This window comes from Sphingomonas palmae, assembly GCF_900109565.1.
Taxonomy (GTDB): domain Bacteria; phylum Pseudomonadota; class Alphaproteobacteria; order Sphingomonadales; family Sphingomonadaceae; genus Sphingomonas; species Sphingomonas palmae.
This window is the reverse complement of the sequence record NZ_FNZZ01000005.1, coordinates 57,159-229,900: the sequence shown is the minus strand read 5'-3', so window position 1 is coordinate 229,900 and position 172,742 is coordinate 57,159. Positions and strand designations below refer to the sequence as shown.

Sequence of the window (172,742 nt, the reverse complement as noted above, 5' to 3'; positions counted from 1 at the left end):
CAATGTCAGCGACGTGAAAGCGGCACCTGCGCTCCTCAAACAAGCCGGTCGCATGCGCTACCTCCTTGCCGACAAAGGCTACGATGCCGACCGGCTGCGCCGCTCGCTCCGCGATGCTGGAGGCGTTCCTGTTATTTCCGGACGACGAAGCCGCAAACACACTATCCGCTACGACAAGGACCGATACCGTGGCAGGCATCTCATCGAGAACGCCTTCTGCCGTCTCAAAGACTTCCGCCGTGTCGCCACCCGCTACGACAAACTCGCCGCCAACTTCCTCTCAGGCGTCGCCATCGCAACCGCAATCGCCTTCTGGCTCTGATTGAGTCTCAGCCCTAGCTGTTCGTTTCAAGGGTTACCGCGGCTGACGACGTCGCCCTGCTCTGGCGCTCGCGAGAGCGAGGCAGCGGACCACAGATTCCTCAGCGTCTATCCTTGCCCTACGGAGAGGACAGGGAGAGGACTGGGGAACTCCCCCGCGGCAGCAGGGCGCCGCTTGCTTGGTGCGCTTACAAGAGAGTGGAAGCGGCATGCGCCACAGATGCCGGAACACTTATCACCGTTCTTGCCGACGCGCTGATCTGGTTCGTGCCGACAAGTGACAGCGCGATGGCGCTCCAGCGAGAAGGCCCGTCACCTCCTATTCGACGCATCGCGCACTCAGCAAAGACCGGCACAATCACCTGACGGCGAGCCGAGGCATCAGCCACGGCAGCGGGACGGCTCATGCCACACGTCCCGCTTCCGGATCACACGTCGAGGTTGGCGACCGACAGCGCGTTGTCCTGGATGAACTCGCGCCGCGGCTCGACCACGTCGCCCATCAGACGCGTGAAAATGTCGTCCGCCGCATCCGCCGCCGCAATCTCGACGCGCAGCATCGAGCGGTTCGACGGATCGAGCGTCGTTTCCCACAATTGCTCGGCGTTCATCTCGCCTAGCCCCTTGTAGCGCTGGATCGACAGCCCGCGCCGCCCGGCGAGCAGGATCGCGTCGAGCAGCTGCGACGGCCGCGCGACCAGCGTCTCGCCCTTGCCGACGGTCACCGTCTCCTCGCCATTCTCGTCGGTCTGCTCGGCATCGGCGGGTGCCTCGACCACGTCCGCTGCCGCCGACTTCGAGCGCACCAGCTTTGCTGCCTGCGCGTAAGCCTCGGCCTGTTCGGCGGCGAGCGTGTGGAGCTTGCGCGCCTCGGCGGAGGACAGGAACGCCGCCTCGACGATGTGGTGGTCGGTGACGCCGCGCCACAGCCGCTGAAAGTGGATGCCGCCTTCCTCGGTCACCTGCGCGCTCCACGTCGCCTCGGTATCGCCCTGGTCGAGACGGCGCGTCACCTCGGCGACCGCCGCCACACGCTGCTCACGCGAAGCCTCGGGGTCGAGCGCGCCGCCCAGCGCCAGCGTCTCGATGATCGCCGGGTCGTAGCGCCTGGGCACGTAGCGCATCAGCGTCCGCATCCGCCGCGCATGGTCGACCAGCACGCGCAGGTCGGCGTCGAAGCGCGTGCCGCCCGCTGTCTCCAGCATCGTCGCGCCCACGCCCGCTTCGACCAGGTAATCGTCGAGCGCGGCATCGTCCTTCAGATACACCTCACTGCGCGCCTTGGTCGCCTTGTAGAGCGGCGGCTGCGCGATAAAGAGGTGACCGGCCTCAATGATCTCGGGCATCTGGCGATAGAAGAACGTCAGCAGCAGCGTGCGGATGTGCGCGCCGTCGACGTCGGCGTCGGTCATGATGACGATCTTGTGATAACGCAGCTTGGCGAGGTTGAAGTCGTCGCGGCCGATGCCCGTGCCCATCGCCTGAATGAGCGTGCCGATCTCGCGGCTGGCGAGCATCCGGTCGAAGCGCGCGCGCTCGACGTTCAGGATCTTGCCCCGGAGCGGCAGGATCGCCTGGAAATGCCGGTCGCGGCCCTGCTTGGCCGAACCGCCCGCGGAATCGCCCTCGACCAGGAACAGCTCGGACTTGGCGGGATCGCGCTCCTGGCAGTCGGCCAGCTTGCCGGGGAGCGAGGCGATGTCCATCACGCCCTTGCGCCGGGTGAGCTCGCGCGCCTTCTTCGCCGCCTCGCGCGCGGCTGCGGCGTCGATCACCTTGCCGATGATCGCGCGGCCGTGCGCGGGGTTTTCCTCCAGCCACTCGGCCAGCTTGTCCGCCATCAGGCTTTCCAGCGGCTGGCGCACCTCGGAAGAGACGAGCTTGTCCTTGGTCTGCGACGAGAATTTCGGGTCGGGCAATTTGACCGACACGATCGCGGTCAGCCCTTCGCGCATGTCGTCGCCGGTCAGCGTGACCTTTTCCTTTTTCAACAATCCCGTCTTGTCGGCGTAATTGTTGAGCGTGCGCGTCAGCGCGGCGCGGAACGCGGCAATGTGGGTACCGCCGTCGCGCTGGGGTATATTGTTGGTGAACGCCAGCACGTTCTCGTAATAGCTGTCGTTCCACTCGAGCGCGACGTCGATGCCGACCTCGTCGCGGTTGCCGTTGATCGCGATCGGCTCGGGCATCAGCGGCGTCTTGTTGCGGTCGAGATACTTCACGAACGCGGCAATCCCGCCCTCGTAGAACAGCTCGACCGACTTGGGCTCCTCGTGCCGCGCGTCGGTCAGGAACAAACGCACGCCCGAGTTGAGGAAGGCGAGCTCGCGGTAGCGGTGCTCCAGCTTCTCGAAGTCGAACTCGGTGATCTTGAACGTGGAAGGTGAGGGGAGAAAGGTGACGCGCGTGCCCTTCTGCCCTTCCTCGGCCGGACCGACGACCTTGAGCGGCGCAACCGCATCGCCGTGCGCGAAGCGCATGTAATGCTCCTGCCCGTCGCGCCAAATCGTGAGGTCGAGGAACTCCGACAGCGCGTTGACCACGCTGACGCCGACGCCGTGCAGACCGCCCGATACCTTGTACGCGTTGGTATCGCTCGTGTTCTCGAACTTTCCGCCCGCGTGCAGCTGCGTCATGATGACCTCGGCCGCCGACACGCCTTCCTCGGGGTGGATGCCGGTCGGGATGCCGCGGCCGTTGTCGGTCACGCTGACCGACCCGTCGGCGTTCAGCTGGATGTCGATGCGGTCGCAATGCCCCGCCAGCGCCTCGTCGATCGCGTTGTCCGAGACCTCGAACACCATGTGGTGCAGGCCCGATCCGTCGTCGGTGTCGCCGATGTACATGCCCGGCCGCTTGCGCACCGCGTCGAGGCCCTTGAGCACCTTGATCGAGGAGGCGCCATATTCGTTGGAATTGCTGTTCTGCGGGTCGCTTGCCATATCAAGCATGTAGGGATTTCGCGCCCGGAACGGAAGCGAAATGGGACGCTTCACACCCTTGAGAGGGCGGAAGCGTCCCGTCCGCTCAGTAGCGCGCGAACTCGCTCGCGCGGCGACCCAGCAGCGTCACCTCGACGCGGCGGTTCTGCCGCATCCCCGCCGCCGTCGCGTTGGTGGCGACCGGATCACGCTCGCCGTGCCCGACGACCGAGAAGCGCGCGCGGGTCACGCCCATCTGGTCGAACGCCGCGCGCACGCTCGCGGCGCGACGCTCCGACAGGTCCTGATTGTGCGCCGCGGTGCCGCGCGAGTCGGTAAAGCCGTCGATCGCAACGCGCACGCCCGGATTGTCGCGCAGATAGCCGGCGAGCGGGCGCAATTTCTCGATCGCGCCGGGACGCAGCCGGTCGCTATCGGTCGCGAACAGCACGTCTTCCTGCAGCGTCAGCGTCGCGCCGCGCGGGGTCTGGCGGAACCCGTAATCGTGCATCGCGCGACGATCCCATCCACCGCGCCCCGGCACCACGCGCGTTTCCTCGATCACCGTCACGCGGTCGGCGGCGGGCCAGGCGTAGCGCGCGCGGTTTGGTCCCGCGATCGCGACGAAGGCGTCGTTGGCGGCTTCCGCCTCGCGCGGCTGGACGCGGCCGTCGCGATTATAGTCGAAGTTGCGCATGACGAACGCCTGCCCGCGTGCGCTGTTGCGCAATTCGGGGAACAGCAACCGGACGCCCGCGCCGACCAGGCGGTAGTCGCCGGGGCGGTAATCCCAGCGGCCCTGCGCCGTCGCCGGCAAGGCAGCAGTGGTGGCCAGTGTCGCCGCCGTGGCGATCAGAAAAGACAGTTGTTTCACGCGAACATACTCCTGCAAAACCCCCGCAGGCGAACGCGTATGGCGGTATTCGGTTTAACCTGGGTTGGCCGAAATCGTCAGCCGAGGTTCACCGGATCGGCCGGCAGCGAACGATCGCGCAGCGACAGGAAGCACCCGCCCGCACCCAGCAGCGCGACCGCGCCCGCGATCAGCGCCGCGTCGTAATTGCCGAACAGATCGTGCAACCGACCAAAGCCGATGATGCCGATCGCGGTCCCGACCAGTGTCAGCGGCATCGCGCTGCCATAGATCTCGCCGAACGCGCGTAGCCCGAACAACCGCGCGGCCAGGAACGGCAGCAGGTCGTTCTCCGCCCCGTTCATCAGACCGGCCAGGAACACCAGCGCGAGCGCGATGCCCACGTTCGACGAACCCCAGGCGAGCCCGATGAAGGCGAGCGCGGAGACGAGCGCGAAGGCGGCGGCGGCGGGTTGCGGGCGATAACGGTCGATCAACGCGCCGATCAGCAGCCGCCCCGCGATCGCGCTTGCCCCGAACGCGGTCAGCAGCACCGACGCCTCCGTACTGTCCAGCCCCATCTCCAGCCCTAGCGGCACAATCTGCGTAACGAGCCCGGTGGTCGCCAGATTGACCAGCATCGCGCCGACGACGATGCGCCAGAACCGCGGATCGCGCCGCGCCTGAGCCGCGGTCATGCCGGCGACGATGACAGGAGGTGTGCCGTCGTCCACGATCGTCGGCTGCACGACCGACGACGATGCGCGGATCACCAACAGGATGACGGGCAGCGCCGCCGCGCTCGCCAGCGCCAGCGCGACGAAGCCGCGTCGCCAGCCCCAACTCTGGATCACCCAGCCGAGCGCGGGGGCGGCAACGATCGTCATCACCGCCAGTCCCGACGTCGCGATCGCCAGCGCGGTGCCGCGATGCTCGCGAAAACGCAGCGCGATCATCTTGCCATAAACGAGGCTACTCGTCCCCGGCACCGCCAGCACCAGCAACACGATGCACGCCTGATAATGCCAGATCGCGCCGCCGACGCTCGCCAATAACAGATACGCCGCGACCAGCACTGCCGACGACGCGACGATCACCGGGCGTACGCCGACGCGGTCGGCCACGCGCCCGACGAAGGGCGCGATCAGCACGCCGATCAGCGCTAACCCTGCGGCGGTCGAAATATCCCCGCGCGACCAGCCGAACTCGCGCTCCAATCCGGGCGTGAACAGGCTGGACAGATTCTGGTACAATCCGGGTCCGAACCCTGCACCCAGCAGCGCGGCGACGACGACGCGCCAGCCGCGCCGCCACTCCGACCGCGGCTGCACCGCCGCGTCGTCACCTACGGCCGGCATGACAGGTGCGGTGTCAGGCTCGATGACGCGCCATCCTTGCCGTGCGCCGCATCACGAATGTGTTCGCAAAGACATCGATCATGCGCATCCACTTCGACCCGTCCGCCGGTACGCCGCGCCCGGTCGATCGTTCAACCGGCTCAGGTCCGGCTGCGTTCCGCCATCGGCCCGGCGCGCGCAGGATCGGCGCGTAGATCACAGCGCGACGTGCATCGCATTCTCGGCCGCGTCGAACAAAGCGCGCTCGGTGCCCGTCATCCACACCTGTCCGCGCCCCGACAATCGCGCGAACAGCGCCGCGCGTCGCGCCGGGTCAAGGTGCGCGGCGACCTCGTCGAGCAGCAGCACCGGCGCTGCCCCGCGCCGCTCCGCCACCAGTTCGGCATGCGCCAGCACCATGCCGAGCAGCAACGCCTTCTGCTCGCCGGTGGAAGCGAGCGCGGCGGGCGCCTGCTTGTCAACGTGCGTGACCAACAGGTCGACGCGGTGCGGACCGACCAAGGCGCGACCCGCCGCGGCATCGCGCGCACGACCCTGACGCAGCGCGGCGGCGAACGCGTCGGCGTCGTCCGACCATCCCTCCAGCACGATCGACGCGCGCGGGAAATCGAGCGTCGGCGCGTCGCGCAACCGTTCCTCCAGCGCCGCCACACTGGTGCGCCGCGCCGCATCGAGCGCCAATCCGTGCCGCACCATCTGCGCCTCCAGCGCGTCGAGCCAGGCGGGCTCGGGCGCGTCCTCCGCCAGCAGCCGGTTACGGTCGCGCATCGCGCGATCGTAGCGCTGCGTCTCGGCCGCGTGACCGGGATGGAGCGCGAGCGTCAACCGGTCGAGAAAGCGGCGCCGCTCGCCCGCGGGCTCGACGAACAGCCGGTCCATCGCCGGCGTCAGCCACAGCACCGACAATCGCTCGGCCAGCGCGCCCGCGCTCGCGTTCGCACCGCTCACGCGCACCACGCGGCGCTCGGGCGCGGTCGCCAGCGTGCCCGTCGCGATCTCGACTCCGTCGATCAGCGTCGCCGCGACTCCGAACCCGCCCGGCCCGTCGCTGCGCGCCATCTGCGACAGACTCGCGCGGCGCAGGCCGCGGCCGGGCGCCAGCAGCGACACCGCTTCCAGCACGTTGGTCTTGCCCGCGCCGTTGTGCCCCGTCAGCACAACGAACCCGCGCGCCGGCGACAGCTGCAGGTCCGCGTGATTGCGAAAGTCGGTGAGCACCAGCCGCGAGAGCATCGCGCGTGTCCGTAGCGCGCTTTGCCGGACCACGACACCCCGGCACGAACCGCGGCGTGCCGATCGGTCCACCGCCCGGCCGGGATGGCCGCGCGGCGGCTGTTGCTGACGTTACGCCGCCAACCGCTCCGGCTCCGCCGCGCGCGCCTTCTGCGCGCTCAGATACGATGCCATCGCCGGGCCCAGCTCACGCTGCGCGCGGCGATACTGGACCGGCTCCTTGATGTTCAGCCGCCGGCGCGCGGCGTCGATTGGTTCGTGCAGCAGCTCGAGATAGTCCTCGCCCGAGATCCACTTCGCCGCGCGGCCGTGGCGATAGCCCTCGATCACGGCGCGCGCGAACAGCGTCCCCTTGGTCACGTTCAGGCTCTTCAGCGACGCGGCGCCTGCGATGAACGCCCAGCCGAGCCCGCCGACCTGCGCGTAGCTGAACGCGACCAGCGCCGCCTCGCCCAGGCTCTCGTCCGCCTGATAGCCGGTCAGCACGTGCCAGATGTCGTGCGTGTCGCGAATGCGCCGCCCCATCCACGCGTAGGGGTGCACCATGTCGTCCTCGTCGGGCTGGAGCTTGCTGACCGCTACCAGTCCGTCGGCCGAATAGCCCGTCGTCTCTAGGAAGTGCCGGTACGCCGCCCCGACCGTGTCCGGCGCAAAGCTCGCGACGAAGGCGGGATCGGTAAAGCGCTCGGCCAGCTCGACATGGTCCTGCGCGATGCGGCCACCCTTCTCGGTCGCGATCAGCCGCGCATAATTCTGCGGCGCGTTTCCGACGTTCAGCGCGCGCATGATGCGGAACACCTGCTGCGTGTCGTCGCCGTTGTTCATCAGCTTTCTGATCGCATCGATCGCGCTGCGCCAGTCGCGCTTGCCGTCGGTGCCCGGAAACGGGGGAAGGGTAGCCATGAGTCGACTCCTTACTGACAAGGGTGTCAATAAGTCGTTTCCGCCACGTCGTCAATCAAGCAGCGGGTAGCTCCACCAGTTCGTCGTCCTCCACCGGTTCGGCGCCGCGGCCGAGCAGTGCGGTGGTGGCGATGTCCATCGTCACGTTGCCGACGGTGCGGATGATGTCTGGGATCGTCTCCACCGCGACCAGCAGGCCCAGCGGCGCGACCGGCGCGCCCAGCGTCGCTGCGACCGGCGCGATCGCGCTGACGTAGCTGACCGTGCCCGGCAGGCTGACCGATCCGAGCGAGGTGAGCGTCGCGACCACGGTCGCGGTCGCGATCGTGCCGAAGGTCAGCTCGACCCCGAACCAGCGCGCGACGTAGATCGCGACCGCCAGGTTCATCGCCGGCCCCGTCGCGCGGAACACCGCGACTGCCAGCGGCAAGGTTACGCCGCCGACGCGCACCGGCACTCCCGCCGCGCGCGTGCCCTCCAGCATGGCGGGAAGCGACGCGAGCGAGGATTGCGTGCTGATCGCCACCACCTGCGCCGGCAGCGCGGCGCGTACGAACCGCCCCAGCGGCAGGCGCGCACCCAATAGCGCGAGTGGATAGGCGAACAGCGACACCACCACGCCGACCGCGACCACGGTCAGGATATAATGCACCAGCGCCCCGAACGCGCCCGTGCCTGCGCGCGCGCCGACCACCAGCGCCAGCGCGAACACGCCGACCGGCGCGATCCACAGCACCCAGTCGATCACCACCAGCATCGTGTCGCGCAGCGCGGTGAAGAACTTGGTCAGCAGCACGCGCAGCTCGGGCTCGATCCGACCCAGCGCGAACGCGAACACGAGCGTGAAGATGATCAGCGACAGGAACGCATTGTCGCCCGCCGCCTTCACCACGTTCGACGGCACCACGCCGGCTAGGAACTCGCCCAGCGGCGGCACCTCCGGGATCGCCTGCGCGCCCGTCAGCGCGGACCTGAGCGCCGCCGCCGATGCAGCGGGCAGCGGCACCAGTTCGAGGAACAACGGCGTCAGCACCGCTGCCGCCGCCGCCGAGCAGAACAGCAGAACGACGTACAGCGCGATCGCGCGCGCGGCGAGCCGCCCGGCCTTCGCGGCCTCTGCGGTCGCGGCAACGCCCGTCACCAGCAGCGACACGACCAGCGGCACGATCGTCATCTGCAGTCCGTGGAGCCACGCCGAGCCGATCGGCTCCGCCACGCTCGCCACGCCCGGCACGTAAGCGGGCGCGAAGGCGGCGAGGGCGATCCCCGCCGACAATCCGACGATGAGCGAGAGTAATATTCGGGTCGCCTGCGACATTATCGCCCTTTTCATCGGCACTCGTTATGGAGCCCAGCAGCGCAAGCGGATGGAAGGCGTGATGGCAAGAAAGTATTTCGGCACCGACGGCATACGTGGGCTTACCAACGCGGGTGCGATGACCGCCGAAATGGCGATGCGCGTCGGCATGGCGGCGGGTCGCCACTTCCTGCGCGGGCAGCACCGCCACCGCGTCGTGATCGGCAAGGACACGCGCCTGTCGGGCTATATGCTGGAAAGCGCGCTGCAGGCGGGCTTCACTAGCGTCGGCATGGACGTAACGCTCGTCGGCCCGATTCCGACCCCCGCGGTCGCGATGCTGACCGCGTCGATGCGCGCCGACATGGGCGTGATGATCTCGGCCAGTCACAATCCGTTCGGCGACAATGGCATCAAGCTGTTCGGCCCCGACGGGTTCAAGCTGTCGGACGAGGACGAGGAAGCGATCGAGGCGCTGATCGACGGTGACGACGCCGAACTGGCGCAGCCGGCCGAGATCGGCCGCGCCAAGCGGATCGACGACGCGCGCGGCCGCTACATCCACTTCGCCAAGACGACCTTTCCCGCCGACCTGCGCCTCGACGGCCTGCGCGTCGTCGTCGACTGCGCCAACGGCGCCGCCTACAGCGTCGCGCCCGAGGCATTGTGGGAATTGGGCGCGGAGGTGATCTCGATCGGCGTTACGCCCAACGGCCTCAACATCAACGACAAGATCGGCTCGACCCACCCCGCCGCACTCTCGGCCAAGGTGCTGGAAACGCGCGCCGACATCGGCATTGCCCTCGACGGCGACGCCGACCGCCTGATCGTCGTCGACGAGCGCGGGCGCGTGATCGACGGCGACCAGCTGATGGCGACGATCGCCGAGGGCTGGGCGCGCGCCGGACGGTTGAAGGGCAACGGCCTCGTCGCCACCGTCATGTCGAATCTCGGCCTCGAACGTCACCTGGCGCAGCACGGCCTCGGGCTCGTGCGCACCAAGGTCGGCGACCGCCACGTGCTCGAACGCATGCGCAGCAGCGGCTACAATGTCGGCGGCGAGCAGTCGGGGCACATCATCCTGTCCGATTACGCCACCACCGGCGACGGCCTCGTCGCCGCGCTCCAGGTACTCGCCGAGGTCAAGCGCGCGGGACGGCCCGCCAGCGCAGTGCTCCACCGCTTCGAGGCGGTACCGCAGATCCTCAAGAACGTCCGCTTCGCCGGCGGCAAGCCGCTCGAGCATGACGCGGTCATGGCCGAGATCGCGCGCGCCGAGGCCGAACTCGCCGACACCGGCCGCCTCGTCATCCGCCCCTCGGGCACCGAACCCGTCATCCGCGTCATGGCGGAGGGCGACGATCGCGCGCAGGTCGAACAGATCGTCGACGCGATCTGCGACGCGGTCCGACGCGCGGCGTGAAGGGTGCGTCCCGGCTGCGTTGCGCGGCCGGGGCACGGCCAAGGCAAGGCAAGTGGGTGAACGTCCGTTGCCGAACAATAGCTGGCAGTTCGAGGGCGTTTTCGCTTCCGATTGCCGCCACTCATTGACGTCCGAAGCGCTGCCGCAGCTTTCTAACAAGAGCCACGATTAGCAAAGCAGGAATGCCGCCAATGATACATCCGGCGGCAGCCCATAGAGCGAGCATAACAAGCATGACGGCGAACATGCCGAGTTCTTGCCACGCCGCCATCCTCCAAGGCTCCATGAACAGCACGCCCAGCCCGAAGGACAAAAGGAATGGAGTTCGAAAACCCGGTCCATTTTTCGACAAGAAGGCCGCAGCGACTACCCAGCACGCGGTGATCATGGCCGCGAGCGGGATCACAATAAGACCGGAGACATCCATGAGACGACGGTAGTAGCGGTTTCAACAATGGTACAGCCGAGAAGCCGCCATGCCACTTCCCACCACATGACATCGGCACAAGCGTCTAGCCACTATCTTTCCCCCGCGACGCCGCCACGCTATCTCCGGCCCATGCTCGAGATGCGCCCCGATTGCGAACGCTGCGGTGTCGACCTGCCCGCCGATGAGGGCGGCGCGTTCATCTGTTCGCTGGAGAATACCTTCTGCGCCGATTGCGCCGACGCGCTCGACGAGCGATGCCCGGATTGCGGTGGCGAGTTGCTCGACCGGCCGGCGCGCGTCGGCAAGTTGCTGGCGAAACACCCCGCCTCCACCACCCGCCATGCCCGCGCGCACTGAGCGGCGGCGCTGTCCTTCCCGCACCCTTGCCGCTAGCGCGCCCGCATGGTCACCAACCCTTGTTCACGCGACGTTGAGATCACGCGCGTGAGTGTCAACTTTCTCAACTTCGCCGCATGACGATCCCGCGCATCCTCGTGGTCGCCGGCTCGGACTCGGGCGGCGGTGCCGGAATCCAGGCCGACATAAAGACGGTGACGATGCTCGGCGGCCACGCGATGACCGCCGTCACCGCGCTCACCGCGCAGAACACGCTGGGGGTCGAGGGCATCCACCCGGTCCCGCCCGCCTTTGTCGTGCAGCAGATGGCCTGCGTCGCCAATGACCTCGGCGTCGATGCGGTCAAGATCGGCATGCTTGGCGGTGCCCAAGTCGCGCACGCGGTTGCCGACGAGCTGGACAGCGGTCGCTACGGCGAGCAAATCGTGCTCGATCCCGTCATGGTCGCGACGAGCGGCGCGGTGCTCGCCGACGCGGACACGATCACGGCGATGCAGCGGCTGGCGACGCTCGCCACGCTCGTCACGCCCAACCTCCCCGAGTTCCGCGTGCTGTGCGGGCGGGCCGACCTGAGTGACGACGCGATCGAGGCAGAAGCGTCCGCCTACGCCGCGCGCGTCAACACGCACCTGCTGGTCAAGGGTGGCCATGCGGAGGGCGACACGATTGTCGACCGCCTGTTCTCGCCCGACGGCGCGGTCACGCGCTGGTCCGGCGCGCGCATCGACACGGTCCACACGCACGGTACCGGCTGCACGCTGGCAAGCGCGATCGCGGAGGGGCTGGGGCGCGGTCTTGCGCTGGACGAAGCGATCGCGCGCGCGCGCCTGTTCGTTCGCCTGGCGTTGCGGCAAGCACCCGGGCTGGGCCGCGGGCACGGGCCGATGGGTCATGCGCAGGTCCGCGACGTGCCGGGTGAGCGCCCGACGCTCAACCAGGTCACGCTGCCGACAACCGACCATGCCGCCAGCGTCGCTTTCTACCAAACGCTCGGGCTGACCCGGATCGTCGACAGCGGCGGCCGCTATGCGCGGTTTGAAAGTGCGGGCGGAACCACGCTGTCGGTCGAAGCCGCCACCGAGATTGGCGGGGGCGCGATCGTCTATCTCGAGGTCGCCGATCTCGACGCTGCGGTGGCGGCTGCGCGTGCTGCGGGGATCGCGATCGCCGATCCGGTCGACCAGCCGTGGGGCTGGCGCGAGGCGTCGCTCACCGACCCTGCCGGGAACGCGCTGCGCCTCTACACCGCGGGCGAGTATCGCCGCTTTCCGCCGTGGCGCGTCTGATGCCGGGGCTGAAACACGAGAAACTCTGCCTGCCCCCAATCGCGGGTGTCGACGAGGCGGGCAGGGGGCCGCTCGCCGGTCCCGTCGTCGCCGCGGCCGTTGTGCTGCCGGCAAAGGGCATCCCGCGCGGCATCAACGATTCGAAGAAGCTGCCCGCGGCCGAGCGCCAGCGGCTCCACGACCGGCTGCTGGGCTGCGCGGTGGTCGGCATCGGCGTGGTCGAGGCGGACGAGATCGACCGGCTGAACATCTACTGGGCGACGATGAAGGCGATGACGCTCGCGGTCGATCAGGTGGCGGCGCTGCTCGGCCACGTGCCCGGCCACGTGCTGGTCGACGGCAACCGCCTGCCGCGCTGGCGCTACGCCGCGACGCCGATCGTCGGCGGCGACGCGGTCAGCACCTCGATCGCCGCCGCGTCGATTGTCGCCAAGCACACGCGCGACCGCATCATGATCGCGCACGCGGAGGCTTACCCGCATTACGGCTGGCATTCGAACAAGGGCTATGGCTGCGCCGCGCACCTGCGCGCGCTGCGCGAGCACGGGCCCGCGCCGATTCACCGTCGCAGCTTCGCACCCGTCGCGCAGGCCGAACTGCCGTTCGCACGTGGCGGCGCGGCTGAGTCTTTCGAGCCACACCACAACCGCTAGAGTCTGCGCGCAGCGGTTTGACTCAACATCTGGCCGCGGTCCGCTTCCGTTCCGCCGCGTTGACGAAGCCTCAACCATCCTCGTCAACAAAGTGTGCTTGACGGAGTCCTGCTTTCCCGCACGATAGGGGTCGTTCAAGGGGGCCTGGGTGATGGGTGTGTTAACGAAGGTCGCGCGGCCTGGGCGCGCGATCGACGCGGCGGAGTCGGTGCTGCCGCTCGACCAGATCGTGATGGGCGATTGCGTCGCCGCGATGCGCGCGCTGCCCGCGAAATCGGTCGACATGATCTTCGCCGATCCGCCCTACAACCTGCAACTCGGCGGCGACCTCAACCGTCCTGACGGCAGCCACGTCGACGCGGTCACCGACGATTGGGACAAGTTCGACAGCTTCGCCGCCTACGACGCCTTCACCCGCGCGTGGCTGACCGAGGCGCGGCGCATCCTGAAGGACGACGGGACGCTGTGGGTGATCGGCAGCTACCACAACATCTTCCGCGTCGGCGCGGCGGTGCAGGATCTCGGCTACTGGATCCTCAACGACATTGTCTGGCGCAAGGCCAATCCGATGCCCAATTTCCGCGGCACCCGCTTCACCAACGCGCACGAAACGTTGATCTGGGCGTCAAAGGGCGAGAAGGCGAAATACACCTTCAACTATCGCAGCATGAAGACGCTGAACGACGAATTGCAGATGCGCTCCGACTGGGAATTCCCGATCTGCGGCGGGCAGGAGCGATTGAAGAAGGGCGGGGTCAAGGTTCACCCGACGCAGAAGCCCGAGGCGCTGCTCTACCGCATCCTGCTTGCCTCGACCAAGCCCGGCGATGTCGTGCTCGACCCGTTCTTCGGCACCGGCACCACCGGCGCGGTCGCCCGCCGGCTCGGGCGGCGCTGGATCGGGATCGAGCGTGAGCTTGCTTACGTCGACGCAGCGATGGAGCGGATCGCCGCCGCGCTGCCGCTCGACGAATCGGCGCTGGCGACGATGCAGAGCCCGCGCAGCGCACCCAAGGTCGCGTTCGGCGTGCTGGTGGAGAACGGCTATCTGAACCCCGGCACGGTGCTGTTCGACGCCAAGCGCCGCTTCACCGCCACCGTCCGCGCCGATGGCAGCCTGCTGTCAGCGTGCGGCGCCAGCGGATCGATCCACAAGCTCGGCGCGGGCGTGCAGAACGCGCCGGCGTGCAACGGCTGGACCTTCTGGCACCACGAGGTCGACGGCGCGCTCCAGCCGATCGACGCGGTCAGGCAGACCTACCTGCTCGCCACGCAGCCGTAGAGGTCCGCGATGCACCTGCGCCCGGTCCAGTTCGTCGATACCCCCGCCGCACACGACGACGGTGCGGTCGCGCGGCTCGCGGGCGGGATGCAGTGGTTCGCGGCGTACGAGGTGCTCGACGCCGGGCGGCGCTTCACCGTGCCGGTGTCTGAAGTAGGCGGACTGGGTGAGCGCGCCGCGACGCTCCACGCGCGCGTCACCGCGCCGCGGCCGGCGTGGCAGCTTGGGCCTCGCACGCTGCGCTTCGACCAGCCGCAGGTCGCCGGCATCCTGAACGTCACCCCCGACAGCTTCTCGGACGGCGGCGCGCGCGTCGACGATCCAGTAGCCGCCGCAGCCGCCGGCGTTGCGATGGCGGGCGCGGGCGCGGCGCTGGTCGACGTCGGCGGCGAATCGACCCGCCCCGGCGCGGCACTGGTGTGGGAAGAGGACGAGGCGCGGCGCGTCACGCCCGTCGTCGAGCGGCTTGCCGCCGCGGGCGTGCTCGTCTCGATCGACACGCGCAAGGCGGTGGTGATGGAGGCCGCACTCGCGGCGGGTGCGGCCATCGTCAACGATGTCGCGGCCTTGTTGTGGGACGATCGCGCGATCGAGGTCGTTGCGCGCAGCGGTGCACCCGTCATCCTGATGCATTCGCCCGATCCGAAATCGGGTCCGCACGGCGGCCACGGCTACGCCAATGTCGTGACGGAGGTGTTCGACTGGCTGGAGGCGCGCATCGCCGCGGTGGTGGCAGGCGGCGTCCACCGCGCGCGGATCATGGTCGATCCCGGCATCGGTTTCGGCAAGTCGCTGTCGGACAATCTCGCGCTCATCAACAACCTGACCATCTTTCACGCGCTCGGCTGCCCGGTCATGCTGGGTGCCAGCCGCAAGCGATTGATCGGCGCGCTGTCGAACGAGGCGCCGGTGGCCGAGCGGCTCGGCGGATCGGTCGCGCTCGCGTTGAAGGGGGCGGAAGCCGGGGTGCAGTTGCTGCGCGTCCACGATGTGGCGGAGACCGTGCAGGCGCTGCGCGTGTGGCGCGGCCTGCGCGACCGCGCGCTCGTCAGCTAGCCAGCGGCGCAAACTTGGCTGCGGTCTTGCCGCCTGATTGTCGCTTTCCGATCGGGCCGTTTCAATACGTTTCTGCGGGCGCCTTCGGGCAATAACCATGCATCCGATTGCGCGTCCGCCGGTTATGGGCGCGTCATGATCGTCACCTCCGTTCCCCGCGCCAAGCAGATCTTCCTCGAAGTCTGGAAACCGCTCACCGTCCTGTTCATCTGGGACGTGATCGTCACGATCATCTACATGCGCTTCCCGTTTCGCGCGCCATCGCTGCCGCTGACGCTGTTCGGCTCGGTGCTGGCGCTGTTCCTCGGCTTTCGCGTCAACTCGGCCTACGACCGCTGGTGGGAGGCGCGCACGCTCTGGGGGGCGATGATCAACGCGTCGCGCAACATCGCGCGCGCGGCGCGTAACTTCCTGCCCGACCCGCAAGCGCGCGACATGATCCGCACGATCGTCCTGCGCCAGATCGCCTACGTCAACGCGCTGCGCTGCCAGTTGCGCAAGCAGCCGGTCGACGAGGTCGTACTGAAATATCTGTCGGAGGACGAGGCGCATCCCTCGCTGGAACGCGTCAACACCGCCAACGGCCTGCTCGACGGCACCGGTCGTCGCATCGACATCGCGCGGCAGAACGGTTGGATCGACACGATCCAGCAGACGCAGATGGAGGCGGTGCTGGTCGACATCGCCAATGCGCAAGGCGGCATGGAGCGGATCAAGAACACGCCGCTACCCAACCAGTACCGTTTCCTGCCGACGCTGTTCACGCACGTCTTCGCGATCCTGCTGCCGATCGGGCTGGTCGAGACGCTCGGCTACGCGACCCCGCTCGGCTCGACGGTGGCGAGCCTGATGTTCCTCGCCGTGCTCGCGATCGGCGAGGATCTGGTCGATCCGTTCGCCAACACCGTCCACGACGTGCCGCTGACGGGCATGTGCCGCACGATCGAGATCGACCTGCTGCAGTCGATCGGCGACGAGGCGCCCAAGCCGCTCCAGCCGGAGAAGGGCGTGCTCTGGTAGACTAGAGCGTGTAGCCGCCGTCGCATACCAGCGTTGCGCCGGTGATCAGCGCCGCGGCGTCGGAAAGCAGGAACGCGATCTGCGCCGCAATCTCCTCAGGCTTCGCATAGCGGCCGAGTGGCGTCGCCATTGCAGCCAGTTCCGCGAAGGCTGCATCGCGCCCTATCTCAGCCACGCGGTCCGCGAACATCGGCACCGCGTCCCACACCGGCGTCTCGACACCCGCTGGTGCGACCGCGTTGACGCGGATGCGGTCGGGCGCACCTTCCTTGGCCGCGACCTTGACCAGGTGGAGCAACGCCGCCTTCGACGCGCCATACGCGGACACACCCGCCTCGGGTTTGATCCCGGCGGCCGAGCTGGTCGCGACGATCGCGCCGCCTGTATCCTTCATGGTGCGCATCGCGGCACGCAGCGTCAGGAACGCGCCGTCGAGATTGACCGAGGTGATCCGCTGCCACTCGGCAAGCGACAGGTCGGTGATCGCACCCGCGCCAGCCACGCCCGCGTTGACCACCGCCGCGTCGATCCCGGCGAGCAGCGGCGCCGCACGATCCCATAGCGCCTCGTCTCGCACGTCGCCGACGATGCGATCGACCGCGACAGGCAGATCGACCCGCGCCAGCGCCGCGTCATCACGATCGACCAGCACTAGCCGCTCCGCGCCGTGCGCCGCATAATGCTGCGCGCAGGCGAGCCCGATGCCGGAGCCTGCGCCGGTGATGAGGATATGCCTGGCCATGCCGCTATTCTAGCAGCCGGTCACGCCGCGCTGTCGATCCCCAATTCGCTCAGCTTGCGGTACAAGGTCGACCGCCCGATGCCGAGCCTGCGCGCGACCTCGGTCATCCGCCCGCGATAATGCCCGATCGCCAGCCGGATCACGTCGGCCTCGATCTGCTCCAGCGGGCGCAGATTGCCGTCGGCGAGGAACAGCGTCACACCGCCCGACTGCGCGACCGGCTTGGTCCCGCGCATCGCCCGCCCGCCCAGTTGCGCGATCTGCGGGAAGTCGGCGCGGGTCAGCGCGTCGCCCTCGCACAGCACCGCGGCGCGGAACAGCGCATCCTGCAATTGCCGCACGTTGCCGGGCCAGTGATAGTCGACCAGCAGCGCCAGCGCATCGTCGGTGATCCCCAGTTCGCGCAGGCCAGGCTGCCCGGCGATCCGCGCGAGCAGGTGGCGCGACAGCGCGGGGATGTCGCCCGGGCGCGCGCGCAGCGGCGGGATCGCGACCTGCACTGCATTCAGGCGGTAGAACAGGTCCTCGCGCATCCGCTCGGCCTCGACCTCCTCGGCCAGGTTCTTGTCGCTCGCCGCCAGCACGCGCACGTCGACCTCGCGCGGGTGGCGCGCGCCGATCGGGTGGACCTCGCCGGTTTGCAGCACGTGGAGCAGCTTCGCCTGCGCGTCGAGCGGGATCGCGTCGACATGGTCGAGGAACACCGTGCTGCCGTCCGCTTCGACCAACTTGCCGATCTTGCGCTCGAACGCGCCCGTGAACGCGCCTTTCTCGTGTCCGAACAGCTCGCTCTCGATCAGATTGGCGGGCAGTGCGCCGCAGTCGATCGTGACCATCGGCGTGCGGGCACGCGGGGACGCGTTGTGGATCGCCTCCGCCACCACTTCCTTGCCGACGCCCGCCTCGCCCTCAATCAGCACGCAGACGCGAGCGCGCGCCGCCTTGGCAGCGATGGCGAGCGCGGCGCGAAACTCGGGCGCGGAGCCGACGATCTCGTCGAAGCCGAGCATCGCGGGGATCTTCTCGGTCAATGGGCGCAGCTCTCCCGTCGCGCTACCGGCAACCGCCGCGTCGAGTGCCTGGAGCAGCCGCTCGGGCGCCAGCGGCTTGACCAGGAAATCGGTCGCGCCCGCACGCATCGCCGACACCGCATGCGCGACCGATCCGTTCGCGGTCAGCATCAGGATCGGCAACGACGGGCGATTGGCGCGCAGCTCCGCGATCAGCGCGGCGGCGGCGGCATCGTCCGACCAGTGATCGAGCAGGATCGCGTCGAGCTGCATCCCCTCGTGCGTGCCCAGCATCGCCAGCGCCATCTCGCCGTCGTTCGCGAAGAGCGTCCGCCACCCGCCGCGCGCGGCCAGCGCCGCGACCAGCCGCCGCTGCGCTGGTTCCTCATCGATCAGCATCAATAAGCGCTGCCCGTTGCGCGTCATTCTCTCGTCCCCGAACGGTCTTTCGAGCATGTAAATAGCGTAATGGGGTAAAGCTGAGCTTAAACCGTCCCATGATTAGACATGCCGGCGCGCGCAGATCGCCCGTTGCCAGCGCGCGTGGGCGTGCATAGGGTCGGACCTGAAACGACATCGTTAGAAGAGGACCCTCATGGCTGCCCTACCCTCGGAGATGAAGGCGCGCGTCTCGACCTACGATCGCGTGATCGGGATGCTGAAATGGGGCGCGGTGGCGTGTTTCATCATCGCCTTCTTCGTCATCTGGCTGATCGCCTGACGCGATGAAGATCGCGGTCCTGGCCGAGGGAGCGGACGGCGAGCGCCGCGTTGCTGCGACGCCGGAGACGGTGAAGAAATTCGCCGCGCTTGGCGCCGAGGTCGCGGTGGAGGCGGGGGCTGGCGCGCGGGCGTCCTATGCCGACGACGACTATGCCGCGGCGGGCGCGACCGTCGGCGACCGCGCGGCCACGGTCGCGGGCGCCGACATCCTGCTCGGCGTGCAGGGCCCCAACGTCGCGACGATTGCGGGCGCGGCACCCGGCGCGTGGATCGTCGCCGGCCTCAATCCGTTCGGTGAGCGCGCGCGGGTCGAGAGCTACGCCGATGCGGGGTTCGAGGCGCTGGCGATGGAGTTCATGCCGCGCATCACGCGTGCGCAGTCAATGGACATCCTGTCGTCGCAGTCGAACCTGGCGGGGTACAAGGCGGTGCTCGACGCCGCGGCGGAATATGGCCGCGCCTTTCCAATGATGATGACGGCGGCGGGCACGGTTAGCGCTGCCAAGGTGTTCGTGATGGGCGTTGGCGTCGCTGGCTTGCAGGCGATCGCGACCGCACGGCGGCTGGGCGCGCAGGTGTCGGCGACCGACGTGCGCTCCGCCACGCGCGAGCAGATCCAGTCGCTCGGCGCCAAGCCGATCTTCGTCGAACATGTGAAGGGCATCGAGGGCGAGGGTTCGGGCGGCTACGCCGGGGAGATGTCGCCCGAATACCAAGCGGCGCAGGCCGAGCTCGTGTCGTCGCACATCGCCAAGCAGGACATCGTCATCACCACCGCGTTGATCCCCGGCCGCCCGGCGCCCCGGCTCGTCAGCGACGCGCAGTTGGCAACGATGCGGCCAGGCAGCGTGATCGTCGATCTGGCGGTCGAGCAGGGCGGCAATGTCGAGGGCGCGGTCGCGGGCGAGATTGTTGAGCGGCATGGCGTGAAGATCATCGGCCACAAGAACGTCGCCGGCCGGCTCGCGACCGACGCCTCGGCGCTGTTCGCGCGCAACCTGTACAATTTCCTGTCGACCTTCTGGGACAAGGAGCAGGGCCGCCCGGTACTCGATGAGGAAATCGGCGACGCGGTGCGGCTGACCAAGGGCGGGCAGATCGTCAACGCGAGGCTCGCTTCGTGATCGCTTATCCTCCCCGGAACGGGGAGGGGGACCGCGCGAAGCGCGGTGGAGGGGGCGTGCAACGTGCGGTGCGTCCAGAAGTCGCGCTCGCGCGTCGGCTCAGGCGCACCATGTCATATCCGGAGGTGCTGTTATGGCAGCGCCTCCGCGGCGATGCACTGGGCCTAAGTTTTCGGAAACAACATCCGCTAGGCCCCTATGTAGTCGATTTCTGCTGCATCAAAGCGCGCCTCGTGGTCGAGGTGGATGGCGCTGTGCATGATGGCGATCGTGCCGCAGCGGACCAGATGCGTGATCACTTCATTCGGGAGAACGGCTTCCGCGTGTTGCGGGTGAGGGCAAGCGACGTGCATCGAGACATGGATGGTACTCTTGCCGCCATCGTCTCGTGCGCGTCACTCCCCCTCCACCATGCTGCGCATGGTCCCCCTCCCCATGCTGGGGAGGATATTTGATGGACTTCGTTGCGATCCTGTCGATCTTCGTGCTGGCGTGTTTCGTCGGCTATTACGTTGTCTGGTCGGTCACGCCGGCGCTGCACACGCCGTTGATGGCAGTGACCAACGCGATCTCCTCGGTCATCATCGTCGGCGCGCTGATCGCGAGTGCCGCGGCGGGGAGCACGAGCTCCAAGTGGCTCGGCCTGCTCGGCGTCGTGCTCGCCAGCATCAACATCTTCGGCGGCTTCGCGGTCACCAGCCGGATGCTGGCGATGTACAAGAAGAAGGAGCGGCCCGCGGTCGCCAAGCACTGACGCGCGCCGCCCGCGACCACGCGGACGGGTGACGGATTAATCGGGGGAGCAAGGGCAAGTGGAACAGGTCGCGGTCAATCCCTGGGTGGCGCTCGCCTACCTCGTCTCGGGCGTGTGCTTCATCCTGGCGCTGCGTGGCCTCTCCAGCCCGACGACCAGCCAGCAGGGCAACCGCTACGGCATGATCGGCATGGCGATCGCGGTGATGATGACGCTCGTAACGCACGTCCCCACCGTGTCGCTGATCGTCGAAGGTGACGATTACGCCGCAATCTTCTCGCGCGTCGACAAGTCGGCGGTGTTCGAGATCCTCGCCGCCATCGGTGTCGGCGCGGCGATCGGCATCGTCACCGCGCGCCGGATCGCGATGACTGCGATGCCGCAGCTCGTCGCCGCATTCCACAGCCTAGTCGGGCTCGCGGCGGTGCTGGTCGCGGTTGCGGCCTATCTCAACCCCGTCGCCTTCGGTATCGCCGACGTCGTCACGCCGTTGATCGGCCAGCCGTTCGCGGTCATCCACGCGGTCAGCCGTATCGAGATGATCTTAGGCGTAGCGATCGGTGCAATCACCTTTTCGGGCAGCGTGATCGCTTTCCTGAAACTCAACGGCAACATGGGCGGCGCGCCGATCCTGCTGCCCGCGCGCCACGCGATCAACTTAGGCGTCGGCCTCGCCATTGCGTGGTTCGCGTTCCATTTCTGGCTGACGCAGTCGCCGTTCGACTTCTGGCTCGTCGTGCTCCTGAGCTTCGCGATCGGTTTTCTGCTGATCGTGCCGATCGGCGGCGCGGACATGCCGGTCGTCGTGTCGATGCTCAACAGCTACTCGGGCTGGGCGGCGGCGGCGATGGGGTTCACGCTCCACAACAGCGCGATGATCATCACCGGCGCGCTGGTGGGTTCGTCGGGCGCGATCCTGAGCTACATCATGTGTCGCGCGATGAACCGCAGCTTCATCAGCGTCATTGCGGGCGGCTTCGGCCAGAGCGCCGAGGCGGGAAGCGGCGGCGGCGCCAAGGTCGATCGCCCCTGGAAGCGCGGATCGGCCGAGGACGCGGCGTTCCTGATGAGCCAGGCCGAACAGGTCATCATCGTGCCCGGCTACGGCATGGCGGTGGCGCAGGCGCAGCACGTGCTGCGCGAGATGGCGGACAAGCTCAAGGAACACGGCGTCCGCGTCAAATACGCGATCCATCCTGTTGCGGGCCGCATGCCCGGCCACATGAACGTCCTCCTCGCCGAGGCGAATGTGCCGTATGACGAGGTGTTCGAGCTCGAGGACATCAACTCCGAGTTCGCACAGACCGACGTAGCGTTCGTGATTGGCGCGAACGACGTGACCAACCCCGCGGCGAAGACCGACAAGACCTCGCCGATCTACGGCATGCCCGTGCTCGACGTGGAAAAGGCCAAGACCGTGTTGTTCGTAAAGCGCAGCATGGGCGGCGTCGGCTATGCCGGCGTCGACAACGACGTCTTCTACATGGACAACACCATGATGCTGCTCGCCGACGCGAAGAAGATGGTCGAGGAGATCGTGAAGTCGCTCGACTGACGGTTTGCTCCATTATGGCGGCTTTTTGCGCGTGATGGAGCGTTTCGCGTTACCTTAGGTCATCGTCACGGATCACGGGAGGTCAGGACATGAGAATGGGCGCGGACCGTGCCGATGCGGCAGCAGGGTGGGAGGCGGCGTTCTCCGCTGACCTCGCCGCTCGTTTCGATGCGATCGTCATCGGACGCGCCGCGCGTGACGCCGACGCCCGCTCCGCCGCGCTAGACGCGCTGGGCGCGCGGGTGACCAGCGAACTCCCGCTCGACAGCGACTGGTCGACCTTGACCGAGCACGCGGGCCATCCCGTGCTGATCGTCGATCTGACCGCGCAAGCGACGGTGCCGGTCGACGTGCTAGAGCGTGTCGACGAGCTTGCCGCCATGCGTGCGTGGCCGCTGGTCGTCGCCTTTACGCCCAAACAGCTCGACCCCGTCGCCGCGATCTGCGCGCGCCCCAACACCCACCTGCTGTGTGCGCCCGAGGTGTCGGAGTGGATCGCGACGCTCGCGATCGCGGCCGGGGGTGACGACGCGGGCTTGAGCGAACGCGTCGGTGAGAGCGAGTCGGCGCGGCTGCACCGGCTGAACGCTGAGGTCGCGCGGATCGCGGAGGTCGTCGCGCGGCTCAGCCGGCAGAGCGAGGCGACGAGGCGGCGACAGGACGACAATCGCGTCGCCTCGTTCACGACGGCGACGCCCGATTACGACATCTCCGCCGCGCAGGTGCGCGAGGTAATCCGCGCGCGACGGCTGCGCGATCGCTTCTTCGAAGGCGGATTATTCGAGGACCCGGCGTGGGACATGCTGCTCGACCTGCTCGGCGCGCAACTCGAACGCGGCCAGGTGTCGGTATCGAGCCTGTGCATCGCCGCTGCGGTGCCACCGACCACGGCGCTGCGCTGGATCAGCAAGCTGACCGACGCCGGCCTGATCGAGCGCGAGGCCGACCCGTTCGACAAGCGACGCGCATTCCTCAAGCTGTCGTCGCAAGGCGGCCACGCGATGCAGCGCTACGTCGCCGCGGTGCGCGAGTCGAAACTGCCGTTCGTGTAGGAACGTGCCGCCGGCGGCCAGGCGCTAGCCGGCTGATGGGGAGCCGAGATAGCTCTTCAACGTGCCGGCGAACAGTCGGGTGGATCGATCGCGCGTCGGACTGCCAGATGCAGGACGAAGCGGGCGAGGTGTTCGATCGTCGGCCACCCCGCACCACCATCCGATCTTACCGCCTCAGGCGTCGATCGACCCGCCGAGGCTCGCGTTGACGACACCGCCGTCGACCGCGATCGTGTCGCCGATCACGTAGTCACCGGCGCGGCTGGCAAGGAAGATTGCGGTGCCCGCCATGTCCTCGTCGACGCCGATCCGCTGCGCCGGGATGCGCTTTGCCACCGCGTCGCCGTGGTCGCGGGCGGCGCGGTTCATCTCGCTCGCGAACGCGCCCGGCGCGATCGAGGTCACGTTGATCGCGTCCTTGACCAGTTCGGCCGCCATCCGCTTGGTCAAGTAGATAAGCGCCGACTTCGACGCATGATAGCTGTACGTGTCCCACGGATTGAGCCGCAGCCCGTCGATCGAGGTGATGTTGATGACCTTGGCGGGCTGCTCGTGGCTCGCCGCTGCCTTGAGCAGTGGATGCAGCGCTTGCGTCAGGAAGAACGGCGACTTGACGTTCAGGTCCATCACCTTGTCCCAGCCGCTTTCGGGGAACTCGGCGAAGGGTGCGCCCCAGGCGGCGCCGGCGTTATTGACCAGAATGTCGAGCCGCTGCTCGCGCTCGGCCATCTTCGCCGCCAGATCGCGGCAGCCCTCCACCGTCGACACGTCGGCGGGCAGGCTGATGCACTTGTCGCCCAGCTCCGCCGCGGTCTCGTCGCACGCCGGCGCCTTGCGGCTTGATACATAAACGGTCGCGCCCTGCGCGATGAAGCCCGCCGCGATCATCTTGCCGATGCCGCGGCTGCCGCCGGTCACCAGCGCGACGCGACCGTCCAGACGGAACAGCTTGCTCGTATCCATCACCTACTCCCTTTTACCTGATGATCGGCTTGATCGCGGTCAGCCGCCGCGCTTCATCGTCTCTCGCGCAATGATGATCTGTTGGATCTGGCTCGTGCCCTCGTAGATGCGGAATAGCCGCACGTCGCGGTACAGCCGCTCGATCCCGTAATCGGCGATATAGCCCGCCCCACCGTAGATCTGCACCGCGCGATCGGCGACGCGGCCGACCATCTCGGAGGCGAAGTACTTCGCCGCGGCACTCTCCATCACCACGTCCTTGCCCTCGTCCTTCGACTTGGCGGTCTCCAGCACCAGCGCGCGCGCGGCGAGCGCCTCGGTCTTGCTGTCGGCGATCATCGCCTGGATCAGCTGGTGATCGGCCAGCGGCTTGCCGAACTGTTTTCGCTCGGCGGTGTAGGCGACGCAGTCGGCGATCAGCCGCTCGGCCACGCCGACGCAGACCGCGCTGATGTGCAACCGTCCGCGGTCGAGCACGCGCATCGCGATCTTGAAGCCTTCGCCCTCCGCGCCGAGCCGGTTGGCGACCGGCACCGCGACGTCGTCGAAGTTGACGTCGGCGACCTTGGCGCCCTTCTGCCCCATCTTCTTTTCCGGCTCGCCGATCGTCACGCCGGCGAGCGCCTTGGGCACCAGGAACGCCGACACGCCGCGCGCGCCGGGCTCGTCGCCGGTGCGTGCCATCACGGTGAACAGGTCGGCCTTGTCGGCATTGGTGATGTAGCGCTTGGTGCCCGTCAGCCGGTACACGTCGCCGTCGCGCACCGCGCGCGTCTTCACACTGCCCGAATCCGACCCGACATCGGGCTCGGTCAACGCGAAGCTGGTGACGATCTCACCGCTGGCGATGCGCGGCAGCCACTCGCGCTTCTGTTCCGGTGTCCCCGCCATCACCAGGCCCTGGCTGCCGATCCCGACATTGGTGCCGAAGGTCGACCGGAACGCAGGGGTCGTCCGCCCCATCTCGATCGCGACTTTCGCTTCCTCCAGCATGGTAAGGCCGAGCCCGCCGTATTCCTCGGCGATCGACAGGCCGAACAGCCCCATCTCGCGCATCTCCTGCACGACTGCGTCGGGGATGGCGTCGTTCGCCTCCACCTCACTCTCGAGCGGGCGCAGCCGGTCGGCGACGAAGCGGCGCAGATGGTCGATCAGCGCGTCGAAAGTTTCGGTATCGAGAGCCATGTCCTGCCCGCCGTAAAGAAGCTCTCGCGCTCTATCGTGCGATCTCGATGGAGACAAGGTCGGCAAACCGAACATTCGAACCGTCGTCTGTTGACGGGTAAATGCCCCATACTATGATGCTGAAAACGCCGGCGCGACCGGACAAGAGGAGAGTGCAATGCGGTTGCAGGGCAAGCGTGCGGTCGTGACGGGCGGCGCATCGGGCATCGGTCGCGCAACCGCGCTGCGGTTGGTCGAGGAAGGCGCCGAGGTGTGGATCGGCGACATCGACACCGCCGCCGGCGAGGAGCTTGCCGCAACCTCGAACGGACGCATCCGCTTCCAGCACACCGACGTGACCAGCGCCGACGCGATCGCCGCGCTGCTCCAGGCCGCTGACGACGCCGGCGGGCTCGACATCGTGTTCAACAACGCCGGCGCGGGCGGCGCGCGCGAGGCGATCGACGCGATCGCACCCGAGGACTGGGATCATACGCAGGCGCTTCTGCTCCGCTCGGTCGCGCTCGGCATCCGCTACGCCGCGCCAATGATGGCCGAGCGCGGCGGCGGCGCGATCATCAACACGTCGAGCGTATCTGCGCTGGGCAGCGGCTACGCGCCGACGGCCTACTCGACCGCAAAGGCAGGGGTTCTACACCTGACCAAGCTCGCCGCCGCTGATCTCGCGCAGCACAATATCCGCGTCAACGCGGTCGTGCCGGGCTTCATCACCACCAACATCTTCACGCGTCACCTGGGCGTCACCGAGGAGAAGCGCGCGCAGGCGAACCAGGCGATCGCGGGCATGGCCGCACACGCGCAACCGGTGAAGCGCGCCGGGCGGCCCGAAGATGTCGCAGCGGCCGTCGCGTACCTCGCCAGCGATGATGCGAGCTTCGTCACCGGTACCTCGATCGTCGTTGACGGCGGCCTGACGATCGGCACGCGTGCGAGCTGGGATGCGACGCAGCCGTCGCTGTTCGCCGCGCTGGACGCGTTTCAGTGACGCGGGCCGCCGCACCGGCCGGGGCAAGCAGCGCGCCCAAACTGCGCCGGCTCACCCCGGCGACGATGGCGAGCTACGGCGTGGGTGCGGCGGCCTACGGGGTGAAGGATTCGGGCTTCGGCACGTTCCTGCTGTTGTTCTACAACCAGGTGATCGGCGTACCGGCGGCGACGGTCGGGCTCGTCATCATGTGCGCGCTGATCATCGACGCGTTCGTCGACCCGACCGTAGGCTTCTTCTCCGACCGGACGCGCACGCGCTGGGGCAGGCGCCATCCGTGGATGTACGGGGCTGCGCTGCCGATCATGCTCGGCTGGCTGATGCTGTGGAATCCGCCGCTGGCGTCGGAGCAGGTCGTGCTGGGCTGGCTGTTCGTGGTCGCGGTGCTCGTGCGTTCCGCGGTCAGCGCGTACGAGGTGCCGAGCCAGGCGCTCGCCGCCGAACTGTCGGGCGACTATGACGAGCGCACGCGCATCATGGCGTACCGCTACCTGTTCGGCTGGGCGGGCGGGCTGCTGATGCTGGTGAGCGCGTATGTCCTGTTCCTGGCGCCGACGCCCGACTTTCCCAACGGCCTGCTCAACCGTGCCGGTTACAAGGGCTTCGCAATCGCGGGCGCACTGTTCATGGGCGCGACGATCCTCATCTCGGCACTGGGCACGCACAAGGAGATACCGAACCTGCCGAAGCCACCGGTGGAGCGGCAGTCGCTCGCCGACAACTTTCGCGAGATGCGCCAGACGGTGAAGAACCGCGCCTTTGCGATCCTGATGCTCGCCGGATTGTTCGCTTATACGTCGCAGGGCATCACCTATGCGATGACCAACTATCTCTACAGCTACGTGTGGGGGCTGCGCGGCTTCGCGTTCGTGTGGCTGAGCGTGTCGTTGTTCGCCGGCGTCGCGATCGCCTTCGTCGCGGCACCGCGCATCGGTGCCATCGGCAGCAAGCCGCGCGGGGCGGCGACCGCGGCGCTGCTCGGCATGGCGATCGGCACGACGCCTTACTGGCTCCGCCTTGCCGGCCTGTTTCCGCCGATCGGCGCGCCAGTCACGTTGCCGCTGCTGTTCACCTTCGCCGCCGCTGCCACCGCCTGCGGCGTCACCGCCTTTATCCTCGGCGCCTCGATGCTCGCCGACGTGGTCGAGGATTCGGAGATCACCACCGGGCGGCGGTCCGAGGGCGTGTTCTTCTCCGGCGGCTTTTTCATCCAGAAATGCACCAGCGGCGTCGGCATCTTCCTCGGCGGATTGATCCTGACCGCGGCGAACTTTCCGGCCAAGGCGCAGCCGGGGCAGGTGCCGGTCGCGGTGCTCGACCGGCTGACGCTGATCTACGCGGGCTGCTATGTCGTGCTCGGCTGCCTCGCCGCCTTCTTCTATTCACGCTTTCCGTTCGGCCGCGCGGAGCACGCGCTGCGCATGGAGCGGTTGACCGGCGCGTCGGTGATCGACGCCGCCCCGCGCGAACCCGTCGGCTGATTCGACACGAAAAAAGGGCAGTGTTTCTGCGCGTTTGACACGCCAAAACGCGGCTCGTCGCCGCGCTTACTCACTTCATCGGAAAAGGTTCCGCAGGCGTTTGTTCTTTCGAAAACGCTTCGCTAGCTGACCCTCAAGTTACTCATTTGGCCGGGGGGTCATCCCTTGAACGTGAAGAATTTTGCAGCGCGTTTTGCGCTGGTGGCCTCGTGCGCCCTGATGACGGCGGTTCCTGCTTCGGCGAAGGTTCTGCAGTGCGTGCCGTTCGCACGCGAGGTGTCGGGCATCGATATCCGCGGCAACGCGAACACCTGGTGGGGCCAGGCGGCGGGCCGCTACGATCGCGGCAGCACGCCGCAGGTCGGCGCGGTGATGGCGTTCAAGGCGACCGCGCGGATGCGCGTCGGTCACGTCGCGATGGTCAGCCGGATCGTCAGCGATCGCGAAGTGCTGCTGACCCATGCAAACTGGTCGACGCGCGGCGGGATCGAGCGCGACGTGCGCGCGGTGGACGTATCGCCCGCGGGCGACTGGAGCCAGGTGCGCGTCTGGTACGCCGCCAACCACGATCTCGGTACGTCGGTGAATCCGGTGTCGGGCTTCATCTACGCGCACGGTTCGCGCAGCGTCGAACCGGCTGTCGCAGAGCCCGCAATGCCGACCGTCACCATCGCCACCAACGCGCCGGTTCACGTAACCGGCGGCGTCGCGGTCAACTGATCGCGATCAGGCGGGACGGAACGTCATCGCCACGCCGTTCATGCAATAGCGCAGGCCGGTCGGCTTCGGACCATCGTCGAACACGTGACCCAGGTGGCCGCCACAGCGCGGGCAATGCACCTCGGTCCTGACCATCCCCAGCGTCGAGTCGCGCCGGGTCGCGACCGCGCCCTTCAGCGGCGCCCAGAAACTCGGCCAGCCGGTTCCGCTCTCGAACTTGGTCCTGCTCGAATAGAGCGGGTGCGCGCATCCCTTGCACGCGAAGACGCCGGCGCGATGCTCATTGTTGAGCGGGCTGGAATAGGGGCGCTCGGTCCCTTCCTCGCGCAGCACCTGATAGGCCGCCGGTCCCAGCTGCGCGCGCCATTGCGCATCCGTCTTGGTGACGGGGAAATGCTCCGCTGCGGCGGCCGAGCGCGCGCCGCACGCCATCAGCGTGGTGGCGGCGGCACCCATCCCGGTAAGCGCGAGGAAGCGGCGGCGGTCGACAGGCTGGTATGTCATGCAACTTATGTAAGTCGTCATGTCGCCGCCGCCAGAGGAAGCGCGCGTTGTGTGCAGGCCGCGATTCTGTGCTAGCGGAGCGCCGATGCTCGCCCCCGAAGCCTCGACCACGTTGATCGCGCGCATGGGTGCGCGTGCGCGCGGCGCTGCCGGCGTGCTGGCGAGCGCGCCCGACGCGCGCCGCGCCGAGGCGTTGCGGTGCGCCGCACGGGCACTCAGCAAATCCAGCGAGACGATCCTCGCCGCCAATTCGATCGACGTGGCGCGCGGGCAAGATGCCGGGCTGTCGGCGGCGATGCTTGACCGGCTCCGGCTCGACGCGGCGCGGGTAAAGGCGATCGCCGCCGGCGTCGCCGCGGTCGCCGACCTCGTCGATCCAGTGGGACAGGTGATCGACGCGGCGACGCGACCCAACGGGCTCGAGCTGACCCGCGTGCGCGTGCCGATCGGCGTGATCGGTATCATCTACGAGAGCCGCCCCAACGTCACCGCGGACGCGGCCGCGTTGTGCGTGCGCGCGGGCAATGCGGTGATCCTGCGCGGGGGAACGGAGGCGATCGAGAGCAATCGCGCGATCCACGCCGCTCTCGTCGACGGGCTGATGCAGGCCGGGCTGCCCGCCGACGCGGTGCAACTGGTGCCGACGACCGACCGCGCCGCGGTCGGCGCGATGCTCGCCGCCGACGGGTTGATCGACCTCATCATCCCGCGCGGCGGCAAGAGCCTGGTCGCGCGCGTCCAGGCCGAGGCGCGCGTACCGGTGCTGGCGCACCTCGACGGGATCAACCACGTCTTCGTCCACGCCTCTGCCGACCCGGAGATGGCGCGCCGCATCGTGCTCGACGCCAAGATGCGGCGTACCGGCATCTGCGGCGCGATGGAGACGCTGCTGATCGACCGCGATTTCGTCGATCCCGCGATGTTGGTTGAGGCATTGCAGCAGGCCGGATGCGAGGTGCGCGGCGATCCGATTGAAGCGTCGATCGGCGAGATCGTGAAGCCCGCTGATCCGGCCGACTGGGACACCGAATATCTCGACGCGATCTGCTCGGTCGCGCTGGTCGACGGCGTCGATGCGGCGCTGGCGCACATCGCGCGTCACGGATCGGGCCATACCGACGCGATCGTCGCCGCCGACGAACGCGTCGCGGAGCATTTCCTCGCCCGCTGTGACAGCGCGATCGTGCTCTGGAACGCTTCGACGCAATTCGCTGATGGTGCCGAGTTCGGGCTGGGTGCCGAGATCGGTATCGCGACCGGGCGGCTGCACGCGCGCGGGCCCGTCGCGCTCGAAGGGCTGACGACGTACAAATGGGTCGGGCGCGGCAGCGGGCAGGTCCGCGGTTGACCAGATGGTGCAGGCGGCGATGACGCGCCGCATCGGCCTGCTCGGCGGATCGTTCAATCCGGCGCATTCGGGACACCGCCGCATCTCGCTTGCGGCGATCGAGGCATTGGGGCTCGACGAATTGTGGTGGCTCGTCTCGCCGGGGAATCCGCTCAAGCCCGCCCGCGGCATGGCGCCGTTCGCCGCGCGGCTCGCCTCGGCGCAGATGATGGCGCGGCGCAGCCGTATCCGCGCAACCGACGTGGAGGCGCGGCTCGGCACGCGCTACACCGTCGACACGCTGCGCCTCCTCACGCGCCGCTACCCGCGCGACCGCTTCATCTGGATCATGGGTGCGGACAATCTGCTGCAATTCTCCGCGTGGCGGCGCTGGCGCGAGATCGCGCGCACGATGCCGATTGCGGTTGTCGCGCGCCCCGGATATGATGCGCGCGCTATGGCGGCCCCCGCGATGGCGTGGCTCAGGCGCTTCGCTCATCCGTCTGCCTGTGCCAGGGATTGGACCGACTGGAGTGTGCCGGCACTGGTGCTGCTGCGTTTCCGCCCGGACCCGACCTCCGCGACGCTGAAACGCGCCGCCGACCCGCATTGGCATGAACGGTTCATGCCGCACAAAGACCTTGAGAAAGACATGGCACCAACGGTTCGTGCCTCCCATATCTTCACCTGAACCGGCAAACCTTAGGAGCAACCTTGCCCGCCACTCACGTTGCAAACCGATCGCTCGATCCCGACCACGTCGAGGCGCTGCATCGGCTTGTTCTCCAATCGCTCGACGACGATCAGGCTGTCGATACGATCACGATTCCGCTCGCGGGCAAGTCGTCGATCGCCGACCATATGGTGATCGCGTCGGGCCGCTCGACGCGGCAGGTCGCCTCGATGGCGGCGAAGCTCGCGGAGAAGATCAAGGCCGAGACGGGTCGTTCCGCGCGGATCGAGGGATTGCCGACCGCAGACTGGGTGCTGATCGACGCGGGCGACGTGATCGTCCACCTGTTCCGGCCCGAGGTGCGCACCTTCTACAATCTGGAACGGATGTGGTCGTTCGGCGACGCGCCCGCGGCGCCCGCCGACACCGCCGCGCCTGCACCGGGGAACGCCTGACCTGCTGCTCCATATCGTCGCGCGGGGCCGCATCGGCCGCTCGCCCGAGGCGGAGCTGGTCGAGCGCTATCTGAAACGGATCGCCTGGCCGACGCGGGTGACCGAGTTGCCCGATACCGGCGGGCGTGAGCCCGACCGCGTCGCCCACAGCCGCCGCGTGCTGCTCGACGAGAAAGGCGAGGTGCTCGGCTCGACCGCCTTTGCCCAGACCTTGGGTCGCTGGCGCGACGACGGCGTGCGTGAGGCGCGCTTCCTGCTGGGCGCCGCCGACGGGTTCGGCGATGCCGAGCGCGCGGAGGCCGATCTGCTCGTCTCGTTCGGGCGCGCGACCTGGCCGCACCTGCTTGCGCGCGCGATGCTCGCCGAACAGCTGTTCCGCGCGACCAGCATCCTCGCCAATCACCCCTATCACCGTGAGGGCTAGGGCGTGCGTCGGCTCCTGTCGGCGGTGGCCGCCCTGTTGCTGAGTGGAAGCCTGCTCGGGATCGTCGCACAGGCGACCGCCGCACCCGAACTGACCACCAGCGCCGCGCTGCGCACCGCGCGCGCGCACCGCGCCGCGGCGCAGGCGCGCGCCGCGCAGGCCGATCGCGCCGCCGCCGCGACCGGCAATCCGACCCGCCGCGCGCGTTTCAGCGAGGCTGCGCTTGAGGCGCGGGTCGAAATAGCCGAAGCCGAAATCGCGATCGCCGATCTTCGCGCCGCCGCGACCGACAAGGCACTCGCCGAACAACGCGAACAGCTCGCCGCGCAGCAGGAGCCGATCGCGCGATTGTTGAGCGGATTGACCGCGCTCGCGCGTCGCCCCGCCGCGATCGCGATCGTTCAGCCAGGCAGCCTCGACGATCTGGTTCACGTCCGCGCCGTGCTCGATGCCGCGCTGCCGGTGGTGCGCGCACGAACCGCCGCGATCCGCGGTGAGTTGGCGCAGACGCGCGCGCTCCACGCCAGTGCGGCGGCCTTGCAGGCCGAACTCGGCGCCGGGCGCGCGCAGTTGCTCGGTGCGCGACGCGCGCTCGCGGCGCTGCGCGACGAGCCGCTCGACGCCGGTACCGCGTCCGACCGTGCGCTGGCACTGGGCGAGCGCGCGCGCGACGCGGTCGATCGCCTGCGCGGCGCAGGTGATGCGCAGGCGACACTCGCCAGCCTCGTGTCGCTGCCCGGCCCGCCGATCCCGGCGGTGGCGGCCGAGATGGCGGCGCCGTACCGACTGCCGGTGAAGGGGCGGCTCGTGACCGGCTTCGGTGAGCTGTCCGACAATGGCGTGCGCGCGCGCGGGCTGACCTTCGCGGTCGCGCCCGCCGCGCGCGTCGTCGCTCCCGCGGCCGGGCGGATCGTCTTCGCGCGGCCATTTCGCGGTTTCGGCACGATCGTCATCATTGATCACGGGCAAGGCTGGGTCACGCTGCTGACCGGGCTTGCAGAGCTGTCGGTCGCGCGCGAGCAGCAGGTCGCGGCCGGCGCGTTGATCGGCACGGCGGCGTCGTCAAAGGCCGGCGACGAGGCGCCGCAGGTCACCGTCGAGCTGCGCCGTCGCGGCCGTCCGGTCGATCTCACCCTGTTGATCTGACGGGGAAGCCGGCGCGGGACCGCTCAGCCGCGGTTAAGCCCCGTGCTGCTTTGATACACTTCGGTTTTCCGCTACACCGCCGTTCCTACGCCCTCGAGGATCAAGCGCCCACCGCATGAAGTCGAAACTGCTCCAGGCCACGGCACTCGTCGCCACCGTCGCGCTCGTGCCGGTCGCCACCGGCGCGATGGCCGCGGCCGACACCAGCACCTACCGCGAACTCGACAAGTTCCTCGACGTCTACAACCGCGTAAAGGCGGATTACGTCGACAAGGTTACCGACGAGCAACTGGTGAAAGGCGCGATCGACGGCATGCTCGCCGCGCTCGACCCGCATTCCAGCTACGTCGACGCGTCCGACTTCGACAACCTCCGCATCATGACCGAGGGCAATTACGGTGGTCTGGGCCTGACCGTCTCGATGGAGGACGGCGCGGTCAAGGTCGTGGCCCCGCAGGAGGATACGCCCGCGGGTCGCGCCGGGATCAAGTCGGGCGACTACATCACCCACATCAACGGTAAGCTGATCTACGGCGGCACGCTCGACGAGGCGACGTCGCAGATGCGCGGAAAGCCCGGATCGAAGGTCACGCTGACGCTGATCCGCCCCGGCCGCGACAAGCCGATCGACGTGACGCTGGTTCGCGAGGTGATCGTCCAGCGTCCGGTCAAGTGGGAGGTGAAGGGCGATGTCGGCTACATCAACATCAACACCTTCTCCGAGAATACCGGCGCGGACACCCGCGCGGCGATCATGGCGATCGACAAGTCGCTCGGGCACAAGCCGCTCGGCTACGTCGTCGACCTGCGCGAGAACGGCGGCGGGCTGCTGACGCAGGCGATCGCGGTCAGCGACGCGTTCCTCGACCACGGCGAGATCGTCTCGCAGCGCGGGCGCGACAAGGCCGATATCGAGCGCTACTTCGCCAAGCCCGGCGACGATGCCAAGGGCCTGCCGGTGGTCGTGCTGACCGACTCGGGCACTGCCTCTGCCAGCGAGATCGTCGCCGGCGCATTGCAGGACCATCACCGCGCGCTGATCATGGGTGAGAAGACGTTCGGCAAGGGTTCGGTGCAGACGCTGCTGCCGCTCGGGCCGCGCACGGCGCTCCGCCTCACCACCGCGCGCTACTTCACCCCGTCGGGGCGCAGCGTGCAGGAGGGCGGGATCGAGCCCGACATCCGAGTGCCGCAGCTGTCCGACCCCGATTACAAGACGCGCCCCGTCTTCCGCGAGGCCGATCTACGCCGCCACCTGATCAACGAGATCAAGTCGCCCGATAACGCGGTGCTGGAGGAGGATACCAAGGAAGACCCACGCTTCACCGCCACGCCGGCGAGCCTTGAAAAGCAGGGGATCAAGGACTTCCAGCTCTGGTACGCGCTGAAGACCGTCGCGCGGCTGGGCGGCGCGCAGCAGGTCGCCGCGGTCACCGCCTCGATGGCGAAGCCTGCACCCAGCGCCACTCCGACGCGCGCGCCTGGGACCCCGCGCAAGTGACCGCGATCCTCAACGCGTCGCAGCGGCGCGCGCGCATCCTCGCGTTCCTCGTCCCCGCCGCGCTGCTCGCGGGGGCGTGGAGCTTCCAGCTGATCGGGCATCTCTACCCGTGCGAGATGTGCCATTGGCAACGCTGGCCACACTACGGCGCGCTGGTGCTCGCCGTCCTGTCGTTCATCGTCGGCGGTGCGCGGACGAAGGCGACGTTGGTCGCGGGCGCTGCAGCGCTGATCGCGATCTCGGGGCTAATCGGTATCTTCCACGCCGGGGTCGAATCCCATTGGTGGCAGGGGATTACCGCCTGCACGATGACGATCAGCGGTGCGGGGCGATCGACCGACGCGATGTTGAAGGATCTGCTCGCCGCCCCCATCGTTCGTTGTGACGCCGCGCAGTGGACGCTGTTCGGTGTCTCGCTCGCGGGCTGGAACGCCGCGGTGTCGCTCGTCGGCGCGGGCGTGATCGGATGGCTGCTCAGGAGGCGTGCATGACGTGGAAACCCGGTGATCGCCCCGCCAGGACTGATTCGATGATCCGCGTCGATCAGGCGGGCGAGTTCGGCGCGACGCGCATCTACGCCGGGCAGCTGGCGGTGATGGGCCACCGCACCGCGGTCGCGCGCGAGATTGCGGGCATGGCGTTGCAGGAAGAAAAGCATCGCGCCTTCTTCGACCGCATGATCGCCGAGCGCGGCGTGCGCCCGACGCTGCTCGCGCCGTTCTGGGACGCGGCGGGTTTCGCGCTCGGCGCGGTCACTGCCGCGATCGGGCCTAATGCGGCGATGGCGTGCACGGCGGCGGTCGAGACCGAGATCGACAAACATTACGAGGATCAGCTCGCCGAGCTGGGCGACAGCGATCCCGAACTGTCCGATGCGATCCGCGAGTTCCAGGCCGAGGAGCTCGAGCACCGCGACACCGCGCTCGCGCACGGGGCCGAGCAGGCGTTCGGCTATCCGATCATGTCCGCCGCGATCCGGCTCGGCTGCCGCGTCGCGATCGTCGCGGCGAAACGTATCTGAGATCGAGCATGGTTGAGGAAGGTTCGATGCGTGTCCTGATTGCCCTGCCGCTGATCCTCGCGGCAAACACTGCGATGGCGCAAGGCTCCGGCCCGCCCGCGCCGACGACGCCGCGCATCGCCAAGGTGACCGCAGCGGAAGGCGTGTCGAAGAGCGCACCCGTCAACGGCGTGCTCGTCCTCTATGGCAACGAGCGCTGCCCGACCAACGCCAACAACGAGGAAATCGTCGTCTGCGTCCGCCGCTCCGCCGAGGAGCAGTTCCGTATCCCCAAGGAACTCCGCAACTTCGAGGTGACGCCCGAGAATGCGAGCTGGGCGGTCAAGGAACAGGCCAATCGCACCGTCGGCAACGTGGGCGTCGGCACCTGCTCCGCGGTCGGCGCGGCGGGCGCTACCGGGTGTAACGTGCAGGACCTGTCGGCGTGGAAGCGCGAGCGTCAGGCGATGAAGAAGGCCGAAACGCCCGACCTGCCGTAAACGCGGGCGCTGATATCAGCGCTCGATCAGCCGTGCTTCTTCACGCCCCGCACGCGGTGCCAGATGTAGAAAGCGATCAGCGCGACCAGCACCACGCCGATCACCGCGTCCGCGCGGTGGAAGAACGCCTTCAACCGCGGATCGCTGTTCCACTGGTCGCCCAGCTTCATGCCGATCCAGGCGAGCAGCAGGCAGAATGGCCATGACCCGACGAACGTGTAGACGTGGAACGGGATCAGCTTCATCCGCGCGACGCCCGCGGGGAAGGCGATAAAGGTACGGATGACGGGCAGCATCCGCCCGATCAGGATCGCGAACCCGCCCCATTTGTTGAAGAACCGATCAGCGAGGTCGAGTTCGCCCGGGCCGATCAGCACGTAGCGCCCGAATTTTTCCGCCAGCGGGCGGCCACCGCGCTTGCCGATCTCGTACGCGACGATCGACCCCAGGTTGCACCCGATCGCGCCCGCGGTCGCGGCGGCGAACAGCTCGAACCGCCCGGTCGACACCAGATAGCCGGCGAACGGCATGATGATTTCGGACGGCAGCGGAATGCACGCGCTCTCGATCGCCATCAGCAGCACGATGCCGAAATAGCCCATGCCGGAGATGACGGCGATGGCGAATGCCGCGAGCGTTGCCAGGATCTTCTCGACCATGATCGCGCGCTTGCGCGAAACGCCGGCCAAAAGGAAGCTGCTTTCGAAAGCCCCCTCTCGGAACCGGGCCGTCCAGCAACGGTTCGTCACGGCATGACCAACCTCACCTTGAACGACGGCCGCACGATGCCGCAGCTCGGCCTCGGCACCTACCAGATCCCCGACGCGCAGGTCGCGACGATCGTCCGCGCCGGGCTCGGCGTGGGTTTCCGCCTCGTCGATACCGCCGCGATCTACCATAATGAGCGCGGCGTGGGTGAGGGGATGCGGAACGACGACGCATTCCTGACGACCAAATTGTGGAACGATCGTCACACCGACGCCGCCGCCGCACTCGACGAGAGCCTGGCACTGCTCGGCCGCGACGCGGTCGATCTCTACCTGATTCACTGGCCTGTCCCGGCGGTGGACGATTACGTCGACGCGTGGCAGTCGCTGATCAAGCTCCGCGATGCCGGCAAGGCGCGCTCGATCGGCGTGTCGAACTTCATGCCCGAACACCTCGACCGCATTATCGAAGCGACCGGCGTCACCCCCGCGGTCAACCAGATCGAGCTTCACCCGACCTTTCAGCAGCGCGACTGCGCCGCCTACAACGCCGACCACGGAATCGTGACGCAGAGCTGGAGCCCGCTCGGCCAGGGTGAGACGCTCAGGGACGAGCGGATCGTCGGCATCGCGGATCGCATCGGCGCGACCCCGGCGCAGGTTATCATCGCGTGGCACCTGGCGAAAGGCTACTCGGTCATCCCGAAGACCGGCAACGTCGACCGCCTCGCCAGCAATTTCGCGGCGCAGGAGGTTACGCTGTCAGCCGACGACGTTGCGGCGATCGACGCGATGGATGAGGCCAACGGCCGCATGGGCCCGGACCCGACGAACTTCTGATCTCGGGTCCAGTGACGATGGCGCGGCGTGCGGCCGGACACCGGCGCGCCGCTTAGGCAATGAGTGCGTGCGCGGCTCTCAGGTCCTCGACGAACTTGGCGTATTCACTTTCGCGCGCCGCCTCGTCGGGCAGGCGCAGCAGGTAGCTCGGGTGCACCGTGATCCACGCGGTGCCGCCGCCCTCGCCAGGTAGCGTCAGCGCGCGGCCGCGCTCGCGCCCGATCGTCATTGCCTTGCCGAACAGGCTGCGCGCCGCAGTCGCCCCAAGCGCGACCGTCACCTTGGGGCGCAGCAGCATTTGCTCCTGCTCGATCCACCAGCGGCACGCGGTGATCTCGCCCGCGTCGGGCTTCGCGTGAATGCGCCGCTTGCCGCGCGGCTCGAACTTGAAATGCTTCACCGCATTGGTGACGTAGGTTTCATCGCGCGTGATTCCGGCCTCGGCGAGTGCGCGGTTGAATACCTGACCCGCCGGACCGACGAAGGGGTGCCCGGCCAGATCCTCCTGATCGCCCGGCTGCTCGCCGACGAACATCATCGAAGCCGAGACCGGCCCCTCGCCGAACACCGTCTGCGTCGCGTGGCGATACAGGTGGCAGCGCGTGCAGCTCATCGCTTCCTCGCGCAGCGCCTCCCACGCCGCTTGCGCATTGCCGCCGATGCTGCTGCGTGCCTGCGCGATCATGCCACTCTCCCGTGCCTGCGCGGTCGCCAGCAGCTCGGGGACGAGTGCTGTTTCCGGCATGTTCTTCCAATATTTGCGCGGCATCTCCTTCAACATCGCGCCAACCTTGACGCGCGCGGGATTGAAGATGCTGGCGTAATAGGTCTTCCACACGTCCTCGATCGGGTCGCCGTCGGGCGCGTCGCCGCGCTGCGCGCCCGGTCCTTGCGACAGCGCCGCCCCGTCCCAGTGGAGCGAGACTTCGGGTGTCAGGATCGACCAGCGCATGCTGGCGAAACGGTTGACGAAGAAAGCGGCGTTGGCGCGCACGATATGATGGTCGGGCTCCCACCACGCGACGAAGCGCGCGGCGCCGACCTCATCCACTTCGCGGAAGCGCAGGAACGCCCGCATCTTGTGGATGTCGCGCCGCACGTGCTTGGCGAGACCGTCGAGCCGCCTGACCAGCGGGTCGGCCTGATCCTCCACCAGCTTGGGTTCGCGGCGCAGGCGGTAAAGCGCGGTGTAGAGCAGAGCGAACCGCTCCGGGTCATGATGCAGTACCGCACTGCGCGCGAGGTCGAGGAATGCGCGTGACACCTTGAGCGCGGGGGCCGTCGAATCGTGGCGCGGCGCAGGCGCGTCCCCGCCGGCGGCGGCGAACAGGTCGCCGGGCACGTCGCCGACCTGCCACACCACTTCATCGGGCGGAACGCCGTCGGCGACCAGCCCGCGCGCCGCGTCGCGCCAGGCGTCGAAATCGTCGGGCAGGGGAAGAGTGACCACGCGCATGCCCTCGCACAACCCGCAACCGCCCGCGCCGGTTGCGGATCGGCGCTCGACGGGCGGTGACACGCGCCGCGGCGGCGCTTTAGTCAGGCTGGATGACCGACCCGCGCGCAGTAACGATCCGCGATTATCGTACCGGCGACGCACCCGCGATGGCGCGTATCTACTTCCTCGCGGTGCACGCGCTTGGCACCCGCCGGTATACACAGGCGCAAGTTACCGCCTGGGCACCCGACGAACCCGATCCCGACCGCTTCGTCGCGCGCGCCGCCGATGGCCGGCGGACGCTGGTGGCGGTCGACAGCGACGGCGCGGTGATCGGCGTGCCGATCCACAATTACCTGATGACCCGCCCGCTCGGCTGACCGATCAGGCCGCGAACAGCTCCAACTGCTGCTTCTTGGGCGCGACCAGCGGCTTCAACTCGGCACGATCGGTCAGCGACACCGGGTGCCAATCGTCGGTGACGATGAACGGCCTGATCTTGGCGATCGAGACGGTCAGCCGCGCGACATCGTCGAGCCGCAGCCGTCGCCAGCGCCGTGAAGCCAAGATGTTCTTCACCGCCTTCGTGCCCAGCCCCGGCACGCGCAGCAGTGCCTCACGCGGCGCACGGTTCACGTCGACGGGGAAGTGCTCGCGAAACTTCAATGCCCAGGCGAGCTTGGGATCGATGTCGAGCGGCAGCATGCCCGTGGCGGCGTCGGTCGCGGCGACGACCTCGTGCGGCTGGAACTCGTAGAAGCGCATCAGCCAGTCGGACTGGTACAGCCGATGCTCGCGCATCAGCGGCGGACGCTGCAGCGGCAGCACCGCACTCGCGTCCGGGATCGGGCTGAACGCCGAGTAATAGACGCGCCGCAGGTTGAAGCGATCGTACAATTGCGATGCCTTGCCGACGATATCGCCGTCGGTCGCCGCGTCCGCGCCGACGATCATCTGCGTCGACTGGCCAGCGGGCGCGAAGCGCGGCGCCGACTTGTACTTGGCCTTCGCGTCGGTCAGGTCCGCGATCGACGCCTTGACCCCGCGCATCGCGCCTTCGATCCGCGCCTCGTCCTTCTCGGGCGCGAGCCGCTTCAGCCCCGACGAGGTCGGCAGCTCGACGTTGATTGACACGCGATCGGCGTAGAGCCCGGCCTGATGCACCAGCTCCGGGTCGGCGTCGGGGATGGTCTTGAGGTGGATGTAACCGCGGAAATGATGATCCTCGCGCAAGCTGCGCGCGACCTCGACGATCTGCTCCATCGTGTAATCGGGCGAAGAGATGATTCCCGACGACAGGAACAGCCCCTCGATATAATTGCGGCGGTAGAAGGATAGGGTGAGGTTCACGACCTCTTGCGCGGTGAAGCGCGCGCGCCGCACGTTCGAACTCTTGCGATTGATGCAGTAATGACAGTCAAAGATGCAGCTGTTGGTCAGCAAAATCTTGAGCAGCGAGATACAGCGACCATCGGGCGCGTAGGCGTGGCAAATGCCCATCCCCTCGGTCGAACCCAGGCCCTTGCCATCGCGACTGTCGCGCTTCGACGTGCCCGACGAGGCGCATGACGCGTCATACTTCGCCGCATCGGCGAGGATCGCCAGCTTCTGTTTGACATCGAGCTGCGCCATGCGTTCGATATATGTTCGCGTGACCGAAATGTCGAGCTTGTGCCGTCGCTTGCCGGCCGTCGCGTGCTCGGCCAAGACGTGGCGCGATGCGCGATACGATCGATCGATGGACCGCCCGGCTCGGCGATGAAGCGCCCTATTGGGCGCTCGCGCTCACCTGTCTCGCGGGGCTCGCGTTTAAGCTCCACTGCGGGGCCTATTGGCTCGGCGCCGAGCAATATACCACCGGCTGCTACAGCGACGCGGTGCCGTTCTGGGGACTGCGCGGGGTCGCGGCGGGGCAGGTGCCGTATTTTCAGGCGCGGATGGAATATCCCGTGCTCACCGGCGCGCTGATCTGGGTCGAGGGATTGGTCGCGCGCGTGCTGGGGCTCGGGCGCCCCGACGCGGCCGACTTTCTGACCGCCGTGTGGCTCGGCAACACCGCCTTCGCCTATCTGATCCTCCACCTGATGCGCCGCGCCGGTGTCGGCCGGTTGCGCCAATATGCCTGGGCACTCGCGCCGCCGCTGGTGCTGTATCTGGCGCACAATTGGGATCTGCTCGCAGGCAGCCTCGCAATTGCGGCGATGCTGGCGGCGCGGCGCGGCGATGACGTGCGCGCCACCGCGCTTGCCGCGCTCGGCGGCGCGGCGAAGCTGTTTCCGCTGCTGCTGCTGCCGCTGCTCGGGCTGGGCGCGCTGTGCCGGCGGGGCGGCACGCTCGGCAGCAACGTGGCACGCGCCGCCCTGCTCGTTCTCGTCGCGCTCGCGGCGTGGGGCGCGGTCAACCTGCCGGTCGCGGCGACCGCCTTCATCAACTGGAGCGAGTTCTACGCCTTTTCCAATCAGCGCAGCGGCACCGCGGCCAGCGTGTGGGAGCTTGCCAATACCTTCAACTGGTACCCGACCGACATTCCGGCGCGAAACCGACTGGCGCTGATCGCCTTTTTCGTCGGCGCCATCGGAATCGTGCTCGCGGGCTGGCGTCGCCACCGTCGCCAGCTCTGGGTCCTGTTCACGCCCGTGCTCGCGTGGTTCCTGCTCACCAACAAGGTATGGTCGCCGCAGTTCGACCTGTGGCTGTGGCCGCTCTTGGTCCTGACCGGCACGCGCGCGCGACCGCTCGCACTGTTCCTGCTCGGCGATCTGCTCGCCTATTTCGCCGAATTCTGGCTCTTCGCCGGGCTGGAGGGCGCGTGGCCCTCCGCCAGCCAAGTCGACGTCGCCACCGCTGTTGCCGTCCGCGGCGTCGCCGTCCTGTGGATCATCTGGGCGGCGGTACGCGACCCAGCGCCCGCGTGGATCAGCCGCGTTACTCCGCCGCGAGCAGCCGCTCCGCACTCCCCAGGTCGACCGATACAAGCCGGCTGACCCCGCGCTCGATCATCGTAACGCCGAACAGGCGGTGCATGCGGCTCATCGTCACCGCATTGTGCGTGACGACCAGATAGCGCGTCCGCGTCTCGCGCGTCATCCGTTCCAGCAGCGCGCAGAAGCGGTCGATGTTGGCGTCGTCGAGCGGCGCATCGACCTCGTCGAGCACGCAGATCGGTGCCGGGTTGGTCAGGAACAGTCCGAAGATCAGCGCCACCGCGGTCAGCGCCTGCTCGCCTCCTGACAAGAGCGTCAGCGATTGCAGCCGCTTGCCCGGCGGCTGCGCCATGATCTCGAGCCCTGCCTCGAGCGGATCGTCCGAGTCGATCAGCTCGAGATGCGCCTGGCCGCCGACGCCGTCGCCGGCATCGAACAACGTCGCGAACAGCCGGCGGAAATGCCCGTCGACCGCCTCGAACGCGGCGAGCAGCCGCTCGCGCCCCTCGCGGTTGAGCGTGCCGATCGACCCGCGCAGGCGGTTGACCGCCTGACCCAGTTCGGCGCGCTCGGCGGCGTTGCCCGCACCCGACGCTTCCAGCTCGGCCAGTTCCTGTTGTGCGACCAGATTGACCGGGCCGATCCGCTCGCGCTCGCGCGTCAGTCGCTCGAACGCGGTCGCCTCGACTTCTGGCGATCCGACTTCAGCGGGCGCGAAGCCGATTCGCTCGGGGAGCACGGGCGCGGGGCATTCGAAACGCTCGCCCGCGCGCCGCCCCAAATCGACACGGCGCAGTTCATGATGATCGGCGCGCGCGGCAGCACCCGCGCGTCGCTCGCGCGCGACCGACAGCGTCTCGCCCGCCTGTCGCACCCCGCTCTCCGCATCGCGCAGCGCCCGCTCTTGGACCTGCTCGTCCGCGCTGGCGCGCGTCACCTCGGCCCGGGTCCCGTCATGTTTCTCAACCGCCTGCGCGACGGCACGGGCAAGGTCTGGCAACTTCGGCGCAATGGCGGCGAGCTCGCGCGCGATCTCGCGCTCGCGCTTCGCCATCTCGGCAATCCGCCGCGCCGCGTCGCCCGCGCGTGCGCGCCAGCTCTTGGCATCGCCCAGCATGCCCGCGAGCCGTTCGCGCAGCACCGCCGCCTGCCGCTCGCCCGCCTGCCTCGCCCCGCGCGCGACGTCGACCGCCTGTCGCCGCGTCGCATCGTCGCGTTGCAGCGCGGCGATCGCGCTGGCGGTCGCGCTCGAATCGGGGAGTCCTGCGACCGCCAGCTCGGCGCGCGCCACATCGGCGGCCGCTTCGTCGCGGTCGCGCGCCGCGCGGCGCTCGCGCGCTGCGGCGTCGGCCCGTTGCCCCTCGATTCGCTCGAGCATCGTCTCCGCGCGTACCTGACGAGCCTGCGCGTCGCGCATGTCCCCCTCCGCCCGCGTGATCGCACCCCGCGCCGCGCGCGCGTCGCCCTGCGCCGCGGCGATCGCCTCGCTCACCGTGCGGAGCATCGCCGCCGCGTCGCTCGCCGCAGCGCGCGCCGCCGGCAGCGCCGCTTCGATGTGTGTCAGCCGGTTCCGCCGCTCCAGCCGCTCGGCCGCGGCGAGGCCGCCGGCGGTGACGATCAGGCCATCCCACCGCCGCATCTTGCCGTCTCGCGTCACCATGCGCTGCCCGACCGCGAGCGCCGCGCCGTCGTCTGCCGCGACCACGAACACCTGCGCCAGCCGTCGCGCGAGCACCGCTGGTGCCTCGACGTGCAGGCTTAGCGGTTCGCCACCGGAGGGTGCGACGGGATCATCATCGCGCCGTTCCGCAACCGTCCAATAGGCAGCCTCGCCCACGCCGAGCCCGATTTCCAGATCGTCGCCCAGTGCTGCGGCCAGAGCGCGCTCGTACCCCGGCGCGACCGTAACGCGATCGAGCAACCGCTCGCGCCCGCCGCGCTTGAGCGCGCGCGCGAGCGTCGCCTGCTCCGCCTCGAGCGCCGCCTGTTCGGCATGCGTCGACGCACGCGCCTGTTCGGCCGTGTCACGCTCGGCGAGGGCAGCACGTTCCGCCGCCTCTGCCGCGGTCAACGAGGCGCGCGCCTCTTCCTGAGCCGTCCGCGCAATGGCTTGCGCGCTCATCGCCGCGTCGCGCTCGGCCGCGGCCGGTTCGCTGCGCGCAATCGCGTTCAGCGCTTCGGCCGCCCCGGCGCGCTCGCGGTCGGCACGGGTGAGCCGTGCCTGCGCCTGCGTGAGCGCCGCCTGCGCGATCCGCGCCTCCGCCTGCTCGCTCGCCTGAGCCGCGAGCGCCTGTGCCAGCGCGACTTCGGCATCGCGGCCCAGCCGCTCCGCCGCACTCAGCGCCGCCTCCAGTCCGGGCAGTCCCGCCTCGGCCTCCGCGGCCGCGCGCTCGAGCGCCTTGGTGTCGGTCCCGAGTGTCGCGAGCGCCGCTGCCGCCTCGTTCGCGAGCGCCCCTTCGCGATCCCGGTCGCGGGCGCTTCTCGTAGCTGCCTGTTCCAGCTCCGCAGCTCTCCGCTCGGCCGCCGCGGCCTCGCCCCGCAAGGCCGCAAGTTTTTGCGCCGCCTCGCTCGCACGATCGCGCGCGGCGAGCGTGATGGCGCGTGCTTCCGCCACGACCGCAATCGCGGTGTCCTGCGCCGCTGCTGCCGTATCCTGCGCGTCCTGCGCGGTGGTGGCCACGGCCTCGGCCACCCGCGCCTCGTCGCGCGCCGCGATCGCGGCCCGATCGGCGTCGCGCCACTGCGCGAAGATGGTTCGCGCCTCCGCCACCCGGATCGCCTCTGATAGTGCGCGATAGCGTTCGGCGGTCCGCGCCTGTCGGCTGAGCGCACTCGCGCGGGCGTCGGTCTCGGCAATCACCGCGTCGAGCCGTTTGAGGTTCGCTTCGGTCGCGCGCAGCCGCGCCTCCGCGTCACGGCGGCGAACGTGGAGCCCAGCGATCCCCGCCGCTTCCTCCAGCATGGCGCGGCGGTCGGCGGGCTTGGCGGCAATGACGGCGCCAATTCGGTTCTGGCTGACCAGCGCTGGGCTGTGCGCGCCTGTCGCCGCATCGGCGAACAGCAGCTGCACGTCCTTCGCGCGTACGTCACGACCGTCGATCCGGTAAGCCGAGCCTGCGCCGCGTTCGATCCGCCGGACGACTTCGGTCTCCTCGCCCGCGTCCTGTTCCAGCAGGATCGATACTTCAGCGAAATCGCGCGGCGGCCGCGTCGCGGTGCCGGCGAAGATCACGTCCTCCATGCCCGCGCCGCGCATCGACCGGGCGGAGTTCTCACCCATCGTCCAGCGCAGCGCCTCGAGCAGGTTGGACTTGCCGCAGCCGTTCGGCCCGACCACGCCGGTCAGCCCCGGCTCGATCACCAGGTCGGCCGGGTCGACGAAGCTCTTGAACCCCGTCAACCGCAGCCGCTTGATCTGCACGCGCGAATGCTCCTTCTACGCGCGCGGGGTAGGCGTCAGGCGCCCGCGTTCTTCAATGCGCCCTCGACCCCGTCCCACGTCACGACATTGTCGAGCTTGTTGCCGTTCAGGAAGAACGTCGGCGTTCCCTGCACGCCCTTCTCGGTGCCCGCGTCCATGTATTTCGTCAGCGCCTCGATCTGCTTCTCGTCGGTCAGGCACGCACGTGCCTGCGCCTCGGGAATGCCGCGCTGCTTGACGAAGTCGATGAAGCCCAGCTTCTCGGCCCAGGCGGTGAAGATCTGCCCCGGCGCCTTGCCCTGCTGCGCCTGCTGGAACGCGCCCGCATCCTCCATCTTCGGCAGCACGGTCGGTTGCGCCGCGAACATCTCCTCCAGCAACGGGAAGAACGGCTGCGCGCCGCCGCAGCGCCCCAGCAGCGCGGGCGGGAAGTCGGGTGCGCCGTGGACCAGAAATTCGCGGAACTCGTACGAAACCTTGCCCGGCTTAACGTAATTCTCGATCAGCGGGCGCATGCCCGTGTTGGCGAACGCGCCGCACGTCGGGCACAGGCGCGAGCCGTACTCGACCAGCTTGATCGCGGCATTGGGATTGCCCATCACGTAGCCGCCCTCGGGCGTCGGCGACACCGTCTGCGTCCAGTCCTGCCCCGCAGGGGCGGCCGCTGCCTTGACCGAGCCGGCGGGTGCGCTCGGCGCGTCGTTGCTGCCGCCGCAGCCGGTCATCAGCGCCAGCGCGCCGGCGAGAAGTGCGATACGCTTCATGATCAACTCCGCTTTCTTACTTGCTGGTCCCTCGGGCGCCGGCCGCGCGCAACATCGGCTGCAATTGCGCCCAGGTCACCGTCTGGATCAGTTTGCCGTTCAGGATGAACGCGGGCGTGCCCGCCGCCACCTCGGTCGATTGCGACACCTTGAGTGCAGCGTTCATCGCATTCTCGTTGGCGAAGCACGCGTCGATCGCCGCCGCGGACACGCCCGCCTCGCGCGCGATGGCCGTCAGCCCGGCCCCGTCCGCCAGCGCGCGCAGCTGCGCGGTTTGCGGGTAGGTCGCGATCCGCGCGGCATTGGCGCCGTCCCAATCGATCGCGCGGGTGATCCAGTCCTGCTGCCGGGCGAGGAATGCCGCATGCACCGCCGGAAAGGCCTTCGGTCCCGCGCACCGTGCCAGTGTCGCGGCGGCGAGGTCGGTCTTGTCGTGCAGTTGGTTGCGCACCTCGACCGCGAGCGAGCCCGAACGCACCATCGCCTTGATGCTCGGCTCCGACTCGGCCGCGAAATGCGCGCAGTGCGGGCACGTGTAACTCAGGATCTCGACGAGCCGCACCTTGGCCTTGGGATTGCCGATCAGATAGCTGCCGGTCGCGACCGGTGCTGCCACTGCGGTCCACGGTCGCGGCGCCGCGCCGGCTGGCGCGGTGGCGAGCATCGTTGCGGCGAGCAGGGGCAAGAGCGTCTTCATGTCGACCGTTTTCACTTGATCCGGGGCAGGCTCGGGCGGTTGGCGACGCCTGAAGCAAGCGCCTCCAACACCGCCTTCAACTCGGGGTCGGCGATCGTCTTCAAACTGGCGCCCAGCTCGCTGGGGGCAGGCGCGAGTTCTGGCATCACGCGGCGCGGCGCCCGCTTGGTGATCTCGCCCTGCCGGATCGTGATTCGCACCACCGCCTGATAGCCGAAGAAGCGGTTCACCCGCTCGGTGATCTCCGGGATCACGTGCTGCATCATCACCGCATGCGCGCCACGGCACGTCAGCGTCAGCGTGCCGTCCTGCTTCTTGCCCATCGGAAATCGGATCGACTCGGGTGAGCTGACCGCCGCGAGCCGCTCGCCGACGATCTCGGGCCAGCGTGACACCACCGCCGATTGCACGAAGCCGAAGCGCCGAAACGCCGCGCCGCCGATCGCGGGCAGCAATTCGGACACGGCGCGTGACCGGTTCTGGCGCTCGGGCGGGGGCAGGGGGGCGCGTGGGCGCTTGCTCATCCGCCCGCCCATGCCATAGCGGACCCGTGGACGCCAAGGATTCGATCGCGCCGTTGCTGAGCAAGCCCGCCGATCCGAGCGCCGTCGCGCCCGCGTTGCTCGACTGGTACGACCGCCACCGTCGCGACCTGCCGTGGCGTGCGAAGCCCGGGGAGGCGCCCGATCCGTATCGCGTCTGGCTGTCGGAGGTGATGCTGCAGCAGACGACGGTTGCCACGGTACGCCCGCGATTTGTCGCGTGGACGCAGCGCTGGCCGACCTTCGCCGATCTTGCCGCCGCCGATGAGGCCGAGGTGATGGCCGCCTGGGCCGGGCTCGGTTATTATGCCCGCGCCCGCAACCTGCTCGCCGCCGCACGCGTGATCGCGACGGAGCATGGCGGGGCGCTGCCGCGGACAGAGGATGCACTGCGCCAGCTGCCCGGCTTCGGCGCTTACACCGCCGCTGCGGTCGCCGCGATCGCGTTCGGCGAGCGCGCGGTGGTGGTCGACGCCAATGTCGAGCGCGTGGTCGCGCGACTGTTCGCGATTTCCACGCCGCTGCCCGCCGCGCGCCCGGCGATCCGCGCCGCCACCGACCGCATCACGCCCGAGCAGCGCGCCGGCGATTTCGCGCAGGCAATGATGGATCTCGGGCAGGCGGTCTGCACCGTGCGCCGTCCCCGATGTCTCCTGTGCCCATTGAGCGCGCACTGCGCCGCTCAGGCGAGCGGCGAGTCCGAGCGTTTGCCGTTCAAGAAAGCGAAGCCGGAGCGTCCACACCGCTACGGCACGATATTCTGGCTGACGCGCGAAGGTGTGAGTGGCCGCGAGGTGCTGCTCGTCCGTCGCCCCGACAGGGGGCTGCTGGGCGGTATGCGCGCGCTGCCGACCGGGCCCTGGGAAGAGGTGCAACCCGGCCTTGCGAACGCGCCCATCCAAACCGACTGGCGCGCGCTCAACGCGGGCGCCAGCCACGGCTTCACTCACTTCACGCTCGATCTTGCGCTGGTGACGGGCGAGGCGCATGGCGCGGGTGAGCCCGCCGGCGAGTGGTGGCCGATTGCATCGCTTGGCGACGCCGGTCTGCCGACCGTTTTCGCCAAGGCGGCGCGCGCGGCGATGGGGATGGAGGCAGGGTGATGCTGGTTCGTTGGTCACGTGGACGCCGTGCCGGAATGGTCGCAAGCGGCGCGGCATTGGCGCTCGTCGCCGGGATGACGGTGGCGCGCGAGGCGGCGTCGCAGGCGAACCCTCGTCTGGCGGCTCCGTCGCGCCAGTCGGCCATGCCACGTCCGCGCATGCCGGTGCCGAACGGAGAAACGCTCGGACGTATCTTCCTGCCCGACACGCAAGGCTTGTTCGACCGTATCGTCGCTGACGGTCGCGCGCCCGGCATCGCGGGCGCCTTCGGGCACGGCGACGGTCCGACGCTCTACCTGTCGGCCGGCCGGATCGCCACCGACGCTGGCGCCCCTGCCGCCGGCCCCGACAGCTTGTGGCGCGTTTATTCGATGACCAAGCCGATCACTGGCATGGCTGCGATGCTGCTGGTGCAGGACGGACGCATCAGGCTCGACGACCCCGTCTCCAAATACATTCCGGCATTCGCGAAGATGCGGGTGCTGACCAATCCCGACACCTCGCTCGACACGGTGCCCGCGGTACGTCCGATCACCATCCGCATGCTGCTGACCCATTCGGCGGGGCTGAGCTACAACATCCTCGCCAAGGGACCGCTGCTGAAAGAGACCGAGCGGCTGGGCGTCGTGCCCGCGCAGGTCAATGCCGAGGTCGAGCGCGAGGCGCGTCGCACCCGCCCCACCAGCCTGCAGGCATTCGCCGAGCGCGCCGCGCAACTGCCGCTGATCGCACAGCCGGGTACGAAGTGGAGCTACTCAATCGGGCTCGACGTGATGGGCGCCGTGATCGAGCGCGCGAGCGGCATGTCGTTCGAACGCTTCGTGCAGACGCGGCTGCTCACCCCGCTTCGCATGACCTCGACCGGGTGGCAGGTTCCCGCTGGCGAGCGCGCACGCTTCGCCACACTCTATGTCGCCGCCGCCGGGCGGCTGATGCCGTTCGATCCGGCCTCGACTTCGCCCTATCTCGAACGTCCCAGCTTTCCCTATGGCGGCGCGGGGCTGGTGTCGTCGGCGCGCGATTATGACCGTTTCCTGCACATGATCCAGGACGGTGGAACGCTCGACGGGGTCGAGGTGATGAAGCCTGAGACGGTACGCCTCGCGACCTCCAACCTGCTGCCCGCGGGCGTGAGCTTCACCGGCTATAATCCCGGTACGCAGCCCGGCGCAGGATTCGGCGCGGGGGGGTACGTGCAGCTGAAAGACGCGCCCGGTGGCGCACCGCGCGGCACCTATGCGTGGAGCGGTGCGGCCAACACGATCGCGTTCGTCAATCCGTTGCAGCGGACGCGCGGTACCGCGATGACCAACATCTTCCCGCCCGGCAGCCTCGATCTCGCCAAGCAGGTCGGTGAGGCACTTCGACGCGATGCCGAACGACGCGCCGAACAGCAGGGGCGGCGGTGACAATGAGCGTAGACGGTAAACTCACTCCCGGCTTCACCGGCGGTACGCTCGACCGCGCCGATGCGCTGCGCCACGACGATGCCGCGCTCGCTGCCGCGATGGGAAACTGGCAGGCGCGATTGCTCGTCCTGCACAATTGGGAGCCCGAGGTCACCGACGACGGCCGGCTCGGCTGGACGATGCTGACCGAGGCGGCGGACGACGCCGAGTTCGTGCTGCTCGGGCTCGACAACGGCCGCCCGCGCTTCGCTGCCTTGCCGCCGGGGCAGGGCGCGCCACCGCCGTTCCGTTCGCCGACGTTGTTCGGCGTGCTCGACCAACTCCAGCCCGGCGAGGCGGCGACGTTCGCCACCGCGCGCTCGCTGCTCGACTGGCATGCGCGGCACCGCTTCTGCGCCAATTGCGGTACCCCGACCGCGCTTTTCCGCGCCGGCTGGGGCCGCAAATGCCCGAACTGCCACGCCGAACATTTCCCGCGCACCGACCCCGTCGTCATCATGCTCGCCGAGCATGATGGCCGCGCGCTGATCGGTCGCCAGCCGAGCTGGCCCGCCGGGCGCTATTCCGCGCTCGCCGGCTTTCTCGAACCCGGCGAGGCGATCGAGGAAGCCGTTCGGCGCGAGATCGGGGAGGAAGCCGGGGTCGAGATCGGTGCCGTGCGCTACGTCGCCAGCCAGCCTTGGCCGTTCCCCTCGCAGCTGATGATCGCCTGTGTCGGTCAGGCGCTGAGTGCCGAGATCACGCTCGACGAGAACGAGCTCGAAGACGCGAAGTGGGTCACCCGCGATGAGGTGATGTCGGCGCTGGACGGTAGCGGCGATGCATTTCTCGCGCCCCCGCCCTACGCGATCGCGCACACGCTGCTCCACGCCTGGGCGCACGAACTGGCGTAGGCCGGCCAGGCGAGTGCGGCCGGTTCGGCTATGCCGCGGCCATCGCCGCCTCGGTTTCGGCGATCCAGCCGCCGCCAAGCACGCGGTCGCCGTCGTACAGCACCGCCGCCTGCCCCGGCGCGACGCCGTATTCGGGCGCGTCGAACACCAGCCGGTCGCCCAGCATTCGCGCGGGCACCGGCTTCGCCATCGAGCGCACCTTCGCGGTGAGCGCGCTGCTGAGCGGACCGAGCACGTTCATGTCCTCCAACCGCGCCGCCGCGACCGCCAGCGCACGGCGGGGGCCAACGACGACGCGCTGCGCTTCTGCCTCGACACGCACGACGTAGAGCGGCTCGGGGCTACCGCCGATCTCCAGCCCGCGGCGCTGCCCCACGGTGTAGTGGATGATGCCGCGATGCTCGCCTAGCTTGCGTCCCGACAGGTCGACGATCTCGCCGCCCTGCGCGGCTTGCGGACGCAGTTTCTTCACCAGCCCGGCGTAATCGCCGTCGGGGACGAAGCAGATATCCTGGCTGTCGGGCTTGGCCGCAACCAGCAGCTCCAGTTCGGCTGCGATCTCGCGCACGCGCGGCTTGGGCAGGTTGCCGAGCGGAAAGCGCAGGAAATCGAGCTGCGCGGCTGTGGTGGCGAACAGGAAATAGCTCTGGTCGCGCGCCGGATCGGCACCGCGGTGCAGCTCGGCACCGTGCTCGCCTTCGACGCGGCGGACGTAATGTCCGGTCGCGAGCGCGTCGGCACCGAGGTCGCGGGCGAGCGCGAACAGGTCGGTGAACTTCGGCCCCATGTTGCACTGGACGCACGGGATCGGAGTACGCCCGGCGAGGTACTCGTCGGCGAAGCGGTCGACCACCTGTTCGCGAAAGCTCGTTTCGTGGTCGAACACGTAATGCGCGATGCCCAGCCGGTCGCACACCGCGCGCGCGTCGCGGATGTCACGACCCGCGCAGCACGCGCCGGCGCGCTTCGTCGCCTCACCATGATCGTAGAGTTGCAATGTGACGCCGATCGTCTCGACCCCGGTGCGCGCGGCGAGCGCGGCGACGACCGAGCTGTCGACCCCGCCCGACATCGCGACGACGATGCGGCGCGCGCCCGGCGGCAACTGGAAATCGGCGAGTTCTTGCATGGCCTTGTTATAGGCAGTTCGTCGCTCGCCCGCCACTCGCCGCCGCAGCCGGGCGCGTGCTTTACCGCTCCTTCAGCTTCTCGGCCCTAAGCGGGATTGTAACAAACGACGGTAACGGGGTGGCCAGGCGTGAACAGGATATCAGAAGACAGGACGAAGCCGTGAAGACCCTGTTTACCGCGCCGCTTTAAACGCCGTTCAAGGCCATCGTCCTACAAGGGCCGCACGATGGAACGGGGACACGAGTCCCCAGCCGAGGTTTAGGAATGATCGAGAACCAGAAAATTCGTCCCGCTAAAGTCATCGGCCCGCTCGGCGAGCCGCTGACGCTGGACACGTTGCCGCCGGCGGACACGACGCGCTGGGTCGTGCGGCGCAAGGCGGAGGTCGTTGCGGCAGTCAACGGCGGGCTGTTGTCGGTCGACGACGTGTGCGCGCGCTACGGCCTGACCGTGGAGGAATTCGCCGGTTGGCAGCGCGCGATCGATCGCTCGGGCATGCCCGGTCTTCGGGTGACCCGCATCCAGCATTACAAGTCGCTGTACGAACGCCAGCAGAAATTCTGAGCCGAGGTTTCGCCTGCGGAACAATAATTTGTTGTCAAGCGTCTTTCCCCCAGCGCCCGGCTTGGGCGAGTAACCAAGGGGAGTGTTTGCGATGAACCTCATTATCTGGCTTATTGTTGGTGGTGTCATTGGTTGGCTGGCCAGCATCATCATGCGCACCGACGCGCAGCAGGGCATCTTCCTGAACATCGTCGTCGGCATCGTTGGCGCGTTCCTGGGTGGCCTGATCTTCACCGGTGGCTCGATCAACAACGCGCCGCTCAACCTTTACTCGTTCCTGATCTCGCTGCTGGGCGCCGTCGTCCTGCTCGCGATCGTCAACCTGTTCCGTCGCGGTCGCGTGCGTTAATCGCACCACCGAACGGTACAAGCAGAACGGCCGCCCGAGCGATCGGGCGGCCTTTTCGCGTTTATTTCAGCACGAAGCGAACGTTGATCGTCGCCGACACTTCGGTTTCTCCTGGCAGCACCTGTGTCGCCGGGCCACTATCCGCCGCCATCGCGCGGGCGCGGAACATCACTGGGGGCTGGGGCTGGCCGCCGTCATTCTCGCCCGCTTCGTTGATCGACAGGATGCTGTCGACCCGAAGACCCGCCGCCTGCGCGTAAAGCGCGGCACGAGCCTTGGCGCGTGCGACCGCGTCGGTCCGGGCAGCGTCGAGCGCAGCGTCGGGCTGCGACAAGGACAGCGACGGTCCATCGATCTGGTTAGCGCCTGCCTTTACCAGCGCGTCGAGCACCGCGCCGCTGCGCGCAATGTCGCGGAACTTGACCGACACGCTGTTGATGGCCTGATACCCGGTTACGACCGGCGGCTGGTTGTCGGCGTAGCGGTATTGCGGCTGGAGCGACACGTTGCTGGTCGACAGGTCGCGCTGGGCGATGCCGGCGGATTTGAGGCTGGCGATCACCTGCGCCATGCGCGACGCATTCTCCTGCGTCGCGGCGGCCGCGGTCGGCGCCTGTGTCACGACGCCCGCGCGGATCACCGCCTGATCGGGCGTGCGCGTCACGCGACCGGTCGCGCTCACCTCCAGCACGGTGCCGTCGATCGGCGCCGCCTGCGCCGAATATGCTTGTGCCATCGAGCCGGTTGGTAGCATGAGCGCCGCCGCTCCGGCGAGCCACATGGCGGCGTGTGAAGTTGATCGCATGAAAAGACCTCCCGTTCGTTAACGCTTGATCGTCTAGAGTCGCCGAAACCAACACAAGCTGAATGATGCGCGGGCTTGCGCGCGGTGACGTAGCTGGATAATACAGCGCGGGGTTGAGGGACAAGAAGCGCGCATGACGTACGAGCCGGGGACTTTGGAAGGCGAACGGCTGTTGCTGACCGACGATCGGCCGCGTCGGCGCCGGCGCTGGATCATCGCCGCGCTGGCAGCACTCGCGCTCGTCGGCGGCTGGTTCGTGTTCAAGCATGAGAAGGCAGCACCACCTCCCGCTCAATCGGCCGATGCGGGCGGCCCCAACGTCACCGTGATCGTGCCCGGCAATCAGCTGGTCGACCGTACTGTCAGCGCAACTGGCACGCTCGCGGCGCGGCGCGAAATGCCGGTCGGCGTCGCGGGCGAGGGCGGCATGGTGTCGCGTGTTCTGGTCGAACCGGGACAGTGGGTGAAGGCGGGGCAGGTGCTCGCAACGGTTGACCGCTCGGTGCAGGCGCAGACCGCGGCCAGCCTCGCCGCGCAGATCGGCGTCGCGCAATCCGACCTGACGCTCGCGCAGTCGGAGCTGGAGCGCGCGCAAAGCTTGGTCGACCGAGGCTTCATCTCGAAAGCCGACGTGCAGCGCCGGATCGCGACGCGCGACGCGGCTGCTGCCCGGTTGAAGGTGTCGCGTGCTGCACTGTCCGAACAACGCGCGCGCAACGCGCGGCTCGACATCCGTGCGCCCGCGGAGGGGCTGGTGCTGACGCGCGGGGTCGAGCCGGGCCAGATCGTCAGTTCGGGCTCGGGCGTGCTGTTCCGCATGGCCAAGGGCGGCGAGATGGAGATGCGCGCGCAATTGTCCGAAGGCGACCTGCAGGCGATCCACGTCGGTTCGCCCGCGACCGTCACTCCGGTCGGCGACACGCGCCAGTTCTCCGGGCAAGTGTGGCAGGTGTCGCCGATCATCGATCCGCAGACGCGGCAGGGTATCGCGCGCGTTGCATTGTCGTACAATCCCGCGCTCCGCCCCGGCGGCTTCGCCTCGACCACGATCACCGCCAATGCCGGCAACGCGCCCGAGCTGCCGCAATCGGCGTTGCAGAGCGACGATCAGGGCAATTACGTCTACATCGTCGATGGGAACAACAAGGCGCAGCGCCGCAACGTTACGCTGGGTCCGGTCGACAACAACAAGGTCGCGATCGCGACCGGGCTGACCGGCAACGAGCGTGTCGTGCTCTCCGCCGGCGCCTTCCTCAATCCCGGGCAGAAGGTGACGCCGATCCTGCGGCGTCAGGGGAGCTGACGGTCGATGGGTTTCCGCAACATCTCGGCCTGGTCGATCCGCAACCCGGTGCCCTCGATCGTCCTGTTCCTGCTGCTGACCGTGATGGGCGTGGTCAGCTTCATCCGCATGGACATCAACCAGCAGCCGGACATCGACTTCCCCGGCGTGGTGATCTCGATCAACCAGCCGGGCGCCGCGCCGAGCGAGCTCGAGACCCAGGTGACGCAGCGCGTCGAGGCGGCGGTGCGCAGCCTGGAGGGGATCGACGAGATCAACTCCTACGTCAGTGAGGGCGACTCGACGACGGTGGTGCAGCTGGCGATCGGCACGCCGATCGACCGTGCGGTCAACGAGGCGCGCGACGCGATCACGCAGATCCGCGCCGATCTGCCCGATGGCATCACCGAGCCGCAGGTCAGCCGCATCAAGGCGAACGATTTCACGCTCGGCAGCTACACCGCGACCGGCACCGACATGTCGATCGAGGACCTGAGCTGGTACATCGACAATACGGTGGCGAAAGAGCTGCTGTCCGTGTCGGGGATGGGCAGCGTGACGCGTAACGGCGGCGTTGACCGCGAGATCCGCGTCATCCTCGATCCCGCGAAGCTCGCGGCGCAGGGGCTGACCGCCAGCCAGATCAACCAGCAATTACGTCAGGTAAATCTGAATGCGCCGGGCGGCCGCGCGGAGATCGCGGGCGCGGAACAGTCGGTGCGCGTGATCGGCAACGCCGACACCGCCTATCAACTCAGCCAGACGCAGATCAACGTCGGCGGCGGGCGCACCATCCGCCTCGCCGACATCGCGGTCGTGCGTGACCTGTACGGCGAGCGGCGCAGCGCGGCGGCGGTCGATGGCCGCTCGGTCATCTCATTCGATTTCAAACGTGCCAAGGGCGCCTCCGACGTCACCGTCTTCCGCGAGGCGAAGGCGAAGCTCGAGGCGCTTGAGAAGCGCAACCCGAAGGTCAAGTTCCGCCTGCGTGTCGACGGATCGGAATATGCGCTGGTCCAGTACAAGGCCGCGATCCATTCGATGATCGAGGGCGCGCTGCTGGCGGTGCTGGTTGTGTTCCTGTTCCTGCGCGACTGGCGCGCCACCTTTATCGCCGCGCTCGCGATTCCCCTTTCCGCGATCCCCGCCTTCTGGTTCATGGACATGCTGGGCTTCACGCTCAACAACATGACCATGCTGGCCTTGAGCCTGGTCGCGGGCGTGCTCGTCGACGATGCGATTGTCGAGATCGAGAACATCGTGCGCCACATGCGGATGGGCAAATCGGCGTTCCAGGCCTCGATCGACGCCGCGGACGAGATCGGCCTCGCCGTGCTCGCGACCACGATGGCGATCGTCGCGGTGTTCTTCCCCGTCGGCCTGATGCCCGGCATCTCGGGTCAGTTCTTCAAGAATTTCGGCCTGACCGTCGTCGTCGCGGTGTTGATGAGCCTCGCGGTCGCGCGCCTGATCACGCCGATGATCGCGGCCTATTTCCTGAAAGCGTCGGGCCACGCGGAGCACGGCGGCGGGCGCTGGCTCGACGTCTACCAGCGCGTGCTCGTCTGGACGCTGGCAGAGGGCAAGACACCGGCGACGCGCGCGCGTGGCAGGCTACGGCGCGCGGCAGGCTATTTGCGCGACCACCGGGTCTGGACGGTCGGCATCGGCGCGCTCGCCTTCGCGCTGACGTTGTTCCTGTTCACCCAAATTCCGATGACGTTCCAGCCGGCGCAGGACCGTGATCGCAGCGTCGTCACCGTCACCATGCCGCCGGGCTCGACGCTGGAGGCGACGCAGGCGGTGGTCGAGCAGGTCGACGAGCTGATGCATCGCCAGCCGCTCGTGGAAAGCGTCTACGCGACGACGAACGTGGGCTCGGGTCGCCTGAACCTGCAGCTCAAGAAGCCGCGCGACAAAACCTCGACCGAGTTCGAGCGTGAGCTGACGCCTGAGCTCGCCAAGATCGCCGACGCACGCGTCAATTTCGAGTCGCAGTTCGGCTGGGGCGACAACAACCGCGATCTGTCGGTGACACTCGCGGGCGACGATCCCGCGCAATTGGCACAGACCGCCAATACCTTGGTCAAGCAGATGGCGGGCGTGCGCGGCGTGGTCGCCCCTCGCGTCGCGGGCGACCTCAACCGACCCGAAATCCAAATCCGCCCGCGGCTCGACCTCGCCGCCAATCTGGGCGTGACGACCGCCGCGCTGTCCAGCGCGATTCGCATCGCGACCTTGGGCGACCTCGATCAGAACAGCGCGCGCTTCTCGCTGTCGGATCGTCAGATTCCGATCCGCGTCGCGCTGGCGCAATCGTCGCGCTCGCGCCTCGACACGATCCAGAACCTGCCGGTGCCGACCGCCACCGGGGGGTCGGTGCCGCTCGGCCTCGTCGCCGAAATCGGCTTCGGTTCGGGTCCGACGCGCATCACGCGCCTCAATCAGCAGCGTCAGCTGACCGTCGGTGCGGACCTCGCGCCCGGCCTCGTCGCCAGCGAGGTGATGGCGAAGGTCAAGGCGCTGCCGGTGATGAAGAACCTGCCGATCGGCGTGCAGGAACTGCAGGTCGGGCAGGCCAAGTGGCAGATGGAGATGCTGGTCAACTTCGTCTTCGCGGTGCTGGCGGGCGTGTTCCTCGTCTTCGCGGTGCTGATCCTGCTTTACCGCCGGCTGCTGCCGCCGGTCGTCAACATGGGATCGCTGCTGCTGGCACCACTAGGCGGCCTGATTGCGCTGATGATCGCGGGCCAGCCCTTGTCGCTGCCGGTGTTCATCGGCCTGCTGATGCTGCTCGGCATCGTCGCCAAGAATTCGATCCTGCTGATCGACTTCGCGCTGGAGGAGATGCAGGCAGGCGTGCCGCTGCGCGCTGCGATCATCGATGCCGGGCACAAGCGCGCGCAGCCGATCTTGATGACGACGATCGCGATGGTCGCCGGCATGGTGCCGACCGCTTTGTCCTTGTCGGGTGATAATTCGTTCCGCGCGCCGATGGGTATCGTCGTGATCGGCGGCCTCACGCTGTCGACGCTGCTGACGCTGTTGATCGTGCCCGCAGCGTTCAGCCTCGCGATCGGGGCGGAGCGGCGGATCGGTCCGTGGATCGGGCGCCGCCTGCTCACCTATCGTCCCGGTGACGACGGGCAGCCGGTGATCGAACATGATGCGCCTGCTGGCGCGCTACCGGGCACCGCGGGGCGGATCGGTTACGGCGGCGAGGGCACGCATCCGGCGGAATGAGGGTGCGCGCGCGGGAAGCGGCATGAACCTTCGTTTCGCTCGCGCTTTGATCTTGGGATGACGATTACTGCCCGCCGCCGACTGCCGCATCCGCCGGTCCCGCCCGGGCTGCGGCGGATGCGGCTGATCGCGACCGGGCTGCTGGTTTTTATGGCGGTGACCTTCGTCGTCACCCGGTCGCTCCAGTCGCTGCATCCCGCCTGGGGCTTCGTGCGCGCGTTCAGCGAGGCGGCGATGGTCGGCGGGCTCGCCGACTGGTTCGCCGTCACCGCACTGTTCCGCCATCCGCTGGCGCTGCCGATCCCGCACACCGCGATCATTCCCCGTAACAAGGATCGGATTGGCGACCAACTCGCCACCTTCCTGCGCGACTATTTCCTGATTCCCTCGGTTGTCGCCAGGCGGATGGCGCGGATCGACGTCGCTGCCGCCGCCGGGCGCTGGCTCGCCAATCCGCAAGGGTCGGGTGGGCGGCTCGCACGCGGCACGTCGCGGCTCGCCGTCGAGATCTTGCAGGAGCTCGATCAGGAGCGTCTAGGCGGGATGGTGCGCGCGATGCTGGTGTCGCGCGTGCGCGAGACCGAGCTGTCGCCGATGATCGGTCGCGCGCTCTCCGCCGCGGTCGCGGAGGACCGGCATTTGCCCGTGCTTGACAGCCTGATCGGCTGGGGCCGCGACGCACTGCGCAGCAACGAGGATCTGATCCGCGCGATGGTGCACGACCGCGCGGGATCGATCCTGCGTTGGACCGGCCTGGACGAGACGCTCGCCAACAAGCTGATCGACGGGATCGACAAGCTGATCGGCGACATCGCCGAGAACCGCGAGCATCCGCTGCGCTTGAAAGCCGAGGAGGGATTGGCGCGCCTCGCGTACGATCTCCAACACGCGCCCGAGATGCGCGACAAGGTCGAGCGACTAAAGATCGAGCTGCTTGAAAATTCGGCGATGCAGAATTGGATCAACGGCCTGTGGGAACAGGCGCGCGCCGCAATGCTTCGGATGGCGCGCGATCCGCAGGCATTGCTGTCGGGCAAGTTCGGCGAGGCGTTGCAGCAGCTCGGTCACACGCTCGAGCGCGATCCCAAGCTCGGCCGCACGATCAACCGCTTCGTGCGCCGCGCCGTAGTCGGCGCCGCGGCCGATTACGGCGACACGATCGTCAGGCTGGTGTCGGAGACGGTACGCGGCTGGGACACGCGGACGATTACCGAGCGGCTGGAGAATGCGGTGGGCAAGGACCTGCAATTCATCCGCGTCAACGGCACCCTGGTCGGCGGATTGGTCGGCGTGCTGATCCACGCGGTCGACGTGCTGCTCTAACGTGATGATTCCAGAAGCGGAACGATCGTTCACCCGAAACGCTTGTGACGTGATGAGCTTTGCCGCATGGATCAGCGCATGAGCGCGGCAGCCGATTTCACCGACGACGCGGGCGTGATCCGCTTCTCCGGCGACCTGTCGCTGGCGCGGCTCGGCAGCTTGCCCGAGCGGCTGACTGCGCACGACGGGGCGGTGAAGGCGATCGATCTGTCGGGGATCAACCGCATCGACACGATCGGCGCTTGGGTGATCCACCGTTTCGCGCGCGACAAGGACGCGCAGGTCGAGGGACTGACCGGCGACAACCGTACGCTGTTCGAACACGTCGAGGCAGCCGATCAGCCGGTGCAGATGCGCCCGACCCGCGTCGCGCCGTTCCGCCGCGTCATGGGGGAGATCGGCGACGCGGTGGTGCTGGCTGGGCAGACCGCGATGGGACTGCTCGGCTTCATGGGCGCGACCGTTATCTCGCTCGGCACCGTGATCCGCCATCCCAGCCGCTTCCGCTTCAACGCGGTGGTGCAGCGCTTTGAAGTCGTCGGCGTTTCCGCGCTCGGCATCATCGGGTTGATGAGCTTCCTGATCGGCATCGTCATCGCGCAGCAGGGCGCGGTACAGCTCAGGCAATTCGGCGCGGAAGCGTTCACGATCAATCTGGTCGGCCGCATCACCTTGCGCGAGCTGGGCGTGCTGATGACCGCGATCATGGTCGCGGGACGCTCAGGCTCCGCCTTCGCGGCGCAGCTCGGCACGATGAAGCTGACCGAGGAGGTCGACGCGCTGCGCGTCATCGGCGTGTCGCCGATGGAGGCACTGGTGCTGCCGCGCACGATCGCGTCGATCGTCCTGATGCCGCTGCTCGGCTTCTATTCCTCGGTAATCTCGATCATCGGCGGCGGCGTCCTGTGCTGGTTGTCGCTCGACATTCCGCCCGCCGCTTATGTCACGCGCATCCGCGAGGTGGTGCCGATCACCGACCTGTTCGTCGGCCTGATCAAGGCGCCGGTATTCGGCGCGATCATCGCGATCGCCGGCTGTTTCCAGGGCATGCAGGTGAAGGGCGACGCCGAGCAGGTGGGGCTACGCACCACCTCCGCGGTGGTGCAGGCGATCTTCATGGTAATCGTGCTCGATGCGTTTTTCGCCGTGTTCTTCGAACAGATCGGGTGGCTGTGATGGCAAACAGCGACGATCACATCATCCGCATCAAGGGGCTGGTCAACCGCTTCGGCGAGCAGACCGTTCACGACGGGCTCGACCTCGACGTGCGTCGCGGCGAGATCTTGGGCGTCGTCGGCGGGTCGGGCACCGGCAAGTCGGTGCTGATGCGCTCGATCATCGGGTTGCAGACGCCCGAGGCGGGCGAGGTCGAGGTGTTCGGCGAGCCGACACTCGGCCGTGACGAGACCGAAACGCTCGACATCCGCCGGCGCTGGGGCGTGCTGTTCCAGGGTGGTGCGCTGTTCTCGACCCTGACGGTTGCGGAAAACGTGCAGGTGCCGCTGCGCGAATTCTACCCCGACCTTGACCTCGCGCTGCTCGACGAGATCGCGTCGTACAAGGTGGTGATGACGGGGCTGCCCGCCGACGCCGGCCCCAAATACCCGGCCGAACTGTCGGGCGGCATGCGCAAGCGCGCCGGCCTTGCCCGCGCTTTGGCGCTCGATCCCGAGCTGCTGTTCCTCGACGAGCCGACTGCGGGGCTCGACCCGATCGGCGCGGCAGCGTTCGACCAGCTGACGCAAGGGTTGCAGCGCACGCTGGGCCTGACCGTGTTCCTGATCACGCACGACCTCGATACGCTCTACGCCATCTGCGACCGCGTCGCGGTGCTCGCCGATAAAAAGGTTATCGCAGTCGGTACCATCCCTGAACTGCTCGCCACCGACCACCCGTGGATCCAGGAATATTTCAACGGACCGCGCGGGCGCGCCGCGGTGGACGCGCAGCAGAAGGCGGGAGATAAGATGGACGGGCAGGCGCGATCGGCCGACGCCGACGCGGCCGCGCATCCGACCGAGGTCGCGCGAACCGTCGAGGGCCAACGCACGCAGGGCACGCTCGCCGACAATGCCGCGCGCGGCGCGCCCGCGGACGACCCCACGCGCACGCTCGAGCGCACCGACGCCGCGCGCACAACAGGGACCAAGTGATGGAAACGCGATCGAACCACGTCCTCGTCGGTGCCGTCGTGCTAATCCTGCTGGCGATGCTGGCGATCTTCACCGTGTGGATCGCGCGCTTCGGCGGCACCGAGGAGCATGAGTACGACATCTTCTTCCGCCAGTCGGTCGATGGACTGGCGACGGGATCGTCGGTGACCTTCTCGGGCGTGCCGGCCGGGCAGGTGAAGTCGATCTCGCTGTGGCAGCCCGACCCGCAATACGTCCGCGTCCGCGTCAGCCTGAAACAGGATATCCCGGTGCTGCGCGGCACGACCGCGACAATCCAGGGCAGCTTCACCGGCACCAGCACGGTCAGCCTCGACGGCGCGGTCAAGGGCCAGCCGCCGATCACCTGTCCCGACCCCGACCCGAACAAGGTCTGTCCGCTCGGCAAGCCGGTGATCCCGACGAAGACCGGCGGCTTGGGCGCGATCCTCAATTCTGCACCGCAGCTGCTCGAACGGTTGTCGACGCTGACCGAGCGACTGACCGGCATGCTGTCCGATCGCAACCAGGCGTCGATCGCGGGCATCCTCGACAACACCAACCGGCTGTCGGCCGCGCTCGCCGATCGCGGGCCCGAGATCGCGGCGACGCTGGCGCAGACGCGCGTCGCGATCGCGCAGGCGGGCAACGCCGCGCAGCAGATCGGCGAACTGGCGCAGACCACCAACGGCGTGCTCGCCAACGACATACAGCCAACGATCCAGAATCTGAACGGCGCGATTAAATCGGCGCAGGCGAGTGCGGACACGCTCAACAGCGCGATCGGCGACGCGCGGCCGGGGCTGACCACCTTCTCGAAACAGACGATCCCGCAGATCAATCAGCTGGTGCGGGACCTGCGCGTGACCTCGGCCTCGCTCGCCACGATCGCGGAACGGGTCGAGCAGGGCGGGGCAAGCTCGCTGATCGGTCAGCAGAAGCTGCCGGATTACAAGGGGAAATAAGCGTGCGGCACTCTCTCCTCCGTCTCTCGCCTATCGCGGTCGCGATCGTCCTGTCGGGGTGCATCAGCTTCGGTGCCAAGCCGCCGCCCTCGCTGCTGACGCTGAACGCGACCGCGCAGCCGCAGCCGGGCCGGACGCAATCCTCCGCCGACGCGCGCTCGATCGTGGTGCAGGTGCCCTCGGTCGCGACCGCGCTCTCCACCGCGCGCGTGCCGGTGCAGGCGAGTGCCGACACGGTCGCCTACGTCAAGGACGCGCAATGGACCGAGCCGCCCGCGCGGCTGTTCGCGCGGCTGCTGTCCGACACGCTGACCGCGCAGGCGAACATCGTCGTGCTTTCGCCCGTACAATCGATCAGCGATCCGAGCGGCAATCTCGCAGGGGAACTACGCGCCTTCGGGCTCGATGCGACGACGCAGCAGGCCGTGGTGATCTACGACGCCGCACTGACGCGCGTGAACGCGACTGCGGTGGAGAAGCGCCGCTTCGAGGCGCGCGTGCCGGTGTCGGCCATCGACGCGGCATCGGCGGGTGCGTCGCTCAACCAGGCGGCGAATCAGGTCGCGGCCGAGGTTGCAACTTGGGTTGGCGGGCGCTGACAACCACGCCGGAATAGTGTGGCCGACGACAGAGCGCGCGCTTGGCCTGACAGTTGGGCGCCTTCGCGAGCGGTTCACGTGTGCCTTAGCCGACGCCCGGGCGCGCTACCTGTTCGCGGGTTCCGCCCTGACCGGCACGGGTATGTTGCACACGTCCGCGGCACCCGCGGGCTGTTCGAAGAACGGCGGCTCACGGTTCTGGCGCGCCGCGACGTAGCGCGGCCACGTCGCTCCGCTGGTCGAGAGGTAGGCGAAATGCGGTCGCTCCGCGGCCGGTAGTTCACTTGCAAGCCGCACGCTCGTGATCGTCGTGCGCTCGGCCGGCTGCTCGTAGAAGCCCAGATCGCCGGTTCCGCGCGGCAGGCTGGATAGTTGCTCGACCCCGTCGATGACTCGCCCGATCACGGCGATGTTGCGGTCGAGATGGCGCGGCGCGTGGCCGATCACCGCGTACAGTTCCGCGCCCGATCCCGTATCCGGCGCCAGATTGCGCCCCACGCCGACGCTACCGTAGCAATGGATCGGCCACGCCCGCCGGCTCGCAACCGGTGCGGCGTCAGTGGCGAGCGGAAAGCCGCGGTACCAGGTGATGCGTGGGGCATAGACGTCGGCGAGGCGACCGTCAGTCGGCCGGGCGGTCACAGGATCGAGCAAGTTTGGCGACGCTGCCGCCAGCGTCCGCCACGCCAGCGTATAGTCACCCGCCGTCATTGCGCGCAGCCCAGGCGGAAGTGGCTTCTTCTCGGTCGCGTCGCCCCATTGCGCGACATAATTGTCCTGCACGCGATTGACGCTCGTCCCGTCCCACCAGTGCGCGGCGGCGAGCCGGCGAATGTTTGCGACCCATCCGCCCGACAGTGGCGACGGCATCAGCTGGATCACGACCCGGCGCGCCTTGGTCTGCCCCGCCGCGGGCGCCAGCGTCATCACCAGCAACTCATCCGCCGGGATCGCAATCCACTCGTCGGCGGGCGCAGACTGCGCGATCTGACCGGGGCTCGGCGGCGAAGTGTCGGCTGGACCGGCAGCGGTGGCGAGCAGTGCGAGAAGCGAGGCGAGCGACATGGCCGCATCCTGCATCCGCGCTCTAGCCTACGCAACCGCTTGCACAAGCGCGCAGCGCCCGGTAGGCGACACCACCCAGCGATATGCGGAGCGGTGGCCGAGTGGTCGAAGGCGCTCGCCTGGAAAGTGAGTATACGGCAAAACCGTATCGAGGGTTCGAATCCCTCCCGCTCCGCCACTGACCTGCTCCATCGGCGTTCAAATGGTGCCGGGTTGCATAAGCCATCCTTTGCATGCTTCCGCGAAGCTACAGCTTGTGCAGGCAACGAGCGGATGATCATGAGCGGTAATGCGACCAGATTGGCATCGGTGCTAGGCGGAGGTCTCCCGGCAGTATCCGCCTCTCCACGTTGGCGCACTGTAGCGCAATTGCTGTCGCCCGATCATCAGCGTGAACAGGTCCGACTTGGCCTTCACCACCGGATCGTCAAGCCACGCCACTCGCCGGGTTGACCGCGTTCTCGCAACGCTTCACGCCCGCAGCCATGTCCAGCCCGTCTCCGCCACTCTCGATCGGGGAACCCGCGCCGTGGTTCACCGCGCCTATGCTGGGCCAGGACGCGGGCGCCGACTTCGACAAGGCGGGCGGGCGGCACGTGCTGATGCTGTTCTTCGGAACCGCAGCGCACCCGGCCTGTGCGACCGCGCTGGGTGTGCTGCGTCACAGTCCCGGACTGTTCAGTGACGGTCGCGTCGCGGTGCTGGGCGTCACGATTGATCCGCGCGATGCCGCCAATGCGCAGGTACAGGCGCTGCAGGGCAGTGGCATGCACGTCTTCGTCGACGCCGATCAGCAGGTCAGCCGGCGCTACGGCGCAATCGAGGCATCGGCGACGGGGCTAACGCTCAAGCCCTATTGGCTGCTGCTCGACCCGAGCTTGCGCGTGACCGGACTGTTCCCGCTACAGGCAGGCGAGGATGCGATTGCGGCGCTGCAACGGCAACTCGCGGCACCGGCGGCCGATGCGGCGGCACCCGCGCTGGTGCTGCCGCACGTCATCGACGCGTCCTACGCCGCCGAACTGATCGCGCTGCACGCCCGGCATGGCGGAGCAGAATCGGGCGTGATGCGACAGATCGGCGACCGCACGGTCGAGGTGCAGAACCACGCGGTCAAGCGACGGCGCGACCTGCTGATCGAGGATCGGACGCTGCAATCGTACTTGCGCGACGCGATCCTGCATCGGCTGGTGCCGATGATCGAACGGTCTTTTCAGACGCGCCCGACTGAGATCGAGCGCTACCTCGTGTCCTGCTACGACGCGCGCGACCAAGCGCACTTCGCGCCGCATCGCGACAATACGACGCCCGCGACCGCGCACCGGCGTTTCGCGGTAACGATCAACTTGAACGACGATTACGACGGCGGCGACCTGCGGTTTCCCGAGTTCGGTTCGCGCACCTATCGCGCGCCGCGGTGTGGGGCGATCGTGTTCTCCTGTTCGCTGCTGCATGAGGTGACGCGCGTGACGAGCGGACGACGCTACGCGACGCTGCCGTTCCTGTACGGTGGTGCGTCCTGAGGGCGTGCCAAGCGCCTTTGGATCGGCAATTGGGTGGGTTGATCACCGGAGCCTGCGCCGATCGTTTCATCGTCACGCCGCGTTGATGATCGCCGTCAGCACCGTACGATCGACCAGCCATATCGCGGCATAACTGCGCGTGATCGCACTTCTGACTTCCAACACGGCGCGATGTTCGATGAGCGGAGCAAAACGCGGCAAGCAGAGCGCCACGCCGCTCTCCGCTGACCGCGCGAGGCCCCACCCACGGCGGGCAGCCTTCGGCTAACGCGTAATCGGTTGAAAAATGGTGCTGCCGGTGAGGATTGAACTCACGACCTCAGCCTTACCAAGAAGATTCACATAGCAATCCATAGCTAATCGTAGCCATCCACTCGGGATTAACTCGCTGACCGCGCTCGATTATTCCTCATCGTAGGCAATCGTCGGGGTCGGCACCTTACTTTCTAGTGATGCCCTGGTGATGCCCGGTTCGCGCCGTCGGTGCGGTCGTTCGGGAGTTGTGTGGTGGCGTCGAAGAAGCAGGTAAGCAAGCTGAAGAAGACGGTGGTGGAGGACTTCCCCCGCCCCTCGGCCGGGCAACGCGTGACGCTCTGGGACACCGAGGTCAAGGGGTTCGGTGTACGCGTCGCGTCCTCTGGTACGCGTACCTACATCCTGCGCTACCGCGTGATCGGAGGCCGCACCGAGCCGCAGCGCACCTTCACCATCGGGCAGCATGGATCGCCCTGGACGACCGATCAGGCCAGGAAGCGTGCGCTGGATCTGCTCACGCAGGTGCGGGCGGGGATCGATCCCGCCGAGGTGCGCGACGCCGGGCGCAAGGAGGCGGAGGCGACGGCCGGGGTCCGAGCCGATCGCATGTTCGCGCTCGTCGCCGACCGCTGGTTCAAGCAGCACGTCGTGGCCGGAGGGCTGCGCAGCGAGGACGACATCAGGGGTGTACTCGATCGGGACCTGAAGCCTGCGTTCGCGGACCACACCGTGGACGAGATCACCAAGGAACTCGTGGCGGAGGTCGTCGAGAAGATCGGCGACCGGAGCCACGACGCCGCGAACAAAGCGTTCAAGTGGTTGCGCCAGATGCTGAACTGGTGCGCCAAGGAGAAGGGTATCCTGCAGGCGTCCTCGCTGGAGGGCGCCGGGCTGCCCTATAAGGAGGGTAGGCGCACCCGGACCCTGTCGCTGATGGAGATCGTCGTGGTGTGGGTGGCGCTCGACGGGCTGCCTCAACCGTTCCGTGCATTCTACCGTCTGCTGATCCTTCTCGGTCAGCGGCTACGCGAAGTCGCCAACGTGCCTTGGTCGGAATTCGACATGGAGGCCGGCGACTGGGTCATCCCGGCGACGCGGACCAAGAACCAGCGTGACCATCTCGTCCCCATGAGCGAGCAGGCGATCACCATCGTGGAAGCCCTGCAGCCGGAAGCCGCCCTTCGCCGCGGCCCGGCGATCACGACGGACGGCAAGGTCGGGATCAGCGGCTTCAGCAAGCTCAAGGAGCGCGTCGACGAGCTGGTCGCTGAACTCGTCGCCAGCTCGGAGGAAGCGCGCGCACTCGTTGGCGCGGGCGTGGCGGAGTGGGTTGTCCATGATCTTCGCAGGTCACTGGCGACCGGGTGCCAGGGCCTAGGTGTTCCGATCGCCGTCACCGAGGCAGTCCTGAACCATGCATCGGGAAGTCTGTCCGGCATCGTCGGTCTCTATCAGCTCTATGACTATTACGACGAGAAGGCGGATGCGCTGCAGCGCTGGGGAGACCTGCTCGACGCCGCGTTGGCGTGTTGGGCCCGCGGCGATGTCGCGGGCATCCTGGCTCTCAACCCCGCCCGTCGGACGAGGCGCCGGCGGCGACGGGAAAAGCAGGTGGAGAGCGGCGTATAGTATCCTGTAGAACACTATCCTTGACTCTTGTATCCGGTGGTATACTACCCAAAGCCGGAGGTAGGAGATCATGCGGCAGGCTTCGACGGGGGATTTGGCTCCCGATCAGATGGTGAGGAACAGCTTCGACACCGATGGAGCGGCGGATTACATCGGTTGCAGCGCCGGCTATTTGATCAAGCTGCGCGGAGAGGGGGGAGGCCCGGCCTTCCATCGCCTCTTCAAGCGCAAGGGGATCACCTATTACCGGGCCGACATTGACCAGTGGCTGGCGAGCCGTCGCTTCAGCTCGACCGCCGAGTATCCGGAGACGCTCCGGTGAGTGCTGATCGTGTGGATCGCGGCTGGCCTGGGCTGAGCTACGGATCGACCGAGAGGTTGCTGGCCGACCTGCACGAGACCTCTCCCGAGAACATCCGGTCACGCTTTCGTAAGCTGAGGCTGAAGCCCTTTCCCGACGAGATCCGGTCTGGCACTGGGAAACGCGTCGCCTACGACCTGCCTCGCGTCCTGGCGCTTTCGGCCGTATTCGAGCTCAACCGCCTGTACATACCGCAGGCGCACGCCATCGAGATGGTGGAGAACTGCTGGCCCGAGTGGTGTCGCGCGTTCATAGCCGCAGCCGGCTCGTATGGACTTCTTCCGCCGGGCATGGAGACTCCGCACGACTCTTCGCCTGTTCTGACGGTGCTCGCCGACGCATTCCGAGGTCCCTCGGGCGGTCCCGAGCTGCTGTCCGTCCCTGTTCCTCGGGACCGGGACGAGGCGCGTCCGGCGTTGCCGGCCGTCCACGTGGAAACCAGGCGTATCGTAGCCGCGCTCGCCGGCATGGTCGCCTCGAGCCGCCAGTTGTCGGAAGCCTTCATCGACCTGGAGCGGGCGTTCGGATGGACACCGCCTGCGACCCCTCACCGGGCCTCCGTCGCGCAGATGAGCCGCGGCCGTGGGTTCCTGGACGAGGGTCCCTATTTTGACCGCGCGGAGGCGATGCTGAACGCACCGCCGAAGTCCTTCGATCGTGCGAAGCTGCCTATCGCCCACGCGCGTCTGCAGGCGTTGATGGCGTATCTGGAGCGCCCCGCCCCCATTGACCAATGGAAGGCCGAGCTCGGGGATGACGAGGGACGACCACGATTGAGGCACCTCCTGAGCTTCTGGGCGGACGCGAAGGGTTTAGAGGTCACCGAGCGATACCCGCATACCGCGGAAACGCTGGCAGGACGGGACGTACGTGAGGCAGCTCTCCACTACATAGCGACTGCGAGACGCGGCGGCCGATGCGACGAGCCTTGAGCACTCGGGACTCGGTTCGGTCCCGATGCGCTACGACCCTCCCGTCGGCGGGAATCGACGATCCATCAATCGGCTTCCTACTGTCGAAGGAGACGATGCCGTCGGAGCTCCTGCGCTAGCGGAACTACAAGTCGTGATGACGTAATTGAAAGGGGAGCCGAACCAACGGGCTACGCTGGCTTGAGCGCCCGAACGCCATCGAGCAGCACGCGGGTCGCGATGCAGTCGTCTTCGTTGTAGTCGATGATGCGTTGCAAGACCTTACGGTCACCCGTCTCTATCCACCGGTTGTACCACTCGATTGATGCCGCGCCCGAGGGATCGGTGTCCCGCCACCTGAAGCCGAGGTGTTTTGCCAGGGTCTTGATCGAATGGTTCCGGGTCGGCCACTCGGTGGCCTTGGTGATGATGTCGCAGTAGAGGTCGATGGAACGGGGCGGTGTGAAGAGCGCCTCGATGTCCTCGGGCGAGCAGACGTCGGGGTATCGTCGCTGCAGCTTGCGATACGCGGTGCGCTCGTACTTGCTGTAGTAGTAGATGGTCGCGGCCGGATGCTCCGCGAAGTGCGCCATGGTTGCCGCGAACGCCTCGCGCTCCGCCTTGGGCGTGGGCTCCTCAGCCGTGAAGGCGACGAATCGCTCTCGTGCTGTGTCCCTGTTTGTACGGTGCACGATGCCGTGTAGGTAGGTGAGGTCGCGCATCGGGTCGGCCTCAATGTCGAAGAAGATCTCGTGAGCCGTACACGGCAGCTCGACCGGTGCCGTGAGGTGGGCGCGCGCGCCAGGGGTGGACAGGAGCCTCGCGCGCGTGACGAAGATCCGCAACCGGTCAGAACCGACCCCGGCGAAGGCGGTTTTCCTGCCTGTGATGAATGCCTCGGGATCGCACCGCGCCAGCTTCGCCACCGTCGGCAGTAGATCGCTCATGCTGTCGCGCGCCGCTCGCCCGAGCGACGGGATGAGCGTCAGATCATCTGCCGCCTCCAGCTCGGCCGTGCAGACGGAGCGCCAGTGACATAGGCCGCACGAGGCCGAGAGGGCGCCGCGAGTGGAATGGCGGCTCGCGGCGATCCGCCGGACGGCGTCGCGGGTGGCGAGGTAGAGATCCCACCAGCTTGTCGGGGTGCGAGGGCCGCGCCTCGCATCCAGGTCGTACTCGACGCGTCGACCATCGACGTCCCAGATCTCGGCGAACCTGCCGGCCGAGCGGCCGAGCCGCTCGAGGACGTCCGTGTAGAGGGCGACCTGTACGGCGTAGTGGGCTTTCGGACGTCCATCCTCGTCCTCCCCGCCGGCCTCCTCGGCGCGCCCGGATTTGATGTCGGCAGCTACGTAGCGCTCCCCGCGCCTCAGCAGCAGGTCCGGATCGCCGAGCAGATCGTCCGCCATGATACGCCCGCCATGAATGATAGAGGCGCCGGCATCCATCGCCTCTATGGTCGCCCGCAGCCGCTCATCCCCGGTGAGCCCTGACAACCGGACGGCATCGGAAGCGAGCTGGTTGATCGTCTCGGCCTCGTGCGACGCGCCACGCTCCCACAGCATCCGAACGAAGGCGCTCAACTCGTCTCGCAGTTCACCATCGCCGTGGAGGTCGAGATCGACCCGCCGCGGGCAGGAGACATGATCATACAGCTGCGCTGCCGTCACCATGGCGATCTCCCTTCAAGCTGAGCCCCGCCTGGGGAATCCAGATGCATAAGTTCTCAAAGAAAGAGCATTAACCCAACATTGTTCTTTACACAAGAACTCCGCGACGTCATATAGGTGTCAAGGAGAACAGCAAGATGCCGATCGCCTCCCATCAGCGGACCCACCCCGCCTCCAGGCCTGCCTCGCCAAGACCTGTCCCGAGAAAGGCTCGGGGACCACCAGGTTTTCAAGGAGGAAGGCAAGATGAAGCACGATGATCTCGCGGCGCTGGAGCTGCGATCCATGCGCTCGGCATGGAAGGCGCTCGAGAGGCGGTGGGACCTCTCGCCCAGTGAGCGACGGGCGCTGTTGCCGGCGGGTGGCGTGGACGAAGAAAGCCCGCCGCGCGACACGGAAGCGCGCATGCGCATCCTCATCGAGGTCGGCTACCGCATCGGCCTCGCGGAGATGCTGCTGCAGGACTGGCTGCGCACTTCGACGCCGACGCTCGGGTGGCTGACGCCGCTCGACGTCATGTCGGGCACGATGTCGGAGCTCCGCGCCATGCGGCGTCTGGTCGAGATGGGGCTCGCGTCGTGAGCGCGGAGGCGCCCCGCCCGGTCGTGCCCCTCACGGGTATTCTCGCCCGCTGGGACGCGGTCGCGGTCCGGTGGGGGCTGAGCGGTGATGAGTGCTCGGCGCTCCTCGGCCTGGGGAACGAGGGTCCCGTCCACCTCGTGGCGACGTATGATCCGTCGTCCGCCGAACGGCGCATGCGGCTCCTCGTTGAGTTCGATCCGGTGCTGATCGCCGTTCTCGGGAACGAGGTGAGGATCCGCGCCTGGCTCCGGCGCGGCAACCGCAACCTCGGCGATCGTTCGCCCCTGGAGGTCATGTCGCAGTCGCCCGACTGGATCCGCTGGCTGATCGACGCCCTGGGTATCGCGGCATGACCGGTGCCAGCAAGCGCGACGTGGAGGTCAGGGACGTCAATGCGTCTTCGGTCGCGCTCCGGATCGCAGGGTTCCTGGTCAGGACGGAGCTAGATCGCCTGCACCTCTTTCGGATGCATCTCGAAGCGACGGTGCGCAAGGTCTCGCCGCTCCTTCTCGAACTCGCGACACTAGAGGGCGTATCGCTCAGCGATGCCGTCACGCTGATCCGTCCGCCGCAGGATTGGCCTTGGCGGCCGATCCACGATTCCCAGCCCGTACTCGTCCGCCGCGCGCAGCGCCTCCGACACGGGAACGGGAAGATCGGACGTTCGGAGGCGCAGCACTTCGATCGCGCGTTCGCCGCCCCGGGGGTCGTGATCCGTGCGGTGGACGATCCGCGCGGCAGGTTCGCGATCCGTCACTTCGGCCCGGTGCTGGGTTTCACGGCCGAGGTGGGAGGATGCCTGCTGACGGCGTTCGGCGGCTCGGCGATGCTCAAGTTCCCCGGACCGCTGCCCGAGATCGTCACGTCGGCGGCGGCGGGACGGTCGCTCGACCAGGTCGTCGATCACCCGGTGTTCGCCGGCAGGGACTACACGGTCCTGCGCATCATGCCGGATTCGGCGGACGGGTTGCCGGTCCTCACGTTCAGGGCCACGCTCGTCCCGTTCGTCATGCCCTATGCAACGATCTCCGAGAGGGCTGCCGCGTGAGCGCCGCCACGGAACGCGCCAGGGCGGCCGCGCTTCCCGCCGCTGTCGCTGACGCGGACGCGATCTTCACTCTGGCCCTGACCTCGCTATCGGCATGTGGCGACGCCGCCGATGCCGCCGGAAGCAGGATGGCGCGCATCTACGTTGCTGGCGCGGCGGGCGCTCTGCGACATGCGCTCGGGACCCTGCATGCGGAAGGCCGCGTGCCTGCAGCCTTGGCGGACGGCGAGGACTTCCTGATGCGAAGGGTTGGTCGGAGCGAACTCGTCGGATCCGCGATCGGTTGGGACGTCGTGAACAGGTGCATCCTTCCCGACGGTTCCGAAGGCGCGGTCAGGGCGCTACGCCCGTCCGCCGATCCCGAGAACGCGATCTGGCTGCGCCGCGATACCGCTGTGCCCAACCTCTGGTCCAGGGGCCGGATCGTGCTCTCGTCGACCGGCGCGGCGTTCGTTGATGAGCGCGATCTCGAATCCCGTCCGGTGCCCGGTGGCTATCCCGACCTCGGCCGTGACCTTCTTCGGTCGGGGATGGCGGACCTCTCCCGCAAGCCCGCTCTGGCAGCGGCGCTGGAAGTGACGCTCGCCTCCGGTTCGTGGTGCCACTTGGAGACCGGAGCGCGGTGGTTCGCCGATCCGTACACGGCCCGGTCTCTGGTAAGGGCGCTCGGCTGCTCGTCGACGATCGACGTCGAAACCCGCCGCCGCCTGTCCATGGTCGTGGAGAGGGGAGCGCTGGCGATCATCGAGGCACTCGGCTGGCGGCACCTGCCCACCCCCGAGTGCGACGTCACCGCCGCTTAGGCTTCGCGCCGCCCCTCGCCTTGGGACGCTGCGGCGGCGGAAGGCCGATCACCCGACCCGTGCCGATCAGCTCCGTCGGCCCGCTGCCACCGGTGTCCATGGTGTCGACCAGCTCGTTCAGCCGGGCGACCTCGAGATCCAGTTGGTGCAGGCGCGTAAGGATGTGGAGGTTGTAAGACTGGCAGCGCGCCAGCTGCTCGTTTCTCTCCGCGAGGCTGCTGCGAGCCTGGTCGAGCTGCTTCCGGAGAGGCACGGCCGTCCCCCTGCCGGCCATGGCCTCCGCGATGCAAGCGTGTTGCTCGGCGTAGACGCATCCCTCGTGATCGATCAGGTGCCGCGCGACCCTGGCTTCGGCGCTGACGGTTGCGAAGTTGAGCTTCAGGGTCCCCCGGGATGCCCGTCGTTTCAGCACGGGATCCTCGGGCGTGTCTCCGGTTATCGACGCGACCGCCTTCTCGATACGCTGCGCAACGGCGTCGTCGAACTCAACGACCTTCGGCATGGGTCACCTCGTGATGCAGAGTGGAAGGCTCGACGCCCAGGGATCGGAGGATCTTACCGGACTGCTCCGACCGCTCCCTCGCGACGGTGTAGTCCGCCTCCATGTGGCGTCTGACGGCTGCGTTCCAGATGTCGCGGTTCTCTAGGTAGCGCTCCGCCCAGAAGGGTAGATCGTCCTCGTCCACCGCGAAGCACGGGCAGCCGGAGCAGAGCTGCGGCGTGCGGTGCGCGAACGCCGGCGCCTGGTTGGCCCAGTCGGCGGTTCCGGCAACCTCGTGGCATCGGGAGTCGGTCGGCAGGAGGCCGATGAAGCACTTGCCATGCGGCGAGAACCAGATGCGTACGTCGCGCTCGAGGAGCCATGTCCTGATCTCGTAGTCTCGGACGGATTCCTCCAGGCCGGCGATCCTGAGCCGCAGTTCGGTCAGGTCCGCATCCACGACCTTCCGCAAGCCCCCTCCGACGTGATCCTCGCCCTCCATGGCACGCCGCATGTAGCGGACGGCGCGCTCCATCGCCGCGCTCTCGACGAGGCCCAGCTGCATGGCGTCCTTGCCGATGTAGGCGTCCTGCGTGAGCACGATCGAGTTGTGATGGAACTGCTGGGAGATGGCCGTCAGTAGCCGCTTGTCGACCCGGATCATCCAGTTCGCCCATGTCTTCCGCCACTGGCGGCTCTGGATCGCCCGGCCGCGCGAGGTCACGTAGTTCCTGAGACGTTCGTCCGTCGGATCGAGATGGGCGAAGCTCACATTCCGCTCGACGAACGCCTTCATGATCATGGCGAGTTGGTCCGTGTGCATCGGGAGCACGCCGGAGGCATCGCTCGGCAGTCCACCCGTCCCGAGCATGAGGAGCAGCGCCCCGCGCGTATCCTCCCGCCCGCTGCGTACCCGCCACGGACCGAAGAGCTGGTTGAGGATCTGCAGTGCTCGGACCGCGTCCGGCAGGCGTTCGTCTCCTGCCACGCGCCCGGCCAGAAGCCAGCGGGTGTCAGTCGGATGTTCCCAGCCCTTCGACACCACGCCATGCACGAAGAATAGGTCGTAGGCCCCGCTCAGGGATTGCTCGACGGTGACGCATGTTGGCAGACCGTCGTCCCCCAGACCCGGTTCGAAGGTGAGGATCTCGCCGTGCCTGACACCGGTCTGAAACCGGAGCAGGATGACGCAGGCAGCTGCGAGATCGTAGATGAGGCGCCGCACGCGGTTCGTGCCATACACCTCCCGGTCACCTTCATCTTCGCCATCCTCTTCATCCTGCTCTGCGCTCTCCGGCTGGTCGCGGCGTTTCAGGAACTCGGAGAATGGTGGATGCCAGGCTTCGATCTCGCCCTTGGGCGTCCCGAACGTGAAGGATCGCAGCTCCCTGATGATCGCTTCCCAGTTCGATACGTGAGCGCGGTCGGGTCGCTGCTGGCGAAGGCAGAGATCCTGCAGCCGGAGGATGTCCTCGGCCGGTGTTCCGATGAAGCGGTTCACGGCGTGCACGACCGGAAGGACGATCTCGTCGGGAAGCGGAGGCGTGAACCCCTCCACCTGAGGCACGATGTCCTCCGCGACCGCCCAGGCGGAGCTGCCGGCGAAGGGATCGATCCTGATCGGCTCGACGCCGGCCGCCCTAAGCTGATGCGCCTGCTCGTAGGCGTCTCGCAGCGGGTAGAGGTAGCTTGCGACGGCACCGGTCTCGACGTCCACTTCGGGCTTCTCGTCGTCGTTCCCGTTGCCCAAGTACTTCACCAGGTCCTGCCGGTAGACCTGGATCGCTACGGACGAGAGCGTCCCGAAGCCGCTGTGGCGACGGTAATCCATCCATCGGCCCAGATACCTGAGCCTGGGATAGAGGCCGACGGCCCTTCCCAGTGCGAGCGGTTTGCCCTTCGGCCTGCTGACCAGGAGCGACCACAGAAGCGCCTTGAGGCACTCGGTGACTGTGGGCGAGGTCGAGGGGTCCCATGTTATCGAAAAATCGGAGGGGCGGGATCCTGGCCTGTGGGGGTCCAGGAACCAGGTCTCGTCAGCCCATCCACTCGTTGTGGACACGCACCCATCCGGGCTTGCGTCGCGCGGGTGCACGCCGGTCCTGCGCTGGCGCGCGATGATCTGTTCAGTCTTCATTTTTCCTCTACTCCACCGTTGGCAACGGAGGGATGTCCAGCACTGCTCCCGCCTTCACCTGCTCGGGGAACAGCCGCAGCGTGTAGGTCTCGATGCGGTCCAGCACTGGCGCCCAGCGGGCGATCCAGCTCTCCTGTGGCATCCGGCTGCGCGACCTCAGGAGCGCCTCGCGGAACTTGACGACGAGTGCGAACGCGTCCGGCGAGGAGATGTCGACCTTGCCCAGAGGGCAGACGGCGCACATGCCGTAGGCCGTGCAAGGGTCGCCTGGTCGCTGGCCGGGCACCCGCGAGTCGTACGGGTCCTCGCAGCGGAAGCCGGGTGTGGCCGCCGACACGTCGCCACGGCGCTTGTCGGCTCGCCCGTCGATGATCCCGTGGCTGCGCCACCACTGATCCCGAAGATGCATCGCGGGCACGAGCGCCTCGTCGTTGATGCGGCGGGCTCCGTCGCTCAGATAGTGGTCGATCATCACCTGCGGGTTGTGCTGCCCGGCCTCGGCCGTGGCGACGAGGTCGCCATCGAAGAGGTGGTGAACGAGGTTGATCACCGTCGGACGGAGCGAACGGAAGGTGAAGCGTACCTTCAGCGTCTCCTCGTGATCCTTCAGGAAGCGCACCAGCGCGCGATTGAAGCCGTCCTTGCTGGCAAGACTCCGCGTGCGGGCTCCGAAGCAACGCTCGAGGAAAAGGTGGTTTTGCTCGCCGGTGGCTGCCTCCGAGCGGATCCGGCTGGTCCACAGCAGCAGCAGTTCGATCATCTTCGACGGGTTGTGGTAGTCATCGGTGATCGGCCAGGAAGCGTATTGCGTCTTGCCCGCTCGGTTCTTGAAGGGAAGGCCCCGCAGCCGCTTGCCGTGCGCGGACGGCTGCTCGCTGAAGTGCGACTCCTTCAGCGTCGTGACGATAGACCGATTGTATCGGTAGTAGATCCCGAACAGCAGCATGAACGGCATGAGCAGCCGTCCGCTGGGATAGAGGATCGACAGCGCCGCGTTGTATTGGGAGGATTTCAGCGCTCGCAGACGAGGGAATTGCGCAAGATCCTCACCAAGCGCGGATGCTAGTTTCTTGCGAAGAGGCGGCTTCCCCTGGAACCGCGTATGGATGCGTCCGACCTCCAGGATGAGCTCCCGATCGACGATCGTCTGGCGATCGGCCGTATCCTTGCCGTCGATTACATCCCAGGCATCGCGCAGCCGCTTGCTGACCTCGACGACCTCCTCCCTGCAAAGACGGACCAGCAGCTTGAGCCTCGGCCTCGTCAGGATGGTGACCGGCGTGCGGCGGCTGCCGCTCGTTGCCCAGTCCCCACCGCGGACCAGGTCCAGATCGCGGCGGATCTCCAGGAACCATCGCGAGTCCACACGCAGCATCCGCAGCGCCTCGAGGAGGTGGTGCATGCAGACGCGCTTCGTCTCCACGCCGAGCTTGCCGCCTCCGACGCTGGAGAAGACCGCCGCATGCTCGTCGCGCCCCTTTCCCGTCAGCGGCTTCTCGTAGTCGTTGAGCCAGTCGCGATAGGCGTCCAACAGCTGATCGGTGATGTCGCGCGGACGGATGAGTGCGAGCTTCCTGTCGACCAGGAAGTCGATGAACTTTCCCAGCGCGACGAATTCCGGAATTATCGAGATCGCCTTCACCTGCCTCGCGCGGAACGCCAGGTAGGCTCCGAACGCGGATCTGATGTTCGGAACGTCGCGGAGGAACACGACCTCGAGATCTAGCGGAAGCCGCTCGTCCCCGAAGGAGTCGAGTACAAGCGTGCCATCCGCAGCATGCCACGGTTCGGGCCGCGTCTCGGCGAGCAGCGCTTCCTCGTCGATCCCGGCGGCAGCGAGGTCCGCCAACATCTGCTCGGAAGGGGAGAGCCGGCTCATCAGAGGTCCTCCAGGTAGTTGGAAAGACGGACACCGATCTGTGGCTCGAAGAGGCCCACGGAGCGCAGGTAGTATTCCTCCGTGGTCTTCCAGTGATCGTGTCCGAGCATCACCGACACCGTCTCCCACGGCTTCGGATCGCCCGCCGACCGCTGGGCCAGGTAGAGGTTGATTGCGTACGTGTGTCGCGTGTCGTGGAAGCTGTGCAGGATGCGCAGACAGGCGACCTTCTCCCCATCGACGATCTTCTCGTCCTTCTCGGTGAAGCCCAGGCGCACCATGAGCGCGTGGGTTCGCCTGTGGATCGTCTTGGTCGTGATCGATGAACCCGCCTTCGCGTGGTCGGCGAGGTTGACGAAGAGCCGGTTGTGGTCGGCGCCGCCCTTATCGACCAACTTGCCGACCGCGTCCGCTCGCTCTCCCCGAATATACAGTTTGAGTTCGTGGATGAGGCTGTTCGGGAGAGCGACCCAGCGCTTCTTCCTCCCTTTCGTGACCGTCACCAGCAGGGCCTGGGTTTCATTGGGACGGTCCAGATCGGGCTTCAGCCGCAGGATCTGCCTCGCGCGAAGGTAGCAGATCTCCTCGCCGCGCAGGCCCGTGAGGAGTCCTGTCTGGAACAGCAGCCGGTCGCGGCAGGGCCGGGTGCTTCCGTTAGGGCGCTGCGATGGCAGGGGTCCGAGCTCCGCCAGCAGCTTCTTCAGTTCTGGCGGCGAGAAGGGCCGGATTTCGTCGTCGCTCAGCCTCTTCCGTTCGCGCCCCGCGCGCTTGTATCCCGACCTGATCTGCTTCGGCTCCCATCGGACGTCGGTGAGGCGGGCGGCGTTAGTCCAGCGGTAGAAGCCGAAGATGGTAGAGAACTTGTGCGAGATGGTGCCGGCCTTGCGGCTCCGTCCGGTCTGGTAGCTGACCCTGGTCGCAAGGAGGCTGGCGTAGACGCAGAACAGCTGCTGGTCGGCCGTCTCCCACTTGCGCTTGACGAACAGCAGGAAGCGCAACCACTCGGCCAGTTCATAGGCTGCGGCGCGGTTCGACGCGAGGCTTGGAGCGTCCTCTTCGTCCACCGGGGGACGCCCGTCGTGGCCATACGTCGCGTAGAGGTACAGGAGTGCCGGTTCGATGATCTCCTGGCTCTCGGAGTAGACGAGATAGTGGAGGCCTGGATCCGCTGCGAGCGGTCCGAGGCCATCGAGCACGGCCTTCTCCTCCCGGCTCATCTTGGTCATCGGTCGCAGTTGTGCTACGTCGATCTTCACGCGACGCACTCCTTGTTATGATGGGGGATCGAGTGATCGCGGGGGCAGGGCGCGAGAAACTTTTCGGTGAACGAAAAGCCAGCCTTTATAACGCCACTTATATCGCTTCGCTTTTCCCTGAACCTCGCCGGCTAGGCCCTCTGGCGCCCAGATGGCGAGCTAGTCGCCGACCCACGTCTTCGCTGAGCCGATATGCTTTCGGGCAAGGCCACTAAGGCGCCTTCAGGACCTCGGCAGTGGCAGCCGCCGGAGAGAACAGCTCCCTTGGAATGACCCTCCAACCTGTCAGCCCCGTAGCCGCGAGCTCGGCGGCGAGCGCCTTCCAGCGCTGATGTGTCAGGGACACGCGGCGAGCACGCATCTCATCGAGGTTGTTCGGCTTGCCTTTCAACCGGCCGTGATCATCGAGCTTGAAGCGTCGGCTCGGCGTGATGATCTCAACCTTCGTCCAATGGTTGAGCACCCACAGCTCGCACTCCTCGAACAGGGTGACGACCTTCTTGCCTCGGATGGCGACCAAGATGCGCGGCGGGCAATCAGCGAGAGGGTCCTCGAATTCCAGGAAGACCACGTCCTGCTGCAGGCGCTCCGCGAACACCTTCAGGTCTCCCCATGAAAGCCGATCCTCACGCAGGCCCCACGCGAAGTGGGTGGTTCCCGGGCCGGATGCGGTCGGTCCCATAAGGTCCTTCAGGGCCGCTAACCACGGCAGTCCGACCACTCCGAGCGCTTGCTCCCGAGCTGCGACGACGTCCCCGTCCGAAACGTCGACGGCCGGTGAAGTCTCAAGCTGGTTGCGGGCTGCACCGGACCCAGCGGACTCACGGCAGCATCGCTTCGCTCCCGCTCCGGTCCCATCCTTGGCTGCCGCCGCATCGCCCGGCACCCCCTCGTCGCTCCGGTCGGTCATGCTGCCAGCACCTCCTCGCGGAAGAGGCGACCGGTATCCGCGTCGAACAGAACCTTTTCCGACAGGTCGAGGACGATGTGGTCGGCGTGACGATGAACGACGTCGACGACGCGGCGGGAGGCGAACACGGGATGCCGAACGGACTCGCCGAGTGGCTGGCCGACCAGGTGCTTGTAGTCCTTCGCCTGTTCGTCGCCCGTGAACCAGAGATGCTCGCCATTCCAATAGGCGTTTTCGAGCTCGAAGCTGGCCGTGACCTTGCCCGAGAAGCTGACGAGCGAGAGGTGTGTCTCGCGACCGCGATCCTCGACACGCAGGTTGACGCATTGCTCCTTCCAGACTTCGCGCAGGACGGCGGCGGCATCGAGACCGTGTGCGTTCAGGAGGTCGAGCGTGATCGCGTCCACCTCGAGATCGAAACCGCGCGCTTCGAGTTCCACCACCTCGTCCTGCCGCCCGCGTTGTTCCTCCTTGAGGTCCTCGAGCTCTCTCGCGACGTCGGCCGGCTCCTCGACCCACAGCACGGACGTCTCCGGTCGAAGATAGAAGGACGTGTGCCGGACGGTCACCTCGCCAAGGATATGGAGGGCCGCCTCCTTCCATGAGCTGTGCGTGAGGTGGTAGGCATAGGTGGGCTTGAAGCCGACGCGCTCGAGGAGGATGTCCAACCCCTCCGCGCGGGCCGCCGCGATCTCCGACACGGCCGCCCGACGCACGTCGCGCGCATACTTCCCGAGCATCTTCTCGGCTCGCTTGAGGTTGATCAGCGCGGCCGCGAAATGACCGGCATGCCTGCCGATCGCCTCCGCGTCGTTGGCGTAGGCGATGTCCTCCCTGGGCCTGAGCGGAACGGTCAGCTCCGCCCCGACCGGCACGTGGAGGAGGAAGGGATACCCGACGGTGTCTTCATCGATCCACAGTCGGCTGACGGTCACGTCCGCGTGACCCGCCTCATCCAGCCTGTTGCGGATCATCGAGATGATCTCGCGGTTCGAGAAGTTACCGTTTGCGCGCTTGCTGTCCATTTCACGTCTCCTGGCGTCGCTGCGAGGACAAGGCTTTTCCCGCCTCCCTGCAGTTCCACTTCGTGTCATCCTTGGTGAGTCACGGTCGTCGTGCGACCGACTCCATCTGCCGTCCCAAGGCCGTCGCGAACGTGCGATCCGGCCTCGAGATGGTCACCGTCAGGCGCAGCGAAGCTCGCTTCGAGCATCCGGCTTCGCCCAGATCGTCCCCGTTGCGCAGTTCACCAGTTCCGTCCCGAGTTCGACCGTCACGAGCAGGTGCTTGCCCCGGGACGCGTCCACGTGGCTGATCCTGGCATCGCACTTGAACGGCAGGCCGGGGATCGCCGAGAGCGGACGACCGGGGAGCCGGTCACGCTGAGCCTTGCGGATCGAAGTGCCTCGAAGCTCCAGTTGATCCGAGTACCAGTCGAGGGATCCGCTGACCGAGACGTCGGCCCGGATGACGCCGTTGCGCCAGTAGAGGGTGGCGAACAGCGGCTCGGAACCGGTCGGAATCCTGACCAGGGTTTCGTAGTCGCTTGCGAGACGGCTGAGCACGGAGGCGGTCCCCTCCGGCGCCAAGCGTGCGATGGCCGCCGCCATCTCGTCGATCTCGCCGTCGGCGCCGAGCGCGTTCAGGGCCTCGCGTTCTTCCACGCGATGACGCAACGAGTAAGGGGCCGGCCAGACGCCCGCCTTGACGAACGGCGTGCCCGCAGGGACGAAATCAACGACGGTGCCGGGTACGTACTGTTGGGGGCCGATCTTCACGCTTCCCGGAGTGGTCGAATCCGCCCGCGTGCCGAACGGAAGGTCCACGGGTCCGCCTGCGCCCTTGGACAGCAGGTAATCGAGATAGAGGTGCGAGAGCATGAGCTGCTGATCGGTAAGCGAGGCCAGCTGCTCGGCCGATGCGCCGGCGGTCCGCTGATCGGCGAGAAGGGCTGTGGCGAGTACGTCGACGGCGGGCGTTCCGTTCGCCGCCGGCTGGTCGTTCAACACGCTCCGCAGACGCCGGAGCAGGCGCTCCTGGGCGAAATCATGCACGATGGCGCCGGTCTGCTGACGCGCGAGTGCCCAATGCTTCATCTTTTCCTCCTGTCCTGATCGACACCGATCAAGATCCCGGAAGAACTATCGAGCGTGTCCGCTACGATGGGTTACCGGCCGCGACCTGTCGGTCGCTTCCGCCGAAATCCCGAAAGTCGCGGTGATGACTTGCTGCGGGTTGGTCTTTTCTGCCGCGTCATGCCGGCCGCCGTCGGATCTCGTCGACTCATTGACGGATCATGTTGGGGACGGCTTCCGACCGGATACGCACTGGATGGCTGCCTGAAGCGGCCGTAGGCGACGCCCATGACCCAATCCGATCTGCCTGAGCCTGATCTCGACTCCTCGCGATCCCTCGACCGCGTCGCTGACAAGATGCTGAAGGAGGCCGTGAGCGCTTCTGATGACCGAATTTTCTCGGCCTCCGGCTTTGCGCGTCAGAACATCTCGATTGTCCATCAGCAGCTCCGCTGCGTGAACCTCGTGTGGGCTCTTGAACGTCGCAAGCGCGTGAAAGCCGGAGACGTAGTGGCGGTGGTCGGCGGCTCCTTTTCAGGATTGATGCTCGCGGTTGCGCTGAGTCTCACGACCCAAGCCGAGGTCTACCTCTTCGAGAAGGATGATCGCCTGTTACCCCGCTATCGCGACAAGGGGCACAGGCATCTCTCCCCGGTACTCAACTCGAACTTCCTTGGGTCGAGCTTTGAGCCATCCTTGTCCTCGCCCGCGTTCAAGTCGCCGATCTTCTCGTGGAGCAAGGGACGCGCGAGCGATGTCGCTGCCCAGTGGCTCCGCGAGTTCGCGATCTACGAGAGGGACCTACCGATTCGTTGCCTGCTTGACTGCGAGGTTCTCCCAGAGAACGTCCGGCGTTGCGGCGACAAGCTCGAGCTCGTCGCTGTTTCGGGAATCACGAGCAGCGTTCCCGTCGCCGTGGACCTGCTCATCGATGCCACCGGCTTCGGAGAGGAGGCGAACCCGTTCAGTCTGGTCGATCACAGCTACTGGTCCTCGGGACACAGGCTGATCTACGACCATCTCGTGCCCCCGGCCAAGGTACTGCTCTCCGGCTGCGGAGACAGCGGCGTGATCGAGGGCATGCACTACGCGATGGCGGATTTCGATCACAAGGACGTCGAGGACCTGTGGCCGTCATACGACTACCTTGGTCTCAGTCTCGATCAGCGTTTGGAAGAGGCGAGATTGCCCGATCTCACGGGTAATGGCGGCACCGACAGGTCCGATCGTCCGATCATCTCAGAGTTGGCCTGGTGGCTGGAACTCAGGTTCCATGGCGAGTTCAATTCACGGGGGGACTGGCCCCTTGACAATCAGCCACACACTCGGCCGATCCTGTCGAAGATCGAGGCGGCCCTGCGACCTCACGCAGCGGCTGCCTTCCCTGCGAGTTCGCTGGAAGATCTGTCCGAGGTTGAGCGGGATCGCCTGGTCGAGGGCCTCGCCTTGGAGGCGCAGCTGACGATCCGGGAGGCGGTCACCAAGGAGATCGACTACTGGGTCAGCCTGCGTATTGCGGAGGCCGCGCGCGACATCATCGTCCCCAATGACGGTGCGGACCTCCACGCGGTCGCGCGCCAGGGCATCAGTCTGACTTTGAACGGGATGACGCCAACCCCCTTCACCCGGCAGCTCTCCAACTACAACGTCTGGCTGATGAGGTTGTTGGAGGGCTTCCCCGGGGTCGACTACAGGCAGGGCGGGATCGTGGACGTGCGGACGCGGGACGATCGCCGCTTCGATGTCGAGTTCGATGACGGACAGGTAGAGACATTTGATCGCGTCGTGACGCGCTATGGCGCGCGCATCGATGCCGGCATGTGCGCCGGCGCTGCACGTGACGGCAGCGCCGGCGACTGGTTGCTTCATCAGCCATGCTATCTCGGGAGAGCCGACGGAATGTCAGGCCGGGTCGTCTACCCGGCGCGCGAGAGGCTCGAACGCGCTCGGCAGCTCTCGTTCCCAGAATTTCGAACCGCCGAGCTGGAGGAGTTGAGGAGGAACATGTTCGCCGTGGGCCTGCTCCGCGGAATCGCGTTGGATGCCGAGGGAAGCTGATGCTCAGCCGGTCCGGAAGGCTGCGGATGCGGATCCGTTGAGACTATTTCCCACTCGGTGCGGACATGAGGCGAGTTGGCCTTCGACCGTTGGCGCCAGCATGCAGCTCGGCTTCGAAGAAGAGGGCAAGCTGTATGCTCTCGGCAATACGGACGGCTTTGAACTGCAGTGTCGGCGCGAGTTCGGGTGCCATTCGAGACGTCACTTCCGCCCAAATCTCTAGCCACCGGTCGAACATGGGCCGCGTCAGCAGCGAACCGTGCGCCATGTGGGCCGGTACGGGACGCCCCTTGTACCGGCCCGACTTGAAGACGGCGGCGGACCAGAACGCCGTGAGGCGTTCCTGGTGCGCACTCCAGTCTTCGACGACCTGCTCGAACACCGGCCCGAGGAGGGGATCGGCGCGGACCCGGCGGTAGAATGCCGCCACGACAGTCCGCAGCAGAGACTCCTGTGCCGCAACCGGTTCTGCAGCGTCCGTCACCTCGCGAGCTTGACCGCAATCTTGGCCACCGCCGCCCCTTGCCGGTAGGCTTCCTCCAGGTCGTGCCCGGGAGACGGCGTCGCACCCATATCATGCTTGTCAGCCATGTCGTCGGCTCCAGTGGCCTTAGGTTTGCCGGCAACTACCATTCCCAGCTGCATCAGATTGCCAATCACGGAAAGGTAGGTCCCGACCTCACCGCCAGGATGGTCGCCCGGGCAGACGATGGCGCTCCCGACGAGTCCGGACAGCTCTCCGGATACGAGGTTGTCGATCGCCTCGTCGAGCACTCCCGCCATCGAGGAGGAGATCCGGCCGAAGCTGGTGGTGGTCACGATGACGACCCCGTCGCCTCGCTCGAGGTCGCCCAAGGTGACGCTCGGCCAGTTCCACAGCGCGTCAGGTGGAACGGCTTCCGGACTGGACCGCGTGAGGCTCGGAGCCGCGCTGCGGATCAGCGCTTGCGCTCCGGCGCTTTCAACGCCGTCCGCCACGGCCTGGGCCAGCTTCTCCGCAGGCCCGCCGGTAGCGTCGTGTATGATCACCAGTTGCACGTCCTGATGGGCGAGTGCGCCGCCGGACGGCTGCGCGGCGTCGAGAAGGTTCGGCATTTTCTCTCTCCGGAAAGGGACCGAACACTCCTCTACTGGCTCAACCAAGGTTGAGCTCAAGACCCTTTCGTCGTCGTGTGAGCGTCAGCCCCGCGACATGTCGGAGATGAAGTAGAACTGGTCCGCCTCCTTGAAGCTCGGCTGCATGGCGTCGACCTCGAAGAGCCCGCAATTGACCAACTCGGCGCCGGCGAGATCGAAGAGCGCGAGATTGAAGCCGCCGCCGAAGTTGCTGCGATAGGCGATGCCGTCCAGTCCGGCGCGCTTGAACAGCTCTGCGATGATCTGTGTCGGAACGTAGTCGGCGGCATCGTCCGAACGTGTGGTCGGTTCAGCGAACGCGCGGTCTATGTGCGCCCAGACGGCTTCGGAACGTCCCGATGCGTCCGGCTCCTCGAGGTGCAGCGGCGTGGTCGGACGCTCCGCGGTGCAATTCACGATGGCGAGCGGCCGCGTCGTCCTGAACTGGCCGACGGAGACGTACGAGCCTATCCATGGCCGGACCTCGGACATCGCGGTCTCCTTGGACGTAGCGAGATATAGGCAGGGGATGCCGCGGGGGTTCGCCCGACCATCGCTTGCGCGATCCGGAAGCGGTGTCATCCGCGCGCGGGGATGCGCGCACGGTACCTCCTCGTCGGTAGGCTCGTCTCCGGTTCTGCGCCAGTCGTTGCCGAGCTGCGCCCGCCAGAAGGTCCGGCCGGCAGGCAGGTCGACCTCCCGACCGCGGCTGCTCGCGAGGACGGCGTCGAGGAAGTCCTGCGTCTCCTCCGAGTGGATGTAACGCAGCTCCCTGCGGACCGATCGCTCGAAGTCCCAGTAGCTCCGCCATGAGGCGAAGGTCGTCTCGCCGGAATGCTTCACCGCGCGCTCCCGCGAAGTCTCGATGCGTTCCGTGTCATGTCAGCGCCCGCACCTTCCTGAGGTGATCGAGGCTTGCAAGGTTCAAGCCGTTCACGAACATGTCGCTGTCCCTGATGGCCGACGCCCCGAAAAACTTGCGGTAGGCCTTTGCGGTAGGTGATGCTGGCCCGCCGCTGGTCACGAGCGTTATCCGAGGCGGCTTAGTGCGGGAGAGCTGGACGCGTTTCAGTAGGAACTTGAACTCGTAATCCGCTGGCGGGAGCGAGTAGCCGATGAAGATCCAGTCTTCGGCCTCCCGCAGTTGGCGCTCCGCCTCCCTCCACGTGGCGATGTGCATCGGGAACTCGAGAGCCTTGCGGTAGCTGAACGTGGCGAACCGCGTGCCGAGCGCCTCCGCCTTGCACTCGGGGCAGGGAGACGAGGTGAACGCATTGCGCATCTCGATCCCGGTGAGGGCCTTCACGACAGCCTTGTCGCTGTCCTTGAAGAGACGGCTTGCGACCTTTTCGATCGCCTCATGCGCGAACCAGTACATGCGGCTGCAGCAGTCGCAGTACATCCAGTTGATCGAGCCATGCGGCTTCAGGATACGTGCCATGGTCGCCGATGGCGCGACCCGTCGTACCTGTATCCCTGAGCGCTCTATCTTCGCCGGCAGCGCGCCGCAGGCGTAGTCGATCGATGTGACCCGCTGAAGCCTCGCCAGGCCGCTCTCGATGACGGTGTCCCAGTTGAGGCTCAGGAAGGCGCCGCTGCCGAGATCCACGGAGCCCAGCAAATCCTGCAGCAGCTGCCATTCGGCGCTCTTGCGCCGGGCGCCGTCGTCGTAGGCGGTCCTGAGCATCCGCATGAACCGGACGATGAGTGAACGACGAATGGTCCGCAGCGTGGACGCCGGATACTTGGGGCCGAGATGGTGTCCGGTGTTCGCGGCCAGGTCGATCGTCGTGAAGACGTCCTCAAGCTCGGGCCAATCGATCGCCGGTACCGCGACGCCGTTCCCGAACGCGTCGTCGATGAAGGCGCGTATCACTTCGTTTAGCGTGTGGCTCGTGTAGCCGGGCGTCAGCTTCGCCTTGGGGTCGAGCAGCGCCTCGGTGAAGTTGCTGGCGAGCGGCAGGCCCGCGTTGAACGAAAAACCGGCGCCGACGATGAAGAGATGCCTTGACGCTTCCATCGTCGACGCTCCGTCTCAGGCGGTCTTGATGCGCCGTGGCAGGCGGGTTCCTGAGACTTCCTGTTCGAGAGCCTCGGCGTACTTCCGTCGCAGATCGTCCTTATCGCCGGGTTCGTAGCCCAGCATGTATGACAGGAGGGATATCGTAAGCCTCGTGCGGCCCAGGATGAGCCTTTCGCCGGACGTGTCGTAGATCACGTCACGATACGGCACATCGGTGAAGCGGCGTGGAAGAGCGGCAACCTTCTTGATGGCTGAGCGCCAACTCACCTCGTCCTCCTCCTTGATCTGGTAAATCAATCGCACGAAGATCTCTACGCCGACGGCTCGGAACAGCACGTTGTTCTGCGCATGCCTCTCACGCTGGACAATCGCCTTCGCGGCATCGCCCTTGGCCAAGAAGTACTCTTTCAGCTCGGGCATCGCGTTCGCGAACGTCTCGAAGAACTGGGCCGTTCGCGTGTAGTAAGTGTCCAGCACGGCATCGGATGGTCTTACGTATCGCAGCCTCGTCCTCCGCTCGCGATCCAGGCTGTTGACGATGTACCCCAGGACATAGCTCACGAGATCGTAGAGCTTGATGATGGTGACGAAGTGCTCGCCGTCGCTTGCCGGGAGGTTGGCGGCACCGTACTTCGCGAGCACCTGACCACCCGAGAAGTAGGGGTGTTCCTCGACCAAGCGCCGGGTGATGATCGCCGACGCATCCGACTCGTCCAGGGCGATGATCTCGGACTTGTTGACGGGTATCGCCGACCGGTTGAGCGTGGTGAACAGCTTGCGCGTGCGGCGACGTCCCTCGTCAGAGGTCTTGTGCGCGACGACCACGACGCTGATGCGCTCATCGGCCAACGACGCGTCCCGTGCGAGTGCGCTCGAGATGCCTGCGAGGCGATGCTGCCCGTCGATGGCGAAGAGCGTCTCCTCGCCAGATAAGTGGAGGAAACCGAAGGCGTTCGCCGCCCATTCCGGAACGCCTCCGGCCAGTGGGTTCACTTGGTTCGCGCCGATCTCGAACTCCAGCCATTCGGGATCGCCACCGTAGACCGCCACGACGAGCGAGTTGAAGAACCGGTCCTCGTTGGCGGTCAGATAGCCGCCGATCTCAGCGGCGCGGCCTTCCGTGAGCGCGCGCTGGATGAGGTCCGACAGCTGACGGCCGGGACGAACCTCGTTGATCTGATCGGCGAAGCCGACCCGGTCGGCGACATCCCCCAGTCGCATGATAGTGCTGTAGTACTTCCAATCGCCCATCTGAGCGAAGAGCGCGGGGAGGTTCATCGGAGGTTTGTTCATGAGAATGCGCGCCTCACTTGTCCGTATTGGACATGGAAGTCCTTGATGTTGGCATAGGGCCACGCTGCCGTGATCAACTCCGCCTCGACGGCCTTCAGATCGACCGTCGTCGGATCCAGCTCGCAGTAGTAGAAGTGAACGTGACCCCTGTAGCGCTCCAGCAGCATGGAGAGCTTCGGGCGGGTGGTCCGGTCGAGCTCGCCGAGGTACTCGTCGTAGCGCTTCCAGAACGTCCGCGCCTTGGACGCGGTCGCCCCAACCTCGCCGATGTAGAACAGCCAAGCGCTGGGCGGCAGGTCCGACACAGAAGGATGCACGACGAAGGCGTACAGGCCCTGGGTCTTTGGAACTTCCGGACGCTTGGAGCGATCGAAAGGGATCGTCTTCCACTTGAGGCCTCGGCCCTTGCCGTAGCGCTGCCAGAGGTGGGGATAGAGTACGAAGTCCTCGCGGTGCAGCTTGATGCCGTCCGTGTGCTGGATGAACTGGCGGTGTTCCGCCTCCTTGTCCCAGACCGTCTTCTTGTCGTCCGCCATCAACGCACCGGCCCGTTGAATTTGGACCGGAAGTGGCGCGTGTGGGCGCGGGTAGTGGTTGTGAGAACTGGCCGCATGCTTCCCCCGGGCGGCTGTCTCGAGCCGCCCGCCGGAGAAGGCCGTGCTCGGTGAGCGTTGTCAACGGCTTGCAAAGGACTCGTTCCAGTAGGAACCTGATTTCCGCCGAAAACGCGACAACGCAGCTGCCCTCACGAGGGTGAGGAGGCTCGGTTCGTCGGCAACTATGCGGAATACGCTTTCATGACGAGTTGAGGAGGACGGCTGCCGCCTATACGCCTCGAAGTCATGACGGATGATCTGACCGAGGAGTCAGCGGCGCACGTTCGCCAGCTTTTGGCCGACGTATTGGCGCATGCCGATCATGAGGCTTTCATGGCGCTGATCTGGGCGGTCAACGCCTTGCAGACCGGACGCAGCGATAAGGCTCTCCCGTTCTTCCGCGGCGTTCCCGCCGGCGCTGCGACGGAGGGCATCGTGGGGCCACACGCGGTTTATCCTTGGGAGCTCGAGACGCTCGCCAACGAGCTGCTCACCACGCCGCGGCGGAGCAGGTACACGACCTTCGACGCCAAGGGTTGGCCCTCCGTCACCGCGCTGGTGAACCTGCTGCGTAGGCTGGAAGGCGCGGAGTACGCGGCTCGCCGGGCCCAGTTGCCCATCATGCAGGAGCTCGGCCGCATCAGCGCGCGCCAGTTCGAATGGCAGCGGGGCTTCACCACGACCGCGGAGTTCTACCGCAGCGTTTCCGTCTACGGTCAGGGGGACTCGGCCAGGTATCTGGCGGAGGAGCACAAGTTGACCGTCGCTGACATGACATTCGTGGGCTACGGGCTGATGGCTGGCTTCCTTCTTGATCCCGTTATGCGGCCGGGTTCGGATCTCAAGGTGTTCCAGGCGCTCGGAGTAGCGCCGGAGCGGCTCCAGGCGGTTCTCGCCAGGATCGCGCGGCCGATCTCTCACGTGGTGGAGATCGCGCCGGGTGCTCGGGCGGAGGGTGACGCTACGGCCTACAAGCCCAGCGTCCTCAGACAGTTTCCATGCATCACGTTTGGTCCCCGCGGCCGCCGCATGCGAGCGCCGCTACCGGACCTGATCGTCAGCAGGGTCACGTCAGGTCTCTTCTACGATGTCGTCGGCGGCGGCGGCGCGGTCCGCGCGGATTACGGCCGCCGCTTCGAGGCCTACGTCCTCCGCTTGCTTGGGGCGATGCTGCCGCAGATGCCGTTCGAGCGTGAGTTCAGCTACCGGGCCGCGGGCGAGGACATCGCCTCGCCGGACATCCTGCTCACGGAGGCTGACGATTCGCTGCGCCTGATCATCGAGTGCAAGGCAACCAGGATGAGCTTCAATGCACGCTTCAGCGAAGATCCATCCGGCGAGCGAGGTTACGAGGAGATGGCCAAGGGGGTCGCGCAGATATGGCGCTTCTTCTCGCATTGCCGCCGGGGACTTACGGGCAGGGCGCTGTCTAACGACGTGAGGGGGTTACTGCTCTCGCTCGACGACTGGTTCGTCGCGAGACCCGGCATGATCGAGAAGGTCATGGTGCGGGCGGAGGTGATTGCCGGAGACATGGATCCCGGGATCGTTGTGGGCGACCGCCGCCCGGTGACCTTCGCCTCCATAGCGCAGCTGGAATCGGTGCTACGCGTTGCCACGCCAGAGACGCTGCTGCAGGCGGTGGAGGAGGCGGCGAAGGTCGACCGTTACGGCTGGCTGCTTTCGAGCATTCACACGGATCTGTTCGGGACCGGTCTTCAGCGACGCCCCTTCCCTTTCGACGACGAACTGGAGGAGTTGCTCCCTTGGTGGCGGCTTGTTCGGCAGGCCCGCGATGCGCAGCTGTAAGCAGGTCGGCAGAACACGCTTGTTTATGGCCGTGCCGACGAGGTGTTCGTCATCCCTGATGCGTACAGAGCGAAATGCTGAGCTGATCAGTGGACGGACCGGGCGCGTTCGGCAGACGGCCCCCTTTGAAAGCCGAACCGGATGAACTTCGCGCGATCAACCGGCGCGTAATCCAAGATAGTAGGGCACGATGCTGCGGACCCAACGCTTCAGGCGGCGAGGCGGGCTAGGTCCCTGGTAGTCTCGATGAGCTGGTCGGCGAAACGCTCCAGCGATCGTGCGTCGGTGCCTCTTCCGGGGGAAACGCGGAATGCCTGACGCGCTCGAGGAGCGTCGCCGAACATCGCCAGCAGCACGTCGCTGGTCGTGACCTTGTCGGTGGCGCAGGCGCTGGAGGCGGAGAAGCTGGCGACGGGATTGAGCCGGTGTATCAGGGCCAGCGGCTCGATGCCGTCGATCGACAAGGAGACGTTGCCAGGGATGCGATGCGTCGGATGCCCGTTGTACCTGACCCCTGGGAGAGCATCCATGACCTTCGAGACGAAGGCGCGGCACATGATCGAGAGGCGCTCGCTGTCGCGCGCGCCTTCGCGCCCTGCGATCTCCAGCGCCTGACCGAGCCCCACGATCAGGGGGACCGCGAGGGTTCCCGACCGCAAGCCCTTCTCTTGACCGCCGCCCCAGATCGTCTGTGCGAGCTTCGCGCGCGGGGATCGCGACCGTACGTAAAGAGCGCCGACGCCCTTCGGCCCATAGGCCTTGTGCCCGGAGACGCTCGCGAGGTGAATGTGCTCGGCCTGGACGTCCACGCGTCGATGCGCCAGCACCTGGGCGAGGTCGGCATGGAACAGCGTGCCGCGTGCCTCGCAGAGGGCACCGATCTCGGCGAGCGGCTGGGTGGTGCCCACCTCGTTGTTGGCGCCCATGATGGACACGAGCGCCGTGTCGTCTCGGATCGCAGCGGCGACCGCCCCCGGGTCGACTCGGCCGTACTCGTCCACCCCGACGATACTGAGGTCGTATCCCTCCCGCGCTAGCTGGCGCATCGGCTCCATCACCGCGGGATGCTCGACCGCCGAGGTCACGACGTGCCTGCGTTCGGGCCGGGCTCGTGCCGCGCCGAGGACGGCCATGTTGCTGGCCTCTGTGCAGCTCCCCGTGAAGACGATCTCGTTCTCACGCGCGCCCAGATGTGCGGCCACCTGACCGCGTGCCTTCGCCACGGCTGCCTGTGCCCGGTTGCCGTGCACGTGCTCCACGCTGGAGGCGTTGCCGAAGACCTCCGTGAAGAAGGGCAGCATTGCATCGAGCACCCGCGGGTCGACGGGTGTCGTGGCGTTGTGGTCGAGATAGAGCGGAGCGTCGATCGTCATGCGGCTACAGCCAGCCTCGCCAGGTCGGCTGGCGACTTGGCCCGCACCGAGAGCGTGCCCACTCCGCGGTGGATGTGCGCGCGGAAGCGGAGGAGAAGCTCCTCATCGGGCAGTCGATGACCCTCCGCCTCCTCCTCGACGAGCCGGATCATCGCCGTGATCAGCGCGTGGTGTTCGCCGGTCAGGGTGTATGCGTTCATCTCGCGCCCACCCTCGTCGGTGACCGTGCCCGGTCCGACCGGTCCTTCTTCAAGGGAAAGCATGGTCGCCATCCGGCACAGAAGGTTCGGCGTCAGGCCCGTCTTCTGGCGGACGGAGCGGAGCCTGCTCTCGGCATCCGCCGAGATCTTAATTTTGGTGAACCGCATCGGCTGCCTCCTCATCTCCGAAGTAGCCCCGGTGCGCCGAGGTGGCGCGCCGCTCGGGATCGTAGTCGAGCCGATAGGTGTGGCTCACGGCCGGACGCAGGCGGCGTAGCAGCGGATCGTCGACTTCGGTGTCCGTCGAGAGGACGATGACCTGGTGGCTCGCCTCTGGCAGGTACCGCTCCACGAAGGTCCGGCGGTGCTCCGAGTCCAGACGCGCGAGAGGCGTGTCGATGATCATCGGCAGGGCACGGCCGCTGGTATGTGCCAGCGCCCACAGCATGGCGATCGCGTAGACCTGCTTCTCGCCCGCCGAGAGCGCCGACTTGGCGATTTCGCGTCCGTCCTGGTCGATGAGGGTGGTGGCGAAGGTGTTCCTGTCGATGCGCGCGTCGGCGACGAAGCCGCCTTTGCGGGCGAGATGGTTGAAGCGGCGGACGAATTCGGCCTGCAGGGTCGCCAGCTTCGACTCCAGCAGCCGCTCCTCGTAGCGTTCGAGGACCTGCCCGATGCGGCCGGCCAATGCGGTCCGGCCTTGAGTAGCTTGCGCTTCGGCCTGGGCTTTGAGAAGTCGTTCACGCTCACGGCGAAGCGTGGTGCGCTTGAATTCCAGTCCCTTTAGCTCCTCCTCACGTGCCTTAAGCTCGGCCTCGGTCGCCGAAACCTGGCTGTCCGCCAGCCCGATCTCCTGACCGATGAGGGCGGCGCCTTGACCGGACGCCCTCACCAGGTTGGCTTCGGCGTCGCGCAGCCTGCCGCCAAGCCGATCCATCTCGGACGCGATCAGCGCGGAGCGCGCGACGGTGGTCTCGCGCACCTCGCGCAGATGGTGGAGGAGGCTTGCGCGCTCGTTCGCACCCAGGTCGGATAGAGGCTCGTCGCCTGAGCTGGGTGCGTAGCCCTCTGCCGCCAGGAATGCGTCTAGATCGCGCCAGTGACCCTCCTTCCACTGCGCGGAGCGTGGCGGATCGCCCGTCCCGCGCCATGCCAGCAATCGTTCGCGGAGCACAGCTGCCTCCGCCGCTCCGGTGCCGGCTGATCGCGAGAGCGCCGCCGTCAGTCGTTGGACGGTCTTGGGCGCCATAGCGAACGGGAGAAGCCCGCCCGCAAGCTCGCGCAGCTCGGTTTCTCGGCGGGCGAGCTGGTGACGCGCTTCGTCCCGAGTGGCCTCGAACTTTGCTCGCTGGCTCGCCGCGTCCCCGCCTTCCGCGGCGAAGCGCTGGCGCAGGTTCGCGGCGGCCCGCACCTGACCCATGCGCCGGGAGGTCAGCTCGGCTACGACCTCCTGCATGTCCGCGACCATCCGGTCGGTGTGGTCCAGCTCGTCGATGACGGTCTTGAGCCGGCTCGCGGCGGCGGCCCCCTCCTTGTTCTCCCGCCGTGCCATGAAAAGGCCGAGATCGGTACGGAGGCGACCTACCATCTCGATGCCGAGCAGGCCGCGGACGGCGTCCGCCAGGCCGTCGTCGACGTCGTCTCGCGCGATCTCCGCGATCTTCTCGCCGTCGAAGAAGAAGAGCTGAGACACGCCGGGCGGAATCAGTTCCTGCAGGAAGTGGTGCCATTCCTCTCGGGGCACGGAGTCCACGGGGCGGCCGTCCTTCTCCAGGATCAGCGTCTCCACGGCCTTCTTGCCCTTGGCGGTCCAGCGGCGGATCACGCGGTAGCGATGGATCCTTCCCGCTTCGGCATAGTCGAACTCCATGCCGACGGATGCGGATCCGGCGACATGCCCGCCCGCACCGACGTGCATGCGGGCCAGCAGATGCTCCTCGTACTCGGCCTGTCCAACGCGATGGCCGAGTGCCAGCTTGCCGTACAGGGCGAGCCTGACCGCCTCCAGGAGCGTCGTCTTGCCGGCGCCGTTGCGTCCGCCGAACAGGATGACCGGCGTCGGCCGGGAGGTCCCCCGCCGCGGTACGAGGTCCAGCGTCTGACGACCTGCGTACAGCCCGAAATTCTCGATCTCGATCGTCCGGAGGATCATCGCGAGACTTCCCCGTCAGGATCGAAGGGGAGCTCGAGCTCGTCGTCATCGACGATGGCCGCGTCGTTCGCCGCGGTCATTCCAATGGCCAGCCGTCGCTCCGCCACCACTGCGTCGTGATCCCGCCATTCCAGTCGGAAGGCGTCCTCGATGCGGGTGTGGACGCCATGCCGCCGCTTCAGCCCATGCGATCCGCGCTCGATGTCGAGGAGACGCATCACCAGCTCGACCGGCACGTCTGCTTCCTCGCAGAGCCCATTCAGGAGCTCCCCGTCTTCCGCCGTGAACGCAACAGCGTCTTCGGACACCCAATCGGGTTCTATGTATTTCGCGTCGCGCCCCAGCGTCTCACGAACGATCCGCGGCACCGAGTCCTCCCAGTCGCCACGCTCGGTCCGCCAGAGCCGACGGATCTCCTGCAGCTCGTTCGGATGAATCAGGATCGGGGCCTCACCAGGAGGCGCCTCGGCGGCTACCGCCCGCTGCGTCTCCAGCAGCCGTCGCAGCAGCGTCCGGCGGAAGTCCATCGTGTAGGGTCCCGGCATGACGCGGTCAGTGTCGCCGATGAACGAGACGCCGCCGGTCCGGCGGCGGTGGTCGCGGAATTCGAGCTTGCGTTTCGGGTCCTGAGTTTCGGCGAGCATGTCGCGGAACTCCAGGAGCGGCGTCAGCCAATCCTCGCCGGAGTCGATCATGGCCTCCATGGCCTTGTCACGCTCAACGACGGTGCAGACCCAGCAGCCGAAGCGCGAGTTGCCGCACGACGGGGTGGACGTATCCACCACAAGTGGACACTCGCCCGATGCCGCGTTGCGGTACATCGCCACGAGGTCGCGGTTGTCGTTACCCCAGGGCGAGGCGTGCTGAAGCAGGTAGGTCCATACGTCGTCGGTCGAGAAGTCTGCGATCGGCGCGTACACGAACGCGTTCAGCAGAGACGAATGCTTGGAGAGCCGCGAACCCTCGATGCTGTGCAGCGACATGACCTGCGCGCGGGTGGCGGACTCCTGCCTGCGAACGCCGAGCACCATGACGACTTCGCCGAACTCGGCGACCCGGCTTCGGATGAAGTCGTTCGCCGGTTCGATCTTGAGGCGTTCGGTGCACCAGCGAAAGCGTCGCGACGGTGCGGGATAGCCACGGCCGATCAGGTTTACCCAGAAGCTCTTGTCCACCTCGGGCATCACCTTGTGGGTGATGACCGGCATGTCCTGCTCGACCGCCGCCTGGGCGATCCGCTTCAGGGATACGTCAATGTAGTTGGAGACGACGGGCGTCTCCACCAGGGTGTCGGAACTGATGACGTAGATCGGCTTCGTCCGGCGCTCCTTGTCCAGTTCGGAGATGGCGGACCAGATCAGCTGGAGCGCGGTGGTGGAATCCTTGCCCCCGGAGTAGCCCACGACCCAGGGACGAGCGTCCGCCAGATAGATTTCACGTATGTCGTCATGGATGCGCTTCATGCGCGCAGCGCCGTCTTCTCGTACGATGTTCTTCATATGCACCAGCCTTGATCCGATTCTAGCCGATTCGCGGAAAGGCGTCAGGGCCTTTGTTGGGGAACCGCGCGGGAAATGAGCTCGGCCGTGAGCAGCACGCTAGTACGGGACCGGTTCACGCGTCCGTTGAGGAGCGCGCGTCCCTCCCACAGCCTCTTGTTCGTTCTCGACCAATCTACCCGACGAAGCGCCGTCAGGGCCTCGCGCCATCCCGTGGGATCGAGGTCGATCATGCGGGCTCCCGCGATAGCGATCGCCTCGAGCGCGATCCCGTGGGCATGGACGGTTTCGCGGCGTAGGTCAGCTGCGGACACCTCGCGCCGTCCCACCGCCTGCCAGTCGGGCATGTTCTCGATGACGGCCTCCCAGAACGCGACCACGCCGGCGGGGTCCTCCGCGGTCGCCGAGAGCCGCGCGTCGCTGACGAGCGTCTTGGTAGCCGTGTGGAGGTTGCTGAAGGCGAACAGCTTGCGCGATCCCGCGGGAAGGTTGGAGCGGCTGAAGTCCGTGAACTCCCGGAAGAGCGGGATGGCATCGGCCACGGCGCGGGTGAGACGCGCCACATCGTCGCGCCCGTCGTAGAACAGGCGGAGCGACCTGGCCGGCTTCACGCCATGCTGATTGAGGTCGACGAACATCTGCTGCGACCGTTCGAGCCCCTCGTCCGGGAAGAGGGTGACGGCGATCGTCTCGTCGCCGAGCGACGGGCGCTCCCTCAGCGCCTCCACGATGCCGGCGCGTCGATGCTGTCCGTCGTTGATCAGGATGACGGCCGTCATGTCGATCAGCAGCGTGCCGATCGAGCGCTGGCCTGGAAGCGGCTCGAAGCGGAACGCGCCGTCAATCGAAGCGGAGAGCGCCGAAAGGACGTACTCGTCCGCGTTGTCGGTGATGTATCGCGCGATCGCGGGTATGCGCGCGCGGTTGAGGTCCCGTTGCGCCCGCAGCTCGACGGGCAGGTCTTCCTCGTCGAAGCGGAAGAGGCGTTCGATGACCTTGAGGGGAACCATGGCGACGTAAAAGGCCCGGCGGGCCTGCACACCTCGCACGGCTGCGAAACTATAAGTGTTATCCAACTCTTTTCCTTCTCCGGATGCTATCCGGAAGCCCCTTTCCTCTGTCGTTTACCTCCGATCTGTCGCGCAAGTAAGTTGCGCGGCTGCTAGACCGCCTGAGCGCTGAGTGCGTCCACGGCCTGTCGCGTCGACAGCTCCGCATCCGCGGCGTAGAAGACGCGAAGCTGTGTGGCGGGCGGTTCCAGGTCCTGCAGCACGGCGACCAGGCTTCCGTCTCGCATCTCCTCGGCCACGAGGAAGTCGGGTAGTTGCGCCAGGCCGAACCCTGCGAGCGCTGCGGCCTTAGCCTCGATGACGGTGGCGGTCGTCAACGCCGCGGCCGGCGCCTTGCGTGCCCGGTCACGCAGCCGCCAGTCGGTGGTGCCGTCCCATGCGATTGAGACATGGCCGTGGAAGGCGGACGGGTCGGTGATGGAGGGACGGCCGGCCAGGTAGGCGGGCGATCCGCAAACCTTGAGCACGGTCGACAGAAGCGGACGGCTCTCCCAACCGGAGACGGGTTCCTCCGAGACGATCATGTCCGCGTCACCAGCGACGCCGGACTGGCGCGGGACGATCTTGAGGCGGAGGGATGAGGTGGCTTCCAGAAAGGCCGTGCTCGCGAGGGCGGGCAGGAGGACGTGGGTGACGACGGGCTGCGCCGCGGAGATGGTCAGCGTCGCGCCGCCATTCGGCGCGGCGGCGATCGCCGCATCCAGCTGCTCGAGCGAGGCAAGTATGTCGCCGGCCCGCTTGTAATACTCTAGCCCGAGAGCGGTGGGTTCGAACCGGCGTGTGGATCGCTCGACCAGGCTGGCGCCCAACCGCTCCTCCAGTTCGGACAGCCTCCTGCTCACCGCCGATTTCGCGATGCCGAGTTCCGCCGCGGCGGCGTTGACGCCTCCGCAGGAGATTACGGTCACGAACGTGCGCAGGTCTTCGAATCGGTCAGTCACAGCCACTCCGCTCGACCCGCGGATTTGCTGGTCTCCGGCCGACTGTAGCATCGGCGCCTTGTTCGTGACCATACGGCCACGACAACCATCACCTGCCCAATCGGCGGTACTCGCCCGGCGTGCTGGAGCCGCTTACGCGAACCGTCTGCCCGCGCGCACGCCTCCTGAACTCGCTTGGCGGCATGCCCCGCCGGGCGAGGAACGTCTGACTGAAGTGGGACGCCGCTCTGATCCCGACGCTCCGGGCCACCTCCGTCAGCGGAAGATCCGTTTCGATGAGCATCCGCTCGGCTGCCGTGATCCGGCGTTCTATCAGCCAGTCGCCGGCAGTGAGGCCAATTGCGCCGCGGAACGCCCGCGAGAACGCGGAGACCGAGAGGCCCGCCTCCTGCGCGAGGGCTGGCAGGCAGGCACGGTGATTAGCAGTCGCAAGCCTGGCGATGCGGCTCAGCGTTGACGGAGCAAGCCAAGCATCGTCCGCACGGAAGCGGATGGTGCTGAAATTGCGCGCCACCGTGCGCGCGAGCAGCCTCACGAGGAGCGCGTCCTCCTCCGCATCTTCGCATGCCTGCTCGGCGTACCACCTCGCGGCGAGGGCGAGCTTCGCATTGTGCTCACTGCTGGCGGAACGCCAGGCCGTTCGGCGATTGGTACGGCAGACCCTCTGAACCAATGCCGCCGGAAGTTCGACGAGGAGCGAGTCGTAACGACCCGAAGCCATCGTGATTGTCCGAACGACGCCCGCAGGTGTGAAGGTGACACGGTCGGTGCCCTCGTCCGACCGCCACCCTCGTCCATCGATCTGTCCCTCAAGCGTCGCGTCGGTCGCATCCAGCGTAATCGCCAGCAGATGGGAGCCGCCGGGCTCGTCCCGGACAATTGAACCGTCGGCCTCCAGTGATCGCCTGCTCAAGATGACGCGCGGCATGCCGCCGTCCGGGCGGAGCCCGTGCCCGCTCGATCCTGGTCGTGGACGTTTCACCTCGCTCCGCCTTCGTCATCGGCCGTATGGCCAGCGGGGCAGGCGGATAGTTCCTCAAGCTACGTTTAGGTCAAGGGCTGACTTCGCTGTTTTACAGATTGTCTTTTTGCGCAGAACGTCTGCGCGGATGAGCGCTTGACCTCAACCAAGGTTGAGAGACTATCTGCTGGCGGTCACAAAGAAAGGAACGACAATGGCCTTCGAACTGCCGCCGCTACCCTATGGCTATGATGCACTCGAGCCGGTGATCTCCCGCGAGACGATGACCGTCCATCACGACAAGCACCATGCGGCCTATACCGCGAAGATCAATGAGGGCGTCGCCGCCGATCCCGAACTTCAGGACAAGACGATCGAGGAGATCCTTGCAGTCGTCTCGACGCAGCCGCCTCTGGTCCGCAACAACGGTGGTGGTTTCTGGAACCACGACTTCTTCTGGCGCATCATGGCGCCGAAGGGCGCCAGCGCGCCGTCGGGTGGATTGGCGGCGGCCATCGAGGCGTACGGGGGGCTCGACAAGCTCAAGGAGGACTTCAACACCAAAGGCGCCGGTCAATTCGGCTCCGGCTGGGCCTGGGTGATCAAGGACGCGAGCGGGTCGCTGAAGGTCACCTCGACGCCGAACCAGGACAATCCCCTGATGGACGACGTGGCCGACAGGGGCGTGCCGATCCTCGGCAACGACGTGTGGGAGCACGCCTACTATCTCACCTACCAGAACGACCGCCCTGGGTATCTGAAGGCGTGGTGGGACGTGGTGAACTGGGACGAGGCGGGTCGCCGCTACGACGCGGACTGAAGCCTCGGTCGTCGACTACCTCGTTCAGACGGCCTGCTCTTCGGGGCGGACCAGCAGCCGGGGGCCAGCACCCTCGGCTGCCAGCCTGTCCTCGGGGTTCCGCAACGGGCAGTCCGCCAGGGACAGGCAGCCGCAGCCGATGCACCGATCGAACTGGTTGCGCAGCTGCATGAGGCTTTCGATCCGCTCGTCGAGCAGAGCCTGCCAGGATTTGGTCAGCTGCCGCCAGTCGGCGGCGTTGAGCGGGCGGTCGGTCGGGATCTGGTCGAGGTAGTCCTTGATCGTCGTGAGGGGGATGCCCGCCCTCTGGGCGATGCGAATGACGGCCACACGACGCAGCACGGAGCGCGCGTAGCGTCGCTGGTTCCCCGAGGTGCGCCAGCCTTCGATCAGGCCCTTCGTCTCGTAGAAGTGGATGGTCGAGACCGCCACGCCGCTGCGGCGGGCGAGTTCGCCCACGGTCAGTTGTCCGGTCGCAGTCACTGCACCCATGGTGTAGATTCCTCAATATAAGTGAAGGTCTAGCGTCGCTGCTGCATAGGGTCAACGCCAACGCCAAAGCGCCGACCTTCCTCGGAGAAGATGATGAGATTGACGAAGAGGAGACGCGAGAACCTGTTCGCGCTGGCGCTCGGGGGCGTGTTCCTGGCGGGTGCGATCGGGAATCTGGCAGGTGCGCCGATGATGATAGAGGACTATGCCAGGTGGGGATACCCTCCCGGTTTCAACTACGTCACCGGCGCCTTGGAGCTCGTCACCGTTGCGCTGATGGTGCGGCGGCTCACGCGGCGGGTCGGCTGCCTCGTTGGCGCGATCGTGATGGGGGCGGCTATTGCGACGCTGCTGCTTAATTCAGAGTACGCCCACGCCGTCGCTCCGGCGGCGGTCTTGCTCGGCCTAGCGCTGCTCGGCCGCATGACCCCAAAAAACTTCTTGACCTAATCTATACTTGAGGTTCTATTCACGGCGTCGGCTCCTCAGCGAGCCCTTCGCGAAAGGGGTCGCGAAGCCCCGCGAGCGGAGCCGACATGAACACCACGACAAATACAATTGAGAACGCCCGAGCGCGGGGGCCGCTTGTCATCGCGGTGATCGCCCTCGCTCTGGTGTTCGGTGGCGTCTTCCTCTGGCGCAGCATCCGCAGTTCGGCATCCGCGGTCGCCTATGCGCCGCCGCCCGTCGAGGTGAGCACGGCCACGGTCCGGACCGAAACGCTTCCGCAGGCTATCGAGGCGACGGGCACGCTGCAGGCCGTGCGCGAGGTCACGCTTGCTCCCGAGGTGCCGGGGCGGGTGACCGCCATCCGGTTCGAGGCGGGACAGCAGGTCGGACAGGGAGCGGAGCTCCTGCAGCTCTTCGACGCTCCGGAACGCGCCGACCGGGCTGCCGCGCAGGCCAGGGCGCGGTTCGCACAGATCCAATACCAACGCTCGCGCGAGCTGGCGCCGACCGGCGCCGAGCCGCGGGAGCTGCTCCAGCAGCGGGAGGCTGAGCTCGCGCAGGCGCGTGCCGCGATCCAGCAGCTGGACGCCCGCATCGCGCAGAAGACTGTACGCGCTCCGTTCGGAGGGCGGATCGGCATTCGTCGCGTAAACCCGGGCCAGTACGTGAACGCCGGCGACCCACTGGCGACGCTGACCGCGCTCGATCGCCTCTACGTGAACTTCAGCGTGCCGCAGCAGGAGCTGTCGAGGCTCAGGGTCGGCGGCTCCGTGGCGGTCCGCAGCGACGCTGCGCCGGGGCGCGACTTCACTGCGACAATCAACGCGGTGGAGCCGCTGGTGGGCGGCGACACCCGCAACATCTCGGTCCAGGCCACCATGCCGAACCCCGGCGCGATGCTTCGGCCCGGCCTATACGTCACGGTGGGCGTAGCGCAGGGCGCGCGCGCCGACGCGATCCTGGTGCCCTCCACCGCGATCCAGACCTCGGCTTCCGGTGACAGCGTGTACGTCGTGCGCGGCGGGAAGGCCGCGCTGCTGCCCGTCACCGTCGGAAGCGAGATCGGCGACCGCACCATCGTCGAGACGGGTCTGAAGTCCGGCGACGTGGTCGTGACCACCGGCCAGCTCCGTCTGCAGCCTGGAGGCGCCGTGAAGGTGGTCAACGAGCGGCCGGCCGCCCCCAAGAACGCGGCTCGCTGAGGAACGAACGATGGCATTCACCGATCTCTTCATCCGTCGGCCGATCCTCGCGATCGTCGTCAGCCTCCTCATCCTACTCATCGGTCTGACGGCGCTGTTCGGTCTGCCGGTGCGTCAGTATCCCAACCTCCAGAGCGCGACGATCACCGTCGACACGGCGTTTCCCGGGGCGACCCAGGAGGTCATGCAGGGTTTCGTCACCCAGCCGATCGCGCAGTCGATCGCGACCGCGAGCGGCATCGAATACCTGACGTCGACTTCCACGATGGGCCGCAGCCAGGTAAAGGCCAAGCTGGTGCTGAACGCGGACGCCGACCGCGCGCTCACCGAGGTCCTCGCGAAGGTGCAGCAGGTCAAGTACCGCTTGCCGCAGGGCGCCTTCGACCCGGTCATCTCGAAGATCACGGACGGCGCCTCGGCGGTCCAGTACATCGCCTTCCGCGGCGATCGCTACACACCGTCGCAGCTCCGGGACTTCGTGACCCGCGTCGCGCAGCCGCTGTTCACCTCGATCCCGGGCGTCGCCTCGGCGGACATCTCCGGCGGCAGCCCGCTTGCCATGCGCGTGTGGATCGATCCGGTTAAGCTCGCGGCCCGCAACCTGACCGCGTCCGACATCGCCACGGCGCTCCGCTCGAACAACGTCCAGGCAGCACCCGGGCAGCTCAAGGGCGGCCTGACGGTCACGAATATCACCGCTTCCACCGACCTTCGCAGCCTCGACGACTTCCGGGACATGGTGGTGAAGACGGGCGCCGACGGTCTGGTACGGCTGCGCGACGTCGCGACCGTCGAGATCGGCGGGCAGGACTACAATAGCTCCGCGTGGTCGGACGGCGATCGCGCCGTGATGATCGCCCTGACCCCCACTCCCGAGGGCAACCCGCTCGAGATCGTCAAGGGCGCCAACGCGCTCCTGCCCCAGATCCAGAAGGCGGCGCCTCCCGGGGTGGCGGTGAACAGCAAGTTCGACGTCGCGCACTTCGTGAACGCCTCGATCGAGGAGGTCGAGCACACGCTCGTCGAAGCGATCGTCATCGTGATCGTGGTGATCTTCCTGTTCCTGGGTTCGGTCCGCGCCGTGATCATCCCGGTCGTGACGATCCCGCTGTCGCTCGTGGGGACGGCCGCTCTGATGCTGGCCTTCGGCTTCTCGCTCAATCTCCTGACGCTGCTTGCGATGGTGCTGGCGATCGGACTGGTCGTCGACGACGCGATCGTGGTGGTGGAGAACATCCATCGGCACATCGAGGAAGGCGCCTCGCCCTTCGACGCCGCCATCCAGGGCGCGCGAGAGATCGTCGGTCCGGTGGTGGCGATGACGATCACCCTCGCGGCGGTCTACGCGCCGATCGGGCTTATGGGAGGGCTGACCGGCAGCCTGTTTCGTGAATTCGCCTTCACCCTCGCCGGATCGGTGTTCGTGTCGGGTGTCATCGCGCTGACGCTGTCGCCGATGATGAGCGCAAAGCTCTTGAACCGGAAGGTCGCGGAGGGTCAGTTCGCCAAGAAGGTCGAGCACTTCTTCGACCGGGTATCCGGCGGATACGCCGGCATGCTGACCCGCACGTTGGCGATGCGGCCTATCGTCCTCCTGGTGTCGGTCGCCATGCTCGGCGGCACCGTAGTGCTGTTCCTCGGTGCGCAGCGCGAGCTCGCTCCACAGGAGGACCAGGGTTACGTCTTCACAGCCACCCGCGCTCCCCAATACGCCAGCATCAACTACACCGATCGGGTCTCCGACACCGTGCAAGGCCTGTTCAAGGCGCTGCCGGAGTATGCGGGTAGCTTCTTCAACAACGGCATCGACGGGCAGAACCAGGGGTTCGGCGGGGTCATCCTCAAGGAATGGGAGGAGCGCGGTCGCTCCGCGACCGAGGTCCAGGGTCAGTTGTACGGCGGGGCGAACAGCGTCCACGACGCCAGCGTGACGCCGTTCCAGCCCGCGGCTCTGCCGGCGGCCAGTGCGGGTCTGCCCTTCCAGATGGTGCTGCGCTCGCCGAACGACTTCAGCGCGATCTTCCAGGACATGGAGGCGCTGAAGGGCGCGGCGTGGAAGAGCGGGCTGTTCGTCTTCGTCGACAGCGATCTCGCGTTCGACAGCCGCTCGGCGCGGATCCGGATCGACGCCGCGAAGGCGGGTGAGGTCGGCGTCACCATGCAGTCGGTGGCGGACACGCTCGCGACCCTGGTCGGCGAGAACTACGTCAACCGCTTCAACTTCCACGATCGTTCCTACGACGTCGTGCCGCAGGTCCGCCAGCAGGACCGGCTGACCCCGGAGAACCTGGGCCGCTACTATGTGCGGTCGCGCTCGGGACAGATGATCCCGTTGTCGACCGTCATCAGCGTCGACGTGAAGCCGAGCGCGAACCGGCTGCCCCAGTTCAACCAGATGAACGCCGCGACCTTGTCGGGTGTGCTCGCCCCGGGCGTGACCATGGGTCAGGCGGTGGAGTTCATGCAGGCGCAGCCGCTCAGTCCCGGCGTCACCGTCGACTGGCTCGCGGACAGCCGGCAGTATGTGCAGGAGGGCAACCGCCTCACAGTGTCCTTCGCGTTCGCGCTGATCGTGATCTTTCTGGTCCTGGCTGCGCAGTATGAGAGCTTCCGCGATCCGCTGGTGATCCTCGTCACCGTGCCGCTGGCCGTCTGCGGGGCGCTGCTGCCGCTCTACCTCGGGTTCACGACCCTCAACATCTACACGCAGATCGGGCTCGTGACCCTCATCGGGCTGATCTCGAAGCACGGCATCCTGATGGTCGCCTTCGCCAACGACGTGCAGCGGCTCGAAGGCAAGGATCGGGCGCACGCGATCGTCGAGGCAGCGCGGGTGCGCATGCGCCCGGTGCTGATGACGACCGCGGCGATGGTCGCCGGCCTCGTGCCGCTGCTGTTCGCAGGCGGTGCGGGTGCGGCCAGCCGTTTCGCCATCGGGATCGTGGTGGTGATGGGGATGCTCATCGGAACCCTCTTCACCCTCTTCGTCCTGCCCACCTTCTACACGCTCCTGGCCCGCGATCATCGCGTGCACGCCGGAGAAGACACCACACAGGGCGCAATGACGCCTGCGGCCGTGGAGGCCTGACCCATGCGCAAGACGATGCTTTCCTTCCTGCTGCTCGCGACGTCGGCGTGCACGACCGGTCCGAACTACGTTCGCCCCGCTGCGCCCACTGCGTCGCAGACCGCGCTCGTCACTCCCCTTCCGGGTTCGACGGCGGACGAGGGGCCGGGTCCCGACTGGTGGCGCACCTACGAGGATCCGGCCCTGGACGCGCTGATCGAGCGGGCCCTGGCCGCCAACACCGACCTCCGCGTCGCCTTGGCGAACCTCAGGGCCGCAGAGGCGGTCGTTGGAGAGGCACGCAACGCGCGCCTTCCGCAAACGACCATCAACGGCCAGGGGACCTACGGTCGTACGCAGCCGCCCCTCTACCTGCCCGGCAACCGGTTCAGCGGGTTGGGCTCGTTCCAGCTCGCCTACGAGGTGGATCTGTTCGGCCGCGTATCACGGACCGTCGAGGCTGCGCGAGCGGATGCCGAGGCTGCGGCGTTCGCACGCGCAGCCGTGCGCGTCCGGATCGTCGCGGCCGTCACGGATGCATATCTCTCCGCCTGTACCGCGTCCGACGCGATCACGGTGGTGAGGTCATCGATCGACCTGACGGCGGACAGCGCGCGGATCATCGGGCAGCAGGAGCGCGCTGGTTCCGCCGCCAGGCTCGACGTCGCACGTGCCGAAGGCCAGTTGGCCGAGGCGCGTGCGGCGCTGGCTCCTTTCGAAGATGCGCGCCAGTCGGCGCTCTACGAGTTGGCGGCGCTTCTGGGTCTCCCCCCTGCCCAAGTACCGGAAGCCGCCGCCCGGTGCGGGTCTCCCCCCGGCCCGCACCGACCCATTCCCATCGGCGATGTCGCCGGGCTGCTGAAGCGGCGACCCGACGTCGCCGAGGCCGAGCGCCGCCTCGCCGCGGCCACCGCTCGGATCGGAGTGGCAAGCGCGGACCTCTACCCGCGGATCAGCCTCGGAGCATCGGTCGCGCAAGCCGGTGGCGAGGGGATCAGTCAGAGTCGAGGCTTCATCTTCGGGCTGGGCCCGCTGCTATCCTTCGCGTTTCCCAACAACGGTGCGGCACGGGCGCGCATCCGTCAGTCCGAGGCTAGGACCGAGGCGGCGCTCGCGACCTTCGACGGCACCGTCCTGACGGCGATGAAGGAGACGGAGCAGGCTCTGAGCGCGTATGGCGCAGGCCTGCGTCGACAGGGCGAGCTGCGGATCGCCGTGGAGCGGTCCGACCAGGCGTTCCGCTTGGCGGACCTGAGGTACAAGGCAGGGTCCATCGCCTACGTCGACGTGATCGTCGCTCAGTCCGAGCTGGTGCGGGCGCGGCTGGCGCTGACCGAGCAGAACCGACAGGTGGCATCCTCGCTCGTCCTCCTCTTCCGGGCTCTCGGCGGGGGGTGGTCGCCCGAGGAGCCGACGATGATCGCCCAGGGCGGCCGCCGGTGAGGCGGGTGGCGTGGACAAGGCTCTGGTCGCTGGCATTGGCGATCGGGCTCGTCGCGCATGCCGTCTTCCGTGCTGCCGCACACGCCTGGCTCGGCGAGGCCACGATCACGCTGGAGGCGGTCGGCGCCATGCTCCTGGTGCGGAGCCGTACCAGGCCGGTGGGGGTCATGGTCGGCGCGGCGGCGGCGGCACTCGCCGCCTGCGTCGCGTTCCTCACGGCCGAGGTCGAGGCGTCGCTCGCCCCATGCCTTCTTCTTGGAGCCCTGCTCTTGCTCGGCCGCCGGATGGATCGGGAGCGATCCGGTCATCGGCCGCGCCTCCACTCGCCTGTCCGGAGATAGTCCATGCTGCGCATACTCGCACTTCATTCCAGCCCGCGGCCCGCTGAGGTGTCCATCTCGCGACGCCTGAGCACGGAGCTGATCGTGCAGATCGCACGCGCCCACCCCGGCGCAGCGGTGATCCAACGCGATCTCGCCGCGGAAGCGCCACCTCACGTCGGCGCCGCCCTGCTCGCCGGTGTTCGCAAGCCCGAATTGGACCGCTCGGCGGAGGAGGCCGCGGCGGTCGCGATCTCCGCCGAAATGATCGAGCAACTCGACTGGGCTGACGTGCTGGTGATCGGCGCTCCCATGTACAACTTCGGCTTCCCGTCCGTCCTCAAGACGTGGATCGACAACGTCTCGATCCCCGGTCGGACCTTCCGGTATGATCGCGATGGCAACGCCCACGGGCTGGTCACCGGCAAGCGGGCGTATGTCGTGACAAGCCGTGGCGGCGATTACGGCACGACCGGCGCGGAGGCGGGCAACTTCGCGGACTCCCATGTCCGCGTGGCGTTGGCCCTTCTCGGGATCGTGGACCTGCACGTGGTCGCCGCCGACTGGCAGGCCCTCCACCCCGAAGCGCGACGCGACGGCTACGACGTTGCTAGCAGGCGCATCAGCGAGCTCGTCCCGGCGTGAACGCGATCTCTCCCTTGAACCTGCTGATGAGTGATCACGAGGAGCTCGCCCCGGCGCCGCTCGGGGCGTTGCCGCAGTTCGGGGTCGCGTGGAGCGGTGAACGGTTGACCCGTGAGGAGATGGTGGTGATCGCCATCGGGCGGAGGGATGCCTCGAGCTTCTGGTGGCGGGGCGCACACGATGGGAGCGGATGGCGGATTCGACTGCTCTCGTTCCTGCACGCGATGACTGGGCAGCGGGGCGTCCAGAGTCTGGCCAGCGAGCGGCTCGAGACGCTTCGGCTCCTGGTTTGCACGGTCGTCCGACGTCGCCCGAGCGAAGTCAAAGAGCTGTCTGATCGCCTGGCTTCGCTTGGAATGCACCCATCGGCCGTCGCGGAAGCGATCCATCTGGCCGAACGGTCGTGATCCGCCGGCTTGTCGCGCAAGCGGTTTAACGCTTCCTCGTGCAAGTCGCCTCGCACCTCTCCGTTGGCGAACTCGCCCGGCGCAGCGGGGTCGCCGTGTCCGCGATCCGCTTCTACGAGGATAAGGGCCTCATCCAGGGCTGGCGGACGTCGGGCAACCAACGACGCTACGCCCGATCGATCCTGCGGCGGATCGCCGTGATCCGTGTCGCGCAGCGGGCAGGCATCACGCTTTCGACGATCAAGCGGTATCTCGACGAGATCCCCGCGGATCGCGCACCGACCGCCGCGGACTGGCGGCGGCTTACCGCTGCGTGGCGAACGCTGCTGGACGAGCGCATCAGAAGCCTGATGCAGCTCCGGGATCAGCTGGACTCCTGCATTGGCTGCGGCTGCCTGTCCCTCGACCAGTGTCCCTTGCGGAATCCCGACGATCGTATGGCCCTGGAGGGGCCGGGGCCGCGGCTTCTTGCGGAGGAGGGACCGTGAAGCGCTGGACGCCGGACACAGAACGCGTGACCGCCGATCGTCCGGCGGCAGAGAGGGAGATCTCTATGATCCGTCGATCAAGCGTCGACCTGCTTCGTTCGATGAGACCGGTGATCTCCAGCTTCTCCAATGCGCGCGATATCGCACCGGAGTCGAGATCCAGCGACCTTGCCATCTCACTGGCACGGCGGACTTTCCCATCTGCCACGAGGATGAGGATCAGGAGATGCGTGAGGTGAAGGTCCGCCAGCGAGGCGATCTCCTCCAGCTCCCTGAGAACTGCAAGCGCGCCGTTCCTGGCTGAGAGTAGCTGGGTCGCCGCCAGACGCAACTCGCAGTCATCCTGCGTCGTGTGCATCAGCCCTGCCCCGAGAGCTCCTCGGAAAGGGAGCGGAGGTTGTCGGCCGAGTAGCTCCAGTCGCCTTCCGGAAGGTGGATCTCGTCGGGACCGAACTCCAGCGGCCGGTGCAGGTACGCGGTCGAGAGGCCCCGCATCCGAGCCGCGCGGAGGTCGTCCTCGTGCGCGGCCACCAGGCAGAGTTCCTCGGGTCGAATGCTCAGCATGTCCACCGCCTGATCATAGGGCCGCGGCAGCGGCTTGTACGTCTGGGCGACCTCCGCACCGAGGATCGCGTCCCACCGATAGCCTCCGTGCCGAGCGAGGTGCATCGTCAGCGCCAGGTTCCCGTTCGACAAAGCGACCAGCGGAAAGCGCGCCTGCAGCAGGCACAGGCCCTCCACCACGTCCGGCCATGGATCGAGCCGGCGCCACGCATGAACAAAATGGATACGCCGTCCTAGTCCCAGACCTTCGGGTGCGATGCCGTTGGCCGCGAGCGTCTCGTCGAGCGCTTCGGCGATCAACTCCTCCAGCGGCGTGTACGGCCGCGCACCGGAGCGGCAGTCGGCCATGCGTGGTTGATAGAAATCCCGCCAGGCGCGGGCGAAGACGAACGAGTCCACGTCTTCTCGACCAATTTCGGCCAGGAAGCGGTCGACCTCACGAGCGATGCTGCTCCGCCAGTCGACGATGGTGCCGAAGATGTCGAATGCGAGCGCCTTGATGGTCATGTCATTGGTCCTCGTTTTCACCGGGTGCCGCCGAACAGGTCCTGGGCGCGCAGATCGACCCGTAGACCGAGCACGAGCGCGTCCGGTATCCTTCGCGTCCTCGTAGGGGCGAAGGTCGGATCGGGGTTGATGATGTACTGGATGTTGGGGATCAGCCGCACGCCCGCGAGCGGCACGAAGCCGTAGTTCAACTCGCCGATGATCTCATTGCGCGCGGGCGCGCCCGACCCGCCGAAGCGGGTCCGCCTGTCGCGCCAGAAGGCGACCTGCTCGTCGCTGAACCGCGTGTTGGAGACGAAGGCGCCGATGGTGTCGCGGTCGCGACCGGCGAATGTGCCCGTCTGAAGCACGCCGATGAAGCCGGACCAGTCGATCGAGGTGGCAGTGCCCGCGTTCACGAACATGCGGCCGAAGACGGCGGTGTTGCGTGCGCCGCCCTTCGATGCCGCCACCGTCTGGTCCACGAGTGCGTATAGGCCCACGCGCGTGCCGCCCTGCAACGCGCGCGGCCGTCCCGTCAGGATCGAGGATCCGCCGTTCGCGTCGAAGTACGGGCTAGTGCCGCCATCCGTGTTGACGTAGGCGCCGAGTTTATAGCGGCCCGGCAGCGGCTCATCCTTGAACGTGGTTTGGTAGCCGACCTCGACCGGGATCATCACGCCAGGTCCCTTGAAGAAGCTGAAGTCGAGCCCGTTTTTGCCCTGGACCGCGATGGCGGGATTGTAGTCGAACACGCCCGTCTGCACGTAGAGGCGGCTGGTGAGCGCCAGCCGTCCCTTCAGACCCCAGCTGGTGTAGGGAAAGCCAGTGATTCCCTGCGTCTGGATCGGGCCGTATGTGGTCAGGCACATTGTCACCGACTGAAAGGCGCAGTTTATCGGCGAATTGAAGAAGTAGGTGTTCAGCGCCATCCGCCCGGCGAGCACGTTCACCCGACCTGCGTCGTGTTCGACGTTAAGCTGCGACAGGAACGCCTCTCTAACCGGCCGCCAGGACTGCTGCGGGCTGATGGAGTTGCCGATGGCGATCTGCTGCAGGCCCACGCCCCCGAATTGCGCCGCCTGGATGTGGACCTTCGTCCCGCCGATGCCGGCTAGCTTCTCCAGATCCAGGTCAATCCCGACGTCGGCACCATGCGTGTTCGCTATGTCCTTGCGAACGCCGCCGGCGACGTTGGTGGCGGTGTCGGTGATGTAGTTGAGCGTCAGCGTGACCCCGTCCTGGCGCAGCGACCTCAATGTCTTGCCGATCCCGTTCGACGCCTGCCAGCGGGCGACCGGTCCCGGCGGCGTCGGCGTGGCGGTGGTCTGCTGCTGGTCGGGTCGCACCCCCTTGCCGCCAAGGGCCGGATCCTGCTCGACCGGCGGCGGTCCGGCAGGGAGCTGCTGCGCACTCGCGGGTTGCGCCAGGACGAGCGGGACGGTGGCCGCCGAAGCGGCAAGAACGAAGCGGTTCATGGCCTTACTCCAGTGGAAGGATCAGAGCGGAAGCGGCTTGCCGCGGGTCTCCGGTAGGAACGGCGTGGCGATCATGCCGACGACGTAGATCGACGAGAGCACGACGGCTGCCCAGCCGAAGCCGCCAAAGGTGACGATCAGGGTGCCGGCGAGCAGCGGGCCAGCGAAGGCGATGAAGCGGGGAAGGTTGAAGATCACCGCCAGCGCCGTGCCGCGCATGCGGGTGGGGAAGAGCTCCGGAAGCCACACCGGCATCCACGTGTACTGCCCGTTCGAGAAGATGGCGTTCAGGAACGCTAGAGCCAGGAGCCAGGTCAGGTCCTTGGTGCCGAAGAAGAGTACCGGGGTGAGCAGCAGGGCGATCAGGAAGAAGGCGAATGTCACCGGCTTCCGACCCAGCGCGTCGGCCAGGAAGCCGAAGGCGACGTAGCCCGTTATGGAGCCGGCAGTGTAGGCCATGCCGGCGAAGCTCGCCCAACGAGCCGCTTGCAGACCCTCCGCCGTGGCGAGCGATCCTACGAACTGCGGCACCCAGGTCGAGATGCTCCAGAAGCCGACCGTCGTGGCAAGCGACATGAACAGGGCGAGCACCGTCACGCGACGAGCGGCGCGATCCGTGAACAGGTCCACGAGCGTGAATTTGGTGAGCTGCTGGTCCTCGTGGCTCAGCGTGCGTCCGGCGTTCTCGCGGGCTTTCGCCTCCGCGCGCCGCGCCATCGCCGCCTCCCAGAGCTCGGACTCCGGGATGGCTCGCCGGATCCACAGCGTGATGAGCGCGGGCAGGACGCCGAGCAGGTACATGTAGCGCCAGGCGTCGTTCCCCAGCGGCGCCACGAACAGCCAGACAAGCGATGCGAGGAAGAAGCCGATGCCGAGCCCGCATTGCATCAATCCGGCGCCCTTGCCGCGAGCGCGGTCGGGCCACAGCTCCGCCATCATCGAGCTGCCGGTTGCCCACTCGGAGCCCACCGTGACGCCAACGATGAACCGCAGTGCCGCGAACGACCACCACGAGAATGCGAAGGCCGAAAGGCCGGTGGCGACCGAGTAGCCGATGATGGCGTACATCATCATGCGCTTGCGCCCGATGTAGTCGGCCAGCACCCCGCCGAGCAGGCCGCCGATGGCCCAACCAAGGAGGTTTATGGCGATGACCGAGCCGATGTAGAACGGCAGGTCCGCCAGTTCCGTCCTAGGCAGCAGCTGGCTGAGCGCCGGCGCGACGGTGAGGATGAGGGCGTAGTTCTCGAAGCCGTCGAAGAGCCAGCCGAGGTTGGACGCGATCAGCGTGTTCCACTGCTTGCGGTCAAGCGCATGATACCAGGGACCTTCGGCGTCGCGTGCCGGCACTGCTCTCGTGGTCATCCACCCTTCTCCTCTCTTGAGTGCGCCGTTCGCCGGCGCTTACTTGTTCTCAGACTTGCGCGTGTGCGCTTCGCTTCTCCGCAGCCGCCCGCACGGCGGCGATGATCTCCGGGTAGGCGGCGCACCGGCACAGGTTGCCCGCTAGGTGATCCTTGATCTGCTCGTCGGTTGGGGCTTCGACCCTCGCCAGAAGGTCGCTCGCCATCATCACAAAGCCGGGCGTGCAGAAGCCGCACTGGAAGGCGCCCGCATCGATGAAGGCCTGCTGCACGATGTCGAGGACGCCCTCGCGCTCGAGACCTTCGACGGTTTCGACCTCCGCGCCGTCCAGCTTGAGCCCGAGCGTCAGGCAGCCCGACACGGGCACGCCGTCGACCTTGATCGTGCAGCAGCCGCACAGGCCTTGACCGCAGCTCTCCCGCGCACCGAAGAGGTTGCGCCGGCGCAGCACGTCGACGGCGTCCTCATGCGCCCCCACGTCCATGGACACAGGGCGTCCGTTCAGGTTGAAGCTGATGTGCTGTCTCATGTCAGTCCTCGAGTGGGTCGCCGGCGGCCGCGCGGATCGCACGCAGCACCTTCTCGGGCGTGAGCGGGAGTTCGGTGAGCCGCACGCCGACGGCATCCTCAATGGCGCCCGCGATCGAGGGCGAGACCCCGAACGTCGCACTCTCGCCAACCCCCTTCGCGCCGAACGGGCCCCCGCTCTGCACCGCGTCGACGATGTACTCGTCCATGAGCGGCGGGATGTCGTGGATGCCCGGGATCTTGTAGTCGGCGAAGGAGGCGTTGGTTACCTGCCCCGCGTCGAAGTGCATTTCCTCGCTCATGGTGAAGCCGAACTGCATGATCGCCGCGCCGGAGATCTGGGCCTCCACGATCTTTGGGTTCAGCGGCGTGCCGCAGTCGACCGCATTGACCATACGCGTCACGTGCACGTGGCCCGTCTCCGTATCGACCTCGAGCTCCACCCCGGTCGCGCCTATCATCCAGTAGGGGGTGACCTTCGGTGACTGCCCATCCTCGTCCGGTGACCTGTACTCAGGGATGTAGCTGCCGGTGCCGGTTACGGTGCCGGCCTGCATGCCATAGCGCTTCCGGAACACCTCGGCCGGAGCGTAGCTGTCCTGGGCCGGCATTCCGGCCTCCTCCGCAAGCCGCGCCAACCGTTCGCGCGCGTCCTCCGCCGCGCGCTTCACCGCGTTGCCGGTGTGGAACGTGGAGCGGGAGCCAAGCGTCGCCATGTCGTAGGGGGTGGTGTCGGTGTCCGGATGGACCACGGTGACCTCCTCAGTCGGGATCCCGAGCGTCTCCGCGACGATCTGCGCCATCGCCGTGTCCGATCCCTGGCCCATGTCCACGGTGGAGATGGAGAGCGAGGCGCTGCCGTCCGCGGCCACCGTCACGATGGCGACCGAGGTCGTAGGCGCGATCGACGCCTTGAAGCCGATGGCGATCGCCCGCCCGCGTCGCACCGGGCCGCTGCCCCGATCGAACGGCTTTGCCCACTCCAACCGCTCGACGACCGTCTCGAGCACCTCGTGGATGGCCGCGCTCTCCATGATCGTCCCGGTCGCCTGCGGACGCCCGTTGCGGAGCAGGTTGCGGCGGCGGAACTCGACCGGATCCTGTCCGAGCTCGCGCGCGATGATATCCGCCTGGCTCTCGTAGGCCCAGACGAGCTGGGGGATGCCGAAGCCGCGTAGCGCCCCCGCTGGCGGACGGTTTGTGTAGAGCGCGTAGCTGTCGATCGACACGTTCTCGATGTCGTACGGTCCCGGCGCGGTGAAGCCCGACTTCTGGGTCACGCGCGGCCCGATGTCGGCATATGCCCCACCGTTCCAGTAGACCTCGCAGCGCCGCGCAGTGATGCGCCCATCCGCATCCACGCCCGTCTTGATGCGGAAGGTGCTGGCGTGCTTGGTGATCGTGTAGAACTGCTCCTCCATCGTCAGCGACAGCTTGACCGGAGCACGCGCGATGAGCGCCGCGCAGGCGACGAGGGCCTCGAGCTTGATGTAGAGCTTGGCGCCAAAGCCGCCGCCGAGATGTGGCACCATCACGCGGACCCGGTTCTCGGGCCAGCCGAGCAGGCGCGCGATCTCCATCCGCACGAAGCTGGGGCTCTGGGATGCGGTATGGATCGTCAGCCGGTCGTGGTCGGGGACCGCCAGCGACACCATCGGCTCGAGCGGCACGTGCATGACCGGCTGCGATCGGAATTCGTGCTCGAAGACGTGCGCTGCGGCGGAGAACGCGGCATCGCAGTCACCGCGACGAAGCTGGTAGTCCAAGGCGACGTTGGTGTCGCGCTTGCCGTGCAAGTGCTTCAGGTCGGGAAAGGTGCCGGCGGGCTTTAGGACGTCGTGGACCACCACCGGCGAGGTCACCGCCTCGACCTCGTCGTATACCGGCTCCAGCTCCTCGTAGTCCGCCACGATCATCTGCACAGCGTCGGCGGCTGCGAACGGATCCTCGGCAAGGACCACTGCCACCGGCTCCCCGACATATCGCACCTTGTCGAGGGCGAGGACCGGCTGATCGTGGAAGGCAGGTCCATAGTAGGGATGCGGGAACATCGCCCTGATGTCCTCCCCGGTGAGGACATAGTGCACGCCCGGAGCGTCAAGCGCCTCGGAGGTGTCGATCGACAGGATGCGTCCATGCGGCACGGTGGAACGGAACACCTTGGCGTGCAGCATGCCCGGCACGCTAAGGTTGTGAACGTAGTCCGCGCGACCGGTGACCTTGCGACGTGACTCGAGGCGCGGCACGTCCCGGCCAACCTCGGGCTGGTTCTTCCCTTCGTTGCGGTTCATCGTCTCGACGCTCACGATCCGCTTCCCTCCTCCAGGATCTGTGATAGGGCGCGGCGTACCTCCACGCCGACGAGAACCCTCTTGTACGAGGCTGAGCCCTGCGCATCGTCGATGGTCTCGACGAGCTCGGCGGCGGTTCTGCCTGCCCGAGTGAACAGGGCGGCGTTGCTCGGCTGACCCGCGAGCAGATTCTCGACAGCCTCAAGCCTCGTCAGCTTCTCGGTGGCCGCAGACACGATCACCCTGGACTCGACTATGAGACCGGCCTCTCGCCGCAGCGAAATCGCCACCCCGACGGTCGGCCAGTCGTGGTGCGTCCTGACGGTGGTCTTGCGGTAGACGCTATCCCAGCCGGTCTGGGTCGGCAGTTCCACGGCAGTGATGATCTCACCCGGATCGAGGACCGTCTCGTAATAGCCGGCGAACAGCTGCTCGACGGCTATCCGCCGTTCGCCATCCGCCTTGCGTGCGACCACCAGCCCGCGCAGGCAGGCGAGGATGGGCGGCAGATCCATGTGGGGATCGCCATGGGCGAGACATCCGCCGACGCGAGCCACGTTGCGGACGCGGACATTGGCAAGACGCGGCAAGGCCTGACCAAGCACGGGGGCCTCACTCGCGAGATGCGGATCGAACTGGAGGGACGCGAGCGTTGCCAGCGCACCAATGCTGGTGCCGCCATCCTCCAGCCGCCGAATGGATGCGTGTTCCTCCTCGACGCCGGTGAGGTCCACCAGCACCGAAGGCTCGAACACGCCGGACTTCATCATCAGCATGAGCGCCGTGCCGCCGGACCAGGGTCGCACCGAGGGGTCGTCCGTGTCCAGCATGGCCAGCGCGTCCTCGAGCGAGGTCGGCCTCCTGAGTTCGAAATCGAGCATCAGGAGGCATGCTCCGCCGCGAAGGCCGCATTCACGTTCTTGACGAAGCCGCGCTCCATCTCCTTCGCCTTGGACTTGAGGACGGGCTGCCCGAGACTGCCGAGCTTGCCGGCGAGCGCGACGTCCATCTCGTAGGTCACGAGCGTCTCTCGACCTTCGTCGGCTTCACCCAGGTGCGCCTCGGCAGTGGCGGTGAGCCTCCCGACGACTCCTTTGGGGGTGCCCTCGACCCTGGCTACCACCTTCTCCGGCGCCACTCGCTCGACGAGGGCCACCGCGACGGCGAAGCGAAACTTGATGTAGGCGATCCTGGTCTCGAGCGTGGCGGTGTAGTGCTCGCCGTCGATCTCGGTGAGTTCGCTGATCCCCTCCAGGCAGGAGGAGAAGAAATGAGGGTCGTTGAGGCGTTCGAAGACCTCGGCCCGAGGTGCGGGGATCGTGAATTCTCCAGTGAACTTCACGCGACGTCTCCTTGCGCGAGCGCGAGGAGGCGCGATGCGACGACCTCGGGGCACTCGATGGGTGTGAGATGGCGGGCGCCGGAAATGACCTCGAGCGTGGAGCCGGGGATGCCCGTATGCATCACTTCGGCCATCGCCGGAGGGGTCGCATAGTCCTCCTCCCCGACCAGGATCGTGGTCGGCACGTGGATGGTGGAAAGCCCGCTCGTGAGGTCAACCGCTCCGAGCATACGGCAGGTATCTTCGAACGCGCCGACATCATTGGCGCGGAACACCTCGACGCATGCCTCCACGACATCGGGGTGTTGCGCCCGGAAGTCGTCGCTGAACCAGCGCGTCTGCTGGAACGAGGTGAGGGAGGCGAGTCCCTCGCTGGCGGCCTTACTGGCTCGCTCCGCCCAGTCCGCTGGCGCAGTGGCGCCATAAGTGGCGGTAGTGTCGAAGAGCCCGAGCGCGGTGACGCGTTTAGAGTGGCGGATGGCGAACGCGAGGGTCACGCAACCGCCCATGGACGCTCCGGCGACAACGGCGTCGGGCCAGCCGGCCGCGTCGAGCACCGCGTTCAAGTCGTCCGCGAACTGCTCGACGGAGTACGGACCCGCCGGTTTATCCGATCGGCCGTGCCCGCGACAATCCCAGGTCAGAACCGTTATTTCGTCGTCGCGCAACCGATCCAAGACGGGTCGCCAGAACTCACCGGTCATCCCCAGCGAATGGGTCAAGACGATGTGCGCAGGTCCGCGACCGTGCCGCGTGTAGAACAGTTTCGTGCCGTCTGCGGCGACGGCCGTACCTTCCTCGAACATCCCTCTCTCCGACGGCGCGGCGCGCTGGGCGTCACCTTGTCAGAAGGATTTGCCGGTCGGGTACGTGTCCCACAAACGAAAGGATTTCAGCGGGTCATTAGAGTTCTTCATGAGCTATTGAAGCCCGCTGTCACCCGGGACTACGCTGGCATATGCAGAGCCGACTTCCATCCATGGCGGGGCTGCGGGCCTTCGAGGCGGCCGCTCGTCACCTCAGCTTCACGCGTGCAGCGATCGAGTTGAACCTGACGCAGAGCGCGATCAGCCACCAGATCCGCAACTTGGAGGAGCTGATCGGAGCACGCTTCTTCCACCGCGTCGGTAACGACATCCGCTTGACGGAGGCTGGCATTGAGTATCTCGGCCCGGCGCGCTCGGCGATCACCGAGCTGCAGGTCGCGGCCGACCGCGCGATAGGCCGCCGTCAGCGTGACGTTCTGACGATCGCTTGCCTGGGCACGTTTGCCATCAAGTGCCTGCTGCCCGCCCTAGGCGACTTCATGCGGAGCAATCCCGCGATCCGGCTGAAGGTCAGGACGCTGATGCCTTATGCGCAGGTGCGACCGGACGATTACGACGTCTCGATCCAGTACGGCATGGACGCCGACTGGCCGGGCTTCGCGGCCCACCGGATCACGAACGAGGAGATCTTCCCCGTCTGCAGCCCCAGCCTTCTCGCAGGACCGACGGCGCTCCTGAGGCCTTCCGATCTGCGACACCACTTCATCATCAGGACGACCTCGCCGCTGGTCCTTCGCGACGACTGGCCGCTCTGGCAGCGCAAGGCGGGAGTGGACGATCTCACCTTTGCCGGGGAGATCGTGTGCGACCTGCTCTATCCGTCGTACCAGACCGCGATCGAGGGTCTCGGGGTCGCACTCGGACGTAGCGCGGTGGTGCGCAACGACATCGCGGCCGGGCGCCTGGTGGAGCCATTCTCGATCCGGATGCCGTCGCCGCTCGGCTACCATGTCGTCTATCCGCAGCAGCACGCCAACCTCGTCAAGGTGCAGCGTTTCGTGGATTGGGCCTGTGGGAATTTGGCGACGATGCTAAAGTAAATTGTAAAGGCTATGCGGTTGTCGGCGCCAACGTCTTGTCGGTAATCCTGAAACCGCTTGACTCCGCGTACATGCGTACTCACGTTGGACCCCGCACAACCTGATTCTCGCAAGAGCGGGCGTCACGAGGTGGTGCATGACGGTAGCGGGGACCACCTTCTGCCTTGGAGTGATGAAAAATGACTGACCAGAACGCGCTCGAGTTGCGTCTTCCGACGGACCAGTTCCGCTCAATGCCCATCCCGGGCCAGAGCCTCGGCGACAAGCCCACCAAGCTCTACAACTGCTTCGTGAAGGTCGAGGACCTTCCACCGGCGCTGGCCGACTGGATGGCGGTGAACCCCCGCATGCCGCAGCGGCGCGGCGATGCGCGGAAGGTGACGGGCAAGGTGGCCCAGCGCATCATGAACACGTTGCGCGACGACCCCGCGCTGTTCGTCCTCAAGAACCAGGGCATCTACCTGCTGGTGGACCATGCCGAGCACGTGAAGGAGCCTGGTGGCGAAGGCTTCCTCGTCATGCGCCTGACCGACAAGACAAAGCACGGCGTGGTCAACGGCGGCCACACGCTGCACGCATCCCTGCAGGTGGTGGAGGACGGTGAGCTTGGGGAGGCCGCCACGCCGTACGTGCGCCTGCACATCATGGAGGCGGTCAATCCCGACCGCATCGTCGATCTGGCGGAGGGTCTGAACCGTTCGCTGCAGGTGAAGGACGCCTCCCTCGCCAATCTCGAAGGCGAGTTCGAGGCGATCAAGGAGGCCATGGCCGGCAAGCAGGGTGCCGACCGCATCAGCTACACCATGGGTGACGAGGGCGACATCGACATCCAGGACGTGCTGGCCCGCATGGCAGCGCTAAATCTTCAACTCTACCCCGACGAGGCCAAGTCCCCGAACGTAGTCTTCGGCCAGCCCACGAAGATCCTCGCCGACTTCCAGGCTGACGCCGACGCGGCCGCCAAGGGCGAGTTCTCGGCGTACCGGCTCATGACGCCGCATCTCCACGAGATCCTCTCGCTGTACGATCGTGTCGCGGCGGAGGCGTCGAAGCATACGCAGAAGGAACCACGGCTCGGCCTCCTGGGCAAGGAGCGGGGCAAGAACAAGCAGGCGAAGAACCCCAAGCCCGCACCCTTCGCGGAGGGGGTGAGCATCGAGCGTCGGTTCTTCGTCGGACTGATCTACCCGATCTTCGCGGCCTTCCGCGCCAACATCGACCAGAAGGCGTGGTCGGACGGCGAGTTCAAGTGGATCATGCCCCCGGAGCAGTTGCTGGCGGAGTCGATCAACGACCTGTGCGACGTGGTGCGCGCGGCCTACAACGACCTCAACCAGGACCCGGCGCAGGTGGGCAAGAAGCCGTCCGCCTACAGGTCGTGCTACCAAGTCGTGCTGTTGCGTCTGCTTCGGGCGGGTAAGCTCGCCGGCTGACCTTTCCGGCCGGGGCGTGGCTGATGCCACGCCCCGGCCTATCTGATCATGGTCAACCCGGTCAGGCCCAAGCGGCGATGGCTTTTTGGGTCCTTCTTCCTGCTTGACCGACATGATCTACGAGCGCCGGTTTGGCCGCTCCTCCCCAGACGCAATAGCGCGTCGACAACCATGGGAAACGAACATGCTCGAAGATGACGTGAACATCGTGGCTCGATCGGACGATGCGGCGCACGACTGGGGCGCCGATGCTCCGAAGGGGGGACGCACCGTCCTTCAGCGCATCCTGAAGGAGGGCACGAAGGTGCCGCTGTTCCTCGGGCAGACGTTGGTCAACTCGCTGCGCGACGTCGGCTATAACGACACCGTCTCCGCCGTGTGCGAGCACGTCGACAACTCGCTCCAGTGGGACGCCACCGAGGTGCGCGTCTACTTCGCGGAGGAGAAGCAGCGCGGCGCAACGCGCGTCGACGTCCTGGTTCTCGACAACGGCCGCGGCATGGCTCCCCATGTCCTCCAGGTCGCCACGTCGTTCGGCGGCTCGATGGTGTATGAGAATCGCAAGAGCATCGGGCGCTACGGCGTCGGGATGAAGGCGGCGGCGCTCAGCATGAGCCCGATGATGGAGCTCTACTCCTGGCAAGAGCCGGGTGCGTTCTACCGCATGGTCCTCGACGTCCAGGAGATCAGCAACAGTCGTTCCAACCTGATCGAGCTGCCAGAGCCGCAGTTCATGAACACGCTGCCGTCGAACATCGCCCGCATCCTCACTCGGCCGATGAACTACCCGAAGAATCCAAGTGACACCCAGGCGTTGTTCACGTCGGCTGAGGATGACCTGCTCGAGCGGCTGGGACCCTCTGGCACCATGGTCTTCATGCCCAATTGCGACAGGCTTACCTACAAGAACGCCAAGACGCTCGTGGACCACGCCGTGAAGGACATGGCGCGGGTCTACCGCCGCTACATCGAGAAGGGCGTCAAGCTCTACGTCAACAATCGCAGGGTGGAAGCATCCGACCCGACCTACTGGATGACGACGGCTCGGCACGCGAAGGTGGAGGGGCTGAAGGAGAAGCGCAGCCGGCTAATCCGTCCGTGGCCTCGCATCGAGATCCCCATCGCGGAGGGTAGTGAGACGAAGGCGCCCGTCTCGGTGCGGCTTTACCGCCTGCCCATCGAGGAATGGTCCGAACTTCCCGAAGGCGTGATCAAGTCGGGCCTTCAGATCTATGACGACTATCAGGTCTCCTTCATGCGGGCCGACCGCGAGGTCTATGCGGGGCCCAACTCCAAGCTGAAGATGCCCGCGCATGGCGACACCAAGTGGATGCGGCTCCAGGTCGATTTCCCGGCCGAGCTCGACGAGGCGTTCGGGGTCGCGATGAACAAGCAGGGCGTGCGGCCGAAGGGCTACGTCCTCGATATCATCCGGAAGGAGATCGAGGACGAGGTTCGGGCCACGCGCAAGAGCATCGCGGAATCACGCGCCGCGAAGGTCAAGGAGGACGCGGACAGCCCGGCGAGTCAGGCTGAGAAGCGAGCCAACGCGACGGACGGCTTGCAGGGCAAGCAGCTGCCCACGCCGGCGCCGGAAACGGCGGAGGAGCGGCAGATGCTCGACGAGAATCTGCGCGGGCTGGCGGTGACGTTGAAGCGCGATGGTGAGACGGACGAGCAGGCGTTCGAGCGCATCAGGGGCTCGACCTACGTGACCATCTTCCGTCACGATCCCTACTGGCCGTTCTACCACGTCGAGTACAAGTTCGGGCGGGTCATTCTGACGATCAACACGGCGCACCCGTTCTACACCCGCTTCTACCAGCCTCTCGTCGACTTCGCGACCGCACCTGCCACCGATGGCGCCGAGGACACGGGCGAGCAGCCCGGCGACGCGACGGACCTGGTAGTCTCGCTCCAGCTTATGCTGCTGAGCCTTGCGCGTACTCAGAGCCAGATGATGGCGAGTGGAGGCGAGGATCGGCGGATGCTCTTCGACACGTTCGGCCGCGAGTGGTCGAACAACATGAAGGTGCAGCTAGGAGGAGAGTGAGGATCGCGCAGGCCGCCCCCCGGCGGCCTGCGCATTTTCCCTGGGACCAAATCCCGTTCTGGGGCATATAGAAGGTCGAGAGGCAGTCGAGCTTCCGCACGACGACACCTCCCGCTCCCTTGGCAACAGCGCCTTGGGCCCGGGACGTCTGCGGGAATGAGGGGTCTCTCGATCGATCCGCCGGGACAACCACCCCGGCATAGAGACGGAGAAGACATAATGACGCAGGCACCAGCCTACGTCTGGGAGGCGTATCGCCGCGCCCAGACGATTTCCGGCCGTACGGCCGTCAGCAACGCCACATGGGCCGCCGACGAGGCGGGCGACGCGATCCTCGACATGGTCGAGCGAAGCGCGGTCCCGGCGTCCGCCGCCGCGCTGGAAGCGCAGGTCGGCAACCTCCTCGTGAACCGCGCCGGCAAGCACCGTCGCCGTGCTGCGATCAAGGTCGTTCACTACGATCCCCTCCACGCCCGCGCGAACACGCCCTCGTTCTTCGATGCCGTCGCGGCGCGTAGCCGCCTGCGCGAACTCGAGGCTGCGTCCCGTCCGGCCGACTGGTCGCTGCTCGTCCGCGTCGGCATGGGCGGCGGGATGGCGGAGATCGCGATCGCCCTCGGCTCCACCGAGACCGCGGTGAAGAAGCGGGTCGCCCGGGCGCGCGAGCGCATCGCGGCCTGAACCGCCCCGCGCGGCGACGCGCGCGGTCCCGCCGCATTCTGGCCAGGACCATGCGCGCTGTCGCGCCTCACCCGAACTCCGCCGCCGGGAACGTACCCGGCGGCCATGGGAGAGCCGCAATGGCAATCGACCACGAATACTCGGTCATCGACCATCCCCGCGCCGTGATCGGCCGTTGGCTTGGCACCGCCGCCGGCGCCATCGCCGCGATCGTCACCATGGTGGCGCCGATCATCACCGGCTGGTTCGACCAGCTGCATGCCAAGGTGGGCACGCCCCAGTGGGTGGTGGCGCCGGTGGCCGCCGGCGTCGTCTTCACCCTGGTGCACCTCGCATTCGACAAGCTCGTCTGGCGCTGGCCCTTGGTGAAGGCGCTGCTCCGCATCCCTGACCTGAACGGCGTGTGGGAGGTGACCGGCAGGACGATGAACCCCGTCGAGGGTGCACCGTCCGACTGGAGGGGCGAGCTTCGCGTCGTGCAGACCTGGGAGAAGATCTGGGTCCAGCTGAAAACGGAACAGTCCTGCTCGTCCAGCAAGGCCGCGTCCCTTCTCCGGCAGCCGGGCGCCGGCTGCGTGCTGATGTACAGCTACCGGAACGAGCCCCGGATCGGTGAGGCGATCACGCCTCACGTCGGCTACGCCGAACTCACCTTCGACGAGGGCCTGACCTTGGCCGACGGCGAATACTTCAACAGCAAGGGCCGCACGACCTTCGGCCGCATGACTCTCGCCAGGAGGAAGTGACATGAGCATCGACTACGCATCGAGCCTCTCGCGCCTGCGTAACCGCCGCCTCGGCGCGGATCGCGCCGGCATCGCGCTTGCCCAGGCGCTCCCCGTGGTGGAGCGCTATCAGAAGCGCGCCAGTTCGGAGGCCACCAGGTACACGCTCGGTGCCATGCAGGAGGTGGATCCCGACTATACCGCCAAGAGCAACGAGGAGGCGGAGCGGGTGATCGCCGCTCTTCGCTCGAGCCTGACCGCCGCGGATCGCTACGCGGAGTTCCGCCAGCAGGGCTCCGTTCCCGCCAACACGCACATACGCGGCGCAAGCGACGTGGATCTGCTCGTCCTCGGTGGCGTGCACACCTACGATCCGGGGGGCGTGCGCGCCCGGGCCGGCCTGTATCTCCCGTGGAACGGATCCATCGTTCAGGAGATCGACGACCTGCGCTGTGAGTGCGAGGACATCCTGAAGCGGCGATACTGGGCGGCGACGATCGACACCACCAAGCCGAAGTCGATCCGCATGAGCGAGGGATCCCTCACCCGCGACGTGGACGTCGTCCCGGCACACTGGTCGGACAACGTGACGTATCAGGCGTCCCTGCTGGAGCGCGACCGGGGCGTGTGCATCCTCGACAGATCCGTTCCGACCACCACCATGAACCTGCCGTTCCTCCACATCGACAGGCTGAACGTCGGGGATCTCCCCGCGCTCGGAGGCTTGAAGATGTCGATCCGCCTGCTGAAGAACCTCAAGGCGGACAGCAGCCGCACCATCGGGCTGTCCAGCTACGACATGGCGGGGCTGATGTGGAACTGCGATGCGCGGCTGATCCGGTACCACGCGGGTCGCGAGCTCTCCGTGCTGCTCGGCACCGACCAGTGGTTGGAGTGGCTGGTCACGAACCCCGCCGAGGCGGGCAGGCTGATGACGCCGGACGGCATCCGGCGGGTGCTGGACGAGGGCGAGAAGTTCAAGGCGCTGACGGTGCTCGCAGGCGAGGTGTCGGCGCTGCGCGAAGCGGTGGCGGCGGAATGGATGCCCATCCTCAAGTCGGAACGCGGCGGCTTTGCGGCCGACCGGCGCGCGCTGCTCGAAGACGTGACGATCCCGGGCTGATCACAGCGCCGGGTGGTTCGTACAGTCACCCGGCGACTGGCCGATGCCCTGAAGGACGGTTGCGGTCCGCGGACGCCTCAACCGGCTTCGTTGATATTGACCGACACGGATTGCCGACCCGATGCGATCGCGCGGGCACAGTCTTCCAACAGGCGCCCCTTCAGGCCATGCAGGTCGGGGTACTTCGAGACGATCGCATCGTAAGCCTTCTTCGGCAGCTTGTGCCCTGAAGGGAACCCATGGCGGGCTTTACCCGTCGTATCCCAGGCCGCGATCTCCACGTCCCCGCTGTATAGATGAAGATCGCCTCGCGGAACCTGTCCAGCACCCGTGCTGGCTGACCTGGGCGGATCGTAGCGGAAGCTGTACTGACCGGTGAGCTTCACGGTGCGGTTGCCTACCGCCTCGTTCAGGAAGATGCCGGCGCGGGACAGGGAGGGCTCTTCCGACCAAACGAAGATGCGTAGCTCGTCCGCATCTTTCTCGACGGCCTCGTTGAGCACGCTGGACCCACGCTCATCCAGCGTTCCTGGCCAATCCTCTCCGAGCAGTTCGATCTCGACTCGCTTCACCATCGTCCTCTCTCCTGGGCGGCTACACGGATGATGAGCGCCATTCGTCCCGCTTACCGCTCCGCTGGCCGTGCGGCGGGTCGCACCTTGGTGGATGAGACGTGATGCCCCGGTGCTGTCCGGGCTCAACGCAGCCCCATCAGGGGCAGCTAAGTCATTGAAAAATGGTGCTGCCGGTGAGGATTGAACTCACGACCTCAGCCTTACCAAGGATGCGCTCTACCACTGAGCTACGGCAGCACTCGCGCCAAGTCGGCGACGGGAGGGCGCCTAAGAGCGGTTCGGCGCGCGATTGTCAAGGCGTGATCGGCGCTTTAGCGCGATTGCATGACCCGGCCTGCTTCATGACGAAACCCGACGATCGCGCCGCCCGACTGGCGGAACAGCTGCGCGCCAACCTGCGTCGCCGCAAGGCGCAGGCGCGCGCCGGACGTGAGGAGGCGGACGCGTCTGCCATCCCAACCGAGCCGCGCCACACGCCCGAATAGCGGCAGCGCGGACAGCTTACGCGGCGATCGGGGCGCATTTCTCCACCAGCCACGCCCGATCCTCCGCCGGTAGAATGGGCCCAAGCGTGTCAGCCACTCGCGCGTGATAGGCGTCGAGCCAGGCACGTTCCTCGATCGACAATAGCGCCGCATCGATCAGGTCGCGCTCGATCGGCGCCAGCGTCAGCGTCTCGAACGCGAGCATCGTCGCCTCGCCACCGGGCAGGTCGCGCTCGACCACCAGCAGCAGATTCTCGATGCGAATGCCGTACTCGCCCGCCTTGTAATAACCGGGTTCGTTCGAGAGGATCATGCCGGCGCGTAGCGGCTCCTGCGGACCGCCGCCGGGATAGCTGGGCTTGGCGATCCGCGCCGGACCCTCGTGCACCGCCAGGAAACTGCCGACGCCGTGCCCGGTGCCGTGTGCGAAATCCAGCCCCGCCGCCCAGAGCGGCAGGCGCGCGAGCGCGTCGAGCTGCTGGCCGCTGGTGCCCGGCGGGAAGGTCGCGGTGGCGAGCGCGATATGACCTTTCAACACCCGGGTGTAGCGATCGCGCATCTCCGCGGTCGGCGCGCCCACGGGAACAACGCGGGTCACGTCGGTGGTGCCGTCGACATACTGGCCACCTGAATCAATCAGGTAGAGCTGCCCCGGCTCAATGCGGAGGTTCGACTCCTCCGTCACGTGATAATGCGGAATTGCCCCGTGCGGGCCGGTCGCCGAGATGGCGTCGAACGACAGATCGCGCAGCTGGCCGCCTTCCTCGCGGAACTGCTGCAACCGTGCGGCGGCGGACAATTCGGTCTGCTCACCCCCCGGTGCCTCGGCTGCGATCCAGCGCAGAAAGCGCGTCAGCGCGGCGCCGTCGCGCAGGCTAGCGGCACGGTGGCCGGCGATTTCGGCCGCGTTCTTGGTCGCTTTCGGGATGATCGTCGGATCGCGGAGCGGCACCGCAGTGCCGCCGCCCGCCTCGACCGCGTCGAAGATCGCCGACACTGCGAGTGCGGGATCGATCGCGACGCGCTTGCCGGCGAAACGCCCGAGCGCGGGCGCGAAATCGGTACGATCGTGGACGCGCACGGCATTACCCAGATGCTGGTGAACCGCGTCGGTCATCTTCTCAGGCGCGACGAACAGATCCGCGGTGCCGTCCGCGCCGACAATCGTGTAGGCGAGCGCGACGGGCGTACGCGACACGTCCTCGCCCCTCACATTGAGCAGCCAGGCGGTCGAATCGAGCGCGGGGATCACCACCGCGTCGGCACCGACCTCTCCGAGCCAGTCGGCAACGCGCGCGCGCTTCGCGGCCGAGCTCTCTCCAGCATGGTCATCGGTGTGGACGCTCAGCGGCGCGAGCGAAGGCGCCGGGCGATCGTCCCACACCGCATCGATCGGATTGGATTCAACCGCGACGAGCGTCGCGCTCTTGGCGGACAGCGCCGCGCGGGTCTGCTCGACCCAGGCGCGGGTGTGGAGCCACGGATCGTAGCCGACGCGCGCACCTTCGCCGACGTTTGCGGCAAACCAATCGGCGACATTGTTCTCCGGCACTGCGACATATTGCCAGTCGTCGCCCGATACCTGCTCGCGCACCTGGATCGTGTAGCGCCCGTCGGTGAAGATCGCCGCTTTGTCCGGCAGCACGGCCGCGGTGCCCGCCGACCCACCGAACCCCGTCAGCCAGCCGAGCCGCTGCGCGTATGCGCCGACATATTCGCTCATATATTCGTCGGTCAGCGGCACGACGAAACCGGTGAGGCTTTGATGGGCGAGTTCGTCGCGCAGAGCGCGGAGGCGGGTAGAGTGGGTCGACATGGATATTCACCGGATGCTGCGGGTTGATGAGGAACCATGTGCCAGAGCAAGCCGTGTCGCGCCAACCCGGCAGCGTCGAACGGGCGTGAAACCGCCGGGGTTGACCGCGTGAAAGCGCCTCTGTCATCATGCCGTCATCCCCGCTCGCCAAGGCGGGCACGAGCGATGACTAGGGGGATCTGACGTGTTCCATCCCGATCTGATGCGCCATCCGGACTCCTGCCCGACGCTGGTGCTGAACGCCGATTATACGCCGCTGTCCTATTACCCCTTGAGCATCTGGCCGTGGCAGACCGCGATCAAGGCGGTGTTCCTCGACCGCGTCGACATCGTCGCGCACTACGAGCGCGAGGTGCACAGCCCCAACCACACGATTAAGCTGCCCTCGGTCATCGCATTGAAGCAGTTCGTCCGGCCATCGCAATTCCCCGCCTTCACGCGTTTCAACCTGTTCCTGCGCGACAAGTTCAAGTGTCAATATTGCGGTCACGGACGTGACCTGACGTTCGATCACGTGATCCCGCGCGCGCAAGGCGGTCGCACGACGTGGGAGAATGTCGTCACCGCCTGCTCGCCCTGCAACCTGAAGAAGGGCGGGCGCACGCCCAAGCAGGCGCACATGCCGCTGTTCCTGGAGCCGATCCGCCCGACCAGCTGGCAGTTGCAGGAGCATGGCCGGCGCTTTCCCCCCAATTATCTGCACGCGACGTGGCGCGATTGGCTGTACTGGGACGTTGAGCTCGAGGCCTGATGCTTTCTGGCCGGGCTTTCGAGGTCGATCAAAAGGGGACGTGATGCGGTTGTTGCTGGTTGGCGGGTGCGCGCTCGCGCTGGTGGCCTGTTCGGGCAAGTCGGCGGACGAGAAGGCGATGCAGAACGCCGAACTCGCGAACTACACGCCGCCCTTCGTCATGTCGCGGCTCGACTTCGGCGGCGTGATCGAGCGACGCTTCCGCCGGCTCGACGCCAACAATGACGACAAGCTGGAACCGAGCGAAATTTCGCCGCGTCGCCGCGACTTCGCGATGCAGTTCGACACGAACAAGGATGGTGTCATCAGCACGGATGAGTGGAGCCGCGGGATGCTCGCCTGGTTCGACCGGCAGGACCTGAACCACGACGGCACCGTCACCAGCGACGAGCGCGAGCGCGCGCGCGAGCTGCACGACGCCGACCTGCCCACGCCCGATGACGAGCCCGCGAACAATAGCACGGCCGCGGCGCGCTAAAGCCGGGGTTCGCGCCTGCTAGGTCGAACACCGGTTGACCGCGTCGGTGGTGCGACGCAGCATGGCGGCATGACCCTGCCTCCGATCACCAACAACCCCGACGTACGCTACCTCGGCCGCGTGCTGGGCGACGTTATCCGCGCCTACGGGGGTGAGAAATTGTACGAGCGGACCGAGGCGATCCGCTCCGCCTCGGTCGAGCGGCATCGCGGCGGCGACGCGTCGCCCGACGCTGAACTCGGCGCGCTCGACCTCGACGAGACGCTCGACTTTGTGCGCGGGTTCATGCTGTTCTCGATGCTCGCCAATCTTGCCGAGGATCGGCAGGGTTTCGCCGCCGAGAAGGGTGCCGACATGGCGGCCGCGCTGGAACGGCTGACGGGCGAGGGGATCGACCGCGACGCGGTGATCGCGCTGCTCGACCACGCGCTCGTCGCACCCGTGCTGACCGCGCACCCGACCGAAGTGCGGCGCAAAAGCATGATCGACCACCGCAACCGGATCGCGCAACTGATGGCGATGCGCGACCGTGGCGCCGAGGTGACACCCGAGGGCGATCTGGTTGACGAGGCGATCGTGCGGCAGGTCGCATTGCTGTGGCAGACGCGCGTGCTCAGGCGCGAACGGCTATACGTGGTCGACGAAGTCGAAACCGCGCTCAGTTACCTGCGCGACGTGTTCCTGCCGGTCATCCCCGCGCTCTATCAGCGCTGGGACCGCGCGCTCGGGCAGCGCGTGCCGTCGTTCCTGCGTCCGGGCAGCTGGATCGGCGGCGACCGCGACGGCAATCCGTTCGTCACCGCCGACTCGCTTCGCACCGCGCTCGCGCGCGCGTCGGAGGCGGTGCTCGGCTTCTACCTCGAGCAGCTCCACGCGATGGGGCAGGAGCTGTCGATCTCGACCAATCACGCCGCGGTCGACGGCGAGGTTGCGCGACTGGCCGAGGCGAGCGGCGACGTGGCCGAGAGCCGCAGCGACGAGCCGTACCGCCGCGCACTGTCGGGCATCTACGCGCGCACCGCAGCAACCTTTGCCAAGCTGGTCGGCAAGCCTGCGCCCAGGCCGGGCGCGCTCAAGGGCGAACCTTATGGCGATCCGGCTGCGCTGCGCGCCGATCTGGTCGCGATCGCGCGACCGCTGGCGCACGGCGGTGACGGACTGCTCGGCAGCGGCGGCGCGATCGGGCGGCTGATCCGCGCGGTCGACGTGTTCGGCTTCCACCTGGCGACCCTCGACCTGCGGCAGAACAGCGCGGTGCACGAGCGCGTCGTGGTCGAGATGATGCGCGTCGCTGGCGTGTGCGACGATTACGCAGGCTTGGGTGAGGATGAGCGCGTCGCGCTGCTCCGGCGCGAACTCGCCAGCCCGCGCCCGCTCACCTCGCGCTTCGCCGATTATTCGGAGGAGACCGCGGGCGAGCTCGCGATCGTGCAGGCCGCAGCGGACGCGCACCGCGCCTACGGATCGGCGTGCATCCGCCAGTATATCGTGTCGATGTGCACGTCGGTCAGCGACCTGCTCGAGGTTCACCTACTGCTCAAGGAGGTCGGGCTCTACCGTCCGGGCGATCCGGCCAGCGCCGACGTAATGGCAGTGCCGCTGTTCGAGACGATCGGCGACCTGGAGGCCGCGCCGGCAGTGATGACCGACTGGTTCGCGATCCCCGAGGTCGCCGCCATCGCCGGCGCGCGCGGGCATCAGGAGGTCATGATCGGCTATTCCGATAGCAACAAGGACGGCGGGTATCTCACCTCGACGTGGCAATTGTCGAAGGCGTCGACTGCGCTCAAGCCCGTGTTTGAGGCGGCGGGCGTCGGCATGCAGCTGTTCCACGGCCGCGGTGGTGCGGTCGGACGCGGCGGCGGATCGTCGTTCGCCGCGATCCGCGCCCAGCCGCCGGGCACCGTGCAGGGCCGCATCCGCATCACCGAGCAGGGCGAGGTGATTGCGGGCAAGTACGGCACGCGCGAGAGCGCGATGACCAATCTCGAGGCGATGGCGTCGGCCACTCTGCTGACCAGCTTGGAGCCCGCGCCGCTGTCGAACAGCGAGAACGAGACGTTCGGCGCCGCGATGGACCGCATCTCCGACGCGGCGTTTCGCGCTTATCGCGGGCTGGTGTATGAGACCGACGGTTTCCGCACCTTCTTCCGTCAGATGACGCCGATTGCGGAAATTGCAGGGCTCAAGATCGGCAGCCGCCCGGCGAGCCGCAAGAAGTCCGACGCGATCGAGGACCTGCGCGCGATCCCCTGGGTGTTCAGCTGGGCGCAGGCGCGCGTCATGCTGCCGGGCTGGTACGGCGTTGGGCAGGCGCTCGGCCAGTTCGAGGATCGTGCGCTTCTGAAAGAAATGGCGGAGGCGTGGCCACTGTTCGGCGCGACGCTGGCCAACATGGAGATGGTGCTGGCTAAGTCCGACATGGCGCTTGCCCAGCGCTACGCCGGTCTGGTCGAGGACAATGCGTTGCGCGACCGCGTGTTCGGCCGCATCCGCGACGACTGGCACCTGACCCGCGACCAGTTGCTTGAGGTGACGAGCCAGTCTCGGCTGCTGGAGAAGCACCCGGCGCTGGACGCCTCGATCCGGTTGCGCCTGCCCTACATCGAGCCGCTCAACCTGCTCCAGATCGAGCTGATCAAGCGCAATCGTGCCGGCGAAGACGATGCGCGCGTGCGTGAGGGTATTCTGCTCTCGATCAACGCGATCGCGACCGCGCTGCGCAATTCGGGGTGAAGTTGGCCTATTCTCGGGTCAGCCCGGAGCGACGTGATCGGCGCGCCGCCGATGGGTCACGAACTTAACTGTTCACCGGCTTCACGCCAGCCCCAGGCCGAATGCCAGCGCCGCGCCGATGCCCAGCGTGCAGGCGGAAAGCAGCAAGGTCGCGCCGAACTCCAGCTCGCTCCAGGCGCGACACACCCGGTGGTCCCAGTGTTCCATCATCCTTCTCCTGGCGCGCTTCCCTAGTCGGTAATCGTCGCCAGTGCGGAAGGTTCTCCTAACGCCCGCGCGGGTCAAGACAGCCTTGCTGACGTGGACCGGCGCGCCGGCATCACCCCTCGAGGCTCTTCGATGCCTGCTCGAACAGGTCCTTCGACAGGCCCGGATGCGCGACGATGCGCTCCAGCTCGGCGCGCATCAGTGCGGCACGGGTCGGATCGAAGCGGCGCCAGCGGCCGAGCGGCGGCAGCAGCTTCGCCGCCGTCTGCGGATTGAGCGCGTCGAGTGCGATCAACTGGTCGGCGAGCCAGCGATAACCCGCCCCGCCCTCTGCATGGAAGGCGCGCTGGTTGACGCCGAACGCCCCGATCAGCGAGCGCGCGCGGTTGGGATTGGCGAGCGAGAAGTCGGGATGGCGCGCCAGTTCGGCGACCAGCTGGGGCGTGTCGTCGGCGGAGGACAGCGCCTGCGTCTGGAACCACTTGTCCAGCACCAGCGAATTGCCCTGGTACCGCTGGTAGAAGATGTCGAGCGCGGCGTCGCGCTCCTCCGAATGCGTGCCGACGAGCGTGGTGAGCGCGCCCTGGCGGTCGGTCATGTTGTCCGCGTCCGCGAACTGCGCGTAGGCGAGCTTCGCCGCGTCGGCCGCACCGGAGGCCGCGATATAGCCGAGTGCGACGTTGCGCAGCCGCCGCCGGCCCTTGTCCTCGGGCGTATGGGCGTAGGCGCGGCCGCTGCCCGCCTCGTACGCAGTACGCCAGCGCGCCTCCAATTCGCGCCCGAGATCGCGGCGCAGCGCCTCGCGCGCGTCGTGAATCGCATTGGGGTCGACCGTCGACATTTGGTCGCCGACGAAGCTCTCCGATGGCAGCAGCACCGCTTCCGCCACGAACGCGGGATCGAGCTCGGGGTTGTCGAGCGTGTCGGCGACTGCGGCGATCACCGCTTCGTGATCGGCCTTGCCCTCGATCGTCGCCGCGACCAGCGTGTCGAGCATCAGCTGCTGCATCGCCTCGTAGCGCGCGAACGGATCGTCGTCGTGGCGGGCGAGGAAAGCGAGGTCGGCGGCGGTGCGGTCGCTCTCGATCACGATCGGCGCGGAGAAGCCGCGATTGAGCGAGACGATCGGTCGCTCGGGAATTGTTTCGAACGTCACGCTCGCGCTCGCGTCCGACAGGATGACGAGCTGCTCGTCGGTGAGCGCTTCGCCCGTCTCCGCGCCGAACAGGCGGATCTTGAGCGGCAATACCTGCGGCTGCTTGTTCGACTGCCCCGGCGTGTCGGGTACCTTCTGCGCGAGGTTGAGCGTCGCGCGACCCGATCCGGGCTCGTGCTCGAGCGACACCGACACGCGCGGGGTGCCCGCCTGCGAGTACCACAGGCGGAACTGCGACAGGTCGACCCCGCCCGCTTCCTCCATGCAGGCGACGTAATCCTCGCACGTCGCCGCCGTGCCGTCGAAGCGCTCGAAGTAGAGGTCGGTTGCCGCGCGGAAGCGTTCCGGCCCCAGGATCGTCGCCATCATGCGGATCAGCTCCGCACCCTTGTTGTAGATCGTGGCAGTGTAGAAGTTCGAGATTTCAAGGTAACTTTCCGGGCGGACCGGATGTGCCAGCGGGCTCGCGTCCTCGGGAAACTGCCCGGCGCGCAGGCCGCGCACGTCTTCGATCCGCTTCACCGCCGCCGAACCCTGGTCGGCGGAGAAGCCCTGGTCACGGTAGACGGTGAAACCTTCCTTGAGGCTCAGCTGGAACCAGTCGCGGCAGGTGATGCGGTTGCCCGACCAGTTATGGAAATACTCGTGCGCGACGACCGCGGCGATCGCGTCGTAATCGTAATCGGTCGCGGTGTCCGGGTCGGCGAGGATGTAGCGGCTATTGAAGATGTTCAGCCCCTTGTTCTCCATCGCGCCGAAATTGAAATCGTCGACCGCGACGATGTTGAACACGTCGAGATCGTATTCGCGACCGTAGACGCGCTCGTCCCACGCCATCGACAGTTTGAGGGCGTGAAGCGCGTGATCGGTCTTCGGGAGGTCCGCCTCGCGCACCCAGATGCCGAGCTCGACCGTGCGGCCCGAGCGCGTGGTGAACGTACCGCGATTGACCGCCAGATCGCCCGCGACCAGCGCGAACAGGTAGGATGGCTTGGGAAAGGGATCGTGCCACTCGGCCCAGTGGGTGCCGTCGTCATTGTCGCCCTGCGCCACCGGATCGCCGTTGGCGAGCAGCACCGGAAAGCGCGCCTTATCGGCGGTCATTCGCACCGAATAGGTCGACAGCACGTCGGGGCGGTCGGGGAAGTAGGTGATCCGCCGGAAGCCTTCGGCCTCGCACTGCGTGCACAGATTGCCGCCGCTCGCGTACAATCCCATCAGCTGCGTGTTGCGCTCGGGCGCGATCTCGACCTCGGTCTCGATTACGTGCGCGTCGCCGGGGAGGGGAAGGACGAGCTGCTCGCCCTCGATGCGCCATTCGTTAACCGACACGCCGTCGACCGCGACCGATACGATCCGCTGCCCCGCACCGTCGAGCCGGAGCGGCAGGTCGTGCGCGCCCGATCGCTCGACCGACAGCCGCGCGCGCACGCGGGTCACCGCGGGATCGAGCGCGAAGTCGAGCGTGGTCGTCGGCACCGTCCAGGCGGGGGCGGTGTAATCCTCGCGCCGGATCACCGCCGGGGCGGACGGGGCAGGGGTCAAGGCGGCGTGCGTGGCGTCGAGCATGACGGTTCCTATCATCGGCGGACGCCAAGGTTCCATAGCCAAGCCATCGATGCCGCGATCTCCTTGACCTCCGGGCAGCGGGGTTGCGCGCTCGTGGCGGGCTGCTAGGCCCGATTGCGAGAACAAGGAGAGCGAAAATCGTGAAGCGTTTGCCGGCGGTTGCGTCACTGGTCCTGCTGCTGGGGGCCGCCCCCGCACCCGAAAATGCGCCCGCACCGCGCGCCGCGGAGGAGGCCGCCATCCGCGCGCACGTCGCCTATCTCGCCTCCGATACGCTCGCCGGGCGCGAGGCGGGAAGCGCGGGGTTTGACACGGCCGCTGCTTATGTCGCGCAGCAATTTGCCGCCGCCGGGCTCAAGCCGGGGGCGGACGGCGCGTATCTGCAACGCGTGCCGCTGGTTAAATACCAGGTCGTGGGTAACGCCGCCGCAGCGATCAACGGCGCCACGCTCACGCCGGGCGAGGACTTTACCGCGACGGCTAATCCGCAGGCGGCGCGGACCGACGTGTCGGCGCGGGTCGTATTCGTCGGGCAAGGCGTCTCCGCCCCCACGCGCGGCCACGACGATTACGCGACGGTCGATGCGCGCGGCGCGATCGTTGCGCTGGTCGGCGGCGCACCCGCCGACATGCAGAGCGAGGAGCATGCCTATTTCGCCAGCATCCGCACCAAGCTGCAGGCGGCGGCCGCGCACGGCGCGATCGGCGCGGTGCTGCTGACGGGCGGCGCAAAAAGGGCACGTCCGGTGCGCGCGGGCGGCGTGCAATACGGCTGGGCGACCCCAGAGGGTACTGCCTTCGCCCCCGGTGTGCCGCTGCTGGCGAGCTTCACCGATGCCGGCGCGACGAAGCTGTTCGCGGGCGCGGGCACGACCTGGGATCAGGCGCGTGGCCTCGTGAACGGCAAGCAGGCGTTCCCGCCCGCCGCGCTCAAGATCACGCTGCGGATCCAGAGCGCGACGCAGTTCACGCCGGTCGCCTCATCCAACGTCGTCGGCGTGCTGCCCGGCACCGATCCGGCGCGATCGAACGAGGTCGTCGTGCTCTCCGCGCACCTCGACCATATCGGGGTCAGCAAGAAGCCGAACGCGAAGGGCGACGCGATCAACAACGGTGCGCTCGACGACGCGATCGGGATCGCCAGCCTGATCGAGGAAGCGCGCCGCTTCCAGCGCGCGGGTGCCGGCAAGCGCACGATCGTGTTCCTGGCGGTGACCGCGGAGGAAAAGGGGTTGGTCGGCAGCGACTATTTTGTCCGGCATCGGCCCAAGGGGCTGGAGAATATCGTCGCCGACGTGAACCTCGACATGCCGGTGCTCACTTACCGGTTCAGCGACGTGGTCGCGTTCGGCGGCGACCGCTCGACGCTCGGCCCCGTGATCGCGCGCGCGGCGAAGGGCGCGGGTGTGGTCACCTCGGCCGATCCGATCCCCGAGCAGACGATCTTCACGCGATCGGACCATTTCCGCTTCGTCGAGGCAGGCGTGCCGTCGGTATTCTTGTGGCCAGGGTTGAAGGCCGAGGGCGCGCGCGCCGCGTTCGAGGACTTCATGAAGAACCGCTACCACCAGCCGGGCGATGAGATCGACGCCGGCATCCTGTGGGATCAGGCGGTGCGCTTCGTCGACATCAACTACGCGATCGCGCGCGACATCGCCGACGCGCCCGCGAAACCGGTGTGGAACAAGGGCGACTATTTCGGCACCGCGTTCAAGGGCCCGATGGCGAACTGATGTTCGTCTTCGGCCTGGGCTATGCCGCGCGCGCGATCGTCGCAGCGGCGGGCGGCGTCGCGGTCGGCACCACGCGCGACGGCCGGTGCGAGACGATCCGCTACGACGACGCAGCCGCTGTGCGATCCGCGCTCGCGGCGAGCGAGCGCGTGCTGGTGTCGATCCCGCCCGACGCGCAGGGCGATCCGGTGCTGCGCGATTACGCGGACGCGCTATCGGGCAAATGGGTCGGCTATCTCTCTTCGACCGGCGTCTACGGCGACGCGGGCGGCGGATGGGTCGACGAGACCGCGCCGGCCGACCGCGGGCGCCGCCCGCTACGCAACGCCGCCGACGCCGCCTGGCTCGCGCGCGGCGCGCACGTGTTCCGCCTGCCCGGCATCTACGGCCCCGGCCGCTCCGCGCTCGACCGCGTGGCGGCGGGCGAGGCGCACCGCACCGGCATCACCGATCAGGTGTTCAGCCGCGTCCACGTCGACGACATCGCGGCGGGCGTCGTGGCCGCCTTCAACGCGCCGCCGGGTGCGTACAATCTGTCCGACGACGAACCCGCCAGTCAGGATGCGGTGGTCGAATATGCCGCCGCGCTGCTCGGCGTGGCACCGCCGCCGTTCGCCTCGCTCAACGCGCTGTCGCCGATGGCGCGCGGCTTCTACGCCGAGAACCGGCGCGTCGCGAATGGCAAGGCGAAGCGCGTGCTCGGCTGGCGCCCGCACTACCCGACCTACCGGTTCGGCCTGCGCGCGGTCAGCGCGATGACCAGCCCGACCCCCGCGAGCACACCGCCTGCCGCCGCCAATATCGACCAGCGGTAACCCTCGAACACCGTCGACAGCAGCATCGCGATGACCGGCACGATCACGCTGTTGTACGCCGCTTTCGCCGGACCGATCGTGCGGATGATGCGGAAATAGAGCGTGAACGCGAGTGCGGAGGCAGCAAGCCCGAGGTACAGCACGCCCGCGATATAGCTCGGCCGGGGATCGAACACCGGCGCGCCAACGGTCGCCAGCGCGAAGGCGGCGTCCATCGCGGCACCCAGCAGCATCGCCACCGCCAGCATCGGGATCATCGGGTAGCGCGCCGCGGTCCTGGTCGCCTGCATGACGTTCGCGACCGAGGCCGACAAGATCGCGCACCCCGTCAGCGCGATGCCGATCAACGCCTCGCCCGCGCCGTTCGGGTTGCTGCGCGCTTCCTGAATGAACAGCAGCGCGACCCCCGCCATCGCGACCGCGGACCCCGCCAGCAGTTGCCGTCCCATCCGCTGCCCCAGAAAGATGCGCGCGAACACCGCATTCGGCACCAGCAACAGCGCGAACACGACCGAGACGAGGCCCGAGGTAATGTGCTGCTCGGCGCGATAGACGAAGTTGAAGTTGCACACGAACTGCGCCAGCCCCAACACCCCCGCGAACAGCCAGCCGCTGCGATCGAACGACAGCCGCTCGCCCTTGGAGATCGCCACGACCGCGAGCGCAACGCCTGCCACTGCGAAGCGATACGCGACCGACCAGCTCGGCGGCACCATCACACCCGCCAGCTGATCGCGGATCACGATCCAGGTCGATCCCCAGATCAGCAGCACGATCGTGAACGGGATCAGCACGCTGGCGCGCGTCGACTGCGGGGGCGGGGCGGCGGACATGGCTAACGCGCTTATCAGATCATCCGCGCGCCGCTACCCGCACGATGGCGCTCAGACGATCCGCGGCGGAAAGGCGCGCTTCCACCATCCCCGGCCGAAGCGGTGCCAAAGCCAACCGAGCAGCAGCACGACCGCGAGCGGCGGTCCGGCCCAGGCAAGCAGCGTCAGAAGCGACGCAAGTGTCCAGGTGAGTGACGCATAACCCGCCTGCGCCGCCTCGGCGAGCCGCGCGGTCAGACCGACGCCGCTGCCGGCTGCATAATCGAAGCGGATCGGTGTTGTCGCCACCCGCTCACGTTCGGCCGCCGCCGCAGCTTTGGCGGCACGATCGGGCTGTGCGGCGGTCGGCGCAGCCGCGTCGCTCGTCAGGTTCTCACCCATTGCCGTAATCATGGCGCCTGGATCGGATCGAAGCGCATCCGCCGGATCGGTGCCGGTAATCTCTGCACCCGTCAGCGCACCTCCGAATGCTTCGATCGCCTTCACGCTGCGTCGGCCAAAGGCGCGTGCGTCGGGCGCGGACACCGCTACGTCGAGGGAGGCGGCGACGCTCCCCGCTCCATCAAGGCGATATGTCATGCCGGTGATTCGGCAGCGCGCCGGTGCCAGCTGCTCGCACGCTTGCGCCTGCGCTTCCTGCGCGTCGGCGATCCGCGCGGAGGGAAGACGGAAGTCGTAGCGATAGGCGAACGCGACTCCCTTCGCCCGCGTCGCTGCTTCGCCCGGACCGTCGTTATCCGGTGCTTTGCTGCACCCCGTCATCACAATGCAGGCGGTCACGCCCATGACAAGCCAACGCATCACTTTCCCCCTGCTTTGATGATTATCGTGGCGGAGCCTGTGGACGCGCGCAACTCACCGACCGCGCGATCATGTTCAATCGGGAATGCTGAACCGCGGATAACGGGCGCATTCAGCCACGGCTCAACGCACGGCGCGCAATGCTGCATGATCGACGCCGCACCCTTGCCGCGCCGGATCAGTGGAGCAGGCAGATGCTGAAGACGCTTTCGATCGCCGCCGGGACGCTGGCGATGGGTATCACCTCGTTTGCGCCGATCGCGGCGCAGGCACAGGGTTACTACCGCGGCTACGACGATCGTGGCTACAGCCGGGCGTACAACGACGATCGCTACCGCGACCACGACCGCGCCTATGCGCGTGCCGATCGCGACGGCTGGAACCAGGGTCCGGCCTATTACGAGACCGATCGCGCCAATACCTACCGCAATGCGCGCAATTATCGCTACACCGACCGCCGCTGCCAGAACGGCACCACGGGCACGATCGTCGGCGCGATCGCGGGTGGCCTGCTCGGCCGCGTGATCGACCGTCGCGGCGACCGCACGCTCGGCACCGTGCTGGGCGCTGGCGGCGGCGCGCTGGCGGGCAATGCGGTCGAGCGGTCGAACAATCCGGCTTACTGCCGCCGCTGATCGCGAAGGTCGGGTAGAGGAGGGCGAGCGATCGTCCTCCTACAGTGTCAGAGCGCCGCGATCGCCTCGGCAAGCAGGCGAATGTCGTCGGCGCGCTGGTCCCACGACACGACCAGCCTCGCCTCGCCTGCGCCCCAATCGTAGAAGTCAAATCCCTTGGCGCGCAACGACGCCGCCTCGTGGGCGGTGACGCGTAGGAATACCTCATTGCCGTCAGCCGGGTAGATCAGCCGCTCGCCCGCTGCCGCCGCGATCAGTTGCGCACCCGCATTGCTCGCGCGCGCGCAATCGAGCCACAGGTCTTGGTCAAGCATCGCCAGGACCTGCGCGGCGAGATAGCGCCCTTTCGACAGGAGCAGCCCGGCGCGCTTGCGGCGGAAGACCGTCGCGTCGGCGAGTTCGGGCCGGAAGAACACCAAAGCCTCTGCGTTCATCCCGCCGTTTTTCACGAAGCCGAACGACAGCACGTCGACCCCGCCGCGCCACGTGAGATCGGCCGGGCTCGCGCCGGTCGCCACCACCGCGTTGGCGAAGCGCGCGCCGTCCACGTGGAAGTGCAAGCCACGCGCGCGCGCCACCGCGCCGATCGCGGCGACCTCGTCGGCCGAATAGGCGAGCCCATATTCGGTCTGGTTGGTGATCGAAATCGCGCTCGGCACCTGCTGGTGGATGTCGTAGCGCTGGACGTTCAACACCGCCTCGAGCGTCTCGGGCGTCACCTTGGCGCCGTCGCCGTGCGCCAGCAGCAGCTTGGCGCCGTGGGTGTAGAATTCGGGCGCGCCGCACTCGTCGTTCTGGATGTGCGCGTCGCGGTGGCACACGACCGATCCGTGCGGCGGGCAGATCGCGGCGAGTGCCAGGCAGTTCGCCGCCGTTCCGCTCGGTACCCAAAAGGCGCGGACCTCGGTCTCGAACGTCTCCGACAGCCGCGCGTCGAGCTGCTTCGACCAGCGGTCGCCGTCGTAGGCGGTGTCGAGCGTGTCGACCTCTGCCAGCGCGCGCATGACGGCAGGGTGGACCGGGGCGGCATTGTCGGAGAAGAAGCGCATGTTCAGTGCCTTGGGTCGGCCCGTCGCCCGCGTCAATCGGGCGCGTCAACCATGCGTCGCGATTGCGAACAGTCCTGCCACACCGACCGCGTAGAGGACGAGCACCGCAAGTGAATCGGCACCCATGCGCCAGAACAGCCGCTTGGGCCGGAAGATCAGCCCGGCGGCGTAGACGCAGGTCAGCAGCACGCCGAGCCCGGCGAGATAGATGTCGCTCGCCTGCGCCGACGGCAGCACCGCCTCGCCCGACACCACCACCGCGAGCAGGAAGAGGACGGGCAGGAACGCGTTACCACCGAAGATGTCGCTGATCGCGAGCTGGTAATCCTTCATGCGGACCGAGGTGATGCCGGTCGACAGTTCGGGCAGCGAGGTGGCGGCGGCGAGCACCGTCGCGCCGAACAGGACGCCCGACAGTCCGATATGGTCGGCGATCGCGTCGCCGCTGCGCTCCAGCAACACGCCCGCGATGAGCGTGGCGAGCGCGGCGGCGCCGAAGACCCAGAACACACGCGCGCTGTGCCCCGCTGCCTTGTCCTTCTTCCCCTGCGAATGGCCCTTCGGCTCCTCCTGCGTGTCGGGGGCGTCACCGGCGCTGTCATGCCACGGCAGGCTGCGGCTCGCGCGGCCCGACAGCCAGATGCCGACCAGCCAGAGACCCGCGATCGCGAGCGCGCCCGGCGTTACGCGGAACGCGATCAGGTCGCCCGGCAATTGCGTCGCCATGATCGCGACGATCAGTACTGCGACGACCAGCACCGCTTCGATAACCAGACTGAGGCTCGCGGCACGATAGGTGAGCGGCTTCCGCTCCTTCATTGCCATGTCCATGAAGACGAGCACCACCGTCTGGATCGCGATCCCGCCCAGGATGTTGCCGACGGCGACGCCGATATTGCCGCTCGCCGCCGCGCTGACGGTGATCGCGATCTCGGGCAGGTTGGTCGCGATCGCGAGCACGACGATCCCGCCCAGCGCCTTCCCCAGGTGAAGCCGCGCGGCGAGCACGTCGGTCGTGTCGGCGAGCTTCACCCCCGCAATCCAGATGACGCCTGCGCTGGCGGCAAAGATCAACAGCAGGATGGGAAGCGAGAGCTGTGCGAACATCGATGTTCCTTCAACCGCCGCTATAGTCGCGGCCGGGCAGACAACGTGCGGCTAGGCGTCAGGGTTCGTGCAAGTCGTTGGAACGGCGGGTTTAGACCGCCGGGGCGCGTCCTGATCGGGGTTGAAGCGACCGACACGGGAGCGGCATCGCAGGGAGCACGAGCGCGGCGAAAGGCTGCGCCGCGCCCTGTCGCTTACTATTCCTCGCCGCCATCCTCACCGTCGGGCGCGCGACGCTCCTCGCGTGGCGGCGCGGGCGGCGGGCCACGGTCGCGCGGGCCGACGATCAGCGATCCGTCGTCCGACTGGCGGATGTCGACGCCCAGGTCACGCAACCGGTCGGCGGTCTGGTCTACCGCACCGCCAATCAGGTCGCCGACCGGGTCGCCGTTGCCGATGATCGCCTCAGGGTCGACCGCATTCTCCTCGACGACGACCGGCTTCACCACGGGCTGGATGTTGAGCGCCGCCTGCATGAAATTGCGCCAGATCTGCGCCGGGATGCCGCCGCCGTGCAGGCCCGGGTTGGGCGAATTGTCGTCGTTGCCGACCCACACGCCGACGACCAGATCGCCCGCGAAACCGATGAACCACGCGTCGCGTCCCGATTGCGACGTGCCCGTCTTGCCGTAACCCGGCACCGACAGCGCCGCCTGCCGTCCGGTGCCGCGGATCGAGGAGGAGAGCAGCGACAGCATCGCCGCGCGCTGTTCGTCGGGGATTGTCTTCTGTCCGCCGGTCAGTGACTCGAGCCAGCCCTTGTTGCCTGCGGTCTCTCGCAGCCCGTGCGCCTCGACCGGATAGCGCCCGTCGGCGATCGCGGCGTAGGCGGCGGTGAGTTCGAGCAGCGACACCTCGGAGGTGCCGAGCCCGATGGTCGCCTCGTTCGCGATCGGCGTTGAGATGCCCAGGTCACGCGCCGCCTTGATGACGTTGCGCACGCCGACCTGCTGCGTCAGCCGCGCCGCCGCGACGTTCGACGATCGCGCAAAAGCGCGCGCCAGCGTGATCTCGCCCAGGTAGCGGCCATCGTCGTTCTTGGGCTTCCACCCCGCGATCTCGACCGGCTCGTCCTCCACCGTGGAGGCCGGCGTCATGCCGGCGCGGATCGCGGCGAGATAGACGAACAGCTTGAAGGTCGAACCCGGCTGCCGCTTCGCCTGCGTCGCGCGGTTGAACGGCGAGTCGGCGTAGCTCTTGCCCCCGACCATCGCGACGACCTCGCCGTTCGGACGCATCGCGACGAGCGCTGCCTGCGCCTTCTTCAGCCCCGCTTGGCGGATGACGCGCTCGGCGGTCGCCTGCAGCTTGCGGTCGAGCGTCGTCTTGACCTTGGTCTCGTCGCGGATCTCGCCGGCCTGGTCGCGCGCACTCGGCAGCACCCAGTCGGCGAAGTACGTGCCGGTCGGCACCGCCTGCGGCGCGGCGGCGAGCACGCGCTGCGGTTGCACCGCTTCAGCCTCCCGGTGCGTCAGGAACCCTGCATCCTCCATCGCGCCGATCACCACCGCCTGCCGCTTGCGCGCGCCCGCGAGATTGCCGGTAGGGGCGAGCCGCGACGGCGCCTTGACCAGGCCCGCCAGCATCGCGGCCTGCCCAACATTCAGATTCTGCGGCTTGCGACCGAAATAATGCTGCGATGCCGCGGTCAGGCCGTAGACGTTGTCGCCGAAATAGACATTCGACAGGTAGCGCGACAGGATTTCATTCTTCGACAGCCACGCCTCAAGCCAGAAAGCGATTGCGACCTCTCGAATTTTACGCGCGGCGGTGCGGTCTGAGTCGAGAAAGGCATTCTTGGCCAGCTGCTGCGTGATCGTCGATCCGCCCTCGCGCACCCCGCCGCCGCGCATGTTGTGCCACGCCGCGCGCGCGATTCCGCGCGGGTCGATCCCCCAGTGCGAGAAGAAGCGCCGATCCTCGATCGCGACGAACGCCTCGCGCACGTGCGGCGGCAGCGTGGAGGCGTCGACGGGCGCGCCGATGATCGCGCCGCGGCGCGCAATCGGCACGCCGCTGGCGTCGGTCAGCGTGATCGACGGCGGCGTCGGCGGCTTCAATGACTGCGACAAGGGCGCGGTGACCGCGAGCCAGATCACCGCCAGGATGAACAGCACGATCCCCGCCGCGGTGCCGCGGACCAGCCACTTGCCCCAGCGGATGCGGCGGCGGCGCGGCGGCTCGTCGCCACCGCCAGAACCCGAGCCGTACTCGCGTACGGGTTCGCTCTGCCATGCGTCGAACGACGGCAGCGGTTGGGCGGGGGGCGGGGCGGGGCGCCAGGGATCGCGCGGCGCGTCGGCCGGCGCGTGATTGTACCGGACGCGGCCTGAGTCGTATGGGTCCATGTCTTGTCCGGTGACTTACAACGATATGACAGTGGCCGCAACCCGCGGCCGAGAGGGACACAATAGCGTGGTGCAGATGACAGCGGAAGCAACGCGGGCGGACTTCGCGTGAACGCGCGTTCGCTCACGATCCTGGTCGACGCCGACGCTTGCCCGGTGAAGGAGGAAATCTACCGCGTCGCCTATCGCACCGGCGCGCACGTGGTGGTCGTCAGCAACCAGTGGCTGCGCGTGCCGCAGCATACGCAGATCCGACGCGTCGTGGTGAGTGACGGCTTCGACGCCGCCGATGACTGGATCGCCGAGGCCGCCGATACGCGCAGCGTTGTCGTGACGAGCGACATCCTGCTCGCCGACCGCTGCATCAAGAAAGGCGCGAGCGTGCTGGCGCCGACCGGTAAGCCCTTCACCGCCGCGTCGATCGGCGGCGCGATCGCGACGCGGGCGATCATGGCGGACCTGCGCGCGGGCGGCGATCAGATCGGTGGACCCGCGCCCTTCTCGGCGGCCGATCGCTCGCGCTTCCTGAACGCGCTCGACGCGCTGCTGGTCAAGCTGGCGCGTGGCTGAGCATTACGTCGCCGACATCATCGTGTTCGCGTTTCGGCTGGGGTAAGGGCGGACCATGCCCGACCACGTCAGCCCGATCCGCCCGCGCCGCAGTGCGCTCTACATGCCAGCCTCGAACCCGCGCGCGGTTCAGAAGGCGCGCGAACTGTCCTGCGACGTCGTCATCCTCGACCTGGAGGATGCGGTCGCGCCCGAGCAGAAGGTCGCCGCACGCGTGGCGGCGATGGAGGCAGTGCGCGCGGGCGGGTTTGGCCAACGTGAATTAGTGGTGCGCGCCAACGCGCTCGACACCGAATGGGGCGCGGACGACCTCGCTGCGCTGCGAGGTGGCGGCGCCGACGCGGTGCTGCTGCCCAAGGTGTCGGCGATCGATACGCTGCATGCGGCGCGCGAGGCACTCGGCGATGGTCCCGCACTGTGGGCGATGGTGGAAACCGCGCGTGGTGTCGTGAACCTGCCGGATATCGTCGATGCGGCGCGGGAGGTCGGGCTGGCCGCGCTGGTGGTCGGCACCAACGATCTCGCCAAGGAACTACGCTGCCGCCCGGGTTCCGACCGCGCACCCTTGCTCCCGATCCTGACCCAGATCGTGCTCGCCGCGCGGATGGCGGGGCTGATCGCGCTCGACGGTGTCATCAACGTGCTCGACGACGAAGAGCGGATCGCGGCCGAGTGCGCGCAGGGGCTGGAATGGGGCTTTGACGGCAAGACGCTGATCCACCCCGCGCAGATCGCGCCCGCCAACCGCGTGTTCAGCCCAGCAGCCGAAGAGATCGGTTGGGCCGAAAAGATCGTCCATGCCTTCGAACAGCCGGATCACGCCAACCGCGGCGCGATCCGCATCGACGGTAAGATGGTCGAGCGGCTGCACCTCGATGGAGCGCGGCGGACGCTCGCGCTTCATCAGGCGATTCAGGCGCGGCAGTAACCCTCGCCGGACTTGACGGTCAGGCAGTCCTTCTTGCCCGCGAGCCACTTCAACCCGGTGGCATCGCCGTCGCTCGGACGCAGCAGCATCTGCTCGCCGCCGCGCGTGAAACGCAGCCCCTCGGGCGTGACCGTCGCGGGATAGGTCCCCTTGTTGTCGAGGTCGTACTGCATCTCGAGCGACGCGGTATTCGCGCCCGTCGGCGTCACGTTCAGGTAGGTGCCCTCGACGCCGATCCAGCGCCCCGCCCACTTCTTCGCGTCCACGCTCACGGCGGCAGTCGTCGGGCTGGCAGCCGGGGCCGCGGTCGGCGTTGCGTCGACCGCGTCGGTCTCCGGGGCAGCGATGTTGTCGGCGGCCGGTTCGGTCGACCCCGCGCTCGTCATGCTGTTGGTCGTCGTCGACGGCGGCGCGCCGTTGCACGCGGCGAGCGACAGGACGGCGGCGGCAAGGGGCAAGACTTGTTTCATGGCCGTTCCAAACTCACGCGTTAGCCGGAGTGTTCCGGCCGTAGCGTTCCGGGTAGCGCGCACGCACCGACCTCGCTAAGGGGCGTCGCATCCCGGTCATCGACCACGAAGGCGTTCGAACCACCTTGCGCATCGTCATCGCATCCGATCACGCGGCCGTCGCGATGAAGGCCGATCTCGTTCAGTGGCTCGGGGAACAGGGCCATGACGTGCTCGACCTCGGCACCAACGGCGATGGCAGCGTCGACTATCCCGATTACGGTTACGCGCTGGCGCAGGCGCTGGCGGACGGGCGCGCCGAGCGCGGCATCGCTTTGTGCGGATCGGGCATCGGCATCATGATCGCGGCCAACCGCAATCCCGCTGTCCGCTGCGCGCTCGTCGCCGAGCCGCTGTCGGCGAGCCTCGCGCGTAGCCACAATGACGCTAACGCGATTGCGATGGGCGCGCGGCTGGTCGGGCCCGAGATGGCGCGCGCGTGCGTGTCCGCGTTCCTGTCCACCGATTTCCTCGGCGGCCGCCACTGCGCGCGCGTCGACAAGCTGAAGGACCCCGCATGAGCAGCAATCCCATCGTCGCCAACGACGTCCAGCCAGATGGCTTCTTCACCCGCGGCCTCGCCGACGCCGACGCCGCGGTGTTTGCGGGGATCGAGCACGAGCTGACACGCGAGCAGACGCAGATCGAGCTGATCGCTAGCGAGAACATCGTATCCCGCGCGGTACTGGAGGCACAGGGGTCGGTCTTCACCAACAAATACGCCGAAGGCTATCCGGGCAAGCGCTATTACCAGGGCTGCGCGCCATCGGACGAGGTCGAAATGCTCGCGATCGAGCGTGCCAAGCAGCTGTTCGGCTGCGGTTACGCCAACGTCCAGCCGCACTCGGGCGCGCAGGCGAACGGCGCCGTGATGCTGGCGCTCGCCAAGCCTGGCGACACAATCATGGGGTTGAGCCTCGATGCGGGCGGGCACCTGACGCACGGCGCGCGCGCGGCGATGAGCGGCAAGTGGTTCAACGCGGTGCAATACGGCGTAACGCCTGACACGCACCTGATCGACTATGATCAGGTCGAGGCACTGGCGATGGAGCACAAGCCCCGCATCCTCATCACCGGCGGCTCGGCCTATCCGCGCCACATCGACTTCGCGCGATTCCGCGCCATCGCGGACAAGGTCGGCGCGTTCTTCATGGTCGACATGGCGCATTTCGCCGGGCTGGTCGCGGGTGGCGTCCACCCGACGCCGTTCGGCCACGCGCACGTCGTCACCACCACCACGCACAAGACGTTGCGTGGTCCGCGCGGCGGCATGGTGATGACCGACGACGAGGCGCTGGCGAAGAAGATCAACTCCGCGGTCTTCCCCGGCCTCCAGGGCGGTCCGCTGATGCACGTCGTCGCCGCCAAGGCGGTCGCGTTCGGCGAGGCGCTACGCCCCGACTTCAAGGCGTACGCCGCCGCGGTGGTCGAGAATGCCAAGGTGCTCGCCGCGACGATGAAGGAGCGCGGCGCCGACCTCGTCTCGGGTGGCACCGATACGCATCTGGCACTCGTCGACCTGACCCCGCTCGGCGTAACGGGCCGCGACGCCGACGAGGCGCTGGAGCGCGCGGGCATCACCTGCAACAAGAACGGCATCCCCAACGATCCGCTGCCGCCGGTCAAGACAAGCGGCATCCGCGTCGGTTCGCCCGCGGGCACGACGCGCGGCTTCGGTCCGGCAGAGTTCCGCGAGATCGGCAACATGGTCGCCGACGTGCTCGACGGTCTGGCCAAGAAGGGCGAGCACGGGGACCCCGAGGTCGAGGCAGACGTTCGTGGTCGGGTGCGCAAGCTGTGCGCACGCTTCCCGATCTACGAAGGATAAGCGACGTGTCGAAGCTCGATGAAATCCAGACTGAAGTGAAGACGACTCCGGGGCTGGGCAAGAAGATGGCGAAGTATGGCGCAGTGGGCGCGATCGTCGCCATCCCGATCCCCTTCGTCGGCCCGATCTTCGGCGCGCTAGCGGGTGCCGCGGTCGCTTATGCGAAGCGCAAGGACTGAATGCGCTGTCCGTTCTGCGGCCATGAGGCCAGCCAGGTAAAGGACAGCCGCCCGACCGACGACGGCGCCGCGATCCGGCGCCGTCGTCAGTGCGAAGGCTGTGCCGCGCGCTTCACCACCTTCGAGCGCATCCAGCTGCGCGACCTGGTCGTCGTAAAGAGCGAGCACCGCCGCGAGCCGTTCGACCGCGAGAAGCTGCTTCGTTCGGTCTCGATCGCCGCGCGTAAGCGCCCGATCGACGCGCTCGCGATCGAGAAACTGGTCAGCGGCATCCAGCGCCAGCTGGAGACCACCGGCGACACCGAGGTCACCTCCAAGCAGATCGGCGAGATGGTGATGGAAGGGCTTAAGGGGCTCGACTCGGTCGCCTACATCCGCTTCGCCAGCGTCTACCGCGACTTCAGCGAGGCGCGCGATTTCGAGGAATTCGCCGGCAGTGTCGAGGAGGCCGCGCGGGGATGACCGAGACCGCTGCGACGATCCCGCCGCCCGCGATCGTTCTCGTGCGCCCGCAATTGGGTGAGAATATCGGCAAGGCCGCGCGCGCGATGCTCAATTTCGGGCTGACCGACCTGCGGCTCGTCGCTCCGCGCGACGGTTGGCCCAATCCCGCCGCCGGCCCCGCCGCCTCGGGTGCCGATGTGGTGCTCGAACGCGCGCGCGTGTTCGACACGGTGGCCGACGCGGTCGCCGACTGCGCGCACATTTACGCCACCACGGTGCGAAAGCGCGGCGTGACCAAGCCGGTGGTCACGCCCGAGGTCGCCGCACGCCAGATCCATGCCGAACCGGGTGGCTCGGCGATCCTGTTCGGACCCGAGCGCTCGGGGCTCGAGACCGACGATGTCGCGGTCGCGCGCACGATCGTGACCGTTCCGATCAATGCCGAGTTCGGCAGCCTGAATCTCGCGCAGGCGGTGATCCTCGTCGCCTACGAATGGTCGAAGCACGTCGCACTGGCGAGCCCGCCCGAGGTCGAGCTTGATCCGCCCGCGCCGCAGGGGGAACTCGACGGCATGATCGCGCAACTCGACGACATGCTGGAGGCGGCGAACTTCTTCTTCCCGCCTGCGCGCGTGCCCGCCACCAAACGCACACTACGCACGCTGCTGACCAAGCCCGGCTGGACCAGTCAGGAGGTGCGCACGCTGCGCGGTGTGCTGTCGGCGCTGGCGGGAAAGAAGTCGCCGCGCGGTTGAGCTTTATCGCTCAGGCCGCGCGAAGGTGTGCCTGCTGTACCTCACCCGAGAACCACGGTGTGACGAGCAGGTGCGGTACCGCCAGCGCCGCGATCGCGGCGAACAGCGCGCGGACACCGCTCGCATCGACCCGCAGCAGGAGCGCGCCGACCGCGCCTGCGAGCACGAAGGCGAGCAGCAGGATTGGTGCGACCGCCCGGACGTAGCTGGCGGTGGTGCGGCACCCGATCCGCTCCTGCCGAATCGCGGTCTGCGGCAGTGCGTGGAGGATCAGGAAGCCGAGCGAGAAGCCGACCAGCGGCGGGAAGATCAGCAGCGCCAGCGTCCCCAACGCGAGCCGCACGTCGCGCCGCTGCCACGCCAGCACCATCAGGCCACCAGCCGTGATGCCGCCGATCAACGTCATCGCCGTCACCAGGCCCGGCACCAGCGCATCCGGCCCGCCCGCGATCACCAGCAGCTCGCGAAGCGTCGCCGCGTGGAGCACCGCAGGTGTCGCGATCAGGCTGACGCCGCGCGCCGCGCGCTCGGTGAGCGTGCCCGACGGCGCATCCTCCAGCGCGAAATGGATCGCGGAGGCGAGCAGGAACAGCGGCAGCGCGACCGCGGGCTGTGCCGTCCACCACCACAGGCACGCCAGCGAAACCACGCCGTAGAGCGCCAGAAAACCGGGGCGTCGCGCCCGCTCGACGATGGCGAGATCGCTCGCGCCATGCGCCATACCGATTACGCCCACCGCGATCACCGCGTAGCCGAGTTGCACCAGCAGCGGCGCGAACGAGGCGGCGATCGCCGCCGCCCCCAGCGCGCACCAGCCGATCATCGACCAGCCGGGTCGTGTCTGCCTCAACACCGGCCGATCTCCCACTGGCGCGCGCCCGTTCACGCGTGAACGCGGCCGTGCTCGTGTCCATGCTCATAGCCGTGGTCAGACCCACGTTCACGCAGCGCCTTGTCGACGTTGTTCGCGGCATAGAAGGCGTAGACGACCTTCGCGACCACATCCATGATCAGGATTGCCCAGACCGAGGTCGGATCGTTGATGATCTTCAACCCCTCGGGACCGATCAGGAACACGATTGGGTACAGGAACCAGACCACCGTCAGGAAGCCGACGTTCTTCAGATACGCGCTGCCCAGCGCCGGGCCGCGCTCCATCGCGCGCGCGCGCAGCGGCACCCACAACAGGTACAGCACGCCGGCGAAGGCGACGCATGACCACAGATACCAGACCCACTTGATGACCGGCACTGCCGCCAGCGACGAGATCAGACCGGTCAGGATCATCAGCACGTCGAGCACGATGATCGAGGTCAGATAGCCGCCGACCTCACCGGTCGACCCGCGCTCGTGAAAGGCGAGCAGGACGAGGCTGGCCAACAGGATCGGCGTCGTCACCGACCAGTCAGCGTAGCGCGCGAAATAGGTTGCGGTCCCGTCGAACTTAACCAATGTTCCGATGCCGAACGCCATCGCAAGATACGCCGTCGCCGCGATGAACGGCACGCTGGCGTGCAATAATGTGTGATGGCGGGACGGTGGCTGCTTGCTGCCGGTCGCGTATATCGCGAGCGATCCGAGCGATAGGATGGTAAATCCTATCAGAAAAGCCGTTCCGTCCATCGTCGTCCCCTGCGAAATACGACCGGCACTATGCCGACCTATCGCGCTAAACGACGATCAGCCCGTATCCGGTCCCATGTCGCACGAATTTTGTGTCGACTTGTTGCTGGATCGGCCGCTCAGCGATGCACGAAGGCGCGTCGCTGCTGATTTGGCGACTGGCTCAATTTGCTTCTTCCTCTTCGTAACTGCCAAAGACTGCGGCTCGCGGCGCCTCTCGTCGGATGGTCGCGCGCTCCTTGGTCCATGCTCACGTGTCGGCCCCTGCAGGGATCGCCCCGCAGGATTGATGGTTCTTCCCACGACCGCCGGCACTTCGTCCGTGTGCGAGCCAGGATCAGGTGCATGACCATGTTGTTTACTGCGGCCGCACTCGTCGCACTCACGCAGTCGCCGCCTGCACCCGTCGCCGCGAGTCCGGCACCCGTGCCGGCGCGATCATCCGAGGTGCCCGTCGCCGGCACGATCGTGATCGGGACGGTCGGCGGGGAGGCCCTCACCAAACCGGCACGCGCGATCTACGTCGATGCTGTCGAGCAGGCACTCGCCGGCAGAGGGTTCACCCTGCTGCCCGACGCCGGGCACGGCCGCTACGTCGCCGATGTCACGATCGATCGGGCAGCACGCGGCGTGGTGAGCGGTGGACGTGCGAGCGGTGGCGCGCCGCAGATGAGCCTGAACGGCGGCGTCAGCCTCGGCCTGCGCGCAGGCGGCGACCGGCTCGACGATCTGGTCGTGACCCGGTTGACGATCGCGATCAGGCCGCGGGGTGAAGCGCGGGTCATCTGGTCGGGCAGCGCCGTCACCGCGCGCGTCTCGAACACGCCATCCGGCAACGTTCCGCTCGTCGCACGAACGCTCGCGACCGCCGTGATGACGCAATTTCCTGCGCGCACCGCCGGCCCCGTGTCGATCCCCTGATCCGAAGAGATGCGCCTGGGCCCGCCCGGGTCGATCCGCCACGGCGGGTGAAGTGCGACACATTGTGCCGCACCTCGTATCGTGTCAGCTCGTGGCCTTGCCCGCCGTCGTCACCGCCGCGGTGATCTCCGCCGCCTTCGCGTCGCGCAGCGCGCCGCACAGCCGGATCGACTCCAGCGTCCGCTCATAGGCGAGCACGCCCACGTTGGCGCGGCGGACCGCCGGCCCGACCTTGGCATCGATCGCCGCCGCGCGGTCGGCGCCGCACTGCGCCGCAAACGCGGACGGCAGGCGGGTCGAGATGAACACGCCGTTCGCGTCCGCGACCAGCCGCTCGTAATTGGCGAGTACCCAGTCGGTGCCGAGTTCGCGCGTTGCGAGCGTGCCGATCACGCCGAAGATCACGCGCAACCGGTCGAAGCTGCGCAGCCGCGGATCGTTGAGCCCCAGCAGGTAATTCGCGACGTCAGTTCGCCCGCTCGACGCCGCCGCACCCAATGCGCTCGACCTGAGCGTCGCGTCCTCGCTCGACAGCGCGCGCTCGACCAGGGTCCGCGCGACCGGCATACCACCGTCCTGCGCCAGCACGCTCAGGCCGTCGCCAAGGAAGCCAGGGTCGAGCGCGGCGGTGTCACCCGCCAGATAGTGCGTCGCTGCCGCCTTCAACGTCGCGCGCGTGCCCGCATCCTGCGCCTCGTCGGCGACCAGGCTGACCAGGCGGTGACGCAGCTCCTGCTGACGCGGGTCCTCGGCCTTGTACGCGCCCGCCGCCGGGTTGAAGCCGAGCTGCTTTAGTCGCGGCGTGTAGACCGCGTTCATCAGCGACTTGTACGCCGGCAGCGCACTGGCACCGATCAGCCCGCGCGAGCGCAGCCCGGCGATCCGCGCACCCGGATCGACGCTCGCCGCCGGATCGGGGTTCGCCGCCATCGCGCGCGCCTCCGCGATCAGCCACGCGGCCGGTGCCTTGCCGGCGCGGAACGAGGCCCAGAGGCTGTCGGTGGTCGCGACCGCCTCTCCGCCGCCGAGCGTCGGCGACGACGCGATCAGCGCCTGCCAGTCGGCGGGGGCGAGATCGAAGCGGTAGTAACCCGTGCCGCCGACATTGGGCATCACCACGCGCCCGGCGGGAACGGTCATCGTTGTCGTTTTCGCGTCGAGCAGGCTGCACTGCTTGGCCGCGTCGACGCGCAGGCACAGCGGGATCGTCCAGCTGAGCGGCTTGGGCGTCGAGCCGATAAAGGCGTAGCGCGCCTGCGTCGCAGTCAGCGATGTTCCCTGACGCCGAATATCGACGACCGGCACACCCTGCTGATCGACGAAGCTGGTCAGCGCGGCGAGCACCTTGGGATCGTGCGCGGCGTCGGCAATCGACTGGAAGAACTGCTCGGAAGAGGCATTGCCGTAAGCGTGACGCTTGAGGTGGAGCCGCACGCCCTCCTTGAACTTTTCGTCGCCCAGATAGGCCGCGATCATCGCGACGACCTGCCCGCCCTTGCCATAGGTGATGCTGTCGAACGCGCTGTCGATCTGGCTATTGTCGGTGATCGGCTGGTGGATCGGGCGACCGACCTCGAGCGCGTCGGTGTTCATCGCCGCGAACCCTTCCGCCAGCGCGCCGACGCCGATGCCGAGCTCGGGCTTCCACTCGTTGGCGATGCGGTAGCCCATCCAGTTGGCGAAACTCTCGTTCAGCCAGATGTCGCTCCACCATTCGGGAGAGACGAGGTCGCCGAACCACTGGTGCGCCAGCTCGTGGCTGACGACCATGCCGAACTCCTTCTTGTCGCTGGTCGTCGCACCCGGATCAAGGAACAGGATGCCGTCGCCGTAGGTGTCGGCGCCCGCATTCTCCATCGCGCCCGGCATGATCGGCGACCCGATCTGGTCGAGCTTGGGGAAGGGGAAGGCCTCGCCGAAGTAACGCTCCAAGAGCGCGACGATCGGCGGCGTTTCCGCGAACGCATAGGCCATCTTGTCCTTCTGCGCCTGCGTCGCGACGATGCCGTACGGCATGCCCTGCGCGCGCTCCGGGGTCGCCGCGATCGTGCCGGGCTGACGCACGAACGGCCCGGTGTCGATCGCGACGAGATAGGTCGGCAGCGGCTTGGTCGGCGCGAAACGGTGGGTTTCCATCCCGCCCGCGGCCTTTTGCACGCCAGTCGCCGGGCTGTTGCTGACCACGGTCATGCCCGGCGCGGTCGTCACGCTGACCGTGAACGGCTGTTTGTAGCCGGGTTCGTCGAACGACGGGAATGCGGCGCGCGCGTCGATGCTCTCGAACTGGGTCCAGCTGTACCAGCGATCCGCGACCTTGACGTGGTAGAGCCCGGAGGCGTCGTTGCCGAACTTGCCGGTGTAATCGAACACGAGGGTGGCGGCGCCCGCGGGCACGGCACGTGCGAAGTCGAGTCGCGCGGTGCCGGTCGCGTCGACCTGCGTGAAGGTGGCGGGCACGATCGTCTTGCCCACGCGCGCCATCACCTTCGACACGTTCAGGTCGCGCCCGTGCAGGTACAGGTGCTGCGTCGCCTGTTTCAGCACGACGTCGATCTCGTCGTGACCGGAGAAGCCGTCCTTTTCGGGCAGGATAGTGAAGTCGAGCCGGTACGCCTTGGGCGTCGCCGCATCGGGCAGCCGCCCCTTTGGCGCCGCCGGGTCAGGCGTAAACGCGGGTGCGGGCGCTTGCCCGAACGCCGCGCTGGAAAGCAGCATTGCCGCCGCCGACAGCATCATCCTCTTGCGCACCGATCTGTTCCTCTCGTCCGTTACCGCGGCGCTAGGCGCGTCCCGGTGCTGCGGCAAGAGCGCGCTTGATCGCCGTGGCGGAGCCGCTTGCCGGCTCGATGGCCTTCAAGGAAAAGGTGGTGGAAGGGACTGGATTCGAACCAGTGTACGCTCACGCGGGCAGATTTACAGTCTGCTGCCTTTAACCACTCGGCCACCCTTCCATCCGGGTCGGTGCGGACGAAGCGTCCGGCACCTGCTGTACGGTGCGGATTGCACGGTACAGGCGGCTGGTCAGGCCGCGGTTCTGCGCCGCAACTGCGACGAAGAAGGCGGCTCCTAGAGGCGTGCGCGGCGGTGCGCAAGTCCCTTCGCGCGTCGGACTGGCGCGACGCTTGCGCGCGCGCGGACCACGGCATAGGCACGCCGCCATGCTTATCGGAAATCAGCGCTGATGGCGCGCCGCGGTCATCGCCCGAGCCAGACGCAAGGTAACCGCCCGCGCTTCTGGGGCCGTCACGCCGTCGCCGCCGCGCTCGCCAACCCTGAGCGGGTCGTGCGCAAGATGTGGGGCACGCGCGAGGCGCTGTCCTCGCTCGACATTCCGTCATCGCTGCCCGTCGTCTTCGCCGAGGCGCCCGATCTCGGCCGGCTGGTGCCGAACGACGCGCCGCACCAGGGGCTGGTCGCGGAGGTCGATCCGCTCGAGGACGTGTGGCTCGGCGACCTGCTGGCGCAGGGGGAGGGTGATCGTCGCCCGCTGATCGTGCTCGATCAGGTGACCGATCCGCACAACGTCGGCGCGATCATGCGCTCGGCCGCGGCGTTCGACGCGCTCGGCATCGTCACGCAGGACCGTCACGCGCCGCCCGAATCGGGCGTGCTCGCGCGGTCGGCCTCGGGCGCGCTCGAGGTCGTGCCGTGGGTGCGCGTCGTCAATCTCGCGCGCGCGCTCGACGAGATCGGCGAGGCGGGGTTCTGGCGCATCGGCCTGACCGGTCACGCTTCCGCGACGCTGGGCGAGCAGCTGGGCGAGACCCGCCCCGCGATCGTGCTGGGCGCGGAAGGGGAGGGCATGCGGCAGAATACCGAGGCACACTGCGACCAGCTCGCGCGGCTGCCGATCTCGGGCAAGGTCGAGAGCCTGAACGTCTCGAACGCCGCTGCGATCGCGCTCTACGCGGTGGCCGCGCGCGGCTAGGCGCGCTATCCGGGGCGCGGGATCGACCGCGCCACGCCCGTCTCAATCCTCCTCGGCGATCCGCACCTTCAACCCGTCGAGCGCGGAGGTGAACTGGATCTGGCACGACAGCCGCGAGCCCGCGTCGCGGTCGGCGGACGAATCGAGCAAGTCGTTCTCGTCCTCGCTCATCTTAGGCAGGCGATCGGCGAAGGCGGGATCGACGTGGACGTGGCACGTCGCGCAGCTGCAGCAGCCGCCGCACAGTGCCAGGATCTCGTCGATCCCGGCGTCGCGGATCACTTCCATCACCGACAGGCCGACCTCGCCCTCGATCTCGCGTTCTTCCCCCTCGCGCGTGACGACGATAAGCTTGGGCATGATGATGTCTCCGACAAGTTTGCGCCGCCATGCCGCGTCGGGCGCGCCCGGGCAATGGGTGGCGCGAGCGGTTCCGCGATGGGCCTGAACGAGCGCGACCTGCGCGCCGGGCTGGACGCGCTGGCTGATATCGAACCCGCCTTCGCCGCCGCCATCGCGCGCGTCGGCTACCCGGCGCCGCGCATCCGCCAGCGCGGCTACGCCACCTTGCTGCGCACCATCGTCGGACAGCAGGTGAGCGTGCGCGCCGCCGACGCGGTGTGGCGCAAGCTTGAGGATCAGGTCGGCGACCCGAACGATCCTTCGATCATCGCGGCGGCGAGCGACGAGGCGCTTCGCGCCTGCGGCTTCTCACGGCAGAAAACGGGCTACGCGCGCAGCCTGGCCGAGGAGGTGCTGAGCGGCCGCCTCGACCTCGTGCATCTGCCCGCCGACGACGAGGAAGCCGTCGCGCAACTCGTCAACGTCAAGGGGATCGGGCGCTGGTCGGCGGAGGTCTACCTGCTGTTCGCCGAAGGCCGCCCCGACATCTGGCCCGCGGGCGACCTTGCGGTGCAGATCGAGGTCGGCCGCATTCTCGGCCACGATACCCGTCCGAGCGAGAAACTCACCCGCGAACTGGCCGAGGCCTGGCGTCCCCACCGCGGCGCGGCGGCGATCTTCACGTGGCATCATTACGGCGCAGGTCCCGACGCGGCGCCGGTTTGATGGGGGTTTGTGCTGTTGTGTGGAAAGCGGAGGTTAGCGACGCGGTGACCACCAAGCTCTCATCACCAACAACAAACCCGCGATGAAAAGCGCGTTCGAAAGCCAGCCAGCCGTGAAAGGAAGTTCAGGCCAACAGAAGTCTCTTGTCTCTGGACACGGCGTCTATGGTCCTCCGATGAGCCGTATTCTTAGACATCTACCGCACGTCCGCAATTGAGTGAAGAAAATGCTTGCCAATGGGCAAGCAGTCGCTCTTTTCAAGGGAGCGTCGATTGGTACGGCGAATACTCAGCCGCATATTAGAAATGAACGCACGAAAGAGGCTTCTTTATAAGAACGCGGTGGCAATCTGAAAGAACAGCAACAACTGTTCTATCTCCTTGCGATAGCGCCCGCTTCTCCGATGGCTGACAGTATCAGGGCGATCACGGCCTCAAGGCCGTGCATCTGGTCTTCCGGCGCGCCGCCGTTCGCCACCATGTCGGGATGGTGGAACCGGGTCGTGGCATCGAGGATGGCCACAGCCGTTCGCCGCGGTTCGTCGACACGCGGCAACGTGGCGTCGTTCTTGCCGTCAGCCAAGATGCCGGTCAGCTGTCGGGTCAGAAGGTCGGCATGATGATCCTGCACGGCGGGCGTATCGCGAACCACCTGCACCGCGGCGCGCAACAGTTCGGCATCATCGGTGACCTTGCGCTGCTTGATCGCTGCCAGGGTACGAAGCCATTCGATCAACCGTTGATCGGCCGGGCCCTGCTTGTGCGCAATCGCCCCGGTCTGCTCCGACACGCGGCCCAGCCAGCGCTCGACCACGGCCGATCGTAGCGCCGTTTTGCTGGAAAAGTGGCGGTAAACATTGCCGTGGCTCATGTTAAGGTGGCGCGACACATCGACCACGTTGAGTTTTGGCAGTCCGTATCGTCGTAAAAGCATCTCTGCAGCGTCGAGAATGCGTGTGTGCATGCCATCGTCTCGGGCGGTGACGGAAGCTACTTCGGGCTTCCCTGCCCTGATGTCCGATGCTCGATCTGTCCGTGCGCGATCAACCATCAACCGACGCTAGCATGCTCCGACATGCTTTGCGCCCTGCCAATCGCCCGCATCATCGTTTCACTGGGCACGATGCCAGTCGCCTCGAACAAGGCGCTGATCGCATATTCGACAACCCGGGTGATCTTGCCGTCGGCCACGTCGAAACGGGTCACGTAGGTATTGCGGTAGGGCTTCTGTGAATAGGCGACTACCGCCTCACTTTTGGCCTGCATGAACACTCGCGATCCATCGGATGACACCGTCCAGTCCTTGTGCGTCCACACGAGGCTGCTGAAGTTGTCGAACAGTCCGAAGGTGTAATCCAGTACCTCTGCCTTGCCCTCGAATACGGCTGCCAGCCCGGTCCAGCCACCGCCCGCCATCGGAAAAACCTGCTTGGCATCCTCGGCAAGGCTGCGCTCGATCGTTGCTCGGTCGCGCACTTCGATTGCGTGCACAAAACCCTGTACCAGCGCCAGGCTGCTTTCGATTGTCATTGGTCATGCTCCGTCCTGCGAGAACAACCAAATACGCCTTGAACTGCAAAATGACAATATCTGGAATATGTCATTTGTAGATGTGTTGGCTCACAACCCCGATGGTGTGTCGCAGTTCGTCTTCGGCGGAAATTTCGCATCTGAGTTCGGAGTGGTGAACTCCTTCGATCGCGCGCGGAACATGACCGAGCGGGTGATCGCGGGCTGGGCGTCCATCATGCTAAACGGGATGATCTTGAAGATCGGCTGGTAGTCGTAGCTCACCTGGACGTGGAACATTACCTCGTCGAGCAGCAGGTTGCGCGCGTTCGGCAGCGTCGCGATCTCGACCTTCTGCCGGCATCCGACGACCGGTGCTGCCTGCGTGAATGCGCCGTCGAAGCGCTGCCACAGGATGCGGTTCTCGATCACCTTGTCATTGTTCTGGTCGGTGCCCTGCACGCCGGTGATGACGACGCGCCCGTGGTTGCGCAGGTCGAACGGCTGCGCGGTCAGGTCGATCGCGTTGAACAAGTCGTAGACCTGCTTCTCGCTGATGCCGATCTCGCCGGTGCCGCTCTGCGCGACCAGGTCGCTCATCATGCCCGCCATTCGCTGTACGCGGTTGGTCGCCATGACGTAATTGCCGAACTCGACCCCGGTCAGCGTCAGGCCCAGGAACAACGGCAGCCCTAGCGCGAACTCCAGAAAGGCGACGCCGCGACGATTGCGGGCGAGCGAGGCGATCCGCGCCACGTTCACGATTTGCGCCGCAAGGCTTCGTTGCGCACCACGGTGGTGGCGGACAGCGGTTCTACCCCGTTCGCGTAGCCGATCGCGTTGCCGACCATCTGGAACAGCACCGCCTTCGGGTAATTCACGGTATAGCTGACGACGTCGCCGGCATTGCCCATGACGCCGGTCTTGGGCGTGCTCGGGTCCCATTTGCCGTTCTTGTTGCGGTCGACGAATGGCTCGCCGGCGTCGTATTTCCCGTTCTTGTTGGCGTCGGTGTAGATCTCTGGCGTGACCGAGGCGAAATCGGCGAACACGGTCGTCGTGATCGTGATCGACTTGCCATCCGCGATCGGGAACAGCTTCATCGTGTCGCCGACGCTCTTGCGCATGATCGTCGACCGGTCGTTCTCGCCCGTCTCCATGCTCGCGGTTGCGGCGCGCGCCGCCTCGATCAGCGCACCTTCCAGCACCTGTCGCGCGAAAAGCAGGTGGCCGAGCTCGATCGCGCCGCAGATCAGCATCAGCAACGTCGGCGCGATCAGCGCGAATTCGACGATCGTGACACCGCGCGTGCAGCGCCAAAGGGTGCGCCGCGTCATCACTTGACCAGGTGCAGGTCGACGAGTTCGGACGCGATGTCGTCGAACGCCGCCTTCAGCGTCGCGGCGTCGGACGTGCGATATACGTGACCGGGCGCGCACTGCTCGAACATGTCCAGCGTCTTCTTGTCGGTGGTGGTCAGCGCGACGATGTAAACCTTGGGCGGGTTCTTCTCCGCCTGCATCGACGCGCAGGTTTTCGAGAAGCGAAGTTCCGACTGTCGCGTCAGATCGCCCACGTTCTTTGAAATGGGCGCGTCGCCGTAGTTGCCGTAGAAGGTCCAGGTGCGGTTGGCGTAACCGTTAGGTGCCGTGCTCAGCGCGGTTTCACCGTCGGTCATGAAGACAAGGGCGCGCTTCGCGTCCTCGTTGACTGGATTGCTGCGCTTGAACACGTCGTCGCGCACCAGCAACCGGTATCCCCACAACAGTCCGGCGTGGTGCAGCGTGCCGTTGGCGGGGTAGATCGCGGCGTTCTTCTTCTCGATTACATCGGTCCAATAGGCCTTGCTGCGCCCGTAGGTGACCGGTTCGGCTTCCTCTGGACACTGCCAATTGGGCGACGGTGCCTCCGTCCGGTTGGCGCCGCCGTTGTTGGTCGAACCACCTTGCGGATTGACACGCGAGTCACGCGCGTCCTTCCAGTCGGCTTGGAAGCGCGGGATGCGGTCATAATGGATCTCGAACGGCGTGCCCGTATTGGAGGCGAAATCCCAATCCATCGTGTCCGGGTCGTAATATCCGCCTCCGACCCGCGTGATGACATCGTCACCGCTCGTGGCGGCGCCGTTATTGAGCCCGAGATAATAAGTATAGAACCACGGTCTGTACGGATTCGCGTCCGACTTGTCGTAGTTGAGCATCGCATCGGCGAACTGGGGATGAAGCTTGTAGAGGTTGAAGTCAGCTTCTCCCCCAGCGTATTTGTAATATTCGCCGTTCGGGTCGGCGGCGCTGGCGTTGCCGGGCCGTCCCTTGCCCTTCCCTGGCTTGTCCGGGGCCGCTTTCTCCCTCGGTGTCCAGAACGGCGGGATGAAATAGGGCTCGATCGGCGGATGCGCACCTTCGCCGGGGAGCGAGCGGTCGATGTCCCACGCGCCGGGATCGCGGTAGCTGATGTCCGACGTCATGTTCTGCACGGTCGCGTCGTCGAAGACGCAGCCCTTCCACAACAGCGGCTGCGCCGGCCAGCCGCCGCCGAACTGCGTCGCTAGTGCGTCGTTGAAGCCGAAGCGTTGACGGACCATCGAGCTTGGCAGCAATTTTCCGACGTTGGCGGTAATGTCGTACATGACGAACCCCATCGCCAGGTCGTCGCGGTTGTCCGCACCCTGGTAAAGGATGTCGAGAAAGCTCTTGGATGCGTCTTTCAGCGCGGTGATGCGGGTCTTTGACGGGCTGCCGTTGCTGGCAGGCAGATCGGCCTTTAGCGAACCCGTATTATCCAGCACCATCATGATCTCGAGCGGATGCGGCTGGATTTCCGCCGTCGCGATTGCGGAAATCTTCTGCTGCTCGATGCCGAAGGTGCGCATGAACGTCATGGGTATGTTGACGCTCGCGGTAACGCTGGTCTGATTGCGCTTGTTCACCGTTTGGAACGTCGGCGTCAGGACTAGGCCGCTCGACCCCATCGTTTCCTTGGGAAAGTTGCCGTAGAAATAGGCGTCGACCTGCGCCTCGCGCGAGTTCGGCACGTTGCCGGTGACCGCGTAGGAGCGCGCGCCGGCGAGTGCCGCGGCATCCACGCCCGCCTGCAGCGCCGACTTGGCGACGTAGATGCGCCCCATGTCGATCGCGGAGCCGAGCGCCGCGATCGCCGGCAGTAATCCCGCCGCCAGCATCGGCAGTGCCGCACCCTTCGTATGGCGCAGCACTGCGCGCAAATTACGCATCCGACATCCCCTTTGGTCCATTTATGACCGGGCAGAGATGAAGGTGTCGTAAAGGAGGCCAGGATTTCTGACCGAATTAGACTAAGATACGGGCGCGCGCCTTTACCCGCGTCCTTGTAGTGGGTGCATGTCGGTCAGGGCCTCCGCCTAACGCCGGAGCCGGATCACGATGCGAAACGAGATGCAGCGCAGGCGTGCGCCGTATGCCCGTCGTCAGCGCGCCGGGCGCCAGGTCTGCGTCTGGCACAGGAACGCGATGCAACCCTGCACTTTCAGCGTGCCGTCGCCGTTGCGACTGACGATCGACTTGTAGGTCTTGCCGTTGCGCGGGTCGTAGATGCGCCCGCGCCAGTCGTCGCCCGCATCGGCGAACTCGGACAGCACCGGCATGCCCACGATCGGGCGGCTGCGCAGTGTCTTGTCCTTGTTGTTGACGTCGGTCGCGGCGGCACCCGGCGTGTGCTTCAGCACTCGCACGATCCGCCCGCAGGTCTTGCCACCGCACGGGCCCACCTCGACCAGTGCGGCGCCGTCCTCGGTCACGTAGCGACCGTTGATCGGCTGCGCGGCGAATGCGGGCGCGGCGAGGGCGAGCGAGCCGGCGAGGGCGGTCAGGACGATGGCGGGGGCGCGGAGCGTTGTCATGGCACCTTCTTGCGGCGGCGCGGCTGAACACGCAATGGCCGAACCGGCACCGGTCGCGGCGCGGCAACGAAAGCTTACTTGGACGCGCCGCGGATAACGCGTTGAACCGGGCGCGCTTCTCCCGCATGGCAGGAGCGATGTCGTCACCGTCACATTCGCCCGCCCGATCGCTGGCCGACAGCTACGCCTCGATCCGCGTGCCGGAAGGTGCGGGCTTCTGGCGCACATTGCTCGCCTTCGTCGGACCGGGCTGGCTCGTCGCAGTCGGCTACATGGACCCGGGCAATTGGGCGACAGACATCGCGGGCGGCTCGGCGTTCGGCTACCTGCTGCTGTCGGTGGTGCTGTGCTCCAACCTGATGGCGATCGTGCTGCAGGCGCTCGCTGCCCGGCTAGGCATCGGCGCTGGGCACGATCTGGCGCAGGCGTGCCGCGCGCGCACGTCGAAGCCGGTCGGCATCGCGTTGTGGCTGCTCGCCGAGATCGCGATCATCGCCTGCGACCTGGCCGAGGTGCTGGGCACCGCGATCGCCTTGAAGCTGCTGTTCGGCCTGCCGCTCGTCTGGGGCGTGGTGCTGACCGGGCTTGACGTGTTCGTGATCCTGGCACTCCAGCGCCGCGGCTTTCGCCAGCTGGAAGCGTTCATCGCCGCGCTGCTGGTCGTGATTGCGGTGTGTTTCGGGCTTGAGCTGATTTGGGCACGGCCCGACTGGGTCGCGGCGGCGGGCGGGTTGATCCCACAGGCGGAGGTCGTGACCAACCCCGCCGCGCTCTACATCGCGATCGGTATCCTGGGCGCGACCGTGATGCCGCACAACCTCTATCTGCATTCCTCGATCGTGCAGACGCGCGCCTACGGTGAAGCGGAGGCAGGGCGGCACCGCGCATTGAAACTTGCGACGATCGACTCGACGGTCGCGCTCGGGCTAGCCTTCTTCATCAACGCCGCGATCCTGATCCTCGCCGCCGCCGCCTTCCACACCGCCGGGCGGACCGAGGTGGCGGAGATCGAGCAGGCGCACGAACTGCTCGCCCCGATGCTGGGGGTCGGCGGCGCGAGCGCGGTGTTCGCGATCGCGCTGCTCGCCAGCGGACAGAACTCGACCGTCACCGGCACGCTCGCCGGGCAGATCGTGATGGAGGGGTTTCTCGACCTGCGCCTTCCGGTCTGGCTTCGTCGACTGGTCACGCGCGCGCTCGCGATCCTGCCCGCGGTGCTCGTCGTCGGCGCGTCGGGCGACAAGGGCGCGGGCGAGTTGCTGGTGCTCAGCCAGGTCATCCTCTCGCTCCAGCTACCGTTCGCGGTGATCCCGCTCGTCGCCTTCACCGCCAACCGCGGCTACATGGGCAGCTTCACCGCGCCGCGCTGGCTGTCGGCGCTCGCCTGGGCGATCGCGGCGGTGATCCTTGGGCTGAACGGCTATCTGCTATGGGGGATGGCGACCGGGTGAGCCAAGTTTGACACGCCGGCGGCGGTGACGCAGCAGCAACGCTTTCGTCCCCTTTCCAAAGTCGCGCGACCACGATGATCCGACACCTTTCAGCCCTTCTCCTGCTCGCCGGCTGCTCGGTTCCCGCGATCACGCCCGGAGAGCTGCCGCGCAGTGACCATTTCGACGGACGCCGCTTCTTCAACCCTGACGGCCAGCAGGGCAGCGGCGGCGACGCGAAGAAGGGACCGGTCGGGCTGGTCGAGAGCCTGTTCTCGCGCGCGCACAGCTGGCCTGACGTACCGGTCACGCCGACGCGTCCGCCCGCGCGTGTCGAGGGCGAGGCGATGGCGGTGACGTGGATCGGCCACTCGACCGTGCTGGTGCAGACGCGCGGGCTCAACATCCTGACCGACCCGGTCTGGGCGGAGCGATCCTCCCCGGTCCAATTCGCCGGCCCCCGTCGCGTGCGCGAACCCGGCGTCCGGTTCGCCGACCTGCCGCGAATCGATCTCGTGCTGCTAAGCCACGATCATTATGATCACCTCGACACCGGCACGCTCAAGACGCTGTCCGACCGCGACCATCCGCTGATTGTGACGGGGCTGCGCAACGACGCGCTGCTCGCGCGCTACGGGATCGCGGCTCAGGCGCGCGACTGGGGCGGGCGCGTCGCGTTGCGCCCCGGCATCGACGTGATCGTCACGCGCGCGCATCACTGGAGCGGGCACGGCGTCGGCGACCACGACCGCGCGTTGTGGAGCGGGTTCGTTGTCACGCTACCGGGCGGCAATCTGTATTTCGCGGGCGACACCGGTCCAGGCGACATGCGCTGGGCGCTCGAGGCGCGCCGCTACGGACCGGTGCGGATGGCGCTACTGCCGATCGGCGCTTACCATTTCAGCGGTGCGGAGACGGGCAATCACATCGGCCCCGACCAGGCGGTCACTGCGTTCGAACAACTGGGCGCCGCCTATGCGCTCGGCGTCCACTGGGGCACGTTCGAGCTGACCTCGGAAGGGATCGACCAGCCCCGCATCGAACTGCACTGTGCGCTGGAGCGAGCGCACATCCCGCTCGGCCGTTTCCGCGCAACCGAGGTCGGGCAGACGTGGATGATCCCGCCGTTCGCCGCGACCGATCAACCGTCGCGGGTCACGCCTCGCTCCATCACTCGCCCTGGTACTTGATCTCCAGAAAGCGCCCGCGCGTCGCCAGCGCGTCCAGGTCGCCCTGCGCCAGCTGCTCGCTCATCTCGCCCAATTCGCGCTCGATCACGCCCAGGCCGTCGGTGAGCTGCTGATCGGGCGTCTTGCCGTTCCGCGGCGTGGAGCGAAGACCCGCAGGTACCTTCTGATAGTTGCGCACGAACTCGGGCAGCTGTTCGCCGACCAGCCGGCGGACCTCGGCGGCGGCGGGCGCATCGTCGTCGAGCGCGCCGATCTGCACCCCCAACGTGTCCAATCGCGCGCCGATGCGATCGATCACCGGCACCGCGGGCGCGGGCAGCGCGGGGCGTTGCGCGTCGAGCCACCGCGCCGTCGCCGCCGGCAGCGCCTTGATCTCGCTGCGCGCGATCCGCTCGGGCGTCGGCACCGGGGTCGCGGGTGCAAAGGCGATCACCAGCGTGACCGCCAGCATCAGCATCATCACCGCCAGCGCGCCGAACATGCCCAGCGGCATGACAATCCCGCCGAACAGCCCCGCCGCGATCAGGATGGCGGCATTAGCGAGCGCGATCAGCGTGACGCGCTGCTTCACCCCGCCGCGACCGCCGCGGACCGGACGCCGCTGCGTCTGCACCACGCCGCCGCCGCGCACCCGGTCGACCGCACGCTGCGCGTCGGCGATTGCCTCGTCGGTGGAGGTCGCGGGCGGCGTCGGTCCGCTCACAGCGCCTCCAGCTTGAATTGGTCGGCCGGCCCCGACACGCGGTTCTGCGCTGCACCCTCGGCGCGCGCGATATAGCCCTTCGACTTCTCGACCTCGCTGCCCAGCGTCGTCACCGTCGTCTTCATGCTGTCGAGCGCCTTCAACTTGAAGTCGTCGATCGCGTCCATCGTATCGTAGATGTTCTGAAACGCGCGCTGCAGCGTCTCGAGCGGGATCGTCGAGGCTGCCGCCTGCTCGTGGATGCGCGCGGTGTTGGAGCGCAGTAGCTTGCCGGTCGAATCGATGATGTTGGCGGTCGTGGTGTTCAGCTGGGTGATCTGCTCCAGCACCAGCTTCTGGTTGGTCAGCGCCTGCGCCACCGTCACCGCGGTACGCAGCGCCGCGACTGTCGTGGTCGACGCGCGGTCGACGCCCTTGATCAGCTCGACATTGTTCTTCTTGACCAGGTCGAGCGCCAGGTAACCCTGCACCGTCACCGCCATCTGCGTCAGCAGGTCCTGTGTGCGCTGGCGGGCGTAGAACAGCGCTGTCTCGCGGATCGCCTTGGCTTTCGCCGGATCGGTCGCGTCGAGTTCGTTCGCCTTGTCCTCCAGCCGCGCGTCCATCGTCTGCGACAGGTGGATCATCTGCTCCAGCCGACCCATCGCGGTCCACAGGTTCGCGCGCTCGGTGTCGATCGAGGCATTGTCCATCAGCAGCTCGTCCCTGCCCGACGACAGGCTCTTCAGGATCGAGCTGATATGCGTCTGGCTGGATTTGTAGCTGTCGAAATAATTGCGCATCTTGTTGCCGAACGGGATGATCCCGAACAGCTTCTGCGGCGCGGTCAGGTTGCCCTTCTTGCCCGGATCCAGGTCCTCAACGACGCGACGCAGCTGCGCCAGATCCTTGCCGACGCCGTCATCCTTGTCCATCGCGCGGACTGGCCGATCGAGGAAGCGGTTCGACTGCCCCGCGGCGTCGCGGATTTCCTTCTGCCCCATGCTGGTGATCGCGTCGACGCGGCGCCCGAACTCGGGGGAGTTCACGTCCTCCGCGATCAACTGCTCTACGAAGGTGTCGACCCGCGTCTCCAGCTCGGTGCGCGTGCCCTGGTCGACCGGCACCAGCCCCGCCGCCTTCGCGGGCGCGACCTGCGGCACGGGATCGGGCGGGGTCAGCACCAGCTCCTTCTCGGCAGTCGTCGTATCGGGCGTGGTCGCCATCGTATCCATCCTTCTCGCCCGCACCCGCGCGAGCCGCTCGTCAGCCTGACCGCGAAGCCGCCCGCGATCAAGTGTGTTGTCAGTATAAGACGCGAGCGCCGCCGCCGCAATCGCACGACTTGTGCGCGTCACGAGGACCGTGCCACGCTTCCGCGATGATCGCCGCCCTCCTGCTCGCCCTCGCTGCCCCCGACACCGTGCCGCCGGTCGATCCGCTCACCGCCACCGTCGAGACGAGCGACGTCGACCGCTTCGCCGCGATCTTCGACGCCGCAAGCGGTGTGCCGACCGCGGCCGACCTCCAGCGTGGCTACCTCGATCCGGGCAGCGAGGGCGTGCGCGTGTTCACCCCCGACCGGATCGAGAGTGCGGCACACCTCGCAAAGGCGGTCGCCGCCGACCGCGCGGGCTACGAGCGCGCGCTCCGCGTCTGCCTGCCGATCGTGCGCGAGACGCAGGGTGAATTGCGCGCCACGTATCTAGCGCTTCACGGCTTGCTGCCCGATCAATCGCTGCCGCGCATCTTCCTCGTCATCGGCGCGGGCAACTCGGGCGGCACGGCCGCGCCTGGCGTGCAAGTGCTGGGGCTCGAGGTGCTGTGCCGCATCTCAGAAACGCCCGAGGCGCTGCGCGCGACGCTGCGCAGCTTCTACGCGCACGAGACGGTGCACGCATTGCAGCACGATCCCGATGGCGCGCTGGCGGCGGCGAACGGCAATGTGCTGCTGCAGAACGTGCTGGTCGAAGGCGCGGCGGACTTCATCGCCACGCTCGTCACCGGCCGGCAGATCGATCCCGAACGCGCTGCCTGGGGAATTGCGAACGAGCGTATGCTGTGGACGCGCTTCGACGCCGACCTCGCGCTGGTGCAAGGGTCAGGTGACCTTTCGCGCGGCAAGCCCGCCGGCGACGCGCTCTATCGCTGGATCGGCAACGCCGGCGATCCACCCACGGGGTGGAAGAGTGAGGCGGGTTACTGGGTCGGGCAACGCATCTGGCAGCGCTGGTACGATCGCCAGTCCGACAAGCACGCCGCGATCCACCGGATGCTGACGCTCGACCGATTGAACGAAATTCTCGCTGTCGGGCGCTATGGTGGATGAGCCGCTGTCCTACAGCCGTCCTGCGTGTCAGGGACCTCATCACGTATAATCCTCGCGCGGGCGCACGTGCGCAATGGGTGCGACCTTTGTGACATTTCGCTGCAATTGCGCGCTTTCCCGCCCCATCTTTTCGCGGACGCACAAATAGGCTAAGGCCGCGGCCGAAATCGCCTGTGCCAACGCGCGGGCCATCCAGGAAACATGATGAACCTCCGCAATATCGCGATCATCGCGCACGTCGATCATGGCAAGACCACCCTCGTCGACCAGCTCTTCCGCCAGTCGGGCACGTTCCGCGAGAACCAGCGCATCGAAGAGCGCGCGATGGATTCGAACGACCTCGAGAAGGAGCGCGGGATCACCATTCTCGCCAAGCCGACCTCGGTCGACTGGACTCCGCCGGGCAGCGATGAATCGATCCGCATCAACATCGTCGACACGCCCGGCCACGCCGATTTCGGCGGCGAGGTGGAGCGCATCCTGTCGATGGTCGACGGCGTCGTCCTCCTGGTTGATTCGTCCGAAGGCGCGATGCCGCAGACGAAGTTCGTGACCGGCAAAGCGCTGGCGCTGGGCCTGAAGCCGATCGTCGTCGTCAACAAGGTCGACCGCAGCGACGCGCGCATCCAGGAAGTACTCGACGAGGTGTTCGACCTGTTCGTGTCGCTCGACGCCAACGACGAGCAGCTCGACTTCCCCGTGCTCTACGCGTCGGGCCGCAACGGCTACGCCTCGACCGACATGGACGCGCGCGAGGGCACGCTGATCCCGATGTTCGAGACGATCGTCAGCCACGTGCCGCCGCCCAACCTGGAGGTCGAAAACGTGCCGTTCACCTTCCTGGTGACGCTGCTCGATCGTGACAATTTCCTCGGCCGCATCCTGACCGGCCGTGTCAATTCGGGCACCGTGAAGCTAAACCAGCCGATCCACGCGCTCGACAATGACGGCAACGTCGTCGAGACCGGCCGCGCGTCGAAGATCCTGTCGTTCCGCGGGCTCGACCGCGTGCCGGTCGATGAGGCCAAGGCGGGCGACATCATCAGCCTCGCCGGCCTGACCACCGCGACCGTCTCGAACACCATCGCCGACCCGCAGGTGACCGAGCCGCTGCACGCGCAGCCGATCGACCCGCCGACGCTGTCGATGCGTTTCGCTGTGAACGATTCGCCGATGGCGGGGCGCGAGGGATCGAAGGTGACCAGCCGCATGATCCGCGACCGCCTGTTCCGCGAGGCGGAATCGAACGTCGCGGTCAAGGTGACCGAGGCTGCCGACCGCGACAGCTACGAGGTGGCTGGCCGCGGCGAACTCCAGCTCGGCGTGCTGATCGAGACGATGCGCCGCGAAGGATTCGAGCTCGGCATCAGCCGTCCGCGCGTGCTGTTCGGCGAGGACGAGGACGGCAAGAAGACCGAGCCGTACGAGACCGTCATCATCGACGTGGACGAGGAATATTCGGGCACGGTCGTCGAGAAGATGAACCTGCGGAAGGCCGAGATGACCGACATGCGTCCCTCGGGCGGTGGCAAGACGCGCATCACCTTCTCCGCGCCCAGCCGCGGCATGATCGGTTACCACGGCGAGTTCTTGTCGGACACGCGCGGCACCGGCATCATGAACCGGCTGTTCGAGAAGTACGGGCCGCACAAGGGCAACATTGAGGGCCGCAAGAACGGCGTGCTGATCTCGAACGGCGCGGGTGAGGCGCAGGGCTACGCGCTTGGCCCGCTTGAGGATCGCGGCGTGCTGTTCGTCGGCCACGGCGAAGCGCTGTACGAGGGCATGATCATCGGCGAGAACGCCAAGACGGATGACCTCGAGGTCAATCCGATGAAGGCGAAGCAGCTGACCAACTTCCGCGCGTCGGGCGGCAAGGACGACGCGATTCGCCTGACCCCGCCGAAGAAGATGACGCTGGAGCAGGCGATCGCATATATCGACGACGACGAGATGGTCGAGGTCACGCCCAAGAACATCCGCCTGCGCAAGCGCCACCTCGACCCGAACGAGCGCAAGCGCGCGAGCAGGGCGAAGGCCGCCTGAGGCGAGCCGGGCAAGCCGCAGCGATAGCTGCGGCAAGCCTCAAGGCTCGCCCGGCCGGCCTCGCCACAGCGAGGACCGACGACGCGGCTTAGCCGCGGCGCGCCCCGGCCAGACACTAGAAAAAAGGCGGCGACCGGGCACTCACCCCGTCGCCGCCTTTTTTCGTTCCGTCGCAGGTGAACTCGCGACCGATCGCGCTATAGCGGGGCCATGCTCGACCGCCGCTCAGCCGCTGCCTCCCGTCGTCGCTGGACGGTTTCGCGTTACCGCGCGCTGCTCAGGACGCGCGGGCCGAAGTCGGTGCAGTTCCGCACGCGCGTGTCGGTGCTGGCCGGCGCGATCGCGATCGGCTTGGTCGCGATCCTGTTCGCCGAGGCTGCCGACTGGGCGGGCGGATGGTTCAACGGCTACGCGCACCGCTATCACTGGCTGCCGCTGCTGACGACACCGCTCGCGTTCGTGGCGCTGGTGTGGGTCACCCGTCGCTTCGCACCGCTGGCGCGCGGGTCGGGCATTCCGCAGGTTATCGCGGCGGCGGACGATCCCAACCGCGCGACCGGCTCGCTGATCTCGGTCCGCACTGCGGCCACTAAGATCGTGCTGACGATCGCCGCGGTCATGTCGGGCGCGTCGGTCGGGCGCGAGGGGCCGACGGTGCAGCTCGCCGCGGCCGTCATGGGATTCACTCACCGCATCATGCGCGTGCCGCTGCGCACGCCAGTCGTGATCGCCAGCGGTGCCGCGGGCGTCGCCGCCGCGTTCAACACGCCGCTCGCCGGTCTGCTGTTCGCGATCGAGGAACTGGCGAGCGCGTACGAGCAGCGCGTCACGCTGCTGGTGCTGACCGCAATCGTCATCGCGGGCATGGTCGCGCAGTCGGTACAGGGCGATTACGTCTATTTCGGCGTGATCGGCGCCAGCATGCCGCTGTCCAGCGCGCTGCTGGTGGTGCCGGTCGCCGGCGTCGTCGGCGGATTGTCGGGCGGCGCATTCGCGCGGCTGATGCTGATCCTGGCGGTCGGCAATCACCGTGTCACGCGGTGGAGCAAGGCCAATCCGATCGTGTTCGCCGGTGCCTGCGGCATCGTGGTGGCGGGGCTGGGCGTCGCGACCGGGCTGACCTGGGGTACCGGCTATTCGGCGGCGCGCGCGATGATCGTGGGGGTCGACGCGCCCTTATGGTTCGGCCCGGCCAAGTTCCTCGCCACGCTCGCCACCGCGGTCGCGGGGCTGCCGGGCGGCATCTTCGCACCCTCGCTCGCGGTCGGCGCGGGCGTCGGAAATCTGCTGCGCGAGGTGTTCCCGGCCAGCCCGACCTCGGCGGTCGTGATCCTCGGCATGGTCGCCTATTTCGCGGGCGTCGTGCGCGCGCCGCTGACCGCGGTCATCATCCTGTCGGAGACGACCGCCAGCCGCGGGCTGATGCTGCCGATGTTCGCCACCGCCTTCATCGCCGATGCGGCGAGCCAGTGGGTGTGCCGCGAGAAATTGTACCACGGCCTGTCGCGCGGCTTCGCGATGACACCCGAGCCCAAGCCGCACTGAGAAGGGACGGCGGATCGCTCCACCGCCCCCGCGTTTCCTCAGCGGAATTTGCCGCTGAGCGACACGCCGACGACGCGCGGTTCGTTGAACACCGCGGCATTGTAGTTCTCGATCACGCCCTTCAGGTTCTTCTCGCGCGTCAGATTGCGCGCGAACGCGGCGATCTCGTAGCGGCCATCGGGCGTTGTATACCCCGCCTTCAGCCCCAGTTCGAAGTTGCCGTTCGCGTAGAATTCGCGCGTCTTGTAGAGCACGAAATTGGTATAGCCCTGCAGGTTGAAGTCGGTCGCGAGGAACAGCCCGCCGTCGTTGCTGAGCGGGATGTCGTACCGGACCGCCGCGTCGATCTGATATTCGGGCGCGTTGGGCAGCGGGTTGCCGTCGATCTGCGCCAGCACCGCAGGCGCACCGAAGATCGTGCGACGGATCGTCGGGTCCTGCACGGTGCACGTCACCTGACCCGCCAGCGCGCACACCTGCGCATAGACGTTCTTGTCCTTGATCTCGCTGTGCAGCGCGCTGCCGCCCAGCGAGAAGGTGATGTTGCGGATCGGACGCCATTCCAGCTCGGCCTCGAACCCGTAGGCGTCGGCGTGGTCGGCGTTGAACAGCACGCCGTTGCCGTTGGCGTCGTTGCCGTTCAGCTGGATGTCGTTGACGCGGTAGTAGAAGCCCGTCGCGTTGAAGCGAAGGTTGTCGAACGGCCGCGTCTTCACGCCCGCCTCGTACGAGGTGATCGTCTCGCTGTCGGCGGTGGTGAAGGCCGAACCGAACACCGCCGAGCGGCCCTGGATCGTCGGACCACGGAAACCGCGCGCAACGCGGGCGTAGATGCTGGCGGTCGGATCGACCTCGTACAGCGCCGACACGTCCCAGCTCGGCTCCTTGCCGGTCAGCTTCACGTCACGCGGGGCGGTGGCGGGGAAGTTGACCGTTGCGCCGGTGGTCGCGGGCTTGACCAAAATTGTGCGCTTGTCGTCTTCGGTATAGCGCCCGCCCGCGGTCAGTGTCAGGCGGTCGATCGTGTAGCTCGCCTGCCCGAACACCGCCCAGGACGTGTTGGCGTCGTGCAGCCGCACCCAGTTGCCCGGATTGTTGGTGTTGCTGTTCGCCGCCACGAACGGCGCGGTCAGGAAGAAGCGGCGCTGGTAGAAATCGGTCGTGTCGCGCTGGTCGAAGTAGAAACCGCCGAACTGCCACTTGAACGCCGCACCCGCGTCGCTGGAGGCGAGCCGCAGCTCCTGCGTCCACTGGTCGAGGTCGCGAATGTTGCCCTGGCTCTGCCCGCAGTCGATGCAGCCGCCGTTCGCGTTGAGCGGCAGCTGGCGCACGCCACCGTCGGTGTCGCCGCGGCTGTAACCCGACGTCGTCTCGTACGCGGTGATCGAGGTCAGCGTCGCGGCACCGAAATCCCACGCGGCATTCACCGACCCGCCGTACGTCTTGTACGCCTGCGGATTGTTGTCGCCCTCGTCCAGCGCGACGCGGCTGCGCGGCTCGCGCGCGACGCTGTTCGATCCGCGCACCAGCGCGCCGCGGTGGAAGATCGTCGAGCTGCCGTCGTAATCGCGCGCGTGGCCCGACACGTTGATCGACAGCGTCTCGGTCGGCGTGAACAGCAACTGCAACCGAACGTCGCGCTCGTTGAAACCGCCCAGCTTGTCCTTGCCGCCGCGCGTGCCGTCGACACCCGGGCCGGTGAAGGTGTTGTCGATCCAGTCGTCGCGGTGCTGGTAGAGGCCCGACAGGCGGAACGCGATCTTGTCGGCGACGATCGGACCGCCGATCCCTGCGTCCACGGTCGCCGTGTTGTAGCTGCCGTAGGAAGCGCTGACGCGGCCGTTGAAATCCTGGCTCGGGCGGATCGTGTCGAACTTGATGATACCTGCGGTCGTGTTGCGCCCGAACAGCGAACCCTGCGGCCCGCGCAGCACCTCGACCTGGTTGACGTCGAACACCGGATTCGATTTCAGCAC

164 protein-coding genes, 3 tRNA genes and 1 pseudogene (1 of these 168 only partly in view) are annotated in these 172,742 nt (G+C 67.2%); 89 read left to right on the top strand and 79 right to left on the bottom strand.

The window, feature by feature from the left end; all coding sequences use genetic code 11:
• Nucleotides 1-322: transposase (locus BMW51_RS13445; protein ID WP_143051867.1), on the top strand; the 322-nt coding region annotated here is incomplete at its 5' end.
• A 427-nt stretch (nt 323-749) separates the two neighbouring features.
• Here the strand turns inward: BMW51_RS13445 and gyrB are convergent.
• The 6 genes from gyrB to BMW51_RS13410 form a co-directional block, all read right to left on the bottom strand.
• Nucleotides 750-3,263 (bottom strand): DNA topoisomerase (ATP-hydrolyzing) subunit B, encoded by a 2,514-nt coding sequence (gene gyrB, locus BMW51_RS13440; RefSeq protein ID WP_093007259.1) that lies wholly within the window; start codon nt 3,261-3,263, stop codon nt 750-752.
• An 85-nt stretch (nt 3,264-3,348) separates the two neighbouring features.
• Entirely contained in the window at nt 3,349-4,116 is a 768-nt protein-coding gene (locus BMW51_RS13435) for an OmpA family protein (RefSeq protein WP_177171681.1), read from the bottom strand.
• A 77-nt stretch (nt 4,117-4,193) separates the two neighbouring features.
• Nucleotides 4,194-5,453, bottom strand: coding sequence for an MFS transporter (locus tag BMW51_RS13430; RefSeq protein WP_093007257.1), 1,260 nt, complete (start codon nt 5,451-5,453; stop codon nt 4,194-4,196).
• Between the two features lie 195 nt (nt 5,454-5,648).
• Nucleotides 5,649-6,686, bottom strand: a complete 1,038-nt coding sequence (gene recF / locus BMW51_RS13420) for a DNA replication/repair protein RecF (protein ID WP_093007253.1) — start codon at nt 6,684-6,686, stop codon at nt 5,649-5,651.
• Nucleotides 6,687-6,797: 111 nt separating this feature from the next.
• Nucleotides 6,798-7,589 carry a Coq4 family protein gene (locus tag BMW51_RS13415; protein WP_093007251.1) on the bottom strand — a complete coding sequence of 264 codons (792 nt, stop codon included), beginning with the start codon at nt 7,587-7,589 and terminating at the stop codon, nt 6,798-6,800.
• 55 nt (nt 7,590-7,644) lie between these two features.
• On the bottom strand, nt 7,645-8,907 hold the full coding sequence (locus BMW51_RS13410) for a dicarboxylate/amino acid:cation symporter (RefSeq protein ID WP_093007249.1): 1,263 nt from the start codon (nt 8,905-8,907) through the stop codon (nt 7,645-7,647).
• A gap of 61 nt (nt 8,908-8,968) precedes the next feature.
• Here BMW51_RS13410 and glmM point away from each other — a divergent pair, with 61 nt between their 5' ends.
• Nucleotides 8,969-10,309 carry a phosphoglucosamine mutase gene (gene glmM, locus BMW51_RS13405; RefSeq protein ID WP_093007321.1) on the top strand — a complete coding sequence of 447 codons (1,341 nt, stop codon included), beginning with the start codon at nt 8,969-8,971 and terminating at the stop codon, nt 10,307-10,309.
• A 121-nt stretch (nt 10,310-10,430) separates the two neighbouring features.
• Here the strand turns inward: glmM and BMW51_RS13400 are convergent, their stop codons facing one another.
• On the bottom strand, nt 10,431-10,736 hold the full coding sequence (locus tag BMW51_RS13400) for a hypothetical protein (RefSeq protein WP_093007247.1): 306 nt from the start codon (nt 10,734-10,736) through the stop codon (nt 10,431-10,433).
• A 132-nt stretch (nt 10,737-10,868) separates the two neighbouring features.
• Here BMW51_RS13400 and BMW51_RS13395 point away from each other — a divergent pair, with 132 nt between their 5' ends.
• From BMW51_RS13395 to BMW51_RS13370, 6 genes are all read left to right on the top strand, one after another.
• Nucleotides 10,869-11,096 carry a DUF1272 domain-containing protein gene (locus BMW51_RS13395; RefSeq protein ID WP_093007245.1) on the top strand — a complete coding sequence of 76 codons (228 nt, stop codon included), beginning with the start codon at nt 10,869-10,871 and terminating at the stop codon, nt 11,094-11,096.
• Between the two features lie 116 nt (nt 11,097-11,212).
• Nucleotides 11,213-12,382, top strand: a complete 1,170-nt coding sequence (gene thiD, locus BMW51_RS13390; RefSeq protein WP_093007243.1) for a bifunctional hydroxymethylpyrimidine kinase/phosphomethylpyrimidine kinase — start codon at nt 11,213-11,215, stop codon at nt 12,380-12,382.
• Nucleotides 12,382-13,035, top strand: a complete 654-nt coding sequence (locus BMW51_RS13385; RefSeq protein WP_093007319.1) for a ribonuclease HII — start codon at nt 12,382-12,384, stop codon at nt 13,033-13,035. The genes thiD and BMW51_RS13385 overlap by 1 nt, the downstream gene beginning before the upstream one ends.
• Nucleotides 13,036-13,186: 151 nt before the next feature.
• Nucleotides 13,187-14,317 carry a site-specific DNA-methyltransferase gene (locus BMW51_RS13380; protein WP_093007241.1) on the top strand — a complete coding sequence of 377 codons (1,131 nt, stop codon included), beginning with the start codon at nt 13,187-13,189 and terminating at the stop codon, nt 14,315-14,317.
• Nucleotides 14,318-14,326: 9 nt separating this feature from the next.
• Nucleotides 14,327-15,373, top strand: coding sequence for a dihydropteroate synthase (folP, locus tag BMW51_RS13375; RefSeq protein ID WP_093007239.1), 1,047 nt, complete (start codon nt 14,327-14,329; stop codon nt 15,371-15,373).
• Between the two features lie 135 nt (nt 15,374-15,508).
• Entirely contained in the window at nt 15,509-16,393 is an 885-nt protein-coding gene (locus BMW51_RS13370) for a bestrophin family protein (RefSeq protein ID WP_093007238.1), read from the top strand.
• Nucleotide 16,394: 1 nt separating this feature from the next.
• On the opposite strand, the gene BMW51_RS13365 is transcribed toward BMW51_RS13370, so the two are convergent.
• Nucleotides 16,395-17,135 carry an SDR family NAD(P)-dependent oxidoreductase gene (locus BMW51_RS13365; RefSeq protein WP_093007236.1) on the bottom strand — a complete coding sequence of 247 codons (741 nt, stop codon included), beginning with the start codon at nt 17,133-17,135 and terminating at the stop codon, nt 16,395-16,397.
• A 20-nt stretch (nt 17,136-17,155) separates the two neighbouring features.
• Complete coding sequence (locus BMW51_RS13360; RefSeq protein WP_093007234.1) at nt 17,156-18,571, bottom strand: sigma-54-dependent transcriptional regulator; 1,416 nt, start codon at nt 18,569-18,571, stop codon at nt 17,156-17,158.
• Nucleotides 18,572-18,740: 169 nt separating this feature from the next.
• On the opposite strand from BMW51_RS13360, the gene BMW51_RS13355 reads away from it, so the two are divergent.
• From BMW51_RS13355 to BMW51_RS13330, 6 genes are all read left to right on the top strand, one after another.
• Nucleotides 18,741-18,866: an aa3-type cytochrome c oxidase subunit IV gene (locus BMW51_RS13355; protein WP_245708525.1), complete on the top strand. Its 126-nt coding sequence runs from the start codon at nt 18,741-18,743 to the stop codon at nt 18,864-18,866.
• A 4-nt stretch (nt 18,867-18,870) separates the two neighbouring features.
• On the top strand, nt 18,871-19,992 hold the full coding sequence (locus BMW51_RS13350; RefSeq protein ID WP_093007232.1) for an NAD(P) transhydrogenase subunit alpha: 1,122 nt from the start codon (nt 18,871-18,873) through the stop codon (nt 19,990-19,992).
• Nucleotides 19,989-20,447, top strand: a complete 459-nt coding sequence (locus BMW51_RS13345) for an endonuclease domain-containing protein (RefSeq protein WP_342724126.1) — start codon at nt 19,989-19,991, stop codon at nt 20,445-20,447. Before BMW51_RS13350 ends, BMW51_RS13345 begins: the two co-directional genes overlap by 4 nt.
• Nucleotides 20,447-20,746, top strand: a complete 300-nt coding sequence (locus tag BMW51_RS13340) for an NAD(P) transhydrogenase subunit alpha part 2 (RefSeq protein WP_093007228.1) — start codon at nt 20,447-20,449, stop codon at nt 20,744-20,746. Before BMW51_RS13345 ends, BMW51_RS13340 begins: the two co-directional genes overlap by 1 nt.
• Nucleotides 20,747-20,804: 58 nt before the next feature.
• Nucleotides 20,805-22,301: an NAD(P)(+) transhydrogenase (Re/Si-specific) subunit beta gene (locus tag BMW51_RS13335; protein WP_093007226.1), complete on the top strand. Its 1,497-nt coding sequence runs from the start codon at nt 20,805-20,807 to the stop codon at nt 22,299-22,301.
• Between the two features lie 89 nt (nt 22,302-22,390).
• Nucleotides 22,391-23,353, top strand: a complete 963-nt coding sequence (locus tag BMW51_RS13330; protein ID WP_143051866.1) for a helix-turn-helix domain-containing protein — start codon at nt 22,391-22,393, stop codon at nt 23,351-23,353.
• Between the two features lie 174 nt (nt 23,354-23,527).
• Here the strand turns inward: BMW51_RS13330 and BMW51_RS13325 are convergent, their stop codons facing one another.
• Both BMW51_RS13325 and BMW51_RS13320 read right to left on the bottom strand, forming a co-directional pair.
• Nucleotides 23,528-24,316 carry an SDR family oxidoreductase gene (locus BMW51_RS13325; protein ID WP_093007222.1) on the bottom strand — a complete coding sequence of 263 codons (789 nt, stop codon included), beginning with the start codon at nt 24,314-24,316 and terminating at the stop codon, nt 23,528-23,530.
• A 39-nt stretch (nt 24,317-24,355) separates the two neighbouring features.
• Entirely contained in the window at nt 24,356-25,501 is a 1,146-nt protein-coding gene (locus tag BMW51_RS13320; protein WP_093007220.1) for an acyl-CoA dehydrogenase family protein, read from the bottom strand.
• 157 nt (nt 25,502-25,658) lie between these two features.
• Between BMW51_RS13320 and BMW51_RS13315 the strand changes: the two genes are divergently transcribed.
• The 3 genes from BMW51_RS13315 to BMW51_RS13305 all read left to right on the top strand — a co-directional run bounded on the left by BMW51_RS13315 (nt 25,659) and on the right by BMW51_RS13305 (nt 28,687).
• Nucleotides 25,659-26,486 (top strand): SDR family NAD(P)-dependent oxidoreductase, encoded by an 828-nt coding sequence (locus BMW51_RS13315; protein WP_093007218.1) that lies wholly within the window; start codon nt 25,659-25,661, stop codon nt 26,484-26,486.
• The gene (locus tag BMW51_RS13310; RefSeq protein ID WP_177171680.1) at nt 26,483-27,967 is read left to right on the top strand and encodes an MFS transporter; all 1,485 of its coding nucleotides are present in this window, start codon (nt 26,483-26,485) and stop codon (nt 27,965-27,967) included. The genes BMW51_RS13315 and BMW51_RS13310 overlap by 4 nt, the downstream gene beginning before the upstream one ends.
• A 219-nt stretch (nt 27,968-28,186) precedes the next feature.
• Nucleotides 28,187-28,687, top strand: a complete 501-nt coding sequence (locus tag BMW51_RS13305) for a CHAP domain-containing protein (protein ID WP_093007315.1) — start codon at nt 28,187-28,189, stop codon at nt 28,685-28,687.
• A gap of 6 nt (nt 28,688-28,693) precedes the next feature.
• Here the strand turns inward: BMW51_RS13305 and msrB are convergent, their stop codons facing one another.
• Complete coding sequence (msrB, locus tag BMW51_RS13300) at nt 28,694-29,191, bottom strand: peptide-methionine (R)-S-oxide reductase MsrB (protein WP_177171679.1); 498 nt, start codon at nt 29,189-29,191, stop codon at nt 28,694-28,696.
• Between the two features lie 85 nt (nt 29,192-29,276).
• Here msrB and BMW51_RS13295 point away from each other — a divergent pair, with 85 nt between their 5' ends.
• The 9 genes from BMW51_RS13295 (at nt 29,277) to BMW51_RS13255 (ending at nt 36,217) form a co-directional block, all read left to right on the top strand.
• Nucleotides 29,277-30,539: a glutamate-5-semialdehyde dehydrogenase gene (locus BMW51_RS13295; RefSeq protein WP_093007212.1), complete on the top strand. Its 1,263-nt coding sequence runs from the start codon at nt 29,277-29,279 to the stop codon at nt 30,537-30,539.
• A gap of 19 nt (nt 30,540-30,558) precedes the next feature.
• On the top strand, nt 30,559-31,209 hold the full coding sequence (locus BMW51_RS13290; RefSeq protein ID WP_245708524.1) for a nicotinate-nucleotide adenylyltransferase: 651 nt from the start codon (nt 30,559-30,561) through the stop codon (nt 31,207-31,209).
• 23 nt (nt 31,210-31,232) lie between these two features.
• Entirely contained in the window at nt 31,233-31,646 is a 414-nt protein-coding gene (gene rsfS / locus BMW51_RS13285) for a ribosome silencing factor (protein ID WP_093007208.1), read from the top strand.
• A gap of 1 nt (nt 31,647) precedes the next feature.
• Nucleotides 31,648-32,070: a 23S rRNA (pseudouridine(1915)-N(3))-methyltransferase RlmH gene (locus tag BMW51_RS13280; RefSeq protein WP_093007206.1), complete on the top strand. Its 423-nt coding sequence runs from the start codon at nt 31,648-31,650 to the stop codon at nt 32,068-32,070.
• 3 nt (nt 32,071-32,073) lie between these two features.
• Complete coding sequence (locus BMW51_RS13275) at nt 32,074-33,216, top strand: murein hydrolase activator EnvC family protein (RefSeq protein ID WP_245708520.1); 1,143 nt, start codon at nt 32,074-32,076, stop codon at nt 33,214-33,216.
• 115 nt (nt 33,217-33,331) lie between these two features.
• Nucleotides 33,332-34,717, top strand: a complete 1,386-nt coding sequence (locus BMW51_RS13270) for a S41 family peptidase (protein ID WP_093007204.1) — start codon at nt 33,332-33,334, stop codon at nt 34,715-34,717.
• On the top strand, nt 34,714-35,208 hold the full coding sequence (locus BMW51_RS13265; RefSeq protein WP_093007202.1) for a disulfide bond formation protein B: 495 nt from the start codon (nt 34,714-34,716) through the stop codon (nt 35,206-35,208). Before BMW51_RS13270 ends, BMW51_RS13265 begins: the two co-directional genes overlap by 4 nt.
• Nucleotides 35,205-35,738 carry a demethoxyubiquinone hydroxylase family protein gene (locus BMW51_RS13260; RefSeq protein WP_093007200.1) on the top strand — a complete coding sequence of 178 codons (534 nt, stop codon included), beginning with the start codon at nt 35,205-35,207 and terminating at the stop codon, nt 35,736-35,738. The genes BMW51_RS13265 and BMW51_RS13260 overlap by 4 nt, the downstream gene beginning before the upstream one ends.
• A 26-nt stretch (nt 35,739-35,764) precedes the next feature.
• On the top strand, nt 35,765-36,217 hold the full coding sequence (locus BMW51_RS13255) for a hypothetical protein (RefSeq protein ID WP_093007311.1): 453 nt from the start codon (nt 35,765-35,767) through the stop codon (nt 36,215-36,217).
• A gap of 26 nt (nt 36,218-36,243) precedes the next feature.
• On the opposite strand, the gene BMW51_RS13250 is transcribed toward BMW51_RS13255, so the two are convergent.
• A complete protein-coding gene (locus BMW51_RS13250; protein ID WP_093007309.1) occupies nt 36,244-36,876 on the bottom strand; it encodes a DedA family protein in 633 nt (210 codons plus the stop codon).
• A 93-nt stretch (nt 36,877-36,969) separates the two neighbouring features.
• On the opposite strand from BMW51_RS13250, the gene BMW51_RS13245 reads away from it, so the two are divergent.
• Nucleotides 36,970-37,764, top strand: coding sequence for an aldo/keto reductase (locus BMW51_RS13245; protein ID WP_093007198.1), 795 nt, complete (start codon nt 36,970-36,972; stop codon nt 37,762-37,764).
• Nucleotides 37,765-37,816: 52 nt separating this feature from the next.
• Here the strand turns inward: BMW51_RS13245 and BMW51_RS13240 are convergent, their stop codons facing one another.
• Nucleotides 37,817-39,220, bottom strand: a complete 1,404-nt coding sequence (locus tag BMW51_RS13240) for a UdgX family uracil-DNA binding protein (protein WP_093007196.1) — start codon at nt 39,218-39,220, stop codon at nt 37,817-37,819.
• 92 nt (nt 39,221-39,312) lie between these two features.
• Between BMW51_RS13240 and BMW51_RS13235 the strand changes: the two genes are divergently transcribed.
• Complete coding sequence (locus BMW51_RS13235) at nt 39,313-39,582, top strand: GNAT family N-acetyltransferase (protein ID WP_093007194.1); 270 nt, start codon at nt 39,313-39,315, stop codon at nt 39,580-39,582.
• Between the two features lie 4 nt (nt 39,583-39,586).
• Here the strand turns inward: BMW51_RS13235 and BMW51_RS13230 are convergent, their stop codons facing one another.
• The gene (locus BMW51_RS13230) at nt 39,587-40,834 is read right to left on the bottom strand and encodes a putative DNA modification/repair radical SAM protein (RefSeq protein ID WP_093007307.1); all 1,248 of its coding nucleotides are present in this window, start codon (nt 40,832-40,834) and stop codon (nt 39,587-39,589) included.
• A gap of 86 nt (nt 40,835-40,920) precedes the next feature.
• Between BMW51_RS13230 and BMW51_RS13225 the strand changes: the two genes are divergently transcribed.
• Nucleotides 40,921-42,186 carry a hypothetical protein gene (locus BMW51_RS13225; RefSeq protein WP_093007192.1) on the top strand — a complete coding sequence of 422 codons (1,266 nt, stop codon included), beginning with the start codon at nt 40,921-40,923 and terminating at the stop codon, nt 42,184-42,186.
• Here BMW51_RS13225 and smc read toward each other — a convergent pair.
• The 4 genes from smc to BMW51_RS13205 are packed head-to-tail and all read right to left on the bottom strand — an operon-like array spanning nt 42,128 to nt 47,532.
• Nucleotides 42,128-45,547, bottom strand: a complete 3,420-nt coding sequence (smc, locus tag BMW51_RS13220; protein ID WP_093007190.1) for a chromosome segregation protein SMC — start codon at nt 45,545-45,547, stop codon at nt 42,128-42,130. The genes BMW51_RS13225 and smc overlap by 59 nt on opposite strands.
• A 35-nt stretch (nt 45,548-45,582) precedes the next feature.
• A complete protein-coding gene (locus tag BMW51_RS13215; protein WP_093007188.1) occupies nt 45,583-46,311 on the bottom strand; it encodes a thioredoxin domain-containing protein in 729 nt (242 codons plus the stop codon).
• Nucleotides 46,312-46,327: 16 nt separating this feature from the next.
• Nucleotides 46,328-47,008, bottom strand: a complete 681-nt coding sequence (locus BMW51_RS13210; RefSeq protein ID WP_143051865.1) for a thioredoxin domain-containing protein — start codon at nt 47,006-47,008, stop codon at nt 46,328-46,330.
• An 11-nt stretch (nt 47,009-47,019) separates the two neighbouring features.
• Nucleotides 47,020-47,532 carry a DUF721 domain-containing protein gene (locus BMW51_RS13205; protein ID WP_245708518.1) on the bottom strand — a complete coding sequence of 171 codons (513 nt, stop codon included), beginning with the start codon at nt 47,530-47,532 and terminating at the stop codon, nt 47,020-47,022.
• 26 nt (nt 47,533-47,558) lie between these two features.
• Between BMW51_RS13205 and BMW51_RS13200 the strand changes: the two genes are divergently transcribed.
• From BMW51_RS13200 to nudC, 3 genes are read left to right on the top strand one after another with little or no spacing between them, the layout of a single operon-like run.
• The gene (locus BMW51_RS13200; protein WP_177171678.1) at nt 47,559-48,653 is read left to right on the top strand and encodes an A/G-specific adenine glycosylase; all 1,095 of its coding nucleotides are present in this window, start codon (nt 47,559-47,561) and stop codon (nt 48,651-48,653) included.
• Entirely contained in the window at nt 48,653-50,062 is a 1,410-nt protein-coding gene (locus BMW51_RS13195; RefSeq protein ID WP_245708510.1) for a serine hydrolase domain-containing protein, read from the top strand. Before BMW51_RS13200 ends, BMW51_RS13195 begins: the two co-directional genes overlap by 1 nt.
• 2 nt (nt 50,063-50,064) lie before the next feature.
• Complete coding sequence (gene nudC / locus BMW51_RS13190) at nt 50,065-50,955, top strand: NAD(+) diphosphatase (RefSeq protein WP_093007180.1); 891 nt, start codon at nt 50,065-50,067, stop codon at nt 50,953-50,955.
• A gap of 28 nt (nt 50,956-50,983) precedes the next feature.
• On the opposite strand, the gene mnmA is transcribed toward nudC, so the two are convergent.
• A complete protein-coding gene (gene mnmA / locus BMW51_RS13185; protein ID WP_093007178.1) occupies nt 50,984-52,084 on the bottom strand; it encodes a tRNA 2-thiouridine(34) synthase MnmA in 1,101 nt (366 codons plus the stop codon).
• A gap of 266 nt (nt 52,085-52,350) precedes the next feature.
• On the opposite strand from mnmA, the gene sciP reads away from it, so the two are divergent.
• Nucleotides 52,351-52,650: a CtrA inhibitor SciP gene (sciP, locus tag BMW51_RS13180; protein WP_019516291.1), complete on the top strand. Its 300-nt coding sequence runs from the start codon at nt 52,351-52,353 to the stop codon at nt 52,648-52,650.
• A 91-nt stretch (nt 52,651-52,741) separates the two neighbouring features.
• Nucleotides 52,742-52,999, top strand: coding sequence for a GlsB/YeaQ/YmgE family stress response membrane protein (locus tag BMW51_RS13175; protein WP_093007303.1), 258 nt, complete (start codon nt 52,742-52,744; stop codon nt 52,997-52,999).
• A gap of 61 nt (nt 53,000-53,060) precedes the next feature.
• On the opposite strand, the gene BMW51_RS13170 is transcribed toward BMW51_RS13175, so the two are convergent.
• Nucleotides 53,061-53,804 (bottom strand): SIMPL domain-containing protein, encoded by a 744-nt coding sequence (locus BMW51_RS13170; protein WP_425440996.1) that lies wholly within the window; start codon nt 53,802-53,804, stop codon nt 53,061-53,063.
• A 133-nt stretch (nt 53,805-53,937) separates the two neighbouring features.
• Here BMW51_RS13170 and BMW51_RS13165 point away from each other — a divergent pair, with 133 nt between their 5' ends.
• The 7 genes from BMW51_RS13165 (at nt 53,938) to BMW51_RS13135 (ending at nt 63,366) form a co-directional block, all read left to right on the top strand.
• On the top strand, nt 53,938-55,107 hold the full coding sequence (locus tag BMW51_RS13165; protein ID WP_177171677.1) for an efflux RND transporter periplasmic adaptor subunit: 1,170 nt from the start codon (nt 53,938-53,940) through the stop codon (nt 55,105-55,107).
• Between the two features lie 6 nt (nt 55,108-55,113).
• Nucleotides 55,114-58,329, top strand: coding sequence for an efflux RND transporter permease subunit (locus BMW51_RS13160; protein ID WP_093007172.1), 3,216 nt, complete (start codon nt 55,114-55,116; stop codon nt 58,327-58,329).
• 57 nt (nt 58,330-58,386) lie between these two features.
• Nucleotides 58,387-59,652, top strand: coding sequence for a DUF445 domain-containing protein (locus BMW51_RS13155; RefSeq protein ID WP_218139394.1), 1,266 nt, complete (start codon nt 58,387-58,389; stop codon nt 59,650-59,652).
• 78 nt (nt 59,653-59,730) lie between these two features.
• Nucleotides 59,731-60,828 carry an ABC transporter permease gene (locus BMW51_RS13150; protein WP_093007299.1) on the top strand — a complete coding sequence of 366 codons (1,098 nt, stop codon included), beginning with the start codon at nt 59,731-59,733 and terminating at the stop codon, nt 60,826-60,828.
• Entirely contained in the window at nt 60,828-61,805 is a 978-nt protein-coding gene (locus tag BMW51_RS13145; protein WP_245708509.1) for an ABC transporter ATP-binding protein, read from the top strand. Before BMW51_RS13150 ends, BMW51_RS13145 begins: the two co-directional genes overlap by 1 nt.
• On the top strand, nt 61,805-62,767 hold the full coding sequence (locus tag BMW51_RS13140; RefSeq protein WP_093007170.1) for an MlaD family protein: 963 nt from the start codon (nt 61,805-61,807) through the stop codon (nt 62,765-62,767). The genes BMW51_RS13145 and BMW51_RS13140 overlap by 1 nt, the downstream gene beginning before the upstream one ends.
• Nucleotides 62,768-62,769: 2 nt before the next feature.
• A complete protein-coding gene (locus BMW51_RS13135; protein ID WP_093007168.1) occupies nt 62,770-63,366 on the top strand; it encodes an ABC-type transport auxiliary lipoprotein family protein in 597 nt (198 codons plus the stop codon).
• Between the two features lie 105 nt (nt 63,367-63,471).
• Here BMW51_RS13135 and BMW51_RS13130 read toward each other — a convergent pair whose 3' ends face one another.
• Complete coding sequence (locus BMW51_RS13130; RefSeq protein WP_093007297.1) at nt 63,472-64,431, bottom strand: peptidylprolyl isomerase; 960 nt, start codon at nt 64,429-64,431, stop codon at nt 63,472-63,474.
• A gap of 87 nt (nt 64,432-64,518) precedes the next feature.
• Here BMW51_RS13130 and BMW51_RS13125 point away from each other — a divergent pair.
• Nucleotides 64,519-64,609: transfer RNA gene (locus BMW51_RS13125), tRNA-Ser, on the top strand.
• Between the two features lie 307 nt (nt 64,610-64,916).
• Nucleotides 64,917-65,954: a 2OG-Fe(II) oxygenase gene (locus BMW51_RS13120; protein ID WP_143051864.1), complete on the top strand. Its 1,038-nt coding sequence runs from the start codon at nt 64,917-64,919 to the stop codon at nt 65,952-65,954.
• Between the two features lie 72 nt (nt 65,955-66,026).
• On the opposite strand, the gene BMW51_RS16140 is transcribed toward BMW51_RS13120, so the two are convergent.
• Entirely contained in the window at nt 66,027-66,167 is a 141-nt protein-coding gene (locus BMW51_RS16140) for a hypothetical protein (protein WP_177171676.1), read from the bottom strand.
• A gap of 294 nt (nt 66,168-66,461) precedes the next feature.
• On the opposite strand from BMW51_RS16140, the gene BMW51_RS13115 reads away from it, so the two are divergent.
• The 3 genes from BMW51_RS13115 to BMW51_RS13105 all read left to right on the top strand — a co-directional run bounded on the left by BMW51_RS13115 (nt 66,462) and on the right by BMW51_RS13105 (nt 69,131).
• Nucleotides 66,462-67,838 carry a tyrosine-type recombinase/integrase gene (locus tag BMW51_RS13115; protein ID WP_177171675.1) on the top strand — a complete coding sequence of 459 codons (1,377 nt, stop codon included), beginning with the start codon at nt 66,462-66,464 and terminating at the stop codon, nt 67,836-67,838.
• A gap of 70 nt (nt 67,839-67,908) precedes the next feature.
• Nucleotides 67,909-68,160: a helix-turn-helix transcriptional regulator gene (locus BMW51_RS13110; protein ID WP_245708507.1), complete on the top strand. Its 252-nt coding sequence runs from the start codon at nt 67,909-67,911 to the stop codon at nt 68,158-68,160.
• A gap of 56 nt (nt 68,161-68,216) precedes the next feature.
• Nucleotides 68,217-69,131, top strand: coding sequence for a hypothetical protein (locus BMW51_RS13105; protein ID WP_093007160.1), 915 nt, complete (start codon nt 68,217-68,219; stop codon nt 69,129-69,131).
• Between the two features lie 170 nt (nt 69,132-69,301).
• On the opposite strand, the gene BMW51_RS13100 is transcribed toward BMW51_RS13105, so the two are convergent.
• A complete protein-coding gene (locus BMW51_RS13100; protein WP_093007158.1) occupies nt 69,302-70,783 on the bottom strand; it encodes a TM0106 family RecB-like putative nuclease in 1,482 nt (493 codons plus the stop codon).
• Nucleotides 70,784-71,026: 243 nt separating this feature from the next.
• Here BMW51_RS13100 and BMW51_RS13095 point away from each other — a divergent pair, with 243 nt between their 5' ends.
• The 4 genes from BMW51_RS13095 to BMW51_RS13080 are packed head-to-tail and all read left to right on the top strand — an operon-like array spanning nt 71,027 to nt 73,213.
• Nucleotides 71,027-71,362, top strand: coding sequence for an antitoxin Xre/MbcA/ParS toxin-binding domain-containing protein (locus BMW51_RS13095; protein ID WP_093007156.1), 336 nt, complete (start codon nt 71,027-71,029; stop codon nt 71,360-71,362).
• Nucleotides 71,359-71,715 carry an MbcA/ParS/Xre antitoxin family protein gene (locus tag BMW51_RS13090; protein ID WP_093007154.1) on the top strand — a complete coding sequence of 119 codons (357 nt, stop codon included), beginning with the start codon at nt 71,359-71,361 and terminating at the stop codon, nt 71,713-71,715. Before BMW51_RS13095 ends, BMW51_RS13090 begins: the two co-directional genes overlap by 4 nt.
• A complete protein-coding gene (locus BMW51_RS13085; RefSeq protein WP_093007152.1) occupies nt 71,712-72,410 on the top strand; it encodes a hypothetical protein in 699 nt (232 codons plus the stop codon). The genes BMW51_RS13090 and BMW51_RS13085 overlap by 4 nt, the downstream gene beginning before the upstream one ends.
• Nucleotides 72,407-73,213, top strand: coding sequence for a hypothetical protein (locus BMW51_RS13080; protein ID WP_093007150.1), 807 nt, complete (start codon nt 72,407-72,409; stop codon nt 73,211-73,213). The genes BMW51_RS13085 and BMW51_RS13080 overlap by 4 nt, the downstream gene beginning before the upstream one ends.
• Here the strand turns inward: BMW51_RS13080 and BMW51_RS13075 are convergent.
• From BMW51_RS13075 to BMW51_RS13045, 7 genes are all read right to left on the bottom strand, one after another.
• Complete coding sequence (locus BMW51_RS13075) at nt 73,200-73,715, bottom strand: hypothetical protein (protein ID WP_093007148.1); 516 nt, start codon at nt 73,713-73,715, stop codon at nt 73,200-73,202. The genes BMW51_RS13080 and BMW51_RS13075 overlap by 14 nt on opposite strands.
• A complete protein-coding gene (locus BMW51_RS13070) occupies nt 73,699-75,831 on the bottom strand; it encodes a hypothetical protein (RefSeq protein WP_093007146.1) in 2,133 nt (710 codons plus the stop codon). Before BMW51_RS13070 ends, BMW51_RS13075 begins: the two co-directional genes overlap by 17 nt.
• A gap of 7 nt (nt 75,832-75,838) precedes the next feature.
• Nucleotides 75,839-77,710, bottom strand: a complete 1,872-nt coding sequence (locus BMW51_RS13065; RefSeq protein WP_093007144.1) for a hypothetical protein — start codon at nt 77,708-77,710, stop codon at nt 75,839-75,841.
• The gene (locus BMW51_RS13060; protein WP_143051863.1) at nt 77,710-78,966 is read right to left on the bottom strand and encodes a tyrosine-type recombinase/integrase; all 1,257 of its coding nucleotides are present in this window, start codon (nt 78,964-78,966) and stop codon (nt 77,710-77,712) included. Before BMW51_RS13060 ends, BMW51_RS13065 begins: the two co-directional genes overlap by 1 nt.
• Nucleotides 78,967-79,177: 211 nt before the next feature.
• Nucleotides 79,178-79,876: a hypothetical protein gene (locus BMW51_RS13055; RefSeq protein WP_093007140.1), complete on the bottom strand. Its 699-nt coding sequence runs from the start codon at nt 79,874-79,876 to the stop codon at nt 79,178-79,180.
• Complete coding sequence (locus BMW51_RS13050) at nt 79,873-80,901, bottom strand: hypothetical protein (RefSeq protein ID WP_093007138.1); 1,029 nt, start codon at nt 80,899-80,901, stop codon at nt 79,873-79,875. The genes BMW51_RS13055 and BMW51_RS13050 overlap by 4 nt, the downstream gene beginning before the upstream one ends.
• A 159-nt stretch (nt 80,902-81,060) precedes the next feature.
• On the bottom strand, nt 81,061-81,972 hold the full coding sequence (locus BMW51_RS13045) for a hypothetical protein (RefSeq protein ID WP_093007136.1): 912 nt from the start codon (nt 81,970-81,972) through the stop codon (nt 81,061-81,063).
• 267 nt (nt 81,973-82,239) lie between these two features.
• On the opposite strand from BMW51_RS13045, the gene BMW51_RS13040 reads away from it, so the two are divergent.
• The gene (locus tag BMW51_RS13040) at nt 82,240-84,009 is read left to right on the top strand and encodes a hypothetical protein (protein WP_093007134.1); all 1,770 of its coding nucleotides are present in this window, start codon (nt 82,240-82,242) and stop codon (nt 84,007-84,009) included.
• 43 nt (nt 84,010-84,052) lie between these two features.
• On the opposite strand, the gene BMW51_RS13035 is transcribed toward BMW51_RS13040, so the two are convergent.
• From BMW51_RS13035 to BMW51_RS13010, 6 genes are all read right to left on the bottom strand, one after another.
• Nucleotides 84,053-84,493: a group III truncated hemoglobin gene (locus BMW51_RS13035; RefSeq protein WP_093007132.1), complete on the bottom strand. Its 441-nt coding sequence runs from the start codon at nt 84,491-84,493 to the stop codon at nt 84,053-84,055.
• On the bottom strand, nt 84,490-85,104 hold the full coding sequence (locus BMW51_RS13030) for an NADPH-dependent FMN reductase family protein (protein WP_093007130.1): 615 nt from the start codon (nt 85,102-85,104) through the stop codon (nt 84,490-84,492). The genes BMW51_RS13035 and BMW51_RS13030 overlap by 4 nt, the downstream gene beginning before the upstream one ends.
• Nucleotides 85,105-85,188: 84 nt before the next feature.
• A complete protein-coding gene (locus tag BMW51_RS13025) occupies nt 85,189-85,968 on the bottom strand; it encodes an RES family NAD+ phosphorylase (RefSeq protein WP_093007128.1) in 780 nt (259 codons plus the stop codon).
• Between the two features lie 34 nt (nt 85,969-86,002).
• Nucleotides 86,003-87,145: a hypothetical protein gene (locus BMW51_RS13020; RefSeq protein ID WP_093007126.1), complete on the bottom strand. Its 1,143-nt coding sequence runs from the start codon at nt 87,143-87,145 to the stop codon at nt 86,003-86,005.
• A gap of 15 nt (nt 87,146-87,160) precedes the next feature.
• Nucleotides 87,161-88,441 (bottom strand): DNA sulfur modification protein DndB, encoded by a 1,281-nt coding sequence (locus tag BMW51_RS13015; protein ID WP_093007124.1) that lies wholly within the window; start codon nt 88,439-88,441, stop codon nt 87,161-87,163.
• Nucleotides 88,438-88,977, bottom strand: coding sequence for a hypothetical protein (locus BMW51_RS13010; protein WP_093007122.1), 540 nt, complete (start codon nt 88,975-88,977; stop codon nt 88,438-88,440). The genes BMW51_RS13015 and BMW51_RS13010 overlap by 4 nt, the downstream gene beginning before the upstream one ends.
• 306 nt (nt 88,978-89,283) lie before the next feature.
• Between BMW51_RS13010 and BMW51_RS13005 the strand changes: the two genes are divergently transcribed.
• On the top strand, nt 89,284-90,846 hold the full coding sequence (locus BMW51_RS13005) for a hypothetical protein (RefSeq protein WP_093007120.1): 1,563 nt from the start codon (nt 89,284-89,286) through the stop codon (nt 90,844-90,846).
• Nucleotides 90,847-91,055: 209 nt separating this feature from the next.
• Here the strand turns inward: BMW51_RS13005 and BMW51_RS13000 are convergent, their stop codons facing one another.
• The 7 genes from BMW51_RS13000 to BMW51_RS12970 all read right to left on the bottom strand — a co-directional run bounded on the left by BMW51_RS13000 (nt 91,056) and on the right by BMW51_RS12970 (nt 99,009).
• Nucleotides 91,056-92,219 (bottom strand): cysteine desulfurase family protein, encoded by a 1,164-nt coding sequence (locus BMW51_RS13000; protein WP_218139393.1) that lies wholly within the window; start codon nt 92,217-92,219, stop codon nt 91,056-91,058.
• Entirely contained in the window at nt 92,216-92,587 is a 372-nt protein-coding gene (gene dndE, locus BMW51_RS12995) for a DNA sulfur modification protein DndE (protein WP_093007293.1), read from the bottom strand. Before dndE ends, BMW51_RS13000 begins: the two co-directional genes overlap by 4 nt.
• Nucleotides 92,568-94,571: a DNA sulfur modification protein DndD gene (gene dndD, locus BMW51_RS12990; RefSeq protein ID WP_093007118.1), complete on the bottom strand. Its 2,004-nt coding sequence runs from the start codon at nt 94,569-94,571 to the stop codon at nt 92,568-92,570. The genes dndE and dndD overlap by 20 nt, the downstream gene beginning before the upstream one ends.
• The gene (dndC, locus tag BMW51_RS12985; RefSeq protein WP_093007116.1) at nt 94,568-96,070 is read right to left on the bottom strand and encodes a DNA phosphorothioation system sulfurtransferase DndC; all 1,503 of its coding nucleotides are present in this window, start codon (nt 96,068-96,070) and stop codon (nt 94,568-94,570) included. The genes dndD and dndC overlap by 4 nt, the downstream gene beginning before the upstream one ends.
• Before the next feature lie 44 nt (nt 96,071-96,114).
• Nucleotides 96,115-97,146 carry a DNA sulfur modification protein DndB gene (dndB, locus tag BMW51_RS12980; RefSeq protein ID WP_177171674.1) on the bottom strand — a complete coding sequence of 344 codons (1,032 nt, stop codon included), beginning with the start codon at nt 97,144-97,146 and terminating at the stop codon, nt 96,115-96,117.
• Nucleotides 97,147-97,232: 86 nt separating this feature from the next.
• On the bottom strand, nt 97,233-98,081 hold the full coding sequence (locus BMW51_RS12975) for a LysR family transcriptional regulator (RefSeq protein ID WP_177171673.1): 849 nt from the start codon (nt 98,079-98,081) through the stop codon (nt 97,233-97,235).
• Nucleotides 98,082-98,169: 88 nt separating this feature from the next.
• Nucleotides 98,170-99,009: a helix-turn-helix domain-containing protein gene (locus BMW51_RS12970; protein WP_093007110.1), complete on the bottom strand. Its 840-nt coding sequence runs from the start codon at nt 99,007-99,009 to the stop codon at nt 98,170-98,172.
• Nucleotides 99,010-99,256: 247 nt separating this feature from the next.
• Between BMW51_RS12970 and BMW51_RS12965 the strand changes: the two genes are divergently transcribed.
• A complete protein-coding gene (locus tag BMW51_RS12965) occupies nt 99,257-99,862 on the top strand; it encodes a superoxide dismutase (protein WP_093007108.1) in 606 nt (201 codons plus the stop codon).
• A gap of 24 nt (nt 99,863-99,886) precedes the next feature.
• On the opposite strand, the gene soxR (BMW51_RS12960) is transcribed toward BMW51_RS12965, so the two are convergent.
• Nucleotides 99,887-100,354, bottom strand: a complete 468-nt coding sequence (gene soxR / locus BMW51_RS12960) for a redox-sensitive transcriptional activator SoxR (RefSeq protein WP_093007106.1) — start codon at nt 100,352-100,354, stop codon at nt 99,887-99,889.
• A gap of 93 nt (nt 100,355-100,447) precedes the next feature.
• Between soxR (BMW51_RS12960) and BMW51_RS12955 the strand changes: the two genes are divergently transcribed.
• The 8 genes from BMW51_RS12955 (at nt 100,448) to soxR (BMW51_RS12920) (ending at nt 108,376) form a co-directional block, all read left to right on the top strand.
• Nucleotides 100,448-100,804 carry a DoxX family protein gene (locus BMW51_RS12955; RefSeq protein ID WP_177171672.1) on the top strand — a complete coding sequence of 119 codons (357 nt, stop codon included), beginning with the start codon at nt 100,448-100,450 and terminating at the stop codon, nt 100,802-100,804.
• An 86-nt stretch (nt 100,805-100,890) separates the two neighbouring features.
• Nucleotides 100,891-102,006 (top strand): efflux RND transporter periplasmic adaptor subunit, encoded by a 1,116-nt coding sequence (locus tag BMW51_RS12950; protein WP_093007102.1) that lies wholly within the window; start codon nt 100,891-100,893, stop codon nt 102,004-102,006.
• A gap of 10 nt (nt 102,007-102,016) precedes the next feature.
• Nucleotides 102,017-105,094, top strand: a complete 3,078-nt coding sequence (locus BMW51_RS12945) for an efflux RND transporter permease subunit (RefSeq protein WP_093007100.1) — start codon at nt 102,017-102,019, stop codon at nt 105,092-105,094.
• Between the two features lie 3 nt (nt 105,095-105,097).
• Nucleotides 105,098-106,516, top strand: a complete 1,419-nt coding sequence (locus BMW51_RS12940) for an efflux transporter outer membrane subunit (RefSeq protein WP_093007098.1) — start codon at nt 105,098-105,100, stop codon at nt 106,514-106,516.
• 35 nt (nt 106,517-106,551) lie between these two features.
• Entirely contained in the window at nt 106,552-106,857 is a 306-nt protein-coding gene (locus BMW51_RS16190; protein ID WP_143051862.1) for a hypothetical protein, read from the top strand.
• 3 nt (nt 106,858-106,860) lie between these two features.
• Complete coding sequence (locus tag BMW51_RS12930; protein WP_093007094.1) at nt 106,861-107,481, top strand: FMN-dependent NADH-azoreductase; 621 nt, start codon at nt 106,861-106,863, stop codon at nt 107,479-107,481.
• 14 nt (nt 107,482-107,495) lie between these two features.
• Complete coding sequence (locus BMW51_RS12925) at nt 107,496-107,888, top strand: hypothetical protein (RefSeq protein ID WP_143051861.1); 393 nt, start codon at nt 107,496-107,498, stop codon at nt 107,886-107,888.
• Between the two features lie 38 nt (nt 107,889-107,926).
• Nucleotides 107,927-108,376: a redox-sensitive transcriptional activator SoxR gene (gene soxR / locus BMW51_RS12920; protein WP_093007090.1), complete on the top strand. Its 450-nt coding sequence runs from the start codon at nt 107,927-107,929 to the stop codon at nt 108,374-108,376.
• A 40-nt stretch (nt 108,377-108,416) separates the two neighbouring features.
• Here soxR (BMW51_RS12920) and BMW51_RS16435 read toward each other — a convergent pair.
• The 9 genes and pseudogenes from BMW51_RS16435 to BMW51_RS12875 all read right to left on the bottom strand — a co-directional run.
• Nucleotides 108,417-108,734, bottom strand: a pseudogene (locus BMW51_RS16435) (MarR family transcriptional regulator); the annotation flags it as partial.
• Nucleotides 108,734-109,447, bottom strand: a complete 714-nt coding sequence (locus tag BMW51_RS12910; protein WP_093007086.1) for a haloacid dehalogenase type II — start codon at nt 109,445-109,447, stop codon at nt 108,734-108,736. The gene BMW51_RS12910 and the pseudogene BMW51_RS16435, both read right to left, overlap by 1 nt.
• A 17-nt stretch (nt 109,448-109,464) precedes the next feature.
• Nucleotides 109,465-110,904 carry a carbohydrate porin gene (locus BMW51_RS12905; protein ID WP_093007084.1) on the bottom strand — a complete coding sequence of 480 codons (1,440 nt, stop codon included), beginning with the start codon at nt 110,902-110,904 and terminating at the stop codon, nt 109,465-109,467.
• Nucleotides 110,905-110,925: 21 nt separating this feature from the next.
• Nucleotides 110,926-112,269, bottom strand: coding sequence for an MFS transporter (locus BMW51_RS12900; protein WP_093007082.1), 1,344 nt, complete (start codon nt 112,267-112,269; stop codon nt 110,926-110,928).
• A gap of 49 nt (nt 112,270-112,318) precedes the next feature.
• Complete coding sequence (locus BMW51_RS12895; RefSeq protein WP_093007080.1) at nt 112,319-112,798, bottom strand: (2Fe-2S)-binding protein; 480 nt, start codon at nt 112,796-112,798, stop codon at nt 112,319-112,321.
• A gap of 1 nt (nt 112,799) precedes the next feature.
• Nucleotides 112,800-115,103, bottom strand: a complete 2,304-nt coding sequence (locus BMW51_RS12890) for a xanthine dehydrogenase family protein molybdopterin-binding subunit (protein WP_218139392.1) — start codon at nt 115,101-115,103, stop codon at nt 112,800-112,802.
• A complete protein-coding gene (locus BMW51_RS12885) occupies nt 115,100-115,969 on the bottom strand; it encodes an FAD binding domain-containing protein (protein WP_093007078.1) in 870 nt (289 codons plus the stop codon). The genes BMW51_RS12890 and BMW51_RS12885 overlap by 4 nt, the downstream gene beginning before the upstream one ends.
• Nucleotides 115,969-116,430 carry an SRPBCC family protein gene (locus tag BMW51_RS12880; RefSeq protein ID WP_177171671.1) on the bottom strand — a complete coding sequence of 154 codons (462 nt, stop codon included), beginning with the start codon at nt 116,428-116,430 and terminating at the stop codon, nt 115,969-115,971. Before BMW51_RS12880 ends, BMW51_RS12885 begins: the two co-directional genes overlap by 1 nt.
• Nucleotides 116,427-117,236, bottom strand: a complete 810-nt coding sequence (locus BMW51_RS12875; protein ID WP_093007074.1) for an alpha/beta fold hydrolase — start codon at nt 117,234-117,236, stop codon at nt 116,427-116,429. The genes BMW51_RS12880 and BMW51_RS12875 overlap by 4 nt, the downstream gene beginning before the upstream one ends.
• A gap of 173 nt (nt 117,237-117,409) precedes the next feature.
• Here BMW51_RS12875 and BMW51_RS12870 point away from each other — a divergent pair, with 173 nt between their 5' ends.
• From BMW51_RS12870 to BMW51_RS12845, 6 genes are all read left to right on the top strand, one after another.
• Nucleotides 117,410-118,297: a LysR substrate-binding domain-containing protein gene (locus BMW51_RS12870; protein ID WP_177171670.1), complete on the top strand. Its 888-nt coding sequence runs from the start codon at nt 117,410-117,412 to the stop codon at nt 118,295-118,297.
• 179 nt (nt 118,298-118,476) lie between these two features.
• Nucleotides 118,477-119,730, top strand: coding sequence for an AIPR family protein (locus BMW51_RS12865; protein ID WP_093007070.1), 1,254 nt, complete (start codon nt 118,477-118,479; stop codon nt 119,728-119,730).
• 184 nt (nt 119,731-119,914) lie between these two features.
• The gene (locus tag BMW51_RS12860; protein ID WP_218139391.1) at nt 119,915-121,783 is read left to right on the top strand and encodes an ATP-binding protein; all 1,869 of its coding nucleotides are present in this window, start codon (nt 119,915-119,917) and stop codon (nt 121,781-121,783) included.
• Nucleotides 121,784-122,002: 219 nt separating this feature from the next.
• Nucleotides 122,003-122,464, top strand: a complete 462-nt coding sequence (locus tag BMW51_RS12855; protein ID WP_093007068.1) for an RNA polymerase sigma factor — start codon at nt 122,003-122,005, stop codon at nt 122,462-122,464.
• Nucleotides 122,465-122,583: 119 nt separating this feature from the next.
• The gene (locus BMW51_RS12850) at nt 122,584-123,210 is read left to right on the top strand and encodes a Cap15 family cyclic dinucleotide receptor domain-containing protein (protein WP_093007066.1); all 627 of its coding nucleotides are present in this window, start codon (nt 122,584-122,586) and stop codon (nt 123,208-123,210) included.
• A gap of 1 nt (nt 123,211) precedes the next feature.
• Complete coding sequence (locus BMW51_RS12845; protein ID WP_093007064.1) at nt 123,212-124,312, top strand: nucleotidyltransferase family protein; 1,101 nt, start codon at nt 123,212-123,214, stop codon at nt 124,310-124,312.
• A gap of 77 nt (nt 124,313-124,389) precedes the next feature.
• Here BMW51_RS12845 and BMW51_RS12840 read toward each other — a convergent pair whose 3' ends face one another.
• A complete protein-coding gene (locus tag BMW51_RS12840) occupies nt 124,390-124,887 on the bottom strand; it encodes a hypothetical protein (RefSeq protein WP_093007062.1) in 498 nt (165 codons plus the stop codon).
• Nucleotides 124,888-125,049: 162 nt separating this feature from the next.
• Nucleotides 125,050-125,124, bottom strand: a tRNA-Thr gene (locus tag BMW51_RS12835).
• A 104-nt stretch (nt 125,125-125,228) separates the two neighbouring features.
• Here BMW51_RS12835 and BMW51_RS16135 point away from each other — a divergent pair.
• Complete coding sequence (locus BMW51_RS16135; protein WP_177171668.1) at nt 125,229-125,372, top strand: hypothetical protein; 144 nt, start codon at nt 125,229-125,231, stop codon at nt 125,370-125,372.
• 16 nt (nt 125,373-125,388) lie between these two features.
• Here BMW51_RS16135 and BMW51_RS12830 read toward each other — a convergent pair whose 3' ends face one another.
• Nucleotides 125,389-127,188: an aminopeptidase P family protein gene (locus tag BMW51_RS12830; RefSeq protein WP_093007060.1), complete on the bottom strand. Its 1,800-nt coding sequence runs from the start codon at nt 127,186-127,188 to the stop codon at nt 125,389-125,391.
• 184 nt (nt 127,189-127,372) lie between these two features.
• On the opposite strand from BMW51_RS12830, the gene BMW51_RS12825 reads away from it, so the two are divergent.
• The 3 genes from BMW51_RS12825 (at nt 127,373) to ppc (ending at nt 131,153) form a co-directional block, all read left to right on the top strand.
• Complete coding sequence (locus BMW51_RS12825) at nt 127,373-127,939, top strand: HNH endonuclease (RefSeq protein WP_093007058.1); 567 nt, start codon at nt 127,373-127,375, stop codon at nt 127,937-127,939.
• Nucleotides 127,940-127,982: 43 nt separating this feature from the next.
• The gene (locus BMW51_RS15900) at nt 127,983-128,417 is read left to right on the top strand and encodes a hypothetical protein (RefSeq protein WP_218139390.1); all 435 of its coding nucleotides are present in this window, start codon (nt 127,983-127,985) and stop codon (nt 128,415-128,417) included.
• Nucleotides 128,418-128,486: 69 nt separating this feature from the next.
• Nucleotides 128,487-131,153 (top strand): phosphoenolpyruvate carboxylase, encoded by a 2,667-nt coding sequence (gene ppc / locus BMW51_RS12815; RefSeq protein ID WP_093007055.1) that lies wholly within the window; start codon nt 128,487-128,489, stop codon nt 131,151-131,153.
• A gap of 81 nt (nt 131,154-131,234) precedes the next feature.
• On the opposite strand, the gene BMW51_RS16375 is transcribed toward ppc, so the two are convergent.
• Both BMW51_RS16375 and pepN read right to left on the bottom strand, forming a co-directional pair.
• Nucleotides 131,235-131,360 carry a hypothetical protein gene (locus BMW51_RS16375; protein ID WP_281243250.1) on the bottom strand — a complete coding sequence of 42 codons (126 nt, stop codon included), beginning with the start codon at nt 131,358-131,360 and terminating at the stop codon, nt 131,235-131,237.
• Between the two features lie 112 nt (nt 131,361-131,472).
• Entirely contained in the window at nt 131,473-134,085 is a 2,613-nt protein-coding gene (pepN, locus tag BMW51_RS12810; protein WP_093007287.1) for an aminopeptidase N, read from the bottom strand.
• Nucleotides 134,086-134,225: 140 nt separating this feature from the next.
• Here pepN and BMW51_RS12805 point away from each other — a divergent pair, with 140 nt between their 5' ends.
• Nucleotides 134,226-135,818 (top strand): M28 family peptidase, encoded by a 1,593-nt coding sequence (locus tag BMW51_RS12805; RefSeq protein WP_093007053.1) that lies wholly within the window; start codon nt 134,226-134,228, stop codon nt 135,816-135,818.
• Nucleotides 135,818-136,633, top strand: a complete 816-nt coding sequence (locus BMW51_RS12800; RefSeq protein WP_093007051.1) for a Rossmann-fold NAD(P)-binding domain-containing protein — start codon at nt 135,818-135,820, stop codon at nt 136,631-136,633. Before BMW51_RS12805 ends, BMW51_RS12800 begins: the two co-directional genes overlap by 1 nt.
• On the opposite strand, the gene BMW51_RS12795 is transcribed toward BMW51_RS12800, so the two are convergent.
• Nucleotides 136,543-137,466, bottom strand: a complete 924-nt coding sequence (locus tag BMW51_RS12795) for a DMT family transporter (RefSeq protein ID WP_093007049.1) — start codon at nt 137,464-137,466, stop codon at nt 136,543-136,545. The two genes, BMW51_RS12800 and BMW51_RS12795, sit on opposite strands and share 91 nt — an antisense overlap.
• Before the next feature lie 51 nt (nt 137,467-137,517).
• The gene (locus BMW51_RS12790; RefSeq protein ID WP_143051860.1) at nt 137,518-138,267 is read right to left on the bottom strand and encodes a hypothetical protein; all 750 of its coding nucleotides are present in this window, start codon (nt 138,265-138,267) and stop codon (nt 137,518-137,520) included.
• A 194-nt stretch (nt 138,268-138,461) separates the two neighbouring features.
• On the opposite strand from BMW51_RS12790, the gene BMW51_RS12785 reads away from it, so the two are divergent.
• Entirely contained in the window at nt 138,462-138,902 is a 441-nt protein-coding gene (locus BMW51_RS12785) for a glycine zipper 2TM domain-containing protein (RefSeq protein WP_093007045.1), read from the top strand.
• 47 nt (nt 138,903-138,949) lie between these two features.
• On the opposite strand, the gene BMW51_RS12780 is transcribed toward BMW51_RS12785, so the two are convergent.
• The 3 genes from BMW51_RS12780 to BMW51_RS12770 form a co-directional block, all read right to left on the bottom strand.
• Complete coding sequence (locus BMW51_RS12780; RefSeq protein ID WP_093007285.1) at nt 138,950-139,951, bottom strand: threonine aldolase family protein; 1,002 nt, start codon at nt 139,949-139,951, stop codon at nt 138,950-138,952.
• Between the two features lie 45 nt (nt 139,952-139,996).
• Nucleotides 139,997-141,058 (bottom strand): sodium:calcium antiporter, encoded by a 1,062-nt coding sequence (locus BMW51_RS12775; RefSeq protein ID WP_093007043.1) that lies wholly within the window; start codon nt 141,056-141,058, stop codon nt 139,997-139,999.
• Nucleotides 141,059-141,255: 197 nt separating this feature from the next.
• On the bottom strand, nt 141,256-143,406 hold the full coding sequence (locus tag BMW51_RS12770) for a transglycosylase domain-containing protein (protein ID WP_093007041.1): 2,151 nt from the start codon (nt 143,404-143,406) through the stop codon (nt 141,256-141,258).
• Between the two features lie 108 nt (nt 143,407-143,514).
• Between BMW51_RS12770 and BMW51_RS12765 the strand changes: the two genes are divergently transcribed.
• Nucleotides 143,515-143,976 carry a YaiI/YqxD family protein gene (locus tag BMW51_RS12765; RefSeq protein WP_093007039.1) on the top strand — a complete coding sequence of 154 codons (462 nt, stop codon included), beginning with the start codon at nt 143,515-143,517 and terminating at the stop codon, nt 143,974-143,976.
• A 55-nt stretch (nt 143,977-144,031) separates the two neighbouring features.
• A complete protein-coding gene (locus BMW51_RS12760) occupies nt 144,032-144,904 on the top strand; it encodes an HpcH/HpaI aldolase/citrate lyase family protein (protein WP_093007037.1) in 873 nt (290 codons plus the stop codon).
• Here the strand turns inward: BMW51_RS12760 and BMW51_RS12755 are convergent.
• Nucleotides 144,889-145,374 (bottom strand): hypothetical protein, encoded by a 486-nt coding sequence (locus BMW51_RS12755; protein WP_093007035.1) that lies wholly within the window; start codon nt 145,372-145,374, stop codon nt 144,889-144,891. The two genes, BMW51_RS12760 and BMW51_RS12755, sit on opposite strands and share 16 nt — an antisense overlap.
• 125 nt (nt 145,375-145,499) lie before the next feature.
• On the opposite strand from BMW51_RS12755, the gene rpiB reads away from it, so the two are divergent.
• From rpiB to BMW51_RS12735, 5 genes are read left to right on the top strand one after another with little or no spacing between them, the layout of a single operon-like run.
• A complete protein-coding gene (gene rpiB / locus BMW51_RS12750; protein WP_093007033.1) occupies nt 145,500-145,934 on the top strand; it encodes a ribose 5-phosphate isomerase B in 435 nt (144 codons plus the stop codon).
• Complete coding sequence (glyA, locus tag BMW51_RS12745) at nt 145,931-147,241, top strand: serine hydroxymethyltransferase (RefSeq protein WP_093007031.1); 1,311 nt, start codon at nt 145,931-145,933, stop codon at nt 147,239-147,241. Before rpiB ends, glyA begins: the two co-directional genes overlap by 4 nt.
• Before the next feature lie 5 nt (nt 147,242-147,246).
• On the top strand, nt 147,247-147,420 hold the full coding sequence (locus BMW51_RS16130; RefSeq protein ID WP_177171667.1) for a hypothetical protein: 174 nt from the start codon (nt 147,247-147,249) through the stop codon (nt 147,418-147,420).
• Nucleotides 147,421-147,882, top strand: a complete 462-nt coding sequence (nrdR, locus tag BMW51_RS12740; RefSeq protein ID WP_093007029.1) for a transcriptional regulator NrdR — start codon at nt 147,421-147,423, stop codon at nt 147,880-147,882.
• Nucleotides 147,879-148,619, top strand: a complete 741-nt coding sequence (locus BMW51_RS12735; RefSeq protein ID WP_093007027.1) for an RNA methyltransferase — start codon at nt 147,879-147,881, stop codon at nt 148,617-148,619. Before nrdR ends, BMW51_RS12735 begins: the two co-directional genes overlap by 4 nt.
• A 10-nt stretch (nt 148,620-148,629) precedes the next feature.
• Here the strand turns inward: BMW51_RS12735 and BMW51_RS12730 are convergent, their stop codons facing one another.
• Nucleotides 148,630-149,472, bottom strand: coding sequence for a Brp/Blh family beta-carotene 15,15'-dioxygenase (locus tag BMW51_RS12730; protein ID WP_245708505.1), 843 nt, complete (start codon nt 149,470-149,472; stop codon nt 148,630-148,632).
• A 29-nt stretch (nt 149,473-149,501) separates the two neighbouring features.
• Nucleotides 149,502-150,242, bottom strand: a complete 741-nt coding sequence (locus BMW51_RS12725) for a bacteriorhodopsin (protein ID WP_093007023.1) — start codon at nt 150,240-150,242, stop codon at nt 149,502-149,504.
• Between the two features lie 345 nt (nt 150,243-150,587).
• Between BMW51_RS12725 and BMW51_RS12720 the strand changes: the two genes are divergently transcribed.
• Nucleotides 150,588-151,163, top strand: coding sequence for a DUF4136 domain-containing protein (locus BMW51_RS12720; protein ID WP_093007021.1), 576 nt, complete (start codon nt 150,588-150,590; stop codon nt 151,161-151,163).
• 84 nt (nt 151,164-151,247) lie between these two features.
• Here BMW51_RS12720 and BMW51_RS12715 read toward each other — a convergent pair whose 3' ends face one another.
• Nucleotides 151,248-153,911: a M1 family metallopeptidase gene (locus tag BMW51_RS12715; protein ID WP_245708504.1), complete on the bottom strand. Its 2,664-nt coding sequence runs from the start codon at nt 153,909-153,911 to the stop codon at nt 151,248-151,250.
• Nucleotides 153,912-154,028: 117 nt separating this feature from the next.
• A tRNA-Tyr gene (locus tag BMW51_RS12710) sits at nt 154,029-154,114 on the bottom strand.
• A 230-nt stretch (nt 154,115-154,344) separates the two neighbouring features.
• Between BMW51_RS12710 and rlmB the strand changes: the two genes are divergently transcribed.
• Entirely contained in the window at nt 154,345-155,091 is a 747-nt protein-coding gene (gene rlmB / locus BMW51_RS12705; RefSeq protein WP_093007017.1) for a 23S rRNA (guanosine(2251)-2'-O)-methyltransferase RlmB, read from the top strand.
• 42 nt (nt 155,092-155,133) lie between these two features.
• On the opposite strand, the gene BMW51_RS12700 is transcribed toward rlmB, so the two are convergent.
• Nucleotides 155,134-155,451 (bottom strand): 2Fe-2S iron-sulfur cluster-binding protein, encoded by a 318-nt coding sequence (locus BMW51_RS12700; protein WP_093007015.1) that lies wholly within the window; start codon nt 155,449-155,451, stop codon nt 155,134-155,136.
• 78 nt (nt 155,452-155,529) lie between these two features.
• On the opposite strand from BMW51_RS12700, the gene BMW51_RS12695 reads away from it, so the two are divergent.
• Entirely contained in the window at nt 155,530-156,159 is a 630-nt protein-coding gene (locus BMW51_RS12695) for a DNA-3-methyladenine glycosylase family protein (RefSeq protein WP_093007283.1), read from the top strand.
• A gap of 372 nt (nt 156,160-156,531) precedes the next feature.
• Here the strand turns inward: BMW51_RS12695 and BMW51_RS12690 are convergent, their stop codons facing one another.
• The 6 genes from BMW51_RS12690 to BMW51_RS12665 form a co-directional block, all read right to left on the bottom strand.
• Nucleotides 156,532-157,122, bottom strand: a complete 591-nt coding sequence (locus tag BMW51_RS12690; protein ID WP_177171666.1) for a TetR/AcrR family transcriptional regulator — start codon at nt 157,120-157,122, stop codon at nt 156,532-156,534.
• Between the two features lie 86 nt (nt 157,123-157,208).
• Nucleotides 157,209-157,688 (bottom strand): nuclear transport factor 2 family protein, encoded by a 480-nt coding sequence (locus BMW51_RS12685; protein ID WP_093007011.1) that lies wholly within the window; start codon nt 157,686-157,688, stop codon nt 157,209-157,211.
• 90 nt (nt 157,689-157,778) lie between these two features.
• On the bottom strand, nt 157,779-158,423 hold the full coding sequence (locus BMW51_RS12680; protein WP_245708502.1) for a TadE/TadG family type IV pilus assembly protein: 645 nt from the start codon (nt 158,421-158,423) through the stop codon (nt 157,779-157,781).
• A gap of 2 nt (nt 158,424-158,425) precedes the next feature.
• On the bottom strand, nt 158,426-159,004 hold the full coding sequence (locus BMW51_RS12675) for a TadE/TadG family type IV pilus assembly protein (protein WP_245708501.1): 579 nt from the start codon (nt 159,002-159,004) through the stop codon (nt 158,426-158,428).
• Nucleotides 159,004-160,899, bottom strand: a complete 1,896-nt coding sequence (locus BMW51_RS12670; RefSeq protein ID WP_177171665.1) for a pilus assembly protein TadG-related protein — start codon at nt 160,897-160,899, stop codon at nt 159,004-159,006. Before BMW51_RS12670 ends, BMW51_RS12675 begins: the two co-directional genes overlap by 1 nt.
• Before the next feature lie 213 nt (nt 160,900-161,112).
• Nucleotides 161,113-161,544 carry a DUF2147 domain-containing protein gene (locus BMW51_RS12665; RefSeq protein ID WP_093007003.1) on the bottom strand — a complete coding sequence of 144 codons (432 nt, stop codon included), beginning with the start codon at nt 161,542-161,544 and terminating at the stop codon, nt 161,113-161,115.
• 137 nt (nt 161,545-161,681) lie between these two features.
• Here BMW51_RS12665 and BMW51_RS12660 point away from each other — a divergent pair, with 137 nt between their 5' ends.
• The gene (locus BMW51_RS12660; RefSeq protein WP_093007281.1) at nt 161,682-162,995 is read left to right on the top strand and encodes an Nramp family divalent metal transporter; all 1,314 of its coding nucleotides are present in this window, start codon (nt 161,682-161,684) and stop codon (nt 162,993-162,995) included.
• A 74-nt stretch (nt 162,996-163,069) separates the two neighbouring features.
• Nucleotides 163,070-164,164 carry an MBL fold metallo-hydrolase gene (locus BMW51_RS12655; protein ID WP_093007001.1) on the top strand — a complete coding sequence of 365 codons (1,095 nt, stop codon included), beginning with the start codon at nt 163,070-163,072 and terminating at the stop codon, nt 164,162-164,164.
• On the opposite strand, the gene BMW51_RS12650 is transcribed toward BMW51_RS12655, so the two are convergent.
• Both BMW51_RS12650 and BMW51_RS12645 read right to left on the bottom strand, forming a co-directional pair.
• Nucleotides 164,145-164,867, bottom strand: a complete 723-nt coding sequence (locus tag BMW51_RS12650) for a hypothetical protein (protein ID WP_093006999.1) — start codon at nt 164,865-164,867, stop codon at nt 164,145-164,147. The two genes, BMW51_RS12655 and BMW51_RS12650, sit on opposite strands and share 20 nt — an antisense overlap.
• A complete protein-coding gene (locus BMW51_RS12645; RefSeq protein WP_093007279.1) occupies nt 164,864-166,072 on the bottom strand; it encodes a toxic anion resistance protein in 1,209 nt (402 codons plus the stop codon). The genes BMW51_RS12650 and BMW51_RS12645 overlap by 4 nt, the downstream gene beginning before the upstream one ends.
• Nucleotides 166,073-166,227: 155 nt before the next feature.
• Here BMW51_RS12645 and BMW51_RS12640 point away from each other — a divergent pair, with 155 nt between their 5' ends.
• The 3 genes from BMW51_RS12640 to BMW51_RS12630 all read left to right on the top strand — a co-directional run bounded on the left by BMW51_RS12640 (nt 166,228) and on the right by BMW51_RS12630 (nt 170,766).
• Nucleotides 166,228-167,175: a DUF2268 domain-containing putative Zn-dependent protease gene (locus tag BMW51_RS12640; RefSeq protein ID WP_093006997.1), complete on the top strand. Its 948-nt coding sequence runs from the start codon at nt 166,228-166,230 to the stop codon at nt 167,173-167,175.
• Nucleotides 167,176-167,379: 204 nt separating this feature from the next.
• Nucleotides 167,380-169,221 carry a translational GTPase TypA gene (typA, locus tag BMW51_RS12635; RefSeq protein WP_093007277.1) on the top strand — a complete coding sequence of 614 codons (1,842 nt, stop codon included), beginning with the start codon at nt 167,380-167,382 and terminating at the stop codon, nt 169,219-169,221.
• 210 nt (nt 169,222-169,431) lie between these two features.
• A complete protein-coding gene (locus tag BMW51_RS12630) occupies nt 169,432-170,766 on the top strand; it encodes a chloride channel protein (RefSeq protein WP_093006995.1) in 1,335 nt (444 codons plus the stop codon).
• Nucleotides 170,767-170,804: 38 nt separating this feature from the next.
• Here BMW51_RS12630 and BMW51_RS12625 read toward each other — a convergent pair whose 3' ends face one another.
• On the bottom strand, nt 170,805-172,742 hold the 3' portion of the coding sequence (locus BMW51_RS12625) for a TonB-dependent receptor (protein WP_093007275.1). The gene runs 381 nt beyond the window's last position; 1,938 of the gene's 2,319 nt are visible here — the last part of the coding sequence; the start codon falls outside the window, past its right edge; its stop codon occupies nt 170,805-170,807.

Excerpts from the sequence above, each read along its gene's own strand:
- gyrB (WP_093007259.1), bottom strand. The coding sequence starts at position 3,263 with ATGGCAAGCGACCCGCAGAACAGCAATTCCAACGAATATGGCGCCTCC.
- BMW51_RS13430 (WP_093007257.1), bottom strand. The coding sequence starts at position 5,453 with ATGCCGGCCGTAGGTGACGACGCGGCGGTGCAGCCGCGGTCGGAGTGG.
- recF (WP_093007253.1), bottom strand. The coding sequence starts at position 6,686 with ATGCTCTCGCGGCTGGTGCTCACCGACTTTCGCAATCACGCGGACCTG.
- BMW51_RS13415 (WP_093007251.1), bottom strand. The coding sequence starts at position 7,589 with ATGGCTACCCTTCCCCCGTTTCCGGGCACCGACGGCAAGCGCGACTGG.
- BMW51_RS13410 (WP_093007249.1), bottom strand. The coding sequence starts at position 8,907 with ATGTCGCAGGCGACCCGAATATTACTCTCGCTCATCGTCGGATTGTCG.
- glmM (WP_093007321.1), top strand. The coding sequence starts at position 8,969 with ATGGCAAGAAAGTATTTCGGCACCGACGGCATACGTGGGCTTACCAAC.
- BMW51_RS13400 (WP_093007247.1), bottom strand. The coding sequence starts at position 10,736 with ATGGATGTCTCCGGTCTTATTGTGATCCCGCTCGCGGCCATGATCACC.
- BMW51_RS13395 (WP_093007245.1), top strand. The coding sequence starts at position 10,869 with ATGCTCGAGATGCGCCCCGATTGCGAACGCTGCGGTGTCGACCTGCCC.
- thiD (WP_093007243.1), top strand. The coding sequence starts at position 11,213 with ATGACGATCCCGCGCATCCTCGTGGTCGCCGGCTCGGACTCGGGCGGC.
- BMW51_RS13385 (WP_093007319.1), top strand. The coding sequence starts at position 12,382 with ATGCCGGGGCTGAAACACGAGAAACTCTGCCTGCCCCCAATCGCGGGT.
- BMW51_RS13380 (WP_093007241.1), top strand. The coding sequence starts at position 13,187 with ATGGGTGTGTTAACGAAGGTCGCGCGGCCTGGGCGCGCGATCGACGCG.
- folP (WP_093007239.1), top strand. The coding sequence starts at position 14,327 with ATGCACCTGCGCCCGGTCCAGTTCGTCGATACCCCCGCCGCACACGAC.
- BMW51_RS13370 (WP_093007238.1), top strand. The coding sequence starts at position 15,509 with ATGATCGTCACCTCCGTTCCCCGCGCCAAGCAGATCTTCCTCGAAGTC.
- BMW51_RS13365 (WP_093007236.1), bottom strand. The coding sequence starts at position 17,135 with ATGGCCAGGCATATCCTCATCACCGGCGCAGGCTCCGGCATCGGGCTC.
- BMW51_RS13360 (WP_093007234.1), bottom strand. The coding sequence starts at position 18,571 with ATGACGCGCAACGGGCAGCGCTTATTGATGCTGATCGATGAGGAACCA.
- BMW51_RS13355 (WP_245708525.1), top strand. The coding sequence starts at position 18,741 with ATGGCTGCCCTACCCTCGGAGATGAAGGCGCGCGTCTCGACCTACGAT.
- BMW51_RS13350 (WP_093007232.1), top strand. The coding sequence starts at position 18,871 with ATGAAGATCGCGGTCCTGGCCGAGGGAGCGGACGGCGAGCGCCGCGTT.
- BMW51_RS13340 (WP_093007228.1), top strand. The coding sequence starts at position 20,447 with ATGGACTTCGTTGCGATCCTGTCGATCTTCGTGCTGGCGTGTTTCGTC.
- BMW51_RS13330 (WP_143051866.1), top strand. The coding sequence starts at position 22,391 with ATGAGAATGGGCGCGGACCGTGCCGATGCGGCAGCAGGGTGGGAGGCG.
- BMW51_RS13325 (WP_093007222.1), bottom strand. The coding sequence starts at position 24,316 with ATGGATACGAGCAAGCTGTTCCGTCTGGACGGTCGCGTCGCGCTGGTG.
- BMW51_RS13320 (WP_093007220.1), bottom strand. The coding sequence starts at position 25,501 with ATGGCTCTCGATACCGAAACTTTCGACGCGCTGATCGACCATCTGCGC.
- BMW51_RS13315 (WP_093007218.1), top strand. The coding sequence starts at position 25,659 with ATGCGGTTGCAGGGCAAGCGTGCGGTCGTGACGGGCGGCGCATCGGGC.
- BMW51_RS13305 (WP_093007315.1), top strand. The coding sequence starts at position 28,187 with ATGACGGCGGTTCCTGCTTCGGCGAAGGTTCTGCAGTGCGTGCCGTTC.
- msrB (WP_177171679.1), bottom strand. The coding sequence starts at position 29,191 with ATGACATACCAGCCTGTCGACCGCCGCCGCTTCCTCGCGCTTACCGGG.
- BMW51_RS13295 (WP_093007212.1), top strand. The coding sequence starts at position 29,277 with ATGCTCGCCCCCGAAGCCTCGACCACGTTGATCGCGCGCATGGGTGCG.
- BMW51_RS13290 (WP_245708524.1), top strand. The coding sequence starts at position 30,559 with ATGACGCGCCGCATCGGCCTGCTCGGCGGATCGTTCAATCCGGCGCAT.
- BMW51_RS13270 (WP_093007204.1), top strand. The coding sequence starts at position 33,332 with ATGAAGTCGAAACTGCTCCAGGCCACGGCACTCGTCGCCACCGTCGCG.
- BMW51_RS13260 (WP_093007200.1), top strand. The coding sequence starts at position 35,205 with ATGACGTGGAAACCCGGTGATCGCCCCGCCAGGACTGATTCGATGATC.
- BMW51_RS13255 (WP_093007311.1), top strand. The coding sequence starts at position 35,765 with ATGCGTGTCCTGATTGCCCTGCCGCTGATCCTCGCGGCAAACACTGCG.
- BMW51_RS13250 (WP_093007309.1), bottom strand. The coding sequence starts at position 36,876 with ATGGTCGAGAAGATCCTGGCAACGCTCGCGGCATTCGCCATCGCCGTC.
- BMW51_RS13245 (WP_093007198.1), top strand. The coding sequence starts at position 36,970 with ATGACCAACCTCACCTTGAACGACGGCCGCACGATGCCGCAGCTCGGC.
- BMW51_RS13240 (WP_093007196.1), bottom strand. The coding sequence starts at position 39,220 with ATGCGCGTGGTCACTCTTCCCCTGCCCGACGATTTCGACGCCTGGCGC.
- BMW51_RS13235 (WP_093007194.1), top strand. The coding sequence starts at position 39,313 with ATGACCGACCCGCGCGCAGTAACGATCCGCGATTATCGTACCGGCGAC.
- BMW51_RS13230 (WP_093007307.1), bottom strand. The coding sequence starts at position 40,834 with ATGGCGCAGCTCGATGTCAAACAGAAGCTGGCGATCCTCGCCGATGCG.
- BMW51_RS13225 (WP_093007192.1), top strand. The coding sequence starts at position 40,921 with ATGCGCGATACGATCGATCGATGGACCGCCCGGCTCGGCGATGAAGCG.
- BMW51_RS13215 (WP_093007188.1), bottom strand. The coding sequence starts at position 46,311 with ATGAAGCGTATCGCACTTCTCGCCGGCGCGCTGGCGCTGATGACCGGC.
- BMW51_RS13210 (WP_143051865.1), bottom strand. The coding sequence starts at position 47,008 with ATGAAGACGCTCTTGCCCCTGCTCGCCGCAACGATGCTCGCCACCGCG.
- BMW51_RS13205 (WP_245708518.1), bottom strand. The coding sequence starts at position 47,532 with ATGAGCAAGCGCCCACGCGCCCCCCTGCCCCCGCCCGAGCGCCAGAAC.
- BMW51_RS13195 (WP_245708510.1), top strand. The coding sequence starts at position 48,653 with ATGCTGGTTCGTTGGTCACGTGGACGCCGTGCCGGAATGGTCGCAAGC.
- nudC (WP_093007180.1), top strand. The coding sequence starts at position 50,065 with ATGAGCGTAGACGGTAAACTCACTCCCGGCTTCACCGGCGGTACGCTC.
- mnmA (WP_093007178.1), bottom strand. The coding sequence starts at position 52,084 with ATGCAAGAACTCGCCGATTTCCAGTTGCCGCCGGGCGCGCGCCGCATC.
- sciP (WP_019516291.1), top strand. The coding sequence starts at position 52,351 with ATGATCGAGAACCAGAAAATTCGTCCCGCTAAAGTCATCGGCCCGCTC.
- BMW51_RS13175 (WP_093007303.1), top strand. The coding sequence starts at position 52,742 with ATGAACCTCATTATCTGGCTTATTGTTGGTGGTGTCATTGGTTGGCTG.
- BMW51_RS13170 (WP_425440996.1), bottom strand. The coding sequence starts at position 53,804 with ATGCGATCAACTTCACACGCCGCCATGTGGCTCGCCGGAGCGGCGGCG.
- BMW51_RS13165 (WP_177171677.1), top strand. The coding sequence starts at position 53,938 with ATGACGTACGAGCCGGGGACTTTGGAAGGCGAACGGCTGTTGCTGACC.
- BMW51_RS13160 (WP_093007172.1), top strand. The coding sequence starts at position 55,114 with ATGGGTTTCCGCAACATCTCGGCCTGGTCGATCCGCAACCCGGTGCCC.
- BMW51_RS13155 (WP_218139394.1), top strand. The coding sequence starts at position 58,387 with ATGACGATTACTGCCCGCCGCCGACTGCCGCATCCGCCGGTCCCGCCC.
- BMW51_RS13150 (WP_093007299.1), top strand. The coding sequence starts at position 59,731 with ATGAGCGCGGCAGCCGATTTCACCGACGACGCGGGCGTGATCCGCTTC.
- BMW51_RS13145 (WP_245708509.1), top strand. The coding sequence starts at position 60,828 with ATGGCAAACAGCGACGATCACATCATCCGCATCAAGGGGCTGGTCAAC.
- BMW51_RS13140 (WP_093007170.1), top strand. The coding sequence starts at position 61,805 with ATGGAAACGCGATCGAACCACGTCCTCGTCGGTGCCGTCGTGCTAATC.
- BMW51_RS13130 (WP_093007297.1), bottom strand. The coding sequence starts at position 64,431 with ATGTCGCTCGCCTCGCTTCTCGCACTGCTCGCCACCGCTGCCGGTCCA.
- BMW51_RS13120 (WP_143051864.1), top strand. The coding sequence starts at position 64,917 with ATGTCCAGCCCGTCTCCGCCACTCTCGATCGGGGAACCCGCGCCGTGG.
- BMW51_RS13110 (WP_245708507.1), top strand. The coding sequence starts at position 67,909 with ATGCGGCAGGCTTCGACGGGGGATTTGGCTCCCGATCAGATGGTGAGG.
- BMW51_RS13100 (WP_093007158.1), bottom strand. The coding sequence starts at position 70,783 with ATGGTGACGGCAGCGCAGCTGTATGATCATGTCTCCTGCCCGCGGCGG.
- BMW51_RS13095 (WP_093007156.1), top strand. The coding sequence starts at position 71,027 with ATGAAGCACGATGATCTCGCGGCGCTGGAGCTGCGATCCATGCGCTCG.
- BMW51_RS13085 (WP_093007152.1), top strand. The coding sequence starts at position 71,712 with ATGACCGGTGCCAGCAAGCGCGACGTGGAGGTCAGGGACGTCAATGCG.
- BMW51_RS13075 (WP_093007148.1), bottom strand. The coding sequence starts at position 73,715 with ATGCCGAAGGTCGTTGAGTTCGACGACGCCGTTGCGCAGCGTATCGAG.
- BMW51_RS13070 (WP_093007146.1), bottom strand. The coding sequence starts at position 75,831 with ATGAAGACTGAACAGATCATCGCGCGCCAGCGCAGGACCGGCGTGCAC.
- BMW51_RS13065 (WP_093007144.1), bottom strand. The coding sequence starts at position 77,710 with ATGAGCCGGCTCTCCCCTTCCGAGCAGATGTTGGCGGACCTCGCTGCC.
- BMW51_RS13055 (WP_093007140.1), bottom strand. The coding sequence starts at position 79,876 with ATGACCGACCGGAGCGACGAGGGGGTGCCGGGCGATGCGGCGGCAGCC.
- BMW51_RS13050 (WP_093007138.1), bottom strand. The coding sequence starts at position 80,901 with ATGGACAGCAAGCGCGCAAACGGTAACTTCTCGAACCGCGAGATCATC.
- BMW51_RS13045 (WP_093007136.1), bottom strand. The coding sequence starts at position 81,972 with ATGAAGCATTGGGCACTCGCGCGTCAGCAGACCGGCGCCATCGTGCAT.
- BMW51_RS13040 (WP_093007134.1), top strand. The coding sequence starts at position 82,240 with ATGACCCAATCCGATCTGCCTGAGCCTGATCTCGACTCCTCGCGATCC.
- BMW51_RS13030 (WP_093007130.1), bottom strand. The coding sequence starts at position 85,104 with ATGCCGAACCTTCTCGACGCCGCGCAGCCGTCCGGCGGCGCACTCGCC.
- BMW51_RS13020 (WP_093007126.1), bottom strand. The coding sequence starts at position 87,145 with ATGGAAGCGTCAAGGCATCTCTTCATCGTCGGCGCCGGTTTTTCGTTC.
- BMW51_RS13015 (WP_093007124.1), bottom strand. The coding sequence starts at position 88,441 with ATGAACAAACCTCCGATGAACCTCCCCGCGCTCTTCGCTCAGATGGGC.
- BMW51_RS13010 (WP_093007122.1), bottom strand. The coding sequence starts at position 88,977 with ATGGCGGACGACAAGAAGACGGTCTGGGACAAGGAGGCGGAACACCGC.
- BMW51_RS13005 (WP_093007120.1), top strand. The coding sequence starts at position 89,284 with ATGACGGATGATCTGACCGAGGAGTCAGCGGCGCACGTTCGCCAGCTT.
- BMW51_RS13000 (WP_218139393.1), bottom strand. The coding sequence starts at position 92,219 with ATGACGATCGACGCTCCGCTCTATCTCGACCACAACGCCACGACACCC.
- dndE (WP_093007293.1), bottom strand. The coding sequence starts at position 92,587 with ATGCGGTTCACCAAAATTAAGATCTCGGCGGATGCCGAGAGCAGGCTC.
- dndD (WP_093007118.1), bottom strand. The coding sequence starts at position 94,571 with ATGATCCTCCGGACGATCGAGATCGAGAATTTCGGGCTGTACGCAGGT.
- dndC (WP_093007116.1), bottom strand. The coding sequence starts at position 96,070 with ATGAAGAACATCGTACGAGAAGACGGCGCTGCGCGCATGAAGCGCATC.
- BMW51_RS12970 (WP_093007110.1), bottom strand. The coding sequence starts at position 99,009 with ATGCCGCGCGTCATCTTGAGCAGGCGATCACTGGAGGCCGACGGTTCA.
- BMW51_RS12965 (WP_093007108.1), top strand. The coding sequence starts at position 99,257 with ATGGCCTTCGAACTGCCGCCGCTACCCTATGGCTATGATGCACTCGAG.
- soxR (WP_093007106.1), bottom strand. The coding sequence starts at position 100,354 with ATGGGTGCAGTGACTGCGACCGGACAACTGACCGTGGGCGAACTCGCC.
- BMW51_RS12955 (WP_177171672.1), top strand. The coding sequence starts at position 100,448 with ATGAGATTGACGAAGAGGAGACGCGAGAACCTGTTCGCGCTGGCGCTC.
- BMW51_RS12950 (WP_093007102.1), top strand. The coding sequence starts at position 100,891 with ATGAACACCACGACAAATACAATTGAGAACGCCCGAGCGCGGGGGCCG.
- BMW51_RS12945 (WP_093007100.1), top strand. The coding sequence starts at position 102,017 with ATGGCATTCACCGATCTCTTCATCCGTCGGCCGATCCTCGCGATCGTC.
- BMW51_RS12940 (WP_093007098.1), top strand. The coding sequence starts at position 105,098 with ATGCGCAAGACGATGCTTTCCTTCCTGCTGCTCGCGACGTCGGCGTGC.
- BMW51_RS12930 (WP_093007094.1), top strand. The coding sequence starts at position 106,861 with ATGCTGCGCATACTCGCACTTCATTCCAGCCCGCGGCCCGCTGAGGTG.
- BMW51_RS12910 (WP_093007086.1), bottom strand. The coding sequence starts at position 109,447 with ATGACCATCAAGGCGCTCGCATTCGACATCTTCGGCACCATCGTCGAC.
- BMW51_RS12905 (WP_093007084.1), bottom strand. The coding sequence starts at position 110,904 with ATGAACCGCTTCGTTCTTGCCGCTTCGGCGGCCACCGTCCCGCTCGTC.
- BMW51_RS12900 (WP_093007082.1), bottom strand. The coding sequence starts at position 112,269 with ATGACCACGAGAGCAGTGCCGGCACGCGACGCCGAAGGTCCCTGGTAT.
- BMW51_RS12895 (WP_093007080.1), bottom strand. The coding sequence starts at position 112,798 with ATGAGACAGCACATCAGCTTCAACCTGAACGGACGCCCTGTGTCCATG.
- BMW51_RS12885 (WP_093007078.1), bottom strand. The coding sequence starts at position 115,969 with ATGCTCGATTTCGAACTCAGGAGGCCGACCTCGCTCGAGGACGCGCTG.
- BMW51_RS12875 (WP_093007074.1), bottom strand. The coding sequence starts at position 117,236 with ATGTTCGAGGAAGGTACGGCCGTCGCCGCAGACGGCACGAAACTGTTC.
- BMW51_RS12870 (WP_177171670.1), top strand. The coding sequence starts at position 117,410 with ATGGCGGGGCTGCGGGCCTTCGAGGCGGCCGCTCGTCACCTCAGCTTC.
- BMW51_RS12865 (WP_093007070.1), top strand. The coding sequence starts at position 118,477 with ATGACTGACCAGAACGCGCTCGAGTTGCGTCTTCCGACGGACCAGTTC.
- BMW51_RS12860 (WP_218139391.1), top strand. The coding sequence starts at position 119,915 with ATGCTCGAAGATGACGTGAACATCGTGGCTCGATCGGACGATGCGGCG.
- BMW51_RS12855 (WP_093007068.1), top strand. The coding sequence starts at position 122,003 with ATGACGCAGGCACCAGCCTACGTCTGGGAGGCGTATCGCCGCGCCCAG.
- BMW51_RS12850 (WP_093007066.1), top strand. The coding sequence starts at position 122,584 with ATGGCAATCGACCACGAATACTCGGTCATCGACCATCCCCGCGCCGTG.
- BMW51_RS12845 (WP_093007064.1), top strand. The coding sequence starts at position 123,212 with ATGAGCATCGACTACGCATCGAGCCTCTCGCGCCTGCGTAACCGCCGC.
- BMW51_RS12840 (WP_093007062.1), bottom strand. The coding sequence starts at position 124,887 with ATGGTGAAGCGAGTCGAGATCGAACTGCTCGGAGAGGATTGGCCAGGA.
- BMW51_RS16135 (WP_177171668.1), top strand. The coding sequence starts at position 125,229 with ATGACGAAACCCGACGATCGCGCCGCCCGACTGGCGGAACAGCTGCGC.
- BMW51_RS12830 (WP_093007060.1), bottom strand. The coding sequence starts at position 127,188 with ATGTCGACCCACTCTACCCGCCTCCGCGCTCTGCGCGACGAACTCGCC.
- BMW51_RS15900 (WP_218139390.1), top strand. The coding sequence starts at position 127,983 with ATGCGGTTGTTGCTGGTTGGCGGGTGCGCGCTCGCGCTGGTGGCCTGT.
- ppc (WP_093007055.1), top strand. The coding sequence starts at position 128,487 with ATGACCCTGCCTCCGATCACCAACAACCCCGACGTACGCTACCTCGGC.
- BMW51_RS16375 (WP_281243250.1), bottom strand. The coding sequence starts at position 131,360 with ATGGAACACTGGGACCACCGGGTGTGTCGCGCCTGGAGCGAGCTGGAG.
- pepN (WP_093007287.1), bottom strand. The coding sequence starts at position 134,085 with ATGCTCGACGCCACGCACGCCGCCTTGACCCCTGCCCCGTCCGCCCCG.
- BMW51_RS12800 (WP_093007051.1), top strand. The coding sequence starts at position 135,818 with ATGTTCGTCTTCGGCCTGGGCTATGCCGCGCGCGCGATCGTCGCAGCG.
- BMW51_RS12795 (WP_093007049.1), bottom strand. The coding sequence starts at position 137,466 with ATGTCCGCCGCCCCGCCCCCGCAGTCGACGCGCGCCAGCGTGCTGATC.
- BMW51_RS12790 (WP_143051860.1), bottom strand. The coding sequence starts at position 138,267 with ATGCGTTGGCTTGTCATGGGCGTGACCGCCTGCATTGTGATGACGGGG.
- BMW51_RS12785 (WP_093007045.1), top strand. The coding sequence starts at position 138,462 with ATGCTGAAGACGCTTTCGATCGCCGCCGGGACGCTGGCGATGGGTATC.
- BMW51_RS12780 (WP_093007285.1), bottom strand. The coding sequence starts at position 139,951 with ATGCGCTTCTTCTCCGACAATGCCGCCCCGGTCCACCCTGCCGTCATG.
- BMW51_RS12775 (WP_093007043.1), bottom strand. The coding sequence starts at position 141,058 with ATGTTCGCACAGCTCTCGCTTCCCATCCTGCTGTTGATCTTTGCCGCC.
- BMW51_RS12770 (WP_093007041.1), bottom strand. The coding sequence starts at position 143,406 with ATGGACCCATACGACTCAGGCCGCGTCCGGTACAATCACGCGCCGGCC.
- BMW51_RS12760 (WP_093007037.1), top strand. The coding sequence starts at position 144,032 with ATGCCCGACCACGTCAGCCCGATCCGCCCGCGCCGCAGTGCGCTCTAC.
- BMW51_RS12755 (WP_093007035.1), bottom strand. The coding sequence starts at position 145,374 with ATGAAACAAGTCTTGCCCCTTGCCGCCGCCGTCCTGTCGCTCGCCGCG.
- glyA (WP_093007031.1), top strand. The coding sequence starts at position 145,931 with ATGAGCAGCAATCCCATCGTCGCCAACGACGTCCAGCCAGATGGCTTC.
- nrdR (WP_093007029.1), top strand. The coding sequence starts at position 147,421 with ATGCGCTGTCCGTTCTGCGGCCATGAGGCCAGCCAGGTAAAGGACAGC.
- BMW51_RS12735 (WP_093007027.1), top strand. The coding sequence starts at position 147,879 with ATGACCGAGACCGCTGCGACGATCCCGCCGCCCGCGATCGTTCTCGTG.
- BMW51_RS12725 (WP_093007023.1), bottom strand. The coding sequence starts at position 150,242 with ATGGACGGAACGGCTTTTCTGATAGGATTTACCATCCTATCGCTCGGA.
- BMW51_RS12720 (WP_093007021.1), top strand. The coding sequence starts at position 150,588 with ATGACCATGTTGTTTACTGCGGCCGCACTCGTCGCACTCACGCAGTCG.
- rlmB (WP_093007017.1), top strand. The coding sequence starts at position 154,345 with ATGGCGCGCCGCGGTCATCGCCCGAGCCAGACGCAAGGTAACCGCCCG.
- BMW51_RS12700 (WP_093007015.1), bottom strand. The coding sequence starts at position 155,451 with ATGCCCAAGCTTATCGTCGTCACGCGCGAGGGGGAAGAACGCGAGATC.
- BMW51_RS12695 (WP_093007283.1), top strand. The coding sequence starts at position 155,530 with ATGGGCCTGAACGAGCGCGACCTGCGCGCCGGGCTGGACGCGCTGGCT.
- BMW51_RS12690 (WP_177171666.1), bottom strand. The coding sequence starts at position 157,122 with ATGCACACACGCATTCTCGACGCTGCAGAGATGCTTTTACGACGATAC.
- BMW51_RS12685 (WP_093007011.1), bottom strand. The coding sequence starts at position 157,688 with ATGACAATCGAAAGCAGCCTGGCGCTGGTACAGGGTTTTGTGCACGCA.
- BMW51_RS12675 (WP_245708501.1), bottom strand. The coding sequence starts at position 159,004 with ATGACGCGGCGCACCCTTTGGCGCTGCACGCGCGGTGTCACGATCGTC.
- BMW51_RS12670 (WP_177171665.1), bottom strand. The coding sequence starts at position 160,899 with ATGCGTAATTTGCGCGCAGTGCTGCGCCATACGAAGGGTGCGGCACTG.
- BMW51_RS12665 (WP_093007003.1), bottom strand. The coding sequence starts at position 161,544 with ATGACAACGCTCCGCGCCCCCGCCATCGTCCTGACCGCCCTCGCCGGC.
- BMW51_RS12660 (WP_093007281.1), top strand. The coding sequence starts at position 161,682 with ATGTCGTCACCGTCACATTCGCCCGCCCGATCGCTGGCCGACAGCTAC.
- BMW51_RS12655 (WP_093007001.1), top strand. The coding sequence starts at position 163,070 with ATGATCCGACACCTTTCAGCCCTTCTCCTGCTCGCCGGCTGCTCGGTT.
- BMW51_RS12645 (WP_093007279.1), bottom strand. The coding sequence starts at position 166,072 with ATGGCGACCACGCCCGATACGACGACTGCCGAGAAGGAGCTGGTGCTG.
- BMW51_RS12640 (WP_093006997.1), top strand. The coding sequence starts at position 166,228 with ATGATCGCCGCCCTCCTGCTCGCCCTCGCTGCCCCCGACACCGTGCCG.
- typA (WP_093007277.1), top strand. The coding sequence starts at position 167,380 with ATGAACCTCCGCAATATCGCGATCATCGCGCACGTCGATCATGGCAAG.
- BMW51_RS12630 (WP_093006995.1), top strand. The coding sequence starts at position 169,432 with ATGCTCGACCGCCGCTCAGCCGCTGCCTCCCGTCGTCGCTGGACGGTT.